211 protein-coding genes, 3 tRNA genes, 8 pseudogenes and 1 other annotated feature (1 of these 223 only partly in view) are annotated in these 225,955 nt (G+C 60.9%); of the genes and pseudogenes, 108 read left to right on the forward strand and 114 right to left on the reverse strand.

Going from position 1 to position 225,955, the window contains the following annotated elements; translation table 11 throughout:
* Positions 1-340, reverse strand: partial view of a xanthine dehydrogenase small subunit gene (gene xdhA, locus ACW9UO_RS05180; RefSeq protein ID WP_457087918.1) — the 5' portion only. 1,133 nt of this gene lie to the left of the window's left edge; only the first 340 of its 1,473 coding nucleotides appear in the window; it begins with the start codon at positions 338-340; its stop codon lies beyond the left edge, outside the window.
* 163 nt (positions 341-503) lie between these two features.
* On the opposite strand from xdhA, the gene ACW9UO_RS05185 reads away from it, so the two are divergent.
* The gene (locus ACW9UO_RS05185) at positions 504-1,421 is read left to right on the forward strand and encodes a LysR family transcriptional regulator (RefSeq protein WP_457087919.1); all 918 of its coding nucleotides are present in this window, start codon (positions 504-506) and stop codon (positions 1,419-1,421) included.
* 125 nt (positions 1,422-1,546) lie between these two features.
* Here ACW9UO_RS05185 and ade read toward each other — a convergent pair whose 3' ends face one another.
* From ade to hppD, 3 genes are all read right to left on the reverse strand, one after another.
* Entirely contained in the window at positions 1,547-3,244 is a 1,698-nt protein-coding gene (gene ade / locus ACW9UO_RS05190) for an adenine deaminase (RefSeq protein WP_457087920.1), read from the reverse strand.
* 72 nt (positions 3,245-3,316) lie between these two features.
* Positions 3,317-3,973 carry a hypothetical protein gene (locus ACW9UO_RS05195; RefSeq protein WP_457087921.1) on the reverse strand — a complete coding sequence of 219 codons (657 nt, stop codon included), beginning with the start codon at positions 3,971-3,973 and terminating at the stop codon, positions 3,317-3,319.
* A 156-nt stretch (positions 3,974-4,129) separates the two neighbouring features.
* Entirely contained in the window at positions 4,130-5,224 is a 1,095-nt protein-coding gene (hppD, locus tag ACW9UO_RS05200; protein ID WP_457087922.1) for a 4-hydroxyphenylpyruvate dioxygenase, read from the reverse strand.
* 141 nt (positions 5,225-5,365) lie between these two features.
* Between hppD and ACW9UO_RS05205 the strand changes: the two genes are divergently transcribed.
* Together ACW9UO_RS05205 and ACW9UO_RS05210 are read left to right on the forward strand one after the other, a co-directional pair.
* Complete coding sequence (locus ACW9UO_RS05205; protein WP_457087923.1) at positions 5,366-5,821, forward strand: Lrp/AsnC family transcriptional regulator; 456 nt, start codon at positions 5,366-5,368, stop codon at positions 5,819-5,821.
* Positions 5,822-5,944: 123 nt separating this feature from the next.
* Positions 5,945-7,822, forward strand: coding sequence for a monovalent cation:proton antiporter-2 (CPA2) family protein (locus ACW9UO_RS05210; RefSeq protein WP_457087924.1), 1,878 nt, complete (start codon positions 5,945-5,947; stop codon positions 7,820-7,822).
* 124 nt (positions 7,823-7,946) lie between these two features.
* Here the strand turns inward: ACW9UO_RS05210 and ACW9UO_RS05215 are convergent, their stop codons facing one another.
* From ACW9UO_RS05215 to ACW9UO_RS05235, 5 genes are all read right to left on the reverse strand, one after another.
* Positions 7,947-8,456 (reverse strand): CarD family transcriptional regulator, encoded by a 510-nt coding sequence (locus ACW9UO_RS05215; RefSeq protein WP_457087925.1) that lies wholly within the window; start codon positions 8,454-8,456, stop codon positions 7,947-7,949.
* A 294-nt stretch (positions 8,457-8,750) separates the two neighbouring features.
* Positions 8,751-9,089 carry a ferredoxin FdxA gene (gene fdxA / locus ACW9UO_RS05220; protein WP_457087926.1) on the reverse strand — a complete coding sequence of 113 codons (339 nt, stop codon included), beginning with the start codon at positions 9,087-9,089 and terminating at the stop codon, positions 8,751-8,753.
* 52 nt (positions 9,090-9,141) lie between these two features.
* Complete coding sequence (locus tag ACW9UO_RS05225) at positions 9,142-9,525, reverse strand: RNA-binding S4 domain-containing protein (protein WP_457087927.1); 384 nt, start codon at positions 9,523-9,525, stop codon at positions 9,142-9,144.
* 3 nt (positions 9,526-9,528) lie between these two features.
* Positions 9,529-12,516 carry a helicase-related protein gene (locus ACW9UO_RS05230; protein ID WP_457087928.1) on the reverse strand — a complete coding sequence of 996 codons (2,988 nt, stop codon included), beginning with the start codon at positions 12,514-12,516 and terminating at the stop codon, positions 9,529-9,531.
* Positions 12,517-12,542: 26 nt separating this feature from the next.
* A complete protein-coding gene (locus tag ACW9UO_RS05235; RefSeq protein WP_457087929.1) occupies positions 12,543-13,103 on the reverse strand; it encodes a tetratricopeptide repeat protein in 561 nt (186 codons plus the stop codon).
* A 64-nt stretch (positions 13,104-13,167) separates the two neighbouring features.
* On the opposite strand from ACW9UO_RS05235, the gene ACW9UO_RS05240 reads away from it, so the two are divergent.
* The 4 genes from ACW9UO_RS05240 to ACW9UO_RS05255 all read left to right on the forward strand — a co-directional run bounded on the left by ACW9UO_RS05240 (position 13,168) and on the right by ACW9UO_RS05255 (position 16,829).
* Positions 13,168-13,455 (forward strand): SCP2 sterol-binding domain-containing protein, encoded by a 288-nt coding sequence (locus tag ACW9UO_RS05240; RefSeq protein ID WP_457087930.1) that lies wholly within the window; start codon positions 13,168-13,170, stop codon positions 13,453-13,455.
* Positions 13,455-14,435, forward strand: coding sequence for an alpha/beta fold hydrolase (locus ACW9UO_RS05245; RefSeq protein WP_457087931.1), 981 nt, complete (start codon positions 13,455-13,457; stop codon positions 14,433-14,435). Before ACW9UO_RS05240 ends, ACW9UO_RS05245 begins: the two co-directional genes overlap by 1 nt.
* 108 nt (positions 14,436-14,543) lie before the next feature.
* The gene (locus ACW9UO_RS05250) at positions 14,544-16,364 is read left to right on the forward strand and encodes a M3 family oligoendopeptidase (RefSeq protein ID WP_457087932.1); all 1,821 of its coding nucleotides are present in this window, start codon (positions 14,544-14,546) and stop codon (positions 16,362-16,364) included.
* Positions 16,365-16,379: 15 nt separating this feature from the next.
* The gene (locus ACW9UO_RS05255) at positions 16,380-16,829 is read left to right on the forward strand and encodes an MgtC/SapB family protein (RefSeq protein WP_457087933.1); all 450 of its coding nucleotides are present in this window, start codon (positions 16,380-16,382) and stop codon (positions 16,827-16,829) included.
* Positions 16,830-16,832: 3 nt separating this feature from the next.
* On the opposite strand, the gene ACW9UO_RS05260 is transcribed toward ACW9UO_RS05255, so the two are convergent.
* From ACW9UO_RS05260 to xseA, 6 genes are all read right to left on the reverse strand, one after another.
* Entirely contained in the window at positions 16,833-17,546 is a 714-nt protein-coding gene (locus ACW9UO_RS05260) for an alpha/beta fold hydrolase (protein ID WP_457087934.1), read from the reverse strand.
* A gap of 149 nt (positions 17,547-17,695) precedes the next feature.
* The gene (locus ACW9UO_RS05265) at positions 17,696-18,739 is read right to left on the reverse strand and encodes a transporter substrate-binding domain-containing protein (RefSeq protein ID WP_457087935.1); all 1,044 of its coding nucleotides are present in this window, start codon (positions 18,737-18,739) and stop codon (positions 17,696-17,698) included.
* 2 nt (positions 18,740-18,741) lie between these two features.
* Entirely contained in the window at positions 18,742-19,836 is a 1,095-nt protein-coding gene (locus ACW9UO_RS05270; RefSeq protein ID WP_457087936.1) for a LysM peptidoglycan-binding domain-containing protein, read from the reverse strand.
* 162 nt (positions 19,837-19,998) lie between these two features.
* Positions 19,999-20,616, reverse strand: coding sequence for a hypothetical protein (locus ACW9UO_RS05275; protein ID WP_457087937.1), 618 nt, complete (start codon positions 20,614-20,616; stop codon positions 19,999-20,001).
* 84 nt (positions 20,617-20,700) lie between these two features.
* Positions 20,701-21,129, reverse strand: coding sequence for a VOC family protein (locus tag ACW9UO_RS05280; RefSeq protein ID WP_457088604.1), 429 nt, complete (start codon positions 21,127-21,129; stop codon positions 20,701-20,703).
* A 58-nt stretch (positions 21,130-21,187) separates the two neighbouring features.
* On the reverse strand, positions 21,188-22,732 hold the full coding sequence (xseA, locus tag ACW9UO_RS05285; RefSeq protein ID WP_457087938.1) for an exodeoxyribonuclease VII large subunit: 1,545 nt from the start codon (positions 22,730-22,732) through the stop codon (positions 21,188-21,190).
* A gap of 72 nt (positions 22,733-22,804) precedes the next feature.
* On the opposite strand from xseA, the gene purD reads away from it, so the two are divergent.
* Complete coding sequence (gene purD, locus ACW9UO_RS05290) at positions 22,805-24,067, forward strand: phosphoribosylamine--glycine ligase (RefSeq protein WP_457087939.1); 1,263 nt, start codon at positions 22,805-22,807, stop codon at positions 24,065-24,067.
* 48 nt (positions 24,068-24,115) lie between these two features.
* Here purD and ACW9UO_RS05295 read toward each other — a convergent pair whose 3' ends face one another.
* Both ACW9UO_RS05295 and ACW9UO_RS05300 read right to left on the reverse strand, forming a co-directional pair.
* Complete coding sequence (locus ACW9UO_RS05295) at positions 24,116-24,526, reverse strand: CopD family protein (RefSeq protein WP_457087940.1); 411 nt, start codon at positions 24,524-24,526, stop codon at positions 24,116-24,118.
* Positions 24,527-24,531: 5 nt separating this feature from the next.
* The gene (locus ACW9UO_RS05300) at positions 24,532-24,798 is read right to left on the reverse strand and encodes a DUF2312 domain-containing protein (RefSeq protein ID WP_457087941.1); all 267 of its coding nucleotides are present in this window, start codon (positions 24,796-24,798) and stop codon (positions 24,532-24,534) included.
* A gap of 117 nt (positions 24,799-24,915) precedes the next feature.
* Between ACW9UO_RS05300 and ACW9UO_RS05305 the strand changes: the two genes are divergently transcribed.
* Entirely contained in the window at positions 24,916-25,131 is a 216-nt protein-coding gene (locus ACW9UO_RS05305) for a hypothetical protein (RefSeq protein WP_457087942.1), read from the forward strand.
* 28 nt (positions 25,132-25,159) lie between these two features.
* Here ACW9UO_RS05305 and ACW9UO_RS05310 read toward each other — a convergent pair whose 3' ends face one another.
* Positions 25,160-25,375: a hypothetical protein gene (locus ACW9UO_RS05310; RefSeq protein WP_457087943.1), complete on the reverse strand. Its 216-nt coding sequence runs from the start codon at positions 25,373-25,375 to the stop codon at positions 25,160-25,162.
* Between the two features lie 457 nt (positions 25,376-25,832).
* On the opposite strand from ACW9UO_RS05310, the gene ACW9UO_RS05315 reads away from it, so the two are divergent.
* Positions 25,833-26,264 carry a protein tyrosine phosphatase family protein gene (locus tag ACW9UO_RS05315; protein WP_457087944.1) on the forward strand — a complete coding sequence of 144 codons (432 nt, stop codon included), beginning with the start codon at positions 25,833-25,835 and terminating at the stop codon, positions 26,262-26,264.
* Positions 26,265-26,313: 49 nt separating this feature from the next.
* Here the strand turns inward: ACW9UO_RS05315 and ACW9UO_RS05320 are convergent, their stop codons facing one another.
* The 4 genes from ACW9UO_RS05320 to ACW9UO_RS05335 all read right to left on the reverse strand — a co-directional run bounded on the left by ACW9UO_RS05320 (position 26,314) and on the right by ACW9UO_RS05335 (position 31,058).
* Positions 26,314-29,016 carry an ATP-binding protein gene (locus tag ACW9UO_RS05320; protein WP_457087945.1) on the reverse strand — a complete coding sequence of 901 codons (2,703 nt, stop codon included), beginning with the start codon at positions 29,014-29,016 and terminating at the stop codon, positions 26,314-26,316.
* A complete protein-coding gene (locus ACW9UO_RS05325) occupies positions 29,013-29,288 on the reverse strand; it encodes a hypothetical protein (protein ID WP_457087946.1) in 276 nt (91 codons plus the stop codon). Before ACW9UO_RS05325 ends, ACW9UO_RS05320 begins: the two co-directional genes overlap by 4 nt.
* Complete coding sequence (locus ACW9UO_RS05330) at positions 29,285-29,653, reverse strand: response regulator transcription factor (RefSeq protein ID WP_457087947.1); 369 nt, start codon at positions 29,651-29,653, stop codon at positions 29,285-29,287. Before ACW9UO_RS05330 ends, ACW9UO_RS05325 begins: the two co-directional genes overlap by 4 nt.
* 91 nt (positions 29,654-29,744) lie before the next feature.
* On the reverse strand, positions 29,745-31,058 hold the full coding sequence (locus tag ACW9UO_RS05335; RefSeq protein ID WP_457087948.1) for a helix-turn-helix domain-containing protein: 1,314 nt from the start codon (positions 31,056-31,058) through the stop codon (positions 29,745-29,747).
* A gap of 221 nt (positions 31,059-31,279) precedes the next feature.
* Between ACW9UO_RS05335 and ACW9UO_RS05340 the strand changes: the two genes are divergently transcribed.
* From ACW9UO_RS05340 to aat, 8 genes are all read left to right on the forward strand, one after another.
* On the forward strand, positions 31,280-32,626 hold the full coding sequence (locus ACW9UO_RS05340) for a substrate-binding protein (protein WP_457087949.1): 1,347 nt from the start codon (positions 31,280-31,282) through the stop codon (positions 32,624-32,626).
* 102 nt (positions 32,627-32,728) lie between these two features.
* Complete coding sequence (locus tag ACW9UO_RS05345; RefSeq protein ID WP_457087950.1) at positions 32,729-33,760, forward strand: branched-chain amino acid ABC transporter permease; 1,032 nt, start codon at positions 32,729-32,731, stop codon at positions 33,758-33,760.
* A 4-nt stretch (positions 33,761-33,764) separates the two neighbouring features.
* On the forward strand, positions 33,765-34,982 hold the full coding sequence (locus ACW9UO_RS05350) for a branched-chain amino acid ABC transporter permease (RefSeq protein WP_457087951.1): 1,218 nt from the start codon (positions 33,765-33,767) through the stop codon (positions 34,980-34,982).
* A gap of 12 nt (positions 34,983-34,994) precedes the next feature.
* The gene (locus tag ACW9UO_RS05355; protein WP_457087952.1) at positions 34,995-35,753 is read left to right on the forward strand and encodes an ABC transporter ATP-binding protein; all 759 of its coding nucleotides are present in this window, start codon (positions 34,995-34,997) and stop codon (positions 35,751-35,753) included.
* A gap of 87 nt (positions 35,754-35,840) precedes the next feature.
* Positions 35,841-36,596 (forward strand): ABC transporter ATP-binding protein, encoded by a 756-nt coding sequence (locus ACW9UO_RS05360; protein WP_457087953.1) that lies wholly within the window; start codon positions 35,841-35,843, stop codon positions 36,594-36,596.
* Between the two features lie 330 nt (positions 36,597-36,926).
* The gene (gene accB / locus ACW9UO_RS05365; RefSeq protein ID WP_457087954.1) at positions 36,927-37,415 is read left to right on the forward strand and encodes an acetyl-CoA carboxylase biotin carboxyl carrier protein; all 489 of its coding nucleotides are present in this window, start codon (positions 36,927-36,929) and stop codon (positions 37,413-37,415) included.
* A gap of 12 nt (positions 37,416-37,427) precedes the next feature.
* On the forward strand, positions 37,428-38,774 hold the full coding sequence (gene accC, locus ACW9UO_RS05370) for an acetyl-CoA carboxylase biotin carboxylase subunit (RefSeq protein ID WP_457087955.1): 1,347 nt from the start codon (positions 37,428-37,430) through the stop codon (positions 38,772-38,774).
* Between the two features lie 4 nt (positions 38,775-38,778).
* The gene (gene aat, locus ACW9UO_RS05375) at positions 38,779-39,426 is read left to right on the forward strand and encodes a leucyl/phenylalanyl-tRNA--protein transferase (RefSeq protein ID WP_457088605.1); all 648 of its coding nucleotides are present in this window, start codon (positions 38,779-38,781) and stop codon (positions 39,424-39,426) included.
* On the opposite strand, the gene ACW9UO_RS05380 is transcribed toward aat, so the two are convergent.
* The 6 genes from ACW9UO_RS05380 to ACW9UO_RS05405 all read right to left on the reverse strand — a co-directional run bounded on the left by ACW9UO_RS05380 (position 39,390) and on the right by ACW9UO_RS05405 (position 43,718).
* The gene (locus tag ACW9UO_RS05380) at positions 39,390-39,749 is read right to left on the reverse strand and encodes a DUF2155 domain-containing protein (RefSeq protein ID WP_457087956.1); all 360 of its coding nucleotides are present in this window, start codon (positions 39,747-39,749) and stop codon (positions 39,390-39,392) included. The two genes, aat and ACW9UO_RS05380, sit on opposite strands and share 37 nt — an antisense overlap.
* A complete protein-coding gene (mlaD, locus tag ACW9UO_RS05385; RefSeq protein ID WP_457087957.1) occupies positions 39,746-40,198 on the reverse strand; it encodes an outer membrane lipid asymmetry maintenance protein MlaD in 453 nt (150 codons plus the stop codon). Before mlaD ends, ACW9UO_RS05380 begins: the two co-directional genes overlap by 4 nt.
* Before the next feature lie 12 nt (positions 40,199-40,210).
* Positions 40,211-40,594, reverse strand: coding sequence for an NADH:ubiquinone oxidoreductase subunit NDUFA12 (locus ACW9UO_RS05390; RefSeq protein WP_457087958.1), 384 nt, complete (start codon positions 40,592-40,594; stop codon positions 40,211-40,213).
* Positions 40,595-40,703: 109 nt separating this feature from the next.
* A complete protein-coding gene (gene clpX / locus ACW9UO_RS05395) occupies positions 40,704-41,969 on the reverse strand; it encodes an ATP-dependent Clp protease ATP-binding subunit ClpX (protein ID WP_457087959.1) in 1,266 nt (421 codons plus the stop codon).
* Between the two features lie 129 nt (positions 41,970-42,098).
* Entirely contained in the window at positions 42,099-42,731 is a 633-nt protein-coding gene (locus tag ACW9UO_RS05400) for an ATP-dependent Clp protease proteolytic subunit (RefSeq protein WP_457087960.1), read from the reverse strand.
* Between the two features lie 399 nt (positions 42,732-43,130).
* Positions 43,131-43,718 (reverse strand): riboflavin synthase, encoded by a 588-nt coding sequence (locus ACW9UO_RS05405; RefSeq protein WP_457087961.1) that lies wholly within the window; start codon positions 43,716-43,718, stop codon positions 43,131-43,133.
* A gap of 94 nt (positions 43,719-43,812) precedes the next feature.
* Between ACW9UO_RS05405 and ACW9UO_RS05410 the strand changes: the two genes are divergently transcribed.
* The 3 genes from ACW9UO_RS05410 (at position 43,813) to ACW9UO_RS05420 (ending at position 48,616) form a co-directional block, all read left to right on the forward strand.
* On the forward strand, positions 43,813-45,105 hold the full coding sequence (locus tag ACW9UO_RS05410) for a capsule biosynthesis protein (RefSeq protein WP_457088606.1): 1,293 nt from the start codon (positions 43,813-43,815) through the stop codon (positions 45,103-45,105).
* A gap of 340 nt (positions 45,106-45,445) precedes the next feature.
* On the forward strand, positions 45,446-46,576 hold the full coding sequence (locus ACW9UO_RS05415) for a polysaccharide biosynthesis/export family protein (RefSeq protein WP_457087962.1): 1,131 nt from the start codon (positions 45,446-45,448) through the stop codon (positions 46,574-46,576).
* Between the two features lie 3 nt (positions 46,577-46,579).
* The gene (locus ACW9UO_RS05420; RefSeq protein ID WP_457087963.1) at positions 46,580-48,616 is read left to right on the forward strand and encodes a capsular polysaccharide biosynthesis protein; all 2,037 of its coding nucleotides are present in this window, start codon (positions 46,580-46,582) and stop codon (positions 48,614-48,616) included.
* A gap of 41 nt (positions 48,617-48,657) precedes the next feature.
* On the opposite strand, the gene ACW9UO_RS05425 is transcribed toward ACW9UO_RS05420, so the two are convergent.
* Complete coding sequence (locus ACW9UO_RS05425) at positions 48,658-48,867, reverse strand: hypothetical protein (RefSeq protein ID WP_457087964.1); 210 nt, start codon at positions 48,865-48,867, stop codon at positions 48,658-48,660.
* A gap of 208 nt (positions 48,868-49,075) precedes the next feature.
* On the opposite strand from ACW9UO_RS05425, the gene ACW9UO_RS05430 reads away from it, so the two are divergent.
* Positions 49,076-50,023 (forward strand): LysR family transcriptional regulator, encoded by a 948-nt coding sequence (locus ACW9UO_RS05430; protein ID WP_457087965.1) that lies wholly within the window; start codon positions 49,076-49,078, stop codon positions 50,021-50,023.
* 4 nt (positions 50,024-50,027) lie between these two features.
* Here ACW9UO_RS05430 and ribD read toward each other — a convergent pair whose 3' ends face one another.
* From ribD to ACW9UO_RS05450, 4 genes are all read right to left on the reverse strand, one after another.
* The gene (gene ribD / locus ACW9UO_RS05435) at positions 50,028-51,128 is read right to left on the reverse strand and encodes a bifunctional diaminohydroxyphosphoribosylaminopyrimidine deaminase/5-amino-6-(5-phosphoribosylamino)uracil reductase RibD (RefSeq protein ID WP_457087966.1); all 1,101 of its coding nucleotides are present in this window, start codon (positions 51,126-51,128) and stop codon (positions 50,028-50,030) included.
* A gap of 36 nt (positions 51,129-51,164) precedes the next feature.
* A complete protein-coding gene (nrdR, locus tag ACW9UO_RS05440; RefSeq protein WP_457087967.1) occupies positions 51,165-51,632 on the reverse strand; it encodes a transcriptional regulator NrdR in 468 nt (155 codons plus the stop codon).
* A 439-nt stretch (positions 51,633-52,071) separates the two neighbouring features.
* A complete protein-coding gene (locus ACW9UO_RS05445) occupies positions 52,072-53,052 on the reverse strand; it encodes an SGNH/GDSL hydrolase family protein (protein ID WP_457087968.1) in 981 nt (326 codons plus the stop codon).
* A complete protein-coding gene (locus ACW9UO_RS05450; protein ID WP_457087969.1) occupies positions 53,039-53,836 on the reverse strand; it encodes a hypothetical protein in 798 nt (265 codons plus the stop codon). Before ACW9UO_RS05450 ends, ACW9UO_RS05445 begins: the two co-directional genes overlap by 14 nt.
* Before the next feature lie 60 nt (positions 53,837-53,896).
* On the opposite strand from ACW9UO_RS05450, the gene ACW9UO_RS05455 reads away from it, so the two are divergent.
* Positions 53,897-54,666, forward strand: a protein-coding gene (locus tag ACW9UO_RS05455) for an IS5 family transposase (RefSeq protein WP_457088577.1) whose coding sequence is annotated in 2 segments (ribosomal slippage) — positions 53,897-54,233 and positions 54,233-54,666 — 771 coding nt in all. Because the reading frame shifts where the segments join, the coding sequence is not laid out codon by codon here.
* A 110-nt stretch (positions 54,667-54,776) separates the two neighbouring features.
* Here the strand turns inward: ACW9UO_RS05455 and ACW9UO_RS05460 are convergent.
* Complete coding sequence (locus ACW9UO_RS05460) at positions 54,777-55,088, reverse strand: hypothetical protein (protein WP_457087970.1); 312 nt, start codon at positions 55,086-55,088, stop codon at positions 54,777-54,779.
* A gap of 556 nt (positions 55,089-55,644) precedes the next feature.
* On the opposite strand from ACW9UO_RS05460, the gene ACW9UO_RS05465 reads away from it, so the two are divergent.
* Positions 55,645-55,734: transfer RNA gene (locus ACW9UO_RS05465), tRNA-Ser, on the forward strand.
* 137 nt (positions 55,735-55,871) lie between these two features.
* On the opposite strand, the gene ACW9UO_RS05470 is transcribed toward ACW9UO_RS05465, so the two are convergent.
* From ACW9UO_RS05470 to ACW9UO_RS05505, 8 genes are all read right to left on the reverse strand, one after another.
* A complete protein-coding gene (locus ACW9UO_RS05470) occupies positions 55,872-56,549 on the reverse strand; it encodes a tyrosine-type recombinase/integrase (RefSeq protein WP_457087971.1) in 678 nt (225 codons plus the stop codon).
* Positions 56,550-57,305: 756 nt separating this feature from the next.
* Positions 57,306-58,175 carry an NAD(P)-dependent oxidoreductase gene (locus tag ACW9UO_RS05475; RefSeq protein ID WP_457087972.1) on the reverse strand — a complete coding sequence of 290 codons (870 nt, stop codon included), beginning with the start codon at positions 58,173-58,175 and terminating at the stop codon, positions 57,306-57,308.
* A gap of 17 nt (positions 58,176-58,192) precedes the next feature.
* Positions 58,193-59,152 carry a 2-hydroxyacid dehydrogenase gene (locus ACW9UO_RS05480; protein WP_457087973.1) on the reverse strand — a complete coding sequence of 320 codons (960 nt, stop codon included), beginning with the start codon at positions 59,150-59,152 and terminating at the stop codon, positions 58,193-58,195.
* Positions 59,149-59,343 carry a hypothetical protein gene (locus ACW9UO_RS05485; RefSeq protein WP_457087974.1) on the reverse strand — a complete coding sequence of 65 codons (195 nt, stop codon included), beginning with the start codon at positions 59,341-59,343 and terminating at the stop codon, positions 59,149-59,151. The genes ACW9UO_RS05480 and ACW9UO_RS05485 overlap by 4 nt, the downstream gene beginning before the upstream one ends.
* A gap of 14 nt (positions 59,344-59,357) precedes the next feature.
* Positions 59,358-60,698, reverse strand: coding sequence for an amidase (locus ACW9UO_RS05490; protein ID WP_457087975.1), 1,341 nt, complete (start codon positions 60,696-60,698; stop codon positions 59,358-59,360).
* The gene (locus ACW9UO_RS05495; RefSeq protein WP_457087976.1) at positions 60,695-62,062 is read right to left on the reverse strand and encodes a TRAP transporter large permease; all 1,368 of its coding nucleotides are present in this window, start codon (positions 62,060-62,062) and stop codon (positions 60,695-60,697) included. The genes ACW9UO_RS05490 and ACW9UO_RS05495 overlap by 4 nt, the downstream gene beginning before the upstream one ends.
* Before the next feature lie 28 nt (positions 62,063-62,090).
* Positions 62,091-62,684, reverse strand: a complete 594-nt coding sequence (locus ACW9UO_RS05500; RefSeq protein WP_457087977.1) for a TRAP transporter small permease subunit — start codon at positions 62,682-62,684, stop codon at positions 62,091-62,093.
* A 134-nt stretch (positions 62,685-62,818) separates the two neighbouring features.
* Positions 62,819-63,913 carry a TRAP transporter substrate-binding protein gene (locus tag ACW9UO_RS05505; RefSeq protein ID WP_457088607.1) on the reverse strand — a complete coding sequence of 365 codons (1,095 nt, stop codon included), beginning with the start codon at positions 63,911-63,913 and terminating at the stop codon, positions 62,819-62,821.
* Between the two features lie 636 nt (positions 63,914-64,549).
* Here ACW9UO_RS05505 and ACW9UO_RS05510 point away from each other — a divergent pair.
* The 10 genes from ACW9UO_RS05510 (at position 64,550) to ACW9UO_RS05555 (ending at position 73,910) form a co-directional block, all read left to right on the forward strand.
* Positions 64,550-65,221 carry a GntR family transcriptional regulator gene (locus ACW9UO_RS05510; protein WP_457087978.1) on the forward strand — a complete coding sequence of 224 codons (672 nt, stop codon included), beginning with the start codon at positions 64,550-64,552 and terminating at the stop codon, positions 65,219-65,221.
* A 21-nt stretch (positions 65,222-65,242) separates the two neighbouring features.
* A complete protein-coding gene (gene ligM / locus ACW9UO_RS05515; RefSeq protein ID WP_457087979.1) occupies positions 65,243-66,643 on the forward strand; it encodes a vanillate/3-O-methylgallate O-demethylase in 1,401 nt (466 codons plus the stop codon).
* A gap of 78 nt (positions 66,644-66,721) precedes the next feature.
* Positions 66,722-67,702 (forward strand): TRAP transporter substrate-binding protein, encoded by a 981-nt coding sequence (locus ACW9UO_RS05520; RefSeq protein WP_457087980.1) that lies wholly within the window; start codon positions 66,722-66,724, stop codon positions 67,700-67,702.
* Between the two features lie 3 nt (positions 67,703-67,705).
* The gene (locus ACW9UO_RS05525; protein ID WP_457087981.1) at positions 67,706-68,218 is read left to right on the forward strand and encodes a TRAP transporter small permease; all 513 of its coding nucleotides are present in this window, start codon (positions 67,706-67,708) and stop codon (positions 68,216-68,218) included.
* Complete coding sequence (locus ACW9UO_RS05530; RefSeq protein ID WP_457087982.1) at positions 68,215-69,519, forward strand: TRAP transporter large permease; 1,305 nt, start codon at positions 68,215-68,217, stop codon at positions 69,517-69,519. The genes ACW9UO_RS05525 and ACW9UO_RS05530 overlap by 4 nt, the downstream gene beginning before the upstream one ends.
* Positions 69,520-69,530: 11 nt before the next feature.
* Positions 69,531-70,265: a PIG-L deacetylase family protein gene (locus ACW9UO_RS05535; protein ID WP_457087983.1), complete on the forward strand. Its 735-nt coding sequence runs from the start codon at positions 69,531-69,533 to the stop codon at positions 70,263-70,265.
* Positions 70,262-71,212, forward strand: coding sequence for a VOC family protein (locus tag ACW9UO_RS05540; RefSeq protein ID WP_457087984.1), 951 nt, complete (start codon positions 70,262-70,264; stop codon positions 71,210-71,212). The genes ACW9UO_RS05535 and ACW9UO_RS05540 overlap by 4 nt, the downstream gene beginning before the upstream one ends.
* 1 nt (position 71,213) lies before the next feature.
* A complete protein-coding gene (locus ACW9UO_RS05545; RefSeq protein ID WP_457087985.1) occupies positions 71,214-71,885 on the forward strand; it encodes a 4-carboxy-4-hydroxy-2-oxoadipate aldolase/oxaloacetate decarboxylase in 672 nt (223 codons plus the stop codon).
* Positions 71,878-72,942, forward strand: a complete 1,065-nt coding sequence (locus ACW9UO_RS05550; RefSeq protein WP_457087986.1) for a 4-oxalomesaconate tautomerase — start codon at positions 71,878-71,880, stop codon at positions 72,940-72,942. The genes ACW9UO_RS05545 and ACW9UO_RS05550 overlap by 8 nt, the downstream gene beginning before the upstream one ends.
* A 23-nt stretch (positions 72,943-72,965) precedes the next feature.
* The gene (locus ACW9UO_RS05555) at positions 72,966-73,910 is read left to right on the forward strand and encodes a glutathione S-transferase family protein (RefSeq protein WP_457087987.1); all 945 of its coding nucleotides are present in this window, start codon (positions 72,966-72,968) and stop codon (positions 73,908-73,910) included.
* A 547-nt stretch (positions 73,911-74,457) separates the two neighbouring features.
* On the opposite strand, the gene ACW9UO_RS05560 is transcribed toward ACW9UO_RS05555, so the two are convergent.
* Genes ACW9UO_RS05560 through ACW9UO_RS05575 form a run of 4 tightly spaced genes read right to left on the reverse strand, consistent with a single transcriptional unit; the run spans position 74,458 to position 78,293 of the window.
* On the reverse strand, positions 74,458-75,960 hold the full coding sequence (locus ACW9UO_RS05560; RefSeq protein ID WP_457087988.1) for a tripartite tricarboxylate transporter permease: 1,503 nt from the start codon (positions 75,958-75,960) through the stop codon (positions 74,458-74,460).
* Position 75,961: 1 nt separating this feature from the next.
* Positions 75,962-76,408 carry a tripartite tricarboxylate transporter TctB family protein gene (locus ACW9UO_RS05565; RefSeq protein ID WP_457087989.1) on the reverse strand — a complete coding sequence of 149 codons (447 nt, stop codon included), beginning with the start codon at positions 76,406-76,408 and terminating at the stop codon, positions 75,962-75,964.
* A gap of 8 nt (positions 76,409-76,416) precedes the next feature.
* Positions 76,417-77,334, reverse strand: a complete 918-nt coding sequence (locus ACW9UO_RS05570; protein WP_457087990.1) for a BMP family protein — start codon at positions 77,332-77,334, stop codon at positions 76,417-76,419.
* Positions 77,331-78,293: a Bug family tripartite tricarboxylate transporter substrate binding protein gene (locus ACW9UO_RS05575; RefSeq protein ID WP_457087991.1), complete on the reverse strand. Its 963-nt coding sequence runs from the start codon at positions 78,291-78,293 to the stop codon at positions 77,331-77,333. Before ACW9UO_RS05575 ends, ACW9UO_RS05570 begins: the two co-directional genes overlap by 4 nt.
* Positions 78,294-78,557: 264 nt before the next feature.
* Here ACW9UO_RS05575 and ACW9UO_RS05580 point away from each other — a divergent pair, with 264 nt between their 5' ends.
* Entirely contained in the window at positions 78,558-79,409 is an 852-nt protein-coding gene (locus ACW9UO_RS05580; protein ID WP_457087992.1) for a MurR/RpiR family transcriptional regulator, read from the forward strand.
* 771 nt (positions 79,410-80,180) lie between these two features.
* On the opposite strand, the gene hydA is transcribed toward ACW9UO_RS05580, so the two are convergent.
* The 6 genes from hydA to ACW9UO_RS05610 are packed head-to-tail and all read right to left on the reverse strand — an operon-like array spanning position 80,181 to position 85,904.
* Positions 80,181-81,596, reverse strand: coding sequence for a dihydropyrimidinase (hydA, locus tag ACW9UO_RS05585; protein ID WP_457087993.1), 1,416 nt, complete (start codon positions 81,594-81,596; stop codon positions 80,181-80,183).
* Positions 81,593-82,318 carry a GntR family transcriptional regulator gene (locus ACW9UO_RS05590; RefSeq protein WP_457087994.1) on the reverse strand — a complete coding sequence of 242 codons (726 nt, stop codon included), beginning with the start codon at positions 82,316-82,318 and terminating at the stop codon, positions 81,593-81,595. The genes hydA and ACW9UO_RS05590 overlap by 4 nt, the downstream gene beginning before the upstream one ends.
* A gap of 13 nt (positions 82,319-82,331) precedes the next feature.
* A complete protein-coding gene (locus tag ACW9UO_RS05595; RefSeq protein WP_457087995.1) occupies positions 82,332-83,084 on the reverse strand; it encodes an aspartate/glutamate racemase family protein in 753 nt (250 codons plus the stop codon).
* A 20-nt stretch (positions 83,085-83,104) separates the two neighbouring features.
* Positions 83,105-84,385, reverse strand: coding sequence for a TRAP transporter large permease (locus tag ACW9UO_RS05600; RefSeq protein WP_457087996.1), 1,281 nt, complete (start codon positions 84,383-84,385; stop codon positions 83,105-83,107).
* A complete protein-coding gene (locus ACW9UO_RS05605) occupies positions 84,382-84,903 on the reverse strand; it encodes a TRAP transporter small permease (protein ID WP_457087997.1) in 522 nt (173 codons plus the stop codon). Before ACW9UO_RS05605 ends, ACW9UO_RS05600 begins: the two co-directional genes overlap by 4 nt.
* Positions 84,904-84,917: 14 nt before the next feature.
* A complete protein-coding gene (locus ACW9UO_RS05610; RefSeq protein WP_457087998.1) occupies positions 84,918-85,904 on the reverse strand; it encodes a TRAP transporter substrate-binding protein in 987 nt (328 codons plus the stop codon).
* Positions 85,905-86,382: 478 nt separating this feature from the next.
* Between ACW9UO_RS05610 and ACW9UO_RS05615 the strand changes: the two genes are divergently transcribed.
* The 5 genes from ACW9UO_RS05615 to ACW9UO_RS05635 are packed head-to-tail and all read left to right on the forward strand — an operon-like array spanning position 86,383 to position 91,654.
* Positions 86,383-87,162 (forward strand): maleate cis-trans isomerase family protein, encoded by a 780-nt coding sequence (locus ACW9UO_RS05615; RefSeq protein WP_457087999.1) that lies wholly within the window; start codon positions 86,383-86,385, stop codon positions 87,160-87,162.
* A 44-nt stretch (positions 87,163-87,206) separates the two neighbouring features.
* Positions 87,207-88,241 (forward strand): TRAP transporter substrate-binding protein, encoded by a 1,035-nt coding sequence (locus ACW9UO_RS05620; protein ID WP_457088000.1) that lies wholly within the window; start codon positions 87,207-87,209, stop codon positions 88,239-88,241.
* The gene (locus tag ACW9UO_RS05625) at positions 88,238-88,873 is read left to right on the forward strand and encodes a TRAP transporter small permease subunit (RefSeq protein ID WP_457088001.1); all 636 of its coding nucleotides are present in this window, start codon (positions 88,238-88,240) and stop codon (positions 88,871-88,873) included. The genes ACW9UO_RS05620 and ACW9UO_RS05625 overlap by 4 nt, the downstream gene beginning before the upstream one ends.
* A 57-nt stretch (positions 88,874-88,930) precedes the next feature.
* Positions 88,931-90,238 carry a TRAP transporter large permease gene (locus ACW9UO_RS05630; RefSeq protein WP_457088002.1) on the forward strand — a complete coding sequence of 436 codons (1,308 nt, stop codon included), beginning with the start codon at positions 88,931-88,933 and terminating at the stop codon, positions 90,236-90,238.
* 3 nt (positions 90,239-90,241) lie between these two features.
* Positions 90,242-91,654, forward strand: a complete 1,413-nt coding sequence (locus ACW9UO_RS05635) for an amidase (protein WP_457088003.1) — start codon at positions 90,242-90,244, stop codon at positions 91,652-91,654.
* Here the strand turns inward: ACW9UO_RS05635 and ACW9UO_RS05640 are convergent.
* Positions 91,631-92,395 (reverse strand): 2-keto-4-pentenoate hydratase, encoded by a 765-nt coding sequence (locus ACW9UO_RS05640; protein WP_457088004.1) that lies wholly within the window; start codon positions 92,393-92,395, stop codon positions 91,631-91,633. The genes ACW9UO_RS05635 and ACW9UO_RS05640 overlap by 24 nt on opposite strands.
* A 132-nt stretch (positions 92,396-92,527) precedes the next feature.
* Here ACW9UO_RS05640 and ACW9UO_RS05645 point away from each other — a divergent pair, with 132 nt between their 5' ends.
* The gene (locus ACW9UO_RS05645) at positions 92,528-93,262 is read left to right on the forward strand and encodes a GntR family transcriptional regulator (RefSeq protein ID WP_457088005.1); all 735 of its coding nucleotides are present in this window, start codon (positions 92,528-92,530) and stop codon (positions 93,260-93,262) included.
* A 95-nt stretch (positions 93,263-93,357) separates the two neighbouring features.
* On the opposite strand, the gene ACW9UO_RS05650 is transcribed toward ACW9UO_RS05645, so the two are convergent.
* From ACW9UO_RS05650 to ACW9UO_RS05660, 3 genes are all read right to left on the reverse strand, one after another.
* Positions 93,358-94,566 carry a pyridoxal-phosphate-dependent aminotransferase family protein gene (locus ACW9UO_RS05650; RefSeq protein WP_457088006.1) on the reverse strand — a complete coding sequence of 403 codons (1,209 nt, stop codon included), beginning with the start codon at positions 94,564-94,566 and terminating at the stop codon, positions 93,358-93,360.
* Positions 94,567-94,798: 232 nt separating this feature from the next.
* Entirely contained in the window at positions 94,799-95,533 is a 735-nt protein-coding gene (locus tag ACW9UO_RS05655) for a DUF1353 domain-containing protein (protein ID WP_457088007.1), read from the reverse strand.
* 156 nt (positions 95,534-95,689) lie between these two features.
* Positions 95,690-96,106, reverse strand: a complete 417-nt coding sequence (locus ACW9UO_RS05660) for a secondary thiamine-phosphate synthase enzyme YjbQ (RefSeq protein ID WP_457088608.1) — start codon at positions 96,104-96,106, stop codon at positions 95,690-95,692.
* 271 nt (positions 96,107-96,377) lie between these two features.
* On the opposite strand from ACW9UO_RS05660, the gene yghX reads away from it, so the two are divergent.
* Positions 96,378-97,283 (forward strand): YghX family hydrolase, encoded by a 906-nt coding sequence (yghX, locus tag ACW9UO_RS05665; RefSeq protein ID WP_457088008.1) that lies wholly within the window; start codon positions 96,378-96,380, stop codon positions 97,281-97,283.
* A 66-nt stretch (positions 97,284-97,349) separates the two neighbouring features.
* Here yghX and ACW9UO_RS05670 read toward each other — a convergent pair whose 3' ends face one another.
* From ACW9UO_RS05670 to ACW9UO_RS05685, 4 genes are all read right to left on the reverse strand, one after another.
* Positions 97,350-97,907 carry a TadE/TadG family type IV pilus assembly protein gene (locus tag ACW9UO_RS05670; RefSeq protein WP_457088009.1) on the reverse strand — a complete coding sequence of 186 codons (558 nt, stop codon included), beginning with the start codon at positions 97,905-97,907 and terminating at the stop codon, positions 97,350-97,352.
* Between the two features lie 5 nt (positions 97,908-97,912).
* Positions 97,913-98,449 carry a TadE/TadG family type IV pilus assembly protein gene (locus tag ACW9UO_RS05675; RefSeq protein WP_457088010.1) on the reverse strand — a complete coding sequence of 179 codons (537 nt, stop codon included), beginning with the start codon at positions 98,447-98,449 and terminating at the stop codon, positions 97,913-97,915.
* Positions 98,446-100,368 (reverse strand): pilus assembly protein TadG-related protein, encoded by a 1,923-nt coding sequence (locus ACW9UO_RS05680; RefSeq protein ID WP_457088011.1) that lies wholly within the window; start codon positions 100,366-100,368, stop codon positions 98,446-98,448. Before ACW9UO_RS05680 ends, ACW9UO_RS05675 begins: the two co-directional genes overlap by 4 nt.
* Positions 100,369-100,635: 267 nt before the next feature.
* A complete protein-coding gene (locus ACW9UO_RS05685; protein WP_457088012.1) occupies positions 100,636-102,066 on the reverse strand; it encodes a Glu/Leu/Phe/Val family dehydrogenase in 1,431 nt (476 codons plus the stop codon).
* Between the two features lie 426 nt (positions 102,067-102,492).
* Between ACW9UO_RS05685 and ACW9UO_RS05690 the strand changes: the two genes are divergently transcribed.
* From ACW9UO_RS05690 to ACW9UO_RS05700, 3 genes are read left to right on the forward strand one after another with little or no spacing between them, the layout of a single operon-like run.
* The gene (locus tag ACW9UO_RS05690; RefSeq protein ID WP_457088013.1) at positions 102,493-104,133 is read left to right on the forward strand and encodes a pilus assembly protein TadG-related protein; all 1,641 of its coding nucleotides are present in this window, start codon (positions 102,493-102,495) and stop codon (positions 104,131-104,133) included.
* Complete coding sequence (locus tag ACW9UO_RS05695) at positions 104,130-104,684, forward strand: TadE/TadG family type IV pilus assembly protein (protein ID WP_457088014.1); 555 nt, start codon at positions 104,130-104,132, stop codon at positions 104,682-104,684. Before ACW9UO_RS05690 ends, ACW9UO_RS05695 begins: the two co-directional genes overlap by 4 nt.
* A 5-nt stretch (positions 104,685-104,689) precedes the next feature.
* Entirely contained in the window at positions 104,690-105,259 is a 570-nt protein-coding gene (locus tag ACW9UO_RS05700; protein WP_457088015.1) for a TadE/TadG family type IV pilus assembly protein, read from the forward strand.
* A gap of 80 nt (positions 105,260-105,339) precedes the next feature.
* Here ACW9UO_RS05700 and ACW9UO_RS05705 read toward each other — a convergent pair whose 3' ends face one another.
* From ACW9UO_RS05705 to ACW9UO_RS05715, 3 genes are all read right to left on the reverse strand, one after another.
* A complete protein-coding gene (locus tag ACW9UO_RS05705) occupies positions 105,340-105,723 on the reverse strand; it encodes a rhodanese-like domain-containing protein (RefSeq protein ID WP_457088016.1) in 384 nt (127 codons plus the stop codon).
* Between the two features lie 11 nt (positions 105,724-105,734).
* A complete protein-coding gene (locus tag ACW9UO_RS05710; protein WP_457088017.1) occupies positions 105,735-106,187 on the reverse strand; it encodes a hypothetical protein in 453 nt (150 codons plus the stop codon).
* A gap of 88 nt (positions 106,188-106,275) precedes the next feature.
* The gene (locus tag ACW9UO_RS05715) at positions 106,276-106,755 is read right to left on the reverse strand and encodes a hypothetical protein (protein ID WP_457088018.1); all 480 of its coding nucleotides are present in this window, start codon (positions 106,753-106,755) and stop codon (positions 106,276-106,278) included.
* A gap of 165 nt (positions 106,756-106,920) precedes the next feature.
* Here ACW9UO_RS05715 and ACW9UO_RS05720 point away from each other — a divergent pair, with 165 nt between their 5' ends.
* Positions 106,921-107,832, forward strand: coding sequence for a pirin family protein (locus ACW9UO_RS05720; protein WP_457088019.1), 912 nt, complete (start codon positions 106,921-106,923; stop codon positions 107,830-107,832).
* A gap of 88 nt (positions 107,833-107,920) precedes the next feature.
* Here ACW9UO_RS05720 and gndA read toward each other — a convergent pair whose 3' ends face one another.
* The gene (gndA, locus tag ACW9UO_RS05725) at positions 107,921-109,318 is read right to left on the reverse strand and encodes an NADP-dependent phosphogluconate dehydrogenase (protein ID WP_457088020.1); all 1,398 of its coding nucleotides are present in this window, start codon (positions 109,316-109,318) and stop codon (positions 107,921-107,923) included.
* A gap of 177 nt (positions 109,319-109,495) precedes the next feature.
* Between gndA and ACW9UO_RS05730 the strand changes: the two genes are divergently transcribed.
* Together ACW9UO_RS05730 and ACW9UO_RS05735 are read left to right on the forward strand one after the other, a co-directional pair.
* Positions 109,496-109,954, forward strand: a complete 459-nt coding sequence (locus ACW9UO_RS05730) for an NUDIX hydrolase (protein ID WP_457088021.1) — start codon at positions 109,496-109,498, stop codon at positions 109,952-109,954.
* A 168-nt stretch (positions 109,955-110,122) separates the two neighbouring features.
* The gene (locus ACW9UO_RS05735; RefSeq protein ID WP_457088022.1) at positions 110,123-111,607 is read left to right on the forward strand and encodes an inorganic phosphate transporter; all 1,485 of its coding nucleotides are present in this window, start codon (positions 110,123-110,125) and stop codon (positions 111,605-111,607) included.
* Positions 111,608-111,709: 102 nt separating this feature from the next.
* Here the strand turns inward: ACW9UO_RS05735 and argF are convergent, their stop codons facing one another.
* The 3 genes from argF to ACW9UO_RS05750 form a co-directional block, all read right to left on the reverse strand.
* Positions 111,710-112,636 carry an ornithine carbamoyltransferase gene (gene argF / locus ACW9UO_RS05740; RefSeq protein ID WP_457088023.1) on the reverse strand — a complete coding sequence of 309 codons (927 nt, stop codon included), beginning with the start codon at positions 112,634-112,636 and terminating at the stop codon, positions 111,710-111,712.
* Positions 112,637-112,714: 78 nt separating this feature from the next.
* On the reverse strand, positions 112,715-113,890 hold the full coding sequence (locus tag ACW9UO_RS05745) for an aspartate aminotransferase family protein (RefSeq protein WP_457088024.1): 1,176 nt from the start codon (positions 113,888-113,890) through the stop codon (positions 112,715-112,717).
* Between the two features lie 196 nt (positions 113,891-114,086).
* Positions 114,087-114,452: a cupin domain-containing protein gene (locus tag ACW9UO_RS05750; RefSeq protein ID WP_457088025.1), complete on the reverse strand. Its 366-nt coding sequence runs from the start codon at positions 114,450-114,452 to the stop codon at positions 114,087-114,089.
* Between the two features lie 143 nt (positions 114,453-114,595).
* Here ACW9UO_RS05750 and ACW9UO_RS05755 point away from each other — a divergent pair, with 143 nt between their 5' ends.
* From ACW9UO_RS05755 to adh, 3 genes are all read left to right on the forward strand, one after another.
* Positions 114,596-115,549 (forward strand): helix-turn-helix domain-containing protein, encoded by a 954-nt coding sequence (locus ACW9UO_RS05755; protein ID WP_457088609.1) that lies wholly within the window; start codon positions 114,596-114,598, stop codon positions 115,547-115,549.
* 104 nt (positions 115,550-115,653) lie between these two features.
* Positions 115,654-116,595: a DMT family transporter gene (locus tag ACW9UO_RS05760; RefSeq protein WP_457088026.1), complete on the forward strand. Its 942-nt coding sequence runs from the start codon at positions 115,654-115,656 to the stop codon at positions 116,593-116,595.
* 133 nt (positions 116,596-116,728) lie between these two features.
* A complete protein-coding gene (gene adh / locus ACW9UO_RS05765; RefSeq protein ID WP_457088027.1) occupies positions 116,729-118,249 on the forward strand; it encodes an aldehyde dehydrogenase in 1,521 nt (506 codons plus the stop codon).
* A gap of 389 nt (positions 118,250-118,638) precedes the next feature.
* Here the strand turns inward: adh and ACW9UO_RS05770 are convergent, their stop codons facing one another.
* The 4 genes from ACW9UO_RS05770 to ACW9UO_RS05785 all read right to left on the reverse strand — a co-directional run bounded on the left by ACW9UO_RS05770 (position 118,639) and on the right by ACW9UO_RS05785 (position 122,906).
* Entirely contained in the window at positions 118,639-119,778 is a 1,140-nt protein-coding gene (locus ACW9UO_RS05770) for a glycosyltransferase (RefSeq protein WP_457088028.1), read from the reverse strand.
* Between the two features lie 115 nt (positions 119,779-119,893).
* Complete coding sequence (locus ACW9UO_RS05775) at positions 119,894-120,886, reverse strand: YcjF family protein (RefSeq protein ID WP_457088029.1); 993 nt, start codon at positions 120,884-120,886, stop codon at positions 119,894-119,896.
* Positions 120,883-121,494, reverse strand: coding sequence for a GNAT family N-acetyltransferase (locus ACW9UO_RS05780; protein WP_457088030.1), 612 nt, complete (start codon positions 121,492-121,494; stop codon positions 120,883-120,885). The genes ACW9UO_RS05775 and ACW9UO_RS05780 overlap by 4 nt, the downstream gene beginning before the upstream one ends.
* Positions 121,491-122,906 (reverse strand): YcjX family GTP-binding protein, encoded by a 1,416-nt coding sequence (locus ACW9UO_RS05785; protein ID WP_457088031.1) that lies wholly within the window; start codon positions 122,904-122,906, stop codon positions 121,491-121,493. Before ACW9UO_RS05785 ends, ACW9UO_RS05780 begins: the two co-directional genes overlap by 4 nt.
* Positions 122,907-123,015: 109 nt before the next feature.
* Here ACW9UO_RS05785 and truA point away from each other — a divergent pair, with 109 nt between their 5' ends.
* Positions 123,016-123,813 carry a tRNA pseudouridine(38-40) synthase TruA gene (gene truA / locus ACW9UO_RS05790; RefSeq protein ID WP_457088032.1) on the forward strand — a complete coding sequence of 266 codons (798 nt, stop codon included), beginning with the start codon at positions 123,016-123,018 and terminating at the stop codon, positions 123,811-123,813.
* On the opposite strand, the gene ACW9UO_RS05795 is transcribed toward truA, so the two are convergent.
* From ACW9UO_RS05795 to ACW9UO_RS05805, 3 genes are all read right to left on the reverse strand, one after another.
* A complete protein-coding gene (locus tag ACW9UO_RS05795) occupies positions 123,759-125,039 on the reverse strand; it encodes an MATE family efflux transporter (RefSeq protein ID WP_457088610.1) in 1,281 nt (426 codons plus the stop codon). The two genes, truA and ACW9UO_RS05795, sit on opposite strands and share 55 nt — an antisense overlap.
* Before the next feature lie 67 nt (positions 125,040-125,106).
* A complete protein-coding gene (locus tag ACW9UO_RS05800) occupies positions 125,107-125,613 on the reverse strand; it encodes a PaaI family thioesterase (RefSeq protein ID WP_457088033.1) in 507 nt (168 codons plus the stop codon).
* 39 nt (positions 125,614-125,652) lie between these two features.
* Entirely contained in the window at positions 125,653-126,090 is a 438-nt protein-coding gene (locus tag ACW9UO_RS05805; protein ID WP_457088034.1) for a PaaI family thioesterase, read from the reverse strand.
* Between the two features lie 171 nt (positions 126,091-126,261).
* On the opposite strand from ACW9UO_RS05805, the gene ACW9UO_RS05810 reads away from it, so the two are divergent.
* From ACW9UO_RS05810 to ACW9UO_RS05850, 9 genes are all read left to right on the forward strand, one after another.
* On the forward strand, positions 126,262-126,633 hold the full coding sequence (locus ACW9UO_RS05810) for a MerR family transcriptional regulator (RefSeq protein ID WP_457088035.1): 372 nt from the start codon (positions 126,262-126,264) through the stop codon (positions 126,631-126,633).
* Between the two features lie 184 nt (positions 126,634-126,817).
* On the forward strand, positions 126,818-127,219 hold the full coding sequence (locus ACW9UO_RS05815; RefSeq protein ID WP_457088036.1) for a MerR family transcriptional regulator: 402 nt from the start codon (positions 126,818-126,820) through the stop codon (positions 127,217-127,219).
* A gap of 30 nt (positions 127,220-127,249) precedes the next feature.
* A complete protein-coding gene (locus ACW9UO_RS05820) occupies positions 127,250-129,025 on the forward strand; it encodes an acyl-CoA dehydrogenase C-terminal domain-containing protein (protein ID WP_457088037.1) in 1,776 nt (591 codons plus the stop codon).
* Between the two features lie 45 nt (positions 129,026-129,070).
* The gene (locus tag ACW9UO_RS05825) at positions 129,071-129,283 is read left to right on the forward strand and encodes a hypothetical protein (protein WP_457088038.1); all 213 of its coding nucleotides are present in this window, start codon (positions 129,071-129,073) and stop codon (positions 129,281-129,283) included.
* A gap of 292 nt (positions 129,284-129,575) precedes the next feature.
* A complete protein-coding gene (locus ACW9UO_RS05830) occupies positions 129,576-130,217 on the forward strand; it encodes a glutathione S-transferase family protein (RefSeq protein ID WP_457088039.1) in 642 nt (213 codons plus the stop codon).
* A 10-nt stretch (positions 130,218-130,227) separates the two neighbouring features.
* The gene (locus ACW9UO_RS05835) at positions 130,228-131,439 is read left to right on the forward strand and encodes an acetyl-CoA C-acetyltransferase (protein WP_457088040.1); all 1,212 of its coding nucleotides are present in this window, start codon (positions 130,228-130,230) and stop codon (positions 131,437-131,439) included.
* 66 nt (positions 131,440-131,505) lie between these two features.
* Positions 131,506-131,916 (forward strand): hypothetical protein, encoded by a 411-nt coding sequence (locus ACW9UO_RS05840; RefSeq protein WP_457088041.1) that lies wholly within the window; start codon positions 131,506-131,508, stop codon positions 131,914-131,916.
* Position 131,917: 1 nt separating this feature from the next.
* On the forward strand, positions 131,918-132,361 hold the full coding sequence (locus ACW9UO_RS05845) for a hypothetical protein (protein WP_457088042.1): 444 nt from the start codon (positions 131,918-131,920) through the stop codon (positions 132,359-132,361).
* A 30-nt stretch (positions 132,362-132,391) separates the two neighbouring features.
* Positions 132,392-134,581, forward strand: a complete 2,190-nt coding sequence (locus tag ACW9UO_RS05850; RefSeq protein WP_457088043.1) for a 3-hydroxyacyl-CoA dehydrogenase NAD-binding domain-containing protein — start codon at positions 132,392-132,394, stop codon at positions 134,579-134,581.
* A 341-nt stretch (positions 134,582-134,922) separates the two neighbouring features.
* Here ACW9UO_RS05850 and ACW9UO_RS05855 read toward each other — a convergent pair whose 3' ends face one another.
* From ACW9UO_RS05855 to ACW9UO_RS05895, 9 genes are all read right to left on the reverse strand, one after another.
* Positions 134,923-136,974 (reverse strand): 3'-5' exonuclease, encoded by a 2,052-nt coding sequence (locus ACW9UO_RS05855; protein WP_457088044.1) that lies wholly within the window; start codon positions 136,972-136,974, stop codon positions 134,923-134,925.
* 3 nt (positions 136,975-136,977) lie between these two features.
* Positions 136,978-137,373: a response regulator transcription factor gene (locus ACW9UO_RS05860; RefSeq protein WP_457088045.1), complete on the reverse strand. Its 396-nt coding sequence runs from the start codon at positions 137,371-137,373 to the stop codon at positions 136,978-136,980.
* Between the two features lie 31 nt (positions 137,374-137,404).
* The gene (locus tag ACW9UO_RS05865) at positions 137,405-137,917 is read right to left on the reverse strand and encodes a hypothetical protein (RefSeq protein WP_457088046.1); all 513 of its coding nucleotides are present in this window, start codon (positions 137,915-137,917) and stop codon (positions 137,405-137,407) included.
* A 6-nt stretch (positions 137,918-137,923) separates the two neighbouring features.
* Positions 137,924-139,747 (reverse strand): DUF294 nucleotidyltransferase-like domain-containing protein, encoded by a 1,824-nt coding sequence (locus tag ACW9UO_RS05870; protein WP_457088047.1) that lies wholly within the window; start codon positions 139,745-139,747, stop codon positions 137,924-137,926.
* Between the two features lie 166 nt (positions 139,748-139,913).
* Complete coding sequence (locus ACW9UO_RS05875) at positions 139,914-141,701, reverse strand: sodium:solute symporter family protein (RefSeq protein ID WP_457088048.1); 1,788 nt, start codon at positions 141,699-141,701, stop codon at positions 139,914-139,916.
* Between the two features lie 15 nt (positions 141,702-141,716).
* Positions 141,717-141,974, reverse strand: coding sequence for a DUF4212 domain-containing protein (locus ACW9UO_RS05880; protein ID WP_457088049.1), 258 nt, complete (start codon positions 141,972-141,974; stop codon positions 141,717-141,719).
* 138 nt (positions 141,975-142,112) lie between these two features.
* Positions 142,113-142,778, reverse strand: a complete 666-nt coding sequence (locus ACW9UO_RS05885; protein WP_457088050.1) for an adenylate kinase — start codon at positions 142,776-142,778, stop codon at positions 142,113-142,115.
* Between the two features lie 23 nt (positions 142,779-142,801).
* Positions 142,802-144,733: an acetate--CoA ligase gene (gene acs, locus ACW9UO_RS05890; RefSeq protein WP_457088051.1), complete on the reverse strand. Its 1,932-nt coding sequence runs from the start codon at positions 144,731-144,733 to the stop codon at positions 142,802-142,804.
* A gap of 509 nt (positions 144,734-145,242) precedes the next feature.
* Positions 145,243-146,010 carry a LytTR family DNA-binding domain-containing protein gene (locus tag ACW9UO_RS05895; RefSeq protein ID WP_457088052.1) on the reverse strand — a complete coding sequence of 256 codons (768 nt, stop codon included), beginning with the start codon at positions 146,008-146,010 and terminating at the stop codon, positions 145,243-145,245.
* A gap of 478 nt (positions 146,011-146,488) precedes the next feature.
* Here ACW9UO_RS05895 and ileS point away from each other — a divergent pair, with 478 nt between their 5' ends.
* The 3 genes from ileS (at position 146,489) to ACW9UO_RS05910 (ending at position 151,141) form a co-directional block, all read left to right on the forward strand.
* Complete coding sequence (gene ileS, locus ACW9UO_RS05900; protein WP_457088053.1) at positions 146,489-149,458, forward strand: isoleucine--tRNA ligase; 2,970 nt, start codon at positions 146,489-146,491, stop codon at positions 149,456-149,458.
* Between the two features lie 287 nt (positions 149,459-149,745).
* Positions 149,746-150,609: a glutathione-dependent disulfide-bond oxidoreductase gene (gene yghU, locus ACW9UO_RS05905; RefSeq protein ID WP_457088054.1), complete on the forward strand. Its 864-nt coding sequence runs from the start codon at positions 149,746-149,748 to the stop codon at positions 150,607-150,609.
* Positions 150,610-150,688: 79 nt separating this feature from the next.
* Positions 150,689-151,141: a methylated-DNA--[protein]-cysteine S-methyltransferase gene (locus tag ACW9UO_RS05910; RefSeq protein ID WP_457088055.1), complete on the forward strand. Its 453-nt coding sequence runs from the start codon at positions 150,689-150,691 to the stop codon at positions 151,139-151,141.
* Positions 151,142-151,218: 77 nt separating this feature from the next.
* Here the strand turns inward: ACW9UO_RS05910 and ACW9UO_RS05915 are convergent, their stop codons facing one another.
* Positions 151,219-152,052, reverse strand: coding sequence for a prephenate dehydratase (locus ACW9UO_RS05915; protein ID WP_457088056.1), 834 nt, complete (start codon positions 152,050-152,052; stop codon positions 151,219-151,221).
* A 118-nt stretch (positions 152,053-152,170) separates the two neighbouring features.
* Here ACW9UO_RS05915 and ACW9UO_RS05920 point away from each other — a divergent pair, with 118 nt between their 5' ends.
* The 14 genes from ACW9UO_RS05920 (at position 152,171) to ACW9UO_RS05985 (ending at position 166,686) form a co-directional block, all read left to right on the forward strand.
* The gene (locus ACW9UO_RS05920; RefSeq protein ID WP_457088057.1) at positions 152,171-152,680 is read left to right on the forward strand and encodes a c-type cytochrome; all 510 of its coding nucleotides are present in this window, start codon (positions 152,171-152,173) and stop codon (positions 152,678-152,680) included.
* Between the two features lie 212 nt (positions 152,681-152,892).
* Positions 152,893-154,836: an extracellular solute-binding protein gene (locus ACW9UO_RS05925; RefSeq protein ID WP_457088058.1), complete on the forward strand. Its 1,944-nt coding sequence runs from the start codon at positions 152,893-152,895 to the stop codon at positions 154,834-154,836.
* 3 nt (positions 154,837-154,839) lie between these two features.
* Positions 154,840-155,994, forward strand: a complete 1,155-nt coding sequence (locus tag ACW9UO_RS05930; protein WP_457088059.1) for a microcin C ABC transporter permease YejB — start codon at positions 154,840-154,842, stop codon at positions 155,992-155,994.
* Positions 155,995-155,997: 3 nt separating this feature from the next.
* On the forward strand, positions 155,998-157,104 hold the full coding sequence (locus ACW9UO_RS05935; RefSeq protein WP_457088060.1) for an ABC transporter permease: 1,107 nt from the start codon (positions 155,998-156,000) through the stop codon (positions 157,102-157,104).
* Positions 157,101-158,684: an ABC transporter ATP-binding protein gene (locus ACW9UO_RS05940; protein WP_457088061.1), complete on the forward strand. Its 1,584-nt coding sequence runs from the start codon at positions 157,101-157,103 to the stop codon at positions 158,682-158,684. Before ACW9UO_RS05935 ends, ACW9UO_RS05940 begins: the two co-directional genes overlap by 4 nt.
* A 284-nt stretch (positions 158,685-158,968) precedes the next feature.
* Positions 158,969-159,715, forward strand: coding sequence for a transcriptional regulator FnrL (gene fnrL / locus ACW9UO_RS05945; RefSeq protein ID WP_457088062.1), 747 nt, complete (start codon positions 158,969-158,971; stop codon positions 159,713-159,715).
* Positions 159,716-159,877: 162 nt separating this feature from the next.
* Complete coding sequence (locus tag ACW9UO_RS05950; RefSeq protein ID WP_457088063.1) at positions 159,878-160,009, forward strand: hypothetical protein; 132 nt, start codon at positions 159,878-159,880, stop codon at positions 160,007-160,009.
* Between the two features lie 116 nt (positions 160,010-160,125).
* A complete protein-coding gene (hemP, locus tag ACW9UO_RS05955) occupies positions 160,126-160,257 on the forward strand; it encodes a hemin uptake protein HemP (RefSeq protein WP_457088611.1) in 132 nt (43 codons plus the stop codon).
* Positions 160,258-160,364: 107 nt separating this feature from the next.
* Positions 160,365-161,360, forward strand: coding sequence for an aldose epimerase family protein (locus ACW9UO_RS05960; protein ID WP_457088064.1), 996 nt, complete (start codon positions 160,365-160,367; stop codon positions 161,358-161,360).
* Positions 161,361-161,611: 251 nt separating this feature from the next.
* Positions 161,612-162,769 carry an acyl-CoA dehydrogenase family protein gene (locus ACW9UO_RS05965; RefSeq protein ID WP_457088065.1) on the forward strand — a complete coding sequence of 386 codons (1,158 nt, stop codon included), beginning with the start codon at positions 161,612-161,614 and terminating at the stop codon, positions 162,767-162,769.
* Positions 162,770-163,870, forward strand: coding sequence for a CaiB/BaiF CoA transferase family protein (locus ACW9UO_RS05970; RefSeq protein ID WP_457088066.1), 1,101 nt, complete (start codon positions 162,770-162,772; stop codon positions 163,868-163,870).
* The gene (locus ACW9UO_RS05975; RefSeq protein ID WP_457088067.1) at positions 163,867-164,739 is read left to right on the forward strand and encodes an HTD2 family dehydratase; all 873 of its coding nucleotides are present in this window, start codon (positions 163,867-163,869) and stop codon (positions 164,737-164,739) included. The genes ACW9UO_RS05970 and ACW9UO_RS05975 overlap by 4 nt, the downstream gene beginning before the upstream one ends.
* 393 nt (positions 164,740-165,132) lie before the next feature.
* Positions 165,133-165,549, forward strand: a complete 417-nt coding sequence (locus ACW9UO_RS05980) for a CopG family transcriptional regulator (protein WP_457088068.1) — start codon at positions 165,133-165,135, stop codon at positions 165,547-165,549.
* 33 nt (positions 165,550-165,582) lie between these two features.
* On the forward strand, positions 165,583-166,686 hold the full coding sequence (locus ACW9UO_RS05985) for an extracellular catalytic domain type 1 short-chain-length polyhydroxyalkanoate depolymerase (RefSeq protein ID WP_457088069.1): 1,104 nt from the start codon (positions 165,583-165,585) through the stop codon (positions 166,684-166,686).
* A 230-nt stretch (positions 166,687-166,916) separates the two neighbouring features.
* On the opposite strand, the gene ACW9UO_RS05990 is transcribed toward ACW9UO_RS05985, so the two are convergent.
* Positions 166,917-166,993 (reverse strand) — tRNA-Met (locus tag ACW9UO_RS05990).
* A gap of 172 nt (positions 166,994-167,165) precedes the next feature.
* Here ACW9UO_RS05990 and ACW9UO_RS05995 point away from each other — a divergent pair.
* The 5 genes and pseudogenes from ACW9UO_RS05995 to ACW9UO_RS06015 all read left to right on the forward strand — a co-directional run.
* A tRNA-Gln gene (locus ACW9UO_RS05995) sits at positions 167,166-167,240 on the forward strand.
* A gap of 287 nt (positions 167,241-167,527) precedes the next feature.
* Positions 167,528-169,465, forward strand: coding sequence for a site-specific integrase (locus tag ACW9UO_RS06000; protein WP_457088070.1), 1,938 nt, complete (start codon positions 167,528-167,530; stop codon positions 169,463-169,465).
* 296 nt (positions 169,466-169,761) lie between these two features.
* A pseudogene (locus ACW9UO_RS06005) lies at positions 169,762-170,926 on the forward strand (IS3 family transposase); the annotation flags it as partial.
* Positions 170,097-170,206: a sequence feature (AL1L pseudoknot), on the forward strand. Its footprint overlaps the pseudogene before it by 110 nt.
* 83 nt (positions 170,927-171,009) lie before the next feature.
* Positions 171,010-172,072 (forward strand): annotated as a pseudogene (locus ACW9UO_RS06010) (IS110 family RNA-guided transposase).
* Positions 172,073-172,332: 260 nt separating this feature from the next.
* Positions 172,333-172,527 (forward strand): annotated as a pseudogene (locus ACW9UO_RS06015) (IS3 family transposase); the annotation flags it as partial.
* Between the two features lie 36 nt (positions 172,528-172,563).
* Here ACW9UO_RS06015 and ACW9UO_RS06020 read toward each other — a convergent pair.
* The gene (locus ACW9UO_RS06020) at positions 172,564-172,935 is read right to left on the reverse strand and encodes a hypothetical protein (RefSeq protein ID WP_457088071.1); all 372 of its coding nucleotides are present in this window, start codon (positions 172,933-172,935) and stop codon (positions 172,564-172,566) included.
* Positions 172,928-173,269, reverse strand: coding sequence for a hypothetical protein (locus tag ACW9UO_RS06025; protein ID WP_457087414.1), 342 nt, complete (start codon positions 173,267-173,269; stop codon positions 172,928-172,930). Before ACW9UO_RS06025 ends, ACW9UO_RS06020 begins: the two co-directional genes overlap by 8 nt.
* On the opposite strand from ACW9UO_RS06025, the gene ACW9UO_RS06030 reads away from it, so the two are divergent.
* The gene (locus ACW9UO_RS06030; protein WP_457088072.1) at positions 173,255-173,449 is read left to right on the forward strand and encodes a hypothetical protein; all 195 of its coding nucleotides are present in this window, start codon (positions 173,255-173,257) and stop codon (positions 173,447-173,449) included. The genes ACW9UO_RS06025 and ACW9UO_RS06030 overlap by 15 nt on opposite strands.
* Positions 173,450-173,485: 36 nt before the next feature.
* Here the strand turns inward: ACW9UO_RS06030 and ACW9UO_RS06035 are convergent, their stop codons facing one another.
* The 3 genes and pseudogenes from ACW9UO_RS06035 to ACW9UO_RS06045 all read right to left on the reverse strand — a co-directional run bounded on the left by ACW9UO_RS06035 (position 173,486) and on the right by ACW9UO_RS06045 (position 176,627).
* Positions 173,486-173,968, reverse strand: a complete 483-nt coding sequence (locus ACW9UO_RS06035) for a hypothetical protein (protein ID WP_457088073.1) — start codon at positions 173,966-173,968, stop codon at positions 173,486-173,488.
* A gap of 163 nt (positions 173,969-174,131) precedes the next feature.
* A pseudogene (gene istA, locus ACW9UO_RS06040) lies at positions 174,132-175,398 on the reverse strand (IS21 family transposase); the annotation flags it as partial.
* Positions 175,399-175,721: 323 nt separating this feature from the next.
* A complete protein-coding gene (locus ACW9UO_RS06045) occupies positions 175,722-176,627 on the reverse strand; it encodes a LysR family transcriptional regulator (protein WP_457088074.1) in 906 nt (301 codons plus the stop codon).
* Positions 176,628-176,713: 86 nt separating this feature from the next.
* On the opposite strand from ACW9UO_RS06045, the gene ACW9UO_RS06050 reads away from it, so the two are divergent.
* From ACW9UO_RS06050 to ACW9UO_RS06060, 3 genes are all read left to right on the forward strand, one after another.
* A complete protein-coding gene (locus ACW9UO_RS06050; protein ID WP_457088075.1) occupies positions 176,714-177,562 on the forward strand; it encodes a CmcJ/NvfI family oxidoreductase in 849 nt (282 codons plus the stop codon).
* Positions 177,563-177,604: 42 nt separating this feature from the next.
* The gene (locus tag ACW9UO_RS06055) at positions 177,605-178,387 is read left to right on the forward strand and encodes an SDR family NAD(P)-dependent oxidoreductase (RefSeq protein ID WP_457088076.1); all 783 of its coding nucleotides are present in this window, start codon (positions 177,605-177,607) and stop codon (positions 178,385-178,387) included.
* A 66-nt stretch (positions 178,388-178,453) separates the two neighbouring features.
* Positions 178,454-180,322, forward strand: coding sequence for a sigma-54-dependent Fis family transcriptional regulator (locus ACW9UO_RS06060; RefSeq protein ID WP_457088077.1), 1,869 nt, complete (start codon positions 178,454-178,456; stop codon positions 180,320-180,322).
* A 214-nt stretch (positions 180,323-180,536) separates the two neighbouring features.
* On the opposite strand, the gene ACW9UO_RS06065 is transcribed toward ACW9UO_RS06060, so the two are convergent.
* The 6 genes from ACW9UO_RS06065 to ACW9UO_RS06090 form a co-directional block, all read right to left on the reverse strand.
* Positions 180,537-180,839 (reverse strand): DUF1330 domain-containing protein, encoded by a 303-nt coding sequence (locus ACW9UO_RS06065; protein ID WP_457088078.1) that lies wholly within the window; start codon positions 180,837-180,839, stop codon positions 180,537-180,539.
* Between the two features lie 56 nt (positions 180,840-180,895).
* Entirely contained in the window at positions 180,896-181,594 is a 699-nt protein-coding gene (locus ACW9UO_RS06070; protein WP_457088079.1) for a lipoyl protein ligase domain-containing protein, read from the reverse strand.
* A complete protein-coding gene (locus ACW9UO_RS06075; protein WP_457088080.1) occupies positions 181,591-182,262 on the reverse strand; it encodes a 2-oxo acid dehydrogenase subunit E2 in 672 nt (223 codons plus the stop codon). The genes ACW9UO_RS06070 and ACW9UO_RS06075 overlap by 4 nt, the downstream gene beginning before the upstream one ends.
* Positions 182,259-182,492, reverse strand: coding sequence for a biotin/lipoyl-containing protein (locus tag ACW9UO_RS06080; protein WP_005851830.1), 234 nt, complete (start codon positions 182,490-182,492; stop codon positions 182,259-182,261). Before ACW9UO_RS06080 ends, ACW9UO_RS06075 begins: the two co-directional genes overlap by 4 nt.
* Positions 182,493-182,568: 76 nt before the next feature.
* Positions 182,569-183,588: an alpha-ketoacid dehydrogenase subunit beta gene (locus ACW9UO_RS06085; RefSeq protein WP_457088081.1), complete on the reverse strand. Its 1,020-nt coding sequence runs from the start codon at positions 183,586-183,588 to the stop codon at positions 182,569-182,571.
* Positions 183,589-183,603: 15 nt separating this feature from the next.
* Entirely contained in the window at positions 183,604-184,593 is a 990-nt protein-coding gene (locus ACW9UO_RS06090) for a thiamine pyrophosphate-dependent dehydrogenase E1 component subunit alpha (RefSeq protein ID WP_457088082.1), read from the reverse strand.
* 393 nt (positions 184,594-184,986) lie between these two features.
* Between ACW9UO_RS06090 and ACW9UO_RS06095 the strand changes: the two genes are divergently transcribed.
* The gene (locus ACW9UO_RS06095) at positions 184,987-185,256 is read left to right on the forward strand and encodes a hypothetical protein (RefSeq protein ID WP_457088083.1); all 270 of its coding nucleotides are present in this window, start codon (positions 184,987-184,989) and stop codon (positions 185,254-185,256) included.
* Positions 185,257-185,260: 4 nt separating this feature from the next.
* Here ACW9UO_RS06095 and ACW9UO_RS06100 read toward each other — a convergent pair.
* Positions 185,261-186,649, reverse strand: a pseudogene (locus tag ACW9UO_RS06100) (IS3 family transposase).
* Positions 186,650-187,259: 610 nt separating this feature from the next.
* Positions 187,260-192,218, reverse strand: a complete 4,959-nt coding sequence (locus ACW9UO_RS06105; protein ID WP_457088084.1) for a RecQ family ATP-dependent DNA helicase — start codon at positions 192,216-192,218, stop codon at positions 187,260-187,262.
* 367 nt (positions 192,219-192,585) lie between these two features.
* On the opposite strand from ACW9UO_RS06105, the gene ACW9UO_RS06110 reads away from it, so the two are divergent.
* The 7 genes and pseudogenes from ACW9UO_RS06110 (at position 192,586) to ACW9UO_RS06140 (ending at position 200,134) form a co-directional block, all read left to right on the forward strand.
* Complete coding sequence (locus ACW9UO_RS06110; RefSeq protein ID WP_457088085.1) at positions 192,586-193,173, forward strand: class I SAM-dependent methyltransferase; 588 nt, start codon at positions 192,586-192,588, stop codon at positions 193,171-193,173.
* Between the two features lie 54 nt (positions 193,174-193,227).
* Positions 193,228-195,330: a DEAD/DEAH box helicase family protein gene (locus ACW9UO_RS06115; RefSeq protein ID WP_457088086.1), complete on the forward strand. Its 2,103-nt coding sequence runs from the start codon at positions 193,228-193,230 to the stop codon at positions 195,328-195,330.
* Positions 195,331-195,390: 60 nt separating this feature from the next.
* The gene (locus ACW9UO_RS06120) at positions 195,391-196,335 is read left to right on the forward strand and encodes a DUF3427 domain-containing protein (RefSeq protein ID WP_457088087.1); all 945 of its coding nucleotides are present in this window, start codon (positions 195,391-195,393) and stop codon (positions 196,333-196,335) included.
* Positions 196,336-196,706: 371 nt separating this feature from the next.
* Positions 196,707-197,369: a glutathione S-transferase gene (locus tag ACW9UO_RS06125; RefSeq protein ID WP_457088088.1), complete on the forward strand. Its 663-nt coding sequence runs from the start codon at positions 196,707-196,709 to the stop codon at positions 197,367-197,369.
* Between the two features lie 206 nt (positions 197,370-197,575).
* Positions 197,576-198,894: pseudogene (locus ACW9UO_RS06130) on the forward strand (IS1182 family transposase); the annotation flags it as partial.
* 68 nt (positions 198,895-198,962) lie between these two features.
* Positions 198,963-199,115 (forward strand): annotated as a pseudogene (locus ACW9UO_RS06135) (IS3 family transposase); the annotation flags it as partial.
* Between the two features lie 59 nt (positions 199,116-199,174).
* Positions 199,175-200,134 (forward strand): annotated as a pseudogene (locus ACW9UO_RS06140) (IS481 family transposase).
* Between the two features lie 9 nt (positions 200,135-200,143).
* Here the strand turns inward: ACW9UO_RS06140 and ACW9UO_RS06145 are convergent.
* The 8 genes from ACW9UO_RS06145 to ACW9UO_RS06180 all read right to left on the reverse strand — a co-directional run bounded on the left by ACW9UO_RS06145 (position 200,144) and on the right by ACW9UO_RS06180 (position 211,425).
* Positions 200,144-200,374 (reverse strand): hypothetical protein, encoded by a 231-nt coding sequence (locus tag ACW9UO_RS06145; protein WP_457088089.1) that lies wholly within the window; start codon positions 200,372-200,374, stop codon positions 200,144-200,146.
* Positions 200,371-202,197, reverse strand: a complete 1,827-nt coding sequence (locus ACW9UO_RS06150) for a hypothetical protein (protein WP_457088090.1) — start codon at positions 202,195-202,197, stop codon at positions 200,371-200,373. The genes ACW9UO_RS06145 and ACW9UO_RS06150 overlap by 4 nt, the downstream gene beginning before the upstream one ends.
* Positions 202,194-203,411 (reverse strand): hypothetical protein, encoded by a 1,218-nt coding sequence (locus tag ACW9UO_RS06155; protein WP_457088091.1) that lies wholly within the window; start codon positions 203,409-203,411, stop codon positions 202,194-202,196. The genes ACW9UO_RS06150 and ACW9UO_RS06155 overlap by 4 nt, the downstream gene beginning before the upstream one ends.
* 29 nt (positions 203,412-203,440) lie before the next feature.
* Positions 203,441-203,980 carry a manganese efflux pump gene (locus ACW9UO_RS06160; RefSeq protein ID WP_457088092.1) on the reverse strand — a complete coding sequence of 180 codons (540 nt, stop codon included), beginning with the start codon at positions 203,978-203,980 and terminating at the stop codon, positions 203,441-203,443.
* Between the two features lie 12 nt (positions 203,981-203,992).
* The gene (locus ACW9UO_RS06165) at positions 203,993-205,732 is read right to left on the reverse strand and encodes an outer membrane protein assembly factor BamB family protein (RefSeq protein WP_457088093.1); all 1,740 of its coding nucleotides are present in this window, start codon (positions 205,730-205,732) and stop codon (positions 203,993-203,995) included.
* A 27-nt stretch (positions 205,733-205,759) separates the two neighbouring features.
* Complete coding sequence (locus ACW9UO_RS06170; protein WP_457088094.1) at positions 205,760-207,100, reverse strand: hypothetical protein; 1,341 nt, start codon at positions 207,098-207,100, stop codon at positions 205,760-205,762.
* A gap of 284 nt (positions 207,101-207,384) precedes the next feature.
* Entirely contained in the window at positions 207,385-210,840 is a 3,456-nt protein-coding gene (locus ACW9UO_RS06175; protein ID WP_457088095.1) for a chromosome segregation SMC family protein, read from the reverse strand.
* 189 nt (positions 210,841-211,029) lie between these two features.
* Positions 211,030-211,425 carry a hypothetical protein gene (locus ACW9UO_RS06180; RefSeq protein WP_457088096.1) on the reverse strand — a complete coding sequence of 132 codons (396 nt, stop codon included), beginning with the start codon at positions 211,423-211,425 and terminating at the stop codon, positions 211,030-211,032.
* 153 nt (positions 211,426-211,578) lie between these two features.
* Here ACW9UO_RS06180 and ACW9UO_RS06185 point away from each other — a divergent pair, with 153 nt between their 5' ends.
* Positions 211,579-212,352 (forward strand): FadR/GntR family transcriptional regulator, encoded by a 774-nt coding sequence (locus ACW9UO_RS06185; protein WP_457088612.1) that lies wholly within the window; start codon positions 211,579-211,581, stop codon positions 212,350-212,352.
* 104 nt (positions 212,353-212,456) lie between these two features.
* Here the strand turns inward: ACW9UO_RS06185 and ACW9UO_RS06190 are convergent, their stop codons facing one another.
* The 5 genes from ACW9UO_RS06190 to ACW9UO_RS06210 all read right to left on the reverse strand — a co-directional run bounded on the left by ACW9UO_RS06190 (position 212,457) and on the right by ACW9UO_RS06210 (position 215,066).
* Entirely contained in the window at positions 212,457-213,026 is a 570-nt protein-coding gene (locus ACW9UO_RS06190; RefSeq protein WP_457088097.1) for a F0F1 ATP synthase subunit B, read from the reverse strand.
* 3 nt (positions 213,027-213,029) lie between these two features.
* Positions 213,030-213,578 carry a F0F1 ATP synthase subunit B' gene (locus ACW9UO_RS06195; RefSeq protein WP_457088098.1) on the reverse strand — a complete coding sequence of 183 codons (549 nt, stop codon included), beginning with the start codon at positions 213,576-213,578 and terminating at the stop codon, positions 213,030-213,032.
* A gap of 86 nt (positions 213,579-213,664) precedes the next feature.
* On the reverse strand, positions 213,665-213,889 hold the full coding sequence (locus tag ACW9UO_RS06200) for a F0F1 ATP synthase subunit C (protein WP_090027589.1): 225 nt from the start codon (positions 213,887-213,889) through the stop codon (positions 213,665-213,667).
* Between the two features lie 90 nt (positions 213,890-213,979).
* Positions 213,980-214,738 carry a F0F1 ATP synthase subunit A gene (locus tag ACW9UO_RS06205; RefSeq protein ID WP_457088099.1) on the reverse strand — a complete coding sequence of 253 codons (759 nt, stop codon included), beginning with the start codon at positions 214,736-214,738 and terminating at the stop codon, positions 213,980-213,982.
* Positions 214,728-215,066 (reverse strand): AtpZ/AtpI family protein, encoded by a 339-nt coding sequence (locus ACW9UO_RS06210; RefSeq protein WP_457088100.1) that lies wholly within the window; start codon positions 215,064-215,066, stop codon positions 214,728-214,730. The genes ACW9UO_RS06205 and ACW9UO_RS06210 overlap by 11 nt, the downstream gene beginning before the upstream one ends.
* 334 nt (positions 215,067-215,400) lie before the next feature.
* Between ACW9UO_RS06210 and ACW9UO_RS06215 the strand changes: the two genes are divergently transcribed.
* Entirely contained in the window at positions 215,401-215,736 is a 336-nt protein-coding gene (locus ACW9UO_RS06215; protein WP_457088101.1) for an ArsR/SmtB family transcription factor, read from the forward strand.
* Between the two features lie 129 nt (positions 215,737-215,865).
* Here the strand turns inward: ACW9UO_RS06215 and ACW9UO_RS06220 are convergent, their stop codons facing one another.
* Positions 215,866-216,768, reverse strand: a complete 903-nt coding sequence (locus ACW9UO_RS06220; protein WP_457088102.1) for a DMT family transporter — start codon at positions 216,766-216,768, stop codon at positions 215,866-215,868.
* Positions 216,761-217,657 (reverse strand): LysR family transcriptional regulator, encoded by an 897-nt coding sequence (locus ACW9UO_RS06225; RefSeq protein ID WP_457088103.1) that lies wholly within the window; start codon positions 217,655-217,657, stop codon positions 216,761-216,763. The genes ACW9UO_RS06220 and ACW9UO_RS06225 overlap by 8 nt, the downstream gene beginning before the upstream one ends.
* 123 nt (positions 217,658-217,780) lie before the next feature.
* Between ACW9UO_RS06225 and ACW9UO_RS06230 the strand changes: the two genes are divergently transcribed.
* The 7 genes from ACW9UO_RS06230 (at position 217,781) to rimM (ending at position 222,852) form a co-directional block, all read left to right on the forward strand.
* Entirely contained in the window at positions 217,781-218,326 is a 546-nt protein-coding gene (locus ACW9UO_RS06230) for an FMN-dependent NADH-azoreductase (RefSeq protein ID WP_457088104.1), read from the forward strand.
* 312 nt (positions 218,327-218,638) lie between these two features.
* On the forward strand, positions 218,639-220,153 hold the full coding sequence (ffh, locus tag ACW9UO_RS06235; protein ID WP_457088105.1) for a signal recognition particle protein: 1,515 nt from the start codon (positions 218,639-218,641) through the stop codon (positions 220,151-220,153).
* 57 nt (positions 220,154-220,210) lie between these two features.
* A complete protein-coding gene (locus ACW9UO_RS06240) occupies positions 220,211-220,816 on the forward strand; it encodes a GNAT family N-acetyltransferase (protein WP_457088106.1) in 606 nt (201 codons plus the stop codon).
* Entirely contained in the window at positions 220,809-221,105 is a 297-nt protein-coding gene (locus ACW9UO_RS06245) for a chorismate mutase (RefSeq protein ID WP_457088107.1), read from the forward strand. Before ACW9UO_RS06240 ends, ACW9UO_RS06245 begins: the two co-directional genes overlap by 8 nt.
* Positions 221,106-221,155: 50 nt before the next feature.
* On the forward strand, positions 221,156-221,521 hold the full coding sequence (gene rpsP, locus ACW9UO_RS06250; RefSeq protein WP_457088108.1) for a 30S ribosomal protein S16: 366 nt from the start codon (positions 221,156-221,158) through the stop codon (positions 221,519-221,521).
* A 17-nt stretch (positions 221,522-221,538) separates the two neighbouring features.
* Positions 221,539-222,168 carry a 5,6-dimethylbenzimidazole synthase gene (gene bluB, locus ACW9UO_RS06255; RefSeq protein ID WP_457088109.1) on the forward strand — a complete coding sequence of 210 codons (630 nt, stop codon included), beginning with the start codon at positions 221,539-221,541 and terminating at the stop codon, positions 222,166-222,168.
* Positions 222,169-222,324: 156 nt separating this feature from the next.
* Positions 222,325-222,852: a ribosome maturation factor RimM gene (rimM, locus tag ACW9UO_RS06260; RefSeq protein ID WP_457088110.1), complete on the forward strand. Its 528-nt coding sequence runs from the start codon at positions 222,325-222,327 to the stop codon at positions 222,850-222,852.
* Between the two features lie 14 nt (positions 222,853-222,866).
* On the opposite strand, the gene ACW9UO_RS06265 is transcribed toward rimM, so the two are convergent.
* Positions 222,867-223,745, reverse strand: coding sequence for a phosphotransferase (locus tag ACW9UO_RS06265; protein ID WP_457088111.1), 879 nt, complete (start codon positions 223,743-223,745; stop codon positions 222,867-222,869).
* 81 nt (positions 223,746-223,826) lie between these two features.
* Here ACW9UO_RS06265 and trmD point away from each other — a divergent pair, with 81 nt between their 5' ends.
* The 4 genes from trmD to rpmE all read left to right on the forward strand — a co-directional run bounded on the left by trmD (position 223,827) and on the right by rpmE (position 225,895).
* Positions 223,827-224,618, forward strand: a complete 792-nt coding sequence (gene trmD / locus ACW9UO_RS06270) for a tRNA (guanosine(37)-N1)-methyltransferase TrmD (RefSeq protein ID WP_457088112.1) — start codon at positions 223,827-223,829, stop codon at positions 224,616-224,618.
* An 80-nt stretch (positions 224,619-224,698) separates the two neighbouring features.
* The gene (locus tag ACW9UO_RS06275; RefSeq protein ID WP_457088113.1) at positions 224,699-225,010 is read left to right on the forward strand and encodes an EthD family reductase; all 312 of its coding nucleotides are present in this window, start codon (positions 224,699-224,701) and stop codon (positions 225,008-225,010) included.
* A gap of 268 nt (positions 225,011-225,278) precedes the next feature.
* Positions 225,279-225,662: a 50S ribosomal protein L19 gene (rplS, locus tag ACW9UO_RS06280; RefSeq protein WP_457088114.1), complete on the forward strand. Its 384-nt coding sequence runs from the start codon at positions 225,279-225,281 to the stop codon at positions 225,660-225,662.
* An 11-nt stretch (positions 225,663-225,673) separates the two neighbouring features.
* On the forward strand, positions 225,674-225,895 hold the full coding sequence (gene rpmE, locus ACW9UO_RS06285) for a 50S ribosomal protein L31 (protein ID WP_457088115.1): 222 nt from the start codon (positions 225,674-225,676) through the stop codon (positions 225,893-225,895).
* Positions 225,896-225,955: the final 60 nt, after the last annotated feature.

Raw genomic sequence — 225,955 nt, forward strand, 5'->3', positions numbered from 1 at the left:
AGCCGCATTGCGAACCGTGGAAGTCCACCATCGCCTGTTGCACCGGGTGCAGCCCGCCCTCGGGGCCGCGCAGATGTTCGACGGTGACAACATGACAGCCGTCGAGCGAGGCCAGAAAGCGGATGCAGGCGTTGACCGCCTCATAGCGCAACCCGCCCTCGGCCAGACGCCCGACAAGCACGGTGCAAGCGCCGCAATCGCCCTCGGCGCAGCCTTCCTTGGTGCCGGTCAGGCGACGGTTGAGGCGCAGATAGTCGAGAACGGTCTGCGTGGCGCCGACATCGGCCAAGGCCACCGGCGCGCCATTCAACAGGAAGCGGATTTCGTTGCGTGCGCTCATTGGGGAAACTCCTGCGGGTTTGGGCATTGTCACAAGGAGAATTGCAGAAAAGTCGATCAACGAATACGGCTGGTTTCGGCACATACTTTCAACGGATCGTTGAATATAGCGCGTGGCTGCGGCTATGCTGTTTGCGGGCGATTGCGAAAGCTGGGGGGATAGAATGCCTTACGTCGAAAGCCTTCGGGTGTTTGTGCGGGTGGTGGAGCTGGGGTCGATCACCTCGGGCGGGCGCGATCTTCGCCTGACGCCGGCGGTGGCGAGCAAGCGGATCAAAGAGCTGGAGAAACGGCTGGGCGTGCGGCTGTTCAACCGCACCACACGGTCACTGACGCCGACCGAAGTAGGGCGGGTGTTTTATGACCGTGCCAAAAAGGTGATCGGCTCGCTTGATGAAGCCGAGGCGGTGGTGGCCAACTTTTCCGACACGCCGCGCGGGGTGATCCGGGTGACCGCGCCCTTGGGCATCGGGCGCAGCATCGTCGCGCCTTTGGTGCCGGAATTCACCGAGCTTTACCCGGAAACCAGCGTGCAGATGCGGCTGTCAGATCGCAATGTCGACATGCTGGCCGAGCGGCTGGATGTGGCGTTTTTCCTTGGCCGACCGAAGGATTCCGACCTCACCCTGCGCAAGATTGCCGAATGTGACCGGGTGCTTTGTGCGGCGCCGGGGTATCTTGAGCGCTGTGGTGTGCCGCGTGAGCCGGATGATCTTTTGGCCGGGCGGCACAATTGTTTGCTGCTGCGCTATCCCCGCTCACCCGAATATTTCTGGCTGCTCGAGGGGCCGGACGGGCCGCGCAAGATGGAGGTTTCGGGCAAGTATGATGCCGACAACGCCGATGTGTTGATCGATTGGGCGCTGGCGGGGCGTGGCATCGTCAATGTGCCGCGCTTTGTGGTGGCGCCGCATTTGGCATCGGGGGATTTGGTCGCGGTGCTGACCGAGACGCCGCCACAGGCGTCGGTGTTTGGCTGTTTGTATCCGCATCGGCGGTTGCAGGATCCGAAGATCCGGCGGTTTGTGGAGTTTATGACGGAGCGGTGTCGGCTTGGGGTTGGGGTTGCGGTTGGGCGGTAGGGTTTTCGCCACGCCTGCGCGTGTCGACAGGCTGGGGGCGCTGCCCCGCCGTCCATTGGGCTTGAACCAATGGCGCCACAATGAACGGCCCCGCGATATTTCTAAACAGAAGAAGTTTAAGAAGATTAGCCTGGGATGATTTCGAATTTTGTGACGTCGACCATGCCGCGATCGGTGATTTTGAGGGCGGGGATTACCGGGAGGGCAAGGAAGGCCAGTTGCAGGAAGGGTTCTTCGAGGACGACGCCGAGCGTGCGGGCGGCGTCGCGCAGGTGAATGAGATCTTGGTGCACCGCCTCAAATGGCTCGAGGCTCATTAGTCCCGCGACCGGGAGGGCGAGTTCGGCGAGGATTGCGCCGTTGCGGACGACGACGAAGCCGCCTTCGATCTCGGACAGGCGGTTGGCGGCGACGGCCATGTCGGTGTAATCCATACCGACGCAGGCGATGTTGTGATGGTCGTGGCAGACGGTGGAGGCGATTGCGCCTGAGGTCATGCCAAAGCCGCGCACAAAACCGGTGGCGATGTTGCCGTTTTTGCCGTGACGTTCGACCACGGCGATACGGGCGAGGTCTCGGGTCGCATCGGGGCGTTTGTCGCCGTCTTCGATGGCAATGTCTTCGCTGAGGTGCGCGGTGATGATCTTGCCTTCGATGATGCCGATCACATCCGTTGTGGTCCGGTTGCCGCTGCTGCGGAAGTCGCTGGCGGCGACCTTGGGGGCCTTGACCGAGTTGCGGCCCACCACATCGACATGGCCACGGGCGGCAAAGGCGGCGTCGGTCACCTGCTGTCCGGCGCAGAACACCAGTTGCGCGTTGCAGCCCGCGAGGCTGTCGAGCGCCACGATATCGGCGCGTTGGCCCGGCGCGATCATGCCGCGATCTTTGAGGCCAAAGGCTTCGGCAGCCGAGAGCGAGGCGGCGCGATAGGCGGCCAGCGGCGGCACGCCCTTTTCGATCAGGCGACGGATCATGTAATCAAGGTGGCCGTGTTCGGCGATATCAAGCGGATTGCGGTCGTCGGTGCACAGGCACATGTAGGCGCTGGTGCGTTCGGTCAGCAGTTCGGCCAGCGCTTCGAGATCTTTTGAGACCGAGCCTTCGCGGATCAGCACCCGCATGCCCTTTTGCAGCTTTTCGCGCGCCTCTTGCACCGTGGTTGCCTCATGCTCGGTCCGGATGCCGGCCGAAACATAGGCGTTAAGGTCTTTGCCGCCGAGCATCGGGCAGTGGCCGTCGATATGGCGGCCTGCGAACAGCTCAAGCTTGGCCATGGCGCGGGGGTCGCGGAAGATCACGCCGGGGTAGTTCATGAATTCGGCGAGGCCGATGCCCGAGGGGTGGCCCATGACCTGCGCCAGATCCTCGGCTTCAATCTCGGCCCCGGCGGTCTCCATATCGGTGGAGGGCACGCAGGAGGAAAGCTGCACCCGAATGTCCATCAGCGTGTGCTCGCTGGCGGCCTGAAAATAGCGGATGCCGGCGAGGCCCACGACATTGGCGATCTCATGCGGATCGCAAATTGCGGTGGTCACGCCGCGCGGGGCAACGCAGCGGTCAAACTCAAACGGGGTGATCAGCGAGCTTTCGATATGCAGATGCGTGTCGATGAAACCGGGCACCAGCGTCAAGCCGGTGACATCCACCACCTCGCGGCCCTCATACTCCGCCCCGATGCCAACAATCCTGTCGCCGCAGATCGCCACATCGCCAGAGATCATCTCGCCGGTGACAAGGCAAAACACCTGCCCGCCGCGCAGCACTTTGTCTGCCGGTTCATCGCCGCGCCCCTGCGCAATGCGTTGTTCGAGATCGCTCATTCCTGCCCTCATGCGTTGGATTGCCGAGGGCAGGATATCATGGGGCGCGGCGGTGTCACCCGTGATCCGGGGTCATTTGCCTTCGCGTTTGCATTCGCGGATCAGCATGCCCTCAAGCGTGCCGGCAAACTTGATCTCGAGCCAGCTGGAGGTGAGGTTATAGTGCACATCAAACGCCAGCGAGCCGATCAACAGCGCCTTTTCGCCCTGCTCGGGCAGCGACACCATGCCCATCACGCGGCCATACCAGCGCCCGACACGGTGACATTTCTCCACATCGTCGAGCGGTTTGTGCAGCAGTCCGATGTTGACCATGCCATCAATGCCGCCATCCATGATCCGCCCGTGTTTGTTGTGGATTATGTCGAAATTGCCGAAGAAAAAGCCGCGGGATTCGGTGAATTCGCGGATGCCGTCAGCGAAATCGGTATCTCCGGCATGGCCAAAGGTGGCCTCGAACCCGGCTTTCAATCCGCCGGTGAGGAACTTTTGGCTGAACTCGCTGTCGCATTTGTAAGGCTGCAAACTGGGGCAGGCAAAATCGCCGGGAAAATGGGTGACGCCGCATTTTTCCGGCGACTCGCAGACCTTGTGAATAAGGTCGTTGCGGTGCCCGCCCTCGAATGTTTTCGACACCGTATGCGTGACCAAAGGCGCGCCGGAAAAGCGGTTTTTGCGGTAAAAATCGTCCTGACGGCTTGCGAAATCAAGCCAGTTATCAAAAGCCATGACACCTACTCCTAATTGAAATTGTTAAACAACACTCCCGTTTTGGCACATCCGCTGCCCTTGGGGAAAGACGGGAATACCGCACCTTGCCAAGCCCACAAACGCCAAAGGCCGGAGCAGTGCCCCGGCCTTTTATCTTATGCAGTCAGTCAGTTATCAGACGGCGTTCAGCTCTCCATTGTCGATCTGCTCTTGTTCGATCGACTCGAACAGCGCCTTGAAGTTGCCCTCGCCAAAGCCATCGTCGCCCTTGCGCTGGATAAACTCGAAAAAGATCGGGCCGATCACGGTTTTCGAGAAGATCTGCAACAGGATCTTGGTCTCGCCGCCGTCGACCACGCCTTCGCCATCAATCAGGATGCCGTGCTTTTTCATCCGGTCGAGCGGCTCATCATGGCCCTGCACCCGGTCATACGACAGGGTGTAATAGGTCTCGGGCGGGCCGGGCATGAACTTGACGCCCTTCTCGGCAATCTGGTCGGTCGCCTCATAGATATCATGCGAGCCGACGGCGATGTGCTGGATGCCCTCGCCCTTGTATTTCTTGAGGTAGGCAACGATCTGGCCGGTCTCGCCCCGGTCTTCGTTGATCGGGATGCGGATGCGGCCACAGGGCGAGGTCAGCGCGCGGCTGAGCAGCCCGGTGAACTTGCCTTCAATGTCGAAAAACCGAATTTCGCGGAAGTTGAACAGGTTGCCGTAGAAGTGGAACCACTTGTCCATATTGCCCTTGAACACGTTGTGGGTCAGGTGATCGAGGTAATAAAACCCAACGCCGCGCGGCTTGGATTGGGCAGTCCAGTTGAACTCCTCGTTGTAAGGCGAGGTCTCGTAATACTGGTCGATGAAATAGATCAGGCTGCCGCCGATGCCTTTGATCGCGGGCACATCCATCGTTTTGTCATCGCCGTTATAGGGCTCAGCCCCTTTCGCCACTGCATGGTCAAACGCGTGCTGCGCATCGACCACGCGCCAGCCCATCGAGGGCGCGCAGGGGCCGTGTTCTTCGACGAACTTCGCGGCAAAGCTGTTCGGTTCGGCGTTCAGCACATAGGTGATGTCGCCCTGCTGCCAAAGCTCGATCTGCTTGGCTTTGTGGGTGGCGACATGCGCATAGCCCATGCGGGCGAACAGATCGCGCAATTCCTGCGGCTCGGGGTGGGCGAATTCGACGAACTCAAAGCCATCGGTGCCGGCGGGGTTTTCGGGGGTGATGGTCGATTTCGGGGCTTCGTGCGGGAATGGACCCATGGCGCGTCTCCTCGGATGCTGTGTCTGTTGCGCTCAGAATAGGCGCAAGCGCACCGGAGATGCGCGCATTTACCGGCATCTGCGGCGTTGAATTTGCGGGAATTGCGCGTGATAGTGAGGATTAACGCGGAGATCACGCATATGCTCGATTCCATCGACCGCAAGCTTCTGGGCTTGTTACAACAGAATGCCCATCTGACGGCGAATGAACTGGGCGAGGCGCTCAACCTCTCGCCAAGCCAGACCGGGCGGCGGCGTCAACGGCTTGAAAGCGAAGGGTTTATTCGCGCCTACGGGGCCAAGCTTGATGCGCAGCGGCTGGGGTTGGGGGTGCAGGCGTTTGTGCAGGTGCAGATGGCCAGCCAGCGGCCCGAGGATGCGCACAGCTTTTCGCGGCTGATGCTGACGCAACCCGAGATTGTCAGCACCTGGACGCTGACCGGCGACGCCGATTACCTGCTGCGGGTGTATTGCACCGATCTCGCGGCGCTGAACCGGCTGATCCATGAGGTGCTTTTGCCGCATCGCGCGGTGGCGCGGGTGCAGAGCCAGATTGTGATGGACCAGCTTAAACAGGACGCACCTTTGCCGCTGTAACCCGCCCGACAGGACAGGCCTAGCGGGAAATTCCCCAAGGTCAGGCGAACCCGCCTTGTCCTGTACTCGCTGCGCCTGCAAAGTGGGGCAGACCAATTAAGGGCAGGCAACAGGACGGACTTTATGGAAAGCTTTCTCTTTCAGGCCACGATTTTTCTCGCTGCTGCGGTCATTGCCGTGCCGATCGCATCGAGGCTGGGGCTTGGATCTGTCCTTGGCTACCTTGCGGCGGGCATCTTGATTGGGCCGGTGTTTGGCTTTGTTGGCGGGCATGAAACCGCTGAATTGCAGCATTTCGCCGAGTTTGGCGTGGTGATGATGCTGTTCCTGATCGGGCTGGAGCTTGAGCCGCGCGCGCTTTGGGAAATGCGGCACAAGCTGATCGGGCTGGGCGGGCTTCAGATTGCGATGTCGACCGTGCTGATCATGACCGGCGGCCTTCTGTTGGGGTTGGCCTGGCAGATTGCGCTGGCCATCGGGTTGATCTTTGCGCTGTCGTCAACGGCCATCGTGTTGCAAACATTGAACGAAAAGGGGCTGATGCAAACCGGCGGCGGGCGTTCCGCGTTTTCGGTGCTGTTGACACAGGATATCGCGGTGATCCCGATGCTGGCCTTGCTGCCGCTGCTCGCGGTTGTGCCTGCTGTCGCAATTTCGCCCGACGGAGCGCTCACCCTGCCCGCGAATGAGCTTAAATCCGCAGCCGATCACTCGATGTCGCTGGTCGAGGGGCTGCCGGGATGGGGCGTGACGCTTGTCACCCTTGGGGCGGTCGCCACCATCATTCTGGCGGGCGTTTACCTGATCCGGCCGGTCTTTACCTTTATCCACGCCACCCGCCTGCGCGAAATGAACACCGCGCTGGCGCTGTTGATCGTGGTGGGCATTGGCACGCTGATGATCCTCGTCGGCCTGTCGCCGGCGCTCGGCACCTTTCTGGCCGGGGTGGTGCTGGCAAACTCGGAATTCCGCCACGAGTTGGAAAGCGATATCGAGCCGTTCAAGGGCCTGCTTTTGGGGCTGTTTTTCATCACCGTTGGGGCCGGGATCGACTTTCCAACGCTGTTTGATGCGCCGTTCAAAATCCTTGGGCTGACGCTGGCGGTGATCGCGGCCAAGGGCCTTGTGCTGCTGGTGCTGGCGCTGGTGTTCGGGTTGCGGGGCCGCGACCGCTGGCTGTTCACCCTGTCGCTGGCGCAGGCGGGGGAGTTCGGCTTTGTGCTGATCTCCTTCTCGGTGTCGCAGCAAATTCTGCCGGTACCGCTGTCGCAAACGCTGCTGTTGGTGGTGGCGCTGTCGATGCTGATCACGCCGCTGCTGTTCATCCTGTACGAATACCTGTCGCGCCGGATGGCCGAGCGCGGCGACACGCAAGAGGCCGACCAGATTGACGAACAGGGCCCGGTGATCATCGCTGGCATCGGGCGGTTCGGGCAGATCGTGAACCGGCTGGTGCAAAGCTCGGGGTTCAAAACCGTGGTGCTCGACAACAACATGCAGACGATCCAGCTGATGCGGCGCTTTGGGTTCAAGGGGTATTACGGCGACCCCACCCGCCCCGAGCTGCTGCATGCCGCCGGGCTTAAAGAGGCGCGGGTGCTGGTGGTGGCGCTGGACGATGCGGCGGCGACGCTGCGGCTGGTGGCGTATGCCCGGCGCGAACGGGCAGATCTGCACATCGTGGCGCGCGCCCGCGACCGCACCCATGCGTTCAAGCTGTACCAAGCCGGGGCCAATGACATCGTGCGCGAGATGTTCGATTCCTCGCTGCGGGCCGGGCGCTATGTCTTGGAAAACATTGGGTTGTCCGAGTACGAAGCCGCCGAGGCCGAACGGGTGTTTTACCACCATGACCGCCATTCGGTGGCCGAACTGGCGAAACTGTGGCGCGATGACATCCCCTCGGGTGAGAATGAGCCCTATATCGCCCGCGCCAAAGAGCTCGAGCGCGATCTCGAAGCGCTGTTACTGGCGCAATTGCAGAAAGACGATGCCGCTTGAGGGGCCAAATTTCTTCGAAGAAATTTTAAAAAATCATCGATGATTTTTCCCTTTCCGCGCCGTTTGGACATGAAAAAACCCGCGCAAACCAATGCGCGGGTTTTATTATTTTCGCAGGGTCAGCTTACGCTGCGCGCGACAAAAGCACCTCGTCCACCTGTTTGGCGGCGGCCACTTCATCGCCACCACCCACGGCAGCCACTTCACGTGTCAGACGCTCAAGTGCCGCTTCATAAAGCTGACGCTCGGAATAGCTCTGCTCGCGCTGTTCGTCGTTGCGGTGCAGGTCGCGCACGACCTCCGCAATCGAGATCAGATCGCCGGAGTTGATCTTTTGCTCATACTCCTGCGCACGACGCGACCACATCGCCCGCTTGACGCGCGCCTTGCCTTTCAGCGTGGTCAGCGCCTGTTCGATCACATCAGGCGAGCTGAGCGAACGCATGCCGATTTCGGTCGCCTTGTTCGTCGGCACCCGCAGCATCATCTTGTCCTTCTCGAACGAGATCACGAACAGCTCAAGCGAGATGCCCGCAATTTCCTCTTTCTCGATCGACACGATCTGGCCCACGCCGTGGGCGGGATAAACGACATAGTCGTTGGGGCGAAAGTCGGATTTTTTCGATTTAGTCATGCAGTCCTTCCTCGCATGGTCTCACGGCATCAGGCGACAAAAAGACCGGACGGGGATGTTGATCTCCGTTTGCCGGTCTTACGTTATGTCGCTGTCAGGCCAACAGGGTCACAGGACCATGTTCTGAGTGAGAAAAGTAAATCATTAGCAAAGATCATAGCACAAAAAAGATGCCGTTTCCAGCATGTAAAAGCGGACACAGCAAAAGCACCCGCGTTCTCAACCCTCTGGAGCGCGATCTTAATCCATTATGCAACCGCTTTGGGCCAAAAGACCCGAATCGCTTACCCTAGGTTAGCCGCCTTCGCCCGGCGCTTCCGAGAAATATTTCTCGACTTTGCCTTCTTCGCCGTCCCGCTCTTCGGCTTTGGGCAGCGGGTCTTTCTTGGTGATGATCACCGGCCACATTTCCGAGTATTTGCGGTTGAACTCAACCCATTTCTCCATGTCTGGCTCGGTGTCGGGGCGGATCGCATCCGCCGGGCATTCCGGTTCGCAGACGCCGCAGTCAATGCATTCGTCCGGGTGGATCACCAGCATGTTTTCGCCTTCGTAGAAGCAGTCCACAGGGCAGACTTCGACGCAATCGGTGTATTTGCAAGCGATGCAATTGTCGTTGACGATATAGGTCATCTCGGCGCCTCTTCTCTGGCATTCGAGGCGATAGCTAAATCACAGCGGCAGATCATTCAAGCGTGCGGTTCCGGTTAAGATCAAGGTTGCGACGATCGCGCTTGGTCGGGCGACCTTTTCCCTCGTATCCGGGGTTCGGGGACTGCCTGTCCTCCTTTGGCGGCTCTGGCGGGGACAAATCCTCGTACAGGGCCTGCGCCTCGGGGGCCGGACCGCGCCGCTCACCCAGCGCCACGATGCGGATCACCCGCACCCGGCGCGCCTGCACAAAGGTCAGCACGTTGCCGGGGCCAATGGTGCGGCCGGGTTTGGACACGCGGGTGCCATCCACCCGCACGCCCTCTGTTGATATGGCCTTGGCTGCAAGCGTGCGCGTCTTGAAAAAACGCGCATGCCACAGCCATTTGTCGAGCCGGAGCTTATCGCCCTCTGCCAAGCCCTAGCCCTTGTCCTTGAGCCCCATGAGCGCGGCGGCAAAAGGATTGTCCGGATCGATCCGGTCCTTTTTCTGCGGCCGGGATTCAAAGGTTTTGGGGCCACTGTCACGACGCGGGCCTTTGCCCTTGCCGCCTTTGGGGCCCCTGCCCTTGCCTTTGCCAGCGCCGTCACCGGCACCACCCGAGCGCGCCCCTGCGCCACCACCGGCATTGCCACCGCCGCTGCGCGCAGTGCGCTCGCCGCGCGGCTTGCCGCCGCCCTGACGCTGCTGACGGCCCCAGGTGAAGGTATAGAACACTTCGGTTTCCGGTCCGGCCTTCTCGGCGTCGGCAACTTCGCCGGGCACAAGCTCGCCTGCGGCCTCGTCCACCACTGGCACCGGATCAGCCTCAACATCCGCTGCGGCGGCAACTGCGGCCACGTCGGTGCTGTCAGACGCCTCAATGCCCGCAACCGCATCGGTGGCTTCGGGGATGTCCGGGGTTTCAGTCGGGGCCAAAGGCGCTTCGGATTGGCCGAGGTCGGGCGCGGGTTGCGCCGCGTCCATCACTGGCGTGTCCTCGGCAGGGGCGTCGGTGCCTGCGGCTTCGGCCACAACCGTATCGGCGGCCTTGACCTTGGCGCGCTCGCCCTTTTCAGCACGATAGCCAAGCCCTTGCATCAGATCGGAGAATTGCTCCAACGTCATGCCGGTGATCGACAGCATATCGGCCTTGGCCTCAAAGCCACCACGGGTGTCTTCGGCGCGCAGCATATCCGCCAGACGCTCCAGCATATCGATGCGGATCGAGCGTGCACCGGCCTTGCGATAGCCCGACATCGTGTCGGCCCCGTCGGGCGCATGCGGATCGGAGGGCACAGTCACCAGGCCCGGAGGCGGTGCCTCGGGGAAGATGTCGAGACCCTGAAACAGCGACCACAACACCAGACGCAGACGCGTCGGCGCGGGTTTCAGCAGCAGCGGCATAAAGATGGTGAACTGGCCAAACCGCACGCCATGCTTGCGCAGCGCGCCGCGGGCGTCCTGATCAAGCGCCTTGACGTCATCGGCGACCTTGGCACGCGGCAGCACACCGAAGCCTTCGACCATCTGAAAGGCAAAGCCTTTGGCGAGGCCATTCAGCATCTCGTCCCGGCCCAACGCGACCAACGGCTCGAACTGCGTCGCCACCTTGCGGTCGATGAAGTGCTGCAAACGGCGTTGCACCTTCTGCGCCACATCCGCCCCGGCTTCGTCATCGACGAAGGCCTTGATCTCGGGTTTGAGCGGATCCGAACCTTTGACCAGCTTGCCCACCGCCTGATCGCCCCACATGAGGCCACCCTGCTCGGTAAAGTCGATCTCGGTGTCCGGCGCATTGTAGAACCGGTCGGCGCGCAGATGGAAATGCGGGCTGAGTGCCTGCAAGGACGCTGTTTTCAGCGTCTTGGCCTCCTGCCCGGTTGCATCCTTGTCCTGCCGAAAGCGGAACCCCTCAAGACGGCCGACGAACTCGCCCTCAACCGTCACTTCACCATTTTCATTTACTTCGGCCAAGAGGGCCTCCTTCTGCTTCAACCGCCGCAACAGCACACTGGTGCGCCGGTCAACAAATCTCTGGGTCAGCCGCTGATGCAATGCATCCGACAGCCTGTCTTCTACAGCGCGCGTTACCTCGCGCCAATGGCTTTCGTCTGCTACCCAACCCTTACGCTGTGCCACATACGTCCATGTGCGGATATATGCCAATCGTTTCGACAATGTATCGATATCGCCGTCGGTCCGATCAATTCTGCGCACCTGCCGGGCCAACCAGTCGTCAGGAACACGGCCTGATTGGTGCAGGTAACCAAAGATAACGCCCAACAGGCCCGCATGTTCCGAATGACTTATGCCGCGAAAATCCGGGATGCGGCAGACGTCCCACAAAAGCTTGACGGATTGCGGGCTGGACGCGCGCGCAAAGGCGGTATCGTCTTGCGACAGGATTTTGAGCGTGCGCAGATCATCCGCCTCGCGCGCCCTGAGCAGAATCTCGTCTTCCGGGGGCCGCTCAAGCGATGCGATCAGCCGCTCGATGCTGCCAAATTCCAGCGCCGCATTGCGCCATTGCAGTTTCTTCAGCGGCAAGAACTGATGGTCGCAGATCGCGTCGACCACATCTTCGTGCAGCGGCGGGGCCTCGCCCGTGACGCCAAAGGTGCCATCGCGCATCCCCCGGCCCGCGCGCCCGGCAATCTGGGCCAGTTCGCTGGGGTCAAGATGGCGCATCCGCTGGCCGTCAAACTTGGTCAGGCTGGAAAAGGCGACGTGGTTCACATCAAGGTTAAGCCCCATCCCAATGGCATCCGTGGCCACCAGAAAATCGACATCGCCGTTCTGATACAGCTCGACCTGCGCATTGCGCGTTCGCGGCGACAACGCGCCCATAACCACCGCCGCACCGCCCTTTTGGCGACGCAACAGCTCGGCAATCGCATAGACATTCTCAACCGAAAAGCCAACAATTGCACTACGTGCTTGCAGGCGACTTATCTTTTTCGAACCTAAATAGCTTAATTGGCTCATTCGCTCGCGGCGCATGAATTCGACGCCCGGCACCAGTGCAGCAATCGGCCCGCGCATGGTTTCGGCGCCCATGAACAGGGTCTCATGGGTGCCGCGCATCCGCAAAAGCCGGTCGGTGAACACGTGGCCCCGCGCCAGATCGGCGCACAGCTGGATCTCGTCAATGGCGACGAAATCGGTGCCCATCCCCTCGGGCATCGCCTCGACCGTACAGACCCAATATTGCGCGCGCGGCGGCACGATCCGCTCTTCGCCAGTGACAAGAGCGACCACGCCGGGGCCGCGAATGGCAACGATCTTGTCATAGACCTCACGCGCCAACAGCCGCAGCGGCAGGCCAATAATGCCCGTCCGATAGCCGAGCATCCGCTCGATAGCGTAATGGGTTTTGCCCGTGTTCGTCGGGCCAAGGACCGCTACGGTCCGCCGTTCCATCGCCATCCCGCGTCTCCCGGGCTTACAAGTTTTTAAAGTGTGCGCCCGCGCGCTTGGATCACCAGACGGTCGACGCCTTTTTGCGCCTCTTCGTCATTGGGATGCAGGGCAAGCACCATTTCATACCCCGCCAACGCGCGGTCCGTCTCGTCCAGGGTTTCAAAAATCACCGCCAACCCGCGCAGCGCGGCGAAATGATCGGGGTTCAGCCGCAGCGCGGTTTCAAGATCGCCCAAGGCCGGCCCGATTCGGCCAGAATTAAAGTAGGCCATCGCGCGCATATGATAGCCCTCGGCAAACTCCGGCGCATGGTCGATCAACGCGGTGAAATGCTCGATTGCGGCCTCGGTGTCCTGAACATCCAGCGCATCGCGGCCGCGTTTGAGCAACAAGTCCATCGCACCCGACCCGCTTTTCGACCATTCACGGCTGATATCCGCGACAATACGCTCCGCCTCAGCAGGCTTTGCGCTGCGCAAAAGTTCCAGAAGCGCGTCGATTTCCGCCGCCTGTAAACCCTGAGGTAGGGAATACATGACTAGGACGGAAAGTGCCGCAACGCTACGTTTGATGTGCTGTCTGATCGTGATCATAGTACGTCCAATGTAGCGTAGCGGGATCGGAATACCACCCGCGATCAGACAATGGAGAACGCAAATGAGTGATGTTGTGGCCGAGGCCGTGAAGGCCCTGAACGAAAAGATCGACGGTGGCTTTGACGGGCGCGCCAAGTTCGTGATCGAAGGCGAAGGATCGATCCTCGTCGACGAAAGCGGTGCGAAGGCCTCGGACGAAGAGGCGGATGTGACCATGACGGCCGACGCCGACACGTTTGAATCGATCCTTTCGGGCGATTTGAACCCGACAACCGCCTTCATGAGCGGCAAACTGGCCGTTGACGGCGATATGGGCACCGCGATGAAGCTTGGACAGGCCCTGTCCTGATGACCCTGACGCCAGCACCCTATTTCGAAGACGTTGCGCGCGCGCCCCTTGGGGGGCGGTGCTTCTGGCTCACGGCGGATGACGGAAAGCGCATCCGCATTGGCCATTGGCCCGCACCAAACGCCGGTCCGCGTTTGGGCACCTATTTGGTGTTTCCCGGTCGCACCGAATATGTCGAGAAATACGGGCCGCTGGCGGCGGATCTTACGGCCAAAGGCTATGACGTGATTGCCATCGATTGGCGCGGTCAGGGCCTGGCCGACCGGATGCTGGTGGACGAGCGTGTCGGCCATGTTGATGTGTTTGACGATTATCAGCGCGATGTGCGCGCGGTGACAGAGGCCCTGCCCGCGCTGGACCTGCCGCAACCGATGTTCCTGCTGGCCCATTCGATGGGCGGCTGCATCGGATTACGCTCGCTTTACAATGACTTGCCGGTTGTCGGCGCGGTGTTTTCCGGGCCGATGTGGGGCATCCGCATCGCCGGGCCAATGCGCCCCGCCGCCTGGGCCGTGGGCTGGACAAGCCGCGTGTTTGGCCTCGGCCACCACTACGCGCCCTCGACCGGGGCCGCCAGTTACGTGGCCACCGCCGCGTTTGAGGACAACGTGCTGACCCGCGACGCGGATATGTTCGAATTCATGCGCGCGCAGGTCTTGCGCTATCCCGAGTTGCAGCTTGGCGGGCCGTCGATGAACTGGCTGCACGAAGCTTTGGGCGAATGCCGGATGCTGGCCGCTATGCCTGCGCCGAATCTGCCCTGTGTGACCTTCGTGGGCAGCAATGAACGGATCGTGAATGTGCCGCAGATCCACAACCGCATGGCGAACTGGCCGCGCGGCCATCTTGAGGTGATCGAGGACGGCGAACATGAGGTGCTGATGGACAGTGCCGAGATGCGCGCCCGCATCTTTGAGATCACATGCCAGCATTTCTCGGACACGCTGCTCAAGCCGAAAAAGAAGGCGGCGCAGGGCTGATCCGATCCGGTTTTGCCTCTGACGCCGGGGCATTCGCGTCCCGGCCTCCCTTGAACCTCGCACCATGGCGGGCTTATCTGTTGGCAACCAGAACAGAAGGCCGATTTCATGCTGCACCTCCCCTTTCCCGTTCGTGACGCCAATGCCGCCTCCGGCACCCGCGATCTTGGCAATCTGCCCGAATGGGACCTGACCGATCTTTACGCCGCCGAAGACGCGCCCGAATTGGCCCGCGATCTTGAGTGGCTGGAAACCGAATGCGCGCAATTCGCCGCCGATTACGAAGGCAAGCTGGCCGATCTTGACGCCACCGGGTTCCTGCACTGCGTTGAACGCAATGAGAAAATCAGCGCCATCGCCGGGCGCATCATGTCCTATGCGGGCCTGCGCTATTACCAGCTGACCACCGATGGCGGCCGGGCGAAATTTATGTCCGATTGTCAGGAAAAGATCACCAATTACACCACGCCGCTGGTGTTCTTCACGCTGGAATTGAACCGGCTTGACGATGATCACCTTGCCGGGATTCTTTCCGAAAACAAGGACTTGGCCCGTTACGCCCCGGTGTTCCGCCGCATCCGTGCGATGAAGGATCACCAGCTGTCGGATGAGCTTGAGAAGTTCATGCACGATCTTGGCGTTGTCGGGGATGCCTGGGAGCGGCTGTTTGACGAAACCATCGCCGGTCTGCAATTCGAGGTCGACGGCGAAGAACTGGGCATCGAAGGCACGCTCAACCTGCTGACCGAGCAAGACCGCGACACCCGCGAGGCCGCCAGCCGCGAATTGGCGCGGGTGTTTGAGGACAACATCAAGATTTTCGCCCGCGTTCACAACACGCAGGCCAAGGAAAAGGAAATCATCGACCGCTGGCGCAAGATGCCCTCGGCGCAGGCCGGGCGTCACCTGTCCAACGATGTCGAGCCCGAGGTTGTCGAGGCGCTGCGCAATGCCGTGGTCGCCGCCTATCCGCGTCTGTCGCACCGCTATTATGCGCTCAAGGCAAAGTGGCTCGGGCTTGAGCGGATGCAGGTCTGGGACCGCAATGCGCCGCTGCCGATGGAAGAAACCAAGGTGGTCGGATGGGACGAAGCCCGCGACATCGTGCAAGAGGCCTATGCCGGGTTTGACCCGAAAATGGCCGAGCTGTCAGAGCCGTTTTTTAACGATGGCTGGATTGATGCGGGCGTGAAACCGGGCAAAGCCCCCGGTGCCTTTGCCCACCCCACCGTGACCGACGTGCACCCCTATGTCATGCTCAACTATCTCGGAAAACCCCGCGATGTCATGACCTTGGCGCATGAACTTGGCCACGGCGTACACCAGCGTCTTGCGGCAGATCAGGGCGAGATGCTGTCGTCGACCCCGCTGACCTTGGCCGAAACCGCATCTGTGTTTGGCGAAATGCTGACCTTCCGCAAGATGCTGGAAAAGGCCGAGACCAAAGAGGCGCGCAAGATCCTGCTCGCCGGTAAAGTCGAGGACATGATCAACACGGTCGTCCGTCAGATCGCGTTTTACGATTTCGAGTGCAAACTGCACGACGCGCGTCGCGGTGGCGAGCTGACGCCTGACGACATCAACGCGCTGTGGATGTCGGTGCAGGCCGAAAGCCTTGGCCCGGTGTTCGACTTTATGGAGGGCTATGAAACCTTCTGGGCCTATATCCCGCATTTCGTGCATTCGCCGTTTTACGTCTATGCCTATGCCTTTGGCGACGGTCTGGTGAACGCGCTTTATGCCGCGTATGAGGCCGCGCCCGAAGGCTTTCAGGACAAGTATTTCGACATGCTCAAGGCGGGCGGATCGAAGCACCACAAGGAGCTTTTGGAGCCCTTCGGCCTTGATGCCTCGGACCCCGCGTTCTGGGACAAGGGCCTGTCGATGATCGAAAGTTTCATCGACGAACTTGAAGCGATGGAGGACTGAGCCAGTTAAGGAAGGATGATCGACACTCAAACCTTCCTGCTGCGCGCGCTGATTGCCGTCGTTCTTGGCGGCATCATCGGCATTGATCGTGAGATCAAGAAAAAGCCACTGGGGCTGCGGGCCTATATGCTCGTGGCCCTCGGCTCGGCTGCCGTCTGCATGATGTCGATCAACATGGCGGCCAAGGCGGGCGACGACGGGCTGGCCTTTGATCTGTCGCGTGCGGTTCAGGGCATTGTCGGCGGCATCGGATTTCTGGGCGCGGGTGCCATCATCAGCCGCAACGAAACCGGTCGGTTGCGCGGCGTCGCCAGCGGCTCTGCGATCTGGCTGGTGGGGGTCGTGGGCATTGGCGTCGGCTTCGGCCTGCTGCTCGAATCCACCGTTATCGCGCTGGCCGCGACGCTGATCCTGACGCTGGTGGCCGAGGCCCGCGATGGCGACGACTACGACAAAGGCAAGTGAGCGTTATTGCAGCACAAACGGCTGCGTTTGCCAGGCGCGCAGCACGTTGATCACCGCTTCGGGCTGTTCCAGCGCGGTCATATGCCCCGCGCCTTCCACCACCACCAGCTTGGCATAGGGGATCAGCGCGGCGAGGAATTCGTGCCGTTTGACCGGCAAGGCTGCGTTGGCCGCGCCACAGATCACCAGCGCCGGCACCTTGCATTTGCGCATCACCGATTGCTGGTCTTTGCGCCGCATCATCGCGCGGCTTTGCCGGGTATAAATTTCGGACCCAAGGTGCAGCCCCATATCCATCGCCAGCGCCGTGACATCGCCGCGATACGGCGACACCGCCAGCCCGGCCAAGGCCAATTCTTCCTCAAGAACCTCGGCCAATCGCCCCGTGCGCGCGCGAATAATCCGCCCTTCGCGCACCGAGGCCGCCTGCGGCGTATCCGCCAAAGGCGAGGCATCCATCAAGGCGATGCGGGTGATCCTGTCGGGCGCGCGACGCAAGAGTTCCATCGCAACAACGCCTCCTAACCCCATGCCAACCAAGCCAAATTTGGCGGGTCCAGCGGTCAGGATATCCGATGCGATTTCTTCAATGCGCTCGCCTTGGGTGACGGGGATGACCATGACAGGCGTGTCGGCGCTCAGGGCCGCGACCTGCGGGCCAAACACCCGCGCATCACACATCGCGCCTGGCAGAAATACGAGCGGTTCGCGCATCATCCTTCCAATTGCTCCCTCAAATCGCCGCGCGTTGGCCGCCCGGTCTGGTCGCAGACTATCTGACAGCGCAGCGAAGGAAAGCGCCGAGTGTGCCCATCAACCCTCTTGCGGCACTCTTTTGACGCTTTGCACGCCTGCCCTGCCGCGGATCAGATTCCGCGCTGCATGTTATCCCAAAACACCGACAGATGCCGCGCAACGATTTCGTCATAGCGATCGCTGGATTTCAGCGCCGCCAACCCGGCGTTCAGCCGATACAAAAAAGTCGTTCCGCGCCAGTGGGTCTTGGAAATCACCACATGCAGCCCCTCGGACGACAGCGGCCGTTCCAGCGGCACAACCTTGCCCCGCAGCCCCATATCATCAAGCGTATTGGCGCCGAGGAACACGTTCACCGTGACCGCATCAACATCGCCGTCCACCAACATCTGAAAGCAGGCCTGCGGCGTTTCGCCCACGACCAGCGTGATCAGATCGCGGCTGAGCCATTCGCGGCCTTTGCGATCCAGATCATGGGTGAAATAGCCCTTGGGCCGGCACAGCGTTTTGCCCAGAACATCCTCGTCCGCATCATAATCAAACTCGCCCTCGGCACGCACGAACAGCATGATCAGCACTTGGACCAGCGGATCGGAGAAGTGGAAATTGGCGCAGCGTTCATCGTCGGGCGTGGCGGTGCAATCGGGCCGATACCAGGGAAACCCCATATCCACCTGCTTCTCGCTCAGCATCGGAAACAGGTGTTTCGACCAATCATCCTCCCAGACAATCTCATACGGCACGGGCTGCGGTGCGCTTTCGAGCGCCGCGTTCACCAATTCGGTCACCATCCCCTGCTCTGGCCAATCCCGGTCGGTGAACGGCGGATAGTTCGACGCCGTCACCAGCACCATTTCCGCGTCCGGCCGCTCCAGCGGCGCTGCCGCGACAACGGGCGCGGGCTGACCCGGCGCACAGGGCACGAAAATCTCGGTACCCGGCACCAGCTTGAAGGTGCTCGCCTCCAGCGCGGATCGGTTCGCCTCATAAATCAGCGTCCATTTTTCATGGTCGCCATAGCTCTCTTGCGCGAGGGAAAACACCGTGTCGCCCGCCGCCACTTCGCGGCTTTCATTGCACGCCGCAAGGGCCCCGCTGGCCCCCAGCATCAGGCCAAGGCCCGCCAAAGCGATGCCGTTCCACAAACCAGTCATACTCAGAACCCCGCCCAAATGGTGGAAAGATGCGCGTCAATGATACGTTGGAAATCACCCGAGGCTTTGATCGACGCAAGCCCCTGATCGAATTGCGAAATAACCTGTTGTGCCCGCGGGTTTGTGCGATGGGCGACGGCATGCAGACTGGCGATGGCCAGCGGGCGCGCCGACGCGGCCTCCACCTGATCGCGCAGCCCCATGTCGGCCAAAACCAAGCCGGCGGTGAATTCGTTGAGCACAACAAAATCCGTCTCGCCCTGCACCAAAAGCGCAAAGCAATCTTCCGCCGTGGCCGGCTGTCGCACTGTCGCGCGTTTGCCGCTTAACCAATCGGCCCCAGCGCTCTCAAGCGCTTCAATTTGCAACCCTTTTGGACGGCACACCCGGCGATCCGCCAGATCCGCCTCACTCTCATAGGGCAAATCCGCGCCGACGCGGGTGTAGAGCATGACCAGCATTTCGAACATCGGCTCGGAATAAATCAGATCGTCACAGGCCTCGGCACCTGCGCAGGTGGGTTTGATCCAGGGGAAGGCCAGCTCGGACATGCCTTCAGACAGCATCGGATCAAGATGCGCGGACCGGTCGTTGATCCAGACAAACTTGTGCGTTTCCCCCGTGCCCGAGGCCGACAATGCACGGTCGACCACCTCGCTTAACATGCCAGAATTGCGCAGCGCCCGGTCGGAAAATGGTTGATACCCATCGCCAGCCAGAACCCGGATCGTCATGTTGGCCTGGCGGGGTGGCTCATTCGCCGCCGCACGCGTGCGAATTGGCTCTTTCGTAGACTGCGCTGCAGACCTCGTTGGCACGACACCGGCCACGCCGGTCGGCATACCGTTGATGCAGCGCAGCGAAAGTCTTTGGCCCGCGCGGATGTTGCTGGCTTCGACCCCGATGCTGGCGATGTTGTTTGCGTGAATCGACGACCACATCGCAGCATCCTTATAGATGCGGTCCGCGATCCCGGACAGGCTGTCACCGGGCTGCACCGTATACTGCCCACCGCAACCGTCCTGGGCCTGCGCCATCGAGGCGATCAATGTCACCGCTGTGGCTGCGATCGCGCGGACCAGTGAAATCTTGCCCATGATCGTCCCCCTAGATTTGGGGATAATCTCCTGCATATTGGGGCTTGGGTCAACGCTCTTACCACTTCTAGTAGCAAATCTCTCTATAGATTGCATAATTTGAGCGAGACGTCCCATTTGGCAATCTGACCGGCGATGGAATCACCCCGATATTGGCCCGTTTCAGGGTTTGGATTGCAGGTGAAGACCGCGAAACTTCGGGAAATCTGCATATCGGGCGCTCCGTGTCGTGACGTTTTCATTTGGCTCGCCGCACCGGCTTAGAAGTGTGCCGCGAGGCGCAATATAGCTTGAGATCGTTTTCCAAGGGTCGGGGCGCCACGAGATATTGAAGGCGCAGAGTTTGGGAAAGAACCAGAGTTCGGAATAGTCGAGGTGATCGTGCAGCCACCACGCCAGATCGCGCCAATCACGTCCGGCTTCATACTGATCGGCAAACCAGGGGATCACGATACTAGCCCCCGCCACCGGTACCTCGGCATTATCCCAGATGTGGCACTCCTGAGGATAATCGTTGCGCGCACAGTTCAGTTTGTTTTCATTGCCAAATCGATTTAGGTCGGGTGACCGATAGCCAGATCGAACAGCGACCCGTCCAAACGTTTCCTCCAAAGGATCCAGCAGCGTCTGGCAAAATTGCCGCCCCCGTTCCACGGCCAAATCCGGATATTGCGGAATGTTTTGAATGGCGTGGAAATTGCCAATTTCAGAGTACAGAAACTCACGCATATAGAAATATTGGCTAAGGCGTACGCGCCCCAACGTTTCCAAGCTCCACATACTTGCAGGTCTGCGCATCAGTCCAAGTTTTCCCCTGCGTGCGCAAGTTTCAAACCCGCCCGCTGAGGCACGGAAACCGCGCCGTCATTCATATCCGTTCCATCTAAACGCGCCATTGGCGGCAAGTGGCGAAAATGGATTGTGCGCCACCTCCCAAATATGTCCGTCAAGATCGGCGAAATAGCCATGATATCCGCCCCAAAACGTTTCTTGCGGGACTTTCAGAACTTTCGCGCCAGCGGCCTCGGCCAGTCGCAAACAGTCATCCACCTCCGCCGTGCTGCGCAGGTTATGCGCCAGGGTCATCCCTCCTGTTCCTAGGCTCGACTCGGCCACGCCAATATCCCTGGCCAACTCGGCCAACGGAAACAGCCCCAACGTCTGGCCAATCAAGTCGAAGGCTATGACCCCGTCCGGCGATTCGGCCCGGCTCCAACCGAGCTTTTCGTAGAAAGCCGCCGCAATCGCTATATCGCGGACGCCAAGTGTGATCAGTGAGACGCGTTGTTCCATCATGTTCTCCATTGGTTAAAGATACGTGAACATATCACGAACAAAATCGCAATCCTGCTCAAAACAGCGACCCTTGTTCTGGCGGTTTGGCCGAGGGTTTTGCGGCGCGCGATGGCTTGCCCGCCCCAAGCTTGATCCGACCATCGGAGAATTCGATTTCCAAACCGGTTGCGTTTTCCGCTGCCGTTTTCGTGGTGACCAGCCCCGCCTCACCGTGAACAACCGCGTAGCCCCGCGCGAGCGTCGCGCGATATCCAAGCGTTTCCCGCACCCGGTCTGTCGCATCAAGCTTGGTCCTGAGATCAGATATGCGCCGGCTTCCAGCTTCTGTAAAACGTGAAGAAAGACCCATAAGCCTTTCCTTTTTAACGGTGATATCGCGTTCGATATGCCCTGTGGATAAGCGTGTGGATATTAACTTATCAGCCTTGCGCGCCACGCCACGGCCCAATGCAGGTGCCAGCCGCGCAGCAAGCTGATCAAGCCGGCGCGCCTCGGTGGTCACCATCCGCCGCAAGGACGAAATTTGCAACGCGCCCGCAGCTTCCGACAAGGCCACGCGCCGCCGTTCCACTCCCCGTTCCAATGCGACCGGCAGCCTGTCGCCCCATGTGTCGAGCCGCTGCCTTGGCCCTTCGACCAATGCCTCGGGGCGCGGCAACGCGCGTGATACATCCCTAAGCCTTTGACCACGTTGTGACATACCGCCGGTCAACGCCTGAGCCAAACGGCCGCCCTGACCTTCGAGCCAGGCCAAAAGCTCCAGCCGCACTGGCACGGCCATCTCTGCGGCGGCGGTGGGTGTCGGGGCGCGCCGGTCTGACGCGAAATCGATCAGCGTTGTGTCGGTCTCGTGGCCGACCGCCGAAATCAAAGGAATATCCGAGGCCGCCGCCGCACGCGCGACGATTTCTTCGTTAAATCCCCAAAGGTCTTCGATCGAGCCGCCGCCCCGCGCCACAATCAACAGATCCGGTCGCGGCAGCGCGCCGCCGACTGTCATCGCGTTGAACCCGGCAATGGCGCGCGCCACCTCAGGCGCGCAGGCCGCGCCTTGAACCGCCACGGGCCAAATCAACACCTTGCGGGGAAACCTGTCGCGCAGACGGTGCAGAATATCGCGGATAACGGCCCCAGTCGGAGATGTCACAACCCCAATGATTTCAGGAAGATACGGCAGTGTCTTCTTGCGATCTTGGGCAAAGAGCCCTTCGGCCTCAAGCGCCGCCTTGCGCTTTTCCAGCATCGCCATCAAGGCGCCAACACCGGCCGGTTTGATATCCTCGATCACAACCTGATATTTCGACTGGCCGCCAAATGTCGTCACCCGCCCCGTGGCGACAACCTCCATGCCCTCCTCTGGCTGCGTGGCCAGCCGAGACGCGACCCCTTTCCAAATCACACCGGAGATGACCGAGCGATCATCCTTTAGATCCAGATAGATATGGCCCGATCTTGGTGTGGATACCCGGCCCACTTCGCCGCGAATGCGAATATGGCCGAACTCACCCTCGATCACCTTTTTGATCGCGCCCGAGATTTCGGTCACAGTGAATTCTGGCGCGTTCATCCCGTCCGGGACGTCATCGATCAGGTCTGACATCGAGGCCTCGCTTGTATCTGATTGGATCGGACCCTAAAACGCGCCGAGACAAAGGCCAAGCGGAGAGCGCACATGAATATCCTCATCCTCGGCAGCGGCGGGCGGGAACACAGTCTTGCCTGGGCGGCACTGCAAAATCCCAAGTGTGACAAGCTGATCGTGGCACCGGGCAACGCCGGGATCGCCCAGATCGCCCCCTGCGCCAAGGTTAACATCGAGGATGCGGGCGCTGTGCTGGCGCTTGCAGAGGCGGAAACCATCGACTTTGTGATCATCGGGCCAGAGGCACCTTTGGCCGCCGGTGTCGCCGATCGTCTGCGCGACGCCGGGCTGTTGGTGTTCGGCCCCTCGAAAGAGGCGGCGCGGTTAGAAGCCTCGAAAGCCTTTACCAAGGAAATCTGCGACGCCGCCAAGGCCCCCACCGCCGCCTACGGCCATTTCACCGATGCCGAGGCCGCAAAGGCCCATATCCGGGCCGAGGGCGCGCCGATTGTGGTTAAGGCCGACGGGTTGGCCGCGGGCAAAGGCGTGATCGTCGCGATGGACGAACAAACCGCGCTCGACGCGATTGACGACATGTTCGGCGGCACCTTTGGTGCGGCGGGCGCCGAGGTCGTGATCGAGGAATTCATGGACGGCGAAGAGGCGAGCTTTTTCGTGCTGTGTGATGGCAAAACCGCCCTGCCGATTGGCACGGCGCAAGATCACAAGCGCGTTGGCGAGGGCGATACCGGGCCGAATACTGGCGGAATGGGGGCCTATTCCCCCGCCCCGGTGCTCAGCGATGCCATTGCCCAGCAAGCGCTCGACGAGATTGTTAAGCCGACCCTGGCCGAGATGGCCAATCGCGGAACGCCGTATCAGGGCGTGCTCTATGTTGGTTTGATGATCAAGGATGGGCGCGCGCGTCTGGTGGAATACAATGCCCGCTTTGGCGATCCGGAGTGTCAGGTTCTGATGCTGCGGCTTGGCGCGCAGGCGCTCGATCTGCTGCACGCTGCGGCCGAGGAACGGCTGGACACGGCGCAGGTGACTTGGGCCGACGATCATGCGATCACCGTGGTCATGGCGGCCAACGGCTATCCGGGCAGCTACGAAAAAGGCAGCGTGATCAAGGGGCTGGATGCGCTTCCTGAGGACAGCAGCAACATGGTGTTCCACGCGGGCACAACCGCCAAGGATGGGGCGATCACCTCAAGTGGCGGTCGGGTTTTGAATGTCACCGCGCGTGGGGCCACCCTGCAAGAGGCGCGCGAGCGGGCCTATAAAATGGTCGAAGCCATCGACTGGCCCGAGGGGTTTTACCGCAAAGACATCGGCTGGCGCGCGCTTTAAGCGCGCCGGTTTGGGTGGCATCAGTCCGCGTGGCATCAAGTCGGTCGTTCAGAACGGCTTGACCACCACAACCCAAAGCACCGCGATCACACCCAACACGCTGATCTCATTGAAAATCCGTAGGAACATATCGCTCTCGCGGAACTCGCCGCCGCGCGCGCGGGCAACCATGAAACCGGTCATCACGTAATGACCGGCAAGGGCCGCCACCAGCGCCAGTTTGAGCCAGACCCAAGGCGCGAAGTCCCAGTGCCAGCCCAACCAAAGCCCGGTGATCAGGGCAATCACCCCTAGACCGGCGGAAAATCGATACAGCCGATGGGTCAGATCCCCCAACGGGCCGAATTCTCCCAGTCGCGCCCATTCGCGCTTCCAGTAGATCAGCGCGCGGGGGACCGCAAAGATCGACGTCATCCAGCCCATAACGCAGAGCAGATGGATGATCTTGACCCAATCCACGGCGATCAGGACATGCCCAGCGCTTCCATGTACATCTCCAACACGGCCTCTTCTTCGGCGATGTCGTCCTTGTCACGCTTGCGCAACGCAATGATTTTGCGAAGGACTTTGACGTCGTAGCCACGCCCCTTGGCCTCGGCCATCACCTCTTTTTGCTGTTCGGCGATGTCTTTCTTTTCCTGATCGAGCCGTTCGAACCGCTCGATAAACTGGCGCAACTCGCCTGCGGTTACCTTGTAGCTGTCGGGAATTTCGTTGTCGGTCACGTCCATTGTGCTCTCCTGCCGTTTTGTGAACGTTGCTAGCTTTGCTGCGCGCGGGCTGCAAGACCCTTGCGATGCTGCGCCGCTTCAATTACCGAACGCGCGGACCTATGCAGGAGAATGAACATGGACTGGCTGATCTGGAGCGGCGCGGCGCTGTCGTGTGTGGGGTTGCTTGGGCTGGTCTGGTGCATCGTCACCGTCGCACGCGCCAAAAAATCCGCGCTTGGCGATGAGGCCATGCGCGGGGTGATGCAGCGTGTCTTGCCGAGAAACCTCGCAGCGTTGTTCTTGTCGGTCCTCGGATTGATGATGGTGATTGTGGGGATCTCGCTGGGCTGATCCCCACCGTTGTGTGGCTAAGCAGTTGTCAGATCGGCAAATTGTCGAACTGAGCCTCGACGTCATCGTCGATCCGGTCCTGTTCGGGCCGAGAGCCCGGATGGTATCCGCGATACCCTTGAGAAGCGGCCTTTTGCTGCAGCGTCCGCAGATGTTGGCGCAGCACATCCCGGTCCCGCCGGCCACTGGCCGCAATCTGCGATTCGATGTCATCGAACAAGATTTTGAATTGAGTGTTGGTCATTAGTTTCCTCCCGCTATGCTACCTTAGTAGCACTCTTGCAGATTCGTGTGACGCATTTTTTACAGGCTATGGTTGCATATTACCTTTCTGCAATAATTTTGGCCATTTCCTGCCGATAGACTATGCACTCAGCGGGCTACTGCCTTGACCGACATCAAAATGTGAACGGTTCCGCGCAAATTCTCGTGATCTGCGGGGCTACACATTCCGAAGATCAGAACCGACCGCGCAATATGTGGCTGTCCACGCGCCTGGCTGGCCCTCCGGCAACCGAGGGATTTGCGCGTGTGGACCCGGATTCGATTTGGGGGCTGTCGGTGCTGCGCCACAGTCCGACCACCGCCTCGGCCATTTGCGCCTCTGCCTGTTGCTGGCCGCGAAGCTGGCCCGCATGTTTGCGGGCCTGACCGTAAGAGCGCGACTAGACAGCCTTAACGCGGCGACATAAAACAGGCGCATGGATATCAGGCACATCAACGAGAGCTATCACGTCTCTCCCCAGATCACCCCCGAAGACATCGCGGCCATCGCGGCTGCGGGTTTTACGGCGATCATCTGTAACCGTCCCGACGCAGAGGTGCCGCCCGGCATTCAGGCCGCCGCCGTCGGTGCGGTGGCTGAGGCGCAGGGCCTTGCCTTTCACACCCTGCCGCTGACCCATCTAACCATGACGCCCGAAAATGTGGCGCGTCAAAATGCCATCGTCGCCGAGGCTGGCGGGCCGGTTCTGGCCTATTGCGCCTCGGGCACGCGCTGCACGGTGATCTGGTCGTTGGCGCAGGCCACCGAGGGCACCATGAGCACGGATGACATTCTCGGCCACGCCGCCGCCGCGGGCTATGCGCTGGACGGTTTGCGCCCGCAATTGGACATCATCCGCCAAGGCTAGGCCAATTTGGCTGCGGATACGTTCGCGGCCATCCCTTCCCAGCGACGCTTTACTCTAGGCTGCGCGACGCTGGAAATTTCGCACGGAAATGCGCTTGGGTGTCGCTCGGGATATAATTGATCTCGCCGCCCAACCGCTCCATAATCTGCCGACAGATCGACAGGCCAAGCCCGGCGCCCCCGGCCCTTTGCGGACTGACACGGGCGAATTTCTCAAAAATCAGATCGCGCGCCTCAATCGGGATGCCGCTGCCGTTGTCGATAAAATCGACCTGCACACGCCCCCCGGACAGCGGCCTTGCGGTGATCGTCAGCTCCGGCGCGTCGGCGTCGCAATACTTGCGGGCATTGGCGATCAGGTTGATGAACACCTGCCCGAGCCGGTCCAAATCAGTTGTAAGCGCGATGTTTTCCGCCGCCGGATCGCGCAGAACCCGCAAGCCGGTGCCATCCTCGCCCACCGCCGCCGACGAAATCGCCCGGTCCAAAGCCTCGGCCAGCGTGCCTTGGCGAATGTTAAGATTGACCTGCCCATTTTCCAAGACGCTCAGATCCAGCAGATCATCAAGCAGCCGGGTCAGGCGCACAGATTCGTCGTGAATAATCGAGGAATACTTCTGTTTCTCCTCCGCCGAGACATCGGCGGTGTCGCGCAAGATCTCGGAAAACGCCCGGATCGAGGTCATTGGCGTGCGCAATTCGTGGCTGATCTGGCTGAGAAAGGCATCCTTTTGCACCGACAGCCGGGTGAGCTTGTCGTTCGCTTCGCGCAATTTCTCGGCTGTTGCGGCCAATTCGCGCGATTGCGCCTCAAGACGGTCGGAATATTCGATCATCTGCGCGGTTTCATCGGCCACGGCCAGCAGCTCATGCACCGAAACGCTGGCCCCGCCGACAATCTGCGCCACCATCGCATGCGCGGTCGCGGCCCCGACCGACCCGCTTAATTCACGCTCCAGACGTTGCAGGAAATCCGGCGTTGGATCGGGCAGATCCCCGGCCCGCTCGGCCCGCCCCGCCTGCACCACCGCCTGTTGGCGAAAGAAGGCCTGCGCCTCGCGCGCGCCCAAAATACGCTGCGCCATAACCATGAGGTCTTCGGCCTGTGCCGCCCCCGCCGACCAGCTGCGCGCGCTGCCTGCCTGATTGAGAACATTGACAAATTGCGCGCCCTGCAACCGCTCCATCGGGGTTGGGAAGGTGGCCAGCGACACCGCCATAAACACCAGCGCATTCAGCAACAGGCTCCAGAACACCGCATGGACCAGCGGATCGATTCCCTCGATCCCAAACAGCGCCTGCGGGCGCAGCCAAGCCAGCCCAAGAAACCCGGTGTCGAGCAGGTTCTGCGAGATGATCACCCCGGCCCCAAGGCTGGGCAGGAACAGCGAATAGCCCCACAGGCCAAAGCCCACAGTCAATCCGGCCAGTGCCCCGATCCGGGTTGCACCGCGCCAGTACAGCCCACCGATCATCACCGGCAAGACCTGCGCCACCCCGGCAAAGCTGACCAATCCAATCGAGGCCAGCGCTGTGCCACCGCCAGAGATGCGGTAATAAACATAACCAAGCAGCACGACCCCCGCGATCGAGATCCGCCGCGACAACAGCACCACATGACGCACATCGCCCGACACGCTGGCGCGCCGCCCGCCAGTCCAGCGCAGCCAAAGCGGCATCACCATATGGTTCGACACCATCGTCGCCAGCGCCAACGCCGCCACAATCACCATCGAGGTCGCCGACGAAAAGCCGCCCAGAAACGAGAAGATCGCCAGCGCTGTCTGCCCTTCGGCCAAAGGCAGGGTCAGCATGAACAGATCGGGGTTACCATTTGGTAAACGTTCGAGCCCCATCACCGCGATCGGCACGACAAACATGCTGATCAGCAGCAAATAAAGCGGAAACGCCCAAGACGCGGTGCGCAGATGCAACTCGTCGGCGTTTTCCACCACCATCACCTGAAACATCCGCGGCAGGCACAGGAAGGCCGCCGCCGACAGAAAGGTCAGCCCGGCCCAGCGGCCGCCGTCCATCTGCCAATGGCCGATCTGCGAGGCGTCGATGCGGGCAAAAGTCTCGCTCACCCCGCCCGACAGCCCCCAGACGACGAAAATGCCAACCGCCAGCGCCGCCATCAGCTTGACCACCGCCTCGACCGCGATGGCCATGACAACACCGTGGTGGCGTTCGTTGGCGTCAAGATTGCGCGTGCCGAACAACACGGTGAACAGCGCCAACCCCACTGCGACCCAAAGCGCCGTGCTGGTGCGCGCGCCATCGCCCGCACCGGGCTGGCCGACCGCATCGGCAAAGCTTGCAAACGACAGCGTAACCGACTGCAATTGCAGCGCAATATACGGCGTGGTGCCGACCACGGCGAGGATTGTGACCCCAACGGCCAGCAGGTTCGATTTGCCAAACCGCGATGAGATCAGATCGGCAATCGACGTGACCCGCTGCGCCCGCCCGACCCGCACCAGCTTGCGCAACACCCACCACCAGCCGACCATGACAATCGTCGGGCCAAGGTAGATGGTGATGTATTCCAGTCCCGAGCGCGCGGCATAGCCAACTGCGCCGTAAAACGTCCAGGCGGTGCAATAAATCGACAGCGACAGGGTATAGACCATCGGCGAGCGCAGCCACCTGCCCCGCCCCCGCATCGCACTGCGTTCGGCGACAAAGGCCACCAGAAACAGGAAGGCGACATAGGCCATACAGACCAGAATCAGCAGGTTTACGGTGGTCATGCCCCGCCTTCCGGTGGCTCATCGTCGGGGCCGGGATGGTCTTCGCGCAGGTACAGCGAGAGCACCAAAGCCGCCGCCACCAGCGCCGCCCAAAGGATGAACAGATAGCGGATCGCGCCTGACATCGACACGCCGTCGGGGCCCTCTGCCCACAAAAGCGGCACCAATATCAACACGATACCCAGCACCGGCAAGAACCGCGCCGCATCCTGAAGCCGACGGCGCCGATAGGTTTGACGCTCGACAAACAGATGCCGCCGCCGCTCGGTCATGCCTCGGCCAGTTCGCGCACCGCATCAAGGATTTCGGCGTTGGAGAACGGCTTGGCCATGAACCGGCTCGCCCCCGCCGCCGCCGCCATCTCGCGGTCTTTGCTTTGGCCGCGCGCCGTCAGAATCAGCACCGGCAGGTTGGCCCATTCGGTGCAGGCCCGCAGTTCGCGCAGAATTTCATAGCCGGATTTCCCCGGCAGCATCACATCAAGGATCAACAGATCCGGCGCGCGCCGCACCACCGCGTCAAGCGCGTCGTGACCGTTGCAATGGGTGAAAACCTCCCAGCCGTCGCGCGACAGGAAAAAACTGATGGCTTCAATGATGTTTTGCTCATCTTCGATCACAAGGACCCGTTTGCCCATCACGCGCCCCTCCCAAGTCCACGTTAAGCAATAATATTAGCTTAACGGTTATCCGCGCTTTTGCCGGGCGAGTCAAAAGGCTTCGGCATTTTTACAGCCCTTCTGTCAGAACCGAGGGTTCCCGGCGCGCGCTGCACTCGGTTCGCGTGCAAATCCGGCACGAAACGCCCACCGGCACCGGCGCATGGCCGGTCATCTCTTCGGCCTTGCCATCAAACGACGGGCGGAACAGCATCACCGCCTCGATCCGGGCCACATCGCCAAAGCGCATGCCGCCGGTCAACTCGGCAATCGAGAAGGTCTCGAAGCGGCGCGCCTCGCGGGCGGACTGCTCGACCATGCGGTATACGGGCTGGGCCGGGCGGGTCAGCGCGGTGAACAACGGCCACAGCGCGCAGGCCCCACCAAAGCGCGGCAGCGGGAATTCATCCAGCGGTTTGCGAAACAGCAAGGTGCCCGAAGCATCGCAGATCACCAGCCCCAGCGGCCCCGCCCCGGCCTCGGCGGGCAAGGTGGCCATGCGGTGCAACGCCGAGCCCAGCGGCGCATCAAACGCCCGCGCCAGACCGGCAGGGTCAAACCCGCGCGCGGCCACATATTCGCGCAGCTGGTTCTGCGGAATACGCCCAACATCGCGCGCATAGCGCCGGAGGTAGCGGCGGATGGTATCGCGCGAGGCGGCCATCGTCAGCGCGTCTGATCCATCGACAATCTCGTCAACGGTCTGCGCCGACTCCTCTAACTGTGGAAAGCGATAGCCGTTCTCCTCCAGAAACGCCTCTACCTCTTCTTGGGGCGAGGTCAGGTTGGCCTCGGAATCCGCCGAATCCAAATAGCGCACCAGCGAGGTGCTGCTTTCGGCCAGCCGGCGGGCATCTTCGTTGATGTTGCGGTGGAACCGGTCGCGCCATTCCGGCTCGATGTCATCGGACTCTGCCAGAATGCCAGCGGTCGAGCGGATCGATGTCACAGTCGACAGCATATCATGCAGAGAGGCGGCAAGATGCGGGTCGTGGGTCAGCCGGTCGGTCAGGGTTTCGACCGTGCGTTCCAGCGCATCAATCCGTTTGCGATTGTTGGCCAAGAGCGCGGCCCAACCGGGAAACCGCCCGGCAAACTCATCGATGCGGTCCAGCTCGGTCTTGACGTCGGGCCGCGCCGCCGCCGCCTCACGCAGGGCCGAGAGCAAAGCCACCTCGGCCCCCTCGACCAGCGCCGAGGGTTCGACGTCCAGAATGCGGGCAATCGACAACAGCAGTTTTCCGCCGATTCTGCGCCGATTGTGCTCGATCAGGTTAAGGTAAGACGCGGAAATATCCGCCGCCTGCGCAAGCTCTGATTGTTTGAGCCGCAACGCCATGCGTCTTTCGCGGATACGGGTGCCTGTCAGAGTGTCGCGGGGCATGGCTTTTCTCGGTTAGTTTCAGGGTCGTTCTGCGTTGCAGAATAACTTCTTTACAGTTTCCGCTACTGCATAGTCCATTTCTTTACAAAAAAATGCATTGTTCGAAAGCCCTTGTTGCGAAATTTTCCCAACTGTCACGATAATGTATTTGCACGAAAAGTGCGCGTGTCACCGGCGGGAGGAAATCCGGGGGCACGACAACATGAAACGGGAGGATTACCATGTCCAAATCGAATTTCACGCGTCGCGGCGTGCTGCGCACCGGCGCAGTGACCGCGGGTGGTCTGGCTTTGCCCACCATCCTGACCGCCGCCAGCCACGCAGGTTATACCAACGCGCCGTCCGGCTCGACCGTAACATTGGGCTTTAACGTGCCGCAAACCGGCCCCTACGCCGACGAAGGCGCAGACGAGCTGCGCGCCTATGAACTGGCGGTCGAGCACCTGAACGGTGGCGGCGATGGCGGCATGCTGAACACCTTCTCGTCCAAGGCGCTCGAAGGCACCGGCATCAACGGCAAGAAGGTCGAATACGTCACCGGCGACACACAGACCAAGTCTGACGCCGCCCGCGCATCGGCCAAATCGATGATCGAAAAAGACGGCGCTGTCATGATCACCGGCGGGTCGTCCTCGGGTGTGGCTGTTGCGGTTCAGGGTCTGTGCCAAGAGGCAGGCGTGATCTTCATGGCCGGTCTGACACACTCGAACGACACCACCGGCAAAGACAAAAAAGCCAACGGTTTCCGCCACTTCTTTAACGCTTATATGTCGGCGGCGGCCCTCGCGCCGGTGCTGCAAAAGCTCTATGGCTCGGACCGCAAAGCCTATCACCTGACAGCCGACTACACCTGGGGCTGGACGCAGGAAGAGTCGATCGCAGCTGCCACCGAAGCGATGGGTTGGGAGACTGTCGAGAAGGTGAAAACCCCGCTCGCGGCGACCGACTTCTCGTCGTATATCGCGCCGGTCTTGAACTCGGGCGCCGATGTTCTGGTGCTGAACCACTACGGCGGCAACATGGTGAACTCGCTGACCAACGCGGTTCAGTTTGGTCTGCGTGAAAAGCAGGTCAACGGTAAGAACTTTGAAATCGTTGTGCCGCTCTACTCGCGTCTGATGGCGAAAGGTGCGGGCGAGAACGTGAAAGGCATTCACGGCTCGACCAACTGGCACTGGTCGCTGCAAGACGAAGGCTCCAAGGCATTCGTGAAATCCTTCGGCACCAAATACGGCTTCCCGCCGTCGCAGGCCGCGCACACCTGCTATGTGCAGACTCTGCTTTATGCTGACGCCGTTCAGCGCGCAGGCACGTTCAACCCCTGCGGTGTGGCCGAAGCGCTCGAAGGCTATGAGTTTGACGGTCTCGGCAACGGCCCAACGCTGTACCGCGCCGAAGATCACCAGTGCTTCAAAGACGTTCTGGTTGTGCGCGGGAAAGAGAACCCGACCTCCGAGTTCGACCTTCTCGAAGTGGTCGAAGTCACGCCGCGCGCGCAGGTCGAATATGCGCCGGATCACCCGATGTTTGCAGGCGGCCAGCTCGGCTCCTGTAACCCGGGCGCGTAAACCGCAACATGTTGTAAGGTGGGCAGGTTTGCCCGCCTTATCCTTTCGCCCGGTCCCTGAGAGGCCGGGCGAAACACCAATGTATCCGCAAAGGGTGGGACAATGGACGCAATCATTCTGCAAATTTTGAATGGCCTCGACAAAGGCTCGGCTTATGCGCTGATCGCGCTGGGCCTGACGCTAATTTTCGGCACGCTGGGGGTGGTCAACTTTGCCCACGGCGCGCTGTTTATGATTGGGGCTTTCTGTGCTGTCACTGTCCAGCGCATCCTGTCGGTAAGCTATGAGGTCGTCGACGAGACCCAGACCGATTTTCTTGGCAATCCGCTTAAGGTCAAGGTGCCCTATGTCGAGAGTTGGTTCGGCCCCGAAACCGGTGCCGCCATCATTGACTGGTCCGTGCCGCTGGCCATCCTGTTTGCCATCCCGATCATGATCGCCATTGGTTTCATTATGGAACGCGGGCTGATCAAGCACTTCTACAAGCGCCCGCACGCCGACCAGATCCTTGTGACCTTCGGCCTTGCTATCGTGCTTCAGGAAGTCATCAAGTATTTCTACGGCGCCAACCCGATCCCGACCGGCGCACCGGATGTGTTCCGCGGCTCGTTCGATTTCGGCGTTCTACTGGGGTATGAGGCGAACGCGATCATCTATCCCTACTGGCGCTTGGTCTACTTCGCCTTCTCGGCGATCATCATCGGCGGCGTCTTTGCCTTCTTGCAGTTCACCACCTTCGGGATGGTTGTCCGCGCTGGCATGGCGGACCGCGAAACCGTGGGCCTTTTGGGCATCAACATCGACAAGCGCTTCACCATCATGTTCGGCGTCGCCGCCGCGGTGGCAGGGCTTGCGGGGGTGATGTACGCGCCAATCAACTCACCCAACTATCACATGGGCATGGATTTTCTGGTGCTGAGCTTCGTCGTGGTTGTCGTGGGCGGCATGGGCTCGCTGCCCGGTGCGGTGCTCGCAGGCTTCCTCTTAGGCATCCTCGAAAGCTTTGCCTCGATGAACGAAGTCAAATCGATCCTGCCCGGCATCGACCAGATCATCATTTATGTGGTGGCGATTATCATTCTGCTCACCCGCCCCCGAGGCCTTATGGGCCGCAAAGGCGTGATGGAGGACTAAGCCCATGTTCGGACTTGACAAAAAAGACACCAAACTATTGTTCATCGTGGCTGTCATGACCCTTCTGGCACCCTTCATCCTCAACCCCTTCCCGGCTGATTCAGCGATGGCCCAGTTCAACGCGGGCTATCCCGACCTGATGCAGCGGTTTGTGATCTTTGGCATCTTTGCCATCGGTTTTAACATTCTGTTCGGATTGACCGGCTATCTTTCGTTTGGTCACGCCGCCTTTCTGGGTGTGGGGTCGTACTCGGCGGTCTGGATGTTCAAGCTTTTGGGCATGAATGTGCTGCCTGCCATCGCGCTGTCGGTGGTGGTTGCGGGGCTGTTCGCGCTGCTCATCGGCTTTGTGTCGTTGCGCCGCTCTGGCATCTACTTTTCGATCCTGACGCTGGCCTTTGCGCAGATGTCGTTCAACCTTGCCTATTCGGTGCTGACGCCGATCACCAATGGCGAAACCGGGCTGCAACTGACGCTGAATGACCCGCGTATCTTGGGCAATTCCGCCACGGCGGATGGCTCGATCCCGGTGACAAACCTGCTGCCGGGGATCGAGATGCGCGCGGCCTATGACCTCGTGGTCGGTCCGTGGAGCTTTACCTTTAACGTCGGCTACTACCTCTGTGCTTTCTTCATGCTGATCGCGTTTTATCTGGCTGTGCGCATCTTCCGGTCGCCCTTTGGCATGATGCTGCGGGCGGTAAAATCCAACCAGCAGCGGATGAACTACACCGGCCTCAACACCCGGCCCTACACGCTCGCGGCCTTTGTGATCTCAGGCATGTATGCCGGTCTGGCGGGCGGCCTGATGGCCTCGATGGATCCGCTTGCAGGTGCCGAACGGATGCAGTGGACCGCCTCGGGCGAAGTGGTTCTGATGACCATCCTTGGCGGTGCGGGCACTCTGATCGGGCCAGTTCTGGGCGCAGGTTTCATCAAGTATTTCGAGAATATCTTCTCGAAAATCAACGACAACGTGCTGCACACTTGGTTTTCGTTCATGCCCGACGGGCTTGAGGATTTCATCGTCGCCGTGGTCCACCCCTTCATCGGCAAAGGCTGGCATCTGACGCTGGGCATCCTGTTCATGCTGGTGGTGATTTTCCTGCCCGGTGGTCTGGTCGAAGGCGGTCAGCGTATTGGCCGGATGTTCCGCCGCAAGGACGCCAAGGCAACCGGCCCCGAGGCCAAAGCCGCCCAGCAACGCAAAGCCGCGGAATAAGGAGCGAGACTTATGGGAATTCTTGAAGTCAAAGACGTCGGCAAGCGCTTCGGTGGTCTGCAAGCCTTGGGCAATGTAAACCTGAGCGTGGTGGAAAACTCCTGCCACGCGATCATCGGACCCAATGGCGCGGGCAAGTCCACCCTGCTCAACTGTCTGATCGGCAAGCTGATCCCCGACACCGGATCGGTGATGTTCGACGGGCAGTCCGTGCTTGGCCGCACCCCCTATCAAATCTGTCAGATGGGCATTTCGCGCGTGTTCCAAACGCCCGAAATCTTCAGCGATCTGTCGGTTCTGGAGAATATGATGATCCCGGTGTTCGCAAAACGCGATGGATCGTTCCAGCTTAACGCTTTCTCAAACGTTTTTGCCCAAAAGGACGTACTAGAACAGGCCGAACATATGCTCGAAGAAATGAACATGGCCGACAAACGCCACATGCACGCCGCATCCATGTCGCGCGGTGACAAGCGGCGTCTCGAGATCGGCATGTGCCTGTCGCAGCAACCCCGCCTTTTGCTCTTGGATGAGCCGACGGCAGGCATGGCACGTGCCGATACCAACAACACCATCGATCTGCTCAAACAGATCAAGGATGAGCGCGACATCACCATCGCCATCATCGAGCATGACATGCATGTGGTGTTTTCCCTTGCGGACCGGATCACCGTGCTGGCCCAAGGCACGCCGCTGGTCGAGGACACGCCCGACAAGATCAAGGGCCACCCGAAGGTGCGCGAAGCCTATCTGGGCGAAAGTGCTGACTGACCGAAAAGATCATCGCGCCCCGGACCTGGTCCGGGGCCTCCACCGCCATGAAGTCCCGGAGCAAAACCGGGACGGGGAGCGCCAGACATGAATATCAAACCGGACTTCACCAAGAACGCCAATATGGCCGAAACCGCCCCGGCCTTTCTCTCGATCTGGGATATGCACGCCTATTATGGCGAGAGTTACATCGTCCAGGGCGTGTCCTTTAACGTCCACGAAGGCGAAATCCTCGCGCTTTTGGGCCGCAACGGCGCTGGCAAAACCTCGACCCTGCGTTCGATTGCGCGGATCGGCTCGCCTTTGGTGACACGCGGCGAAATCTGGCTCGATCACCAGCCGCTGCACAAAATGGCCAGCCATGAGGCCGCCGCGGCGGGCCTGGGCCTTGTGCCCGAAGATCGGCGCATCATCCCCGGCCTCACGGTCGAGGAAAACCTGCAACTCGCCCAAATCGCACCGCCGGTCGGCTGGTCGATCGAGCGTCTGTACGAGCTTTTCCCCCGCCTTGGGGAACGCCGCAAACAGGAGGGCGTGACCCTCTCTGGTGGCGAACAACAGATGCTGGCAATTGCCCGCGCGCTTGCCCGCGACATCAAGGTGCTGCTGCTGGATGAGCCTTACGAAGGGCTGGCCCCGGTCATCGTCGACGAGATCGAGAAAACGCTGATGCACATCAAATCCCAAGGCATGACCACCATCCTTGTGGAACAAAACGCTGTGCGCGCGCTCAACCTCGCGGACCGCGCGGTGATCCTTGATACCGGCGGCATCGTGTTTGATGGCGCGGCGTCTGAGGTGCTGGAAAATGCCGAACTGCGGGCGGAATACCTCGCGATCTAAAGCGCGCACCGCCCAGTGCCGACTAAAATCACCCGCAGCGCCACCGGCCCTGCGGGTTTTTCCATCGGCGGTGCAGCGGCAGATCGTCCTGCAATTGCCCTCTGGCAGGCGCGCAATTGGGCCCTTTGCCCCGGTCAAATCGCCGAATCGCCCGCCCCTACGCTAAATTTCCCTGTTTTTTCCGGCCAAACCGCGCTATCGCCACCCGGTGCGCGTGTTAGCGACGGCCAAGATCGCTTTTCACCGGCGTTCCGGTGAATTATAAGTCCACAAGGGACGAGATCGCAAAAAACCGGCCCGCGGGGCACGTAACAACGGGTGGAATCGAGAATGACAAAAAATACGCATGATGCCGACGTGGCTTTTATTGAAGCTCTGGCAAAACTTTTACGCGACAATGATCTGACAGAATTGCAGGTCAAACGCGACTATGCCGAAGACGACAGCCTGAATGTCCGCGTGAGCCGCGCAGCACCTGTCGCGGCCCCTGTCCAGATGATGGCCCCTGCCGCGCACGCAGCCCCGGCACCCGCCGCCGCCGCCGCCGCGCCCGCCGAGACCGTCAGCGACGATCCGGCCAGCCATCCCGGTGCCGTGGCCTCGCCCATGGTCGGCACGGTTTATATGCAGGCCGAGCCCGGCACACCGGCGTTCATCAGCGTCGGTGACACCGTGGCCGAAGGCGACACGCTTCTGATTGTTGAAGCGATGAAAACCATGAACCACATCCCCGCCCCGCGCGCCGGCAAGATCACCCGCATCCTTGTCGCTGACAGCGACCCGGTGGAATTCGGCACGCCGCTCGTGATCCTCGAATAAAGGGCGCAGCAGATGTTTGACAAAATCCTGATTGCCAACCGGGGCGAAATTGCCCTGCGCGTGATCCGTGCCTGCCGCGAAATGGGCATTGCCAGCGTCGCGGTGCACTCCACCGCCGACGCCGACGCGATGCATGTGCGTATGGCCGATGAATCGATCTGCATTGGCCCCGCGCCGTCGGCGCAATCCTATCTGTCGATTCCGTCGATCATTGCCGCCTGCGAAGTGACCGGCGCACAGGCCATTCACCCCGGCTATGGCTTCCTGTCGGAAAACGCCAATTTCGTGCAGGTGATCGAAGACCACGGGCTTACCTTTATTGGCCCCACTGCCGCGCATATTCGCATCATGGGCGACAAGATCACCGCCAAGGAAACCATGATCAAGCTCGGCGTGCCCTGCGTGCCCGGCTCGGTTGGTGGCGTGCCTGATCTGGCCACGGCCAAGAAACTGGGAGCCGAAATGGGCTATCCGGTGATCATCAAGGCCACCGCCGGTGGCGGCGGCAAGGGGATGAAGGTTGCCACGTCTGACAAGGACATGGAAAAGGCCTTCACCACCGCGCGCGCCGAGGGCAAATCGAACTTCGGCAATGACGAAGTTTATATCGAAAAATACCTGCAAAAACCGCGCCATATCGAGGTTCAGGTGTTTGGCGATGGCAAAGGCGGTGCGGTGCATCTGGCCGAGCGCGACTGCTCGCTTCAGCGCCGTCACCAGAAGGTGTTCGAAGAGGCCCCCGGCCCCACCATCACCCCCGAGGAACGTGCGCGCATCGGCAAAATCTGCTCTGACGCGATGGCCGACATCAATTATATCGGCGCCGGCACCATCGAATTCCTCTACGAGGATGGCGAGTTCTATTTCATCGAAATGAACACCCGCCTGCAGGTCGAACACCCGGTCACCGAAGGCATTTTCGGCATCGATCTTGTGCGCGAACAGATCCGGGTGGCCGAAGGGCTGCCGATGTCTTTTGGCCAAGAGGATCTGGTGATCAACGGCCATGCCATCGAGGTGCGGATCAACGCCGAGAAGCTGCCGAATTTCTCGCCCTGCCCCGGCCGCATCACCCAATATCACGCCCCCGGCGGGCTTGGCGTGCGGATGGATTCGGCGCTGTATGACGGCTATTCGATCCCGCCCTACTACGACAGCCTGATCGGCAAGCTTATCGTGCATGGCCGCGACCGTCCCGAGGCGCTGGCGCGTCTCAATCGCGCGTTGGGCGAGCTGATCGTTGACGGCGTCGACACCACCATCCCGCTGTTCCACGAGCTGTTGCAGGAACCCGACATCCAGTCCGGCGACTACAACATTCACTGGCTGGAAAAGTGGCTGGCCCGTAATCTCGGCTGACATGATGATCGATCCGGCGCATGAGCTGGACCCCGATCTGGTGCTACAGGCCTATGCCTCCGGCATCTTCCCCATGGCGGAACACCGCGACGACCCAGAGGTTTTCTGGGTCGATCCGCGCCGCCGGGGGGTGGTGCCGCTGGACGGCTTTCACCTCTCGCGGTCCTTGGCGCGAAGCCTGCGCCGCAAGCCCCACCAGATGCGGATCAACACCGACTTTGCCGCGGTGATGGAGGCCTGCGCTGACCGCGCCGAGACCTGGATCAACCCCCCGATTTTCGACGCATTTCAAAGACTTCACACCCAAGGCCACGCGCATTCGCTGGAAATCTGGGACGGCGACGCGCTAATTGGTGGGGTCTATGGGCTCGCGGTTGGCAAGCTGTTCTGTGGCGAGTCGATGTTTTCACGCCGTACCGATGCGTCGAAAATAGCGCTGGCTTATCTTGTCGACCGGCTCAATCAAGGCGGGTTTACCCTGTTTGACACCCAGTTCCTGACCGACCATCTGGGGTCACTTGGCGCGATCGAAATCTCACGCAGCCGCTATCATGACCAGTTGCGCCGTGCGATCAACGGCGAGGCGTCGTTCACCGCGCCGCCGCTGGCCGAGGCTCACTCGGTCTTGCAGCGCATGACCCAAACGTCATAACGCGCGTGATCCAGCGCGCTGAGCGCCGGCGAAGACCCGATCATCCAGCCCGAAAATATTGGCGTCGCAGCGTCCCGCTCCCAAACCTTGGTAAAGGCAAAGGCATCGCCCGCCAAATTGCCCTCGGGATAGCGGCATTCCGTCATTTCGATCCGCAGGCTGCCATATTCGGTGCTGGCCCCGTTCGACAGATCCATATCGGTGGTTTCGCCTGACACTTTGTCGAGGCCGCGCAGCACCGCGCCACTGCCCAGTGACACCGACTCTTGTGCTGCGACCGGGAACGCCAGGCAGATGGCTGCCGCGACTAGAAAGCCTCTCATTGCGCGTTATCCCCACCAGATACAAATTTAAGCAAAAGTGAAATCAGGCTGACCGCGCCCTGGGTGTCTTCGATTTCCTGCCCCGGCTCGAAGTAAAACGGCGATCCGCCCGGCACGATCTCAACGAAATTTCCGCCCAAAAGGCCCTCTTGCGCGACAGCCACAGCGCTGTCATCGGGGATCTGGATGTCATTTTTTACGGTAAACACGGTGTCGGCGCGGTAGGTTTCGGCGTTAAGCGTCACCTCGGTCACGGTGCCAATCTTGACCCCGGCAAGCCGCACATCGGTGCCCACCAATATGCCCTCAAGCGACCGGAAACTGGCCGTCAACGGATAGCCGCTGCTGCCCTGCGACAGGCCCGTGGCCTGCCCGGCGTAGATCAGAAAGCCCAGAGCGATGGCCAGAACGGCCCCGCCCACCAGAACTTCGGTCTTGTTTTCCGACATGGGTGTGCGGCCTTATTCCGGCGTCCAAGCCTCATAATCCTGGCGTTCAACCGGATCAGGGCGACGCAAAGACCCCGCGGGCGCATAGGCCAACGGCGTACCGGTCAGGTTTTCCTGATGCGGCTTTTCCCAGGTCTTGCGATGCAGCGGGCGTGCGGTGGGCGGCTCTTTCATCGTGTGATGCAGCCAGCCGTGCCACTCGGGGTTCACCCGGGTCGCTTCGACTTCGCCATTGAAGATCACCCAGCGGCGCTTGGCATCTTTGGTCTCGTAAAAGATGTTGCCCTGATCGTCTTCGCCGACCTTGACCCCGTTGCGGCGGGTGTAGAGCGAGGTGCCCAGCGTCGAGCCGTTCCACCATGTCACGGCGCGCAAAAGCGTGTTCAGGATACCCATCGATGCCTCCGAATTGGTCTTGCCTCGGTATGGCGCAAGCGGCTTGAAAGGTCCAGCCGCAAAGCCTTGCCTCGGCAGATGTAGGCCGGGCGTGAGCCCGGCACAGGTGTTACCCCGCCGTCGCCGGCGTTTTTTCCGCATCGGAATAGATCATCAGCGGGGCGGCGTCGGAATTGACCGCCTCTTCGTTGACCAAAACCTCGTCGACATTCTCCATGCCGGGCAGTTCGAACATCGTATCGAGCAGGATATCCTCGAGGATCGAACGCAGGCCCCGCGCACCGGTTTTACGCTCGATCGCCCGCTTGGAAATCGCGGTAAGCGCTTCTTCGGTGAACGACAGCGTGGTGTCTTCAAGCTCGAACAGACGCTGGTATTGCTTGACCAGCGCGTTTTTCGGCTTGGTCAGGATGGTGACAAGCGCATCTTCGTCGAGGTCTTCGAGCGTTGCCAGAACCGGCAGACGGCCAACGAATTCCGGGATCAAACCGAATTTCAGCAGATCTTCCGGCTCGAGATCCTTGAACACTTCGCCCACGCCGCGCGAATCTTCGTCACGCACATCAGCACCAAAGCCCATTGCCGAGCCCTTGCCGCGCGCCGCGATGATCTTGTCGAGGCCAGCAAACGCGCCGCCGCAGATGAACAGAATGTTGGTCGTGTCGACCTGCAGGAACTCTTGCTGCGGATGCTTGCGCCCGCCCTGCGGCGGTACGGAGGCCACGGTGCCCTCCATCAGCTTGAGCAGCGCCTGCTGCACGCCCTCGCCCGAAACGTCACGGGTGATCGAGGGATTTTCGGATTTGCGCGTAATCTTATCGACTTCGTCAATATATACGATGCCGCGTTGGGCCCGCTCGACGTTATACTCCGACGATTGCAGCAGTTTGAGGATGATGTTCTCGACATCCTCGCCCACATAGCCCGCCTCGGTCAGCGTCGTTGCATCGGCCATCGTGAACGGCACATCAAGGATGCGCGCCAGTGTCTGGGCCAGCAGCGTCTTGCCGCAGCCGGTCGGGCCAATCAGCAGAATGTTGGATTTCTGCAGCTCGATGTCGCCGGATTTTGCCGCGTGGTTCAACCGCTTGTAGTGGTTGTGCACCGCCACCGAAAGCACGCGCTTGGCCACGGTCTGGCCAATCACGTAATCGTCGAGAACCTGACAAATCTCCTTGGGTGTCGGAACACCGTCAGACGATTTCAGTCCCGCGCTTTTGGTTTCTTCGCGGATGATGTCCATGCAAAGCTCGACGCATTCGTCACAGATGAACACGGTCGGGCCGGCAATCAGCTTGCGAACCTCGTGCTGGCTCTTGCCGCAAAAGCTGCAATAGAGGGTGTTTTTGCTGTCACCACCGGTAGTCGTCGCCATGTGTCACCTTTCGGAGCCTTTGAACTGCTCTTGTGGTCCTGCAATTTGCAGGGACCTGGGTCTTTTGCCCAGCTTAGGACAGGCAGCAGGGAGCGACAATTGCAAAATGCGCCCCCTGCTGCATGAGATTTAGTCGGCCTCGGCTTCGGCCTTGGCGCGATTTTCGACGATTTCGTCGATCAGGCCCCATTCCTTGGCATCTTCGGGCGACATGAAGTTGTCGCGCTCCAGCGCCTGTTCCACCTTCTTGAGCGTCTGACCGGTGTGATGAACGTAGATTTCATTCAACCGGCGCTTCAGCTTCAGGGTTTCCTCGGCGTGGATCATGATATCGGTCGCCTGCCCTTGATAGCCGCCAGACGGCTGGTGCACCATGATGCGGCTGTTGGGCAGCGAGAAGCGCATGCCCTTTTCGCCCGCCGTCAACAGCAGCGACCCCATCGACGCCGCTTGGCCGATCACCAGGGTCGAGACCTTGGGCTTGATGTATTGCATCGTGTCGTAAATCGACAGGCCGCTTGTCACCACGCCACCGGGCGAGTTGATGTACATCGAGATATCCTTGGACGGGTTTTCCGCCTCAAGGTGCAACAGCTGCGCCACGATCAGCGACGACATGCCGTCGTGCACCGGGCCGCTGACGAAAATGATCCGCTCTTTCAGCAGGCGGGAAAAGATATCGTAGGCGCGCTCGCCCCGGCTCGTCTGTTCGACGACCATCGGGACAAGTGTATTCATGTAGGTATCGATCGGGTCTCGCATCTCGGCCTGCCTCTTGGTGCTCTGGGGTGTCTTACCCCGCCAGAATTACCAGAGTCTTAGTCATGGGTTTGGGGGGCTGCAAGGGGCGGAAACAAATCGGGCTGCGCCTGCCGTGTCGTCTGCGCAGACGAACGCTTGTTCCACGGTGCCTGCACGCCATACCGCGGCCCCCTCATCGAACCTGCTCATAAGCCATTTGAATCCGCACAAACCCATCCTTGATTTTGCTTCTCCTACTAGTGCAATTGCCCAGTTAAGGCCGCAGACCCAAGCGCCAATTACCGAACCATTCCGTCTGTATGACCCAGCTATACCGCAGGATCCTTACCCAACAGTTAACCCATAAGATTGTACACAAAGGCAGCGTGACGACGGCGACTTAGGTCGGCTAGGCTCTACTCAGCCCCAGTCCTGAAGCCGCGCGACGTAACGTGCCAATGTATCAATTTCGAGGTTAATCTTGTCACCCATCACAACCGCACCCCAGGTCGTTGCCTCTTTGGTATGCGGGATGAAATTGATCCCGAAATCGCGTCCTGACACCTCGTTGACCGTCAGCGACGTGCCGTTAAGCGCAACCGAGCCTTTGGGCGCAATGAATTTCGCCAGCGCCTCGGGCGCACGAAACGTCACCCGCGTACTGCCGCCTTCGTCTTTCATATCAACCACTTCCGCCACGCCATCAACGTGGCCCGATACGATATGACCGCCGAGCTCATCCCCAACCTTCAGCGCCCGCTCAAGGTTCACCATCCGACCCTCGGCCCAACTGCTGAGGTTGGTTTTCGACACGGTTTCAGCGCTGATATCGACGTCAAACCAATCCGTGCCAAGCGCCACCACCGTCAGGCAAACCCCCTCGCAGGCGATCGAGGCACCAATGTCGATGGTCGCGGTGTCATAGCCAGTGCCAATCCGCGCCCGCAGATCGCCGCGCATTTCCAAGGCCTTGATCCGGCCAATATCGGTGATGATCCCGGTGAACATGCTTTTCCTCGCCGCTGCTGGCCTTTCAGCCATAATTTCGTCCATATGGCGTGTTAATGAAGCCTATCCGAACCATATGAGGGAAATCGGCACGATGGGCAACGCCGCCGGAGAGAAAAGGGTTTTCCTGTTTTTACAGGGACCGCACGGCCCGTTCTTCAACCGCCTTGGCCGAATGCTGAGGATGACCGGTGCCCAGGTATGGCGCGTCGGGTTCAACGCCGGCGACCGGGCGTTCTGGTTCCATCCCAAAAGCTTTGTGCCCTACACCGGCACAACTGAGGACTGGCCGGATACCTTTGACCGGCTGATCGACGAAAAACAGGCCACCGACATTGTACTATATGGCGACACCCGCGCCATTCACGCCGATGCGGTCCGCATTGCGCGGGACCGCGGGCTGACGGTGCATGTGTTTGAAGAAGGCTATATGCGGCCCTATTGGGTGACGTATGAGCGCGGCGGCAGCAACGGCAATTCGCGCCTGATGGAGATGAGCGTCGAGACCATGCAAAAGGCGCTCAGCCTGTCGGATATGGAAGCGCCCCTGCCCCCCGGCCATTGGGGCGACACCCGACAACATGTATTTTATGGCGCGCTGTATCACTGGTTCATTATGTTTCGAAACGGCAGTTTTCGCAATTTCCGGGCGCATCGGGAATTGCCAGTAACGATGGAATTTGCACTTTATTTCAAACGCTTGCTCTTGATGCCGCTCCATGCGTTGGATCGCAAGGCGGCAACGCTGGGCATTCGCCATGGCGGCTATCCCTATCACCTTTGCCTGCTTCAGCTCGAACATGATTCCTCGTTCATTGAACATTCACCTTTTGCCCGTATGACTGAGTTTCTGGAACTCGTGGTCGCGGGCTTTGCCCAAGGGGCCCCTGGCCACCATCACCTCGTTTTCAAGGCCCATCCGCTGGAAAACGGCCGCACCAACATCCGCCGCGAACTCAAGCGGTTGGCGGTGAAATACGGCGTCAAAGGTCGGGTGCATTACGTGCGCGGGGGCAAGCTTGCGCCGCTGCTGAATGATGCGCGCACTGCGGTCACGGTCAACTCGACCGCCGGGCAACAGGTGCTCTGGCGCGGCATCCCCCTGCGGGTGTTTGGCCGTGCCGTTTATGCCAAGCCTGAGTTCGTCTCGATGCAGCCGCTCAAGGACTTCTTTGCCGCGCCGGAACGGCCTGACAACCGCGCCTACAAGGATTATCGCCGCTATCTGCTGGAAACCAGCCAAATTCCCGGCGGATATTACTCGGCTAAGGGCCGCCGCCAATTGCTGCGCATGGTGGTGGATATGATGCTGTCGACCGAAGATCCCTATGATGGCTTCGCCTCGGGCACCGCCGCACCGCGCCAACAATTGCGTTTGGTGACCTGACCGCGCCTGTGGTCGCTCGCACATCATCACGCCCGGACCTGGTCCGGGATCTCCTGCCCCATGCCCTCCGGCGGCCTCGGATCACATCCGGGGCAGGCATTCCCCCACGGGATCCGTGCGCAACCAGATCCCCCTCAAGCCTTTACACCGCAGCCGGCGAAAATACCGCCGATCTGTGCCCTCGACGCCACGCCCGCCCGCCCATTGCCCGGCGGGCCCATCCACTCTGGATTTTGCATACGGATTCCCGTAGATTACCGGGAAAAGCTGAGGCAGCATAAAAATACAAGGTCGAGGAGACCGAGCAGTGAGAAACCATCAAACCAGATGGGCCCGATCCGTGGCCCTGCTTCTTGCCGTATCGCTTGTGGCGTCCTGTGGATTGCCCCGGTCTGGCCCGAACAAACGTGAAATCTATGCCGGATCGGTTCAGCGCGAAGGCGATGCCTTTATCGTCTCGGTCAATGATCGGGTGACGCGGGCCACCGGCGTCGTACCCGCGCTGGGCTTTGCTGACAGCTTCAAGAATGCCGGTGTCGTCGGATCCGACGTGATCCGCCCCGGCGATACGCTTGGCCTGACGATCTGGGAAAACGTTGATGACGGTTTGCTGGCGGGCGAAACCTCAAGCTCGACGGTCCTCGAAGAGGTGCAGGTCGATGGGGCCGGCTTTATCTTTGTGCCCTACGCGGGCCGGATCAAGGCCGCCGGCAACACCACCGAAGCGATCCGCCGCGTCATCACCCGCAAGCTCGAAGAACAGACCCCCGATCCGCAGGTCGAACTGCGCCGCGTCGCGGGCGACGGCTCGACTGTGTCGGTCATCGGGGCCGTGGGCGGCCAGGGCATCTATGCAATCGAGCGTCCGACCCGCACGCTGTCGTCGATGCTAGCGCGTGCCGGTGGCGTGACGATCCAGCCCGAGGTGGCGCAGGTCACCGTGACCCGCGGCAGCCATACTGGCAAGGTCTGGTTCCAGGACCTCTATGAATATCCCCAGATGGACATCGCCCTGCGCGGCGGTGACAAAATCCTGATCGAACAGGACACCCGCGCCTTTGTCGCGCTGGGTGCCACCGGCGCACAATCGCGCGTTCCGTTTGAGAGCCAGACGCTGTCAGCCGTCGAGGCGATTGCACAGGTTGGCGGGCTGTTGGCCACTTCGGCCGATCCCACCGGCGTCTTTGTGTTCCGCAACGAGGCTGAAGCGATTTCCGAAAACGTGCTGGGCCGCGACGATCTGCAGGGCGCGCAACGCATGGTCTATGTGCTTGATTTGACCGAGCCCAACGGGTTGTTCCTCGCCCGCGATTTCGTGATCCGCGACGACGATCTGCTCTATGTGACCGAAGCGCCGTTTGCGCAGTGGAGCAAAACCATCGCCGCGGTGACCGGCACGCTCGGCGCGGTCGGCACCATCACATCGACGGTCGACACCGTCTCGACCCTGACCGGCGGCACCGGCGGTTAAGCGATGGCTCCGGCCAGCAACGAAACAGTCGCCGGGGCCGCAACGCCCCGGCGTCTTTACGTCTATAACGGTGGTTTCCTGACGCAACGCCGGGTGCGGCGCATTTTGACGCTGGCGGGCTATCGCATTCGGCTCGGCCTGCCCGGCGCGCATGATCTTGTCGGTGTCTGGGGCCAAAGCCCGACCGCCCGTCGCGGCGAAGCGGTGGCCGCGCGGCAAGGGGCGAAACTCGTGCGGATCGAGGATGCTTTCTTGCGCTCGCTCCACCCCGGCCGCAGCATGGGCGAGCCGCCGCTTGGCCTGATGATCGACCACTCCGGCCTGCATTTCGATCCCAAACGCCCCTCCGACCTTGAGCAGATCCTGACGCAAGACCCGCTGGATGACGGCGCGCTGATGACCCGCGCGGGCGATGCCATTGCTCGGGTCAAAGCCGCGCATCTGACCAAATATTCCGGCTTCGACGCCGAAATCCCTGCCCCCGCCCCCGGCTATGTGCTGGTGATCGACCAGACCCGTGGCGATGCCTCTGTCACCGCCAGCGGCGCCGGGCGGGCCGATTTTCTTGAGATGCTGGTGTTTGCCCAAGAGGAGCATCCCGGCGCGCGCGTGGTGATCAAGACCCATCCCGAGACCGCCAAAGGCCTGCGTGCGGGGCATTTCGGCCCAGAGGATGGCAATGACCGGATCACGCTTTTGACCGATCAGATCAGCCCGTGGCGGCTGTTTGACGGCGCGGTCGGGGTTTATACCCTGTCGTCACAAATGGGGTTCGAGGCGATTTTCGCGGGCCATAAACCGCGCGTCTTTGGCCAGCCGTTTTACGCCGGGTGGGGCCTGACGCAGGATGAAAATCCGGTGCCGCGCCGGGAACGGCAGCTGACCCGGCATCAGCTTTTTGCCGCCGCGATGATCCTTTATCCGAAGTGGTACGACCCTTTCACCGACCAGCTTTGCGAGATCGAACAGGCGCTGAACGCCTTTGAAGCCCAGACCCGGGCCTGGCGCGAGGATCACACCGGTTGGGTGGCCTCGGGGATGCGGCTGTGGAAACGTCGGCCGCTGCAAAAGGTGTTTGGCACCCAGAAGCCGATGCTGTTCCAAGACGACACCGGCAAGGCGCGCGAACTGGCCGAGGCGCAGGGCCGCAAACGGATGGTCTGGGCGAGCAAATCCGGCGAGCTTGATGAGGTTGTGCGGGTCGAAGACGGGTTCCTGCGCTCGCGCGGGCTTGGCGCGGAACTGGTGCCGCCGCTGTCGCTGGTCGCGGATGATTTGGGCATCTATTACGATCCGCGCCGCGAAAGCCGGCTGGAACGGTTGATCAACGCCAGCGCCGATCTGCGGCCCGACGAAGTGCAACGGGCGTTTCGACTGCGGCGCAGCATCCTTGCGGCGGGTCTGAGCAAATACAACCTGCGCGGCGCCCTGCCCGCCCTGCCCGAGGGCCATCGGATTCTGGTGCCCGGTCAGGTCGAAGACGACGCCTCGATCCTCACGGGATGCACCGAGGTTCGCAGCAATCGTGCGTTGCTTCAAGCCGCGCGCGACGCCAATCCGGACGCGGTGATCCTCTACAAACCCCACCCCGATGTCGAGGCCGGGCTGCGCCAAGGCGCCGTGCCCGATGCCGCCGAGCTTGCCGATCTGGTGCTGGAGCGTGCCGATCCGGTGGCGCTTCTGGACGCGGTGCAAGAGGTCTGGACCCTGACCTCGCTGCTGGGGTTCGAGGCTCTGTTGCGCGAGGTTCAAGTCACCACTTTGGGCGCACCGTTTTATGCGGGTTGGGGGCTGACGCGCGATCTTGGCGATGTGCCGCCGCGCCGGAGCGCGCGGCCAACGCTCGATGGGTTGGTGCATGCCACCCTGATTGCCTATCCGCGCTATTTCGATCCGGTGACCGGCCTGCCCTGCCCCCCCGAGGTGGTGGTGCATCGGCTGGCCAGTGGCAAATTGCCCGGCCCCGGTGCGGCCAACCGCGCGCTTGCCAAACTGCAAGGCGCTTTCGCCAGCAAGGCGCACCTTTGGCGGCGCGGCTGATCCCGAAACGCGACGCCCGGCCATAAGCCGGGCGCAGCGGGTCACTCGTCTTCGGTCTCGCCAAAGGCGGCCCGACCGCCGCGCACGGCCAAGCGGCCCGCGCCGACCACGCCTTTGGCCGCCAGTTTGGTCGCACCGCCGACGCCATCGACAGTGTTGCCGACAACCTGTTCGGTCGAACAGGCCGACAGGGCCAGCGCCCCCGCAATCAGCAGGCTGGCGGTCAGTTTGTTCGCTTTGAACAGGGTCATATCGGTCTCCCTCCACATCGGTGGCGTTACATCAGGTGTGGAAGCCAGCCGGCAGGGACGTGCCAAAAGATGCCCAAGCGTGCCGAGGGTACGACAATGCTTATGCGCCTTGGCCAGTTTCCACGATCCAATATTTAGCGGCTATCATCCAATAAGAAAAACGAATAAGAAACATCCATAAAACGACTAACGCTAATGGATTGCTTTGATGGACATCACCCTGCTGCGCACCTTTCTCGAAATTGCCGCCACCGGCTCTTTCGTCAACGCCGCCGACCGGCTGTTTGTCACCCAGTCCGCTGTCAGCCTCCGGGTGCAGCGCCTCGAGGACTCACTTGGCAGGCCGCTGTTCACCCGGTCCAAGGCCGGGGCCGAGCTGACCGCCGCAGGGCGCGAATTTGAACGTTATGCGCTGTCGATCATCAAGGTATGGGAGGAAGCGCGCCAACAGGTTGCCATTCCCGAGGGATTTAACGAGAGCCTGTCGATCGGGGCGCAATATTCGCTCTGGCCGCGCCTTGGCTTTCGCTGGATCGACCGATTGCGCGCCACGCGCCCCGAGCTGAACATCCGCGCCGAGCTGGGCATGCCCGACCGTCTGACGCGGTTTTTGGTCGAAGGTGTTTTGCAGGCGGCGCTGATGTACACGCCGCAACTGCGCCCCGGTCTGGCGGTGGAAAAGGTGCTGGACGAAGAGCTGATCCTTGTGGCCGCATGGGAAAATCCGACGATGGACCTTGCCGGACGCTATGCGTTTATCGACTGGGGGCCGGAGTTTGTGCAGGCCCATGCGCTGCATCTGCCGCATCTGACCAACCCCGGTCTGACCCTGTCGCTTGGCGCACTGGGGGCGGAATTCATCCGCCGCCGGTCGCTCGCTGCGTATCTGCCGGCGCGCTATATCAAGACCTATGTTGACGCTGGCGAATTGCATCTTGTGCCCGACGCGCCGACCTTTCCCTATCCGGTTTGGGCGATCTGGCGTCAGGATCTCGCCCCCGATCTGCGCTTGGCGGCGTCGCATGCGCTGCGCCATGTGGCGGATGCGGCGCAGGGCGAACAAGGCGCGGTGATGGAGAGCCTCGAGGCGATGAGCGACGAAGATCTGGAACGGTTGGGGATGATGACCTCGCCGGTTGCGCAGCCGCCAGACTAATGGATTAACCCGCGACGCGCCGCCAGATGTGCATCACATCGCCGCCCACTGGGCGCACGTCGGCCAGGTGCATCCGGGGCGCTTCGGACAGCCGCTCAACCCCAAGCGCGCCGATGGCGGGCTGGCCCTCGGCCCCAAGCGCCACGCCTGCGGTAAAGCAGATCAGCTCATCAACAACATTGGCCGCGAGCAGCGAGGCCGCCCATTGTCCGCCCCCTTCGCAGAACACCCGCGTCAGCCCGGCCTCGCCCAAAGCGGCCATGACCGACCCCGTGTCAATCTGGCGCGAGGACAGCGCGCAGGGCACCAGCCGCGCGCCCAACCCTTGCCAAGCGGAGGTCAGATCCGGGTCGGCATCGGGCCCGTGGCACAGCCATAGCGGCACCTCAGCGGCGCTGCGCGCCAACTGGCCGGTTAACGGCAGGTCCAAGCGGCGCGAAACCACCACCCGCACCGGCTGGCGGGTGACGCCAAGATCGCGCACGGTCAACGAAGGATCATCCGCCCGCGCCGTGCCCGCCCCCACCATCACCGCATCATGGCGCGCACGCAGGGCGTGTACCTCGCGCCGCGCGGCGGGTCCGGTGATCCACTGGCTTTCGCCGGTGGCGGTGGCGATGCGCCCATCCAAAGTGGTGGCAAGTTTGAGGGTCAGGAACGGGCGGCTCTGGGTCTGGCGCAGGAAAAACCCGGCGTGATCCGCCTCGGCCTGCGCGGACAGCACGCCAGTCGTGACGTCAATTCCGGCGGCGCGCAACAGCGCAAAGCCGCGCCCCGACACCCGCGCATCGCGGTCCTCGACAGCGGCGACAACGCGGCCAACACCGGCCCCGATCAGCGCCTCGGCACAGGGCGGCGTCTGGCCATGATGGGAACAGGGTTCGAGCGTGACATAGGCCGTGGCCCCGCGCGCCAAATCGCCAGCCTGCGCCAGCGCCTCAGTCTCGGCATGGGGCCGCCCGCCCGGCTGAGTCCAGCCGCGCCCGACGATGCGGTTTTCGCGCACAATCACACAGCCGACCGCGGGGTTGGGCCAGCATTGGCCCTGCCCGCGACGGCCCAGCAAAAGGGCGTGCGCCATGTGGCGGATATCGTCATCCTGCATGGCGCAGCCCTTTTGTCTTAGCTTTCCTTCGGATTGTCAGGTTTCTTTCGGGTGGTCTGGCCGCAGTTCGCTGACAAATTTATCAAAGTCATCTGCCGCTTGGAAGTTCTTGTAAACGCTGGCAAATCTCACGTAGGCCACGGTGTCGATCCGGGCCAGGCTTTCCATCACGATCTCACCGATCTGTTTGGACGCAATATCCGTCTCGCCCATGCTTTCAAGCCGCCGCACGATGCCAGAGATCATTTGATCCATGCGCTCGGGCTCGACCGGGCGTTTTTGCAGTGCGATGCGGATCGACCGTTCCAGCTTGTCGCGATCGAAATCCTCGCGCCGTCCGTTTGTTTTGATCACCACGAGGTCGCGCAGTTGCACCCGTTCATAGGTGGTGAACCGGCCGCCGCAGGCCGGGCAAAAGCGCCGCCGCCTGATAGAGACATGGTCCTCGGCTGGCCGTAAATCCTTGACCTGAGTGTCGATATTTCCGCAAAACGGGCAGCGCATTGGCCGTTCCCCTTGTTCTCTGTTCCGCCTCTCATGGGTCTCTTTGCCCACTTATCCACAAAGTATAGAAGCGCCGCCCGCATTTGGGTAGGGGTTTCTTCGAGCACCAAGATTGTGTGGCGGTTCGGTCAATGGCTTCGGCCATTGGATCCCAGATGGGTTCGGTGTTCGCTGCGCGCGGTTGTAGCGTGAAAGCGAAATCTGCAGAGTTTGAAAGCAATAGTTGCAGCAGACGGTTTTTGCATCTGCTTATCCGGAAGTTTTGATGGCGCATTCAGCGACCGTTAAAACGTGGTTGTATGTGCTGGCCGGCTACGGCTGGCCTTAACCGCCATGTGGGACGCCGCGCAGAGATTGCAAAGCGGGCCTGCCGATCAGGTGAACTGGCTCGAATACGTGACCACACCCGAGCGCCACCAGCGCCTCGGGTGTGGTGTCATCACAAAATCTGACTGGCGATATAGTCAGCGATTTTTCGACCGCCCGCCGCATTCGGGTGAATATACTGGCCATCTGCGGTGAACCACTGCGCCGCGTTGTAGGTGCCAAAGATGCGGCTGGTGTCGATCACCTGACAACCGAACTCGTCGCCCACCCCCGCGATGACGCGGTTCACCTCGTCAGAGGCATACTCAGCCACCTTGTTCTGGTAGGTGTCGGAATAGAGGAAGGTCCGAGGTGGCTGAACCAAAAAGATGATCGCCGCCGGGTTGCCATCGATCACCTTTTTCAACATGCCACGATAGGCCGCGCGGAATGTCCCGCTATATTTAATCCGGCCTGTCGTGTCGCCTTCCGCCGTGTAATCGCCCACATTGGCGTAATTGGCGTCAGCAGTGTAGATTTCATAATCGTTAATCAGATCAGGATCGTCGCTCTCCAGATTGGTGATACCCGTTATATCACTCAACCGGCCATTCGGCTTGACGGTCGGGAGTGTCACGCAATACCCACGGTCGTTGGCACCGCCATGAATGATGATCACGTCCGGCTCATAGTGCTGAATATCACCACAGCGCGAGTAGAGCGACCGAGTGCTGCCGGAACGCGGCATGACGGTATCGCCACCCTCGGCTGAGCTATACGCCTTGCGATAACGTTGAGCGCCCTTTTCGTAAATCGTGAGTGTCGCGCCGTAGTCATTCACGTAGGTCGCGCCACTATCAACAATGGCCGCATCTGCACGCACGTAAGCGCCAAGGTCAGCGTTGGTGCTGGCGTCAATTTCGACATATCCAACACCGCCGCGCGCCTCATCCTCATCCCAGATCATGCCGGTCAGCTCGACCAGGCGTGGTTGCCAAGATTTCTGATAGGTGATGCTGTCACCCAGCGTCACCAGTTTCAGCCCTTTGCATTTGTAGGTGTAGCGATCTTGCAGGAAGGGGTAGAAATCAACCGTCGGATCATCCCAATACAAGGTACTGCTCGCCGTTATTAGAGCCCAGAAAGGTGCCTCTGATGTAGTAGGCGGTACCGGGGATATCGAAGAAACCAGTTTCAGTATTTCTAGCGATGGAAGAGATAAAGCCATAATCCTCATCATAGGCATAGATGCCACCGTAGAAAAACATATTGGTCGAGGCGAAGGACCTGCCTTTGCAGTACAGGAATTCGGAGACGCTATTGGTGGCGGATGCGATAACCACACCAGAGCCGTTGATCGTGAACCCGGGCGCGAAACTGTCAGGGTCTAATACGTTCAGGCCGTCCACGATATTTAACGTCTTAACGTAATCCAGCCGCGCCTTGGTGGCGACCGCAGCATTTGTCTCGGTTAACTTTATGCTGTCCTCGGTCACGCCATATTCGTAACGCGTTCCAAAGCGCGAGAAATCGTCGAGATACATATACACAGTGCCCGCGTTCAGACCTGACGCGCGCACATAGACGGTATCGGCAGGCAGCACGTATTTACCGGTCTGCCCTTCGTCAGTATTCGGGACCACCCCCAAGTAAGCCTGATCCTCGTCATAGGCCAGCATCGGGCCGGTCCCATAGACGTTGGACGCGATAAATGTCACGCCCTTCACATACATGAAATCTGTCATATATCGCGCCGGGTTCACGTCAGTGACGGGCAAGCCGGTTGCCGTGCTTAAATAAGCATCCGGGAATATCCTGGCCGGGTCGAGCTTGTTGTAGCTCGGGTCGGTCGTCGGATACCTGACGCCAAGATCGACGGCATTAGGCTCAGGACCCATTGATCTGCTTGAGGCTACGTCGGCAGCGTGATTCAAGCTCCCAAACTGACGGGGGTGATGATGAGCAACCTTTTCTGGCTAACGGACGCGCAGATGGACCGGCTTCGGCCGTTTTTTCCCAAGAGCCATGGCAAGCCGCGGGTGGATGACCGGCGTGTTCTGAGTGGGATAATATTCATCAATCGCAATGGCTTGCGCTGGTGCGACGCGCCCGCGGAATACGGCCCGGCCAAAACGCTCTATAACCGCTGGAAACGATGGAGCGACAAGGGCATTTTCGCGAGGATGATGCACGGCCTTGCGTCGGAGGCAGCGGTTCCAAAGACGGTGATGATCGACGCGACCTATCTGAAGGCGCACCGCACGGCGAGCAGTCTGCGGTCGAAAAAGGGGGGCCCGACGACCAGCGGGGGCGCGCGATCGGCCGAACCAAAGGCGGCATGAACACCAAGCTGCATGCCGTCACCGATGCCGAGGGACGACCGATCCGGTTTTTCATGACCGCGGGCCAGGTCAGCGACTACACCGGCGCTGCGGCCCTTCTTGGCAGCCTGCCATCGGCACAATGGCTTCTGGCCGACCGGGGCTATGACGCCGACTGGTTCAGGGAAGCGTTGAAAGACAAGGAGATAAAGCCCTGCATCCCTGGCCGGAAGTCCCGCGCCAAGCCCGTCAAATACGACAAGCGCCGCTACAAACGCCGCAACAGGATCGAGATCATGTTCGGGCGCCTGAAGGACTGGCGCAGGATTGCCACACGCTACGACCGATGCCCGAAAGTCTTCCTCTCCGCCATCGCCCTCGCCGCAACCGTCATGTTCTGGCTATGAAACGAGAACGAGTCCTGACCCTAAGCAGCGACCGCGCGCTTCCGTTGCCCACTCCTGCCTTCGATAACCCCCGAACGTTGCCACGCGACCTATGCTCGGTCTGATGCATCTCAAGCGCGCTCAGCTCTTGCTCTCAGCCGGCGAATATCTTGGTCGATTTCTTGCAGCGACTGGACCGGCATCTCAGGATCAGGCGTTTCGCTTGCTGGCATGGCTTCTTCAACGATCGTCCCGCCGACCAGATGGTCTCTGATCTCTCGCAAGTATGTCAGAGCGCGGTCGGCTGCTAGCAAAAGAAGCCCGATCAGCCCCGCCGAGACACTACCGCCAAGTAGCAACACGGCTTCGCTCACGGCGGCACCCATGGCGACCAAAACTGCCAGCGCAAAAGCTCCGTAAGCTGAATATCTCAATGCGGTCATAATTATCTCCAAACGATCTCGAACAATACCCAACCATCCTAACTTCGCGTGGTCGCTTGGGGCAGACCAAAAAACACGTCCGAGAATATGGACAGCCTTGCGCGCCTAAATCCGCATTAAACAGCCCTTCAACGCCGATTTTCACGTGTATTGAACAGGTGTTAGACAGTCTGCGCCGACTGCCGCTTCAAAGCAGCCAACAGCGGCGTTTCCGCCTCAAACGGCTCAATTTCTGCGGCTCTGAATGAAACGCCAGCCCACGCCCCCACAGCCGCGACATTTCCCCGAACGCCTAGTTTATAAGGCCATCCACCATAGTCCGGCATCATCTCGAGTCTTCCGGTATCCACTGAAGGAATGTGTTTCAACTAACACCTATAGACTGCATGTTGGCGTGGAATTTACCGGTGAGGCGTTGACCAAATCTTGACCACAACCCTCGTAATTCTTGGCCTTTTCGGGCTATTTCAAGGGGTTGGGGCTCCTGCGGGAATTCTGCGAAGAAATGCGAATTTCGCCTTGTAACTCCGTGGTTTGCGCGGCTATACCCGTCCGCGGAGACGTGGCCGAGTGGTCGAAGGCGCTCCCCTGCTAAGGGAGTAGGCGGGAAACCGTCTCGAGGGTTCGAATCCCTTCGTCTCCGCCATAATTCCCGGTTATTGCTCTGATTATAATAAGCTTTTTCCGGGTCTTTATGGCTGTGTTCCCACACCTATTCCCACACATCGCTCGCCCTTGACCGCACTGTGCTGTGCTGTGTCTCAGTCTTCCAACACATCTTCCTCAGAGAAAACCGGTGATTAATGCCCGTAGACGCTCGCGGCTGAATTGCCCGTAACGACCCAGCGTCGTCAGCACATCGGTATGACCGAGGTTCAGTGAGGTGGCGACAAGCTCTGCGACAGACGTGTACTTTTTTGCGGCGTGACGGGCCAGCATGTGGCGAAAGGCGTGCGGGCCAGACCTGTGCAAATTCGCAGCCGAGAAGGCATCGTTGACGATTTTGCGAACCGGCTCGGTGCTTTTCCAAGAGCGGCGCACAAATCCTTCGGCTGCGAAACCGGTGTTAGAATGCGGCACGATGGCGGTTGCCGGGAACAACGGGTCATCCGGGCCGTCAAGCGCGTCTTCGTCGAGATAGGTCGCCCAAGCGGCCAAAGCCGCTTCGGCCTCAGGGAAGCCCTGCGCAAAGAAGGTGTCGATCCTTTTACCAAATTTGGTTGCTACCTTGCGAGGGTTCTGTGTCACAGATTTCTCATCGAGATTGACATGCTTGATCCGCAAGGAGACCAACGCCCCCGCGCGGATCCCCATCAGACACGACAGCGCGAATATCGCCTTGTCACCCATCCCGCGCGGCGTCGTCGCGGGCATCAACTCCAACGCGCGCTTGGCCTGTTTCACACTGGGCGCAGGGCGGCTCGGCGCGGCCCGAGCTTCGGCCTCATCCCGGCGGGACAAGTTACAGTCGTCCGCGTCTGCGGACCTGATCCGGCTGCGCAAGCCAAAGCGAAAACTCTCGCAATTCGCCAGAATGGCTCGGGGTGTGGACTTTCCCAAGGGTTTGCCACTCGCGCTTTTGGTGATCTCTAGGTGCGTGCGGAAGCCCATGGCACATTCGATGTGAAACTTGCCAAATTCCTTGCGTCTATTCCAGACGTCGAAACGTTCCAGCGCTGAGAATTCGCGGTCGAGGGACTTGTCAGAGAGCTGACGTGCGTATTTGCGATGTTCTACAAATCGGCGCTTGAGCCACTAATTTTCCCATTCGGTCCTTCAAGTCATTCTGACATCCCTTTAATCGCTCAGCGGTAGGGCAAATCGAAGCCGTTCGGACAGGTCGGATTGCGGTAAGTCACGGGGGACCGTGTCCATCACTGTAATGGGATAGGTACATCGGAATTGCATCGAACCAGCATCATGTTGGCAGACCCGCACTGACACGGACCAAAACATGCGCCCGGAATGATCTGTGACAATGGCGGCGGCGACAACGAGACGGTCAATATTGCAACCGTGATCACAACCGCAGCCATGCGGATGCTTTCGCCTGCCGCAAGCCGCTTGACAGGGACGGCCCCGGTATCGAAGTCTGGAGCCGGTGATGCCGATGCCCGCATTCGCAGGCAATTGCGACAGGAGCAAACCCGCGGGGCCCGACCCGATGATGCTAAAAGATGCGGCAGCGCTGATCGTCATCGGCACCTGCGTTGTGGGTTAGGTTTGCTGAAGCCGTTTGAACAGCGCTGACGTATCCCAACGCCCTCCACCCATTTTCTGCACGTCCTTATAGAACTGATCGACCAGTGCAGTGACAGGCAAGGATGCGCCGTTTTCGTTCGCCGTAGACAGACAAATCCCGAGGTCTTTGCGCATCCAGTCCACGGCGAAACCATGTTCAAAATGATCGTCTAGCATCGTCTCATAGCGGTTGGACATCTGCCATGACCCTGCGGCCCCTTGGCTTATCACTTCGACCACGGCGGCGCCATCAAGGCCCGCTTTGGACGCGAAATGCAGGGCTTCGGACAGCCCCTGCACCAAGCCCGCAATGGCGATCTGGTTACACATCTTGGTCATCTGGCCTGCGCCACTCTCGCCAATGCGACGGCACAGTTTTGAATAGACAGTCATGACAGGCTCGGCCCAGTCATAATCCGCCTGATCCCCTCCGCACATAATCGACAATGCGCCGTTTTCGGCCCCCGCCTGCCCGCCGGACACGGGTGCGTCGACAAATGCGATCCGGCGGTATTTGGCGGCGGCATAAAGCTCGGCCGTGACGGCGGCGGACACGGTTGTGTGGTCAACAAATGTGCTGCCCTCGGACATGGTCGCAAACGCACCGTCAGGGCCAAGGCATACGGCGCGCAGATCATCATCATTCCCCACGCAGGCCATCACCATCTCAGCGCCCTGTGCGGCTTCGGCAGGTGTTTTGCCAAAGGCGCCGCCGTGCTCTGCCACCCATTTTTCCGCCTTAGCCGTCGTGCGATTGTAAACGGTCACTGCGTGGCCCGCCTTGGCCAGATGTCCCGCCATAGGATAGCCCATGACGCCAAGGCCCAGAAAGGTCAGTTTTGTCATCGTTTTATCTATCATTGTTAAAGCTGATCCTGCGGTGTTTGACCTGCAAAGAAGGCGTCCAGATTGTCCAAAGCGCGAAAGCCCATCGCATCGCGCGTGGTGCGGGTCGCGCTGCCGATATGGGGGAGCATGAAGACGCTGTCGTATGCCGCAAACGCAGGGTTTCCGCCCGGTTCAACCTTGAAACAATCAAGGCCAGCCGCGGCGACCTGTCCGCTATCGAGCGCCGCCATCAGCGCAACTTCGTCGATCAATGCACCGCGCGCGGTATTCACAACAACCGCCCCGGCGGGCAGCATCGCGAACTGTTCAGACCGCATCAGATCGGTTGTTTCAGGCGTGGCGGGGCAATGCAGAGACAAGAAATCCGCGACCCCCAGCAGGCTTTCAATCGTTGAATGATACGTCGCCCCTTGCGCAAGATCCGCCGGCAATGCGCGGCGATTGTAGTAATGCACATCCATATCGAACCCGCGCGCCTTGGCGGCAAATGCACGCCCGACCCGGCCCATACCAATGATGCCAACCCGCGCACCTGTCACCTGCTTGCCCACCATAAATGCAGGCGACCAACTGTCCCAGCCGCCCGTGCGCACCAGTCGATCCCCGGCAACAGCGTGACGGGCGGCCCCCAGCATCAACAGCATCGCAAGCTCGGCGGTGGCGTCCGACAGCACATCGGGCGTATTCGTAACCGTGATCCCACGCGCCTTTAAGGCCGGCAGATCGCAGTGATCCACGCCAACAGAATGGTTCGCGACGATCTTCAGCTTCGCGTCAAGCTGCGCCACCACATCCGCCGAAAAATGCTCTGAATGGCACGGGAGGATCGCATCAAATTCCGCGCTTGCGGCGATGATGTCTGCGGCCGTTCCGGGCGTGTCATCGTGGTTAACCACGACATCATAATCGCGCGCGGCACGCTCTAGCGTTGCGTCAGAGAGGCGGCGGGTGATCCAGAGGCGCTTTTTCGTCATCTCTTGCGGATACATTCATCGTAAAAATCATAGACCGCCATGCCGCAGACCACGATGGCGATGATCATAAACGGTGATCCTCCGACAAAGCCCGCAAATCCGGTCGAGATACTTTGGGAAAGCCCGCCGATGAAAATACACAGCGCCGCTGTGCCAAACAGGCCCACAATCAATTTGGTGATGTATGACATGGTTTTTCCTTTTGTTAGTCCGCGCACGAAGCAAGATGGGTTTGAAGCCAGCGTGCCGTGCGCAACAGCCGGTCGTCTTTTTCAGCCGGGCCAATCAGCTGCACACCAATCGGCAGCCCCGTGTCCCCGACCAGCATTGGCAGGCTGACACAGGGCAGCCCTGCCAGCGTCCAAAGCGTGCAAAAGATCGGATCGCCCGTCCCGTTGCCGAATTTCGGAGCCTCACCCGTGGCGGAAGGCGCGATGATGGCATCGTAGTCCAGAAAAAACGCTTTGAAGAACGCTTCGGCCGAGGTTTTGACTGCAATCGCATCGTCGTATTGCGTCTTGGTTATGGCGCGCGCGCGGGTGATGATGGGTTTCAGCGTATCGCTGATCTGGTCCCAATGCGCCGCAAACACCTCGGCCTGATGCTGGGCGATTTCGTATTCGTGGATGGTGGCCTGAACGGCCACAAGATCCGAGAGTGTGCCCGCCGCCGCCATGCGCTCAACCGATGGCCCGAGGATTTCAAGAACCGCATCAATCCCGTCCAAGGCATCGCCAGACAGGCGGTCATTGAACGGCAATTCAAACCACGCCAGCGCGGGCGTCACGGGGGCCTCTGCCGCCGCCCCTGCCGACATGTTCGGGCGTGGCCGCGCAAAACTGACAGGGTCGCGTTGATCGTATCCGCCAATCGCATCCGTCAGCAAAGCCACATCGGCAAGCGAGCGCCCAAAGCACCCGACCTGATCGAGCGACACCGACGTTTGCAAAAGCCCGTCACGCGAAATGACACCGCGCGTGGGTTTGAACCCGAAGACACCGCAAAACGACGCAGGCCGAATGACCGACCCGTTGGTCTGGGTTCCGATTGCCAATGGCACATGCATCGCAGACACAGCGGCGGCGGACCCACTCGAGGATCCGCCGGGTGTGTGATCGGGGTTGTGTGGGTTGCGCGTTTCATTGGCATGCACAAACGCGAGTTCGGTGGTCACGGTTTTACCCATGATCACCGCGCCCGCCCCGCGCAGCAATTCAACCAAACGGGCAACGTGATCCGTCTGGCGGCCCGCAAAAATAGCGCTCCCACGCTGGGTTGGCATCTTGGCCGTGTCGATAATATCCTTCAGCCCAACCGGAATGCCGTGCAATGGCCCCGTCGCCATCCCGGCGATGCGGATACGATCACATTCTACGGCCTGCGCAAGTGCCGCGCCTTCGTCGAGGAACGCCCAGGCTTTGATCGCGCCGTCCGTTTCGGCAATCCGGGCCAAGCAGGATTTCACCAACTCAACCGATGAAAGACGACCCGAGGCAATGGCGGCCAGTGCCTCGGATGCGGTGAGGGTATAGCTGTCCTTTATCACGGGATGTATGGCCCAAAGAGGTAATCAGGGAACCACAGCGCGATGCCGGGGAAGACATACATCAAGCCCATCGTCAGGATCACAATCCCGAGGTAAGGCATGATGCCGCGGAAGATCTCCATCAGCTCGATCTGGTTCTTGAGCACCCCTTTTAGATAATAGGCCGACATGGCCATGGGCGGGGTCAGGAACGAGGTTTGCAGGTTCAGCGCAATCAGCATTGCAAAGAAATACGGGTTCACCCCGAACACTTCGAGAAGTGGCAGGAAGATCGGCACAAAGATGATCAGGATCTCGGACCATTCCAGCGGCCAACCCAGCACAAAGATGATCAGCTGTGCGAGGATCAGGAACTGCCAGGGTTCCATGTCGAGACCACCGACAAAGTCGGCGATGATGTCGTGCCCGCCAAGGTAGGAAAACACCGACGCAAACGTCCAGGACCCGACGAACAACCAGCAGACCATTGCTGTGGCTTTGGCGGTCAGGAACACGCTTTCCTTGAGCTTGGTCCATGTCATTGACCGGTACAGAACCGCCAAAACCATGCCACCCAGCGCGCCCATTGCAGCCGCTTCCGCAGGCGTGGCCAGACCACCAAGGATCGAGCCCAGAACCAGTGCGATCAACACGGTCAATGGGACAAAGGACTTCAACAGATCAAGATAGATCTCACGCGGCGGCGGCGGGTTTTCCATCGTCGGCTTTGGTGCCAAAGCTGGATTAAAGTACACCCGCACAATCACATAGACGATATACAGGCCCGCCAACAACAGCCCCGGAAAGACAGCCGCCGCATAAAGACGCAGCGGGGACAGGTCCGCAATCGCGGCGTAAACGATCAACATGATCGACGGCGGGATCAGAATGCCAAGCGTACCACCCGCACAGATCACACCCGCCGCAAAGCTTTTGTTATACTTGGCATTGGCCATCGCCGGGAATGCGAGCAGCCCCATCAGCGTCACAACCGCGCCCACGATCCCCGACGCGGTCGAGAACACCGCGCAGGTCAGCAAAGCCGCAATCGCCAGTGAACCCGGCAGGTTTCGCGCCGCCATATACAGCGAGAAGAACAGCTTATCGACGATGTTGGCCCGTTCGACCACATAGCCCATGAACAAGAACAACGGGATCGCCACAAGGATCGGATTTTCCATCACGGAATAGGTGTTCTGGTTCAGCAGATAGAAGATATTGTTGTCGAAAATATCGCTGAAAACCTCGACCGATCCTTCACGGTGGTAGGCGTAATAGCCAAACGCAACGCCCATCGCGAGCAGCGTAAAGGCAATCGGAAAACCAAGCAGAACCAGCACAATAAAGAGCGCTAGCATCATCAGCGCGACTTCGGGATTTGTCATCTTTTTATCTTTCTAGAAGCGCTTGAGGCTATTTGTTGTTTTCGCGGGCGAACGAGCTGATCGTTTCAAGATCGGCGTCCGTCAGCATGTCTTCCGTCTCACGCACATCGACCAGCCGCTCGGGCCACGCGCCCGTGCGAAATGCCATCACGCAGCGCACCAGTTCGGCCACACCTTGCAAGGCGAGCAGGAAACCGGCGATCGGGATCAGTGATTTGAAGAAGTAAATCTGGATGCTGGCGGGGCTGTTAAAGCTCACTTCCTTGTAGCGCCAGCTGTCAGATGCAATTTCCCAGCCGTACCATGCAAGCGCGAGAACACCGGGGAAGAAGAACAGGAAATAGAGGACAAAATCCAAGGACGCCTGAACTCTCACTGGAAACAGACGGTACAAGACGTCGGCCCGCACATGGGTGTCTTGCGCCAAGGCATAGGCCCCGCACATCAAGAACAAAGCGCCATACATCTGGATCATCATGTCAAACGCCCAGACCGTGGGCGAATTAAGCACATACCGCACGAACACTTCGTACGACACAGACAGCGTCAGGATCAGGATGCACCAGCCAAAGGCGCGACCGACCCAAAGGCTAAGCCCTTCAATTGCATGGACGAATTTCATGTGTCTGCTGCTCCCCTCACAGATCAGGCGGGCATTCTTTGCGGCCCGCCTCAAGCCTTTTCAAGCCAGTGGTATCAAGTGCGCAATGCCCGGGCACCACGACGGCACCCGGACATTGCTAACCCCGTTCGCGCCTAGGCGAAGTAGTGATCGTAGGCCAGTTTGTAGTCAGGCTGGTTCAGGTTCAGGTAGCCCATGACCTCTTTGGCGTAGGTCTTCTGGGATTCCATCACGCGGGCAAAGAACGGATCTTCAGACGCGATACGGTCTGCGACCACGTCCCATGCCGCCAGCTGTGCCTCAAGAACGGCCTGTGGTGTGCGGTGAACTTTCACGCCGTCCTGTTCCTGAAGCTTGATCAGGTCATCGGAATAGCGCTTGGTGTTGCCCCAATAGAAGCCGGAGTTTTCCGCCATGGAGGCGTTGCGAATGATGGCCTGATGCTCGGGCGACAGATCGTTCCAGACGTCTTTGTTGATCGTAATCTCAAAGCACTCTTGGCTCTGGTGATAAGAGGCGAGCATGTAGTCTTTGGACACATCCTGCATACCAAAATCACGGTCAGACGTCGGGTTGTTGAATTCGGCCGCATCAATCAGGCCGGATTTCATGGCAGGCTGAATTTCGCCACCTGGAAGCTGAACAACAGACATGCCCATTTCAAGCATGACATCCGCCGCCAGACCAACTGTGCGGTACTTCAGGCCGTTCATCTGCGACGCATCGGTGATCGCTTCGGAGAACCAGCCAAGTGGCTGCGCCGGCATTGGCGAGTTGAAGAAGGACACAACATTCAGCTGCAGCTCGTCCATCAGCTCGTCAAACAGCTCCTGCCCGCCACCCGCGTGGATCCAGCCGAGCATTTCCTGCGACGACCAGCCAAAACAAGGGCCCGTGCCGAACAGCGATGCGGATTTGGATTTGCCGTACCAGTAGGCGGAAACATAGTGCGCCGCGTCCAGAACGCCGCGGTGCACAGCGTCTTGCATCTGGGATGTTTTCACAACGGAATCGACCGACAGAACTTCGATGGTCAACGACCCGCCCGACATTTCGTTGACGCGGGCCGCAAAGGACTGTGCGTTTTCAAGGAAGATACCGCCGCCCCAGGCTGCCTGCATCTTAATGGTTGTGCCGTGGCTTGCTGCAATTGCAGGTGTGGCCAAGGCTGCTGCGCCCGCAACGGCCGAACCGCGCAGGAATTTTCTGCGATTGATAAAGTCTTTCATAGTTCCTCCCAAGGAATGACGATCAATCACCCCATCAAGCAGGAGCAATGTATCGGCTCGTTTTCGGATGTGCGGGACTGCCCTGTTTGCAGAGAAACGCACCCTCCCGGTGCGGCCCTCAGCGGCGCATTATCCCCCGATCCAAGAGAACCTTATGAACCAGTTTTTTCCCAAACAAGCATTACATTTGAACGGGCGTAAGTGGTGCGTCGGCCATAGGCTGACCTGTTGCCGCTAACATGTTCGGGCCAAAAAACCGGCGGACTCAGCGGATGAATGCCCTTAAATCGGGCGCAATGCCCTGAAATTACTCACTTTGCCAAGCCGCCCTACCCTTCGAATTGGTCAAAAAATATGTCCAATTCGACGGCAAGGGATGGCGTTTGGCAGCGTGTGATCCGGGCCGAAAATTAATTTCAGAACAGTGGTTTCAGCAGGGATTGTATACAGGATGACATATGGATTTGCCTGAACGCGGCCTATGCGTGGCCGAATCACTTGCTTGATTCGGATTCTGTATACAATCTAGGCGCACACCGCTCGGCACCTGCCGAACTCAACCACTAGGATTGCTCTGTGACTAATGGAAACCTCAGCCAGCTTGACCGCGCCCTCTTTGGACTGCGCTCCCTTGTGATGAGCGGAGAGTTCGAGGGCGGGCAGCGTTTGTCCGAAGTGGCTGTCGCCAAACAGCTTGGGACCTCGCGCACCCCGTTGCGTCAGGCAATGGACCGACTGGTCGCCGAAGGGTTGTTGGAACGGATCGAGACCGGCGGCTGCCGTGTCGCAACCTTCACCCGCGAGGACATTGCCGACGCGATCGAAATACGCGGCGTCATCGAAGGCACCGCCGCGCGCATGGCCGCCGAGCGCGGGGTAAGCGCTGATTTGTTGGGCCATGCAAAAGATACATTGGACGGGATAGATCGCGCCATCAAAGCCGCGGATGGTTTGAATTTTGAATGCTATGTGCGCCGCAACGCGGAATTCCACGCGTTTTTGGCGAAGTCTTCGGGCAGCACGCTGATCCAACGCGAGATTGAACGGATGAGTTTGCTGCCTCTTGCGTCACCCTCCGCATTCCTGAGTGAACAGGCCGCAATCCCCGATTTTCTAGAGTCCTTGCGCTATGCCCAACGCCAACACCGCGCGATCCTGGAGGCGATCACAAACCGGGAAGGCGCGCGCGCCGAAGCCTTGGTGCGCGAACACGCCCGCCTCGCGCTGATCAATTTCAATTATCTGACCGATGTGCAGCCCAACCTCGTCAAGGACGTGCCGGGGTTGGCTTTGGTCGCATCGTCATAACCCCACGAGAGGAACCTGCCTGTGTCGAGTCTTTCAGCCCTTATGGCCCAGCACGCCAATCCGGTAGACATGCTGCGCAACTCAAAGATCGGGATGTATGTCTATCCCGTCGTGGCCCCCGAATTCACCAACTGGCGCGATGAACAAGGCGCGTGGCGCGATCATGCCGTGCTGTTCGACCAATCCCATCACATGGATGAATTGATCGTGGAAGGCCCCGACGCAGAGGCGTTCTTGTCTTATGTCGGCATCAACGGGTTTGCGAATTTCGATCTCAACCGCGCCAAACACTTTGTCCCTGTGACGCCTGCGGGCCATGTCATTGGTGACATGATCATATTCCGCGAACGCACCGATAAGTTCATTCTTGTGGGGCGTGCCCCCACCGCAAATTGGGTCCGGTTTCAGGCCGCGCGTGGCGAATGGAAGGTCCGTTTGTTCCACGACCCGCGCTCTAACAGCCGCCCCGATGGTGAACGTGTCCTGCGCACCCATTACCGGTTCCAGATCCAAGGCCCCGACGCCCCCGCGATCTTTGAAAAGATCAACGGCGGCCCGGTGCCAGACATCAATTTCTTCCATGTGAATGAAATCAATATCGGGTCCAAAAAGGTTCAGGCCCTGCGTCACGGAATGGCCGGTGCGCCCGGTCTGGAAGTCTGGGGGCCCTATGCGGACAAGCATTACATCCAGTCCACCATTCTACAGGCTGCGCGCGACATCGGTGTGAACCTTGTGCAGGTCGGCAGCCGCGCCTATTCCACCAACACATTGGAATCCGGCTGGATTCCCTCCCCTCTGCCCGGCATTTACACCGGCGACGGCATGATGGCCGACTACCGCGACTGGCTTGGGGCCGACAGCTATGAGGCCGCAGGCTCTATCGGTGGGTCCTACGTTTCGGACGATATTTCCGACTACTATGTGAACCCGTTTGAGCTTGGCTATGGCTTCTACATCGGCTGGAAAAAGGATGATTTCATCGGCAAGGATTCCTTGGCGAAAATGAAGGATGGTCCGAACCGCAAGAAGGTCACGTTTGAGTGGAACAAGGAAGACGTTCTGAAAATCATCGCCAGCGGGCTTGAGCAAGGCACGCCGTTCAAATGGATCGATTTCCCGCAGCCCAACTATGCGTCATCAAGCGCAGACATGGTCATGCAGGGCGATCAAATGATGGGGATGTCGATGTTCAACGGCTACAGCTGGAATGAACGCTGTTTCCTCAGCCTTGGGGTTGTCGACGCCTCTGTTGAGGTGGGCGACGTTCTGACGATGAAGTGGGGTGAGCCTGAACAGACGGGCAAAACCTCAGCCGAAAGCCACAAACAGACCGAAATCCGCGTGCGCGTGTCTGATACGCCCTACGCAAAAGATGCCCGCGAAAACTATGCGGACAGCTGGAGAACCAAGGGCGACTAGGCCCTCGAAAAGGGGCGGCCGTTCAGGGAGGGTGCCCGCCCGCGCACAACAGCAATGTCGACACTGGGAGGTACAGACATGAAATTTACCAAACTTATCGCGGCATCTGCCGTTGCCATGGCCGCCGCACTGCCAGCCGCCGCCCAAGAGCTTAGCTTTGCCAACTTCACCCCGCCGTTTCACACGGTGAACGCATCGGTGATGGAAAAACTGAACACCATCCTGTCCGAGGCCACAAACGGCGAAGTCACCGTGCGCGGCTATCACGGTGGCGAGCTTGGCGCGGGTCCGGTAGAGCAATATATCCGTGTCGTGCAAGGCGTTGCCGATATGGCGTGGGGTCTTCCGGGCTATACATCTTCGCAGTTTGAAAAGACGATGATTGTCGAGCTGCCCGGCACGTTGACCAACGAAGACGACGGGTATGCCGCCATGTGGGCCGCCTATGACGACCATCTTGCGGGCGAATTCCCCGGCACGGTGCCAGTCGCCCTTTGGACGTCCGAGCCAAACGTGTTCATCATGCGTGACGCGGTGATCCGCACTCCGGCTGACCTTGCCGGTTTGAAAATTCGCGTGGCGGGGGCAACTGCCGCGGATGTCGCAACCGCCCTTGGGGCGACCCCTGTGCAGATGCCAATCAACCAAGTCTATAACGCGCTTCAGACCGGTCTGATCGACGGCGTGATCACGGGCTCTTCAACGCTCAACGATTTCAAACTCGACGAGGTCGCCAACAGCTACACCTTCGGCGCAAACCTTGGGCGTTTGTCGTTTTACGCGGTGATGACCGAAGGCACCTACAACGGGCTGAGCGATGAGGCGAAAGCGGCGCTGGACAACTCGGGAAACCAGACGGTTTCGCAAAGCGCAGAAGACGCCTGGAACGCAACAGCCGATGCTGGCGTCGCAACAGCGCGCACTTTGCCCGAAAACACATTTGTTGATCTGACGCCAGAAGAGGCCGCCGTGTTTGCCGACGCAATCGCCGCCGTGACCGGTGCCTATGTTGATGGTGTTGGCGGCGCGGATGCGCTTGCTGCGATGCAGGCCAACTAAACTATGATTGCGCATCTGCGCACATGGGCGGACAGGCTGATCGGCCTGTCCGCCACGATCGGTGGCTTAGGTCTTTTGGTCGAGGTCGCTGTTATTTTGACGGACGTGATCGGACGCGCCTTCGGCGCCCCGCTGTATGGCAGTCAGGACATGATCACGATGGCTATGGTCATTCTGGTGTTTGGCGGCATGGCGATGTGTGATCGCGATGGCGGGCATATCGCTGTCGATCTATTCGAGCCCCGCTATCCGGCATGGCTCAACCGCTTCATCGATATCTTCGCCGCAACGCTTGGGGCCGTGATCTTTGTGTTCATCGCTTGGGCCATTCTGGAAAGCGCGAAACTCAGCGTCATGCTGAACCTGTCGACCAATCTACTGCGCCTGCCGAAGGCGTGGTTCCAATGGGGGCTTGCGGGTCTGTCCATTGTCACGGCCTTGGGCATGATGTTGCGGGCGATTGAACTGGCGCTGTCGGGCCGGGACATCCGCACCGAAAAGGCCCCGTCGGTATGAGCGTGGAATCCATTGGCCTGATCGGCATCCTCGCCCTGCTGGCACTGCTGGCTCTGCGCATTCCGGTGGCCTTCGCGATGTTCCTTGTCGGGTTCATTGGCATCTGGACCGTGCGGGGCTGGGATGCCGCGATGGGGCTGCTTGGGTCTGAAACCTTCACCATCGCATCCTCACCCGAACTGGTCGTCGTGCCGCTGTTCATCCTTATGGGCAACGTGGCGACAGCCACAGGCATGAGCCGCCAGCTGTTTGACGCAGCTTATGCCATGATCGGCCACATCCGTGGCGGGCTGGCCTCGGCCACTGTCGTGGGCTGCGGCGGATTTGCCGCCTTGTCGGGGTCGTCGGTCGCGTCCGCGCTGACCATGGGCAAAGTCTCCCTCGCAGAGATGGAACGCTTTAAATACGACCCGCGCCTGTCCACAGGCGTGGTGGCGGCGGGGGGCACCTTGGGCATTCTCATCCCGCCCTCAACCGGCTTTGTGATCTTTGCCATCCTGACCGAACAATCCATCGGCCGTCTGTTCCTTGCGGGCGTCATACCGGGCATCCTGTTGCTCGGGATGTTCATGCTCACGGTGTCGATCATCTGCTACATCCGACCCGCGGCTGGCCCACGCGGACCCGTCACCACATGGGACGAAAAACGCCGCGCACTCAGTGGGGCTTTCCCCATCCTGAGCGTTGTCGTGATCACCATCGGCGGCATCTATGGCGGGTTCTTTTCCCCGGTTGAGGCCGCAGGCGTCGGCGCAGGCCTCGTCATCATCTACGGCGTGCTCAAACGCCGCCTCAGCTTCGCAGATTTCTGGACTGCCTCACGCGGGTCCGTTGTCACCACGGCCACGGTCATGCTGATCCTGATCGGCGCACATATGATCAACCCCTTCCTCGCCCTGAGCCACCTGCCAACCTATGTCGGCGAAGCCCTTGTCGCGCTCGATGTGCCCGTCCTTGGCATCCTCGCTTTGATGCTGCTTGTTTACCTCGTGCTGGGCTGCTTCCTCGAAGGGTTTGCGATGCTGGTGCTGACCTTGCCGATCTTCTTTCCTGTGGTTCTCGAACTCGGGATTGATCCGATCTGGTTTGGTGTCTTGGTCGTGCTCACGCTTGAAATGGGGCTGATTTCGCCTCCCGTCGGCATCAATGTGTTTATCGTCAAATCCGTTGCGCCCAACGTCTCGCTTGCTGATATTTTCCGCGGCGTTGCCCCGTTCTGGCTGGCGATGCTTGTGACGCTCCTCATCCTGATCGCCGTCCCGCAGCTGTCGCTTTTCTTGCCCGATACGATGTTCAACTAAGGGGTCTTCCCATGTCTGATCAAAAATCCGCCCTCGTGATTTCCGCCCATTCCGCCGATTTTGTCTGGCGCTGTGGCGGGGCCATCGCGCTGCACCAACAGCAGGGTTATGACGTGACCGTGGTTTGCCTGTCCTACGGCGAACGCGGCGAAAGCGCGAAACTGTGGAAACAGGACGGCATGACATTGGACAAGGTCAAAACCGGCCGTCGGATCGAGGCGGAGAATGCTGCCAAAGCCCTCAACGTGCACGACATCCAGTTCTTTGATCTGGGCGATTATCCTTTGGAGCTTACCCGCGGCGACAAATACAAGCTCGTCGATGTGATCCGCGCCGTGCAGCCGGATTTCATGCTCAGCCACTCCAAGATTGACCCCTACAACACCGATCACGCCTATGCCACGCAGGTTGCCCTTGAGTGCCGCATGATTGCCCAAGCCTGGGGGCATAACCCCGGCGAACAGGTGCTTGGCGCCCCGCAGCTATACCTGTTTGAACCCCATCAAACCGAACAGATGGCGTGGAAGCCTGACACGTTCCTCGACATCACGCCCGTCTGGGACCAAAAGCGCGCGGCAATCGAATGTATGCAGGGCCAAGAGCACCTTTGGGAGTTTTACACCCGCACAGCCCAGCAACGCGCCAACCATTTCAAACGCAATTCCGGCGGGCAGTCTGGCGGGCGCGATTGCAAATACGCCGAAGGGTTCCAATCGATCTTTCCGCGCACGGTCGACACGCTATGAGCACCATCGCACACCTCGGCCATGTCGAGCTTTACACAGATCAATTCGATGCTTCGTTGGACTTTTTCACCCGCGTTTACGGGCTGACGGTGACGGAGCAAAACGATCAAAGCGCCTATCTGCGGGCCTTTGATGATTACGAACACCACAGCCTGAAGTTGACTAGCCACCACACAACGGGCGTCGGGCACATAGCCTATCGCGCGACGTCACAGGCCGCACTTGAGGCCCAAGTCGCGATTATTGAGGCCAGTGGGTATCACTGCTTGGGCTGGGTGGAGGGCGACGCCGGCCATGGCCGCGCCTTCCGGTTCAAAGACCCGTTCAACCACACGTTCGAGATTTACTGGGACACCAACCGCTACGTGGCGCCAGACACCGAAAAACCTGCGCTCAAAAACATCGCGCAACGTTATCACGGACGCGGCGTCTGTCCGCGCCGCATTGATCATTTGAACCTGCTGGCAACAGATGTGTCGCAGTTCCGCAGGTTTATGGAGGTCTGCCTTGGCAGCCGCGTGACCGAGATGATCCAGCTTGATAACGGGCGCATCGGCGGCGCGTGGTTTACGGTCAATAACAAGACCTACGATCTGGCCTGTACCGAAGAACACGGGAACGCCGATGGCCGGTTCCATCATCTCACCTATGCCACCGACCAGCGCGAAGACATCCTGCGCGCCGCTGATATTTTCCTTGAAAACGGTGTGCATATCGAGACGGGGCCGCACAAACACGGCATTCAAGGCACGTTTTTTCTGTACGTCTGGGAACCTGCGGGCAACAGGATCGAACTGGCCAATTCCGGCGCGCGGCTGATCCTTGCGCCCGATTGGGAACCTGTGGTCTGGACCGAAACAGAGCGCAAAAAGGGGCAAGCCTGGGGGCTGAAAACGATCGAGACGTTCCACACCCACGGCACACCGCCCCTGCCCAAGGAGACCTGAGGTGAACGTGGTTATCCAAAATATCAGCCGCGCGGATCCTGCCATTGTCGATGGCCTCGCGCGCGCAGGCGTTGCGACGGTGCACGAGGCGCAGGGCCGCACCGGATTGCTCGCCAGCTACATCCGCCCGATCTATCGCGGCGCATCCATCGCCGGGTCCGCCATAACCATCCTCGCGCCACCCGCCGACAACTGGATGCTGCATGTGGCGATTGAACAAATCCAAGCGGGCGACATTCTGGTTTTGGCCACGACAGAACCCTCTGACGCGGGCTATTTTGGTGATCTGTTGGCCACGTCCGCACTGGCGCGCGGGTGTCGCGGTTTGGTCATCGACGCCGGTGTGCGCGATGTGCGTGATCTTGAAGCGATGGGCTTTCCCGTCTGGTCCAAGGCGATCTGCGCCCAAGGCACCGTTAAGGAAATCCTCGGCTCGGTGAACGTGCCCATCATCTGTGCGGGTGCGGCGATTGATGCAGGCGACGTGATCGTCGCGGATGACGACGGCGTCTGTGTTGTCAAACGCAGCGATGCCGCTGATGTGTTGGCGGCCGCCCAAAAACGCACCGCAAATGAGGGTGACAAACGTGCGCGGTTCGCCAAAGGCGAGCTTGGCCTTGATATGTATGACATGCGCGGGCGGTTGAAAGCCGAAGGGCTTAAATATGTCTGACAGTATCCGCTGCATGTGGATGCGCGGCGGCACCTCCAAGGGCGGGTATTTTCTGGCGTCCGATCTGCCGACGGACCCCGCGGTGCGCGATGCGGTCTTGTTGTCGATCATGGGCTCGCCCGATCCGCGCCAGATTGACGGCATGGGTGGGGGTGATCCGCTGTCGTCAAAGGTCGCGATTGTTGCCCCATCAGCGCAGCCCGGCATCGACGTTGAGTACCTGTTCTTGCAGGTTTTTGTCGATGAAGCCCGCGTCAGTGATGCGCAAAACTGCGGCAATATCCTTGCGGGTGTTGGGCCTTTCGCGATTGAACGGGGGTTGGTCGCCGCGCGGCCCGGCGAAACGCCTGTCCGCATCTTTATGCAAAACACCGGCCAAATTGCGATTGCCCGTGTCAGCACCCCGAACGGCCACGTCACCTATACAGGTGGTGCCCGCATTGATGGTGTTCCGGGCAGGTCCGCCGCCATTCCAATCACGTTTCAAGACACCGCAGGGTCCAGCTGCGGCGCGCTTTTCCCATCCGGTCAGCCCAAGGACACGATTGACGGAATTGATGTCACCATGATCGACAACGGCATGCCCTGCGTGCTGATGCGCGCAACCGACCTTGGGTTGCTTGGCACCGAAACGCCCCGCGATCTTGAGGAAAACGCAGCGTTGCGTGCGCGCCTTGAGTCCATTCGCCTGATCGCCGGCACCCGCATGAACCTGCGCGATGTCACGGCCAAAACGGTCCCCAAAATGACGATTATCTCACCGCCAAAAAACGGCGGGGCGATCAACACGCGCACGTTCATTCCGCTGCGATGTCACAAGGCCATTGGTGTGCTTGGCGCTGTCAGCGTAGCGACGGCCTGCCTGACCAAAGGCACCGTCGCGGATGGCATCGCAATTTGCGACACCGGCGAAACAAGCCCTCTGTCCATCGAACATCCAAGCGGTGAAATGACGATCATCGGCCACATCAAGAATGGTCAGGTTGTCGGCACCGATGTCTTGCGCACCGCGCGCAAACTAATGGACGGCTTGGTCTTTGCGTCCAGCGCCTCCTGACTTCAAACCTAAGGAAATCCCCCGTGTCCCACCCAAGCTTAGAGATCATCCTCCACGCCTACCCCCAGTCGCCCGTTGCCGAAAAGGTGCGGGTGGCGTTTGGCATCAAAGGGCTGGCGTGGCGCAGCGTTGAAATTCCGCGCCTGCCACCCAAGCCGAACCTGACCGCGCTCACAGGGGGATATCGGCGCACTCCTGTGGTGCAGATTGGCGCGGACATTTATTGCGACAGCCAATGCATTATCCGCGAGCTTGAACGCCGCTACCCGTCGCCCAGCTTGATGCCCACCGCCGATCAGGGGCTGATGTGGTGCCTCAGCCGCTGGACCGATGGGGCGCTGTTTGATCAGACCGTGCGCCATGTTCTGGGGTCCGCAGGTGACAGTCTGGACAAAGATTTCGCCGCAGATCGCGGGCGCCTGTACCTTGGCGAAGACTGGGCCGCGGGGCTTAAGAAAGCCAACGCCGACCTGCCCCACCTTGTGGCCCAATTGCGCGCACCGCTGTCATGGCTGGATGCACAACTGGCGGATGGGCGTGATTTCTTGCTCGGGCCGGACGCCGCCGCGATTGACGCGCAGTTTTACCATGTCGTCTGGTTCCTGCGCGGGCGCTGGGCTGATGGGCCGTCGTTTCTGTCAGAGTTCAAGAACCTCGTGCGGTGGGAGGATAATGTCCGCGCCATCGGCCACGGCACATCCCAACCAATGGACCCGCAAGACGCGCTTAAGCAGGCGCGCGCGCAAGACCCGATTGCAACGACAGGCGTTGCTGCGAACGAACCACAGGGCCTGATCGTCGGGCAATCCGTCACGGTGATCCCCGATGTCAACGGCGGCGAACAGCCTGTTGCGGGCACACTGCGCTACGCAGATGCGCAAACGGTCACGATTGAGCGCAGGGCGGATGATATTGGCACAGTCTGCGTCCACTTCCCGCGATCCGGCTACCGCATCGATATCGTTTGATCCCGACCCAAGGACCACACCGTGACTGACCACTATACCTTGACGACACCCAATGACCGCATGGTATCGATCCTGCTCGGGGATCTGGGCGTACCGTATACCGCCCACGCGATCGACATCACCAAGGACGCACACTTTGCGCCCAATGTCCTAGGGCCAGGACCCATCCACTGATTGAGCTTGTCGCGCTGTCATGATGCGCGATCCCCAGTTCCGGGGATGTGGGGAGCAACTCATACTCGCATACAGAGGCGCAGATGACACGTCTGTGGCTTGAAAAGGGGGGCGTGTCTCAACCCGCTATGACCGCTGCCCAAAGGTTTCCAATCAGCAATCGCTCTCACGGCAACAGTCATATTCTGGTGATGAGATGCTGCAACGGGGCCTGCGACGCGCACTGCCCGTCACCGCTTGCAAGATCAGTAGTACGGTGTCGACCGTCCCCTCTTGCATTGAAATGGAGGGCGGCGGTTCGGGGCTGTCGCTGCCTTCCGGCAACCAAGGCGTCCACCTTGCCAACAGGGGACTGCTGAATTTTCGCCTTGCCTCAGGTACGTGGCAACATGCGCCGCAAAATGCTTTTTAGCGGCAATGCAGTCGCACAAAGCAGCAGGGCCCCTAATCCAAGCAACGCAGCGCTGCCGGGGCGCTCCAGAAAGATCATCGGATCTCCCCGCGACAGCAACATGGCGCGACGAAAGAACTCTTCCATCATCGGCCCAAGCACAAAGCCAATCAGCATCGGCGCGGGTTCGAAGCGAAACAGGCGCAGGACGTAGCCGATAAGTCCAAAGGCAAGCGTTGCCCAAACATCCGTCAGCGAATTGGAAATCCCGTAGACCCCAACGCAAATCATCATGATGACGGTCGGGTACAGGTAATAGTGTGGCACCCGCAGCAGACGCACCCACAGGCCAATCAACGGAATATTCAGGACCAACAGGAAAAAGTTCCCAAACAGAAAGCTGACGACAAGGCCCCAGAACAGATCTGGGTGATCGGATATCAGCCGCGGGCCAGGCGTGATCCCGTGAATCATCAGCGCGCCAAGCATCAGCGCCATTGTTGTTGAGCCGGGTATCCCCAGCGTCAGGGTCGGGATAAAGGCAGTCTGCGCCGCCGCGTTGTTGGCGGATTCCGGCACGACAACCCCCTCAATCGCGCCCTTGCCAAAGTGCGCCTTGTTGCGGCTGACTTTCTTCTCAAACGCATAGCCGACAAAGCTGGCGACGGTCTGGCCAGTGCCCGGCAAGGTGCCAAAGAAAGACCCGATGGCAGAGCCTCGCAATGCAGGTAGAAAGCTGCGCCGCCACTCGGCCCATGTTGGAAAAATATCGCGCCCGCGCACATTTTGGCCGGCATAGCTTTGGGTGGCACCGCGCAGGGACACCATGACTTCGGAGATGCCAAACAAGCCCATGGCGACAACGACCAGCGACACCCCGTCGCGCAACTCGGGAATGCCCGCGGTGAACCGTGCATCGCCGCTGTTGACGTCGACCCCGATCGTACCAAGCAAGATGCCCAGGCACACCATCATCAAGCCGCGCAAAACGCCTGAAGAGCTGACAATCGACGCAGCAATCAACCCGAGCACCATGACCGAAAAGTACTCGGCTGGCTGGAACAACAGGGCGAACTCAGCCAGCGATGGCGCGAGCAGGACCATGACAATCACGCCAAAAACGCCCCCAAAGAACGACGCGACAGAGGTGGCAAAAAGCGCGATCCCCGCCCTGCCCTGCTGCGCCATGGGATAGCCGTCGATACAGGTGACCGACGAAGACGGAGTGCCGGGGATATTCAGCAGAATTGAGGCGATGGAGCCGCCATATTCCGCGCCGTAATAGACCCCGGCCAACATCACCAACGCTGTGGTCGGCTCAAGGTAGAACGAAACCGGAAGCAGCATGGCAACCGCCGCCAGCGGTCCGACACCGGGCAGCACGCCGATGAAGGTGCCCAAAAAGACGCCGATAAAGCAATAAAACAGATTGGAGGCCGTCGTCGCCGTACTGAACCCCAATGCAAGATTTGACAGCAAGTCCATATCAAAGCCCCCTGATAGCAACAAAGGGCATACCCAGCCCGCGCACGAAGATCAGCCAAACGCCGACCGCGACCCCGACGGCCAAAGCCATCCGAAACGGCCAGTGGAACCCCGGTATCGCCGAACCGGTGGCAAACACGGCGATGGCCGTGGCCGGAAGCACCCCAAGCAAGGGGGTGAAAAAGGCGAAAGAGGCGACGCCGCCGACCACCCCCAATACGGCAATTGGATCGGCCTTGGCGGTCTCCATCGGAGCCCGCAAGTTCTGCACCAGCCCGATTGCGGCCAGCACCGACAACAGGCCCCCAACCAATAGCGGAAATGCGCCCGATCCCATCCGGCGAAACGAGCCGAGATCAAGGCTCGCAATTGCACCAAAGGCAAACGCAAGGCCCGCCGCCAGCATGATGAGCGGGCCGATCTGGGATATCATGGCGGTGCGGCGCATGGGGCCTCCTACAGCTCGAACTCGGGGCCGTCGTAGTCATTCGGAACGGCGAGCGTTCCCGTGCGAATGTCCTCGGCCAAACCTGCGATGTAATCTCGGGTGGCCTCCGGAACGTCCGCCCCCATCGACAGTGATACAAAATCCCCGTCTGCCAGACCAAGCTCGACAATCTCGCCCGGCGTCACACCAGCAACCATATCTGTGATCGCTGCCTTCACCCCCAGATCAATCCTTGCCATCGCGGATGCGATGAAGACCTCGGGATCGACGTCGACCCAATCCAATGCGTTGCCAATCTGACGGACCCCGCCGTTGCGACAGGCCTCGATTGCGCCGGATCGGGCATCATTGAGCATGGTAAAGATGATATCAGCCCCAGCCGCGATTTCCGCATCAGCCCAGGCTTTGGTGACGGCGCTGTCATCCTGCGTTCCGCAAAATCCGGTCAGGATCTGCACGTCTGGATTGGCATGTTTGACACCCGCAACAAAGGCCGCACGCCCTTTAAGACCGGGTGGCACCCGATGACCGGACAAATGCCCGACCGTCCCGGTTTTGGTCGTCCGCGCGGCAAGTGCGCCCGCCAGGAAGGCCGAGTCCTCTTGGCGTATGTCATAGCTGGCAAGGTTCGGTCCGGTCCTCTTGCCCTGCACGATGGCAAATGTCTTATCGGGATATTGGTCTGCGATTTCCGGCGTCGCAATATTGCCCTGACCGCCAATAAACACCAAGCCATCGACCTCGGGCACCACCTCTGCCAGACGCGCGCGGATTTCATCGTGATCGTAGCGCACGCCAGACACGATCGAGATTTCGGCCAGCGCTTCGGCCGCCGCAGCCTCTGCCCCCGCAAGGGCGCTGGCATTAAAGCCAGCGTCCCGCACTTCGCCCACAAAAAAGACGGCAATCTTCATCTTTGTGCTCATTTCATCGCCGCCGTGACCAAGGGCGTCCACTGCGCCAGCAAATCGCTTACAAAGGTCTCAAATTCCGCGCTGGTCTTGGGTTCGCGCACCAGCCCCCATGTGTCGAATTGCGCCTGCACATCCGGCAAGTTCATCGCCTCGGTCAATGCCGTGTCCAGCTTTGTCTTGATCTCATCATCAACGCCCGCTGGCGCGCTGAAACCCAGCCAGTTCTCGGCCACGATGTCATAGCCCAATTCGGTGAAGGTCGGCACGTCGGGCAATGAGGAAAGACGGCGCGTGGCCGTGACAGCCAGTGGAATTGCGGTGCCGTCCTGCACAGCCGGCAGGTTCTGCGGGACCGCATCAAAGATCGACGGGACCACGCCACCCCGGAAATCCAAACGCATCGGACCGGACCCTTTGTAGGGTATGTGGAACAGCTCGGACTCGGTCACGTTCTGGAACTGCTCGGCAATGATATGGCCCCACGAGCCAACGCCAGAGCTGCCGTATTCGTATTTGCCCGGATCGGCCTGTGCCGCCGCGATCAACGCCTCAAGGTCACTGACCCCCATGGACGGCGCGGCAAATAGGCCAAGGTGGACCGTGCCGATATAGGTGATGTGGTCGAAATCCGCGATTGGATCATAGGGCGTGTCGGGAAAACGGACGGGTGCCACGTTGAACGGGGTCAGATTGGACAGCATGAAGGTATAGCCATCCGGGTCTGCAGCTTTCAAAGCCGACGCGGCCACGGTGCCGGCGGCACCGGGTTTGTTTTCGACCACGAACTGCTGGCCAAGCGTTGCCGACAGTTTTTCGCCCAGCATCCGTGCCACAAGGTCGCTGGACCCGCCCGGAGGAAAGGACACCAAAATCTTTACCGGGCGTTCGGGCCATGTGGTTTCGGCAAGGACGGGCATGGACAGCATGGCGAGTGTGGCAAAAGTTGCGCCGAGCAGGTGTCTGCGTTTCATAATCTGGTTCCCTCTGAGTGACTCCGTGAAACCATGGTTCCATCAGGACAGCCCTTCGCGCCTACAAGAAACTGTAGTTTTACGAATTGTCGCACAGGAAATCTTGATTTTGCCTAGAAATTGAGCGTGATTTTTCGGAAATCGTCCATTTCCACTCTCGACGCGAACACCGGATTGCCACGCTTTACCGCCTAAGTTGCAGGTTTTCCCGAATCAACAGGCTTTCAACTTGCGCCAGACAAGCCCCCCTATCAGATTGCCCATATGGAACCCGAATTTCACGAAGACATGACATTTCTGGCCCGCATCCGGTCCAGCCTGCCCAACCTGCACCGGGCAGAGCGCAAGTTGGGGGCATTCCTGTTGGATTTTCCGGGCGATCTTGCCTCCTATGATGCGCAGGAACTGGCGCGGCTAAGTGGTGTGTCCAAAGCGACGGTCTCGCGGTTTGTCCGGCGCATTGGCTTTGCCAGCTACGAAACCGCGCGCCGCGCCGCCCGCGAAGAGCGACAAAGCGGATCGCGCCACTTTCTTGCACATGCCGAAAACGTGCCGCACGAAAGCCAGCTTGCCACCAGCATGCAGGAGGAAATGCAAAACATCGCCTGGACGTTTGAGCATATCGACGCCGCTGATCTGGATGCGCTGGCCGAGGCGATTGTATCGGCGCGCAAGGTCTGGCTGGCGGGATATCGGATCAGCCACAGCTTTGCCGAATACGTCTATTGGCAGCTGGTAAAAGTGGTTCCCGATGCGGCAATAATCCCGCAGGCCGGAGAAAGCCTTGGCGAGCATTTTGCGGCAATCCAGCCGGGCGATCTGGTGATCTGGATCGCGCTGCGCCGCCGGATGGCAAATACAGATCGCGCCCTGGATGAGTTGCAAACCCTCGGGGCGCAAATCGGGCTTATCACCGATGATGGAAGCCAGCGGGATGATCGGGTGAAATGGCATTTCCGCTGCCGCATCGAAACCTCGAGCCCGCAGTTCAACCATGCATCCGTGATGTCGCTCTGCCACCAAATCGTCACGCGCGCCACTCTACGCGCAGGATTGGCGGCCCGCACCCGCCTGCGGCGCATCGACGAGATCAATGAACGCTTGAAAGAGGTCTAGCGGCTAAGCTCTTGTTTGATTACAGTTATACTTCTAGAAACTGCATCTTTCAGGAAGGTTCCGGGGCCCACGTCCGGATACGACCCAAGTCCCAGATCGCAACGCCTCCCCTGCACTTTGTCGTGCAGCACCCAAGAGCGCGCGCCTGAGATTTTGACATAGACGAACAATCCCCGCCGCCCCGGCTTTGCAGTTTCCGACAAACTCGGGGCGATTCAGCTCGGCATCCGGCCTGGCATGACGGACCGTGATGGTATGGCGCTTGGCGAAGCTGTCGGATCGCTCGGACAATGGATTTCGGGCACGCCGATAATCGTCTGTCAAAAGCGGTCCAGAATGTGTGGGACGCGCAGGATTAATCGCTGTCGCTGATGGAAACCGGCTGGGATTTTTGCGAGTTACAACGCGTGGATGCACTAGAGAGGCTTGCCCGAAAAACGCCGGTTTCATCCCCACGGGCAAGGCTGCGAGATGGTCGAACGTGTGTTTATCCGCCAGAACGCCCCGCCGTTGGACGATAATATGCCTCTGGCGGTCCATCCGGGATACGATGAGGGGCGGGGTTTCGCAGGTATCTGTGACAACGATATCAGTGAGGCGGGCGCTCCGGGTGAGGGCCTGCACAAAACTGAAATGAAGGTTTTCCAGCTTTGTGCAGGCCAGCAGTGCTGAGGGGCTCGCTTGACCGAACCAAATCACCGCGCCGCTGCCACGACCAATGCCGCTGTTAGAATTCCGCAAGCGCCGGGTCGGGCCGCTCAGGTGGCGCGTCTACGCACCCGGTCCGGTGTCGGGGGCCGCGCATTCCAGAAACTGACCCCGGCCCTTTGGCGCCGTCAAAACCCCGTCGCGCACCACCGTTTCGCCGCGCGACAACACGATCTCTGGCCAGCCCGTGACCCGGCGGCCCTCGTACGGCGTGTAATCGACGTTGTGGTGCAGATCCGCGTTGGTGATCGTGACCTCGCGCGCGGGGTCCCAGATCGTGATGTCGGCGTCGGCCCCGACCGCGATGGTGCCCTTGCGCGGATAGAGCCCATAAAGCCGCGCCGGGTTGGTCGCGGTGAGCGCGACGAACTGATTGAGCGATATCCGCCCCTGCCCCACGCCTTCGGAAAACAGCAGCGGCAGGCGGGTTTCGACGCCGGGTATCCCGTTGGGCACATGGGCAAAACTGGCTCCGTCACCGCACAGTTTCTTGCCGGTGGCGCTGTCATACTTGAACGGCGCGTGATCCGAGGAGAACACCTGAAACGTGCCATTGGCCAGCCCGCGCCAAACGCTGTCTTGACTGGCCGCGTCGCGGGGCGGCGGAGAGCAGATGTGCTTGGCCCCCTCGAACCCCTCCAGATCAAGATCGTCGGCGGTGAGCAGAATATACTGCGGACAGGTCTCGGCAAAGATCCGCAGCCCCTTGGCGCGCGCCGCCGCGATCTGGTCCATCGCCTCGCCACCCGACACATGCACCACCAGCAGCGGCACATCGACAATCTCGGCCAGCGAAATCGCGCGGTGGGTGGCCTCGCGCTCGGCAATCGCGGGGCGGGCATCGGCGTGAAACCGGGGGGCGGTCTGGCCCGCCTGCTCTAGCGCCTCGGTCAGCCAGGCGATGGCGTCGGAATTCTCGGCATGGATCATCGTCAACGCGCCTTCGCGCTTGGCCAGGGCCAGCACGTCGATGATCTGGCGGTCGTTCAGCTTGAGGTCGTCATAGGTGGTGTAAATCTTGAACGAGGTATAGCCCTCGCGGATCAACGCCGGCAGTTCCTGCCCCAGCACCTGCGGTGTGGGATCGGTGACAATCAGGTGAAAGGCGTAGTCGATCACCGACTTGCCCTGCGCGCGCCGGTGGTAATCATCAACCGCCTCGCGCAGCGTTCCGCCCTTTTGCTGACAGGCAAAGGGGATGACCGTGGTGGTGCCGCCAAAGGCCGCCGAACGCGGGCCGCTGTCGAAATCATCGGCCATCACCGAGCCATCGGAACTGGGCTGGTCAAAGTGGCAATGGGCATCGACACCGCCGGGCAGAACCAGCTTGCCACGGGCGTCGATCTCCTCCCTGCCCTGCGGCAAATCCTGCCCGAGGGTCGCGATGCGGCCATCGCGGATGCCGATGTCGGCGTCAAAGATATCGGCGGCGGTGGCGATGCGGCCGCCGCGAATAACGAGGTCGTAATCGGGGGTCATGTCTGGTTTGTCCTTGCGTCTGGCGCCGCGCGGCGCACGAGATAGTCTATGGTTTGTTGCCCCGAGGCCATCAAGTGCCCGCGCCAGATCCGCCTTGCGCGGTCGGCGTCGCGGGCATTGAATGCCGCCATCAGGTCAAGATGTTCCTGCAAGGCCGCCTCGCGCCGGGCCTCTTTGTTGAGCGCGATAAAGCGCACCCTTTCCGCCTGTTGCGCCAATCGGTCACGCTGGTCGCTGAGGATAGGATTGCGGGCGAAATCAACGATCCGGTCATGAATGCGGCGGTTGAGATCAAAGTATTGCCCGACATCCGCCGCCCCGGCCACAGCACACATCTGAGTGTGCAACGCGTGCAACTCGGCCAAGTCGGGCTCGGTCATCCGCTTGCAGGCCAGCTCCGCCGCCAGCGCCTCGGTCCCGGCGATCACCTCGAACAGCGCGCGGGTTTGGTCAACCGTGACGCGGCTGGCCGAGGCCCCGCGATTGGGGGTAAGATCGACCAACCCCTCGGTCGCCAGCAGTTTCAGCGCCTCGCGCAGCGGCGTCAGCGACACGCCGATTTCCGCCGCCAGCGCCGTGACGGCCAGCTTTTCACCGGGTGCCACAGCGCCGGTGATGATCCGGTCGCGCAGTTCGGCGGCCACCCGTTCATGCAGATGGGCGCGGGTGAGCCGGGTCGTTTCGCTCTCGCCCAAAGGCGCATGTCGGGTGGCCGTGGTCATGGCAACGCTCCTGTCAGGCACAGTCTTTGTGGGCGATCCGGGCGGCAAGCGCCGTGGTCAACCCAACCGAGGATTTCGCAGCAGGCCGGGCAAAGCTGCCCCGGCGCGCCCCAATCGGACGCAACGCCGCGAGCGTCGCGGCCTGACGCAGCGCCGCTTGCGCACAATCGACCACCGGCACCGGGATCCTGTCGCGCACCAATGGGGCCAGCCCCGACAGTGGCGCGCCGGCCAGAACGATCACGTCGGCCCCGTCCTGATCAATCGCACGCAGCGCCAGATCCACTAGCAGATCGGCCTTTTCGCCCTGCACATCCGAGATCGATTTAAAGCTGCCGTCGAGCATCCGAATGCTGGCGCAACGCCCGCCGAGCCCATGCCAATCGACACATTCACGGTACCACGGCCCCAACGCCTGCGCGAAGGTCACAATCGAGAACCGACCGCCCAGCATACAGGCGGTGAGCATCCCGGCCTCGGCCAGCCCGACCACCGGAATGTCATACAATTCGCGGGCGGCGCCGATGCCCGGATCGCCAAAGGCGGCAACGATGGCGGCGTCGTAATTGCCATGATGCTCGGCCAGGATTTCCAGCACCGACATGCCGCCCACCATCGCCTCGGTCCGGGTCGAAATATAGGGCACCCCGACCGGCGCCGTAACGCTATCTAGCGTGGCGTCGGGCGGCAGAACCGAGCGCGCCGCGTCGGTCAGAAGCTTGGTCAACGCCTCGGTGGTGTTGGGATTGATGAGAAGTATTTTCATAAGTTTCACTCGTCTTTCGATCAATACCCCAGCGCGCGCGGCAGCCAGGTCACGATTCCGGGGAAGATCAGGCAGAGGATCAGCACGGCGTATTGCACCGCCACATAAGGCCAGACGTTGCGGATCAGTTCCGCCATCTTGACCCGTGTGATCCCGCTCATGACAAAGAGCACCACGCCCACCGGCGGGGTCATCATTCCGATCACAAGGTTGAACACGAACAGAAAGCCAAACAGCAACGGATCGATGCCAAAGGTGCCCGCGACCGGTGCAAACAGCGGCACCAGCATGATGTAGGCGGCGTTGGATTCGATGAACATTCCGACAACAATCAGGAACGACATCACCAGCAACAGGAACACGGTCGGATTGTCGCTCACACCGCGCAGGAAGTCGGCCATCGCGGCGGGCACCATGTCGATGGTGAACAAGAACGTCACCCCTGCCGCAAAGGCGATCAGCGCGCCGACCATCGCCGCACCGATGGCGGCCTGAAACAGCGCCGGGGCGAGGTCTGAGAGTTTGAGTTCTCGCGTCACCCAGAAGCCGACGATCACAGCGTAAGCCACGGCAATCCCGGCGCCTTCGGTGGGGGTGAACACCCCGCCAACGATCCCGCCAACAACCACGACCGGCATCGCCAGCACCGGCAGTGCGCGCCAAGCCTCAATCGCGGCGGTGCGGGCGGAAAACTGCGCGCCCGAAAGCTTGAACCCGCGCCGCACCGAGATCAGCGAGGCCACCGCCATAAAGCCCAGCGTCAGCAGGATGCCGGGGATAACGCCGGCCATGAACAGCCCGCCCACCGAGACCGCAGAGCCCGCCATCAGCGCATAGACAATCATCGCGTTCGACGGCGGAATGATCGCGCCAAGGTTGGCCGCCGAGGCGACAACAGCGCTGGAATAGCCGTCGTCATAGGTCTTGCGCATCGCCGGAACGAGGGTCGACCCCAGCGCCGAGGCCGAGGCCACCGCCGCACCGGACACCGCCGCCAGCATCATGCCAGACACGATGGCAACATGCGCCAGCCCGCCATGCACCCGGCCCACCAAAGCATTGGCGAAGTGGATCATCCGCGCCATGATCCCGGCACGCACCATCAGCTCGCCCGCCAGCATGAACAGCGGAATCGCCATCAGGGGAAAGCTGTCGACCGCGTGCATCATGCGCTGCGGTATCACGCTCAGCTCGATACCCCCCGCCAGCAATCCGCCCAGCGAGGCCAGCCCGAGCGCAAAGGCCAAAGGCATGCCAAGCAGCGCCAGCGTAAAGAAAACAAGGACAGTGATCAGGGTCATGGTGCCGCCTCCTCGGGCCAGGTGTTTCGTCCGCCCCAGGCCAGCAGCATCAGGTGCAAAACTGAGTGCACAGCGGCCAAAAGGACGGCGATGTAATAGACCGCCGCCGTCACCGGCAGGGTCGGCATCATCTCGGGCCAGGTGTAGGCCGCGACCTCGAAAGCAAAGCGAAAGATCACCAGCATCAGCACCGCCGCCAGCGCCGCCGACAGCCGGAACAGAGCCTCTTGCACCCGCTCGGAAAACTTGACCACCAGCGCATCGATCCCGACATGCACGCCACGGCGAATGCCATGCGGAATGGCCAGAAACATCGCCCAGACAAAGGCCAGCCGCGCCACCTCTTCCGCCCAGTCGATGGCGCTGGAAAAGGCGTAGCGCGCCACCACTTGGCTCACCACCAGACCGGTCATCACCGCCATTGCGCCGATCACCGCAAAGCCCGTTGCGTGGTCTAACCGGGCCAGCCAGTCGCGTGCCCGCGCGAGGGCCGGACCTCCTTTCAGAGGTCCGTCCATCTGTGCCGCAGCCATCATTTCGCGGCGGCTTCGCTTAGAACGAGGTCGATCAGCTCGGCACCGATCCGATCCTTAAGCTCGCCGATCACCGGCTGGCTGCGCGCGCGCAGTGTAGCGCGGGTTTCGGCACTGAGCGGCGTAAAGGTCATGCCCGCCTTGACCAGCGCATCGCGCGAGGCGGTGTCCTCGGTCGCCGCTGTCTCACGCTGCCAGGCAATCGCCTCGGCGGCGGCGGCGCGCACGGCCTGCTGTTGGTCTTCGCTCAGACCGTCAAATTTGCGTTTGTTGGCCACCAGCACGATGTAATCAAAGAAGTGGCCGCTGTCGGACAGATGTCCCTGCACCTCGTTGAAATTGCGCGACGCGATGATCGAAAATGGGTTTTCCTGCCCGTCGAGCACGCCTTGTTGCAGCGCCGAATACACCTCGGAAATGCCCATCGACACCGGGTTGGCCCCGATCGCGCGGAAGGTGGCAAGGTGGGTCTCGTTGGGTTGCAGACGGACCTTGAGCCCTTCGAAATCCTCAACCGTTTCAATGGCGCGCACGCTGTTGGTCACGTTGCGCGACCCCAGTTCCATCCAGCCAAGCGCCACAAATCCGCGCTCTGCCAGCTTGTCTTCCAGCATCTTTCCGGCCTTGCCGTCGATCACGCGAAAGGCGGTTTCGCGGTCGGGATAGGCAAAGGGCAGCGACACCGCCTCAAGCTCGGGCACCGTGCGCGACAGATAGGCCGAGCCGATCCACGTGCCGAAAACCACGCCCGAGCGGACCTGATCGACGTTCTCCTTGGCCCCGCCCAGCTGCATCGCCGGAAAGGTCTGCACGGTAAGGTCGCCGCCGGTTTGCTCTGCCACCGCAGCCGCAAACCGCTCCATCGCAAGCGAGCTGGAATGCTCGACCGGGAAGTTGCCGGCCAGTCTCAGAGATTCGGCCAGCGCCGGGGCGGCAACGGTCAGGGTCAGCGCGGCTGCGCCGAACAGAGCGAAAATCGGTTTCATCGGGGGTCTCCTGTCTGGGGGAGCAGCGGTGGTTGGGTGCATTCGGCACCGCCCGGTGCTGCCTTGATTTCAACACGGCCTAGGGTGTTGGCGCGCGGCCTCAAAATCAAGATTATTTTTTATAAAAAATTATAAACTATGTAACATACGGTTTAATATCAGTTTTATTATATTACACCTAAACCACTCCAGAGAAGAAACGGCGGATCTCTTGGCACCGGTCGGGTGCGGCACCCCCACTCGTCCCCGTGAAAATCCTGCGCGCCGGTGCGTGATTCCCAATGTCGAATCGTACTGCCGACGTGGGTTTGAGTGCGGCCCCCAAAATAAGTTCGCCGGCCGCCCAAGAATTGAACAAACCGCCTATTACCTTACAATTACAATTTATAAACATAGTGTTATAACAAATTAAATTTTTTATTTGATATTTTCTTCCGCCTCACACAGGCTTTGGTCAATCGAGTTCAGGAGTTTGACCATGACGTTCCCCCTTCGCATCGGCCTGCTCACGCCGTCATCGAACACCATCATGGAGCCGCGCACCGCCGAGCTTTTGAACGCGGTGCCAGAGGTCAGCGCCCATTTCGCCCGCTTCCGGGTGACGCAGATTGCGATGAGCGATGAGGCGCTTGGCCAGTTCAGCTTTGCGCCGCAGCTTGCCGCCGCCGATCTGCTCGCGGATGCCAAATGCGATGTGATCGCCTGGGGCGGCACCTCTGGCGGCTGGCTTGGTGCCGACAATGACGAACGGCTTTGCCGCGCCATCACCGAACAGACCGGCGTGCCCGCCACCACCTCGACGCTGGCAACGTTGGCCGCGTTTCGCGCCCTTGGGGCCACGACCTATGGCCTTGCCACGCCCTATCTTGACGAGGTGCAGACCGCGATCATCCACAACTTCGCCGCGCTGGGTTTTACCTGTCAGGCCGAGCGTCACCTGCAGGACCCCGGCAACTTTTCCTTCGCGCAATACAGCGAGGCCGAGGTTGGCGATCTGATCCGCGCGGTGGCCACCGCCGGGCCGCAAGCGATTGCGGTTTATTGCACCAATTTCGACGGCCCCCGCGTGGCGCCCGACATCGAGCGGGACACCGGCATTCCGGTGCTCGACAGCATTTCCGTCACCCTTTGGCACGCCCTGCGCCTGGCCGGTTTTGACACCGCGCCGCTGGCCGACTGGGGCCAAATCTTTCGCTGCGCCCTGCCCCGTACAGCAAACGGCACAGCCCACAGTTCACCCCCGCCACTCACGGCATAACGCGGGCCAACGCGCCCTTTTCCATCCCAACAAGGAGACCACCAATGAAATCCCTCATGACGCTTGCCGTCTCGGCGCTGATCGCCGCCACAGCGACAGCACAGGCCGAAACCATGCAACTTAAGGCGCTGGGCCAACCGGTTGCGACGGGCCTGATCCAGAAAAACGTCGAACAGCCGTTCTTTGAAAACTTCGCCGAAAAGACCGGCATCGACGCCACGGTTGACTATAAACCGCTCGACGTGACCGGCATCAAAGACACCGAACAGCTGCGTATCCTCAAGGCCGGTCTGTTTGACATCGTGTCCCTGCGGATGAGCCAGGTGTCGCGCGATGAGCCAACCATTCTGGGCCTCGATCTCGTCGGGTTGAACCCCGATTATGACACCGGTCGCAAGACGGTAGCCGCGTTCGAAGGCAAGGTCGACGAACAGTTGCAGGCCAAGTTCAACACCAAGCTGCTGGGCGTCTGGCCGTTTGGCCCGCAGGTGCTGTTCTGCGAACCCGAGATTGCGCAACTGTCTGACCTGAAGGGCAAAAAGGTCCGGGTCTATGACCAGAACCTTGCCAATTTCGTTTCGTCGGTGGGCGGCACACCGGTGCCGATTGGCTTCCCTGATGTGCACCAGTCGCTCGCCCGCGGCGTGGTTGATTGCGCCATCACTGGGCCGTCTTCGGCCAACTCGGCTGGCTGGCCGGAAGTCACCAACTACATGCTCCCCGTCGCGTTCCAACTGGCGCTGAATGGCTATGGCATCAACCTCGACACCTGGAACAAGATGTCGGCCGACGATCAGGCCAAGCTGGAAGCCGGGTTCGACACGCTGGTCGAAGACATCTGGACCTATTCCGAAGAGCTGTTTGACGACGCGGTGCGCTGTAACATCGGCGAAGACCCCTGTGAGACGGTCAAGAAATATGACCTCAAGCTGGTCGAAATCACCGACGCCGACAAAGACATCATCGGCAACGCGGTGAGTGAGATTTCCTTCCCGACCTGGGCCGAGGTTTGTGACAAGCAGAACGCCACCTGTTCGGCGGATTGGAAGTCGGCCATCGACGGCGCGATGACCCAATGACCGACCAGACAACGAACGGGGCCGCTCAGGCCCCGTCCACCCTGCATGCAAGCCACACGCTCGCCGGAGGGCTCTCCATGGAATATCTTGCCACCTTTGCCGCCCGCCTGTTTGGCGCCGCCCTTCTGGGTCTGTCGATCTTTGTCTCGATCGAAACGGTCGCGCGCAAGATGTTCAACTTTTCCTTTGAAGGCGCGGATGAGATGGGCGGCTATGTGCTTGCCGTCGGCTCCAGCCTTGCATTTGTGGTGGCGTTGATCGACCGCGCCCACATCCGCATTGATGTGCTGCACGCGCGGTTTCCGGCGCGGTTGCAGGCGATCATGGACTGGCTGTCCATCGTCTCGATTGCCGGGCTGGGCCTGTTCATCCTCTATGTCGGGCGCATCGTGATCGTCGATACCCTCGCCTATGGCTCGACCGCGCCAACGCCTTGGGCCACGCCGCTGATCTGGCCGCAGGCCGCCTGGTACGGCGCGCTGAGCCTGTTCTCGCTGACCGCGATTTACCTCGCCATCCGCGCCACGGTGTTTGTGATCAACGGCCAGCTCGACCGGGTCAGCGCCGAGTTCCAGCCCAAGGGCGCGATCGAGGAACTGAAAGAAGAAATGAGCGATCTGGAGCGCCGATAACCGGCTCTTTTACAGTCAATTCTTGCGGGGGGATGCCCCGCATAACGGGAGGTTCTCATGGGTGTGGGTTCGGTTTTCATAGGCTTTTTCGGGATGATGGGGCTGTTGCTCATGTCGTTCCCGATTGCCGTTATCATGGTGGTTCTGGGGGTCTTGGGCGGCGTGCTGCTCTATGGCTGGCCGCTGCTCAATTCGATGGGTCCGGTGATCTGGGGGGTGCAGAACGAGAATATCCTCACTGCCGTGCCGCTGTTTATCCTGCTTGGCGAACTGCTGTTGCGCAGTGGCATTGCCGACCGGATGTATGGCGCGTTAGCGATCTGGCTCAACCGGTTGCCGGGGGGGCTGTTACACACCAACATCGGCTGTTGTTCGCTGTTTGCCGCCACCTCTGGCTCGTCGGTTGCGACGGCGGCGACAGTCGGCACAGTAGCGCTGCCCAACCTCAAGGCACGCGGTTATGGCGCGCGGCAGGCGCTCGGTTCGCTGGCCGCAGGCGGCACGCTGGGCATTCTCATTCCGCCCTCGGTCAACCTGCTGATTTACGGCTCGCTGGCCAATGAATCCATCGGCCAATTGTTCATCGCCGGGATCATTCCGGGGATCACGCTGACGCTGCTGTTCATGGTCTATATCGCGGCAGAGTCCTATTTCATCCCGGCCACCACACAGGGCGAAGAACCCCGCGTGCCGCTGGCCGAGAAGATCGCCGCGCTCAAGCATCTTATCCCGCCCGCGATCATCTTTGCCGTCGTCATGGGGTCGATCTATTTCGGCATCGCGACGCCCACGGAATCCGCCGCTTTGGGCGTTGTCGTGGCGCTGGCCTTTGCCGCGCGCGAGGGCAAGCTGAGCGTTGAGTTCTTTGACAATTGCTTCCGTCAGACCGCCAAGACCACGGGCATGATCCTGCTGATCATCACCGCCGCTTTCATGTTGAACGTGACGCTGGCTCTGGGCGGCATTGCCCAGACGATGACCCAGTGGGTCGCCTCCTTCGGACTGTCGCCTTGGGCGCTGTTGATGGCGTTGATCGTGTTCTACCTGTTCCTTGGCATGTTCATGGACGTGCTGTCGATGCAGGTGCTGACCATCCCGGTGGCGCTGCCGATTGTCACCGCGGTCGGCATTGATCCGATCTGGTTTGGGATCTTTATCGTGCTGATGTGCGAGCTGGGGATGATCACGCCGCCGGTGGGGATGAACCTGTATGTCGTGCAGGGCGTGCGCACCGATGGCGGGCCGTTCCGCGATGTGGTGCTCGGGGCGATCCCCTATGCGCTGATCATGGTGGCCTTTACCATCCTGCTGATCTTTGTGCCCGACATCGTGACATGGTTGCCCGAAACCATGAGCGGGCGCTAGGCAATGAGCGACTATTGGAAACTGACGGCGGCCGAACTTGCGGCCGCCTACCGCACTGGCCGCGCCGATCCGGTGGCGGTGATTGCAGAACTTGAGGCGCGGATTAAAGCGCTCAATCCTGAAATCAACGCCTATGTCGCGCTGGCCGAGGATCTGCCTGCGCAGGCCGAGGCGTCACGCAAGCGCTGGCAGGCCGGGGCACCGCTGTCGCCGCTGGATGGCGTGCCGGTGGCGGTCAAGGACAACCTTCATGTCGCCGGGCTGCGCACCACTTGGGGCGGGCATACGTTCGACGATGTGGCCGAGGCGGATGAGCTGCCGGTGGCGCGGTTGCGCGCCGCCGGGGCGCTGATTGTTGGCAAGACCAACACGCCGGAGTTCGCCGTCGAAGGCTATACCGCCAACGCCCGCTTTGGCGTAACCCGCAACCCGTGGGATATTGCGCTGACGCCGGGCGGTTCGTCGGGCGGCTCGGTCGCGGCGGTGGCGGCGGGGCTGGCGACGCTGGCGATTGGCACCGATGGCGGCGGCTCTACCCGGCGCCCGGCGGGCCACACCGGGCTGTATGGGTTGAAGCCCTCGATCGGCTGCATCGCGCGCGGCGGCGGGTTGCCGCAAATCCTGATGGATTTTGAGGTGCTTGGCAGCTTTGCCCGCGACATTGGCGACCTGGAGATACTGCACAGCGTGCTCGCCGGGCCGGACCGCGCCGACCCGGTGTCGCGCTGCCGCCCCTTGGCTGGCCCGGCGCCTGACCGCTTGCGCATCCTCTCGGTGCCGCTGTTGGATGACAATCCCTGCGACCCCGCGATCACCGCCGCCCACCGCGCCCTTGCCCGGCGATTGTCGGACCTCGGGCATGAGGTCTGTGAAGGGCCACTGCCCCTCAACCTCGACGAGGTCAGCGCCTTCTGGGGCAGTTTCGCGCAGGTCGGTCTGGCGCAGATCCGCGCCTCGGTGCCTGCGATGCAATCCAAGGCCGCGCCGCAATACCTCGCGATGGCCGACGCGGGTGATGCTGTTCCGGCCCGTGATCTGTTCGCCGCGATTACAGCGGTGCAACGACTGCGGGTCGAAACCTCGCGGCTGTTTGGCGACTGGGACGTGATCTTGATGCCCACCGCCGCCGCGCAGCCCTGGCCCGCCGAGGTCAGCCACCCCGACCAGATTGATGGCCAGCCGGTCGGGCCGCGTGGCCATGCGATCTATACCGGGTGGGTCAATGCCGCCGGTCATCCCGGTTTGGCAGTGCCTGCGGGAACTGACCCGGCGGGCCTGCCGATCGGCTGCCAATTGATTGGCGATCTCGGCGGTGAATCCCGTCTGATCGCGCTTGCCGCTCAAGTGGCGGAGCGTGGCGAAGGCTGGCGCTGGCCTGCCCTCGCCGAAACGTCAGCTGATCCTGAGGTCAAGTGACACCGCGCCGAGACCGTCGATCCGCCCGCGGATGTCGGTCTCGGCCTGCACATACGGCAGCCCGTTCAACGATCCGGTGATCACCACCTGCCCCACCTGTAACCCACCGCAATGGCTGCCAATCATCTCTTCAAGCGCGAGGAAATTCTCAAACGCATCGCCGCCCGGCACCTGCGCCGCGCCGCTCAGCAACACGGTATCGCCCTCGGCCAGATGCGCCGACACCTGTGTCACCGGCAGCGCCTGCCAGTCTTTCACCGGCGCGCCAACCACCAGCCCGCCGTTGATCTGATTGTCCGCCAGTTTCAGCATCGGCGAGACCTCTGCCGGCAGCCGCGTGCGCACGATTTCGATCACCGGCACCAGCGACAGACAATCGGCAATCGCCTGACGTCGGTTCGCAACCTCCGGCCCCGGCAAAAGCGCGTCGATGCGGAACGCAAGCTCAAGCTCGATCCCGATCTCCTCACCTGCCGGCACTGTCAGCGTGGCGGGCGAGGTCAGAATGTCGGCGGCAAAAATCGGGGCCATGATCTTATCCGCGCCGGGTTTATTGGCCACTTTGAACCCGCCCACCGGACCGATGGCCGCGACAACCTCGGCCTGAACAGCGAAGGCCTCTGCAATCTTAGGATCGCACGCAGGCAGCGCCTCGGCGGCCAAAGCCACACCAGCGCGGCGCGCGCCGATCAAGGAAGACGCCAAAGCCGATATCGTCGCGCCGGATGTGGTATTTTGCATTTATTTATTTCTTTCTTGTTGATATGAATAAATTAAATTTAAATCTTGGGGCACCCTCCCGCAAGCGGGATCTGACGAGGGCAAACCGGTTTTTAACAAGTGACCGGCGTGCCGGACCCCGGGAGGAACAAGATGAAGACTCGCAGATCGGACCATCCGCGCAGACGGGTGAACAATCGCGGCAAGGTTGTGATCAGCCGCGCGCCGCTGCACGAACAAGTGGCCGAAGAGATCCGCCATATGATCGTCACTGGCAAGCTTGCGCCGGGCGAAAAGATCAAGGTGGCCGAGCTGGCCGAAGACCTTGATGTGTCGCTGACACCGATGCGCGAGGCGCTCAAGGTGTTGGGCAAGGAGAACCTTGTCGAGCTGATGGCCAATCGCGGCGCGCGGGTCACGGCCTTTACGGTCGAGGGCACGCGCAGCCTGTTCGAGGTGATTTCGCGGCTCGAAGCCTTGGCCGCCGAACTGGCCGCGACACGGATCACCGCCGAGGAATTGCAGGCGATGGAAGAGGCCCATCGCCTGATGCACGAAAGCTATGAAGCCAAGGATCTGCAAACCTATTTCGACCTCAATCTGGAAATTCACAATATGGTGGTTGAGGCCGCCAAGAACCCCGATCTGACCCGTGTGCGCACCAGTCTGGCCTTTCATGTCGAGCGGGCGCGGTTTTTGTCGATGGGCACCGCCGGGCATCGCGACCTGTCGATGGGCGATCATGAACAGTTGATGCAGGCGCTGCGCGACGGCGATGGTGCCAAGGCGCGCGACATCTGGCAGGTGCATCTTGAGCGCGCCGGAAACGAAGCCTGTCGGCTGGTGGCGCTGTGGGAAAAGGACAGCGATCAGACGGCGGCGCAGTGAGTTCGGCCGTCTGAGAAAATGCCCGATCTGAAAAAAGGTCCAATCTGAAAAGAGGCCGGACGCGAGGCCCGGCCAAGTCTCAGGGAGGTAGTGTTTCAGGCAGCCTGCCCGGAATTATGCGCGCTAGTTTGGGCCGTTTCGGGACGCTCGGCGAGATACTCCAGCGCCGCCTGCACCCCGCCTTTGCGGTGCGGCACACCGGCGCGGACCAGTCCCATTTCGATGCCCGACAAGGTGCCCGCCAGCATCAGATCGTTGAAATCGCCAAGGTGCCCGATGCGGAACACCCGGTCCTGCAACTGCCCAAGGCCATTGCCGAGCGACATGTTGAACTCGGTGTGGATGATCCGGCGCAGCGCGTCGGCAGAGTGCCCCTCGGGCATCATCACCGCCGTCAGCACCGGCGAGGCATGATCCGGCACCCGGCACAACACCTCAAGCCCCCAAGCCGCAACGGCGCGGCGGGTGGCCTCGCCGTGGCGCTGGTGGCGGGCGAACACCGCATCCAGCCCCTCTTCGTGCAGCATATCCACCGCCGCAACCAGCCCGTAAAGCATGTTGGTGGCGGGGGTATACGGGAAATAGCCGGTTTTGTTGGCAGCTATCATTTCGCCCCAATCCCAGAACGAGCGCGGCAGATTTGCGGTCTCTGACGCGGCTTTTGCCTTCTCGTTCACCGCGTTGAACGACAGCCCCGGCGGCAGCATCAAGCCCTTTTGCGAGCCGCCGACAGCCACGTCCACCCCCCAGGCATCATGCTGAAATGGCACCGACCCCAGCGAGGAAATCGTATCGACCATCAGCAGCGCCGGGTGCCCAGCGGCATCCATCGCCGCGCGCACCGCTGCGATGTCGGATGTGCAGCCCGTCGAGGTTTCGTTATGAACCACGCAGACCGCCTTGATTTCATGCGCGGTGTCGGCGCGCAGGCGGGCTTCGATCGCGCCGACATCCGCCCCCTGCCGCCAGTCGGTTTCGATCAGATCCGCCACCAGACCCAGCCGGTGGGCCAACCGCTGCCAGAGCCACGCGAAGTGCCCGGTTTCGCACATCAGTACCCTGCCGCCCGCCGACAGGGTGTTGACCAGCGCGGCCTCCCACGCCCCGGTGCCCGACGCCGGATAGATGATCACGTCGCCCGCAGTGCCAAAGATCGACTTGATCCCGCCCAGCGCCCGCAGGCCGAGTTCGCCAAATTCCGGGCTGCGATGGTCCATCACCGGGAAATCAATCGCGCGCTGAATACGGTCCGGCACGGTGCTGGGTCCGGGGATTTGAAGGAAGTGGCGTCCAGGTTTGCGCATCTTGATCAGTCTCCAAGTTTGGTGTGGCTTTTCAAGGAGGTTACAGGTTTTTGATTTTAAATCAATCTTTTTGTAATGCGATGATTTATAGGACAATTTTAACTTTTACATATCCATAGTACGGCGCAAATTCACGCATACCCCAGCCGCCCCGACAGATTCGGAAACGCACCGCGCTGGCGCAGGTCACACGAGATAGATAAAGATGTTGAACGGGCGCTTGGCCCCGTGGTCAGGCGCGGTCTGCGAGCAGAGCGTCCCAGTCCGGTTCGCTCTGGGTGCCGGCGCGCAGGGCGGCCTCGCGCTTTTGCATCCAGGCTTCGATCTGCTCAAGGCTGGGGTCCACCGCGTCAATCCACGTCAGGCACCAGATCATTTCCTGCGCCAGAACCACCTCGCTGACAGCTTCCAACGTCCGCGCAGGATCGTCCCAGCGGGGACCGCCGAGATAGACCGCCGCATACATCACCCGCGCCTTCTTGGGCGAGGTGCCATTGACCAAAAGCGCCTCGTAAAACATGCGGTGCACATCGGGCCAAGGGCGGGTGTGATAGGTCGCGATTTCCTCGTTGCCGATGCCGCAATAGGCGTCGTGCAGGGCGGCCGCCAACAGGTATTCGCGGCTTTGCCTATCGCCCATCAGCGCCGAAAAGATCGCCGGGATCGAGGCGCCGTCGGTCAGGGTTTTGGCCGGGGCGATCCAGGTCTCGCCGCGCGCATCGATAAACGAAAGCTCGGCGCGGGTGGGAAACAGCGCTTGCGGCCGGTCGGAAACAAACACCGGCGCGCCCTGCACCTCGAGCGGCCCACCGACAAAGCGGCAGATCTCGGAGGTCTCGTCGCGGGCAAGGCAGCTGACATCCTCGGCATCGCCGCGCGTGGAATAAACCGCAAAGGCACCGCCCACGGCCACCACTCCGGCCAAGGCGATGGCCCAATACGGTCTGTGGCTAGAGCTGGGAGACATGTCTGTCATGGTGCGACTCGCGATCATTCGGAAGGCTGCCGCACAAGGGTAGCAAATTCAGACTTTTCAACAAGTACGGTAAACCTGCCCCCGGTTTTCGCCTGTTCCGGTCTGAAGATTGCGCCAAAACCTTGGACAGAAATTAGCAACGGCGGATCAGGACAGATGCGCCGCCACCTGCCGTTCATGTGGCGCATGGCGATGCTCGAACACGTAGAGCCCCTGCCAAGTGCCAAGCCGCAAGCGGCCATTGATCACCGGGATCGACAGCGACACCGGCAGCAGCGCCGCCTTGATGTGGGCCGGCATGTCATCGACCCCTTCATAGGTGTGCGTGACAAACCCCATCGCGGGATCGTCGGCGGGCGGCACCAACCGGTGGAAATATTCGCGCAGGTCGGCTTGCACCTCGGGGTCGGCGTTTTCCTGGATCAGCAGGCTGGCCGAGGTGTGGCGGATCAGCAGCGTCAACAGCGCGGTGCGCGGCTCAATCTCTTGCACCCAAGCCTCGACCTCTCGGGTGAATTCGTAAAGACCGGGGCCCTGCGTGGCGATGGAAAATGTTGTCTGCACGGTGATGCTTTGGCTTTCGGACATGAGTTTGGCCATCAAAGTGCCGCTGGCCCGTTCTTTTATGTAGCCCGCCCAGCGCCATCCGTCCAATGACGGTTCGCGGCCTTGCCCACGGTGCCTGGCCCCCGCCCCCCCCTGCTGCTCGCGGCAATGTGACGGGCCCACAGCCGCAGACCGCATCATTCACCCTGTGCAACCCAGCGTTGCCGCGTATCCTCTGCCCGTTGGCAGGCGCATTTTCCGGCCTGTCGTTTTTCACGAGGACCAGCCAATGAACGAGATTGCCCCGCAACCCCGCATGACGGCCAAAGATTTTGATCAGGAATTGCTCGACCTTTACGACTTCTATGCCCACGGCAAAATCACCAAGCGCGAGTTTCTGGACCGCGCCGGTAAGTTTGCCATTGGCGGGTTAACCGCTGGGGTGCTGCTCAACATGCTCAGCCCGGATTATGCCATTGCCGAGCAGGTGAAGTTTACCGATCCCGACATCCTGCCGGAATACATCACCTATCCTTCGCCCAATGGGCATGGAGAGGTGCGCGGCTACCTTGTCAAACCCACTGGCGTCGAAGGCCCCGTGCCCGCCGTTGTGGTCATCCACGAAAACCGCGGGCTGAACCCCTATATCGAAGACGTGGCGCGGCGGGTGGCCAAGGCCGGCTTTATTGCGCTGGCACCAGACGGGCTATCCTCGGTCGGGGGGTATCCCGGCAACGATGCCGAGGGGCGCGCGTTGCAGCAAACGGTCGATGGCGTGAAGCTGATGAACGATTTCTTTGCCGCCTACGAATTCATGGCGGCGAGCGATATGACCACGGGCAAGGTCGGCTGCGTCGGCTTTTGTTATGGCGGCGGCGTATGCAATGCGCTGGCGGTGGCCTATCCCGAGCTCGGCGCATCGGTGCCGTTCTACGGACGCCAAGCCAGCGCCGAGGATGTGCCCAAGATCCAAGCGCCGCTGCTTTTGCAATACGGCGAGCTCGACACACGGATCAACGAGGGCTGGCCCGCCTATGAGGCCGCGCTCAAAGAGCATGGCAAGACCTTTGAGGCGCATATCTATGAGGGCGTGAACCACGGCTTTCACAACGACTCGACCCCGCGATACGATGAAGCGGCGGCCGAGCTGGCGTGGGAGCGGACCATCGCCCATTTCGACACATATCTGCGCTGATCACAGCGCCACAGCGGCGAAGGGCGGCCCCGAGAGGCCGCCCTTTTAGATCAACACATCCACTCGTTACAGATTGCTCCACACCAGCTTTGGCGCAAAGCGCGGGCGGGTGAAGGCAAAGTTGTACAGCTCTTGCGAGGCGATGCCGGGAATGTTGTAGGGCGGCTCATAGATCGACGATGTCTCGACCACGATCACCCGCTCATTGTTCAGCAGTGTCGGCAGGTTGTCGACCAGCGCGGTGTTCAGATCGCGTTCGGTCAGCGGATAAAGCGGGCCACGCGATTCCGACCAGTCGGGGTGATACTGCCCGTCGGTCGCATCCCAGCGCACCACAGTCACACGCAGGCCGGTTTCGGTATCGGCGTGGGTCAGAAACTCGAGCAGATCGTGCATCCCGGTCATATAGACATCATCGATGGCGTCGGTCTGGCGCGAGAAGGCATCCGAGATGGTATAGGCGGCGTTGGTGTTGATCGCCTTTTGGCGATAGGCGTCATAATACACGTAAGACGCGGCCAGAAGGAACATCAGGAGCGGCGCAAAGATCGCTATCTCGATCGAGGCATTGCCGCGGGTGTCACGCGCGAACTGGCGCAGGTGGGTGAAGGCTCTAAGGATCATAGCGGTTACCTCGGTTCCTGGACAAAGGCGGACGTCGACGCGATGGAGACGTAACCCTTGTCATCTTTTTTCATGGCGCCGCCGACGCCGGTGGTCGGAAAGACCGGCTTGAAGGTCAGGCAGGCCCGCAGCAGCATCAGGTCGTTGTCGATGCCGCTTTGGAATTGACGCACCGGTTGGGGCGTCTCTTCGGCGTTCTGGCAATCCGCCTCGGGCGGGATCGCCACAAAGGCGCGCGGATCGACCACTTTCATCTCAAGCCGCAGGTTCTCTTCGCAGTTGGCGATGATACCGGCGCTGTTGCAGATCTCGGTGCGCAACTCGGCATAGCTGGGCACACTGCCCGTAGAGAGCCGGATCTGGCGGACCGTGGTATCGACACCGCGTTCCAGCATGGCATGGCGGATGTTGGTATATCCAAGTTCGACGCTGGCCCCGAGAAAGATAGCAAAGAGCGAGACGACGATGACAAAGTCGATGGTGGCTGTGCCGGTCTCGTCCTTGCGGAAACGGGCGACCGAATTCTTCAGGGTACGGATCATTGGATCAGCCTCAGATTGTTAATTTGACGGGCGATGGTGTCGAAGACTTCCGAGATTTCCATCCCCTGGGTGCGGAAGAAGTGACTGTCGGAGGAGGCGCAGGTGCGCATCTCTTCGGCGGCACTGTCGCCGGTTTCAAAGGCCACGGTAAAGATCACGACACCGTTTTGCTTGGCGAGATTGCACTGGGCATAGAGGTCTTGCAGGTTGTCGGCTTTGCCCGATTGGGTGTAATAGCCAGCGCCGGTTTCCTGGTTGAGCATCTCGACTTCGCCGTTCTTGGTCGCGTCGGGATCGTTGGGGCGGTACTGGTCGGTGACATTGCCATCGGTCATCAGAACGATGAACTTTTCGGTCTCGGGATCCTCCCAGGCAATCGGGCGGCCACGGAACTGCGGGTCAACCAAACCTTCGTCGATCATATGGCCCACGGCGTCACTGGTGGCAGGGTCAAGCAGCGCCAGAGCATATTTCATGCCGTTCTGGGTGCCGGTGCCATCGTGCATCCGGATGTTGTCGATAAAAGTTTTCAGCTTGGTCGCGTTCTTGGAGTAATACTGGATCGAGGTGTCATCCTCCGGGCACCAGCCCCAGTCCATCACCTCGCGGTCAATGCTCCAGTGGTGGAAGTGCGGCACCATATCCTGGGTTTGCGGCAGGCCGATGGACGAGAACTCGTTCGAGTAAATCTCAAGACAGGAGCCGGGGGTATTGGCGTTCGGCGGTGCCTGCTCGACCCCTTCTGGGTTGGGGCTGACGTAAGAGCTTTCCCAAACCACGTAGTTGATGGTGCTGTATTTATAGGTGTTTCCGGGGATTTTTCCGTTGTTCTTGGTTGGGCCCATGTCGGATTCATGCCCATTGAGGTTGCCCTTGACCTGGAAGTACCGGCTTGGGCCACTATTGCCGCGGATCGATGCGCCAAGGAACTGCGACGGGTCGGTCAAATCGCCGTCTTCGTTCATCAGGTAGGCCACGGCCCCCTTGAACATGTCATCCACATCGCGTGACGCGCTGCTTGGGAAATCCTTGATCTTGTGGGCAATGTCGGACCGGTCGTCGTATTCACCGTCTTTGTCGTAATCGAAGTAGAACACCACATTGTCGATCGCACTGTCCCAAGGGGCAAAGTGGCCCTGAGCGGAATTGTCGGAGTCGCTCGCGCTGGTCGAGGTGCCACCGCCACACGACGGATCTGCGGCACCTTCTTCGGCGTTCTCAGCATTGTTGTTGCACAGCGAGTTGCCGGGCGCGTCCTGATCGCCGTTGCCCCAACCGTTGTTGCCCTTGTTCTTTTGACGGATGCCAAGGAAGTATTCATACATCTCGGGTCCGGGGTTCACCGTGCCCGCATAGGGCACCACGTTCAAGGTGGTGATCCCGTTGGATTCATCGGTCAGAACCTTGTCGACGAACGCCTTGGCCGCCGGTTTGAGGTTTTCCATCCGGCTGTTCCAGCGCATCGAGCCGGAAATATCGAGCACCAGAGAAATCTCGACGTTGGCGATCTTTTCCTCGGCGGTGCTGGCCGCCGGTGCATTCAAGGTGTTGATGCCACCCAGACGCATAAAGAAGGTGTCTACGTTGGTCTCGCCGGTCGCGGCAACCTCGCGGTAGTTCGAGCCTTGCTGCACGGTTACATTGGTTAGCGCCCCGGCCACACCGGCCTTGGCGACATATTCATTGGCCACCGCGGTCGGATCGCCCATCTGATCAAGGTCGGCGGCGGCGAGAACGGCGCGGTCAAGCACATGCTGCATCTTGGTGCGCACGGCCTCATAGCGCATCACGTCAATCGCGGCACCGGTGGTCAACAGGATGGCAAGGCTCATGTAGACCGACACGATGGTCGCGTTGCCTGTTTCGTCCTGCCAGAAATCACGCAGCTTGGTACGTGTCTCCTTGGTAAATCCTGTCATATCAATCTTCCCTCTGCGTACACAGAACGGGTTTCTGCGTAATGTTTATTAATGCGAGGGAATTGCTGCGCTGTCGGGGCGCAATTTAGGCGAAAAAAGGGTGTTTACCGAGGAATTAAGGAAAATTAACGGCAGGTGACTCTATTACGCATAGGTATTTCCCCTTTATAGTCAGAGGCTTATACGAAAGAATAGCCGTTCTGGCCGGGCGCGCGGGGTCAATCCCCCCTGCCCGGCCTTGCCTTTTCTATTAACGCGACTATGCGCTCAGAGCCCCTTGGCGCGGTAGCTTGAGGCCACTTTGTTTATCGCCACAAGGTAGGCGGCGGTGCGCAGATCGGTCACATCCTCGCGTTCATGCCAGACATCGCGCATCGACTGATAAGCAATGCGCATGGTGTCATCGAGGCCCGAGCGCACCAGTTCAAGCTCATCCGCGCCGCGCAGATACTTGGCCTTGAAATCCGGCGTCATCGACCACGCCCCGCCAAGATGCTGGTCGAGCCGTTCCAGCTCGCGCACGATCAATTCATGGCGCGCCTCTTCCTGACGGCGCTGCATCCGGCCAAAGCGAATGTGGCTGAGGTTCTTGACCCACTCGAAGTAAGACACCGTCACACCGCCAGCGTTGGCATACATGTCGGGAATGATCACCACGCCCTTCTTGCGCAGCACATCGTCGGCCCCGGCAGTCACCGGGCCATTGGCGGCCTCGATGATCAGCGGCGCCTTGATCCGCGCGGCGTTGGACATGTTGATCACCCCTTCCAGCGCGGCGGGGATCAGGATATCGCATTCCTCCTCCAGCACCCCTGCGCCCTCGGCATGATGCGCGGCGTCGGGAAATCCGGTGACGCCGCCGTGTTTGGCGATCCACTGGTGCACCGCCTCCACATCAAGCCCGTCGGCACTAAACAGCGCCCCATCGCGTTCGATGATGCCGGTGACGACACAGCCGTCTTCCTCCGACAGGAACTTGGCCGCGTGATAGCCCACGTTGCCGAGGCCCTGCACAATCACCCGCTTGCCATCAAGCTGGCCCGACAGATTGGCCTTTTCCACGCCTTTCGGATCGCGAAAGAACTCGCGCAGGGCGTATTGCACCCCCCGGCCCGTCGCCTCGACCCGCCCCGAGATGCCACCGGCATTCAGCGGTTTGCCGGTCACACACGCGCGCGCGTTGATATCAGTGGTGTTCATCCGCGCGTATTGATCGGCAATCCAGGCCATCTCACGCTCGCCGGTGCCCATGTCGGGCGCAGGCACGTTTTGCGAAGGATTGATCAGGTCGCGCTTGGCCAGTTCATAGGCAAAGCGGCGGGTGATCAGCTCCAGCTCATGTTCATCATATTGGCGCGGGTCAATACAGAGCCCGCCTTTCGATCCGCCAAACGGCGCCTCGACCAGCGCACACTTATAGGTCATCAGCGCGGCAAGCGCCTCGACCTCATCCTGATTGACGGCGCTGGAGTAGCGGATGCCGCCCTTGACCGGCTCCATATGTTCGGAGTGGTTCGATCGATAGCCGACAAAGGTCTGGATGCGCCCGCGCAGCCGCACGCCGAAACGCACCGTATAGGTGGCGTTGCAGACGCGGATCTTTTCCTCGAGCCCCGGCGGCAGGTCCATCAGCGCCACGGCGCGGTTGAACATAAGATCAACGCTCTCGCGGAATGTCGGCTCATTGACTGGCTGCATGTGCGGTTCCTCCATGGGTTCTGGCGTACGACTCGCCAACTTTGTCTGTTTTTTAGGCCAAGCCTATGCCGGTAAGGTACGGGTTTGCGAGGTCTTTCTCCCTTTTGTTTGCGCCGCACGTCAGGCTGGGTACTGCGGCGCGCGGGCAAATGTGTCGCGCGCCGACACCGGTGAAAGGTTAACGCCGCAATCTTTGCCAATATCTTCTCAAATTGTTTCGACTGGCCTGACAATCGCCCGCGCCGCTGGCCACTGGCGCCCGTAGAGATACAAAAATACGTTATTTTACAGGAGCTTGCCTTAATTTGGCCGAGGTTTAAGAGCATAAGTATAGCTGCGCGAGGGCCGCCCGGTTGTTGCGATAGCCTCCGGTATAGGAGGGGATCGAAAGGTTAAGTCCGGGCTTTTGAGAGTGAGGATTAACGAATGACCAAGGACACGTTTCGTCCGTTGCCGTCCGTCAAGGACAGGGTGGCGACAGATCTAGGGCGGTTCCGATCCGAAGAGACCGGAACCATTACCATTCTGGCGATGATCATCTTCGTCGGGATTATTGCAATCTGCGGATTTGGCGTCGATCTCATGATGAATGAGATGAAGCGAGCCAAATTGCAGGCCACGCTTGACCGCGCTGTTCTGGCCGCGGCCGATCTTGAGCAGGAACTTGATCCTGCCGCTGTGGTTCAGGATTACTTTGTCAAATCCGGCATGGGTGACACGCTGAGCACCACCAGCGTCGAGGATGCGTTGAACTATCGCATCGTTTCGGCCACCGCGTCGCAAACCTCGGATCCGCTGTTCCTTGGCATTCTCGGCATCAATGAGATGGTGGCCCCCGCAAGCGGCGAAGCCACCGAGATGATGTCGAACGTCGAGATTTCGATGGTGCTTGACCGCTCCGGGTCGATGGGATCGAACAACAAGATCCAGAACCTGCGCGCCGCCGCCCGCGAATTTGTTGATACCGTGATCCAGCCCGCGGGCGCGCCCAGCCTGACCACCGTCAGTCTTGTGAGCTATAATGCCACCGTGAACCTTGGTCCTGTCGTGTCGCAGTATTTCAACCTGTCGGCCGAGCACAACTACTCCGCCTGCGCGGTCTTTCCCGACAGTGCCTTTGACACGCTGGGCATTTCCCGTTCAAACGAGCTTGACCGGCTGAGCCACTTCGACCTCTCCAGCACCAGCGAAAGCTCTACCGCGATTTCGCAGCCCTGGTGCCCGGATGATGCCTATGGCGCGATTGTGGTCCACAGTGACGACGCCGAAGCGCTGAAATCCAGCATTGATGCGCTGGGGGCCGGTGGCAACACCGCGATTGACCTCGGGATGAAATGGGGCGCTGCCCTGCTTGATCCGAGCGCGCAGAGCCTAGTGAGTGATATGATCAGCGATGGCCATGTCGCCCCTGCGGTTGCGGGTCGGCCTGTGTCGCTTACCGATCCTGAAACGCTCAAGATCATCGTGTTGATGACGGACGGCGCCAATACCACTGAATATGACCTCAAGCCGCAGTACCAGACCGGCCTGTCCGATATCTGGATCGATGACCGCGGCGACACCAACCCGTCGAATGACCGCTTCTCGTCCAAGATCCTCGATCTGCCGGGCACCGTGGCCGACATCTGGTACTGGGATCGCTACGAGAACTATTCCTTCAACTACAAGTACCGCAACACGCCCGATGGCGGCGGCAATGCCGAACAGATGTCAAACGCCGATGTCTTTGCCCGCTGGGGCACCCGGGCCCGCGCATATAAGTTCTTCCGCACGCCCTACCAGGATGGCCAGCTGCCGTATTCCAACTACGCCGACGAGTATTACGCCTATGAAGGCATCGTTGTGGCCGGTCACGCAGATACCCGTCTGGCGGCGATCTGTGGCCAGGCCAAGGACGCCGGGATCGTGGTGTTTGCCGTCGGCTTTGAGGCACCGCAACAAGGACTGGACGCGATGGAGAACTGCGCCTCGTCGCCCGCCCACTACTTTGACGTGAACGGCGTGGAAATCTCGGATGCCTTCAAATCCATCGCCCGCACCATCACCCAACTGAGGTTGACCCAATGACCTATCGCATAATGACCAACCGCATGACCCAGTCCCTGCGCCGGTTTGCCCGCGAAGAGGCGGGATCGGTCGAGACCATATCCTTTGCCATCTGGATGCCGCTGCTGATCTTTACCCTGCTGACCTCGCTTGAGGTGGGGGCCTATACCGCCCGCGCCACCATGCTCGAACGCAGCCTGGATCAGACTGTCCGTTCCATCCGGCTTGGCACCGGCAGCGCGCCGCAACACGATGAGATCAAAGAGATGATCTGCGAGCGTGCAGTGATCTTGTCGGATTGCGCCACCAACCTGCGGCTTGAAATGGTCCAGCGCGATCCGCGCAACTGGGATGCCCTGCCCGGCTCGGCCGATTGTGTCGATGCCTCGCTTGAGGTGGCCCCGGTGCGCGCCTTCGAGGCCGGCCAGAGCAACGAACTTATGGTGCTGCGCGCCTGCGCCAAGATTTCACCGATCTTCCCGATCACATGGTTCGCGGCAGCGGTGCAAAAGGACGGCGCCGGAGATTATTCGCTGATCGCCGCCACGTCCTTCGTCCAGGAACCGAGGTAATCGCTATGATTGTTAAAAATTTCAACAAACTCACCACGCATATGCGTAAATTCCTTGGCGATGCCCGTGGCAGCGTAAACGTGGAGGGGGCGATCTTTCTGCCCTTCCTGCTGGCCACAATCGTTGCGACGATGGTGTTCTATGATGCCTTCCGCAAAGACAGCCTTGGTGACAAGGCGACCTTTACCATCGGCGATATGCTGTCGCGTGAGACCGATTATATCACGCCGGAATACGTCGACAGCGCCAAGCAGCTTCTGTCGTTCCTCACCGGCACGCCGGATGCGGAGAACACGCTGCGGGTGTCGGTGGTGGCGTATAATGCGTCAACCGGCGGCTATACCGTGCGGTGGAGCCAGGTGCGCGGTGCCCATGCGCAGCCGCTGACCGATGCCGATCTTGCCAATGCGCAGGATCAACTGCCGGTCATGGTGCATGCCGAGCAACTTATTCTGGTCGATTCATATCTGAATTACGATTGGCCAGTCGATTTGGGCTTTCAAGACGAGGTGATGATCGCCCGCGTCTTTACCCGCCCCCGTTTTGCGCCACAGCTCGTTTGGTTGGAAAGCTAACCCCCAATCTGTTTTCACCCAGACGAGATGCGGCCAGCGGCAGGCCGGGCAGATATGCCCGGCCTGTTTTTATGTCGAGATCAGGAAGATTTCCGCATACCCTTGGGGGCGCCGGTGCTCATATCGGTGCCGCTGTAATCCAGCCCCGCCTCTTTCCAGGCCCCAAAACCGCCCTCCATATGCGCGATCTTGTCAAACCCCGCCTTCAGGCACATCTCGGCCACCTTGCGCGACCGCGCGCCGGAACCGCAATGAAACACGATCTGTTTTTCGCCCTGACCGGGCATATTGGACGGCGAAAACGCGTGCATCGGCGCCAAAAGCGCGCCGGGGATATGTTCAAACGTGAACTCCGCCGGGGTGCGCATATCGATCAAGACGATGGTTTTGGCGTCCTGCGCCTTTTGGACTTCCTCGGGTGTCCAGGTTTCCAGCGTGCCGTGGTCTGAGGTTTCAGATTTCATACAGTCTCTCCTTAAAAGCGGTTGATCGGGATTTTCAGATGGGGGGTGCCATCACGTTCGGCCTTGGGGCTCCGCCGCGCGCGCAGGTTCAATTGCGGGGCATGGAGCATGCGATCTGGCGGCGAAATGGTGACGTTGCGCGCCTCTCTTTGGCGGGCATAAGCGTCACAAACGACGCCGCGCTTCGACGCCGTCAGGTGTTTGGCATGGGCGTCCGGGATGTAGGGGACGGTGGGATTTTCGCGGTCGGCCCAGCGAAGACTGTTCTCAGCCGGGCTGGTATCAGTATCGGTGCTGGCACTGGCACTGGCCGGGTCGACCGGCATCACCGCATCGACACGCGCGGCCTGCCGCGTGTCAGAGTCGGCCGCTATATAGGGGATCGAGCCGGAATGCGCGTCAAAGATCCCAGTCTTTTCGGCGCTCCCATCTCCAAAGGACGGGCTGAAGCGTGATAGCGGCAACACCGTACCTCCCTGTTGTCTACAGGGGGAACGTATTCAGAAAACAAAATGTTCCTGCGATCAGGCGTCTTTTTGTAAATAAATCAGACTAAAGGTCGTCAAGCTGACCCGACATCTTCATATTCATCATATCTGCCATAAACTTAGCGTGCGACGCTGCAGTAACACCGCCCACCCCGATCCGCTTGCCTTTGATCCAGTACAGGCCCGGACGCCAGCGCCCGGGGCGCTTTTTCTTGAGGATGATCATAAAGCCGTTCGACGGTTTCATCGCCAGCATGCCGCGCTCCACAGTCTCAACGTCGTCATACGCCGCGAGCAGATGGCCCTCGCTGTCATAAAGCCCATCGTCGCGCAGTTGCAGCCGCAGCGCCGTGGCCTGGTACATCCGCGTTGCCGCATAAAGCGCCACCGCCGCAATCGCGATCAACAACACCTGCCAAAGCGGGTTGTCATAGCTTTCCGACAGCGCAAGATAGAGCACCAAGGCCCCCAGCGCGAACATCGTGCCCACACCGATCACCCGCCGCGCGGGCGACGCGCTCAGCTCTGCCACAACCTCAGTCATCTTACGCTCTCCCTCAGCTTTGATGCCTCATAGCCCGGATCGCCGCCAAGCGCGAGAGGCCACGCGCATTGTGTATATATGCACAGAAGCCCGGCGTTTGCGCGAGTTGTGGTGCGGGGGTGCGCGGCCTATCTGTGGTACAACTGAGCAAAAGGAGACTGCGAGATGTCTTTGCGACCCACATTGGAAACCCGCCGCGCCCAACCGACACTGGAAGGCGCCGGCGTTCATCTTCACCGCGCGTTTGGCTTTCAGGATCCAAGCGAGCTTGACCCCTTTCTGCTGTTTGATGATTTCCGCGGCGAGCATCCGTCGGAGTATCAGGCCGGCTTTCCGTGGCACCCCCACCGCGGCATCGAAACCATCACCTATGTGTTGAACGGCGAGGTTGCGCACAGCGACAGCCTTGGCAACTCCGGCACTTTGGATGCCGGGTCGGTGCAGTGGATGACCGCCGGGTCGGGCATCCTTCACCAGGAGATGCCCAAGGGCAATGCCAAGGGACAGATGCACGGCTTTCAGCTTTGGGCCAACCTGCCCTCCTCGCTAAAGATGACCGCCCCGCGTTATCAGGACATCAGCGGCGGTGACATTCCCGAAGTGACCGATGATGACGGCACGCGGGTCAAGGTGATCACCGGCGAATTCTGGGGCAAACGCGGGCCGGTCGACGGCATCGCCGCCGATCCGCAATACCTTGATGTGTATGTGCCAGCGGGGGTGAAGAAGACCTTTAAGGTCGACACCTATCGCCGCGCCTTTGCCTATATCTTTGACGGTGCCGGTGCCTTTGCCGATGCGTCGGGGCCAGAGGGGGTGCTGCTTGAAAAAGAAGTGGCCGGGCAAGAGGTCAACATCCGCGACCTGTCGGGCAACCGCACTTTGGTTCGGTTCGGCACGGGCGACGAGGTGACGGTGCAGGCCGGGCCAAAGGGCATTCGGTTTCTGCTGATCTCGGGCGCGCCGATCCAAGAGCCGGTGGCCTGGCACGGGCCGATTGTGATGAACACGCAAGACGAGCTGCGGCAGGCCTTTGCTGAGCTGCGCAACGATACTTTCATCAAACCGGCGCATTGACCGGATCGGCGGGGCGCCTGTGATAAGCGTCCCGCCGAAACTTTTAGGCCTCCGGCGGGGATATTTAGAAAGCCAGAGAAGCAGAGGGTTAGCGCGACCAGCTGCCGTGGTGCTTGCCGTCGGTGTCAAAGCGGGCAAAGCCGTGGTGGCCAAAGAAATCACGCTGGGCTTGGATGACGGAGGCCGAGCCTTTGGCCTGTCGCATGGCGTCAAACCACGCCAAGGCCGCCGAGAGCACCGGCACCGGGTGGCCCGCTGCCACCGCCGCACCCACGACGCGGCGCAAGGCGGGCACCGTTTCGGTCAGCCGGTCGCGCATCAACGGGGCGAGCATCAGCGAGGTGTGTGGCACCTCCCCGGCATAGGCCTCTGAGATCACGTCAAGCAGCGCCGAGCGGATGATACAGCCCGCGCGCCAGATCCGGGCGATTTCGCCCATGTCGAGCGCCCAGTTGTAGTCGTCAGATCCGGCCTGCATCACATCAAAGCCCTGCGAATGGCCAAGGATGCGCGCGGCCAGCAGCGCCTGTTCCAGATCATCGTCGCCGGGCATCTCCAGCGGCCCCGGCGCGTCAAACAGCGCCTCACCTGCCGCGCGCCTGTCGCGTTGCGACGACCAGATGCGCGCGCCCACCGCCGCCTCGATGGTATTGGCCGATTGCCCAAGCTTCAGCGCCTCGATCACCGTCCAGCGGCCGGTGCCCTTTTGCCCGGCGCTGTCGACGATCACATCGACCATCGGCGCGCCGGTGTCGGCATCCGTCGAGGCCAGCGCCTTGGCGGTGATCTCGATCAGAAAGCTTTTCAGCGGGCCGTCGTTCCATTTGGCAAATCGCGCGCCTATCGCCTCTGGCCCCTCTCCCGCGCCAAAGCGCAGCAACCCGTAGACCTCGGCAATCGCCTGCATATCGGCGTATTCGATGCCGTTGTGCACCATCTTGACGAAATGCCCCGCACCATCGGGGCCCAGATGCGCCACACAGGGCACGCCGTCGAACTTGGCCGCAATCGCCTCGGCCACCGGTTTGAGCTGGGTCCAGCTGTGTTCGGTGCCGCCGACCATCATCGATGGCCCCTTGCGCGCGCCCTCTTCGCCGCCCGACACGCCCATGCCGACGAAATGCAGATCGTGCTTGGCCAGCCGTTCCGAGCGCGCGCGGGTGGTGTGGAAATCGGCGTTGCCCGCATCGATCACCGTGTCGCCGGCGGCCAACAGCGGGATCACGTGATCCATCATTTGGTCCATCGGCGCGGTCGAGGGGATCATGAACAGGATCGTGCGCGGCGAGGGCAGCGCCTCGATCATCGCCTCCAGCGTCTTGTACCCGTCGATCTGCGTGGCCAGCGGCCCGGCCTCGGCGAGGAACGCGGGCACCTCGGCTTCGGTGCGGTTCGACACGGCGATGCGCACGCCCTTGTCCGCCATGTTCAGCGCCAGCGCGCTGCCCATTGTGCCCAAGCCGTAAATTCCGATTTCGGCGGTCATTGCTGTCTCTCCTTATATCCTTTGGCCAGACGTAGGCTATTTGCCCCGACAATTGCCCAAAAGACCGGCACAAACCACCCAGTTGTCAAAGAGGTGATCAACGGGGGCTGGTGTTATCCACAGGAAACGTATATACCTTGGCGATACCAAAATAAGAAAAGCCGAGCAGACCCCGATATGAAGCAACCGATCCAGCGTGCCTGGCGCGAAATTCTGCGCCCCCTTTATAAGCGACCGAACGAGTTTCAGGTGGCTGCGCTGTGCTATCAGGGCAAGGGCGCGCTCCGCCGCATTCTGTTGATCACCAGCCGTGACACCGGCCGTTGGGTTCTGCCCAAGGGCTGGCCGATTCATGGCGAAGACGGTCCTGGCTCTGCCGCGATCGAGGCGTGGGAAGAGGCTGGCGTGACACCGGCCAAGGTTGGCAAACAGGCGTTTGGCACTTTTCAGTACAAGAAACGGCTTGATGACGGCTGGGAAATCCCGGTGGACACCAAGGTCTATAAGATCAAGGTTGCCGATCTGGCCGAGACTTTCCCCGAAGCGGGCGAGCGCAAGCGGGTCTGGGTGACGCCGAATGAGGCCGCCAATATGGTGGACGAAACCGGCCTTAGGGCGCTTTTGGAAGCCGTCTAAGCCGAAATAGGCCACGCCGTACCGGAAAAAGCAGACAATTTGAGACAAATGAGTTGAACCGGGTAAGCCGCGTTCTCTGTCAAATTTTGACGACATTTTAATAACAGGATTGCAACGCTGCCGCTTGGCCGCTACCCGAAAGCTGAAATTTGGGGAGAGGCCGCAACCATGGCAACGAAAAGCCGCAAAGAAGGTTGGTCCACGCTGGACCGGGATCTGGGCCGGATCAGCCGGTTGGAATACGCGACGGCCTATGTGTCGCGGCCATTGATCGGCACCGGGGTCGCCTTGGCGTTCATCGTGACCGCCGGGTTGTTCGCAGCGCTGTATCTGGGCTTTGAGCCGGGCAATTACATCGTGATCGCCGCTGCCGTGTTTGGCGCCTATATGGCGATCAACATCGGCGCGAACGATGTGGCCAACAATATGGGCCCCGCCGTGGGCGCAAATGCCATCACCATGGGCTGGGCCATCGTCATCGCGGCGGTGTTTGAAAGCGCGGGCGCGCTTTTGGCCGGGGGCGACGTGGTTTCGACCATCTCCAAGGGGATCATCGCGCCCGAGGGCATGGAGACCAGCGCGATTTTCATCCGGGCGATGATGGCGGCGCTGATTTCCTCGGCGCTTTGGGTCAACCTTGCCACATGGGTCGGCGCGCCGGTGTCGACCACGCATTCGGTCGTTGGCGGCGTGATGGGCGCGGGCATTGCCGCGGCGGGTTTTGCTGCGGTGAACTGGCCGACGATGGGGCTGATTGCGGCAAGCTGGGTGATTTCGCCAGTCTTGGGTGGGGCCGTGGCCGCCGGCTGTCTGGCGTTCATCAAGGCGCGGATCATCTATCAGCCCGATAAGATTGCCGCCGCGCGCCGCTGGGTGCCGGTGCTGATTGCCGTTATGGCGGGGGCTTTCGCGGCCTATCTGGCGCTCAAAGGGCTCAAGCGGGTCTTTAAGATTGATCTGCCGATGGCGCTGCTGATCGGTCTGGGGGCGGCTGTGCTGTCGTATCTGGTCAGCGCGCCGCTGATCAAACGCAAGTCGGAAGGGATGGAAAACCGCAACAAATCGCTCAAGGTGCTGTTTGGCGCGCCGCTGGTGATTTCCGCCGCCCTGCTCAGCTTTGCGCATGGGGCCAATGACGTGGCCAACGCGGTGGGGCCACTGGCGGCGATTGTGCATGCCTCGGAGTTTGGCGAGTTTTCCGCCAAGGTTTCCATCCCGCATTGGGTCATGGTGATCGGAGCGTTTGGCATTTCGTTTGGGCTGTTCCTATTCGGGCCCAAGCTGATCCGTATGGTTGGCAGCCAGATTACCAAGCTGAACCCGATGCGCGCCTATTGTGTGGCGCTTTCGGCGGCGGTCACGGTGATCGTCGCGTCCTGGCTCGGGCTGCCGGTCAGCTCGACCCATATCGCGGTGGGCGGGGTGTTTGGCGTCGGCTTCTTCCGCGAATGGCATATGGAGAAGCGGCGGCGGCAATCCTCGCAAAGCCAACCCCAAGAGGTGGCCCGCATCGCACCCGAGGAACGGCGGCGGCGCAAGCTGGTGCGCCGGTCGCATTTCCTGACAATCATTGCGGCTTGGGTGATCACGGTGCCCGCTGCCGCGCTGATGTCGGCGGCGATCTTCCTGATCCTCAACAGCGTGGCGGGATGATCCGCCGCGCGCTTGCGTAAAACGAGGGCGGGCAGCGCAGGGTGTAAAGCCCCGCCTGCCCGCCGTTTACCCGTCGTCCAGCTTACGTGCCAAGGCACCGGTTTACTTGCCGAGGCACCAGCGCATAACAGCCTTTTGCGCGTGCAGCCGGTTTTCTGCTTCGTCAAACACCACTGAATTTGGGCCGTCCATGATTTCGGACGTGGCTTCCTCTTCGCGGTGCGCGGGCAGGCAATGCATGAACAGCGCGTCGGGTTTGGCGTGGCGCATCAGGTCGGCGTTGACCTGATAAGGCCGCAGCATGTTGTGGCGGCGTTCCTTGGAGGATTGGCTGTCGTGCATCGACACCCACGTGTCCGTCACCACCAGATCGGCCCCCGCCACCGCGCGGTACGGGTCACGCTCGACCGAGACATTGACGCCTTTGTCGCGGGCAAACTCCATGAAGCCCTGTTCGGGATCAAGCTGCGCCGGGCCGGTAAAGACCAGATCGAAACCGAACTGCCCGGCGGCATGCAGGAGCGAGGCGCAGACGTTGTTACCGTCGCCCGCCCAGACCACCTTTTTGCCTTTGATCGGGCCGCGGTGTTCCTCAAACGTCATCACGTCGGCCATGATCTGGCAGGGGTGGGTGCGGTCGGTCAACCCGTTGATGACGGGCACCTCGGCGTAATCCGCCATCTCGATCAGCACCGATTCATCGAAGGTTCGGATCATGATCAGGTCGACATAGCGGCTTAGGACGCGGGCGGTGTCGGCGATGGTTTCGCCGTGGCCCAGCTGCATGTCCTGCCCAGAGAGCACCATCGTCTGTCCGCCCATCTGGCGCACGCCGACATCGAAAGAAACCCGCGTGCGTGTCGAGGGTTTCTCGAAAATGAGCGCGACCATCTGGCCCGCCAGCGGCTGGTCATCATCCATGGCACCGCGCGGGCGGCCCTTGCGGGCGGTTTTCATGGCATGGGCGTTGTCAATAATCGCCCGCAGGTCAGTGGCGTCGGTTTTGTGGATGTCGAGAAAATGGCTCATGTTTTGTCACTTTGCATTGTCGGCGGTTTGGGGGGCGCTGCCCCCCGGCCCCCCGAGGTATTTTTAAACAGAAGAAGATCAGGGCGTTTCGAGCGAGGTCGCGGCCTTGTCTAGACGGGCGACGGCCTCGGCGATGTCGTCCTCGGTGATGGTCAGTGGCGGCAGCAGGCGCAGCACGTTGTCCGCCGCCGGTACGGTGATGACCTCAGCGGCGTAGCCAGCGGCCACAACATCGCCGGGCGCGACGTTGCATTTCAGGCCCAGCATAAGCCCCTGCCCCTGCACACCGGCAAAGACTTTGGGGTGGTCGGCCACGAGGCCTTCGAGCTTTTGGCGCAGCAGGCCCGCCTTGCGATTGACCCCCTCGAGGAAAGCCGGATCACTGACGTGGTCCATCACCGCGCATCCGACAGCGCAGGCCAGCGGGTTGCCGCCGTACGTGGACCCGTGGGTGCCCGCGACCATACCCTGCGCGGCCTGTTCTGTGGCCAGCACCGCGCCAAGCGGGAAACCACCGCCGATGCCCTTGGCCACCATCATGATGTCGGGTGTGACCCTGGCCCACTCATGCGCAAACAGCCGACCGGTGCGGCCAACGCCACATTGCACCTCGTCAAAGATCAGCAGCAGGCCGTGGCTGTCACACAGCGCGCGCAGCCCTTGCAGGAACGCGTCCGAGGCCTGACGGATGCCGCCTTCGCCTTGGATCGGTTCGATCAGGATCGCGCCGGTTTCATCGGTGATCGCGGCCTCGACCGCATCGAGATCATCCCACGGCAGATGGGTGAACCCCGGCATCAGCGGGCCAAACCCTGTGACCATCTTCTCGGCCCCCGAGGCGGCAATCGCGGCGGTGGAGCGGCCGTGGAAACAGCCTGCGAAGGTCAGGAACCCGGTCTTTTCCGGCTGGCCCTTGGCGTAGTGATACTTGCGCGCCATCTTGATTGCGAGTTCACAGGTTTCGGTGCCCGAGTTGGTGAAAAACACCGTATCGGCAAAGGTCGTATCGACCAGCTTTTGCGCCAGCGCCTCTTGCTGGGGGATCTCATAGAGGTTGGATACATGCCAGAGCGCATTCGCCTGTTCGGTCAGTGCCGCGACCAGTGCGGGATGGGCGTGGCCCATGACATTCACCGCGATACCGCTGCCCAGATCGAGAAATCGGCGGCCATCCTGTTCGGTCAGCCAGCTGCCCTCGCCTTTGACGAAATGCAGTTTTGCGCGATTGTAGGTGGGCAGGACCGAAGGGATCATGGGCGTCATCCTTTGAATGAAGGCCGATTGGTGCCAAGGGCACCGGTGCAAGTCAAGTTGTGATGGGTGTAAAAGACAGGCGCAAGGGGCCGCGCGGTCAGCGCGGGGCAGAAGAGATCAGATGTCTCGTCGGATATCATGGCCTTGCGTCATGCCGGCGTCTTAGCGGATCTGGCCAAAAACGCAAGCCTTCGGTTCATTCGACCTGAACAATGGCGGCTTCGAAATCCGCCGCGCCAAGCACGCGCGTGTGATGCCCTTTGCCGCTTTTGTCCTCCATCCGCCAGACGTCGCCACGCCGGATGTCACGCGCTTGGCCGTCACTCGCGGTGACACGCACCGCCCCGGCCAGACAGATCAGCGTCTGGCGCACCGGGGTCGGATGGATCGGCTCGTTCCACCCGGCGCGCAGACGCAGAAACATCATCTGATGCGCAGGCTCGGCGTCTGACACTTCGATCGCCTGCGCTGGCGGCGCAAAGCTGCGGACCGTAAGCGGCACCTCGACATCACGCCAATGGCTGTCGCCGGCGTCATCGGCAAAAAGATGGTGGTATTTCATTGGCTGGCTCCCTGCAGGATGCGATGTTTCCAGCGTAAAGCGCTGCACAGGCCACGTCTATTGTGCGGTCATCAGGCATGGCCCTTGGTCGAATGGCGGGCTTTGCCCCGCGCGGCTATCGTGGCGCTTGGGGGGACCGGGGCATGTTGAGAGAACAGCACATCGAGAATGTCTTTCGCGCGGTTGAGTCGCGCTCAGCGGCGGCGCATTCGGGGCTGGCGGCCTCGTGGTGGCGCTCGGTGTCGCGCCACGGGCTTGATCCGGCGGCGCGCTGTGCCCCGCGTCAGGTCGAAGCGCGCGACCTGAGCGACCGACGCCAGGCGCGGCGGATGTTTCGCGAGATTGCTGCGCCCAAGCTTGATCACCTGTTTGGCTTGGTGGGCTATTCCGGCTGCGGCGTGCTTTTGACCGACGAAACCGGGGTGGTGCTGGACCGGCGCTGTTCGGACGCCGACAGCGGCATCTTCGAGGATTGGGGCCTGCGCGTCGGTGCCGACTGGAGCGAGGCGGCCGAAGGCACCAACGGCATCGGCACCTGCCTGACCGAAGCCAGCCAGATCACCATCCACCGCAATCAGCATTTCATGGCGCGCAATATCGCGATGAGCTGCATGGACGCGCCGATCTTTGGCCCCGAGGGTCATGTGCTGGCCGCGCTTGATGTGTCATCTGCCCGCGCGGACCAGACCGAAGGCTTCAACGGGCTGATCAGCGCCGCCGTGGCCCAGACCGCCCGCGCCATCGAGGCGGATTACTTTCGCGCCTCCTTTCCCGCTGCGCGCATCGTCATGGCGGCGGCCAGTGAGCAAGAGACAGACGGGCTGCTGGCGATTGACGCAGATGATCTGGTGGTTGGCGCGACGCGGGGCGCGCGGCGGGCGTTTGGCCTGCCGTCCAAGGGGGCGCTAAAGCCCCGGCCCGCGACCGATTTGTTTGGCCGCGACGATGGGCCGAGCGGGTTTGAGCGCGCTGAACGTGCCGCCCTGATCCGGGCTCTGGCGCGGGTTGATGGCAATGTGTCGGGGGCCGCGCGGGGGCTTGGGATTGGCCGGGCAACAATGTACCGGCGGATGAAGCGGCTGGGCCTGAGCGACTGACTTTGCGACAGTCATCGGCGGGACTTACCGCAAGAAACGGGTCGCACCCTGCGCGGCATTCGGGCACACCGGGGGCTTGATGCCCTGTTCCGGACCTGCCCGATATGACCAAGCCCAGCGCGCCTACCATTGATCTTGTCTCCATTGCCTTGCTCCTGCTTCTGGCGGCGGTCTGGGGCGGGTCGTTCATCTTTGCCGAGATCGCCCTGACCGAAGTGCCCCCGTTCACCATCACCCTGCACCGGGTGTTATGGTCGGTGCCCTGCCTTGCTGTGATCCTTAGTTTGCGCGGTATCGCCCTGCCCCGGTCGCCCCGCGTTTGGGGCGCCTATTTGGTGATGGGCGCGCTTAACAATGCGATCCCGTTTTCGCTGATCTTCTGGGGGCAGATCCAGATTGACGCCGGGCTGGCCTCGATCCTCAATGCAACAACGGCAATGTTTGCCGCCGTAGTCGCCGGGCTGTTGCTGGCCGATGAGCCATTGCTGCCACGCAAGATTGCCGGGGCGGTGTTGGGCCTTATCGGCGTGGCAATCATCATGGGGCCCGCAGCGCTCACCTCGTTCGATCCTGCCAATCTGGCGCAATTGGCCATTCTGGCGGCGGCCTTGTCTTATGCCTTTGCTGGTGTCTGGGCCAAATCAACGCTGTCAGGCCAGCCACCGCTGATGAACGCCTTCGGCATGGTCGCCGCCAGCAGCCTGCTGATGCTCCCGGTGGTGTTCATGGTCGATGGTGCGCCAAGCCTAAGCTTATCCGCCGGGGTCTGGGCCGCGTTGTTGGGGTTGGCCCTTTTGTCAACCGTGGTGGCCTATGGCCTGTATTTCACCATCCTTGCCCGCGCCGGGGCTGCAAACCTCCTTCTCGTCACATTGCTGATCCCACCGTTTGCGATGGGCCTTGGTGCCTTGGTTCTGGGCGAGCGGATCGGGACCACCGCACTGGTAGGATTCGCCATTATCGCAGTTGGTTTCGCCGTGACCGACGGGCGGATTCTGGCCCGCATCACGCGGCACCGAAACAAAACCGCCGCAAACCCGCAATAGCCCCCGCCAATTGTCTCACGGATGAGACACCTTGCCTGCCTCGCCTGTTTTCCCCCGGCTGACTTGCCCCCTCTTGCCGCGCATTCTCTGCCCATTCCCGGGCGGAGGACCCGGATTAACAGGAGGACATTCCATGAATCAGATGACCGAGGCCGAAAGCCACTTCGCATCGCCATTCAAGCAACGTTATGACAATTTCATTAACGGAACGTATACCGCCCCGGTTAACGGCCGCTATTTCGACAACGTTACCCCGATCAACGGCGCCAAGGTCTGTGAAGTGGCCCGTTCGGACGCCGATGATGTCGAATTGGCGCTCGACGCCGCGCATGCCGCCAAAACGGCCTGGGGCAAGACCTCGGCCGCCGACCGCGCCAATGTCCTGTTGAAAATCGCCGACCGGATCGAGGAAAACCTCGAGATCATCGCCACCGCCGAAACATGGGACAACGGCAAGCCGATCCGCGAGACGCTGAATGCGGATATCCCGCTGTCTGCCGACCATTTCCGCTATTTCGCGGGGGTTTTGCGTGGTCAGGAAGGCTCGATGAGCCAGATCGACGAAGACACCGTGGCCTATCACTATCATGAGCCGCTGGGCGTTGTCGGCCAGATCATCCCGTGGAACTTCTCGATCCTGATGGCGGCCTGGAAGCTGGCACCGGCGCTGGCCGCCGGCAACTGCGTGATCCTGAAACCGGCGGAACAAACCCCGGCGGCGATCCTTGTGATGGTTGAGCTGATTGCCGATCTTCTGCCTGACGGCGTGCTGAACGTGGTAAACGGCTATGGGGCCGAGGTCGGTGCACCGCTCGCCCGCTCGTCGCGCATTGCCAAAATCGCCTTCACCGGATCGACCGCGACCGGCAAAATGATCATGCAATACGCCACCGAAAACCTGATCCCGGTGACGCTGGAGCTGGGGGGGAAATCGCCCAACATCTTCTTCTCCGACGTGATGGCGCAGGACGATGCGTTTCTTGATAAAGCGGTCGAAGGCTTTGTTTTGTTTGCCTTTAACCAAGGCGAAGTCTGCACCTGCCCCTCGCGCGCGCTAATCCAGGAAGACATCTATGAAGAATTCATCGCACGCGCCATCGCGCGGGTGAAAGCGATCAAACAAGGCGATCCGCGCCTGCCCGACACGATGGTTGGCGCACAGGCGAGCGCGGCGCAGCAGGAGAAAATCTTGTCCTATCTGCAAATCGGTGTCGAAGAAGGCGCGCAGGTGCTGGCCGGTGGTGCGGCGGCGCAGATGGGCGGCGATCTCGACAACGGCTACTACATTCAGCCGACGATCCTGAAGGGTCACAACAAGATGCGGGTCTTCCAAGAGGAAATCTTTGGCCCGGTCGTGTCTGTCACCACCTTCAAGGACGCCGAAGAAGCGCTCGCGATTGCCAATGACACGATGTACGGCCTCGGCGCTGGCGTTTGGTCGCGTGACATGAACACCTGCTACCGCTTTGGTCGCGCGATCGAGGCCGGACGGGTCTGGGTCAACAACTACCACGCCTATCCGGCGCATGCGGCCTTTGGCGGCTACAAGCAGTCCGGTATCGGGCGCGAGAACCACAAGATGATGCTCGATCACTACCAGCAGACCAAGAACCTGCTGGTCAGCTACAACCCGAACAAGCTGGGCTTCTTCTAGGTCCGGTTTGTTCCTCCTGCCGGGGCGTGTCTCTCCGCGCCCCGGCCCCTTGCGCTTGGGTCCGGCAGTGGCACGAAGTTAACGCGCGTGGATCGGAGCATCGCTGAGAAGTGGTGCGCCGATAAAACTGTCATTCAGCCCAGTTTTTAGCTGCCAAATCTGAATAATGTCTTAATGAAACACCTACCGCATCGAAGCCGGGCCAGCGGCGGCCCGTGGGATGCCGCAGCATCGGCAATGTAAGGCACTTTATCCCGGCAAAATCCGTGAAAGATTAGATCGAAACTCTTACATCGGCCAAAGCAGCAGCCCGGGGGGGGGGGGCAGCCGCTGGCCCGGCGGCTTCGCCTCGATTCCGGGCTGGGACAATTCTACAGACCTGGCGCGCCTCAGCCCGCCACTGTTTCCCGGATCAAACGCTCCAACTTCTCCAACAGCCGCTGATTGTCGAACCGTTCTTCCGCAACCTGCCGCGCCGCTGCGGCCATCCCGGCCCGGTTCGGCGCGGTCATGGCAGTGCGGATCGCGGCTGCAAACCCCGCCTCGTCATGCTCATCAACCAGCCATCCGGTCTGGCCCTCGTCCACCGCCTCGGGAATCCCGGCGTGCCGGGTCGAAACCGTGAGACAACCACAGGCCATCGCCTCTTGAATCGCGGTCGGCAGCCCCTCGGTATTGCCGTTCTCGGCCGTGATCGAATGCTGCAAGAAGAACTCGGTCGTCGCCAGCTTTTCCCGAACCACATCATGGGGTTGCGCGCCGTGGAACGTCACCTTACTTTCGGCCCCGGCCTCCGCGACAAGCGCCTGCGCGGGCGCGAGCAGAGGCCCATCACCGATGACATCCAGATGCGCCCCCTCCAGCCCCTCGGTCGCCGTCAGAAACGCCCGCAAGGTCACCAAAGGCGCCTTCTTCTCGACCATCCGCCCGACCGCGAGACAAGACAGCGCCACCTTGGGGCCGGGCTTAAACAAACGCACATTCACCCCCGACGGGATCACATGCGCATTGGGATGCGTCACGCCGCGCGCCGCCAGATTATCGAGCAGAAACTGCGACACCGAAAACACACCGGTCAGCCGTGGCATCATCTTGGCATAGGCCGCGGGGATGTTACCCTGATTGAGCGCTTTGGAGGCATCTGTGCCACGGAAATAGGAAAAACACGGGATGCCAAGCTCGCCCGCCAAAGGTGCAACGGCCAGCGCCTGCGTGCCGAATTCCGCCAGAATGACCTCGATCTTTTGCGCGCGCAGAAAGTCTTTCAACTCGCGTTTGGCCCGCCCAAAGGGCAGCCGCCCGGTGCCATGCCGCAGCCGGTTTGCCCCGACAACAAACGGCATCGCCAACGTATCGACCAGCGGCACCTCGCGGCCCCGACGGTTGAAATAGGCCACGTCATACGGGTTTTCGCCGTGGTAGCGCCCGCAAACCACCGCCGCCGCGCCGCCGAAAATATGCTGAATGTGCCGGTTGATAAAGGTCTCGCCGGGCAGGTGATATTCGCCGGTCACAATACAGGTCCGCATGGCGCGTGGTCTTTCCTTGTTTGCGGGCCTGCCTAGCAGCGCCCCCTGTTTGCCGCAAGCTTGGCGTCATCGGCACCGCGCCCTCGCGAGGCGATAGCAATGCCGCTTCAGATACTTACGAGGCGGACTTAAACAATCCACTCAGCGCGCTCTGGATGATCCGCCGCACCGAAGGCCGTGTCGTCCGTCGAAACGCCACCGGGCGGCAGACGTCCATTGCCGCCACGCCGACCCGTGCGGTCAAAGCGCCGTTAACCATGCCCTCGCCAAAGCGCCGCGACAGTTTGCTCAACAGCGATCCGCCAAGGATCGGCTCAAGCATGTCATCGCCGACCGCCACCGCCCCCGTGGCCACCAAATGCGCCATCACGGCTTTGGTTAACCGCCAACTGCCAAGGGTGCCCGACCGCCCGCCATAGATTTCGGCGATGCGCCGGATCATCCGCAGGTTGGCGGTCAGCGCCGCCACCACATCGGCCAGCGCCAAGGGCACGATGGCCGTCACCGTCGCCACTTGCCGCGCCGCCGCTTCGACCTCGCGCTGCGCTGCGGCGTCCAAAGGCGCGAGCAGGTCAAGCTCAACCTCGGCCAGCATCGCCTCGGCGTCAAAGGCATCCTCCATCCCCTCGCGCAGCTTGTCGCGGCCCCAGCGAGTATCCTCGCGGCCAGAATAAAACCCGATCAGATCCTGCGCCACCGCGCGCGCGGCTTTAAGGTCTTCGTTGGCGGCGGCCTCATCGGCGCGCAGCCGCAGCTTGTCGATCCGGCGCAGACGCCCGAATGCCGCGATTTCCTTAAGCGAAATTAGCGCCATGACCCCCAAAAGCAGCACGATCAACCCGGTCACGAAGTAGCCGATGATCGGCTGTCTCTCGATCATGCCCCAAGCGAAATCCCAAGCCGCCACCGAGATGGCCGCGCCGATGACAGCCACCAGCAACCCCCAGAACCAGCGCGCCAGACGCGACGGGCGGCGGGCGGCCAGAACTGCGGCGGTTTGCATCGCCTGCCCCTTGGGCGTCGGCGCGCCCAGCTCGGGCACCGGCGGCGCGTCAGAGGGCGACGGAGCGGCCTCATCCAGCTCGATCAACACCGGCTTTCGGCTCATGTTTTGGCCTCACCTGCGCCACCCTGGGCGGGTGCCTTTCCGCCCGGTGCCGCCCCATCCTTTACAGGTTGCGAGGGCACGGAATTGGTGGGCTCAAGCTTGAGCGGCTCGGGTTTGCGCGGCTCTGGCTGGGCCGCCGCAGGCTTGGCGGGTGCGGCCTTGGGCGGCTCTTTGTCCCAGGCATAGCGAACATCGGGCAGTTGCTCTTGGTTGGTGCTGCCATCGGTGCGCTTGATCTCGGTAAACCCTTCGCGCTCATAAAACTTCTGCGCCCCGGTGTTGAGCTGAAATGTCCACAGTTCCAGATGCTTGCAGGCCGACTTTGCATCGTTCAACAGCACCGTTCCGATGCCATGCCCCCGGTCCGGACCCGCCACATAAAGCGCGTCGATCTCTTCACCGTCACGGGCGATAAAGCCGACAATCCGCCCCTCCTCATTCTCGGCAATCCGCACCCAGCCCCGATCAATCAGCTTGCCGCAAAAAGCCACGTCCTGCGCGCCGGTGTGCAGATGCGGCTTCCACGGCGGGGCGGCGTTGCCTTCGGTCAGGATCGCGGCAATCTTGCCCGCGTCGGTTGACCTTGCGGCCCTAATATACAAATTCAAAGCTTGTCTCCGATCAGAAATTGCGCCGCCTTGTCCAACCGGATGTGCGGTGGCCCGTCCCCCGGTTTGAGCGTCAGCGGCGCGGGCGCAAAACGCATCGATTGGTAATCACCGTCAAGCCAGCCCGCCGCTCCTTCGCGCGCGGGACCGAGCAGCATGTTCGGATCCACTGGCAGGTCGCCGGGATAAAACGCCGCCTGCCGCCCTGTATCCAAAAGCGTCCCGCGTACACAGTCAAGCTCTTGGCACTGATGGGTCATGGTTTGCTCGGTGGTGGCGCGCAGGGATGCGATCGACATCGCCTGCGTTTGGGCACCGGCAAAGCGCGCGCGGTCGCGGGCATCACGAGTCAGCGCCTCCATGATCGCGGTCAGGCGGGGGTGCTGGGAATGGTGCAGATGGTCGGCCTTGGTGGCGGCAAACAGGATGCGCTCGACCCGTTTGCCCATGAGCAGCCGGGTCAGGAAATCATTGCGGCCGGGGCGAAAGGCCGAGAGGATATCGGCCATCGCGTGGCGCATATCCTCGACCGCCTGCGGCCCCTTGTTGATCGCGCCCAAGGCATCGACCAGCACCACCTGCCGGTCAATCCGCGAGAAATGATCGCGGAAAAACGGTTTTACGACCTCGCGTTTGTACGCCTCGTAACGCCGCTCCATCTCGCGCCAGAGCGAGCGGCGCGGTGGAGTGTCGGGTTTGGGCAGCGGCGCAAAGGTAAGCACCGGCGCGCCAGCAAGATCGCCGGGCAACAGGAAACGCCCCGGTGTACAGTCGTAATACCCGGCATCGCGCGCCGCGTTCAGATAGGTGGTGAACGCCGCCGCCAGCTCTTTGGCAATCGGCTCCTCGGTCGGTTCGGTGCTTTGGACGCTTTCTGATTTCACCAAGAAATCAGCGGCTTCCGCCCTACCCCTGATCCTTTGGATCACCTCGCCCGACCACTCTTCGTAAGACTTGTCGAGCAGCGCCAGATCGAGAAGCCACTCGCCGGGATAGTCGACGATATCAAGGTGGATCACCCGCGGCCCCTGAAACCCCGACAGCATGCCGCCGGGCTGGACCTTGAGCGACAGACGCAATTCGCTGACCGCGCGGGTGCTGTCGGGCCAATGCGGGGTGCGCGAGGTGAGCGCGCCCAGATGCGCCTCATAGTCAAACCGCGGCACCGTGTTGTCGGGCTGCGGCTGCAGATAGGCGGCGTGCATGCGCCCCTCGGACGCGGCCACAAGCCCCGGCATCCGACCACGATCCAGCAGGTTGGCGACCAGCGAGGTGATAAACACCGTCTTGCCCGAGCGCGCAAGCCCGGTCACGCCCAGCCGGATCACCGGCTCGAAGAAGGTGCTGTTGACCGTGTCTGTCACCGCCTCGACGCTGCGCAACATGCCATCGGCCAGAGTATTGATGACCAAACCGGCCCCCTTTTTTCCGTGTTCCCAAAGGATAGGCACGCAATCGCCCCGATACCAGAGGGCGTTTGCGGGGATTGTTTGTGGCATCGCGTCAGGTTAGAGCGCTGCCATGCCAAGATATGCGATCAAAGTTGAATATGACGGGGCCGGTTTTGCCGGATGGCAGCGCCAGCGCAATCAGCCTTCGGTGCAAGGCGCGATCGAGGCGGCGCTGGCCAAGCTTGAGCCGCGCGCCCATTCGATTGCCGCCGCCGGGCGCACCGATGCTGGCGTGCATGCGCGCGGTCAGGTCGCCCATTGTGACATGGAGCGGGACTGGTCGCCGTTTCGGCTTTCGGAAGCGTTGAACTATCATCTCAAGCCTGCGCGCGTGGTGATCCGTGATTGCGCCTTGGTGGCTGACGATTGGCACGCGCGGTTTTCGGCCCGCGAGCGGCGCTATCTGTTCCGGCTGCTGTCGCGCCGTGCGCCCAGCACAATGGAGGCCGGGCACGTTTGGCGGGTCAACCATCCGCTTGATCTTGAGGCGATGCGCGCCGGGGCGGCGCACCTTGTGGGGCACCACGATTTCACCACCTTCCGCTCGACGATTTGCCAAGCCGCCTCGCCGGTCAAAACGCTCGACCGGCTCGACATAACCAAGGTCGAAACCGATGCGGGCACCGAGTTTCAGTTTCGCCTCGCCGCGCGGTCCTTCCTGCACAATCAGGTGCGCTCTTTTGTTGGCACGCTGGAACGGGTCGGTGGCGGTTCTTGGCACCCCGATCAGGTGAAAGCGGCGCTTGAGGCGCGCGACCGGGCGGCCTGTGGCCCGGTGTGCCCGCCGCATGGGCTGTACCTGATGGGCGCGGGTTATCCCGACGATCCCTTTGCCGCCGCCACGGCTGAGCGCTCCAACGCCGGGTAACACGCCATCAACGACAGCCCGCGCGCTGCGAAAGAAACGTGCAGCGCCAGCCATAGGCCGTGGTTGGCCCAGATCGGCGTCAGCAGCCAGACCGCCGTGAGATAGGCAAGCGTTGCCAGCACCATCATGTTGCGCATATCCGCCGAGCGGGTGGCGCCGATAAAGATACCGTCCAGCATGGTCAGCCCGATCTGCATCGGCGGCGCGGCAATCATCCACGGCAGGAATTCGCGCGCCAGCCCCCGCACCTCGGGGGATTTGGTCAGCGTGTTGATCAGGGCCGGCCCAAACAGCCAGAACACCAGCGAAAGGGTCAGCGCAGTGATCGCAGCCCAGAACGTTGTCAGCATCGCACTGCGGCGCAGACGGTCGACCGCGCCGGCACCATAAGCCCGGCCCACCAGCGCCTCGGCGGCAAAGGCAAAGCCGTCAAGCGCGTGGCCGGTGACATAGAGGAATTGCAGCAGCACCTGATTGGCCGCCAGCGCATCATCGCCAAAGCGCCCGCCGAACAGCAGGAAGCTGACAAAGATCACCTGCAACAGCGCCGAGCGGATCATAATGTCGGCGTTGACCGCCGCCATGCGGCGCAGGCGAAGGCGGTCAAACACCCGGTCCCAATCGCGCCACGACGGATGGGCAAAGGCCGCGCGACAGAGCCAAAGGCCCATCGCCAGCCCGCTCCATTCCGCGATAAAGCTGGCGATGGCCACGCCGTTCACGCCCCAGCCCAGCCCCAGCACAAAGATCACGTCCAGCACCGCATTGGCACCGTTCATCCACAGTTGCAGCGCCAACAGGCCGCGCGTGCGTTCCTGCGCGATCAGCCAGCCCGAGATGCCGAAAATGCCAATCGCCGCCGGAGCCGACCAGATGCGGATCGCCATATAGCTGCGCGCCATGCCCTCAACCTCGGGCGAGGCGGGCGATATGGTGAAAGCGGCGGGATAAAGCAGCGGCTGCGCCACGATGACCAGCACGCCGCAAGCCAGCCCGATCATCAGCGAACGGGTCAAAAGCGCGGCAACCTCGGCGCTGTTGCCCTGCCCCGCTGCCTGTGCCGTCAGGCCGGTGGTGCCCATGCGCAGAAAGCTGAAGATCCAATAGATCGCCGACAAGATGATCGCGCCCACGCCCACCGCCGCAATCGGCTCGGCCTGCGGGATCTGGCCCACCACCCCGGTATCGACCACGCCGATCAGCGGCGTCGTCACCGCCGCCAACATGATCGGCAGCGAGATTTTCAGCACGCGGCCATGCGTGAGCGGACGCGTCTCGGCCAGGAGGCGTGTCTCAGCCACGGGTGGGCATCAGGAAATGCCCGGACGCCTGCGCATGGGGGCGGTCGCGATTGTCCTGCCAGGCCTCGGCATGCACGCTGGCATAGCGCCGCCCCGACCGCGTGACCTTTGCGCGGGCATAGCTGTCGCGCGGCAGACCCGAGCGCAGGTAATCGACGGTAAAGCCGATGGTCTTGGGCAGGCGCGGCATGTCACCGGCCTCCATCTGATCAAGCGAGATCACGCCGGTTTCCATATCCTCCCAGATATAGGACCACGACAGGCCGATCACCGCCGTCACCTCAAGAAACGCCGCCGTCACGCCGCCGTGGAGCGCCGGCAGCATCGGGTTGCCAATCAGCTTGTCGTCATATTGCAGCACCGCCGTCAGCTCATCGCCGCGCCGGTCAAAGGTGATCCCGAGATACTGCGCATAGGGGATGCCCCCGGCGAGCGCACGCAGCGCGGCATCGCGGCGCTGTTTGACCTGTTGCAAGGGTTCTCTACGGTTCTGGTGCATATCGCGCCCCGGTATAAAAATAAATTTCAGCTAACAGTGTCAGCTAACTGTGAAAGAGCCAGATGCGGTTGCCACGGGCCGCTCAAAATCCTCATCAAAGGTGGTGGCGCGCACAAAGGCCACCGAGCGGGTGACGTGATAACATTCGGCCCGCGCCGTGATGGTCTGGCCCGGCGTGGCGGCTCGCATGTAGTCGATGCGCAGGTCAATCGTGGCCGTCGCCGCCTTGACGTCGGGGTGGCTTATCACCGCGGTGCCGCAACAGGTGTCCATCAGCGCCGAAACCGCGCCGCCGTGGATAACGCGGGTCTTGGGGTCGCCGACAAAGCGGCTGTCATAGCCCATCGTGATCTCGGCGGTGCCATCGCCCACCTCGGTCACTTTCATTCCCAACTCGCGCGAATGCGGGATTTGTTCAATGAATTCGCGTGCAAAGGCCTGTTTGTCGGTCGCCATGTGCTGTCCTTTGTGGTTCATCGTTTTATGCACAGCCCATCGGCCCGGTTGCAAGTCAGACCAATCATTGCACCTGCGTCAAGCTTTGCCTAATCTGTTTGCAAACACGACGGAGCCCGGCTGCGGGATCCACCAATGGTTGAGCGCACCACCGCGCAGGACCGTCGCAACAAAACCTCCGGGGAGAGCGGTATGACCGAGACACGGCTCAGCTTCAAAGAAATGTGCGCAAAGTTCGAAGTCACGCCCCGGACCCTGCGGTACTATGAATATATCGAGTTGCTCACGCCCGAGCGCCAAGGCCGTTCGCGGTTTTACGGCGCGCGGGAACTGGCCCGAATGGAGCTGGTGATGCGTGGACGACGCTTTGGTTTCTCGCTCGAAGATTGCCGGCAGTGGCTTATGATCTATGATCATGAAGGCACTGAGGCGCAGATGCGCGTCTTTCTTGAAATGGCCGACCGGCAACTCAGGGAATTGGCCGAGCAAAAGGAACAACTCGACACCGCCATGCAAGAGCTTGGTGAGCTTCGGGCACGCACTGCCGACGCGATCGGCAAGTAACAAACCCGTCAATTAACCCCGGCCAAAGCGATTAGAATGTTGCGCCAACCATGGTTGACGCGCAGTGATCTTACGTCAACTAAAGTTTGACGTAGCGTTTGAGTTACGTAAACCGAAATTCCCATTGTAAGCATGGGTGGCGATTTGCAACTCAACCGGGATCAACAGCGATCTTAGGTGAAAAATGAACGACCGAACCATGACTATTCGTGAGATGTGTGACGAATTCGAAGTGACCCCTCGGACCTTGCGGTTCTACGAGGCGAAAGAGCTTCTGTTCCCACAGCGGGACGGCCAGAAACGGCTGTTTTCGCGGCGCGACCGGGCCCGTCTTAAACTCATCCTGCGTGGCAAACGCTTTGGCTTTTCGCTGGAGGAAATCCGGCAATTGCTCGACCTGTACGACCTTGGCGACCAGCAACAGACCCAGCTGCGCCAAACCTATGACCTGGGCCATGAGCGGCTGGCAGAGATGGAGCGTCAACGCGCCGAACTTGATGCCAATATTGCCGATCTCAAGGACCAGCTGAAATGGGGTGAGAAAATGCTCGCCTCGATGACTGCGCATAAAAAAGCGGCTGAATAACACGCCGCACTTACCCAACGGAGCCCTCTGATGCCCAGCTACACGCCGCCGACCAAGGATCTTCAATTCGTTCTGCATGAGGTGCTTGGCGCATCGCAGCAGGATGTGCCCGGCTATGAAGAGCTGGATGCCGATTTCACCAGCGCCGTGCTGGAAGAGGCCGGCAAGATCGCGCGTGATGTGCTGGCCCCGTTGAACCCGGTGGGCGATACCGAGGGCTGTGTGCTCGAAAATGGCGTGGTGCGCACGCCGAAGGGCTTTAAGGCCGCGTTCGATCAGCTGCGTGAAGGCGGCTGGACGGCATTGGATTGCGATCCGGAGTATGGTGGGCAGGGCCTGCCGTATCTGGTGCAAACGGCGGTTGGCGAAATGCTGACGGCGGCGAACATGGCGTTTCAGATGTATCCGGGTCTGACCCACGGCGCCTATTCCGCGATCCACGCGCATGGGACGGATGAGCAGAAAGCCACCTACCTGCCGAACATGGTCACCTGTGACTGGACCGGCACCATGAACCTGACCGAGCCGCATTGTGGCACCGATCTGGGCCTGATGCGGACCAAGGCAGAGCCGCAGGACGATGGCAGCTATGCCGTCACCGGACAAAAGATTTTCATCTCGGCGGGCGATCATGACCTGTCGGACAACGTGATCCACCTTGTGCTGGCGAAAATTCCCGGCGGGCCCGATGGCATCAAAGGCGTGTCGCTGTTCATCGTGCCGAAGTTTTTGGTGAACGCCGATGGTTCGGTCGGCGAGCGCAATGCTGTGTCGGTCGGCAAGATCGAAGAAAAGATGGGCATTCACGGCAATTCGACTTGTGTGATGAACTATGACGGGGCCAAGGGCTGGCTTTTGGGCACCGAGCACAAAGGCATGCGGGCGATGTTCACCATGATGAACGAAGCGCGGATTGCCGTTGGTTTGCAAGGACTTGGGCAGGCGGCTGTGGCGTATGAAAATTCGCTGGCCTATGCCAAGGACCGGCTACAGGGCCGCGCCGTGACCGGCACCGAGAACCCCGATGGCCCCGCCGATCCGCTGATCGTGCATCCCGACATTCGCCGCACCCTGCTGGATCAAAAGAGCTTTGTTGAAGGTGGCCGGGCGTTTGGACTGTGGAGCGCGAACCTGATTGACCGGGCGCATCGCAACGAGGATGCCGCCGCCGAAGGGCTGATTTCGCTGCTGACGCCGGTGGTGAAGGGTTTCCTTACCGACAAGGGCTTTGACTGCACCGTGCAGGCGCAGCAAGTGTATGGCGGGCATGGTTATATCGAAGAATGGGGCATGTCGCAGTTTGCCCGCGATGCCCGGATCGCGATGATCTATGAGGGGGCCAACGGCGTGCAGGCGCTTGACCTTGTAGGCCGCAAACTTGCCGTCGATGGTGGCAAACATGTGATGGCCTTCTTCGAGATGGTTAAAACTTTCTGCAAAGAAAACGCCGACGTTGAGGGCATGGCCGAATTCGTAGAGCCGTTGAAAGCTGCGTCCAAGGATCTGCAATCGGCGGGCATGTTCTTTATGCAAAACGGCATGAAAGACCCCAACGCCGCGCTGTCGGGCTCGAATGACTTCCTGCACCTGTTTGGCCATGTTTGCCTGGGCCTGATGTGGGGCCGGATGGCGAAAGCCTCGCTTGATGCACTGGCCGGGGGCACGTCGGACAAGGACTTCTACGAAACCAAATTGGCGACCGGGCGCTATTACATGGCGCGGCAATTGCCGATGACCAAAGCCCACCTTGCGCGGATCGAAAGCGGGTCGGCCCCGGTAATGGGGCTGGCAGCCGACCAATTCTGAGGCAAAGATGAGCGACACCTATACGTTGCTCAAAAGGATTGCCCCATGGCCAAACGCTTTCGCCTGACACGGCGTTTTAACGCGGCGATGACCGAAGATGGATATCGCCGCCTGCGCCGCTTTGCCGATGCGGCGGGGCTGGATGAAGGTGAGGCGCTGTCGTTTGTGTTCGAACACTTCGACAGCATCACCGATAACGAAGCGCTGACCCACAGGCTCAGGCTGTTCAACTCTGATCTGGATGCGAGGAAACGATGATAACGATACGTCCGATCCAAACCACCCAACGGCAGCGCCGCCAAATTGGCCAGCCAGATCACAAGACTGCAAAGCGGAGAGGTCCGCCCCATCGCATGGCTCGCGCATCGGCAGACGTGCGGGCGGTGCGACAGGGCTTCTCCTCGTGCGGCCATCGGCTCGCCAACCTGTACCGCAGGGCATGGTCTAGACCGATACTCTTAACGATTTGTTACCAAACGCCGGTGTCTTGTCAGCATTTATATCAAACAGCCGCCGCACCCGCAGGGTTCGCAAACACGGAAGTTGCCAGATGACCATGAAACTTTACTGCTTCGGTGAATCCGGGCACTCTTATAAAGCCGCCTTGGCGCTGGAGCTTGGCGGCAATGACTGGGAACCGGTCAAAGTCGATTTCTTCGGTGGGGCGCACCGCTCCGAAGACTACCTGCGCAACGTCAACGATATGGGCGAAGTGCCGGTGCTGGTGGACGGCGATGTCAAGCTCACGCAATCGGGCGTGATCCAGAGCTACCTGTCTGAAAAGACCGGTAAATTCGGCGGCACCGGCCCCGAGGAATCCCGCGAGATCCTGCGGTGGATGCTGTGGGACAATCACAAGTTTTCCAGCCAGATCGGCACCGCCCGCTTTCTGATGAACTTCCTGCCCGAAGACCGCCGCCCTGCCCCGGTGATCGCCTTTGTGCAGGGCCGGATGCGCGCCACCCTGCCTGTGCTTGAGGGCCATCTCAAGGGCCGCGACTGGATGGTGGGCGATGCCCTCACCAACGCCGATCTGACCTGTTGCAGCTATCTTTACTACCCCGAGCCCTTTGGCTTCGAGCGGGCCGATTGGCCCAACATCACCGCCTGGCTCGACCGAATTTCGCAAACACCGGGATGGAAACATCCCTATGATCTGATGCCCGGCTCGCCAGCCGACCGGGAACCCTGAGGAGGACGCCATGACCGACGCCTATATCTACGATGCCCTGCGAAGCCCGCGTGGCAAGGGCCGCAAAGATGGCAGCCTGCACGAGGTCACCTCGTTGCGCCTGTCGTCGCAAATCCTGAACGCTGTCAAAGACCGCAACGGCCTTGAGGGGCATGCCGTCGAGGATGTGATCTGGGGCAACGTCACGCAGGTCGGCGAACAGGGCGGCTGTCTTGCGCGCTCTGCTGTGCTGGCCTCCGAGCTTGATGAACGCATTCCCGGCCTGTCGATCAACCGCTTTTGCGCCTCGGGTATGGAAGCCGTGAACCTTGCCGCCAATCAAGTGCAGGGTGGCGCGGGCCAAGCTTATATCGCCGGTGGAGTCGAGATGATGGGCCGCGTCGCGATGGGCTCTGACGGTGCGGCGATTGCCGTCGATCCGTCGCTCGCGATGGAGAGCTATTTCGTGCCGCAGGGCATTTCGGCGGATATCATCGCCACCGAATACGGCTTTTCGCGCGACGATGCCGATCTTTTGGCCGTCGAAAGCCAAAGGCGCGCTGTGGCGGCATGGGAAGCCAAACGGTTTGATAAATCCATCGTTGCGGTGCGCGATATCAACGGCCTGACGATCCTTGACCACGATGAATACATCCGCCCCGGCACCGATATGCAAAGTCTTGGTGGCCTCAAGCCCGCGTTCAAGGACATGGGCGAGACCATGCCCGGTTTTGACGCGGTGGCGCTGCTGAAGTACCCGCATCTGGAGCGGATCAACCACATTCACCACGCTGGCAACTCCTCTGGAATCGTCGATGGCGCGGCGGCGGTTTTGATCGGCAACAAGGCGTTTGGCGAGGCGCACGGCCTCAAGCCGCGCGCCCGCATTCGGGCCACCGCCAAGATCGGCACCGACCCGACGATCATGCTGACCGGCCCGGTGCCAGTGACCGAAAAGATCCTTAAAGACAGCGGCATGAGCATCTCTGACATCAATCTGTTCGAGGTCAACGAAGCCTTTGCCAGCGTCGTTCTGCGCTTTATGCAGGCGTTTGACGTGGATCATGACAAGGTCAACGTGAACGGCGGGTCCATCGCCATGGGCCACCCGCTCGGTGCCACCGGCGCGATCATCATCGGCACCCTGCTTGATGAGCTGGAACGCACCGGCAAAAGCACTGGTCTGGCCACGCTGTGCATCGCGTCTGGCATGGGCGCCGCCACGATCATCGAGCGGGTCTAACCCATGTGCACGGCTTTAGAGATTTATCAGAAACATCTTGATAAGGTTTCTGATGCACTATGGACATTGGATTATGATGTTTTACTGGACTCTCTTGCCGTGCCAAACCGCATGTACACTACGGACGCCTCGCTTCTGATTGAAACAGAAGCCGACCTTCGCGATGTGGTGAAAGACTTCCGCGCCTTTCTAAGCCAGTCTGGCGCGCAGGACTATCACCGCATCGCGCGTCGGGCCGACTTTGATCCGCACACTGATGACCGCATTCAAGGCGAACATGACACTTATGTCCTGCGCGGCGGCCTGTTCGCGCTGGAGCCTTTTGCCAGCAGTCAAATCATTGAACGGATGAACGAAACCTGGCGCGGCGTCGAATGTCGATCGCACGTTCGCAATACCGATTGCACGGTTTTCAGCCTCGCGCAATTGCAGAAGTCTCAATCTCGTAATCCCTCCCGTGAATTGGAAGGAACCTGATTTGGAAACCGAATTTGCAAAACTTTGCGAAAAACTGACGGATGCTTTGATCAACGGCAATTTCGATAATTACCGCGCGGTGTTTCGGTTGCCCGCGCGGATCGAGCCGCGGGACGGCCGACCCTATACCATGACCACCGAAGACGATTTGCGCCGCGATCATGAGCTGTATGTCACCTCGATGCAGATCCACCGGGTCACCTATATGACCCGCGATGTCCTGTCCGTCGTGGAAATCACGCCCGATTGGGCCGAGATCACGGTGGAAACCTCGCTGTTTAGCGGCGGCCACCGGGTGGTCGATCCGTTTTGCACGCAATTCGTGCTGCGCCAGGCCGAGGACGGTTGGAAGATTGGCGCAATCCGTTCCTCGCTCGGCCACATCAACTGGACGCTGGGCAAGGCCACAATCCATGAACAACGGTTCCGGCCAACCGGACCGTAACCCATAAAAGACTGACACAGGAGAGCCGCGATGACCGATTTCAACATGCGCACCGAAGCAAACGGTGTGGCCATCATCGAGTGGGACGTGCCCGAGAAAAGCATGAACGTGCTTTCGCTGGAAGGCCTCGCCGAACTTGACGGCCACATCGATACGGCCTTGGCCGACGACGCTGTCAAAGGCATCGTGATCACCTCGGCGAAACCGGATTTCGCCGGCGGCATGGACCTGAACGTGATTGCCAAGATGAAAGAGTCGGCGGGCGATGAACCCGCGCGCGGTCTGTTCGAAGGCATCATGCAAATGCACACCATCCTGCGCAAGATCGAGCGTGCGGGCATGGACCCCAAGACCAACAAAGGCGGCAAACCGGTCGCCGCCGCCCTGCCCGGCACGGCGCTTGGCATCGGTCTGGAAATCCCGCTGGCCTGCCACCGTATCTTTGCCGCTGACAACCCCAAGGCCAAGATCGGCCTGCCCGAAATCATGGTCGGCATCTTCCCCGGCGCCGGCGGCACCACCCGTCTGGTGCGCAAGATGGGCGCGATGGCGGCCTCGCCTTTCCTGCTCGAAGGCAAGCTGTCGGATCCGAAGAAAGCCAAGATGGCCGGTCTGGTCGATGAGGTGGTCGCCGACCCGGTTGCCGCCGCGGTGGACTGGGTCCTGTCCGAGCCGAAGTTCATCAAACCCTGGGACGAAAAAGGTTATAAAATGCCCGGCGGCGCGCCCTATCACCCCGCTGGTTTCATGACATTCGTGGGTGCCTCGGCGATGGTGCACGGCAAAACCAAAGGCGTCTATCCGGCGGCCAAGGCCCTGCTCTCGGCGGTCTATGAGGGCGCGATGGTGCCATTTGACACCGCGCTCAAGATCGAGGCGCGCTGGTTCACCAACGTGCTGATGAACCCCTCGTCAGCGGCGATGATCCGCTCGCTTTTCATCAACAAGGAAGCGCTGGAAAAAGGCGCCAACCGCCCCGAAGCCCCTGACCAGCGGGTGAAAAAACTCGGCGTCCTTGGCGCAGGCATGATGGGTGCGGGCATCACGCTGGTGTCGGCGCAGGCCGGGATCGAGGTGGTGCTGATCGACCAGAAACAAGAGGCCGCCGACCGCGGCAAAGCCTATACCGCCGATTACATGGACAAGGGCATCAAGCGCAGAAAAGCCACCGAAGAGAAGAAGGCCGAAATCCTGTCGCGCATCACCGCGACCACGGATTACGCCGCGCTTGCGGGGTGTGACCTGATCATCGAGGCGGTGTTTGAAGACCCAGCAATCAAGGCCGACGTCACCGCCAAGGTCGAAGCGGTGATCGGCGAGGATTGTATCTTTGCCTCCAACACCTCGACCCTGCCGATCTCGCAATTGGCCAAGGCCAGCACACGGCCCGAACAGTTCATCGGCATCCACTTCTTTTCGCCGGTCGAAAAGATGCTGCTGGTCGAGATCATCAAGGGCCGCGAAACCGGCGACCGCGCTGTGGCCAAGGCGCTCGACTACGTGCGCCAAATCCGCAAAACCCCGATTGTGGTCAACGATGCGCGCTTCTTCTACGCCAACCGTTGCATCATTCCCTACATCAACGAAGGCCTGCGTATGGTGGCCGAGGGCGTCAGCCCGACGCTGATCGAAAACGCGGCCAAGATGGTCGGCATGCCGCTCGGTCCGCTGCAACTGGTCGATGAAACCTCTGTCGATCTCGGGGCCAAGATTGCGCGCGCCACAAAGGCCGCGATGGGCGACGACTACCCCGACGCTGCGGTGGACGAGGTGATCTTCTGGATGGAAGAACAGGGCCGTCTGGGGCGCAAAACCAAGGCGGGTTTCTATGACTACGACGAGGCCGGCAAACGTCAGGGCCTCTCGGACGTGGTCAAGGCACAGTATCCGCAATCCGAGGACCAACCCGACGTGATCGAAGTCCAACATCGCCTGCTGTTTGCACAAGTGCTCGAAGCGGTGCGCGCATTGGAAGAAGGCGTGCTGGAGGACATCCGCGAAGGCGATGTCGGTGCCATCCTCGGCTGGGGCTTTGCGCCTTGGTCCGGCGGCCCGTTCAGCTGGCTCGACATGATCGGCGCGCCTTATGCGGCGGAACGTTGCGACCAACTGACCCAAGCGCATGGCCCGCGGTTCGCCTGCCCCAATCTCCTGCGCGAGATGGCCGACAAAACCCAAAGCTTCTACAAACGCTTCGGCCCCGCGGCAAAAGCGGCCTGAGTCAACGTCGCGGTGCCGCACCAAGCAAGGCACCGCACCTTAAAACCTGTCCCGCCGGACTTTTTGGCCTCCGGCGGGGATATTTATCAAGCCAGAGAAGCCACGACCAAAAGCAAGAGCCCAGGTCCACCCCCTGTCCCGACAAGGAAACAGGGGGCTTCTCCGGCTTCGGCCATCGGCGTCCCCGCCTGTGCCGCAGGTGTCAGCCTGCCCCTTCAAGGTTAAAAGCCCGTTACTTCTCTGGCTTGAAAATATCCCGGGGGGTTTGGGGGGCTGGCCCCCCATTGATACGGCGGTTTGGGGGGCTGGCCCCCCATTGCCAACAGCAGCCACAGGACGGATCACCGCTTATAAAGTCGCATCTGCTTCTTCATCTCGGCATGAACCTCTCCAAACGTGGCAAGCCCACGCTCTTGCAGCATCGCCAGCATCTTCACGAACACCCGCCCCGTGGCCAAGGTATCGCCCATCGCGGTGTGCCGGTCGGCCTCTGGGATCACAACGCCCAGCCGGTCACACAGCGCATCCAGCGTATGCGTTTCGGTGATCCCGAACAGCACCGCAGACAACAGCACCGTGTCCAACACCGGATTGCCGAACTCGCGGCCAATGGCGTCGGCATTCTTGTGAAAAAACGCCATGTCGAATGGGGCGTTATGCGCCACTAGCACCGATCCGTGGGCGAAATCATGCAGTTGCCGACCAGCCTCTTTGATCGTTGGGGCCCCGTCCACCATATCTTCGGTGATGCCGTGGATCTTGGTCGAGGACGCCGGAATGCGCCGACCGGGATCGACGAGCGTATCCAACTGCTCCTCGCGCAACAGCCGCCCCCCCACAACGCGAAGCGCTGCAATCTGCACGATCTCGTCACCGTGGCTGGGCAAAAGTCCGGTGGTTTCGGTGTCGAACACCACATAGCTCAGATCGTCGAGCGGCGTGTCCGCCAGCGCCGCCACCCGCGACTTTTCGAACAGCGAGAAGTCGTAGACCGCCCCGCGCAGATCGTGTTTGCGCGTCTCCGCAACCCGTGGCAGCGGCAGGCACAGCCGCGTCTGGCCCCCGCCTGCGTCTTCTGGCCAGATGTCGCTGCCGTGGCGCGCCAGAACAAAGCGGCCGGTCACTTCGGCCAACCCCATTTCAAGCGGCGCAGACAGCCAGCGCTCAAGCACATTCAGCGGCAGCGGCGCGCCCTCCCAGGTCAGCGTCAACAGCGCCTCGGACAGGGTGGCACCGCGCACCAGCGTCACCGCGATGTCACGGCAATGCCCCTCGGCCACCAGCCGTTCGGCCAGCCCGGCCACCATCGACACGATCATAAAGCCGTCGCAGCGCACCGCCAGCCGCTCATGCTCGCCCACATAGCCGATCCCGGCCCCGTTGAGTCGGGCACGCAAGCTGTCCATCAGGTCGCGCGCGACAATCTCGGTCATCGGCCACCAACTGTCGGCGGTGTCGTTGTAACGGCTGCCAAAGCGGTCGACCGCTTGCGCCAGATCGCGGGTTTCCTGTAGAAAGGCGCGTTCCAACGGATCGTCGCCCGCATCGCGCAGACGGCCCAGCGTGTCGAGATTGGCGGCCTTGCGGCGCATGTCTTCGATCAGGTCGGCCAGCAGCGCCTCGCGTTCCGCATGCAGCCCGATATCGGCGGTCACATCACGCAGGGTCAGGGCATAGCCGCCCTCGCCCGTCGCCTGCGGCACCAGCCGCATCGTTGCGGTAAACATCGCCCGGCCATCTGGCGTGGCGCAGATAAAATGCGTCTCGGGGTCAGAGGCTCCCTCCAACGTCAGCCGCTCATAGGCATGCAGCAACGGCCCCTCGCGCAGGCATCCGGTCACCGATTGGCCCAGCCGGGGCGCATTGCTGTCCTGAAGCAACTGCCGGGCGACGGAATTGTAAAACACGATGCCGTGGTCGCCCGAACACAGCAGAATGCCAGCGTTTACATCCGCCAGCAGCGTTTCAAGCCGCTCGTTTTCCTCGGCCAGCCGGGTGGTTTCGCGTTCGATCGCCAGCGCCAGATCGCCTTGTGTGGCCGAAAGCTTTACCGCAATCGCCTGCGCCGCCGGGGCGAGATCGCCAAGGTATTGCGCCGCAACCGGGTCTTGCGATTTTGCCGTGTCGGCCAGCGCTTGGACCCGTAACTGCGCCGCAACCGCCTGCATCGGGCGCGCGAGGTTTTCGTCAAACAGCCGCCAGACCCATGTCACCAGCCCCAACACCGCAAACCCCGCAACTGCCCCGCCCAGTACAAAAGCCCCAGCCGCAGGCGGCGGCGTGGCGCGGGCATAGCCCAGCCACAGGCTTGCCGTGATCAGCGCAACGCTGGCCAAACCGAGAAAAGCAAAGAACAAGAACACCCGCAGGCGCAAACTCAGATGCGCGAACATCGCCTAACCCTCGCGCGGGGTGCTGAGCAATTCTGTCACCCGCGCCTGAAGGTCGGCCATTTCAAACGGTTTCGACATAAAGCCATCCGCCCCCAGCGCCAACGCCTTGCGCCGTTCGATATCGGCCCCGCGCGCGGTGAGCACCAAGACGCGGGTGCGGTCGAGACTGCGACAGGCGCGGATATGCTGACAGATTTCATAGCCCGATGCGCCCGGCAGGGTCACGTCCAACAGCACAAGCTCCGGGGCCAGCGCTTCGACCTCGGCCAGGGCCTTCGCCCCATCATCGATGTGGGTCACTTTGTGGCCCATCCGTTCGATCAGGAATTTCAAGGCCAGCGCAATATTCAGCTCATCCTCCACCAAAAGAATCTGCGCGCCGCCGGTTTTACTGTTCATTGCTGCCCCTCCCCCAAGGTTCGCATCGTGTTTATTTACAGGCCGCCATGACAAGCGGATCGTCGGCTTGCAGCGCCTCCCACCGGTCGCTTTGCATCGCACCATCTTCGGCATAGGTCACATCCGCCAGCCGCGCCTGCGCCGGCTTGGCGCAATCGACAGCGATCTTGACGCCCAGCGCCGATTGCCAGCGCTCCATCAGATAGAGATCGGCAATCCGCTGGTGCGCCACCGCTTCGTTGCGCTGAACCGAGCCTGCGTCGAGCGCGGCAAAGCGGTTCACAAACGGCCAGACATAGGTCCAGGGGCGGAACCAGCTTTTGTCTTCGCTCATCGCCACCACCTCGACCGCCTCGGGCAATTGCGCTTGCGAGCGATGGAACCAATTGTATTCGTTCCAGATCGAAAACACGATCATGGTGATCGCCGCGACGGTCACGGCTGACGCCTTTGGAATGCGTCCCTTGGTCAGACGGCTGAGCAAATAAATCACACCGCCGCCGGCGAAGCCTGCGAAAACGGTGGCGAGAAGTTCATAGAACATAAGCAGTTATCCCAAGGTGCCGCGGCCATGGCCAATGGCGGATTGCATGGTGCGCACGACGACAAAGGCATCGCGCAGGTGGCCGCGTTCAAAATCCGAAAGGCTGGTCGGGGCCATGAAGTTATCGGGGGTGCCGCCATGTTTGATCCGGTGCGCCTGATGCTCAAGCCGGGTTTGCGCAATCAGGTCATAGGCGTCAATCAGGTCACGCGCGCCGGTGGCCGAAATCACCTGACGGTCACGCGCCCCCAAAAGCCGCGCGCGGGTGTTGGCGGCGGGCAGTTGCGCCTGCATCGCATAGACCCGCCCCAGATCGACCACGGGCACGACGCCGTTGTGCTTGAGGTCGATCATGTCCTTGTGCTCGCCCGAGCGGATGGTGGCAAAGCCGCGCAACAGGCTGAGCGGCGGGACGTGTTTCAGCGAATTGGCGATCATGTGGCCGACAAAGATCGAGTTGCCCGAGGCCAGCGCCAAAGTCTCGGCCTGGAGCCCGGCGAACAGGCTGTGATCGCCTGCAATCGGGCGCAGATCGAACATCACCGAGGCCAGCATCTGGGCCAGCGGATCGGGCGTGGCGACCCAGCCGCGGAAATAGTCGCGCCATTTCGACACCGGTTGGCGCCAGCGCGGGTTCGTCGCCATCATATCGCCGGGGCAATAGACATAGCCGCAGGCATGAAGCCCGTCCGAGGTGAACTTGGCCAGTTGGGTGAAATATGGGGTGTGTTCGGGTTGCACCGCGTCGTGCAGGAACAAGCAGTTGTCCTGATCGCTGACGCCGGTCTGTTCGCGCCGCCCTTGACTGCCGCAGGCGAGCCAGAGATAGGGCACCGGCGGCGGGCCAAATTCGGTCTCGGCCAGTTTCAAAAGCCTACGCGTGACCGCATCGCCAATGTCGGTGATCAGCCGCGTCACCACATCATGCGGTTTGCCGGTGGCCACCAGTTGCGCCAGCACCTGCGGGATCAACGCGGTGAACCCGGCCAAATCTTCGACCGTTTCGGCAAAGGCAATATCGCTGACCAAGACGGCCGATCCCATCGCCTGATGCCGGGTCAGATCGGTCTGGGTGATCATCCCGACAAAGCGGCCATTTTCCGTCACCGGCACATGGCCGATCTGCTGTTCCAGCATCAAGTGCAAGACGTCAGACCCCAGATCGTTCACCCCCAGCGAGGCGGGATTGCGGGTCATCATATGTGCCACCGGCGTTTGCGCCGACAGCCCGTCGGCCAGAACGCGGGTGGTGAAATCTCGGGTGGTCAGGATACCGGCGAGGCGATCATCAGAGACGATGCCAATCGATGAGACCCGCGCCTGGCGCAGCATCGCCGCCGCCGCCTGCACCGTGGTGTCAGGGCCGCAAGCCAGCGGATCCACCGCCATCAGATCGCCCACCCGCATCTCGGCAAGATCAAGCGCTGCGGCGCGTCGTGGCCGGGCGCGATCAAAATAGCGGGCAAAGGCCCGTTCGTCGCGCAGCAATTCGTCAAACAGCGCCACTGGCAGCATCAGCAGCCGCGTCTCGTTTTCGGCGCGCGCCGCAGTCACCGACCGGCCATCGCGCAGCAACCCGCGTTCGCCAAACGAATTGCGCGGGCCCAGCGCCGAGACCTGAACCCCATTGCCATCCCAAACCGTAACCGCGCCCGAGACGATCAGAAACAGACCGGGCAACGCCTCGTCGAGACCGTAAATTGTATCGCCCGAGGACAGGTGCAACACCTCGACCGTCTGGGCCACGCGCGCAAGCTGTTTGGGCGCGAGAGCATCATAAGGATGCACCGATTGCAGAAATTCCAGCGTGTCGATGGGTGCCGAAGCCATAAGCGCCTCTGTCTTTGGGATCAGGTCAGGAATGCAGGGAAACAAGACCCCGCGCCTTGCGCCATGTCAAAGGCTGACGGGGAAAAAATGACGGCGCGCATGGGTTTTTCCCTGCGCGCCGCTTTGGTGCGGCCCGATGTTATGCAACACCGGGCCGGTTGCTCATTCAGTGACCTTCGACAGCCGAACCTGCGCCACGGGGCACACGCACGCTCTCGACGAGGTCCTGAATTTCCCTCGGCGGTGCTGCCGTCATCTTTGACACGATGATCGCCGTGGCAAAGTTCAGGACAGCACCAATGGCGCCGAACGAGGTGGACTGGATCGTTCCCAGAAGCGGATCAGCATCGGTGAAGCTGTTGGTATCAGGGATGAAGAACCAGCCTTTGTGCAGGAAGATGTAGATAATCGTCACACCCAGACCAACCAGCATGCCCGCAACCGCGCCATGATTGTTGATCCGCTTGGAGAAGATACCCATCATCAGCGCCGGGAAGATCGAGGCCGCCGCAAGGCCGAAGGCAAGGGCCACGGTTTGCGCCGCAAAGCCCGGAGGGTTGAGGCCAAGATAGGTGGCGACAGCGATGGCAACCGCCATGGCAATCCGCGCCGACATCAGCTCGTTCTTTTCCGACATGTTCGGCGTCAGCTGGCCTTTGAGAAGGTCATGCGACACCGCCGAAGAAATCGCCAGCAACAGACCAGCCGCCGTTGACAGAGCCGCCGCAAGGCCGCCCGCCGCAACCAGACCGATGACCCAGGATGGCAGGTTCGCAATCTCGGGGTTGGCCAGAACCAGGATGTCGCGGTTGAAGTTGGTCAGCTCATTGCCCTCCCAACCGTTCGCCGTGGCTTTTTCCTGCATCGCGGCATTGGCATCGTTGTAGTACTGGATCTTGCCGTCGCCGTTTTTGTCTTCCCAACCCAGAAGGCCGGTTTTCTGCCAAGTCTTCATCCAGACATAACGTTCGTCGGTTTCGATGGTCTCGACCGAAACCGCTTCACCCGACGTGCCATTGGGCCAGAATTGTTCGGTGATGTTCAGGCGCGCCATCGCACCAACCGCAGGCGCGGTGAGGTACAGAAGGGCGATAAAGATCAGCGTCCAACCGGCGGACCAACGGGCATCCGACACTTTGGGAACGGTGAAGAAGCGCATGATAACGTGGGGCAAACCCGCAGTACCGATCATCAGCGACAGGGTGAACAGAACCATGTTCAACGTGTCGGCGTGGTGCGCGGTGTATTCGTTAAAGCCAAGCTCCTGCACGATCTGGTCAAGCTTTTGCAGCAGCGGTTCACCCGATGCGACGTGATCGCCAAACAGACCAAGACCCGGGATCGGGTTGCCTGTGAGTTGCAGCGAGATGAACACAGCCGGGATGGTATAGGCCATGATCAACACGCAGTACTGCGCAACTTGGGTGTATGTCACGCCCTTCATGCCGCCAAGAACGGCATAGGCAAACACCACACAAGCGCCGATCAGCAGACCGGTTGTGTTGGAGACTTCGAGGAAGCGGCCAAAGGCCACGCCAACGCCGGTCATCTGGCCGATCACATAGGTCGTCGAAGCGACGATCAGGCAGATCACGGCAACCATGCGCGCGGTGGGGCTATAGAAGCGGTCGCCGATGAATTCCGACACGGTGAACTTGCCGAATTTGCGCAGGTAGGGTGCGAGAAGCAGCGCCAGAAGCACGTAGCCCCCGGTCCAGCCCATCAGGTAGGTCGAGTTGTCATAGCCGACAAAGGCGATAAGGCCCGCCATCGAGATGAACGACGCCGCCGACATCCAGTCCGCCGCAGTGGCCATACCGTTGGTGACGGGGTGCACGCCGCGCCCGGCGGCGTAGAATTCTGATGTGGAGCCCGCACGGGCCCAGATCGCGATGCCGATATAGAGCGCGAAAGACGCGCCCACAAACAGCAGGTTGATTGTAAACTGATCCATGATTTCAGCTCCCCTTTACTCGTCGACGCCGTGTTCGGCATCAAGCTTGTTCATCCGCCAAGCGTAGAAAAAGATCAGCGCCAGAAAGACCAGAATCGAGCCTTGCTGGGCAAACCAGAAGCCAAGATCAGTGCCGCCGACGGAAATGCCCGACAGCAGCGGGCGCAGCAGAATGCCGAACCCAAAGGACACCAAGGCCCAGATTACCAAGCAGATCTGGATCGTACGAATGTTCGCCGCCCAATAGCTGTTGTTTTCAGAGTTTTCCGACATGTCGGTTCTCCCTCTCTCTCTCCTAAAGACATCCTGGCCCTCATGACCCGGACGCACTTTCCCTGTTCGCGGGGGGCCACATGGCCCGCCCGCGTCAATCCCTCGCAAAATTGCGTGGTCGTTTTTGTCGCGAAGTCCCTAACGGGCCTCGGCAACAATCTCTCCAAGCGCCTCGGCAATCGCGCCGATCTCGCCCATGGCATCAACGCGCGCGAGCACGTCCTTGCCATCGTAGTAGTTGATCAGCGGCGCGGTCTGGGCGTGGTATGCCTCAAGCCGCGAGGCCACGGTTTCGGCGTTGTCATCGGCGCGGCGCTTGAATTCGGTGCTGCCGCAGTTGTCGCAGACGCCCGACTTCTCCGGCTGCTTAAAGCTGTCGTGATAGCCTTCGCCACAGTCGGCACAGGTGTAGCGGCCCGAAATCCGCGTCACCATTGCCGCGTCTTCGACCTCAAGCGCGATGGCGGCGTCGATCTTCTGCCCGGTTTCCCCAAGCAGCGTATCAAGCGCCTCGGCCTGCACCGTGGTGCGCGGAAAACCGTCGAGGATCACACCTTTGGCAGTGTCATCCTCGGTCAGCCGGTCGCGCAGGATGTTGATCACGATTTCATCCGACACCAGTTCGCCAGCTTCCATCACGGCCTTGGCCGCCTTGCCCGCTTCGGTGCCCTGGGCCACCGCCGCGCGCAACAGATCGCCGGTCGAAAGTTGCACCAACCCGAATTTGTCTTCGAGCATCCGCGCCTGTGTGCCCTTCCCGGCGCCCGGAGGCCCGAGAAGGATCAATACTGCGGGTGTTGTCATGGGGGTTACTCCGTCCATGTGTCTCAGTCCCGGTTCTGGCGGTTTTCGATCAGGTCTTCGACAACCGACGGATCGGCCAATGTCGAGGTATCGCCCAGCGCGCCAAAATCGTTCTCGGCAATCTTGCGCAGGATGCGGCGCATGATCTTGCCCGAGCGGGTTTTCGGCAGGCCCGGTGCCCATTGGATCAGGTCCGGCGAGGCAATCGGGCCAATCTCGGTCCGCACCCAGGTGCGCAGCTCTTTGTAAAGCTCCTCGGACGGCTCGATCCCGTTCATCAGCGTGACATAGCAATAGATGCCCTGCCCTTTGATGTTGTGGGGGTAGCCCACCACGGCGGCCTCGGCCACTTTGGGATGCGCCACCAGCGCGCTTTCGACTTCGGCGGTGCCCATGCGGTGGCCGGACACGTTGATCACGTCATCGACGCGGCCTGTGATCCAGTAATCGCCATCCTCATCGCGGCGGCAACCGTCGCCCGAGAAGTAGAAGCCTTTGTAATCGCTGAAATAGGTCTTTTCAAACCGCTCATGATCACCCCAGACGGTGCGCATCTGGCCGGGCCAGCTGTCGGCGATGACAAGCACGCCCTCAACGCCGTTGCCCTTAACCTCTTGGCCGGTCGTCGGGTCAAGCACCAGCGGCTTGACGCCAAAGAACGGCTGTTGCGCCGAACCGGGTTTCAGCTCATGCGCGCCGGGCAGCGGCGTCATCATGTGGCCGCCGGTTTCGGTCTGCCACCAGGTATCAACGATCGGGCATTTGCCCTTGCCGACCACGTCATTGTACCAGTTCCAGGCCTCGGGGTTGATCGGTTCGCCCACGGTGCCGAGCAGGCGCAGCGAGGACAGATCGCATTTCTCAACGAACTCCGGCCCCTGCCCCATCAGCGCGCGAATGGCGGTGGGCGCGGTGTAGAACTGGTTGACCTTGTGCTTTTCGCAGACCTGCCAAAAGCGGCTGGCGTCCGGGTAGGTCGGCACGCCTTCAAACATCAGCGTGGTGCCGCCATTGGCCAGTGGGCCATAGACGATATAGCTGTGGCCCGTGACCCAGCCAACATCCGCGGTGCACCAATACACATCACCATCGTGGTAATCGAAGGTGATCTCATGCGTCATCGCCGCGTAGACCAGATAGCCGCCCGAGCAATGCACAACGCCCTTGGGCTGGCCGGTCGAACCGGAGGTGTAGAGCACGAACAGCGGGTCTTCGGCGTTGACTTCGACCGGATCAAACTGGTCCGAGGCCTCTTTCGCCAGCGCGTTGTAATCGCAATCGCGCCCGTCAACCCATGTGGTCTGGCCGCCGGTGCGCTTGACGACAAGGCACTTCACCGTGTCCTTGCAGTGCAGCAGCGCCGCATCGCAGTTCGATTTCAGCGCCGTCTTGCGGCCACCGCGGGGGGCCTCGTCCGAGGTGATCACCACTTTGGCGTCACAGCCATTGACCCGCGCACTCAGCGCATCGGGCGAGAAGCCAGCGAACACAATCGAGTGGATCGCGCCGATGCGGGCACAGGCGAGCATCGCATAGGCGGCTTCGGGGATCATCGGCAGATAGATCACCACCCGGTCGCCCTTGGTCACACCCAGATCGGAGAGCACGTTGGACATTTTGCAGACGTTGGCGTGCAGCTGTTTATAGGTGATGTGCTGCGCGTCCTCATTGGGATCATCGGGCTCAAAAATGATCGCCGTCTGGTCGCCACGGGTCGGCAGGTGCCGGTCGATACAGTTGGCCGAGACGTTCAGCGTGCCGTCATGAAACCAATTGATGCGAATGTCGCCGGGGGCAAAGCTGACGTCCTTAACCTGGGTATAAGGCTTGATCCAGTCGATGCGTTTGCCGTGTTCGCCCCAGAATGCCTCTGGATCTGCGATGGATGCGGCATACATTTCTTCGTACTTCGCAGCATCGACATGGAACTGGCGTGCGGAATGGTCGTTGGGCATGTGCTCCCCCTTTTCTCGTTTAGACGAAACGCAAAATGGCTCCTCCATGCGTTCCGTGATTTAACGTTGAGACAAGTTTACAGGGGAATGCGGGAAAGTGATCAGGTACGTTCAGGATAAACGCTTTTTCTGTAAAGAAATCGACAGGCGCGTTTGAAAACTTGTAAAATTCCCGAAAATAACACCGAAAAGTGACGTAAAGTCATACGCTTATAAAATGGGCTGTTGAGAAACACTCTGTCAACTTTTGGCGATTTTTTTCAATTTGGGACGCTAACAATGTTGCGTAAGCACTGCGACAAATTCGCATACCTTAGGACTGACCCGGAAAATACAACCCAAACGGGTTAAGTCGAATCGCGGATTCTCGGATTTTCGCATTTGTGATCACAAACCGAATCCGCCCGGTAAGCTACTGAAATCAATCGACAGATCAAAACTTCGGGGAAATATCGACAAAATAGATTCGCGTCGGGGTGCCTTGCGACCTTGGTCTAGGGCAATTGTGATCACATCTTGGCGTCGCCTTGCGCGAGAGCATTGCGAACTGCCTCGCTATAGCGAGCACTGACAGGAATCTCGCGGCCATCCGACAAAACCACCATCAATCGATTGCCGTCCCGGTGCAACCGCCTGAGATGTGCGACCATGGCATAATGCGAGCGGTGGACCCGCAGCCCCTCTGCCCCCTCCATCTCGGACATCGCATCGGTCAGCCGGATCAACACCAGATGGCTGCCGAGTGCCGTCGTGACCTCGGCATAATGGTCCTGCATCGAGATCGAGATGATGTCGTCGCCCAGCTCTAGCGGCAGCCGTTTGTGGAAGTTGGTGCGCGGCGGGGACGTTGGCCTCTTTTCCACCGCGCCGAACTCATGAAATTCAACGATCCCGATGACCCAGCCGATAACAGCCACCTGCATCCAGATCACTGGCAGGTTTTCGGCCGATTGTAATGGCGGGCGAAACACGGCGTAGACAAAGATCACCAAGGCCGCGCCCGGCAACCCCGCCAGCACCGCACCGATCCCGAGACGCGCGATGCGCGGCACTCGGCCAAGATAGCGGCTGTGCAGCGCGGTTCGCATGCAGACATGCATGAAAAACCCGACGCCCGTGAAGACCACGAGCCAAAACACCAAGCGCTCGAACAGCCCCATCGCCTCATATGTGCCGAACGGCCCAGTGAGCGCGAGCACCAGCACCCCGCCGAAAAACGCGAAAATCTTGCGTTCCCAGCCAATATTGGCCCAAATATCCGATAGCGTTTCACGCATCGTGAAAGTTTGACCCTAGGTAAACCACGAAATCCAGTAAAAATTCACGAATTTTGGTTTGCGAGACTCAAAGTGTTAAGCTCACATCCCCCCACCTGCCGCGATATTTGGGGGGGCGTGTTAGTTCAATACCTTTTACGGGCCACGAGCCCATTGCTCTGTGCCTTATGACCTGTGCGCCCTGCACCTATGGGCGTTTATTACGAGTGGGCCGGCCTGGATGCTGCTTTTGCACCACCGAGGCCGGCCTTTTCACATTCCACCCCACACCTGCACCCGGACATTCGCGCCCGTCCTGCCACTTGCACTGGACGCTCGTTTCTGGCGGGCCTATAAGCACGGCAAGATGGCATATTTTGCATTCATCACGCGAATTACGTGCCCGGCGCTCTGATCACACGAGCCGCCGGGACAAGGCGCATGGACACCCGCGCCGCCAGACCCCTTATCATCGAATAAACCGACGAGGACGCCATTCATGTGCGCCGATACGCCTGAGTACAAAGACACTCTGAACCTGCCGAAAACCGATTTCCCGATGCGCGCGGGCCTGCCCAAGCGCGAGCCTGTGTGGCTTGAGCGTTGGGACAAGATCGGCATCTATGACCGCCTGCGCGACAAGGGCGAAGGCCGCAAGCCCTTTACCCTGCATGACGGCCCCCCCTATGCCAACGGCCACCTGCACATCGGTCACGCGCTCAACAAGATCCTCAAGGATATGGTTGTCCGCAGCCAACAGATGATGGGCCGCGACGCGCGCTATATCCCCGGCTGGGATTGTCACGGTCTGCCGATCGAGTGGAAGATCGAAGAGCAATACCGCGCCAAGGGCAAGAACAAGGACGAGGTCGACGTGGTCGATTTCCGTCAGGAATGCCGCAAGTTCGCCGAGGGCTGGATCGACATCCAGCGCGACGAGTTTCAGCGTCTGGGCATCACCGGCAACTGGCCTGATCCTTATCTGACGATGAACTTCCACGCCGAACGGGTGATCGCTGCCGAGTTCCAGAAGTTCCTGATGAACGGCACGCTGTATCAGGGTTCCAAGCCTGTGATGTGGTCGCCGGTTGAGAAGACCGCGCTGGCCGAGGCCGAAGTCGAATATCACGACCACAAGAGCCACACGATCTGGGTGCCCTTCCGCATCGATCACGGTGGCCATGTGGTGATGCCCGACGGCGAGGATGACGATTACGCCGGGGCCGATATGGAGCTGATGGCCAAGGATCTGCACGGCGCGCGGGTGGTGATCTGGACGACGACCCCTTGGACGATCCCGTCGAACAAGGCCGTCGCCTATAACCCCGCCATCGCTTACGGCCTGTATGAGATCTCTGGCACGCCCGACGAAAGCTGGGTCACTGTCGGTGACAAATACGTGCTGGCCGACAAGCTGGCCGATGAGGTGTTGGGCAAGGCGCGGCTCGAACCGTCGATGTATGCCCGCGTGCGCGATGTGCAGGCCGAAGATCTGGCGACGCTCACCCTGCACCACCCGCTGCGCGGCGCCGAGGGGGCCGAGGGCTTCTGGGATTACGACGTGCCGATGATCGATGGCGAGCATGTCACCGATGATGCCGGCACTGGTTTCGTGCACACCGCACCAAGCCACGGCCAAGAAGACTATGAGTGTTTTGTCGCGCGCAACTGGATGGACCGGATGACGCATAATGTGGGCGAGGAAAGCGAATTCCTGCCGCATGTGCCGTTCTTTGCCGGGCTGAAAGTGTTCAATCACAAGGGCAAAGAGGACAAAGCGAATGCTGCCGTCATCGACAAACTGGTCGAATATGGCGGGCTGATCGCGCGCGGCCGCATGACCCACAGCTATCCGCATTCCTGGCGCTCCAAGGCTCCGGTGATCTATCGCAACACGCCGCAGTGGTTTGCCGCCATCGACCGCGCCGTTGGCGACGGGCAAGACGAACATGGCGCCACCATCCGCGAACGCGCGCTGACCTCGATCGACAAACTAGTGAAATGGACGCCCAAAACCGGGCGCAACCGGCTTTATTCGATGATCGAAGCCCGCCCCGACTGGGTGCTGTCACGCCAACGCGCCTGGGGTGTGCCGCTGACCTGCTTTACCCGCAAGGGCGCGCTGCCCACCGACGAAGGCTTCCTGCTGCGTGATGAGGCGGTCAACGCCCGCGTGCTTGAGGCATTTGAGGCCGAAGGCGCCGATGCCTGGTATAAAGACGGGGCCAAGGCACGCTTCCTCGGCAGCGACTACAATGCTGATGAGTGGGTTCAGGTGTTCGACATCCTCGACGTCTGGTTTGATAGTGGCTCGACCCACGCCTTTGTGCTGCGCGACCGCGAAGACGGCAGCGACGACGGCATCGCCGATCTCTACCTTGAGGGCACAGACCAGCACCGCGGCTGGTTCCACTCCTCAATGCTACAGGCCTGCGGCACCAAAGGCCGCGCCCCTTACCGCGGCGTGCTGACCCACGGGTTCACGCTCGATGCCAAGGGCAACAAGATGTCCAAATCGCTGGGCAACACCATCGTCCCTGATGCGGTGGTCAAGCAATACGGTGCGGATATCCTGCGGCTCTGGGTGGCCCAGACCGATTACACCGCCGACCAGCGGATCGGGCCGGAAATCCTCAAAGGCGTGGCCGACAGCTATCGCCGCCTGCGCAACACCATGCGCTTCCTTCTGGGCGCGCTCAGCCATTTCGACGAAAGCGACCGCGTCGAACCGGCGGATATGCCCGAGCTGGAACGCTATGTGCTGCACCGGCTGGCCGAACTCGATCATGTAGTCCGCAAGGGCTACAACGAGTACGATTTCCAAGGCGTGTTCCAACAGCTGTTCAACTTTGCCACGGTCGAGCTTTCGGCGTTCTACTTCGACATCCGCAAAGACGCGCTCTATTGCGATGGCGATACCGAACGGCGCCGCGCCGCCCGCACCGTGCTCGACATCCTGTTCCACCGGCTGACCAAATGGCTGGCCCCGGTGCTGGTGTTCACGATGGAGGAAGTCTGGCTCGAACGCTTCCCCGGCGACGACAGCTCGATCCACCTGACCGATCTGCCCGAAACGCCTGCCGATTGGCTTGATGAGCCGCTGGCGGCGAAATGGGCGCAGGTCCGTCGGGCGCGTCGCGCAGTGACGGCGGCGCTGGAAGTCCAGCGGACCGACAAGGTCATCGGTGCCTCGCTCGAGGCCGCCCCGGTGGTCCACGTCCGCGACCCCGAGATGCTCAAAGCACTGAAATCGGTGGATTTCGATGACATCTGCATCACCTCGGGCCTGTCGCTGACCGGCGATCCCCAGCCAAACGAGGCCTTCCGCTTGCCGGAAATTGACGGCGTCGGCGTGGTGTTCGAAAAGGCTGATGGCGACAAATGCCAGCGCTGCTGGAAGATCCTGCCCGACGTGGGCACCCACGCCCATGCAGGCACCTGCAAACGCTGCGACGCAGCGCTTAGCTAACCAAAACCTCCCCCCACATACTTCTTCTGTTTTTAAATACCTTGGGGGGAGGCCGAAGGCCGGGGGGCAAAGCCTCCCCCTTCCTAAATAGACCTGCGGGCAAAGCCCCCCTCTTTTACCAAACCTGCGAGCAAAGCCCCCCCCTCTTCCTAAATAAACCTGTGGGCAAAGCCCTCCTTTTGAAAATCCCCCGCACCCCGCCGCATAAACGCACATCATCTGTGCAGGTCTTGGCCCCGCCCGCTTCGCGCCCTAGGTCTGTAAGCGAAACAGCCAAGGACCTTGCAATGACCGATACCTACACGCCCCCCGAAGTCTGGACCTGGGACGCAGAGAATGGCGGCGAATTCGCCTCGACCAACCGCCCCATCGCCGGTGCCACCCACGACAAGGACCTGCCCGTCGGCGACCACAAATTCCAACTGTATTCGCTTGCCACGCCCAATGGCGTGAAGGTCAACGTGATGTTCGAAGAGCTGCTCGAAGCCGGACATGACGCCGAATACGACGCCTGGCTGATCCGCATCGGCGATGGCGATCAGTTCGGGTCGGGTTTTGTCGCGGCGAACCCCAACTCCAAGATCCCGGCGCTGATGGACCACTCTGGCGAAACGCCCGTGCGGGTGTTTGAATCCGGTTCGATCTTGATGCATCTGGCCGAAAAATTTGGTGCTTTTCAGGTGACAAACCCGGCAGACCGCCCCGAGATGCTGTCATGGCTGTTCTGGCAAATGGGCAGCGCGCCGTATCTGGGCGGTGGCTTTGGCCATTTCTACAGCTACGCGCCGGAAAAATGGCAATATCCGATTGACCGCTTCGCGATGGAAACCAAGCGCCAGCTTGACGTGCTTGATCGGCATCTGGCTGGGAAAGACTGGATGGCGGGCGGCGAATATACCATCGCCGATATCGCGATCTGGCCGTGGTATGGCCAACTGGTGCTGGGCCGTCTTTACGGGGCCGCCAAATTCCTTGACGTCGAGAGCTATGAAAACGTGATGCGCTGGGCCAAACAGATCGACGCCCGCCCGGCGGTGCAACGCGGCCGCATGGTCAATCGCACGTTTGGCGAACCCGAGACGCAATTGCACGAACGCCATTCGCCTGCGGATTTCGACACCAAGACAGAAGACAAAAAGAAAGTCGACTGACCGACCCCGCTGAAAATTCCACGGGAAATCGCACGGGAAACAGATTGCGCCTTTGCGCTGCGAAGGCCAATCTCTGTCTATGCCTGACCGTAGCCTCGACACACCTTTTGGCCCGCTGACCCTCACTGAAAGTCGGGGGGCCATCACCGCAACCACCTGGCGCAGGGGCGCCTGCGATGACACGGCTTTGCTCAGAGAGGCCGAGGCACAGTTGACCGCCTATTTCGCCGGTGCGCGGGAAAGCTTTGATCTGCCGCTTGCGCCGGAGGGATCGGATCTGGTCCGACGCACCTGCGCCGCCCTGCTGCGCATTCCGTTCGGCGAAACCCGGACGTATGGCGACCTGGCCAAAGAGCTCAACGCCCCGGCGCAGGCCATCGGGCAAGCTTGCGGGGCCAATCCGATCCCGATCCTCATCCCGTGCCACCGCATCCTTGCGGCCAAGGGGCTTGGGGGATTTTCGGCCAAGGGCGGTGTGGAAACCAAAGTCTGGCTGCTACGTCACGAGAAAGCGGCAGGGCTTTTAATCTGAAAGCAACCGGCTCCACCAAACGCGCGCCAAATCCATTGATGGATTTGTTCAAAATCCATAATGGATTTTGGCACCGCTCAATCGCGGCGGGGATCGCGCGGATAAGTGCCGAGGATTTCCAGCATGTCGGTGAAGTAGTCCAGTTCTTCCAAGGCGCGCTTGACCGCCGGGTCGTCAGGGTGGCCTTCGATATCTGCGTAGAACTGCGTCGCGGTGAACGATCCGCCGACCATATAGCTTTCGAGCTTGGTCATGTTGACGCCATTGGTGGCAAATCCGCCCATCGCCTTGTACAGCGCCGCCGGAATGTTGCGCACCTGAAACACAAAGGTCGTCAGCATCCCGTGATCGCCGCGCCGCGACATATCCGGCTCGCGGCCCATCAGCAGGAACCGCGTGGTGTTGTGCGCGTGATCCTCGATATGGCGCGCCAGAATGTGCAGCCCGTGGATATCCGCCGCCAGATCCGAGGCGAGCACACCCGAGGTCATATCGCCGGTCTCGGCCAGTTCCGCCGCCGCCCCCGCGCTGTCAGCCGCTGCTTCGCCGCGAATGCCATAATTCTTCAGGAACGCCGCGCATTGCGGCAACAGCACCAGATGTGCGCGCACTTTCTTGATGTCTTCGATCTGGACACCGTGATGCGCCATCAGGCTGACGTGCACCCGCACAAAGGCCTCACCGACAATCCGCAACCCCGACTGCGGCAACAGCCGGTGAATATCGGCCACCCGGCCATAGGTGGTGTTCTCCACCGGCAGCATCGCCAGTTCGGCCTCACCCGAGGTGACAGCCGAAATCACATCTTCAAAGTTGCGGCACGGCAGCGCGTCCATTTCAGGGCGGGCATCGCGGCACGCCTCGTGGCTATAGGCTCCGGGCTCTCCCTGAAAGGCAATCCGTCCTGTCATCGCACTTTTTTCCGTCTTTGGCCCAATCCGGGCGTTTCGTCGCGGTTTCTACACCTTGCCCTTGTGAAGGGGAAGCCGTAAGACCCGATCAAAGACCAGACGTAAGGACTCGCGTGTTATGGACACAATGACCTCGACCAAAATCCTGGGCGGCTTTTGCGGAGCATTCCTGATCTTTCTTCTCGGCAAGTGGGCCTCGGAAATCATTTATGAATCCGGCGGCCACGGCGATGCCGAACAAGCCTATGTCATCGACACCGGCGAAGCCGAAGGTGGCGGCGACGTGGCGGATGGCCCCTCGCTCGAAGAGCTGCTGGCCAGCGCCGATATCGCCAAGGGCGAAAAGGTGTATGGCAAGTGCCGCGCCTGCCACAAGGTCGAAGACGGCGCCAATGGCACCGGCCCGCACCTCTACGGTGTGGTTGACCGCGCGGTCGGCAGCGTTGACGGTTTCAGCTATTCCGGTGCGCTGGTCGAAGTGGCCCAGACCTGGGATGCGGAATTGCTTGATGGCTTCCTCGCCAACCCCAAAGGCTATGCGCCGGGCACCAAGATGTCCTTCGCCGGTCTGAAAAAGCCAGAAGATCGCGCCAATATCATTGCTTGGCTCGACAGCCTCGACAACTGATCGACGCCAACCGATCAAGGCTGACGGACACGACATTAAAACCGCTGCACCCCCGAGTGTGGCGGTTTTTTCTTGCGTGGTGGGTGGCATGCCGGAAACTTCACCTACATTCACGGAATATCGACTTGATTGATCCCTCGGCCCCGCTCTAGCCTACGGGGCCAAGCAGGCAGCAAGAAACCTCGCGTTTCGTGGCCGATAGGAGCGACTGAATGACCGACGATCCGATACTCCCCAAAACTGGGTTCGATTTCACCCGACGCGCCGCGCTTGGCATGTTCGGGGCCACAGCGCTTGGCGCGGCCCTGCCGCCCTCGCGGCTGATCGGGCAGACCAGTGACGGCTCAGAAACGGTCATCAGCCACGGCTATTCGTTCTACGGCGACCTGAAATACCCCGCCGACTACAAACACTGGGATTACGTCAATCCCAACGCCCCCAAGGGCGGCGAGATCGTTCTGTCGTCGCGCGGGACGTTTGATGGCTTCAACCGCTGGGCGTGGCGCGGCAATGCCGAATCCGAATCCGGTGTCGTGGCAGAATCGATGTTCGGCGAGATGCCTTGGGGCGGTGGCCTCCCGGCGGATTCGATCACCGATGCCTATTGCCTGATCGCGCGCGAAGTCGAATACCCCAAGGACAAGACTTGGTGCGTGTTCCACATGCGCGATGACGTCACCTTCCGCGATGGCTCGCCGCTGCGCGCGCAGGACGCCGCTTTCACCCACAACCTGTTCCTCGAACAGGCGATCCGGTCTTATGCCCGCTCGGTTTCGGAGCGGATCACCGGGGTCGAGGTGATCGATGAACTCACGGTCAAATTCACCTTCGCCGATGAAATCTCGCGCCGGTCGCTGATTTCCCAAGTCGGTGGCACACCGATCTTTTCCGAAGCGTGGTACAAGGAAACCGGCGAGCGGCTGGACGAACCTTCGGTCCAGTCGCCGATGGCCTCTGGCCCCTACCAAGTCGGCGATTACGAGTTCAATCGCTACGTGGTTTACGAACGCAATCCCGATTACTGGGGCTGGGATCACCCGGCCAACAAAGGCCGGTTCAACTTTGACAAGGTGCGGATCGAGTACTTCGCCGATGACGCCGCCGAGTTCGAGGCGTTCAAGGCCGGAATCTATAACTTCCGCTCTGAAGGCTCGACCAAACGTTGGGCCACCGGCTATGACTTCCCGGCGCTGCAAAAAGGCCATGTGGTGCGCGAGGAAATCCCCGATGGCAATGCGCCCAACAACTCGGGCATGATCTTCAACACCCTGCGCCCGCCGCTCGACAACCGCAATGTGCGCCACGCGCTGTCGTTGGCGTTCAACTTTGAATGGGTACGCGAGTCGCTGCAATTCGGTCTGACAACGCAACGCGCCTCTTTCGCGGAAAATCAGGACTGGGCCGCCAGTGGGGTGCCCGAAGGGGCCGAGCTCGCGCTGCTGAAATCGCTCGGCGATGTGGTGCCGCCCGAGGTGCTGACCGAAGAGGCGGTGATGCCGCATACCTCGAACCCGCGCAGCCCGAGCGACCGCAAAAACCAGCGCGCCGCGCTGAAGCTGTTGCAAGGCGAAGGCTGGAGCGTGGATGACGCGGGCAAACTGGTCGATGCGGATGGCAAGCAAATGAGCCTCGATTTCCTTGTGTTGTCGAGCTGGGATGACACCCGCAAGGCGATGATCGAGACCTATGTGCAGACCTTGGAAAGCTGGGGCATTGCCGTCGCCGCCGAAGCGGTGGACAGCGCGCAGGGCCAGCAGCGCTTCCTCGACAAAGACTATGACATGATCAACACCCGCTATCTGAGCTTCTCCTCGGCGGGCACCGGGCTTAAGCAATTGTTCGGCTCGGAAACCGCCGAAGTGTCATCGTATAACGGCGCGGCGCTGCGTAGCCCGATGGTGGATGCAATCATCCAAGCCGCGCTTGACACCACAACCCGCGAAGACGAGGTCATTGCGCTCAAGGCGCTTGACCGGGCGCTGCGGTACGAACGCATCGTTGCCCATGCGGGCTATGTGCCGGAATACTGGGTCGCCTATTACGACATGTTCGAGCGCCCCGATCCGCTGCCGCCTTATGCGCTGGGTCTGTTGGATTTCTGGTGGTTCAACGAAGAGAAACACGCGGCCCTCAAGGCCAAAGGCGCGCTGAAGTAACCCATGGGCGCCTATATTCTCCGCAGACTACTGCTCATCATCCCGACCCTTCTTGGGATCATGATCATCAATTTCGCGCTGGTACAGTTTGTGCCCGGCGGCCCGGTGGAACAGATGCTCGCCCGTGTTCAGGGCGAGGGCGATGTCTTTGGCGGCATCTCTGGCGGCGGCGAGGACGTGGGCGAACAGACCTTCGGCTCGGACAGCGAATACGCCGGGGCGCGCGGTCTCGACAAAGAGTTCATCGAGCAGCTTGAGGTCGATTTCGGCTTTTCCCGCATCGTCTGCGACGACAGCCATGTGGGGGAGCCTGACCTCGACGATCCGGCCTGTGTGAAAGAGGATATCGGCGTTGGCGAACGCTTTCTGCTGATGATGGGCAACTACATGCGGCTCGACTTTGGCGAGAGCTATTTCCGTTCAATCGGGGTGCTCGAGCTGGTGCTGGAAAAGATGCCGGTGTCGATCTCGCTTGGTCTGTGGTCGACGCTGATCGCCTATATGGTGTCGATCCCGCTGGGCATCCGCAAGGCGGTGTCTGACGGCTCGACCTTTGACACCTGGACCAGTGGCATCATCATTGTCGCCTACGCCATCCCCGGATTTCTGTTTGCCATCCTGCTCTTGGTGCTGTTTGCCGGCGGCAGCTATTGGCAGATTTTCCCGCTCCGGGGCCTCACGTCCGAGAATTTCGACAATCTGAGCCTGCCCGGCAAGATCGCGGATTACTTTTGGCACATCGCTCTGCCGGTGATCGCCTCGACCATCTCGGCCTTTGCCACGCTGACGCTGCTGACCAAGAACAGCTTTATGGACGAGATCAAAAAGCAATATGTCATCACCGCCCGCGCCAAGGGTCTGTCGGAAAGCAAGGTTCTGTATGGCCACATCTTTCGCAACGCCATGCTGATCGTGATCGCAGGGTTTCCGGCGGTGTTCATCGGCGTGTTCTTCGGCGGGTCGATCATTATCGAAACGATCTTCTCGCTCGATGGTCTCGGCCGGTTGGGGTTTGAGGCGGCGGTGGCGCGGGACTATCCGGTGATCTTTGGCACGCTTTTTGTCTTCGGCCTGCTCGGCCTCGTTGTCGGCATTCTGTCGGACCTGATGTACGTTTTTGTCGATCCCCGCATCGACTTTGACAAGCGGGAGGGCTGACCCATGACCCTCTCCCCCATCAACCAACGCCGCTGGCGCAACTTCAAGGCCAACCGCCGCGCGCTGTGGTCGCTCATTATCTTTGTCATCGTCTTCGGCCTGACGCTCTGCGCCGAATTCATCGCCAATGACAAACCGATCCTGGTGAAATTCCGCGGCGAATACTTTACGCCAGTGTTCAACTTCTATCCCGAAACCGCCTTTGGCGGCGACTTCCGCACCGAAGCGATTTACCGCGATGTCGAGGTCAAATGCCTTGTGCGCACCGGTGGGCTGGAAGAGTGCTGGGACGACCCCGAAGGCCTGATCGAAATGGTCGACAGTGGCGGCACCCCGGAGGGCGATTTCGTCAAGGGTTTCATGCTCTGGCCGCTGATCCCCTACAGCTATGACACGCCGGTGGACCGCCCCGGCGCCGCCCCCCTGCCCCCGAACGATCACAACTGGCTGGGTACCGATGACACCAAACGCGATGTGCTGGCGCGGATCATCTATGGTTTCCGCCTGTCGATCCTGTTCACCCTGATCGTCACCACGCTGGCCTCGATCATCGGCATCATCGCTGGCGCGTTCCAAGGCTATTTCGGCGGCTGGCTCGACCTGATTTTCCAACGCGTGATCGAGATTTGGGGCGCCACGCCAAGCCTCTATATCATCATCATCCTGTTCGCGGTGCTCGGGCGCAGTTTCTGGCTGCTCGTGTTCCTCATGGTGCTGTTCGGCTGGACGGCGCTGGTGGGCGTGGTGCGCGCCGAATTCCTGCGCGCCCGCAACCTTGAATACGTCCGCGCGGCCAAAGCCCTGGGCGTGTCCAACACCACCATCATGTTCCGCCACATGCTGCCCAATGCGATGGTCGCCACCGTCACCTTCCTGCCGTTCATCGTCACTGGCACGATCTCGCAATTGGCCGGGCTCGATTTCCTCGGCTTCGGCTTGCCCTCCTCGGCCCCCTCGCTGGGCGAGTTGACCTTGCAAGCCAAACAAAACCTTCAGGCGCCGTGGCTTGGCTTCACCGCCTTCTTCGTATTCGCCTTCATGCTGTCGCTTCTCGTCTTCATCTTTGAAGGCGTGCGGGATGCCTTCGACCCAAGGAAAACCTTTCAATGACGGCGCTTCTCAAGGTCCGCAATCTCAACGTCTCGTTCCGTCAGGATGGCAAGCGTACAGCGGCTGTCAAAGGCGTCAGCTTCGATGTCGAACGCGGGGAAACCGTGGCGCTGGTCGGCGAAAGCGGCTCGGGCAAATCGGTCACAGCGCTCTCGACCGTGTCGCTGCTCGCCGGCTCTGCCGAGGTCGAAGGCTCGGTGACGTACGAGGGCCGCGAAATGGTCGGCGCGAGCGAAAAGACTCTGCGCCAGATCCGCGGCAACGACATTTCGTTTATCTTTCAGGAACCGATGACCTCGCTCAACCCACTGCACACGCTGGAAAAACAGCTGCGCGAGTCGATGGAGCTGCACCAGAACGTCACCGGCAGTGAGGCGCGCACCCGGATCATTGACCTGCTCAACAAGGTCGGCATTCGCGACCCCGAAGACCGGCTGAACGCCTATCCCCACCAACTCTCCGGCGGCCAAAGGCAACGGGTGATGATCGCGATGGCGCTGGCCAACGGCCCGGACCTTTTGATCGCGGACGAGCCGACGACGGCGCTTGATGTCACCATCCAAGCGCAGATCCTCGAACTCTTGGCCGAGCTGAAACGCGCCGAAAACCTCAGCCTGCTGTTCATCACCCACGACCTCGGCATCGTCCGCCGCATCGCCGACAGGGTCTGCGTGATGAAGGACGGCGAGATTGTTGAGACCGGCCGCACCGAAGAAATCTTCGCCAACCCGCGCCACCCCTACACCCAAAAACTGCTCGCCGCCGAAAGCACCGGCCAGCCCGATCCGGTCGAGCCGAATGCACCGGTGGTGGCCGAGGCGAAGAACCTCAAGATCTGGTTCCCGATCCAACGCGGCTTTCTAAAGCGCACGGTGGGCCACGTCAAAGCGGTCAACGACGCCAATTTCAGCGTCCGCGCCGGGGAAACCATCGGCATCGTCGGCGAATCCGGCTCTGGCAAAACCACCCTGGCGCTGGCGATGATGCGCCTGATCCCTTCCGAGGGCGGCATCACCTTCGACGGCACCGACCTGCGCGACCTGTCGACCCGCAACCTGCGCCGCCTGCGCTCTGACATGCAGATCGTGTTTCAGGATCCCTACGGCTCGCTCTCGCCCCGCATGTCCTGCGCCGAAATCATCGCCGAAGGCCTCGGCGTGCACGGCACCCGCGGCGATGCCCGCCCCACCCGCGACAAGGTCGCCGAGGTGATGGAGGAAGTCGGCCTCAACCCGACGATGATGGACCGCTACCCGCATGAATTCTCCGGCGGCCAGCGCCAACGCATCGCCATTGCCCGCGCGATGATCCTGCGCCCGAAACTGGTGGTGCTGGACGAACCGACATCGGCGCTCGACATGACCGTCCAGGTGCAGATCGTCGAACTGCTGCGCGCGCTCCAGCGCAAATACGGCCTCGCCTACCTGTTCATCAGCCACGATCTCAAGGTCGTGCGCGCCATGTCCCACTACGTGATGGTGATGAAACAAGGCGACGTGATCGAGGCCGGCCCCGCCGATCAGGTCTTCACCAACCCCAGCACAGACTACGCCCGCACCCTGCTCGCCGCAGTTGCGTGATCCGGCCGCCTAAAGCGCCCCTCTTCTTCTGTTCAAAAATACCGCGGGGGAGGCCGCAGGCCGGGGGCAGAGCCCCGACCCGCGTGCGCAGCACGCTCAAACCTGCGCGCGCCAGCGCTCCTTAAAATCACACCGCTTAACCGCGCCAGAACACAAGCGCAGGTCCGCCCTCGCGTCAAAAAGCCCCAGACGCGCCCGTTGTGTTCTCGCAACCATGCGCCTAGCTCTACCTTGTGAGCGCAAAGCGCTCTTTGACCCAGATCAATCGGGAGCGGCCGACGCCCATGCTTGGAACCAAGACCCCCGATCTCTCCGCCCAGTGCGGCGATTGCCCGATCCGCCACCGCGCCGTCTGTGCGCGCTGTGACACGGGCGAGCTGCAAACGCTCGAACAGATCAAATATTACCGCAGTTTCGAGGCCGGCCAGACTATCGTCTGGAGCGGCGACGCGATGGAATTTGTCGGCTCGGTCGTCACCGGCATCGCCACCCTGACCCAAACGATGGAGGACGGGCGCACCCAAATGGTCGGCCTGTTGCTGCCCAGCGATTTTGTTGGCCGTCCGGGGCGGATGCGCGCGGCGTATGATGTGGTCGCCACCACCGATCTGGTGATGTGCTGTTTTCGCAAAAAACCGTTTGAGGACATGATGGTCAAGACCCCGCATGTGGCCCAACGGCTGCTGGAAATGACCCTTGATGAGCTGGACGCCGCCCGCGAATGGATGCTGGTCCTTGGCCGCAAAACCGCGCGCGAACGCATCGCCTCGTTGCTGGTCATCCTCGGGCGGCGCGATGCCTCGCTCAAGCTGCGTGCGATCACCGGCCAGACCGCGTTTGAGCTGCCGCTGACCCGCGAAGCGATGGCCGATTACCTTGGGCTGACGTTGGAAACCGTGAGCCGCCAGATTTCATCGCTCAAGCGCGACGAGGTGATCGTTCTGGCGGGCAAGCGCCATGTCACCGTCCCCGATTTTGACCGACTGCTCGAAGAAGCAGGCGACGACGCTGAGAGCGGCCCCCTCGCCTAAGCCGCGACTGGCAGCCGTGAGGAAAGACAAAGGCCGGTCCCGGTCTTTTTCGCGCGCCCTACTGCGCCCGCTTGACTTACCTTAGCGTTTCAGTCAACTTAAAGCCAAGACCCAGCCATCCGCCTTGGAAAGCCCGGTTTTTCACCCAAACAGGAGAAGAACATGGCACAACGACACCGCGTTTTCCGACCAACGCCGCCTTGGCGGGTGGTCTCGACACCGCTGCCCTTTGGCAACCCCACACCGGGGCGCGCCCTGAAAGGTCTGCGCGACGCTCAGGAGGACCGGAGATGAACGCCATTGCCCGCACGCAAACTATCCGCCCCGCGACGTCGGCGAGGGGTACTCGATCTCAGATTTCTGGGCCCCAAGATTCCCGGTCACAGGAGGCCGGCCTCCCGAACTCCGGTATACTAAATGCTGGCCCGATCTACGATGCCCGAAGGCTGGTCGGCGATGAAGCGACGGCGCGCATTCTGCTCGATGGCATGGTCTACGTCCTGCGCATCACCCGCGCTGGCAAGTTGATCCTAACCAAGTAGCCCGCGCCCTGCCCGGCCCCCCGACAGTCCCCCGACAGTCCCCCGCCCCTACCGGATTGACGCGCCCGCCGCGATACCGTTTCCTGCGGCCCAACAGGAGAGCGCAGATGACATCCCCCCAGATCACCGAGCACGGCCAGGCTCCGGACGGCACGCCCCTGCAACAGATCGCCATCGGGCGTGCCGGGCTGAGCGCCCGTATCCTCACGCTTGGGGCCACGGTCCAGGATCTGCGGCTGGCCGGTCACGGCGCGCCGCTGATCCTCGGGTTTTCCGACGCGCAGGATTACATCGGCAGCACCGGGTGTTTGGGGGCCATCGTCGGCCGCTGCGCCAATCGGATTGCCGGTGGGCAGTTCACCCTCGACGGCACGCAGCACCAGCTCGACCGCAATGAAAACGACGTGCAATGCCTGCATGGCGGGCGCGACGGGCTGCATGTGCAGACTTGGGCGATCCTCGATCTCGGGCCGGACCATGTGACGCTGGGGGTGACGCTGGCCGAGGGGCATATGGGCTTTCCGGGGCAGCTTGACCTGCAGTGTTGCTACCGCATTGTGGACAACACGCTGACGATCACCCTGAGCGGCGAAACCACCGCCCCGACCTATTGTAACCCGGCAAGCCACATCTACTACAACCTGACCGGACAGCCCACGGCGCTGGATCACAGGTTGCGGGTCGACGCCGCGCAATATTTGCCTGTGGATGCCCGGTCGATCCCTTTGGGCACGCCTGCGGATGTTGCCGGGACCGCCTTTGATCTGCGTCAGCCGGCCACGTTCAACGGCCCGGTCGATCACAATTTCTGCCTTGCCGAGGCGCGCCGCCCCCTTACCCCGGTGGCCGAGCTGAGCGCCGGGAACCTGCGCATGGAAATGGCCACAACCGAGCCGGGCTTGCAGGTTTATGACGGCGGGTGGCTCGATATTGCGGGCCGCCCCGGGCTTGACGGTGTGGCGTATGGGCGCAACGCGGGCATCGCGCTGGAGCCGCAGGCTTGGCCGGATGCGCCCAACCAAGCCTGGGCCGCGCAGGCGCTGCTGCGCCCCGGTGAGACCTATCACAGCGAGACCCGGCTGGCGTTTGTCCGATCCACCTGAGCCGCCCAGTCTGGGGCCGGTCTGTCTAGGCCGTACTGTCTGGACCGTACTGTCTAGGCCAGCCTGACCCTCCGGCATCCGGCATCCGGCATCCGGCATCCGGCATCCGGCATCCGGCATCCGGCATCCGGCATCCGGCATCCGGCATCCGGCATCCGGCAAAAATCGCCACACACTCAAGCGTCACGCAAGCGATTGTATCCCTGCGCCCGGCGCGCTTTACTCACCCGCGAACACCAGACGAGGACGACATGACCAACGGCGAAGACCACCCCGACATCCGCGACGGCGTGCGGGCGCTTTGTGCGCAGTTTCCGCCCGAATATCACCGCGAGGTTGACGCCGCGCGCGGCTATCCCGAGGCCTTTGTCGATGCGCTGACCCGCGAAGGCTGGATGGCGGCGCTGATCCCCGAAGCCTATGGCGGATCGGGGCTGGGCCTGTCCGAAGCCTGTGTCATCATGGAAGAAATCAACCGCGCCGGCGGCAATTCCGGCGCCTGCCACGGCCAGATGTACAATATGAACACGCTGGTCCGGCACGGCTCCGAGGCGCAGCGCGCGCAGTATCTGCCGCGCATCGCCAGCGGTGAATTGCGGCTGCAATCGATGGGCGTGACCGAGCCGACCACCGGCACCGACACCACCAAGATCAAGACGACCGCCGTGCGCCGCGGCGACAAATACGTGATCAACGGCCAGAAAGTCTGGATCAGCCGGGTGCAGCATTCTGACCTGATGATCCTGCTCGCGCGCACCACCCCGCTGGCCGAGGTGACGAAGAAATCCGAAGGGCTGTCGATCTTTCTGGTGGATATCAAGGCGGCGATGGAATCGGGGATGGAGGTCAAACCGATCCCAAATATGGTCAACCACGAGACCAACGAACTGTTCTTCGACAACCTTGAAATCCCGGTTGAAAACCTGATTGGCGAAGAGGGCAAAGGCTTTAAGTACATCCTCACCGGGCTGAATGCCGAACGCACTTTGATCGCGGCGGAATGTATTGGCGATGGCTATTGGTTCACCGACAAGGTCACAGATTACGCCAAAACGCGTGAGGTGTTTGGCCGACCGATTGGCCAGAACCAAGGCGTGCAATTCCCCATCGCCGAGGCCTATATCGAGATTGAAGCGGCCAATCTGATGCGGCTGAAAGCCTCGGCACTGTATGACGCGGGCCAGCCCTGCGGAGCCGAGGCGAATATGGCGAAATACCTCGCCGCCAAGGCCAGTTGGGAGGCGGCGAATGCCTGCATCCAGTTCCACGGCGGCTTTGGCTTTGCCAATGAATACGATGTCGAACGTAAGTTCCGCGAGACCCGGCTGTACCAAGTGGCGCCGATTTCGACCAACCTGATCCTGTCGTATATCGCCGAGCATGTGCTTGGCCTGCCGAGGTCGTTTTAGATGCTGCCGCTGGAGGGTCTAAAGGTCGTCGCGGTGGAACAGGCCGTGGCCGCGCCCTTTGCCTCATCCCGGCTGGCCGATGCCGGGGCGCATGTGGTCAAGATCGAGCGGCCCGAGGGCGATTTCGCCCGTGGTTATGATGCCGTCGCAGCGGGGCAATCGAGCTATTTTGTCTGGCTCAATCGCGGCAAAGAGAGCGTGACGCTGGACCTGCGCAGCCCCGAGGGCAAGGCAGCGCTAGAGGCGCTTTTGGCCGGGGCCGATGTGCTGATCCAGAACCTCAAACCGGGAGCACTGGCGGCGATGGGCTTTGCGCACGAAAGGCTACACGACGCGTTTCCCCGGCTGATCTCCTGCTCGATTTCCGGCTATGGCGAAGGCGGCCCGCTGGCGGATCGCAAGGCTTATGACTTGCTGATCCAGGCCGAAAGCGGGCTGTGTTCGATCACCGGCGGCCCGTCCGAACCGGCGCGCGTTGGCGTTTCGATTGTGGACATCGCCACCGGGGCCACCGCCCATGCCGCCATTCTCGAAGCGCTGATCCGGCGCGGGATCACCGGCCAAGGCGCGCGCATTTCGGTGTCGATGTTCGATGTGATGGCCGATTGGCTGACGGTGCCGCTGCTGAACCACGAAGGCGGTCAGACGCCGGCGCGCGTCGGCCTCGCCCACCCCTCGATTGCGCCCTACGGGGTGTTTCAGCCCAAAACAGGCGCGCCGGTGCTGATCTCGATCCAAAGCGACCGCGAATGGCGGGTTTTGGCGCGCGATTTCATCGGCGACGCCACGTTGGCCGACGATCCGCGCTTTGCCACCAATCTGGCTCGCGTGGCCAACCGTGACCAGACCGATGCCCTTGTCGCGGCCGCCTTTGCCCGCCGTTCGGACCGTGAGGCCATCGAGGTGCTGACCGCTTCGGGGATTGCGCTGGCCTCGGTCAACGACATGGCCGGGCTGGCCGCGCATCCCCATTTGCGCCGGATCACCGTCGACAGCCCCGGCGGCCCGGTGTCGTTTCCCGCCCCCGGCGCACAGACCGCAGGCGAGAGCCGCAGCTACGGGCCAGTGCCTGCACAGGGTTCGTTGAAGGAGAGATCATGACGCTGGATATCGACCACCTGCGCCGCTGGATTGGCCGCGAAGACCGCGACGCCGAAATCCTCACGCCGACATTGGCGCGCCAGTTCAACGCCACCTTTGACCGGACCTCTGGCACGGCACCGGGCGACGACGCCTCCTTGATGCTGCACTATTGTCTTGCGCAGCCGATCCTGCCCACGCGCGAACTTGGCCCCGACGGACATGAGGCACGCGGCGAATTTCTGCCGCCCGTGCCCCTGCCCCGGCGGATGTGGGCCGGGGGTGCGATTGCGTTTCACGGCGCGGCGGTGATTGGCGAAACAGTGAGCCGCGCCTCGACGATCCGCAACGTCGAGATGAAACAGGGGCGCAGCGGGGCGCTGTGTTTTGTGACCGTGGATCACACCGTGGAGAGCGATGGCCGCCCGGTTTTGAGCGAGCGGCAAGACATCGTCTATCGCGGTGCGCCGCAAGTTGGTTCAGGTGCCGGTGTCAGTTCCAGTGCCAGTTCCGGTGCCGAAAAAGCCGCGCCGCCGCCCGCCCCGATTGGCACGTACAGGCGCCAGATCACCCCCAGCGCGCCGCTGTTGTTTCGCTACTCCGCGATGACGTTCAACGGCCATCGCATCCACTACGATGCGCCTTATGTGCGCGATGTCGAGGGTTATCCCGGGCTGATCGTGCATGGCCCGATGCAGTCCACCCTGTTGTGCCAATTTGCCGCCGATCTGCGCGGCGCTTGCCCGGCCCGCTTTGCCTTTCGCAGCCTTACGCCGATTTTCGACACCTGCGATTTCACGCTAAACGCAGAAGAAACCGCAACCGGGCTAAAGCTTTGGACGGCCGCACAGGATGGCCCGGTGGCGATGGAAGCGACGGCAGACTGGTAGCGCCGCACTGGGGCCGCACGCAGGTTGACGACTGAGGTTCTGATATTCGTTGGAAAGCTCACGGGTCTCGTCGGGGGGCGCAGGCGCGGCTCAACTGCGCACCAACCAGATCCCCCCGTGGCCTAAGATTTCCAACGCCCGCGGTGTGGAGATCGAAGCACCCGCACCGCCCCCCAATGAACCCGCCCATAAGCGGCACTCCCCAAGGCCGGCCCCCGCGGCATACGCTGTCGCACACTGCCCCGCGCCGACGGCTGCGAGAGCGGCACCACGGCAACCGTTGCCCAATCTCAACTCCGACCCATTCCCATTTTTATGCATAATCGACCGGTCGCGGCCTTGCTATCGGTCAATCTACATCCATATACCATCCATGCAGATGGAGAAACGCGCATGAGCAACGTTCGGCAGCTTCGAGACAAGACCCCCGACAGTGAAAAGATCACCATCAATCTGGGGTATGTCGATCTGGGTCGCGTCGACCTGCTGGTGCGGGAAGGGTTTTATTCCAACCGCAGCGACTTCATCCGCACGGCCATCCGCAAACAGCTCGACAGCCATGTCGACGCCGTGAGCCGGTCTATCGAACGCCACACCATGGAGCTGGGCCTGCGGGACTATTCGCGGGCCGAACTCGAAACGCTGAAAGCTGCGGGCGAGGTCTTGCACGTCAAGGTGGTCGGGCTGGCCCGCATCGCGTCTGACGTCACCCCCGACCTTGCGCTTGCCACCATCGGCTCGATCACCGTGCTTGGCGCGCTTCAGGCCAGTCCCGAGATCAAAAAGGCCCTCGCCGACCGCATCCGCTAAACCCGCCGACCACTTATCACAAGGACGACACTCATGACGAAATTCAACGCCGGCCCGCAGCGCCCGGCGGCCGAGGACGCACGCGCAAAACGTCTCGCCGCTGCCAACGATCTGGTTCAACGCACTCTGGCGCAAAACGGATTGCTGCCAGGATCAGGCCCGCTCCCGTCCGGGGCGATGCAACCGGGCCTACCCTCGCTCGACGCGCTGCTTGCGGGCCTCGGGGTGCCCGGCAGCGGCCTGTCTGGACCGGCGGCACCAACCGCGCCGCTCCCCGACGGAGCCGCGTTTCGCAGTGACCGGTTCACCTGCGCTGCGGGCAGCCGCAACTACCGGACCTATGTGCCCGCCTCAGCCACGGAGGGCGTCACGGGCATCGTGGTGATGTTGCACGGCTGCACCCAGACGCCCGAGGATTTTGCCGTTGGCACGGGCATGAACGCCTTGGCCGAACAGCACCGGTTTGTCGTGCTCTACCCCGAGCAATCGCGCGGCGACAATGCGCAATCCTGCTGGAACTGGTTCAGCCGAGGCGATCAGCAGCGCGACCGGGGCGAACCTGCTATCCTTGCCGAAATGGCCCGAGAGGCGATGCGCGCATTCGACGTGCCGGCGGATCGGACCTTTGTGGCAGGCCTGTCGGCAGGTGCTGCGATGGCGGTGATCCTGGGCGAAACCTATCCCGATGTGTTCGCCGCGATTGGCGCGCATTCGGGTCTGCCGTTCGGCGCGGCGCGCGATATGCCCTCGGCCTTTGCCGCCATGTCGGGCACCGCGCAGGACACGGCGCGCCGGAGCGCAGAGGGCAACGCCACCCGCTCCATCGTCTTTCATGGCAGCGCGGATGCCACGGTGCACCCTTCAAACGGCGGCCGGATCGCCCGGGATGTTCTGGACCGCAGCCCCGGCCAGACAATCCAGACCGAACGGCAAGAGGTCAGCTCTGGCCGCCAGGTCACGGTAACGACGACGACTGGCCCGGATGGCGCACCCGAGCTGGAACACTGGGTGATCGACGGGTTGGGCCATGCGTGGTCTGGTGGACAGGCCGGCGGATCCTACACCGATCCCAAGGGGCCGAATGCCAGCGCCGAAATGATCCGCTTTTTCTTTGACGCCCCGATTGTGGGAGCGTGAGACGGCCCCTGTGACCTGTCGCTGTGACGCCGTAGCCGAGGCGGCCCCCTAGCCGAAACAGCACGCCTGCTGGCCGCAAACATGGCCAGCGGGCACGGCGTGATCCCTGTCGTGTGAGAGGCTTGCGTACTTGCGGTGCATTATAGGGAGTGGCGTCAAGCCGCCCCGCCCGAGGACGCGCACCTGAGCCCCCTCATCTCGCAGATTGACTGAATTGTGAGGGGGTGCGCTGGTAGCGGAGGAGGGACTTGAACCCCCGACACGCGGATTATGATTCCGCTGCTCTAACCAACTGAGCTACTCCGCCGTAAGCCCGGCGGAATTAGGACAACTGCCCTTCGGCGTCAACCCAAAAAGCTCGTACCGGCTTCGGTTTTTCTGCATATCTTCGGGTCCGGGCCTTTTGCCAAAAAAAGCACGATTTTCGCGCGAGAGGGCTTGAACCCTTTCAGCGATTTGCGTAGAGACTGCCGCACAGTTGGGATGTAGCCAAGTGGTAAGGCAACTGTTTTTGGTACAGTGTACCGTAGGTTCGAATCCTACCATCCCAGCCATATTTTCAAAAAAAGATAACGAAATCAGGCCCCTCGAGCCTAATTTCCTATGCAATGTGTCACAGCCTCCCACAACTGTAACACAGGGTGTGACACATGGTGTTTCACCACGACGCCCCTCCCCTGCGTCCAGACCGCATCAAAGATCACGTCGTCACGCCGGCCCTTACCTTCTGCGCCGCGGACGGATTTTCTATTTCCGCAAGCGTCTGCCACAAGCCGGGTCAAACTCCGGTTCAAACTTTTTTCTCTGCCTGTCGTTGCGAACCAACGTCCCTCTTGATGCCGTGAAGCGCACTGCCGCGTTGCTCACGGTCTACGAGAAAGAGGGAAAGAAAATCGTGGACGCCTTGAAGAACAACCTCGTGACCCCGGCTGACGCCAAAAGCCTCCTCACCGAGATGCTGCGTGCAGAACTCGCCCGCCTCCTTGTCGAAGGGAATACCTTGGACGAGGCCTCAGATTACGCGGTCGATGATCGCATTGCGGCACTGGAGGCAGAAAACAAATCGCTGCGCCGTGCCGCGCGCAAGAGGGAATGGACGGCAGTTCAGGCACTTCTGCAAAAGGCCAGCGAGCTGGTTGCCATCCCCCTGCCCGACCCTCTGTCTCCCGACCTTGGCAGCCAGGCCATGACGTTGAAACGCCACCTTAACGATGTGGAGGTGCAGGTGCTTGAGGGCGATGATCTGCGTCACGCTTCTGGTGACCCTCGAACCTTCCACGGGGCGGGCGATCTGGATACTTTCGTACAGGCACCCGTCCTGATTTCGCAGGCTTGGGCACAGACCCTCAAGACTTATCCGACGCTGTCCATGAAAGGCAACATCGACGCCCTCGCCAGGGTTGCGTTGGAATTTTTTGGAGATGTTCCGGTCTCGTCGATCACAAAGGAGCGGCAAAAGGCGTTTTTTGCATGGATGGCACGCCTGCCCAAGATGCAGGGCAAAGGCCACGGCAAAAACCGTTTCAAGTCCGAAGCCACCGTCGTCCTGAAGCACGACGAAATTGAAGCGGCCGACGCTGCGGATTTCGTTGTCACTGAGGAAATCCGCAAGCGCACCGATATCTCGAACGCAGAAAAGCGAGCCATCTTGGCCGAGAAGCTCACGCCGCGGCTTACGATCTCAACCCTGAAAAACAAGCGCAACGCCTTGAACCGCATGCTGGTCAGCGCTCAGGATCTTGGGGCTCCCAAGATCGCGATGCTTACTTATAAAGACGTGGAACGTATCGTCGTGGCTCAAGCACCTGAGGATCAGCTCTATGTTCGGGTGACGAAGCCCAAGCTTCGTATGCCATGGTCAGAAGAGCGGCTCTCCGCCTTCCTGACGTCACCCATCTATACGGGATGCAGTTCCCCGCATCGTCGCTGGAAACGTGGAAAACAAATCCTTCGCGACGCCACATACTGGGTGCCGCTGATTGTGCTGACATTGGGCACCCGTATCGAAGAAATTCTTCTTCTCAAACGCACCGATGTGCGTATGCGAAACGGATGTTACTGCTTCGCGATCGCGTCGGGCTCAGAAAACACGGGCAAGACCGAAGACGCCAGGCGCGTTATCCCGCTCCCCCAGCTCCTTCTCGACTTGGGGTTCATCGAATGGTTCCACGCCTTGCCAGACGCGCATGGTGTCATGCTCTTTCTGGAGGCGGTCAATCGTTCAGAGAAGGGCGACGTTGCCGGAGCATTCGGAAAGCATTTTCGCCGGATCCTCGAGCGTCTGGACCTTCGCGATTTTGATGAGGACTTCTACGCTATGCGGAAGACGTTTTCGAGCATGCTTCGCAGTGCAGACGTGGCCGACGGACAACGCCAAGCCATTGCCGGCCACAAGCACGGCAGTGTGCTTAATATTCATTACACCGCACACCACACTAGGGATCTCAAAGATGCTGTCGACAAGGCAGATTTCGGGATCAATATTGGGCGAACGCGTCTATTCGGGTTTCCGGTCATACTCAGTTCAAGGCAAGCACAGACCGAAATTCTGGAAGTCGAGGTAACCTTGTCTGACAGAGACGAAGCCGCGACTGTCACAGTAAAGGACTTGAAAAGTGACAAGCCCGTTTTTGATTATTCACGCGAGGATTGCCAAACGACGGAACAACGACATCGAAAAGCAAAAACCTTGCGAGAGCTTCTTGCGTCACACTCGCTTCGTCTACCGACAAACTCAGCCAAACGCGCGGCATTCGAACACTTTCAGGCTCTGGCTTAATGGCGATCCCAAAAGATCTCGACACTTTAATTGTCACAGCCCAGTGCAACAAATGACCATGCGAAGATAGGTTCTGATTGGCGACTGATCGGATGCCGTGGATGCCACTCGTCCATCCCCGGCATCGATTGAGCTGGAAACATGACGCGCCAAGCCGCTTGCCCCGCTGTCCATCAGGACGCGGGGCAAGCTGTTTTCATATGCTCAACTGACGGAACACCTGACCGGCATCCAGCTGGCATCGTGAATCGCCCCGGGTCTGTCGGAGACCATCAACTTAAGTAAGGATGATGGTTATGACAAAAAGCAAAATGGCAAATCGCTACTCGCCGGAGGTCCGCGCACGGGCGGTCCGGATGGTGTTCGAGCATCAAGGCTCCTACAAAACGCAGGCGGGCGCGATTGCGGCCATTGCACCAAAAATTGGCTGTATTCCCCAGACCTTGAGCGGATGGGTCAAGCAGGCCGAGAAGGACAGTGGCATGCGCGACGGCGTGACGACCGAGGAACGGGATCGGATCAAGACGCTCGAACGCGAGAATCGCGAGCTGCGCCAGGCGAATGAGATACTGCGCAAGGCTTCGGCGTATTTTGCCCCCACTCTCATCGTTTGCGATGCAAACGACTGCCGTGCGGCGGGACGGAACTCGACCGCCCACTGAAGCGATGATCGCCTTCATTGAAGATCAGCGCGTTGTCTACGGCGTCGAGTCGATCTGCAGAGTTCTGCCGATCGCGCCGTCCATTGCCCGGCAGGCGATTGCAAAGCAATCTGCCGAGAGGGGACATTTTATCACCAACTTGCATGCCGGTCGGACCCTTCCAAAGCCTCGGCCCGGCATCAGCGTGACACAGAGCTGCGTCCGGAAATCAAACGGGTCTGGGACGAGAATTACCAAGTCTACGGGGTCCGTAAGGCATGGCATCAACTAAAGCGCGAGGGCTATACGCTGGCGCGCTGCACAGTGGAGCGTCTCCCTCTCGTGCATTGCTACGCAATACCCTGCCGGGCAGTGGATGAAACAGATCGGCATCCGTGGTGCGGTGCGTGGAAAGGTGGTCAAGACGACGGTCCCTGACACGTCAGCGCCCTGTCCGCGTGACAAGGTGAACCGCGTGTTCCGGGCACCTGCGCCAAACATGCTCTGGGTTAGCGATTTTACCTATGTGTCCACGTGGCAGGGCTTTGTCTATGTGGCCTTCGTCATCGACACGTTTGCTGATCGCATCGTCGGATGGCGGGTCTCGCGGTCGGCCAAAACTGACTTTGTTCTCGATGCTCTGGAACAGGCCCTGCATGATCGACGGCCTGTTCAGAAAGGTGGCTTGATTCACCACTCGGATCGCGGCGGGCAATATTTGTCCATTCGATACACCGAGCGTTTGGCCGAAGCTGGGATCGAGCCATCGGTCGGCAGCGTGGGAGACTCGTATGACAACGCCCTCGCCGAGACGATCAATGATGGGGTGGATGCCCCACCCGGCGGCATCACAATGTGCCAGAATGATAGCAGCTTAAACTGTCATACAAAGGAAGAGCATCCATGGAGAATGTTAGCATAGTAGGAATTGATTTAGCAAAACGGAGCTTCCGGCTGCACGGGGCTGCCGCTGATGGTTCTGTCGTGTTCCGCAAGAAATTGTCGCGCCCTCAGCTTACCGCGTTCCTGAGTGAGCTTCCAAAGTGCGTTGTTGTGATGGAGGCTTGCGCTACGTCCCATTATTGGGGGCGCGAGATTGGCAAGCTTGGCCACGAAGCGCGCCTTATCCCACCTGTTTACGTTAAGCCGTTTGTGAAGCGTCAAAAGAACGACGCAAATGACGCAGAAGCAATCGCAGAGGCGGCATCGCGCCCGACGATGCGCTACGTCTCGGTCAAAAGCGCAGAACAGCAGTCGCAGGGCATGGTCTTTCGAACACGCGATTTATTTGTCCGCCAACGCTCCCAGTTGGTAAACGCTTTGCGGGGTCATTTAGCGGAGTACGGTGTCGTCGTCGCTCAAGGGATGGTTCAGTTTAGACGTATGATAACCAGCTTTGATGAAGTCGCGGTTGACCTGCCCGCGCAAATTCTAAGCCTTTGCCAAGCATACATTGATCAGATCGCTCTTTTTGACGAAAGGATTGTGGTGCTGGATCACGAGATCAAAGGCCGAGCAAAAACAGATGAAGCAACATCACGGCTTATGACAATCCCCGGAGTTGGGCCTATGTATGCTACGACTATTCAGGCCTTCGCGCCACCAATGGAAGAATTTTCTAATGGGCGTGAGTTTGCAGCTTGGTGCGGGCTTGTACCAAGGCAGAAGTCGACCGGTGGGCGACAAATCCTGGGTAGAACCTCAAAAATGGGACAGCGCGATATCCGGCGATTGCTGATCACAGGCACCCCTCTCATGCATGTGAACATGCACTGCCGGGCAGCGAATGGCAGTCATCCGTTGGGCCATCCGGAAAGGTCCACCACCTGGATCATGGCTTGCCAAGATGCTGGCGCGCAAGCCTCGTATGCTGGTGGCGACTGCACTGGCAAACAAGCTGGCCCGCACTGTTTGGGCGTTAACAACCACAAAAGAGAACTATCGAATTCCACCGCTGGCTGCATAAGCTTTGCACTATGCGTTGGAGTAAACCGGCAATGTGAGAAGGGCGAAGGAGAGTAAGGAACAACGGTCATTAGACGGGGTTGGGAAAACCAGATAGAAGCCAGGAGCCTTGTGCTCGCATCAACGATTTGGACCCGATCCACGGACACCATACAGGCCAGCGGCGTGTGAAAGCCGCATTCAAAGGCCGGACACACGACTGCACTGATCACTTGTTCCAAGCAATCTGAAAAACTTCTTGCATTGAAAGGGGCATCCACACACGGCCTCTACAAAACCGAGCTGGTCCATCGCCAGGGACCGTGGCGGAACATGCAGGATCTGGAAATGGCCACCCTCGGATGGGTCGATTGGTTCAACAACAGACGCTTGCTTGGCCCCATCGGAAACATCCCGCCAGCAGAGGCTGAAGAGAACTTCTATGCACAGCGCGACGTGCTCGATATGGTCGCGTGAAATGAAGCTATAGGTCTCCGGTGAAACCGGGGCGATTTATCGCACCTCAACCAGGCACGTGTCCAGCAGCGTCATGGCGTCGCAAAACCCGTCCAGAACTTGGCCCAGGGGCGTTATGCGAGGCCTGTCATAGCCACCGCTCTGGCAGTGGATGTCCGGCATGAACTCGGTCCAACTTTCCTCCGCGACCCTGCGTTTAAGGTATGCGATGGTTCTGCGGACCTTGCGCATTGAGGCGCTGCCGAAGAGATCCTTGGAAAGCGAAGCCGAGGCCAGCCAGGTCAGCTGTTCCTCGTCCTCGGCCGTCACCGCGCCGTCAGCCATGACGTTAACGAAGGCGTCCTGAGCGGCATGCAAGGCGCGCATTGCGCCCAGCACAGCCCCGTAAAGCACTTGCGCTTCAGACATGGATCAGCTCCCCCATGAGGGCCTCGGCCAGCCCTTCGGAGAGGAGGCAAATCTCTCCGACCGCAGGATCGTCGAGGTCGATTGCGGAGAAGTACGCAGCCTCCGGGCGCTCCAGATCATGGACATGTTGCAGCGTCAGCAGGCCATGCAGGGCTTCTGCCTCACGGCGCATGCGCCGCGTGACCGGGCCAGGCTGACCGAGATCTTGCAACAGCCGCTGGCAGCGGCGCAGCCACGGGCGACCGCCCAACAAAAGAGAAGCGTTCTGCAACCCTTCTGCATGCGCTGCTGCAAAAACGTGCAGTGGGGTGAAAGTGACATGTATATCGAACATTTTATATTCCTCGTGGGTGCCCCTCGCGTGATGCAAGAGGTGACAAAAGCGGCTCTGTCCTTTCCTGTGCCGCTGGCCCTTTCAGGCTTGGTTTCGCTTGCGCCGTTTGCCGTTTTCGACGCTCTCACCCCGGGGAGCGGAGAAAACGGCAATGGGCGCAGAGAAATTATCTACCGTTGAAATCTCTGACTTTTTCCCGCGCGAGCACGCGCGTGGTCAGCGCGACACGCGGTCTTTCAGAGAGCTTTCGGTAACGAGATCGACCGCATTGCGTTCGGCAACTCTCCGGTCCCGCGTCAACTTGTCAGCGTAAGCCAAAACCCGGGTGATCCGCTTGGTGTTGCGATACAGTTCCCGCTTGTCGCGCGGCGCAACGCCGTCTTTGTCCCGATTTCGACGGCTCTCGACCTCGCCTTCCTCATGGTCTCTAAGCGTCTCGGCCCGGCTGAAAGCTTCCGAAAAACCATCAGGCTGCTTGGCGAGCCGATCAAAGGCCATGAGAACGGTCGAGACGAAACTCGAAGAAATTTCTTCCCGCTGTTGCTTGCTGAGATTGCGACAAACATCGCGCGCGTTGGCTGTGTTGCCATCCCGGGCAAGAAGCTTCCGGTACCCCGATGCGACCCTCTTGATCTTGGCGCGCAGGTCCGTGTCACTCTCCCGCAAATGCGTCAGCGTGCTTTCCAGGTGAAATTCCACATATTTGGTCGCGAGCTCGGCGGTCTCGACATCGATCTTCCGCCCGGACCGGCCCAGTAGAAAGTGCAGGATCACCAGGTAGCTCTGGATTGTATCGCCGGCGCTTCGAACGAAGGCGGCCGGCAGGGCCCCATCGCCCCTTTGCGCCCTCAGACCGCGCCACCATCCGAGCTTCCAACAATCGATGCAAGGTGGCGAACTCATCCGGCAGGTCCCAGCCTTTGAGCGGGGCAGCCTGATCCAGAGCCCCGACCTTTTGCTCCAACAAGGGCAGATAATGCATCGGGTCGAACACCATATCGGCCTTCTCGTATGACCGATGATGGCGGGCGATCACCTCTGCGCCACACCCTATGACGACCTCATGAACATAGCCACGAACCTGGACCTCGTGGTGCGCATAGGCCACCGGAACGGAATAATCGTTATTGCGATAGCGGACCATCGAGATCGACGTGGCCCGGGTGCTGACCTTCTCGCAGGCATCATACGGCGTGGGCGGCAGCGTCATCAGCGCGTCCAGGTCCCGCATCAGGCGCTCGCCGATCGGCTCGGTGTGACCACGTACGGTATCGTTCTGGCGCTTCAGGCATCGCGCTTCCAGCCAGATGTTCAACTCATCGAAGCTGTTGAACCGTGGCGCGGGAACCATAAAGTTACGCCGTCCATAGCCGATCACGCCTTCGACGTTGCCTTTGTCGTTGCCCCTGCCGGGCCGACCGAACTTGTCGTCAAACAGGTAATATGACTGCAGCTCGGCAAAGGTCCTGGTCCGTTCTCGGCTGCCGTCACCGCAAATCTTTGCCACCGCTATCATGGTATTGTCGTAGAGGATCGACACAGGCACGCCGCCGAAGAACGCAACAGCAGAGACATGCCCGTCGCAGAAGGCTTCGGTGGTCTCGGCCGGATAGGCTTTGATGAAGAACGCATCCGAGTGTGGCGTCGACATTGTCGCTCGGACCAATGGCGCTCCCAATGTCGACCATCGCAAAATAGTGCAGCTTGCATTCAACGCCGCCAATCACGCCAAGCGTCTCCCCAAAATCCACCTGAGCGTGCCCAGGCGCATGTGATAGGGGCACAAAAACCTCGCGGGTCCGGCGTCTCTTCTCCCGCACATAATCCGTGACAATGGTGATCCCACCGGTGAAGCCATGTTCATCGCGCAGACGCTCATGGATGCGCTTGGCAGTATGGCGCTGCTTCTTGATAACCCGCTTATCGTCTTCGAGGATCTGGTCGATCATCGGGATGAACGGATCCAGCTTCGGGCGGACAGGCAAAGCAGATCGCCGATACCCTGGAGGAACGGAATGCAGCAGGATCTTTGCCACCGTCTTACGGTCGATCCCGAAAAGACGCGCAGCGGCACTCTTGCTCATACCTTCAACATGGCATGCCAGACGGACCCGGCTGTATAAATCCACAGAATACATCTCCCCACCCTCAGCTCATTTGCCTCGGGTGTCAGACTGCGGAATTTTGCTCCGCGACGGTCAGATCATCAGACCGATTCCGTGGGTATTTTGTCTCCGGGATTCACATACAACCAAGTTTGCGCTTTCAGATCGCACCGCATCGCCACATGATACTTGTCCCATGCCGGGTAAGTACGCATTGTATTTCACGGTGACGTATAGGAAGTTTTGCCTCTGAACCGCGCTGATAATACCCCACACTCAGGAAGCGCGAGTGCACCGAAATACCTTCTGATTAGTGAATTGTGACCATGCCTCAAAGGGCCTTGGTATCATGTCGACCAAGCAGATCTATTTCCCAACCGTTTGATCAGGAAATCAATGAATATCCTTGTTTTGGGAGTCAAAACATTGGAGCGGGGATAAACAAGCCATAGGAGTGTGCGCTCGTTCAAGAACCAATCCGGAAGCACATGGACCAGACGTCCTGCCGCGATTTCGTGTTCGATATTCCACAGCGAGCTGATTGAAACTCCGATGCCTGATACCGTCGCCTCGCGTTGCGCGTCGCCGTCATCGACGATTGTCCGGCATGTCATGGTTTGGGGATCAAGCTTTGCAATTTCACCCTCGGTGCTAAGCAATTCACGTGGTTCAAGGTTGGACCACGCAATAAAATGGTGGTTCGATAGGTCGGACGGATGCGTGGGCGTACCGTGGGTTTCCAGATAGGTTGGCGATGCACATAGCACGCGGGTGTCATCCGACAACTTCCGTCCTTTCAAACTGCTGTCCGCCAGTGGGGCACTTCTGAGGGCCAAATCAAAACTGCCTTCGATGGCATCAAAGCTGGTGTCCGACAGGCGCAGGTCCAGCGTCAAATCGGGGAAAAGGGTTTGAAATTCGGGCAAGAGCGGCATGATGTGCAACTGTGCGAAACTGCTGGGAGCGGCAAAGCGCAAGGTGCCATGGGCACCGACACCCTTGCCGCCCAACGCCGCCTGTGCGGCCTCTGACTGCGCAAGAATTTCGCGGGCATAGGGTAAAAAATCCGCCCCTTCCAGTGACAATGAAACCTTGCGGGTGGTGCGCCGTAGCAACTCCACCCCAAGCTCGGTTTCCAATTTGGCAAGGCGCGCGCTTGCCACGGCAGGGGCAAGGCCAAGTTCACGACCCGCAGCACTGATGTTTAGCCGCTCTGCCGCCATTACAAACAGACGAAGGTGATCAGTATCCATCAATTATATGCAAAATCGAAAAAGTGAACTCCACTATCGGCAGTTTACCTCGAAAAACGCAAGATATAAACTAACTTCAACAGACAATGACATCAGCTCAGGCCCCTGCCGATTTCCCCAAAGCAGCGCGGCCAGGTCATGATGAAGAGGAGTTTCTGATGACACAGACTGGAACCGTAAACTATCACGTCCACAAGCCGTTTCGACAGGCATTTGAAAGTGATGTGGATGGCATTGCCGGCAACCTGATCGAGCCGGAGTTTTCCGCAGCCAAGATCGCAGTGAAGGACCAACGGAACGGAGAAGCCGCCACGGATTTTGCAGAGGATGGCTTTGCTTTTGCCAACACCCCAACGGGTATATTGGATTTCAAAGGCGACAAATGGCAGAGCCGATATAATGCCGAACTGATCGATCTATTGAAGCAGCAAGTCGGCGCAAGAGATGTGATCACCTTTGATCATACAGTACGCATCGATGATCCGCAGGCCAAGCGCCGCCCGGCCCGCCACGTCCACAGCGACTACAGCCGCGACGGTGCGGAAAAACGTCTTGTGGATATTCTTGGCCCTGAGAAGGCCGATGAATGGGTGCAGGGTCATTATGCCTTTATCAACGTCTGGCGCCCGATCGCGAACCCGATCAATTCTGCACCTCTTGGCTTTATTCGGCCATCGACTGTCGTGGATGCGGATTGGATCGTGATCGACCTGATCTACCCTGATCGCAAGGGGCAGGTTATGGGGCTGGCAAAAGACGCTGGGCATGAATGGATTTACCGCTCACGGATGACGCCTGACGAGGTCGCGTTTTTCAACATCTACGACAATTCCGGCCGCCCCTGCGTTGGTCACAGTGCGATCGATCTGGTCGAAGACCCAACAGTCACGACGCCCCGCCAATGCATCGAGAGCCGTACGTTGGTTCGCTATTAAAGAGCGCCCACCCGCGCCTTGCACAATTGAGGAGACATTCACATGACCAAGACAATTCTTATCACCGGCGCGACGGACGGGATCGGCCTTTTGACAGCCAAGACGCTGACTGCTGAGGGCCACAACGTCCTGTTGCACGGGCGCAGCGCGGACAAGTTGGAAGCCGCGGCGCGCGAGGTCGGGGGCAATCCGGAAACCTACCGCGCTGACCTTTCGCGGCTGGAGGATGTTAACGCCTTGGTGGCAGATGTCCGTGCCAAACATGACACCCTGGATGTGTTGATCAACAATGCCGGGGTTCTGAAGGTTCCCAACACACAGACGGACAGCGGGCTGGATGTGCGTTTCATGGTCAACACAATCGCACCTTGGGCTTTGACCGTTGGCCTGCTGCCGATCATCCCCAAAGACGGTCGCGTGGTGAGCCTTTCCTCAGCCGCACAAGCCCCTGTCAACATCAACGCCATGCGCGGCAAACAACAGCTTGGCCACAACGAGGCCTATGCGCAAAGCAAGCTGGCGTTGACAATCTGGTCGCAGGAATTGGCGCGCGAACACCCCGACGGGCCAATGTTTGTCTCGGTCAACCCGGGGTCTCTTCTTGCCACAAAAATGGTCAAGGAATCCTATGGAATGGCGGGCAATGAACTGCGGATCGGGGCTGACATCCTGCGCCGTGCGGCAGTGTCCGATGAATTCGCCAACGCCTCGGGGCAGTATTACGACAACGATGCAGGACGCATCGCACGGCCCCATCCCGCAGCCGCCGACCGCGCACATGTCGCGCAACTGATGGCGGCTATTCGTGAGCTGGCTGGCGCTTAACAGCATCCCAAAACATTTGCCGATCAAGGGGATTGCGCATTAAGATAAGAGTCGGGAGGAGACGTGATGGGAGGTTTCATTACCTCAAATCAAACGGATGCGATTGCCGCATCCTGGGATCGGTGTGCGCGGCAGTATAACCTGCGGCACGATACCGGGCGGCCTATCATGCGCCTCCAATCCTCCGAAGTGGCCCCTCGACTTGAACAGATCGTCGAGAGCACCGGCGGCAGGCAAGGTTTCTTTCAACATCTCGCTTCGGTCGCGGGCGAAATCGGACATTGTCTGGTTGTTACCGACGCCGATGGCGTCTCTGTTCGAATTGAGCATAGCGGGGCGACGAGTGGCTCTGACGGATGGAATGGCATCGCCCTTGGGTCATGTTGGGACGAACGCCTGGCCGGTACAAACGGTGTATCCATGGCCTTACGAACGGGGCACGCAGTCACCGTGCGCGGTGCGGATCATTATTTTTCGACGCTGAGGCGGTTTGCATGTACCGGCGTTCCGGTGCTGGATGCCAACGGAGGGATGATTGGTGCAATCAATCTTGTCTCTGTCGATCGGGGCAATCGCGCGGATTATCTGTTCGGTCAGCAGTTGTTGGCAAAGACCGCGCATCGCATTCAGCGCAACCTGTTTGAAAAGGAATTCAACTACGCGATGCTTGTCACCGTCTCGCGCGGGGGGCGCGATCACGTCCTGTCAGATGATGCTCTGGTCGCGGTGAATGAGGCAGGGATGATTATCGGCGCCACTTCAACGGTTTCCATCTGTCTTGACGGCGCAAACGCGGCATCGCTGAAAGGTCAGGCGTTCGAGGCAATCTTTAGCGTCGATAGCAATCGGCTGGTGAATGTGCCTGAAAGGGTTCTTTCCATACCAGGCAATCATGGGGCCGACGTAAACCTGACGGTTGCTTTGCCAAAGACCGCCGCGCCCCAACGGGTATCCAAGCCGCTGCCGTCCGGCCCTGCGCGCAAACGGCGCTTGCCACCATCGCTACAGCAATTGGCGACCGGAAGTCACAGCATGGCTGCCGCCTGTCGCCGCGCGCAAGCGATGTTGGAAAACACAGCCATGTTGCACCTCGAAGGCGAAACCGGAACCGGGAAATCCGCGCTTGTGGCCGCATTGCTGCAAACCGATGCCCCTGACGCACCGGTTTTCGATCTGGATTGCGCGACGCTTGGTGACTGTGACGCCGACACAGAACATTTGCGCAGGGTCATTGAGCAAGCCCGCGTCGTTTCAAGAATGTCTTATGGCAGCGGCGTTCGCACGACCTTGGTGTTTGACAATGTGGACGAGTTGCCGCGCGCTTCGCAGGCAGAGCTGCGACGTTTCCTGAATGAACAGGAAGTACACCGCCACCAAACGGATGACCTTGGCCAGGACAGCCGCCTGCGTGTGGTTTCCACCAGCCGCAAACCTTTGACAGACGCCGTCAACGCGGGGCATTTCAGAGACGACCTATTTTATCTTCTAACAGGCTCAAAGGTTTTCCTACCTCCCCTCCGCAGGCGTGAACATCCCGAGGTTCTGGCACAGGCCCTGTGCGCGCAGCTGACTGGTCGTAACGTCACCTTCAGTGCCGAGGCCAAGGATGCGCTTTGTCGCCTGCCGTTCCATGGCAATGTCCGCGAAATGCGCGGCGCGCTTCAAAACGCATTGGCAACGGCACAGGACAACCAGATCAACCTGCTTGATTTGCAACAATCCGCGATAGCCGCCCCTCTGCCCACTGCCATACTCGCGCCGACCTGCGCTACCGCACCTGCCAATCTGGCACCCGTCTATGACGAGCGCAGCATGATTCTTGATGCGCTCAGCAACAGCCGGTGGAACGTCAGCGAAGCCGCTCGGATGCTTGGCATGGGGCGAGCGACGATCAACCGGAAACTAAAGTTATACGAAATCCGGCGACCGACCTGAACTTTGGCCGGCCTGCCTTGTCCTAAATGTGGATCGCCTTTTCATAGGCGGCCAAAAAAAACGTTTGTGCTTCATTTCGCTAAGCCTCGGATGCCGAGTATGCGGAATGTGGATCACGATCACATTATAGGTCTTTCTGGTCATTCGTGGGCACCTTAAAGGCAGTCGTCGGCAGCGGCGTCAGCAAGGACACCGCCGCCCCTACTAATGGCGGTCAGGCAAGATCATCCTTGCCGTCGATAATGAAATGAAAGCTCGTCGATCCCTTGTGGCGGGCCGCAAGATACGGTGCATAATCGGGGTCGTTCACGAAATCATGGGCAGCTTGCGTGTTTGGCCATTCAAGGATCACGCGCAGAGCTGCGGGCTGGTCTTCCCCCTCGACCTGTTCGTGGCTGGTTGTGCGCGCAATATACTTGCCGCCATGTTTGGCGATGATCTTGCCGACCGGCTCGATATAGCCGGGGATCCAGCTGTCGTCGGTGGGTGTTACGGCCAGAACTGAATAGGCTGTCATGGGTTGGTTCCTCCTCTTTGGTATCGATTGCCCTTGTCGTTCACACGGGCCTGGGTTCAGGCCGCTCGGCGACCCAAATGCTGTGTTGCGCGCAGGATGTCGCGCTGTGCTATTTCATTGAGTGAAGCGGCCAATGTGTTCATCGGATCACGCAGCGACGGGATGGCCCTGTCCAACGTCGTGTGAACATTCTCATCGATTGGGCCAAGGGAAAGGTCACGGTGAAACGCATCGACGGCTGCTGCCCCTGCGGCCAGATCGCCCTCCACCAAAATCAGCGCATGGGCCAGAATGCGGCGCTGCCCGTTGCCAACAGGGCGTATACGCTGTGCCGTGCCAACAACTTTGCGGCCATTCAAGGACAGATTCCATGCGCCGTCGCAAAAGCTGTTCGGGGTCGCTCCTGTCGTCCAACCAGCAGGGATTGCGTCCTGAATGATCTGTGTAATCAGGCGGTATCCATCCTCGATGGTGAATGTCCGATCAGCGGTAAACGCCAGCGCGAGGTTCATGACCCCCGGCCCTTGGGGGACCGCGCCGCCGCCCGTGGGGCGCAGATGCAACGGCCAGCCGCGCGTGGCTGAATTGCGTTTCGCCGCGTCAAAGCCCGGCCTGCGCCGCAGGCTCGCCGGACAGACAAGCGCGCGGCGGCGCGGGCTCCAGAGACAGGTGACAGCGCCTTGCGCCGTGAAGGCCGCGGCCTCAAGGGCAAGCCCCTCGGCCACGCTCTCTACGTATGTGGGGGGTGCGTTCACACCGCCATCCCCTCGATCTCTTCGCAGATCGAGGTCAGCAGATCGCCCGCGGGTGCGCCATCAAGCGCGCGGTGATCAAAGGTCAGCGACAGGCCCACATGGGGGCGCAATTCGATCCCGTCATCCTCGCCCCGTACCGCGCGATCCGTCATACGCCCGATACCAAGGATGCAGATTTGGCCCGCATTGATGATCGGGGTGAAATGCTCCACCCGCGTCAGGCCAAGGTTCGACACGGTGAATGTGCCGCCGGTCATTTCTGTCACGGTCAGCTTGTTAACCTTAGCCCGCGCGGCCAGATCCTGCCGCGCCGCACGCAGTTCAGTCACATCCTTCGCATCAGCACCGAACATGGCAGGTGCGACCAAAAGATTGCCAGGCAAGGCGATGGCCACCGACAGGTCAACCGCATCAGACAAATGCACCTCGCGCCCCTCGACCCGGCCGTTTGCGTCGGGGTTACTTTTCAGGGCGCGCACCACAGCCAGCATCAAGAGATCCTCAACAGATACCTTGGTTCCTGCCGCGCCCAGACGGGTTTTCTCGGCCATCAGTGCCGTCGCATCGGCGCTTCCATGGTGGGTCAGTTGCGCGCCTGTTGCCAGACTTTTGACCATGGCATCCGCGATCATGCCGCGCACGCCTTTGAGGGGGACAACCTTGCTCATTCGACCGAACCAATGACTGCGCCCTTGGGCACAACGGCATCCGCCTCTTCCTTGATCCGCAGGGTGCCAGAGGCTGGTGCGTTGATCTCGTATTGCACTTTGGCGGTCATAATCTCGACCACCAACGCGCCTTCTTCGACGGTTGCGCCATCATCAGCAAGCCAGCCGGTGATCACTGTTTCTTCGTCCTCTTCCCAGAGGTCGGATGGGATGACGATATCTGTTGCCATTTGAAGTCTCCTTTCCTGTTCGGGGTCGCGTTGCATGCGACCCCGTTGATCAGTGATGTGTTGGTTTTGGTTTGGCTCAGGCCGCTTGCATCTCGTCCCAGGCAGCGACGATCTTGTCAGGGTTGGGCAGGCAGAACTGCTCCATCACCCGCGCGAATGGTATCGGCACATCAGGGAAGGCAACGCGTTTTGGCGCGGCCTTGAGGACCGAGATATCATGCTCGGTCACGGATGCGATGATTTCGCCGGACAGGCCGTAGCTCATGTAGTCCTCGTCCACGACAATCAGCCTGCCGGTCTTGGCGACGCTGGCGCGGATCGTCTCACGGTCCAACGGCACAAGGCTGACAAGATCGACAACCTCGGCACTGACGCCTTGCTCTTCAAGCTTTTTGGCGGCCTTCAGTGCGTGATGCACACCCATGCCGCAGCTGACGATGGACACGTCCTTGCCTTCGCGCACGACCTTGGCTTTGCCAATTTCCAGCGCGTAGGGCTCTTCCGGCACATGCACAGTCGCGCCCGCCTCGGTACCAAGCCAACCCATCCCCTGCAAACCCTTGTGGTACATGTAAACCACCGGACTGTCGTCGCGCATGGCAGCTGTCATCAATCCCTTGGCGTCATAGGCATTGGACGGGGCCACAACCTTCATCCCCGGCAGGTGGGCAAAGGTGCCGTACAAACATTGCGAATGCTGGCCGCCATCGGAATAGCCACCACCGGTTGAAGTCATAAGGACCATCGGCACCTTAACATTGCCGCCGGAGAAATAGATATTCTTGGCCATCAGATTGTAGATCGCATCAAAGCAAACGCCAAAGAAGTCGACGAACATCAGTTCGACCACTGGACGCATGCCATCCTGCGCCGCTCCTACGGCGGCACCAATAAAGGCGGTTTCCGAGATCGGGGTGTCGCGGACGCGTTCCGCCCCGAATTCCTCGATCAATCCACGAGTATTACCATAGACACCGCCCAGAGGGCCGATGTCCTCGCCCATCACAAAGACGGATGGGTCGATGCGCATTTCCTGTGCGGTGGCTTCGGCCATAGCGCGGGCGATGGTCAATTTTCTTTCGTTCGATTTGGTCATGTCTTTTCCTCCCGTTTATGCTGCGAACACACGCGTAAGCGCATCTTCAGGTGCTGCATCATCGCTTTCGCGGGCGAATTTGATCGCTGCGTCAACGCGTGCGGCAGATTCTTCCTCGATCGTGTCCAGTTCCGCCTCGCTGGCGGCACCATCGGCAAGCAATCTTTCACGCATTTTGGGGATCGGATCCTTTTCAAATAGCGCGTCTTTTTCGCCTTTAGGGCGGTAGGCCTCGGCGTCCCCCATAAAGTGACCCGCTAAACGGTAGGTTTCACATTCCAGCAGCGACGGACCTTCACCTGCGCGCGCCCTTTCAATCGCCTCGCCCGCGGCATCAAAGATGGCGTAGGGGTCGTTGCCCTCAATCCGTTTGCCGGGAATGCCATAGGCCGCCGCGCGATCTGCATGGCTTGCGATACTACTGGCGGTTTTCTTGGCGACCGAAATGCCCCAGCCGTTATCCTCGACCACGCAGACAAAGGGCAGATTCCAAACGGCTGCGAGGTTCATCGCCTCGTGCCAGCCGCCCTGGTTCACCGCACCTTCACCGACGAATGCAACGGCAACACCTGGCTTACCCTGCATCTTACGCGATAACGCGGCCCCCACGGCAGGCCCCATGCCCTGAGCGATAATGCCGGAACAGGCAAAATTCACATCATCATCAAACAGATGCATATGCCCGCCGCGACCACCGGACAGGCCGGTTTTCTTACCGAAAATCTCAGCGGCCATTTTGTCCAGATTAACGCCCTTGGCGATGGCCTGATGGTGTGGACGGTGGGTGGCTGTGACCACATCCTCGGGAGTTAGGTGCGCACAAACCCCCACCGCCACTGGCTCCTGCCCGTCGGACAGGTGCATTTCACCCGGGATCGGCCCATTGGCCATGTTGAACGCCGGTGATTTCCCCTCGAAATAAATCTTCGCAATGGCCTCTTCGAACCGACGGCTCGTGACCATATTGCGATACATCCAGTGTTGTTTTTCACGTGTTGGTGACATGAATTCCTCCTCCCATGTGCACGGCATCTCCCTGCCGCATTAACGCTGGGGTTAGGATTGAACGGGGTGGACATCAGAACAATGACGCTGACGCCCGCGTGGGGCTTGATCGCACAAACTGTCTCACCGTGAGACAGTTTGAGACACATTGCGCCAGAGCCTGAGGCAGATTCAGCGAAAGAAGGCCGGTTTGCGCCCTTGGGCAATGCCCGTTGTCAGAGGGCAACCAACAACGCCGCCCTCAATTATATGCATAAACCGAATACTGAACCAGTTTTATTCCTGTTTTTTAACTTCTGAAATTAACTCAAGGTTTTGAGCAAGAGGAAGCCGACCTCCTCGGTTCAACACTTAAGCCTTGTGCAAAACAGGGCATAACAGCGGAGAGAAACTATGAAGTACGAAAATTTCCAGACCTTCACGGCCGACCAGAACGGCGCGATCCTGACCGTCACCTTCGATTTCGGATCGGTTAACGTCCAAGGGCAAGAAATGCTCGCTGATCTGAACAGCCTCGCCATGCGGCTTGAACGGGATCGCGACACAAAGGTTGTCGTATTCCAATCAGCACACCCTGAAATATGGGTCGCGCACTGTCCGTCGTCATATAAAATGGAACATCAGAGCGGCTTGAGCTTTGGAGGTTCTGGTTCGTTTGTGTGATTGATTATGCAGCCCGTTTTTGATGTTGCAAGCGGCGTTGCTGGATTGTCAGTTTCTTGATTTTCTCCCTTTCCCTGATGATGGCTTTGTCGCGCCCGAAGTAGACGTCTGCCGGTGTGACGTTGTTCAAACTCTCGTGGTATCGCTCGTTGTTGTAGTCGTCGACGAAGGCCCCAATCTGACGTTCAAGATCGCCAGGCAGGTAGTCGTTTTCCAGCAGAACCCGGTTCTTCATGGTTTGATGCCAGCGCTCGATCTTACCCTGGGTTTGCGAGTGGAACGGTGCACCGCGAACGTGATCCATTTTATGATCCTCCAGCCATTCGGCCAAGTCACCGGAGATGTAACAGGACCCATTGTCGCTCAGCAGGCGTGGCATGTGGCGAACGACGGCATGGTCGCACCCTGACTCCGCCAGTGCCAACTCAATTGTCGCCGTCACGTCCTCGGCCCGCATGTTCGTGCAGAGCTTCCAGCCAATGATGTAGCGGCTGTAATCATCCAGGATCGTGCTGAGATAAAACCAGCCCCAGCCAATGATCTTGAAGTAGGTGAAGTCGGTTTGCCCGTTGCCCGGCAGGGCATGTTTACATGCCCGAGAGGGGCATCTCGTTGATGGCGGTGGTTTTGTCCGTGAACGCGTCAGCTGCTTTGATCACGACATAGTCCGGAGCGGTGATCAGGTCAGCTTCCTTCAAGAACCGGTAAGCCGATGATTTAGAGATAAAGTATCGCTTCTCGTCGGTATATTTGACCGCCAGTTCCCGCGTTGTCAGCGCCGCATGGTCCAGCGCGAACTCGATCAGATCATCCCGCCGGGCTTGTGGAATGCGATTCCAGACAGACTTTGGGCAAGGTGAGCGATCCGCCAGGGCATCAAAACCGCCTTCGACATAACGGTCATACCATCGATAGAATGTGGTGCGCGGAATACCAAGCATATCGAGGGTCTGCTTCGCGGGAAGATGGGACCCCTCAACGGTGCGGATGATTTCCAGTTTCTCAGACGCCGGGTATCTCATTCCTCGAACTCCCCAGCCCCTGTCATGCTTTTTTTGAGCAGACGGTTTTCCAGGGTCAGATCGGCGACGCATTCCTTCAGTGCAGTCGCCTCGGATCGCAACTCCTTCACCTCGGGTGAGGTTGCCTGGCGGGCTGTATCGCCGGACAAACGGCGCTTCCCAGCTTCGAGGAACTCCTTTGACCAGCTGTAATACAGGCTTTCAGAGATCCCCTCGCGTCGGCATAGCACCGAGATAGCTTCTTCGCCGCGAAGGCCCGCCAAAACAATACGGATCTTCTCTTCAGACGAATAGGTTTGCCGCGTCTTGCGGCGGATGGTTTTGACCAGCTTGTCAGCCGCAGCTTTACTGGTTCCGGATTTCTTGTTCATCTTCACTCCTTGACGGTTACGATGAACCAGAAATCCTCCGTTAGCTAAACTTCAATTCTGTCCCACGAGTGCTGACGTCAGACATTTCGGATCGTCGGCGTGCTGGAAAACATGTCCAGCCGTCTGGCCGGACTCGAACAGCAGATGCAGGACCTGTTCCAGCCGCCTGGTCACGAGCAAGATGGCTGAGGGAAGTTGGGCGGCTAGCGAGGCAGGTTGTTGGACCGTGCCGCGTGGTCTGGAAAACGACCGGCGCTCGCGGCGAGGGTGTCGAGGTTCAATGCGGGCGGGATCTGGCATTGATCAAGGTCGCCGGAGTTTGTCCAGACGCGGCGTGGTAAACGACCGCCAAGAATCAATTGTTCTCTTTGGCCAATGGAATTCCAAACCTCAGGCAAGAGACCTCCTCACATCCTGAACCGACTTGAATGCTTAGGAGCACGTTTCAAAGAGAGACGCATCGCCCGTGTCCTCCAAGACCACCTGACCGAGCGACCTGTGCATACTATTCCGGATGGATGCAAAACCAAGGCTGGCCACAGCAAGTGGTTGAACGACCGTCAAAGTCGCATTTGCGGCCAGTCCGCCTCCTTGCGCCGATGGTCCCGGCTCATTCCAGAACAATTTCGGGCAGCACAACGTCCCATGTTTCTCTGCGCAGCTTAGAGCGGTGCTCGTCGCCGCTTTCGTGAGCGTGACGCGAAACGATCGCGCCGACCTCGGCAGAGATCACGCGGGTTCCGTCTGGCACGGTCCAGCCGCCCTTCATGACGATCAGGATACGCCCCCGCGCGTCCCGGATCGACCAACGGGAGCCATCCTTGACCATTTTGACGGGGTCACCGACCTGCGCCTGAGCGATGGCCTCGAGACAGGGATCGCTGGCACTCAAACGGCCGGGCCAATCGATGAACACCTGGCGCATGTCAGGCATGAGATACGTCCGATCCGGCGGCCAATCCTGCACATCAGGCAGCGCAGCGGGTCGGGGTAGAATGTTCTTGCCCTCGGACGGGACAAAGGCATGGGCACCTTGGGTCATGACGGCAAGGCTGCGCCGGGCACGTGTCATGGCGACGTAGAAAAGGCGGCGGGGCGCGTCGGGATCCTCATTCCGGGACGGCCTGTCCCAGCCACCGTTCAGGATCACCACGTCGTCGAATTCCAGCCCCTTGGCTCGGTGCGCCGTCAGCAACAGCAACCCGCGCTGTTCGCCGCGGGCATCGCGCGCCCATTCGCCAAACCATTCCACGAGGTCGGGAACGGCAACCTGACCCATGCCGACCTCCTGCGCCAATCCGGCAATGCCCTCGGCGATCAGTTCGGACCAGCGGTTGCGCGGAAGAGTATTGGTGATGTTCAGCAGATCAGGCACCGACAGCAGACGTGTCCGGTCGCGGTTGAGTTCAGCGATGAAGAACCGCATCTCGCGCAGGCGCCAGAGGCTCGGGAGGCTCTCGTTGGCCATCTCGACCGGAACACCCTGCGCCTCGGCGTAGGCGCGCACCGGAACGAGCTGCTTCCAGTTGCGCGCGATGATCGCGGTGTGCGACCAGTTCCAGCCGGGTTCCAGCGCCGCAAGTCGTTGAAGTTCCGTCACCGCTGCGATGGCCTGCGCGCGGTCCCCGGAAGGGCACTGAAGCAGCTGGACACGCCCCTGCCCCACGGGATCGCTCTCGGCCATCAATCCACCCGGTGGGTCCTTTCGCCGCTTACGGTCGATAGTGATGTCGTGACCCAGTTTCATCCTGTCTCTAGCGCCGGCAATCACGGTATTCGACGCCTCGATGATGCTGCGGGTGGAGCGGTAGTTCTCGACAAGGAACTGCGGTTTTGCGCGGTAGTCCTGTTCGAACTGGCGAATGAATTTGATTGAGGCACCGGCGAAGGCGTAGATGTTCTGATCGTCGTCGCCCACCGCGAAAAGGCTCAGCTTCATATCCTCGTCTTCAAGTGTCCGTCCAGCGACGGCGGCGATCAAGGCGTATTCCTCTGGCCCGATGTCCTGATATTCGTCGACGAGGATCCAGCGATAGCCTTGGATCAGGGTCTCACGCTGGGCCTCGGCCTCGGTCTTGCTCAGCCCTTCGCCGTTCAGCTGGCTCACGGCCTCCATGACGATGCCGTCGAAATCGCGTGTCTCCGCCTGCGATCCGGCAAAGCTGGCACCGACCAGACGCATGGCCATGGCGTGACAGGTCGAGACCGTGACGCCAAAGGCCTCGTCCCCGATCAGGTGACGCAGACGCGCCCGGATCTCGACCGCCGCGTGGCGGTTGTAGCTGAGGACAAGGATGCTGCGTGGGTCTTCGCGCCGGACGCGGATCAGGTACGCAATGCGATGGACCAGAACCCGCGTCTTGCCCGACCCCGGCCCCGCCAGAACCAGCACATTGGTGGCATCGCGGTCGTCGGCAACGATTTTCTGCTGGACCGGATTGCCGAGGACCTCGACGACATTCTGCCATGACTTGCCGGTGGTCTGCCGCTTTACCTCGGTCGTCTTGCCCTTCATCCAACGGCCCATGAAAGCCGTCTGGTCGAGGGTGAAGTAATCCCCCGACAAATGCATCGCGTCCCGCATCGACGACAGGCCGGTTTCCGCATAGGCCGCCATCACATGCGTCTGGACCGTCTGTTCGTCATAGTGCTCCTGCAGGGGCGCAAAGTCCTTGACCAGGAACTGCGTTTTGCCCGGTGCCAGCTGCACTGTCATGGCGGGCCGGAACACGGTCAGCCCTTTGCCCAGCGTCACCACATCCTGCTCGTGCAGCCACAGCAGCGCGCGGTCCATAAGGCGTGTCATTTCCTTGACCTGCCCGCGCAGGAAGGCATCGCCAGTCAAGCTCGCCAGCATGTCGCCCAGCGTTGTCTCGACCTGCTGGTCCTTGCCGCGTTGGCCTTTCTCGAGCCGCCCAAGCAGGTGCTCCACCAGCGCCTCGCCCGCCTGCCTGCGGAGCGCGGCCGATTGCTCGAGCACCGACCACGACCGCTGCAAAGCCATGAACAGCGTGTCGCGGGAGGCTTTGCGCAGACGGACGTTGCCCCGGCCGCCATCAAGATCGCGCCCGTCGCGCGCCATCCCGCGCAGCAACTTCTCGATCACGTCGGGGCGGACATGACTGTGTCCGCCGTCGCGCAGCTTCTGGCAGGCCAGTTGCAGATTGAAAGGCGTGCTAACCTTATTCTCGGCGTCCGGCGCTTCTTCCCGCATGAGCGCGATCAGGTCGGCTTCGAGCCGTGTTGCCTCGCCCAGCCGCTTACGAGTGTCGTCTGTCACCCCATAATGCACGAAGACGGTCACCGCCGTGTCGTTCTGCGCGATGCCGAGGCTTTCGAGATCGGCCATCGCCTTGGTGAGCTGCCCGCCGGTTAACCCGCTGGCACCGGTCAGCTCATCGGTGGAAATACCCTCATCCGGCTGCGCGTTCATCAGGTGCCTGACGATGTCCATCAGCTGCGTGCGTCGCGTGCCGGTGATCTCGGCCTTTTCCATCCTCGCGCCCGCCTCGTCGATGCTGCGCACCCGAAGGGACGACGGAAAGACCTGCACGCGGTTCTCCTCGCGCGACACCAGCTTCGCTTCCTCCAGCCAGGAAAGTGCCGTCTTGACCCGTGTGTCATCGGTCGCGCTCTCACGCTGAAACTCGCGGTCATGCTCCTGCCGCACAATCTCGCCCGAGGTGGCCACGACCGTCCCGGTGCTGCGGGTGCGGACATCCATGCGGCGCACCGCCTTCAGGATCGCGCCGATCTCGCGCCGGTCGAGCCGCGAGCGGGCGGAAAGCTGAAATTGCCGTTCCACGTCGTCCGGCGCATAGAGCAGCACGCAGTTGGCATGGTCGCGGTCCCGCCCGGCGCGACCGGCTTCCTGCAGGTAGTTCTCAAGCGAGCCGGGAATATCGCCATGCACCACCAGGCGGATATCGGGCTTGTCGATGCCCATGCCAAAGGCGTTGGTGGCCGCGATCACCCGCAACTCGCCGACGCGGAACCGCTCTTGGATCGTCTTCTTCTCGTCTGGCGGCAGACCCGCGTGATAGCGTTCTGCCGACAGGCCTTGCTGTTGCAGGAATTCCGCGACGCCTTCGGTCGCCTTGCGCGTGGCGCAATAGACCACGGCCCCCGAGGCACCTTCCGGCGGCAGCCGTTGCTCGATGACCTCGAATATGTCGGCATGCTTGGTGCGCTTGCCGGTTGCGCGGACTTCGAAACTCAGGTTGGTGCGCGAGGCACCGCCATCGAGCAGCAACAGGTCTGTTCCGATCCTTTGGTAAAAGTGGTCGCGGATGTCGCGCACCACCTCGGGCTTGGCGGTGGCAGTCAGGCAGATCACGTGGGCCGGACTTTCGCCGCCTGCGGTTTCCCGAATGAACCGAGAGACGTAGCGATAGTCGGGCCGGAAATCATGGCCCCATTTCGAAACGCAATGCGCCTCGTCCAGCACCCAGAGACCGATCTCGCGTTGCTTTAGGGCAGACCTGACCGAGACACTTCGCAACTGCTCCGGCGAGATCAGAAGCATCGCGGCGTCGCCCATGCGTACCTTGTCCAAGGCGTCCTGACGCTCGGGCAGCGACAGCATGCCGTTAACCGTCACCGCCGAGGATATGCCGGTGCGCTCCATTCCCGCCACCTGATCAGCCATGAGTGCAACCAGCGGAGAGATCACCACCGTCAGCGCGCCGGTCCGGTCGAACTTGGCCAGCGCCGGGATCTGGTAGCAGACGGACTTACCCGTTCCGGTCGGAAGGATTCCCAGCAGGCTGTTGCCGCGCATGCCTTCGTCGACGATGCGCTCCTGCAAGGGACGGCCATTGGCGTCCGCAGGCTCGGGGCGGAAAGCGTCAAAGCCGAACCAGCGAGAGAGCGCCTTCACCGGATCGCCCTTCTCGCGGCACCATCCACAATCCGGGGCGTCACAGCCCGTGTCGCGCAACCGTTTCACCATCCGCGCCGCGTCGGGAAACTGCATCCGCACCCACGGCGGCATCACTGAGTCACCACCCGCAACCGAGATCCACGCTAGTGCATAGGCGAGCGGCCACCCCGTCTGCGCTGCACCGACCTGTTCCAGCATGTGCCGCACCTCTGTGCCGCAGGCCTCGTCCTCGAGCAAGCGCCCAAGTACCTGCCGCGCTTGTTCAGCAGATGGCACGCCAGCACCTCGAGCGTGGCGGAACACGGCATCGAAGCCCTGATCCTGTTCGCCTCGCGTTGTCAGGTAGTGATATGCAGCCGCGAGATCCGGCGTTTGGGCGGCCAGCGCGCGGAAGGCCTCCAACTGGTTTTCCAACACGCCAAAGACCAGCCGCGCGTCCGCTTCCGGGTCGTTGACATGACCCGACAGGAGCCGCCCGTCGTGGTAGTGCTTGACGAGGTGGTGATACGGATTGCGGGGGAAGGCCAGCGGATTGAGCCAAAGCGTGTCGATCGGAGCCTCGGCAAGCCGCGCCAGCCGGGGCCGCAGGGTCACAAGGTGCGGCAGGTCATGGCGCAGGATATTGTGGCCGATCAGGTGGCGCGTTTCACCGAGGTCAGCCTCCAGCTGATCCAGCGCAGCCGCCATATCGCGCCCTTTGCATCTCAACGCAGGGGTAGCGTCATTGCGAACCGCCGCCAGGTCGAATACCCGCGCCATTTTCGGGTCGACTTCAATGTCGACGGAAAGGCATTTTGCCAGAAACGGATCGGGGGGTTGTACGGCCTTTAACAGGGGACACCGCTTAAGCTATGAAATTCAACAACATCTGTGACGTACTGAACCTGTCAGGGTCAAGCCCAGTTCGATTTCTTGTCATATGCAGAAAACGTCTGTGCTCGGCAGGCATCTAATATAGCGCAATGGTTCGCTTGGCGCTTGAGCCGGAGTAAAGTTGACATTGAAGGTCTCCAATAGGAAAGCTACCGCAGAATATATCCTCAGGCTTTTTTGAATGGCTGATTATTACGATAAAAATGCATGGCAATTCTTAAAGGCCACCCGAGACGTCGATATGACTGCTCTTCGCACTCGTTTTCTCGAGGCGATTCCAAAATCTGATACCCGATGCCGTATCCTTGACGCCGGTGCGGGTTCCGGCCGGGACGCGCACGCGTTCCGGGGCCAAGGATATCAGGTCGAGGCCTTCGATGCCTCCCGGGCGATGGTGCAGGCTGCGAGCGCTCTTACAGGGATCTCCGTCCGACACATGCGTTTCGAGGACTTCCAGTGGGACCACTCCTTCGAAGGTATCTGGGCCTGTGCATCGCTCTTGCATGTGGCGCGTTGCGACCTGCCGGGCGTCATCCTGCGGCTGGGATATCATCTGGTGCCACAAGGCGTGCTCTACGCGTCATTCAAGCTGGGCATCGGCGAACGTATCAGCACCGACCGGCACTTTACCGACATGAACGAAGAAACCTTTGGGACGCTCCTGGACGATTGCCCCACTCTGCGGCAGGTTGCAACCTGGCGGTCCGAAGACCGCCGTTCAGATCGAAAAGAAGAACTTTGGTTCAATGCCTTGCTAAGAAAATCCTGACACGTGCCGAACGACATTACCCGAAATCTTCCCTGTCAAATTTGCGGGCCGACCATGGACTGCCTGGTAGAGTGCGATGCGCAGGTAATTCTGCTCCGCATGGGCGCTGGACTAATCCTCGCCCCGCGGCGGCATGTGACGCGCTGGCGCGACCTGTCAGAGGCTGAGCAATCCGCCCTGATGATGCGCATCGCCCCGGCGCAGGCGCTTATGGAAACGGATGGCTCTCTGGCGCAGACGACCTTCGTTGAAACTGAACCGCACTTCCATTTCCGGCTGGAGCGCCCCCCCATCTCAACCGGCCCCATCCCCGGCGCGCCGCATGACCGCCCGTTGATATCCGGTGGCGAAGACGCCCTGCATGCCCACCTGCGCCCGCTAATCGACCAGGCGCAATCCGTTGACCTGGCCGTGTCCTTCCTGATGACCTCGGGTGCGCAACTTGTCCTGCCACATCTTCGCGACCTGCTGGAGCGTGGCGGGCGGTTGCGTTTGCTAACCGGTGACTACCTCGATGTGACGGAACCGACCGCCCTGCGCCTGATGCAGGACCTGGATCATGGTCCCGAGCTCTACGTCTTTCAGGCGGCCCGTATTCCGTTCCATCCGAAGGCGTGGATGTTTTCATTCGCTGACAGCACTGGCGCGCTGATCGTCGGCTCTTCGAACCTGTCCCGGTCAGCATTGACCCACGGGGTCGAGTGGAACCTGCGCCATTTTGACAGGTCTGACGCTCCGCCATTGAGCGCCGCGCGCACCGTGTTCGAAGACCTGCTGGCGCAGCACGAAGTGACTGAGCTCACCTCCGAATGGATCGACAGTTACGAGGCCCGCCGCATCGCCTTGTTGCCGATGCAGTCCGGTATCCCGGCAGAAGCTCCGGAGAACGCCCCCGAGCCTCACCCCGTTCAGAAAGAAGCCTTGCATGCCCTTACGGCCACGCGGGCCAAAGGTTATCGCGCCGGGCTGGTCGTGCTGGCAACCGGTCTCGGAAAGACCTTTCTTGCGGCCTTTGACAGCCAGCCTGCTGCGCGCGTTCTCTTCGTCGCGCACCGCGAGGAAATTCTGACCCAAGCCATGCAGGCGTTCCGCGCCATCAGGCCAAAGGCGCGGCTCGGCCGGTTTGGCGGCGGCCAAAAGGATTTTGAAGCAGACGTCCTTTTTGCCTCGATCCAAACCCTTGCTCGGGCCGAGCACCTCAGGCGTTTCGCATCCAACGCCTTTGATTACATCGTCGTCGACGAGTTTCACCACGCCGCTGCCGCGACCTATCGCCGGATCATCGACCATTTCACGCCGCAGTTCCTCTTGGGTCTGACAGCAACGCCAGACCGTAGTGACGGCGGCGACCTGCTGGGTCTCTGTGAAGAAAACCTCGTCTACGAGTGCGACCTCTGGACCGGCATTGACCGGGAGCTATTGTCACCATTCAAGTATTTTGGCGTGCCTGACCCAGTGGAATACGCACAGATTCCTTGGCGCAGCGGCAGGTTCGACGAGGCCGCTTTAACGCAAGCCGTCGCCACGCAGGCCCGCGCGGAAAACGCGCTTGAGCAGTTGTCTATGCGCGGCGGAAAGAGAGCGATCGGCTTTTGCGTGTCTCGCCGCCATGCCGACTTCATGGCAGAGTTCTCTCAGGCACGCGGCTTGCGCGCCGTGGCGGTCCATTCCGGCGAGACCTCAGCCCCACGGACCAGCGCGCTGAATGCCCTTGAGGCGGGCGACCTCGATATTGTCTACGCCGTCGACATGTTCAACGAAGGCGTGGATGTGCCTTCAATCGACACCGTCCTGATGCTGCGCCCGACCGAAAGCCCGGTGATTTGGCTTCAGCAACTCGGCCGCGGCCTGCGCCGGTCAGCCGAAAAGTCGCATTTGGCGGTAATCGACTACATCGGCAACCACCGGATCTTTCTGACCAAGGCGCGTACTCTGCTGCGCATCGGACCTGGCGAAGGCGCGTTGCGCATCGCGCTAGAGAAGTTCGAGAGCCACGAGATCAGCTTTCCGGCAGGCTGCGAGGTGACCTATGACCTGGCGGCCATGGACATCTTGAAGTCTTTGATCCGTCAGCCCCGCGATGGGGAGGAACTGACAGCCTTCTACCGCGATTTTAGGGACAGGCATGGCGTTCGCCCGACCGCTTCCGAGATTTAGCATGCCGGGTTCAATCCCGGTCGCACAGGACACGCCGGCTGGCTGGGTTTCGTAAATGATATGGGCGATCTGACCAGTAAGGCCCGGGCCACGTGGACCGCACACAAAAATCTGCTGGACGAGATCGAGACAACCAAAATGACGCGCAGCTACAAGATGCTCGCCTTGCGCTGCATGATCGAGGCGGAAGCGTTTCCGGGACGCATTTCAGTTGAAGACTTGGCGGGACGCGTTGCTCGGCTCGCCCGCCGCAATCCTGAGATCAAGGCAGATCTCAGCGTCGATCCCGACGACGGCGCAGCACTGCGGACCATGCTCGCAAAGCATCCATTGAAGCGCTTGGGGGAGACCGAATGGTTCCGCCTTGGCCCGGGCACCTTCGAAACCACCTTCGGTGACGGCGAGGATTCTCACCTCATTACCCTTGTTTCGGAACTTGTTGATTGGCGCCTGCTGCGTCACCTCCAGATGCGTCGCGTAACCTACGAGCAGCCAGAAACGAACTCTTATTCCAACGCCGCGGAACCTCAGGGAAAGCGCCCAACCCCGCCGGAGCTCAACCCCGAGATATGGGAAGAATACTCACGCGACCGCATCCCCCCACTCTTCGGTGCGACTTTTAACCCTGGGTCATGGAATTCTGGCATCGTTGTCATCCCGGACGTCAAGGCTATGGTCCTGCTGGTGACGATGGACAAGAGCAGCATGTCAATCGGCGAGCACTACGCCGACGCGTTCGCCAGCCCGACACGCTTTATCTGGCAAACCCAGACCAGCACGCGCCGCACCGGTTCACGGGGGCGGATCATCTCGGAAGAAGAGCCAGGCTGGACCAAGCATCTGTTCATCCGAAAATCGAAACTTCGCGACGGCCGCGGGGCACCCTTCCGATACGCCGGCCCTGTCGCCTTTACTGATTGGGATGGTGAAGCACCGATTACCGTGCAGCTCGATCTGACGCGTCCGGTTCCGGAGGCGCTGAAGGAACTATTTGGGTTGGATTAGAGTGTTGAGGAAGTGGGTGCATCCACTAGAGCAGAGGCCATTCATTCGAGCTGGAACCACGGCCTACCGCGCCGAATAGAGAACCGGACGGTCGCTCCGCTCGTACGACCGTCCATGCTGCGCAGGAAGCAAACATGGCTGACGGCGCACTCGCCATCGCGCAGTCAGGTACTCTCGGCCCATTGCAGCCTTTGACGCCAGGGGATGGCCGCTGCGGTGCGGCGTGCGAGAGCCGTCATTCGCCGTGGTTGCAAAAATTGAAAAAAAGGTTGAGGTCGGCACCGCGGCGGAAGCGGCCATTCTCTTTACGGTTTGAGCCTAACTTCGATCGTCTTTTTACGGGCGAACGTTATTCACCATAAAGAGTACTAATGACCCAAGATATTTTGACCATACCGCGACCGATCCTGTGGACCTTTCGACGCTGCCCTTATGCAATGCGGGCGCGGATGGCGGTGTTGAGCGCGGGGCTGGAGGTAGAGCTGCGCGAGATCAAATTGAAAGATAAGCCGCAGGCGTTTCTTCGGGCCTCGCCCTCGGCCACGGTGCCTAATTTGCAAGCGGGTGATCTAAACTTGGATGAGAGTCTCGACATCATGCTATGGGCGCTTGGGAAGAGTGATCCGCTTGGGCTGTTGAACATGCCGAGTATCGGCGAAACCCTGATTGCCCAGAACGATGGGCCCTTCAAAGCCGCGCTTGACCACACGAAATACTCAAACCGCTATCCTGATCTGGATGCCCAATCCGAACGGGCGCAAGCATCCAACTTCATTCAGTCTATTGAGACACAGCTGGCGCAGTATCCTTTCTTGACGGGCGACAGGCCCACACTCGCCGACATCGCAATCTTTCCGTTTGTGAGGCAGTTCGCCCATATCGACCGTGTCTGGTTTGACGCGCAGCATTGGCCCAATGTGATCCTTTGGTTGGACAGTTTTCTTCAGAGCTCCGATTTTCAGAAGGCCATGGTGAAATTCACTGTTTGGAAAGACGGTGCGCGCCCCAATCTTTTCGGCCAGGCCTCCGGATAGCTCTGGCAATGCCGATGCGGCCCGGCATCGGCGGGTGCGGACGGCATGGCCCTCGGGGCAGAGCGAGAAAGTGACCGCGGCCGACCTCAACTGGAAATGCAGCGAAAGCCAGTCCTCCGCCCGTTCTGATCATGGCAGGACTCGGCCGAGGCAGTGCGGAAACTCTTCGACATGTTATCCTTTTTTTGAGGCAGACGGAGGCATGCATGTCAGGTTTCATCGAAGGGATCGACCGGGAGCAGATAAAGCTCTTTCCCGAGAGGCTGGAGGACTGGATCGGCGAGGATCACCTGGTTCACGTCGTGGACCTTTTCGTCGATGAACTCGATCTGGCCACGCTTAGCTTCACCCGACATGCGCCCGCGCGGGCGGGCCGACCGGGGTATCATCCCGCGGTTCTTCGCAAGCTCTTCATCTACGGCTACCTGAACCGCATACCCTCCAGCCGGCGGCTCGAACGCGAGGCCGCGCGAAACGTCGAAGTGATGTGGCTGACCGAGCGGCTGGTGCCGGATCACAAGACCATCGCAGACTTCCGGCGTGGCAACAGTGGCGCAATCGCCCGGACCTGCGCTCAGTTCGTCGAACTCTGCCGCCGGATCGGCACGCTGAAGGGTGCCTGCGTCGCCATCGACGGCAGCAAATTCAAGGCGGTCGACAGCCGCGACCGCAACTTTACTAAGGGCAAGATCGCCAGCCGTCTGACGCACCTGGAAGCCGACGTGGCCCGTTACATCGACGAGATGGTGCCGATCGACCGCCAGGAAGCCGGTGAGGCCCGCGCCACGAAGGTGGCCAATCTCGCCAAGCGTTACGGGCGCATCCGACAGGAGATTGCGCGGCTCAAGGCGATGGATGCAGCCTTGGCAGATGCCCCGAATGGCCATATTTCCCTGACCGATCCGGATGCCCGCGCCATGGCGACCAGCGCCCCCCGGAGCGGGCTCGTCGGCTACAATGTTCAGAGCGCCGTCGACACGGAAACCCACCTGATCGTCGCGCACGAGGTCACCATAAAGGGCTTCCACCGCGACCAGCTGGCGCCGATGGCCAAGGCGGCAAAGGAGGCGCTTGGCCGGGAAGATCTGCATGCGATTGCCCCCTCTCGCACATGCTGCGCATGCACTGCCGGGCAATGGACAAAGGCTACTTCAGCAGCGCCAAAATCCTTGCCGCCCACCAGGCCGATATCATCGCGACCGTGCCGCGGCCGGAGACCTCGGGCAATCGTTCGAAGGGCCGGTTCGTGAAAGCGGACTTCGCCTATGATCCGGAGCGTGACGTCTACGTCTGCCCTGCGGGTGAAGACCTGACCTTCCGCTACACCCGAGGTGAGGGCGGCTTGCAGATGCGCCGCTACTGGACCGGGAACTGGGGCGAATGCCCGGTCCGAAGCCGCTGCACCACCGGCAAGGAGCGCCGCATCCAGCGCTGGGAGCATGAGCACCTGGTCGAAGTGATGCGCGATCGCTTGGGCAGTCCAGATGATCTGATGACGCTGAGGCGCTGCACCGTCGAGCATCCTTCTGAATCGCCCCGGGTCTGTCGGAGACCATCAACTTAAGCAAGGATGATGGCTATGAAAAAAGAAAAATGGCAAATCGCTGCTCACCTGAGGTTCGCGCGCGTGCGGTCCGGATGGTCTTTGAGCATTAAGGTTCATACGAAACGCAGGCGGGCGCGATTGCGGCCATTGCACCCAAGATCGCCTGTATTCCCCCAGACCTTGAGCGGATGGCCAAGCAGGTCTGTTTGATCCCACGGTTTGATGGTGCGGTTCTTTCTCAGGAATGGAAGGAAGCTATGTGGGACAAGTTCGTCACGGGAGCGCCACGACCACGCACGCCGTCAGAGCTGCGATACAGCGATCGCAAGCTTCGCTCTCGCAGTTGAGCGAGGAGATAAGCATCAATCCCAAGACCGTCGCAAAGTGGCGCAAGCGCGCGACGGTCGAAGACTTGATGACAGGGCCGGAGGAACCGCGTTCAACCGTTCTTACGCAAGCAGAGGAGGCAATGATCGTTGCCTTCCGGCGGCACATGTTACTGCCGCTGGATGATTGTCTCTATGCTCTTCAGCCGCCTGTCCCGCATCAGACGCGATCCGCGCTACATCGGTGTCTTCAGCGGCACGGCATCTCTCGCTTGCCGGATATCGAAGGTGACGGGCCAAAGCGGCAGAAGTTCAAGCGTTACCCTATCGGCTTCTTTCATATCGATATCGCCGAAGTTCAGACCGTGGAGGGCAAGCTCTATCTCTTTGTAGGCATTGCCCGGACCAGCAAATTTGCGATCACCCAACTCGTGGACAAGGCGGATCGCAAGACCGCCTGGGATTTCCTCGAACATCTGCTCAAGGCAGTTCCCTATCGTATCCACACGATTCTGACCGACAACGGCATTCAGTTTGCCGAGCAACGCCGCAACAGGAACACAGCATATTCGCGCCAGATGCGCTTCGACATGATCTGTGAGGCGCATGGGATTGAGCATCGCCTGACCAAGCCAAACCATCCCCGGACCAATGGCCAGGTCGAGAGAATGAAGCGAACCATCAAGGAGGCAACCGTCAAACGCTTCCATTATGAAAACCACGAACGGCTGCGCACGCACCTCGCCGACTTCATGGCAGCCTGAAACTTCGCCCGAAGACTCAAGACGCTCAACGGTCTGACGCACCACGAATACATCTGTAAAACCTGGACTTCAGAGCCAGATCGATTCATCGTAAATCCGATCCACCACATGCCGGGACTGAACACCTAGTGACACCCGCTATTTTGGGAAACCATTCTCCATCCACGTCTTGAACCCCGCGATGAAGGCATCTGAGAATGGCTGAAACGGCGGCGGTGGCATCGATTTACTATGAATCCGGTCATAAATCATCTCGGCATTGGCCTTGACCTGATCATAATCGGTAAGGTCAAAGCGCCAGCGCATCTGGCCAACGTATTGATCAAAAAACGGTTTTATATCTGTATCGAACGAGGGAACGTGTGTCATGACGAGGCTCCTGTCACATCGGGAAGGTGGTAGATGTTCAGAACGCCGCCGTTCTGGTTCATGATCAATGCGCCCGCGACGACGTATTTCCCCCAGATCGCCGGCCCCATCGAAAACCCGTAACCGCCGCTGTAGCCCGAGGTCGGCGGGCCGATATCGTCGCTCCACAGATGCTGGCCGTCGAGGGTGGAGAAGGCGTGGATCGCGACCTTGTTGGTGGTGCAAAACACCACGTCATTGGCCACCGCAGGCGAGGACAATCCGCATTCTCCGGCCGTGGTGTGCATCGGCGGCATCGCGTTTTTATAGCGCTGCGGGTCACTGTCATCGAAGGGCCAGACGTCGGTCATGGTGTTGATATCAAAGGCGCGCATAAAGGGGGTGGTGGGCGTGTCGATGCCACTGCCGACGAAATTGTAGTTCGACCCGCCAAGGCCCGCGAACATGCGAAACCGCACCGGATCAATCGCAGCGCAGCTATAGCTGCCGTGGAAATTCTCGCCCTGGGTGGCGTTAGACTGCGCGTTTGTCACCTGCGGGTTCAGCGGCGGATGCACGACGGCGGTTGGATTTGGGCGGTCCGGGTCCGGCGTTGGCTCGGCCTCAAGCGAGGTGCCCTGATGCGGATCGACCGTCGCAATCTGAAGCCCGTTGTTGTGATAGGGCAAAAGCTGGCGCCACGAGACCAGCTGCATCTTTTCCGCATCAACAAGGAAGTAGCTGCCGTTCTTACAGGCAAACCCCACGATCTCGCGGTCGATGGTTGGGTTGGTGCCGGGCCAGGCGTTGTTGACGCCAGACCGGGTGAACACCGTGGGCGAGGCGCCGACATCGATGTCATTGTCAGAGGGGCGATAGTTGGTTTCAGGCATGACCTGAAAGAACCCGGCGAAGGCCCCGGTGGTGGCGTCAAGCGACATCAACCCGTTCGACCACCCCGCACTTGGCAGCGCCCCGTCCGGCACCGCATTGCCGGTGCCGAAATACAGCCGGTCGTGGGATGCGGAATAGGCAATCGAGGACCAGACCGAACAGCCAAGAACGATCGGCTCGCTGTCGAACACGGTAAAGCCCGGCAAATTAGCCCCTACCGCAAAGGCGGGCAACATGTTGACGTCGTTTGGTTTTTCGGCCTCAAACTGACAGGTGCAATAGACCCACTCCACATGCCCCGTCTCGGCATTCAGGCAAAATACAAAGGCCGCGAGGTAGGGGTTTTCCCCCTCGCCAATGCCGATATAGACCCGGTCGCCGACCACCAGCGGCGAAGACCAGCCAGCGGCGGGCGAATAGGAATGCGGCCCGATCTGATCCTCGGAGGTGCCGCGAATATTGGTCACCGGCTGGTTCATCGGCGGATCGGCGTGGCGCAGGTCAATCTCCCAGATCAGGGTCATGTCCTTGGCCGCCAGGCAATACACCCGCCCGTTGAAGCCACTGAAATACACCTTGGCCAGGTCGAGCGTTTGCCCCTCGGGCACCACAACCGCAGGCGAACAGCCCATGCCGGCAAAGCCGTGACCGTCCATCAGATCGGTCCCGAGATCCCAGGTGAATGTCGCGGCAATGTCGCCGGTGGTGACGTCGATTTTATAAACCGCGCCGCCATTGCCGCCGGTGGCCAGCTGGTAATTTGCGACGCCGACAAAGACAAAGCCGTCGACGATGGAGGGGATCGACACCACCGGCCCATCGAGGCTTATGCTTTTCAACAGCGTCAACCCGGCGGCGGTGTCAGAGGTGATCGGACAGCCGGATTTGGCATAGCCGCTGTGCTGGGCGTCGCCGTGGTACATCCACCAATTGCTGGGTGCTTGGGTCATTGTGCCACCTCCCGTTGCGGCTTGGACAGGGCGTCGATTTCGCTGCGTGACAGCGCCAAAAGCCGGCCCGTCGCGCCTTTGGCTTTCAGGGTGCCGCCGGGTTCAAGCTCGTAGGCGCCAAAGTCCAGCAGCAGCAGGTCATCGCCCTGCCAACACAGATCAATCGGCCGATGCAGCCCCGCCACGGCGCAGGTCACGAGGGTGCCGGTCTGTATGTCCACCCGGATCAGGCTCCGCCCCGCCTTGGCCCCCGGCATGCCGGTGATCGGGCGTTTGTCGCCGAACAGGGCGACGAAAAGACCGCCACTTGCGGGGTCAAACAGCATCTGCGTCGGGCCGGAATTGGGCGCGAACCGCGCGATCGGCTGGGGCACCGGCCCCAGTTCGGCGTGATTGGCCAGCAGGGGTTTGGGCTGCGCTCCGCCGGGGCGCTGCGACTTGAACTGCGGGTCGCTGACCGGCACGCCCGCCGCGAAATCGGGAAAGCCGTACCACGCGCCCGGTGTCAGCTCCCAGATCACGCTTTGCGTCTGACCTACGGGCCGCGTGCCCCTGTCGTTCATCCCCAAGTCCACCGCCAGAATGCGCCCATCCGGCAGGGCGGTCAGCCCGAAAGGATTACGCATCCCCCAGGCCACAAGCTCTAGCCCCGTGCCATCCAGACGGCACCGCATCACCCCGCTGGTGCAGGGCAAATGCGCCGCAATGCGGGTGCCCGCAGGCGCGGTGACGCCAAAGGCCTGAAACGCCGCCGAACGCCCCGCCCCATCGGCGGCCAGCTCAATCTCGACCCCCGGCAGGTCATGCGGCAGGTCGGTGCCATTGATCCACGGCATCGTCACCGGATCCCAAGACACTACGCCACTGTTGCTCGCGGCCCCTTGGCCAAAGTAGAGCCAGCCGTTATGCACCATCGGCGTATTGGTGTGATAATCGCCGCCGCCGGGCAGACCATCGAGCAGCGTTATGCGCCCGCCAGTCGCCACATCAATCCGGCTGATCCGCCCCGGTCGCCCGCCTTCGGAAACGTAAAGCGCGCCGTGATGCAGGGTCAGCCCCGTCACCGGCGCACGCAACCCGCCGCAAAGCTCCGTGGTCTGCCCCTCGCGCACCCTTAGCACGCGGCCCACGCCGGGACGGCCCCGCGCGTCGAGCCCGCTTTCGGCCAGAAACAGGGTGCTGCCCTGCGCGACAACGCCGGTGGGAAATTGCAAGTTATCGCAAATGACGCGCGCCACGGCGCTCAGGCCCCGCCTGCCAGCTCAACCACGCCGACCGCGATCAGACAGACGGCAACGATGGCCTGCGCCACTCCCGGCGCTCCGATCCGAACAATCCGCCCGGACAACAGCCCGCCAAACAAAAGGCCCGCCGTGCTGATCATCGCCGCGACCGCCCCGGCCACCAGCGCCGCGCCCAAGGTATAGCCGCCCAAGGCCCCCAGTCCGGCCCCGACCGCAAGGTTATCAAGGCTCATCAGCACCGGCAGCGTGAACAAAACCCAAGGCGACAGACGCGGCACCCCGCGCAACGCCCCTGCCCCGGCCACACATCCCGCCAGGATCAACAGCACCGGCCCAAGGCCCGCAAACATCTCGGGCGCAACAAACCGCGCCAGGGCAAAGCCCACCAGCGGCATCACCGCCTCGGCCAGCGCAAACGCCGCCACCAGCACCGCGATCTGACGCCGCGCCAGCCGTGTGGTGCCCAGCCCGGCGCTGACGATGAAATTGTCGAGCCCGGTTATGAAGCCCGTCATGAGACCCAAAAGAAGCATGTTCATCCGATAATCCCCTTAGCCCGCGACCTTGAAGACGCGCAAAATGCCACCATCGCGGCCCAGAACCAAACCGCCCGCCACGATGTAATCGCCGCTCACTGCCGCCCCGAGGCAATAGCCATAGCCGCCGTTGAACCCCGAGGTCTGCATCCCGAAATGATCGGAAAACAGCGGCGTGCCGTCGCGCGCATCAAACACATGCAGCGCGATTTTCGAGGTGGTGCAGATCACGATGTCATTGACGACGGTGGGCGAAGACAGCCCCGCCTCGCCCGCGCTCGCGTACATCGGCGGCGACGGTTTGACGTATTTCTTTGGGTCACTGTCATCGAGCGCCCAAGCGTCGGTCAGCGTCTCCCAGTTCACCGCCCGCATGAACGGCGTTGTGGCGCTGTCGATGCCGGGGGCGACGAAGTGATAGTTGTTGCCGCCACTGCCCACAAACAGCATCTCGCCCCCCGGAAACACCGCCGGGGTGGAATAGCCGCCGTAGAAATTCTCGGCCTTGGTGGCGTCGGATTCCTTGTTCGTGACCGGCGGATTTGGGTTTGCCCCGGTGTCCGGCCCGTGAGTGTCGACCGTCGCGATCCGGCAGCCATCGTTGTACGTCGGCAGCATCTGGCGCGATTCCACACACTCCATCGTCTCGGCATCGAGCAGGAACAGCGTGCCGTTCTTGCATTGCGCCGCACAGATCTTCTGTCCGCCCCGCTCGAAAATCATCGGGGCCGCGCCGAAATCGACATCAATGTCAGAGGGGCGATAATTGCTCTTTTCCGGGGCTTGGAAGAACCCGATCTCATCGCCGCTCAGCGCATCAAGGCAAAGCACGCCGTAAGCGTAATGCGGCGGATCGACGAGGCCGTTGTCAGGCTGCGGATTGCCGGTGGTGCAATACAGCCGGTTCAGATCGGCATCAAAGGCAATCGCCGTCCAGACGCTGTTGCCCTTGGAGACGACCTTGGCATCCGACAGCGTGATCCCCGCCGGCAAGCTCGTCGGATCAACAACATCCGCCGGGAGGACATTGGGGCTGTTGCAGACACCAAGCTCAAACTGATTGAGGCAGAAGATCCACGCCACCTTGCCACTCTGGGCCGAGACCGCGAAAACAAAGGAATAAAGGTCGGGGTTCTCCCCCTCGCCCATGCCGACATACACCAGATTGTTGACCACCAGCGGCGACGACCACCCCTCAGCCGGAGGACCGCCTGCGTCGACCCCAGCGTTGTTGGTGATCGGCTGGTTCTGCGCCAGGTCGGCCATGCGCAAATCGGTGATCCAGATCAGCTCTAACGTCTCGGCATCGAGGCACCGCAGCCTGCCATCGAAGGCCGAGAAATACACCCGCCCGTCGACCACCGCCGGGGTGCAGCCCATGCCGGTAAAACCGTGGGTGTCGCCTTGGGCCCGGTCGATCTGCCAGAAATAGCTGGCTTTGGTCTCGCCACTGGCAAGGTCGATGCGATGGAAGCTGCCGCCGTCGGCCTGCGGCGTGCCGCCCGTTGGGGTGCCCGCAACCGTCGTGCCTGTGGGCGAGGATTGGCCGTTGATCATCGTGGTGCCATTGGCCGTGCCGACATAGATCGATCCGTTGGCGATGGCCGGGACCGACAGAATTGCACCGCCAATCTCGCGGGTATAGGCCTCGGTCAGGCCTGCGGCATTGGCGGCGGTGATCGACGACCCGGTGACCAGCCCATCATGGGCGGCGTTGCCGTGAAACATGGTCCAATCGGACGCGCTGTCGGACATGAAATTCCTCCGGTAAATGGGCGCAGATCAATGGGATTGGTTGAACAGGATCCAGCTGAAATCAGACGTAGAGGCGGCGTAGTGGCAGGACATACAGCTGTTGCCCCCGGCCCCGGCGGCATCCTCTTGCGATTGGAAATAGGTCTCCATCGCGGTGTTGGTCGCCCCGTTCGCCGGAAAGGCCCCGCCCGCATCCTTGGGATACACACCGCCGTCGCGCGGCAGTTTGAAGGTGCCCGGATCGGTCGGCCATTGGGTGATGACAAGCTGATAATGCGCCCACGGCGTGCCCTTGAGCAGCTCGGCATAAGTTGCGTTCTGGTCGACCGTCGACATGCCGGCGGGGGTTGTCGGGATCGGGTTCAGCCGGGTAACCTGCGTCGCCTCGCGCTTGCCTTCCGCCAACAGCGGGGGCGCGATGGGCGGCCGGTTGGCCCAGCCGCGCGGGGTGGCGGGGGTGTCGGTGCCATTGTTGAACGACACCGGCGTGGTCTCGCTCGCGCCCGGCCCCGGCGTCACATTGTCGACCTGTTCAAACGACGACCAGATCCACTCGGGAAAGCCCTCGGCCTTTTGCGCGATATGCAGCCCGACCAACCCCATCGGCACCTGCGAACAGCCACCGCCATCGGGATCAACCACCGAAGCCGTGATCACATGATAGCGCGAAGTGTCGTCTTTGGCGGTCATCTGCCGCCACGCCGCCTTGATCATCATTGCGCCGATTGTGCCGCTCGATGTCACGCTTTCGGGCATCTGCAAGGGCTGCTGCGCCGCCGACAGATTGCGCTTGAGGTAATAGCCGTTGCTGCGGACAAAATCGTAATAGGCGTCGTTGAACCGGACCTCGGCGTAAACGTAATTCAGGTTCTGATCGATCAACGGATGCGAGAACGCCTCGTTCACGTCACCAATGGTGTTGCCGGTGATATCCGCGCCCTTGGCGACCATCCGCAGGGTCTTGGTGTTTGCTGAACAGGGGTCGCCCTCGGCCGGGCCAGTGCCAAAGGCCGGCGGTTCCGCCTGCCCCGAGCCAAACAGCCGATACGAAGTCGCATAGCTTTCCCAGACCGTCGGCGTGCCGGCCGCAGCCGATGTAAAGGTCGACGGATCATTCGGGTCCAAAGGCGCGCCGGGGGCGTTCGGGTCCGCGGGCCAGTTCAGCGCGATAAAGGACTGCCACGAGAATTGATCGAAAAAGGGCCGCGCCTCGATCGCGCTCGACACCGTACTGGGTACAGTCACGCCCAAGGGCAAAGCGCTGGAAATCATCGGCGGGGCAGGAGTTGTATCGGCAACCGAGGCGCAGGCGGCCCCGAGAGTGACGACAAAAGCGCAATAGCCGATGCGGCGACGGGCCTGTGACATGCTTCGCATAAGGGACCTCGCAAAAAGACGATTGAGATAAAATATTTCGCGCTATGGTAGAGAGAATTGCAAATTTGTCATCAGATTTTTTCTACCACAAGGCGAACGCGGCCCCGTGGAACGCTCTCACCGGCCCGCGCAAACCGGGTCCGAGGCTCTGGGCCTCAACGCGGCGGTGATCCTTGCGGATGCGTAATTCATCCGCAGAAAGCGGCGCGGACATGCGGCTGAAGGTTGAGCCTAAACGCTTGCGAACAATAGCTTTCTGGAGTATCGGCGCAGGCTTACGCCACCAGTTTCTCGGCCTTCTTGAGGTCGACAGAAACCAGTTGCGACACGCCCTGCTCTTGCATCGTGACCCCAAACAGCCGGTCCATCCGCGCCATCGTCACCGCGTGGTGGGTGATGATCAGGAAGCGGGTGTCGGTGCGGCGGCACATCTCGTCAAGCAGATCGCAAAACCGGGTGACGTTGGCATCGTCAAGCGGCGCGTCGACCTCATCGAGCACACAAATCGGCGCCGGATTGGCAAGGAACACCGCAAAAATCAGCGCCAGCGCGGTCAGCGTCTGTTCGCCCCCCGACAGAAGCGACAGCGTCGACAGCTTCTTGCCCGGCGGCTGGCACATGATCTCAAGCCCGGCTTCCAGCGGGTCATCGGATTCAACCAGAACGAGATTCGCCTCACCACCGCCAAACAGATGGGTAAAGAGCAGCGAGAAGTTGCTGTTCACCTGTTCGAAGGCGGTCAAAAGCCGCTCGCGGCCCTCGCGGTTGAGGCTGGCAATCCCGTTGCGCAGCGTGCGGATCGCCTCTTCGAGATCGGTCTTTTCGCTGACAAGCGTGTCGTGCTCTTCCTGCACCTCGCGGGCGTCTTCTTCGGCCCGCAGGTTCACCGCGCCAAGCGCATCGCGCTGGCGTTTGAGCCGGTTCACATCGTCTTCGATCCGCTCCGAGGCGGGCATATTTTCAGGATCTATCTTAAGCTTTTCAAGCAGTTGCCCCGGTGACACCTCTTGATCATCTTCGATCCGGTCTGCGGCGGCTTTGGTGGTCTCCCGAGCGGCCTCCGCACGGGCTTGCGCGGCGGCACGGGCCTCACGCGCCTCGGATGCGGCACGCTCGGCATCCCGCTCGGCCTGCTCCGCAGCACGCAGCGCGGTTTCGGCCACCGAAAGCGCTTCGGTGGCGGTCTGGCGGCGGTCTTCGGCGGTTTCGATGTTCTCGGCCAGCTCCTCGCGCTGGGCCGCAATCTCGTCGGGCAGCTTGCAGGCCTGACGCAACTCGTCTTCACTGGCAGACTTGCGGCCACTCAACTCAGAGCTGCGCTTCTCGGCGGTTTCCAGACGGTGCCGCCAGCCCGAAAGCTCTTTGGTCACCTGTTGGATGCGCCGGGTCCGCGCCTCGCCTTCGCGGCGCAATTCGTCCAAGGCCGAGCGCCGCGTCATCATCGTCATCCGCGCCGCTTCGACCGTCATTTTGACGTCCTCCACCAGCGCCCGCGCGGCATCCAGGTCGGGCAAATCCGCCGCCCCACGCTCGGCCTCACGCAGCTGCAATGCGGCGGCCTGCGCCTCTTCTTCGTGGCGTTGCACCGCCATCCCGAGGCTCTCGAGCCGACCCTCAGCCAGATTCTTTTCCGCCTCGGCGCGGTTCATCGCGCGGCTGGCGTCATTGAAGGCCCGGTCGGCCTCGCGGCGCGCCTCGCGGGCATCTTTGTCGGCGCGGGTGAGATCGGCCAAACGCGCGGTCAGCGCCTCATGCGCGGCGCGCGCGGCCTCCATCCGAACAGTGGTGCGCTCAAGCGATTGTTTGAGGTCTTCCAAACGGTTAAGCTGTTCGAGCCGCAGCGCCGCGGCTGAGGGCGCATCCTCGGCCCAAGCGCGAAATCCATCCCAGCGCCACAGATCGCCATCGAGGCTGACAAGGCGCTGACCGGGCTGCAACAGCGGTTGCATCCGGCTGCCGTCATCGGCCTCGACCAGCCCGATTTGGGCCATGCGGCGGGCCAGAACCTCGGGGACCGACACATGCAATGACAGAGGTGTGACGCCGTGCGGCAGCGCGGGCGGCAGGTCATAATCGGGCAGCACAGACCAACCGGACGGGCCATCAGCATGGACCTCGGGCGCGCGCAAATCATCGGCCAAGGCCGCCCCCAGCGCCTTTTCAAAGCCCTGCTGCACTTGCAGCCGGTCCATGATCTGGCCACCCTCGGCGGTGTCGCGCTCCAGCAAGCGCGCCAACGCGGTGGTCTCGGCGCGCAGGGCGTTGGCTTCGCCCTCGGCCTCGGAGCGCTCGGCGCGGGCCTCGGCCTCGCGGGCCTGCGCCTCTTCGCGGGCCTCATCGGCGGCGATCAATGCATCGTCGGCGCGCTCGGTCATGCGCTTGGCGGCCGCTTCCGCCGCGCGCGCGCTGGCCTCATCCTCGGCGGCTTTGACCAGACGCGCCTGCGAGTCGTCCACTGCGGCGCGCGCCTTGTCGGCCTCGGCTTCGCTGCGGTCCTGGCGTTTGCGGCCTTCGTCGAGCACCCGCTGCGCCGATTGGTGGCGCGCGGCAAGCCGGGCGACATCCTCGGTCTGAAGCGCCAGATCCGACTCGCGTTCAGACAGCACAGACGCGGCCTCTTGCGCGGCCTCGGTGGCCTCCTCCATCATTCCGTCCTGGCCCTCGCCAGCCTCGGCAAGCTCACGCTCTTCGGATTCCAACCGCTCGATCGTTTCACCCGCGTCCCGGTTGAGGCCGGATTCGCGGTCGATGTCGTGGCCCAGTTGCGCGATCCGGCTTTCCAGCGTGGCAATCTTGTCGCGCGCGGTGGCCTCTTGATCGGCGAGCGTGTCGCGCTGGACTTGCAGGCGTTGCAGCACCGCCGAGGCGATGGCCTCTTCTTCGCGCAGCGATGGCAGGGTGGTGTCGGCCTCTTGCCGCGCCTCGGCACAGTGGCGCGCGCTGGCCTCGGATTTCGCCGCGACGTTCACCATGTCACGCAGCACCTCTTCGGCGCGTTGGCGGGCCTCGTCAGCATCTTGCCAGCGCCGATACAGCAGCAACCCTTCGGCCTGGCGCAGGTCTTCGCCAATCGCGCGATACCGCGCAGCCTGCCGCGCCTGCCGCGCCAGTTGCGCCAGCTGCGTCGCCAGTTGTTCGATCACATCGTCGACGCGCAGCAGGTTGGCTTCGGTGCCTTTCAGCTTCAGCTCGGCCTCGTGGCGACGCTGGTAAAGCCCTGAAATCCCAGCGGCTTCTTCCAGAATGCGGCGGCGGTTCTTGGGCTTGGCGTTGATCAATTCGCTGATCTGGCCTTGCCGCACCAGCGCGGGCGAATGCGCCCCGGTCGAGGCATCGGCAAACAGCATCTGCACGTCGCGGGCGCGCACATCCTTGGCGTTGATCTTGTAGGCCGAGCCGACATCGCGGGTGATCCGGCGGGTGATTTCCAGCGTGTCACTGTCGTTGAACCCCGCCGGGGCGAGGCGTTCGGAATTGTCGAGATGCAGCGAAACTTCGGCAAAGTTGCGGGCCGGCCGCGTCGCAGCCCCGGCAAAGATCACGTCTTCCATGCCGCCGCCGCGCATCGCCTTGGCCCGGGTTTCGCCCATCACCCAGCGCAGCGCTTCAAGCAGGTTGGATTTGCCACAGCCATTGGGCCCCACAACGCCGGTCAGCCCGTCCTTGATCAGAAGATCGGTCGGGTCGACGAAGCTTTTGAAGCCTGTCAGACGCAGCTTGTTGAAACGCAATGCTCGGCCCTCGTGGTTTTTTCCGGTGATTCCGGATTGGGGCCAGTGTGACGGCGGCTCTTGTGGTCTGTCAACGGGGGGCCACATCATATGGCGGGACCGGCAGAGTTATCCACAATATATCGGCGGATTTCGGCGGGTATGGCAGGGGGTCAGGGGGGCGTGGCGTGGGGGAACCAGTGCCGTACGTCATCCACAGGAGAAGGCCACGTCACTTTCGCCGTTGCGATAGGGCGCGGACACCGTGCCGGTGCAATGCGTCTTGCCGCGCGGTTTGCGCGGGACGCCCTGCCCGTCCTCGCAATCGAGGCCGGCCAAAAGAACCGAGGGATCGCCTTGCAACCAAGCCACCTTGCAGCCGGTCACAGACACAATCGCCTGACCGCCATTGTTGGCCACATCGCGCATGCGCACACCAAACATGGCGTTGGTCCGGATCGCTTCGGCGATGCCGTCACGAACGCGGATATCAAAGCTCATCCCGCCCACCTCCATGCGTACCGGAGCCACCCCCATATGGCGCAGCCCCGGCGTGTCGCAAGTGGTGAGAAGCATCAGCAAGGGAAACACTGCATACCAACCCATGCCACGATCCTAGCCGCGTCAGGGTTAACAACATCTTACCAAATGAGACCAAACAGCCCTCGTTTGCGTTGCGTTTTGAGACCTCGCCTGCCTGCAAGTGCTTGCTCCTTGGGCATTAGCGGTCATATAATCTTACCAATTGCCGGAGCTATGATGCCATTTCAACCGATCCACCCCGAAAAGCTCTCGACCGCTGTGACCCGCCAGATCGAGCAGTTGATCCTGCGCGGCATTCTGCGTCCGGGGGAGCGCTTGCCGTCCGAGCGTGAGCTGGCCGACCGGCTTGGCGTGTCGCGCCCGTCCCTGCGCGAGGCGGTTGCCGAATTGCAGGCCAAGGGGTTGCTCGCCAGCAAGGCCGGCGCGGGCATATTCGTGGCCGATGTGCTGGGGTCGGCCTTTGCCCCGGCCTTGGTCCAACTGTTTGCCGCGCATGACGAAGCGGTGTTTGACTACCTCTCGTTCCGCCGCGACATGGAGGGGCTGGCCGCAGAGCGCGCCGCGCGCCTTGGATCAGACACCGACCTGCGGGTGATCCAGGCGGTGTTCGACAAGATGGAAGCGGCCCACGCCAAACGCGATCCGTCCGACGAGGCGGCGCTGGACGCGGAATTCCACCTCTCGATCATCGAGGCCAGCCATAACGTGATCATGCTGCATATGATGCGCTCGATGTACCAACTGCTGCGCGAGGGCGTGTTCTATAATCGCAAGGTCATGTTCAAGCAGCGGCTGACGCGGGAAAGCCTGCTGGAACAGCACCGCGCGATCAACACCGCCCTGCAAGAGCGTGACGGCGCGCGTGCCCGCGCGGCGGTTGAAACGCATCTCGATTACGTCGAAGCGGCGCTGCATGACAACGCCAAGGCAGAACGCAACGAGGCGATTGCGCGGCAGCGGTTTGACCACGAACAGGATCGCAAGATTTAGACCGCATCCCCTGCGCCACACACCCTATCCCACACAGCAAAACGCCCGGACCTTTGGGGACCGGGCGTTTTCTAATGATATCAGTCGGGCGAACCCGCCGCAGATCAGTGCAGCTTGTTGCCAACCGTGGTGATCGACTCTTCGATCAGGCGGTTGGAGTCATCCGCTGTCATCTGTTTCGCAATCACTTCGCGGGCTGCGGCAACAGCCACAGTCGCGGCGCGGTCGCGCACTTCTTTGACAGCCGAGGATTTGGCCGATTCAATCTGGTCTTCGGCCGCGGCCAAACGGCGCGTGATCGAGGACTGGATGTCTTTCTTGGCGCCTTCGCCAGCAAGACGGGCCTCTTCCTTAGCGTGATCAATGATCCGCTGCGATTGGTCCTGGACCTCTTGTTGCTTGCGCTCAAACGAGGCGAGCAAGGTCTGGGCTTCTTCGCGGATGGCACGGGCTTCATCAAGCTCGTCCCGGATGCCTTCGGCGCGCTTGTCGAGCAAGCCCCCCAGCATCGCAGGCACCTTGAAGTAGATGATGACCGCAATGAACAGCAAGAAGGCCAGCAACACGATGAAATCGGTGTTGCCCAGCGAGAAGAACGGGCCCGTCGCAGCCAGCGCAGGGCTGGCCGAAATTGTACCCGAGGCAATCAGCGCCAATGTCAGAAACTTGCGCATGTCTTACCCTTTCGTCCGTTGGGCCACCGCCGCATCGATGGCTGCGGAATCCGCTTTACCACCCAGCGCGTTGACAATCTCTGCCGCTGTTTCGCGTGCCACAATCACCACGTTTTCCATGGCGCTGGCGCGAATTTCCGAAATCGCCACATCCGCTTCCGCAGACTTGGCTGCGATCTCGGCATCGGCCTTGTCGGTTGCAACCTTAAGATCGGCTGCAATGTCCGCTTTGGCCGCGGCGATGATATTCTGTGCTTCGGAGCGGGCGTTCGCCAGCGCCGTGTCGTATGCCTGTTCGGCTTCACCGGCCTGACGCTTCAGCTCTTCGGCTTTGGCGAGGTCGTTGGTGATGGTCCCCTGACGTTCCGCCAAAACCGCCGCGATGCGCGGAAGCGCGATGCGGGACAGGACGAAATAGATCACGGCCAGCGTGATCAGGAGCCAGAAGATCTGGTTGCCCCAGTTCGAGAAATCGAGCTGCGGCATGCCGGGTGCGGATGCGGCGGCGTCAGCCCCGTGTCCGGCAACGGCGTCTGTGGTTTCTGTTGCCATGTCGTCCTCCTTGGGAAGTCCGGTTACCGTCGGTCGGGCGAGCGATGCCGCCCGACCGAGGTGTAAGGATCAGTCTTCCGTGAGGCTTAAACGGCGAACATCAGCAGCAGAGCGACCAGGAACGAGAAGATGCCCAGGGCTTCTGCGAAAGCGATGCCGATGAAGAGTGTCGCGGTCTGCGAAGCAGCAGCGGAGGGGTTGCGCAGAGCGCCGGCGAGGAAGTTGCCGGCAACGTTGCCAACACCGATTGCGGCTGCGCCGGAACCGATTGCTGCGAGACCTGCGCCGATATGTGCGAGTTGACCTTCCATGGGGGTATCTCCTTACGATTGGAAGTTAAAATTCAGGGTTGTTCGTGGGGGCGCGCAAAGGCTGCGCACCGGAATTTCAGGCACCAAAGCTTAGTGCGATGGGTGCAGCGCGTCCTTGAGGTACACACATGTCAGGATGGTAAAGACATAGGCCTGGATAAAGGACACGAGGATCTCGAGACCGTACATCGCGGTGATTGCGACAACCGACAGCGGGCTGACGATGGCGATGGCGGCGAAGCCTGCGAACACCTTGATCACGGCGTGACCGGCCATCAGGTTGCCTGCAAGACGAATGGAGTGGCTGACCGGACGCACGAAGTAGGAAATCACTTCGATGATCGCCAGGATCGGACGCAGCGCCAGAGGGGCAGAGGCGACCCAGAACAACCCAAGGAACTTGGAGCCGTTCTTGACAAAGCCAACCACGGTGACGGTCACGAACACCAGCAGCGCCAGCACAACAGTCACAGCGAAATGCGAGGTGGTGGTGAAGGCCATCGGCAGCAGGCCGAGGAAGTTCGCCATCACGATGAACATGAACAGGGTCATGATGTAGGGGAAGAACGCCAGCGCGTCTTTGCCCGCAACGTCTTCGACCATCTTGTACACAAAGCCGTAAGCCAGTTCACCGATCGATTGCGACCGTGTCGGGATGATCGCGCGGCGCGACGTGCCCAGCACCATCAGCGCCACAACGGCGGCCACGGCAAGGAACATCCACAGCGTGACGTTGGTGATGGTGAACATGCCAACTTCGCTGCCGCCAAACAGCGGCTGCACGATGAATTGGTCCATCGGGTGGAAAACCAGCCCGCCCTCGTCGGCACCTTGCGCTTCAGTCGCCATTTTTGTCCCTCTCGTGATCTTCGGCCTCTCGGGCCGTTTCCGTAGTCTGGAATTCCTTGGCCGTGCGCAGCATCGTCTGCACCCCGGCGGCAAAACCCAGCAATGTGAACAGCACCAGGAAGATCGGCAATGTGCCGAACAGGCTGTCTAGCCCGTACCCGATGCCAAAACCGATCCCGAGACCGGCAACAAGTTCGATCACCATCCGCCACGCCATATTGGCCTGAGAATAATGCTCTTCCTGGTGGGGTCTTGCGTCGCTCCCCCTGAGCTTGGCGATGCGCTCATCGAGTGCCTCTAGCCGTTTGCGATGCTCAGGTGTGGGCAAGCTGTCCCCCGTGGTAAATCCTGAGGCCTGTGCTAAGGCTGACGCGCCTCCGAGTCAATAAGCCGTGAGCGCATTCATACGGCCTGCTATCCAACTGTTATGTATATCTAAAATTTTCGGGCAGGTCGCATCGGCCAATCCGTCGCAGCCACGCCGCGCGCCAAACCCCGGCAATTCGCATATTCAACTGATTGGTTGATCTTGCCCCAGCGCTGCCAAGTGGCTGCCCCGCCCCCCGACCTCCCCTGCGCTCTGCCCTCTACCCTCTACCCTCTACCCTCTACCCTCTACCCAGATGCTTGACCGAGCCGCGCGGGAAAGCTAGGCGAAGCGGATGGACACCCCTGCCCGCCTTGATGCGGCCTTTGCCGCCCTTGCCGATCCGACGCGCCGCGCCATCCTTGCCATGCTTTTAGAGGATGACATGGCGGTGACGGATGTGGCCGAGCCGTTTGACATGTCCTTGGCGGCGATCTCAAAGCACCTGACGATCCTGACCCGCGCCGGGCTGATCAGCCAGGAAAAGCGTGGCCGGGTGAAATGGTGCAAACTAGAGCCCGACGCGCTGCGCGGGGCCAGCGTCTGGATGCAGGGGTTCGGTCAATTCGAACCGGTGAACCTGGACGCCTTCGAACGGTTCCTCGCGGCGGAACTGCCGGAAACCCCCTAACCTCACCCTGCGCGCACCCAAACCGATCTGTCGACAGATCGGTGCCGATCCATCAATGGATCGGTCTTGGCCACCGCGCAGGGGATCGCGCCGTCGCAGGTGTCGAAACTGCGATTTGTTGACAAATCGCTACCGATCCGTCGACGGATCGGCCTGCTCGGGTCGCAACAGGATCAACAGCGCCACAATCGTCAGACCCACACCACCCAGCACCAGCAGCGCCGGCGCACCGTGGCCAAGCCCGACCTCCCACAGCAACACCCAACTGGGCGTCAGATAGGTGTAGGCCATGACCTTCGACGCAGGCAGCCGCATCGAGGCATATTGCAACAACATAAAAGAGCCGATCGTGGCGAAGGTCACGATATAGGCCAGCGTGATCCAGACAATTCCCGGCAGCGCCGCCCAGTCGGTCGCGCGCAAATCATTCCAACCATACGCCCCGATCAGGATCGCTCCGGCAATCAGGACGCCCGTGGTGAACACCACAGGGGGCTCGCCCCGGTTCAACTTTGGAAGCAGCGGCGCATAGATCGCATGGCAGATGCACCCGAGGAAATAGATCGCCTCGCCCCGTCCGATCTCGAACTGCACCAGCGCGCCAAAGCTGCCTTGAAAGATCACCCAAAGCGCGCCCGCCGCCCCAACCGAGAGCCCAAGCGCAATGCGCGGCGTCATGATCTGGCGCATCAGCAGATAGCCAAACCCCGCCGCCATCACCGGCGTGAGTGTAAACACCGCCGCCGCGCTGACCGGGGCTGCGGTTTTCAGCCCCTCGAACATCAACACGAAATAGGTGCCGAAAAACGCCGCCAGCACGAAATACCGCCAAGGCGCGTTAAAATGCGCCCGGCGCAGCCGGCCTGTCGCAACGGCCAGCATGCCAGTCACGAGGGCCGCCATCAGAAACCGCGCGGCCTGCAGCGCCGCCGGGGCGATTTCATTTGCTGCCAGCACCCCAAGCGAAAACGACCCCGCCACCATCGCCGAAAACAACAGCATGGCCAGATGGCCGCGTGTGGCCTCAGTCATGCCCGGCGCATTCCCGTTCCCAGCGTGCGGCGTGGGATTTGAGGTACTTCAGGAAGGTCTGCACCTTGGCCGCCCGGTGCAAATCAACATGTGTCACCAGCCAGAGCTGCGAGGCCCATTCATCGCGCGGCGGCATGACCTGGATCAGGTCCTTGTGCCGTTTGGCCTCGTACACCGGCACAAAGCCGATCCCGGCCCCGGCCACCACCGCCTCGGTCATCGCGCGCATGTCAGAGCTGCGAAAGACATAAGCGCTTTCGGGCACTTGTTCGCGCAGCCAGCGGAACATCGGCGCGCGGGTGTCGAGGCTGTCATGACTGACCAGCCGGTGCTGCGCCAGCTCGCTGTCGGACTTCGGCATGCCGTTGGCCTCGACATAAGCCCGCGTCGCATAGAGCGCGAAGGGGTGGCGAAAGAACGGCTGCACCACGTTGTCGGGCTGTTCGGGGGCGGCCCCGGCGCGGATCGCCACATGCGCCTCGCCATATTCCAGCCGGAACAGCCGGTCGCCGGTCAGATACCGGATGATCACATTGGGATAATCGCGCTGGAACTGCGCCATAACGGGCGCAAATTGCCCCGCCATGCCCACCAATGAGGTCACCACCAATTCGCCCGCGACGCCCTCGCCCCGGCCTTTGATCCGGCCTTGCAACTGGTTGAACTGATCTTCGGTCGCCTGCGCCACCCGCAGCAGATCGTCGCCCGCCTCTGTTGGCGTATAGCCGCGCGCATGGCGCTGAAACAGCTTGGCCCCGAGTTTGTCCTCGAGCGCATCAATGTGGCGGATCACAGTGGCATGGTGCACGCCCAAAACATCCGCCGCACCGCTGACCGTGCCCTGAAGCGCCACTTGATACGCGGTGCGCACCTCTCCCCAGTTTTCCATTCTGCCCCTCACTCAATAAACCTATGTGCAAATACTCACAGCTCCTGTTGATTTGAGGATATTGAGTTCGAATTTGCAATGATCAAATAAACGGGCAGACACACTCACCCGGAGAACCTTCAAATGACAACCAAGACAGTCCTGCGCGTTGACGCATCCGCCCGCAAAACCGGTTCGGCCACCCGTGCCCTGACCGACAGCCTTGTGCAAACCCTTGCGCCCGCCAATCTGATCACCCGTGATCTCGCCGATACCCCGCTGCCGCAGGTTGACGAAACCTGGGTCGGCGCGAACTTCACCCCCGCCGAAGACCGGACCGAGGCCCAAAAGGCCCGTTTGGCGCAATCCGACGCGCTGGTGGCCGAATTGCAGCAAGCTGACACCGTTGTGATCGGCCTGCCGGTCTATAACTTCAGCGTGCCTGCGGCGCTCAAAGCCTGGGTGGATCTGATTGCCCGTGCCGGCGTGACGTTTCGCTATACTGCCGAGGGCCCCGAGGGTCTGTTGACCGGTAAGAAAGTGATCGTGGCCTTTGCGTCCGGTGGCGTGCCAATCGGTTCGGATTACGATTTCGCCTCGAAATACCTGCGGCATGTGCTGGGGTTTGTCGGGCTGACCGATGTGACGTTTATCACCGAGACCGCCGAGATTGCCGACGCGGCGGCCTGAGTCGTACTGAATTTCGCCGCTCCTGCGCGCGTCGACAGGCTGGGGGGCGCTGCCCCCCAGACCCCCTGGGATATTTATAAAGCCAGAGAAGTATAAAGACGCCGAGTTGCCCGGTTTGTCGTGACTTGACTCTGGCCCGTGTCCCGCCTATTGCCCGCAGCAACATCCGGAAGTTTTGCACCTTCCGGTCCCTTGGGCTTTGCCCGGGATCGCCTTCCACCAGCGCGTTGCGCCCGTGGGAGCGTTTGTGCTTTGTGCGGTTGGCTCTTATGTGAGTTGACGAGGAAACAGATCGGGAGGCTTTAGAGCCGCATGTTCGAGAACCTGTCAGAACGCCTGTCCGGCGTCTTCGACCGCCTGACCAAACAGGGCGCGCTGAGCGCCGATGATGTCAAGACCGCCCTGCGCGAAGTGCGCGTGGCCCTGCTTGAGGCCGATGTATCGCTGCCAGTGGCACGCGATTTTGTCAAAGCGGTCGAGGCCAAGGCCACCGGCGCCGCTGTCACCAAATCGGTCACGCCCGGCCAGCAGGTCGTCAAGATCGTGCATGACGAGCTGATCGAAGTGCTTAAAGGCGAAGGTGAGCCCGGCGCGCTTAAGATCGACAATGCGCCGGCACCGATCCTGATGGTTGGCCTGCAAGGCTCGGGCAAGACCACCACCACCGGTAAGCTCGCCAAGCGGTTGAAAGACCGTGAGGGCAAGAAGGTGCTGATGGCGTCGCTCGACATCTATCGCCCGGCGGCGATGGAGCAGCTCGCGGTTTTGGGCACGCAGGTGGGTGTGGATACCTTGCCGATCGTCAAGGGCGAGAGCGCGGTGCAGATTGCCAAGCGCGCCAAACAGCAGGCGATGCTGGGCGGTTACGACGTCTATATGCTCGACACTGCTGGCCGTTTGCAGATCGACGAAGTGTTGATGAAAGAGGTCGAGGATGTCCGCGACGCCGTCAGCCCGCGCGAGACGCTGCTGGTGGTTGACGGTCTGACCGGTCAGGTCGCTGTTGAGGTCGCCGAGGAATTCGACGGCAAGATCGGCATTTCCGGCGTGGTCCTGACCCGGATGGACGGCGATGGCCGCGGCGGTGCGGCGCTCTCGATGCGCGCAGTCACCGGCAAGCCGATCAAATTCGTCGGTCTCGGCGAAAAGATGGACGCGCTTGAGACCTTTGAGCCGGAGCGGATTGCGGGCCGTATTCTGGGCATGGGCGATATCGTTGCCCTTGTCGAGAAGGCGCAGGAAACGCTGGAGATTGAACAAGCCGAGCGCATGATGAAGCGCTTTCAGAAAGGCATGTTCAACTTCAACGATCTTAAGATGCAGATGGATCAGATGCTCAAAATGGGCGGCATGCAGGGCATGATGTCGATGATGCCAGGCATGGGCAAGATGGCGAAACAGGTTGAGGAGTCGGGGTTCGACGACCGCGCCATTCGCCAGCAGATCGCGCTGATCAACTCGATGACCAAGAAAGAGCGCGCCAACCCGCAGCTGCTGCAAGCCAGCCGCAAAAAGCGGATTGCCAAGGGCGCGGGCATGGATGTCTCCGACCTCAACAAGCTTCTGAAGATGCAGCGCCAGATGGGCGACATGATGAAGAAGATGGGCAAGATGGGCAAAGGCGGCATGATGAAACAGGCCATGAAGGGCATGTTTGGCGGCAAAGGCGGGCTTCCGCCCGAGATGGCGCAAGGCATGGACCCCAAGGCGCTGGAAGCGGCGGCCAAGCAGATGGGGGCCAAAGGCGGTTTGCCCGGCGGTCTCGGCGGGCTTGGTGGTGGCGCAGCGCTGCCCCCCGGCCTCAGCGGGTTCGGCAAGAAGAAATAAGCAGATGAGTGTGCGCGCCCCCCTTTCCTGTTGCCCGCTTTGCGCGAGGACCGCCTGATGTCGATGCCCGACATTCCAGAGCTTGAGACCCGTCGCCTTGTGCTGCGCGGTCCGCAGGCCGAGGATTATCCGGACTTCAAGGCGACCTTTTCGTCGTACCGGTCGCGGTTTATGGGCGGGCCGCTCAATGCCTATGAGGCGTGGATGCTCTATGCCGCCGAAATCGGCCATTGGCAGATCCGCGGCTATGGCATGTGGATGATTCACCACAAGGACAGCGGCGAAACGCTGGGCATGGCGGGCGGCTGGAAACCGGCGAAATGGCCCGAAGCCGAGATCGCCTGGATCATCTGGCCCGACAAGGCCGGGCGCGGCTTTGCGCTTGAGGCCACCCATGCGGTGCGCGCCTATTTCTATGGCACGCTCGGATGGGACGGCGCAGTGAGCTATCTCGACCCCAAAAACCTTGACAGCATCCGACTGGCCGAACGCCTTGGGGCCAAGAAAGACCACGGTGCCGCCAGCGTTGATGGCAGTGACGTCGTTTATCGCCACCCCGCGCCTGCCGCCTTGGATGGCACCCAATTGGCCCATGGCATCGACATGGAAATCAGCCACTACGCAGACCCGCTGTTTCAGCCGAAAGGATACGCTCTTGACTGATCCCGTTTCCCACGCCGCCAAGGTGCTCAAAGGGCACCGCGAAAGCATCGACAGGCTCGATGCGATCCTCGTCTATACGCTGGGCGAGCGCTTCAAACACACGCAGGCCGTTGGCGTTCTTAAGGCCGAACACGACCTGCCCCCGTCCGACCCCGACCGCGAGGCGAACCAGATCGCGCGGCTGGAGCAATTGGCAATCGAGGCCGATCTCGACCCCGAATTCGCCAAGAAGTTTCTCAACTTCATCATCGCTGAAGTCATTCAGCACCACAAACAGCACCTACTGTAGGCCGGGCCTCAGCCCCGTCCCACACACGCCATTCAAAGGAGAACTTACCAATGGCCATCAAACTTCGTCTTGCCCGTGGCGGCTCGAAAAAACGTCCCTTCTACCGCATCGTTGTGGCCGACAGCCGTATGCCGCGCGACGGCCGTTACATCGAAAAGCTGGGCACCTATAACCCGCTGCTGCCCAAAGACAGCGAAGACCGTGTCAAAATGGACATGGAGCGCGTGCAGTACTGGTTGAGCGAAGGCGCACAGACCACCGACCGCGTGTCGCGCTTCCTCGAAGCTGCTGGCGTTGTTGAGAAAAAAGAACGCGCCAACATGAAGAAAGCCGTTCCCGGCAAAAAAGCGCAGGACCGTGCAGAAGAGAAAGCGGCCAAGGCTGCTGCAGCTGCTGAAGCACCTGCCGAGGAATAAGTCTGGGGGGCATCGCCATGGCGAGCTTTTCGGACACGTTCCGAACCCAGCTGACCGATCTGATGCGGTGGCGGCGGGATGTCCGTCGCTTCCGCTGTGATCCTGTGGACGAGGCATTGCTGCGGCAATGCCTCGACGCATTTCTGCTCGCCCCTTCGGTGGGTTTGAGCGAACCCTGGCGGATTGTCCGGGTCACAAGTCGCGCGGCGCGCACCGCCGCACGCGAGAATTTCCAAGACTGCAACCAACAGGCGCTTGCCGGCTATGACGGCGACAAAGCCAAACAATACAGTCAATTAAAGCTTTCCGGCATGCGCGACGCGCCCGAGCAGATTGCCGTCTTTTGTGCCGAGGCCACCGACAAGGGGTCTGGCCTTGGCGCGCGGACCATGCCCGAGACCCTGCGCTATTCCACCGTCGGGGCCATCACCCTGTTTTGGCTCGACGCGCGGGCCCGGGGCTTGGGTGTGGGCTGGGTGTCTATACTCGATCCACAGCGCCTTGCGCGCGATCTTGCCGTTCCCGAAGACTGGACCCTGGTGGCCTATCTCTGTATCGGCTGGCCCGAAACTGAAAGCCTGACCCCCGAGTTGGAGGCCCAAGGCTGGGAACAGCGCCGGGGCAGCCTCCCCGTCATTGACGTTTGAGGAAAGCAGCACGATGTTCCGACTTGTGCGATTGGTGATATTTTGCGGCGTGGCATTCGTTGCCGGTATGCTTCACGAACGCAATCAGGTGAACGAGCGTTGCGCCGCTGCCGGTGGCAGGGTTACAGACGGCGGATTATGCAGGGAAAGATAGATATGTCTGATCAGGTTTGCGTCGGCGCGATTGCCGGTTCCTTTGGTGTCCACGGCGAGGTGCGGATCAAGAGCTTTACCGCCGATCCGCGCGCGATTGCCGAGTATTCACCGCTCACCACTGAAGATGCGTCGCGCAGCTTCGATATGGTGTTGGACCGTCCGGTCAAGGGTGGTTTCGCGGCGCGGCTTTCCGGGGTTTTGACCAAGGAACAGGCCGACGCATTGCGTGGAGTGCAGCTGTACGCCCCGCGTGACAGGCTGCCCTCGCTGCCCGACGACGAATATTACCACGCCGATCTGATCGGGCTTGAGGTGCATGACACCGGCGGTGTGTTTATTGGCCGGGTCAAGGCTGTGCACAATCACGGCGCTGACGATCTGCTAGAGCTTCAGGGACCGGGGCTCAAGGACACGGTGCTTTTGCCGTTCACATTGGCCGCCGTGCCGACCGTCGATCTGGCCTCGGGCCGGATCGTGGCGGACCCGCCCGAAGGCGTCTTGCCCGAGGTCACGCCAGACGCCAGCTAGGCTCCTGCCGCGCCCTAGATCGCAAATCCATCCCGCGCGATCAACGCCCGAAGTGCGCCAAGCTGCCGATCGCGGCTTGGCCCTCTGTCATGCGGGTGCGCCGAGATCCCCGCCCAGACCCTAAGCAGCCGATGCCGGGTGTAAAAGCGTGTGATATCAACGTCCGACCCCGGATAAGCGCTTGCAAACGCAGCCTCCCACGCAGGCGGCATCAAACCAACCTCGGCCGAGGTTGGCGCCAACGTCAGAAGCGCATCCGCCCAGAGTTCGCCAATGTCCCGCGCCGCCGGATGCTGTTTCAGGTTCTCAAAGTCGATGCCACTCACCGTGCCGTCGTGAAACACCAGATTGGCCAGCGTCATGTCGCCGTGCAACACCGCGCGCAGACACCCCCTGCCCTGCAATTGCTCGGCCACGCGCCGCAAAGACGCCAGCGCCGCAAGATACCGCTCCGGCTCGGCACACACCGGAACCTGCGGCAACCGCTCCAACGGCCCCCAAGGATCGAACCGACCGCGCGCCGTGCCCCGCGCCGCGTGCAGACAGGCGAGCCATTGCGCCGACTGGCCCAAGATGCGCTCGGGGGCCTCACCCGCCAACAGGGCCGCGCGCCCCGACTGCCCCGGCACATAGTCCAACAGAACGGCACGCGACGGTTCATCAAACCCCAACAGCCGCTGGGCGGCCAACCCGGGCCGATCCTGAAAAATCCGGCCCGCTTGGCGATGCGCCCGCACCACACGGCGAAACCGGGCGAGATCAGCGCCGGGAAACAGCTTGAGCACTTCTGCCCCCACGCGCCAGACATCGCGGCCCAACGCCTCGGCATCGACAGGCGGCACGCCGGGGCGCAGCACGGCCCAGGCCGCATGGGGCAGATCATCCAGCTTCATTCGCGCATTGACGCGCCATTTCCCGAGGCTTGCAACATCTCCCCCCTTTGCAGCCGCATTTTCAGCGGCTAAGGAGCGCACATGACACAGCCACCCAACAAATCCCATGGCCGCAAAGCCATCCGCCCCACGCTCAAACCGCAACCGCTGGTGAGCGACACGCCCGATCTGCATGGTGTCTGGCGGGCCAGCGTCATCACGCTGTTCCCCGAGATGTTTCCCGGCGTATTGGGCGGCTCGCTCACCGGGCGCGCGCTTAAAGACCGGCTGTGGCAGCTTGATACGATCAATTTGCGCGATTTTGGCGAGGGCAAGCACCGCAACGTCGATGACACCCCGGCGGGCGGCGGCGCGGGCATGGTGCTGCGTCCTGATATCATGGGCCGCGCGATTGAACACACGCTGCGCAAGGGCCCCGGCCCGCTGATCTATCTGTCGCCTCGGGGCCGGCGGTTTGATCAGAAGATGGCGAAAAGCCTGTCGACCACCCCCGGCGCGATTTTCATCTGTGGCCGGTTCGAGGGTTTGGACCAGCGGGTGATCGACCACTACGGCATCAACGAGGTCAGCCTTGGCGATTTCGTCATGACCGGCGGCGAGCTTGCGGCGCAGGCGATGATCGACGCAACGGTGCGGTTGTTGCCCGGCGTGCTGGGCAATGAGGCCAGCGCCGAAGAAGAGAGCTTTTCCAACGGCTTGCTAGAGCATCCTCAGTTCACCAAACCCGCGGAATGGTTGGGGCGGCAGATCCCGGAGGTGCTGCTGTCGGGGCATCATGGCAAGATTGCCGAATGGCGTCAGGCGCAATCCGAAGCGATCACCCGCGCCCGGCGGCCCGATCTTTGGGAAGCCTGGAAAGACCGCGAGGACTGATCCGCGCGCTCTGCCTCTACTGTGATTTCGCGGAAAATATGGTAAAGTCGACGCATTAAAGCATGCAGGAGGGGGATCTCATGGCACTTTCTTTACAGGTTATTTACCCAATCCGGGATAACACTCATTTCGACATGGAGTACTACCTTGGCACCCACATGCCGATGGTCAGCGAACATATGGGCAAGCACATTGATCAGGTGCTTGTGACAAAGGGGCTTGGTGGTGGCGCGCCGGGGGCTCCGCCGCAGAATTATGCTGTTGCGACAATGACTTTTGCCGATAAAGATGCGCTGGACGCGGCGCTGGCGGTGTCAAAGCCGGTGGTGGCGGATATTGCCAATTTCACCAATACCGAACCCCAGATGATGGTAGGCGAAGTCATTTCCTGACCATAACCTGCCGATCGGCCCTTTTTGCTTGAAACAAAGGGCATACTCTGGTTTATCCCGCGCATTCCGCGCCGCGCTGGCCTTTTGCTGATTCCCGTCTGCTTCTGACGGGGTTTGCATGGACCACTCGAGCCAAGGTTCGGAAAACAAGACAGCAAAGCCGACCTGAACTCTGGCGGGCGCACACTGCGGACCCGAGAGAAGACCGAGAGCTCTGAGGCCGACCAACTTCGCGGAAAAAACCGCGAGCATAATAGGAGTGGATCAGATGAACCTGATCGCGCAACTCGAGGCGGAACAAATCGCTTCGCTCGGGAAAGATCTTCCCGATTTCAAAGCCGGCGACACCATTCGCGTTGGCTATAAAGTGACCGAAGGCACCCGCACGCGGGTCCAGAACTATGAAGGCGTCTGCATCAGCCGCAAGCATGGCGAAGGCATTGCCGGTTCGTTCACCGTTCGCAAGATTTCGTTTGGCGAAGGTGTGGAGCGTGTGTTCCCGCTGCATTCGACCAACATCGACACCATCACCGTTGTGCGCCGTGGCCGTGTCCGCCGCGCCAAGCTGTATTACCTGCGTTCGCGTCGCGGCAAATCTGCCCGTATCGCTGAAGTCGCAAACTATAAGCCCAAATCGGGCGCAGAAGCGTAAGGATCGGACCGATGAAAAAAGAAACACATCCCGATTACCACAACATCGACGTCAAAATGACCGATGGCACTGTTGTCCAGATGCGCTCCACCTGGGGCAAAGAAGGCGACACGATGACGCTGGATATCGATCCCTCGGCACACCCGGCATGGAACGGCGGCTCGACCCGTCTTCTTGACCAAGGCGGCCGCGTTTCGAAGTTCAAGAAAAAATACGAGGGGCTTGGGTTCTAAGAACCCAAAGCACACCACGCGATTATGTGGCTGCCCCCGGTTTCATCCGCGGGGCGGCCA

Source organism: Marinovum sedimenti, assembly GCF_054052205.1.

What these genes read in the sequence shown, in the direction of transcription:
- ACW9UO_RS05185 (WP_457087919.1), top strand. Translation starts at nt 504, where the DNA reads ATGCCTTACGTCGAAAGCCTTCGGGTGTTTGTGCGGGTGGTGGAGCTG.
- ade (WP_457087920.1), bottom strand. Translation starts at nt 3,244, where the DNA reads ATGAGCGATCTCGAACAACGCATTGCGCAGGGGCGCGGCGATGAACCG.
- ACW9UO_RS05195 (WP_457087921.1), bottom strand. Translation starts at nt 3,973, where the DNA reads ATGGCTTTTGATAACTGGCTTGATTTCGCAAGCCGTCAGGACGATTTT.
- hppD (WP_457087922.1), bottom strand. Translation starts at nt 5,224, where the DNA reads ATGGGTCCATTCCCGCACGAAGCCCCGAAATCGACCATCACCCCCGAA.
- ACW9UO_RS05205 (WP_457087923.1), top strand. Translation starts at nt 5,366, where the DNA reads ATGCTCGATTCCATCGACCGCAAGCTTCTGGGCTTGTTACAACAGAAT.
- ACW9UO_RS05210 (WP_457087924.1), top strand. Translation starts at nt 5,945, where the DNA reads ATGGAAAGCTTTCTCTTTCAGGCCACGATTTTTCTCGCTGCTGCGGTC.
- ACW9UO_RS05215 (WP_457087925.1), bottom strand. Translation starts at nt 8,456, where the DNA reads ATGACTAAATCGAAAAAATCCGACTTTCGCCCCAACGACTATGTCGTT.
- fdxA (WP_457087926.1), bottom strand. Translation starts at nt 9,089, where the DNA reads ATGACCTATATCGTCAACGACAATTGCATCGCTTGCAAATACACCGAT.
- ACW9UO_RS05230 (WP_457087928.1), bottom strand. Translation starts at nt 12,516, where the DNA reads ATGGCGATGGAACGGCGGACCGTAGCGGTCCTTGGCCCGACGAACACG.
- ACW9UO_RS05235 (WP_457087929.1), bottom strand. Translation starts at nt 13,103, where the DNA reads ATGATCACGATCAGACAGCACATCAAACGTAGCGTTGCGGCACTTTCC.
- ACW9UO_RS05240 (WP_457087930.1), top strand. Translation starts at nt 13,168, where the DNA reads ATGAGTGATGTTGTGGCCGAGGCCGTGAAGGCCCTGAACGAAAAGATC.
- ACW9UO_RS05245 (WP_457087931.1), top strand. Translation starts at nt 13,455, where the DNA reads ATGACCCTGACGCCAGCACCCTATTTCGAAGACGTTGCGCGCGCGCCC.
- ACW9UO_RS05250 (WP_457087932.1), top strand. Translation starts at nt 14,544, where the DNA reads ATGCTGCACCTCCCCTTTCCCGTTCGTGACGCCAATGCCGCCTCCGGC.
- ACW9UO_RS05255 (WP_457087933.1), top strand. Translation starts at nt 16,380, where the DNA reads ATGATCGACACTCAAACCTTCCTGCTGCGCGCGCTGATTGCCGTCGTT.
- ACW9UO_RS05260 (WP_457087934.1), bottom strand. Translation starts at nt 17,546, where the DNA reads ATGATGCGCGAACCGCTCGTATTTCTGCCAGGCGCGATGTGTGATGCG.
- ACW9UO_RS05265 (WP_457087935.1), bottom strand. Translation starts at nt 18,739, where the DNA reads ATGACTGGTTTGTGGAACGGCATCGCTTTGGCGGGCCTTGGCCTGATG.
- ACW9UO_RS05270 (WP_457087936.1), bottom strand. Translation starts at nt 19,836, where the DNA reads ATGGGCAAGATTTCACTGGTCCGCGCGATCGCAGCCACAGCGGTGACA.
- ACW9UO_RS05275 (WP_457087937.1), bottom strand. Translation starts at nt 20,616, where the DNA reads ATGTGGAGCTTGGAAACGTTGGGGCGCGTACGCCTTAGCCAATATTTC.
- ACW9UO_RS05280 (WP_457088604.1), bottom strand. Translation starts at nt 21,129, where the DNA reads ATGGAACAACGCGTCTCACTGATCACACTTGGCGTCCGCGATATAGCG.
- xseA (WP_457087938.1), bottom strand. Translation starts at nt 22,732, where the DNA reads ATGTCAGACCTGATCGATGACGTCCCGGACGGGATGAACGCGCCAGAA.
- purD (WP_457087939.1), top strand. Translation starts at nt 22,805, where the DNA reads ATGAATATCCTCATCCTCGGCAGCGGCGGGCGGGAACACAGTCTTGCC.
- ACW9UO_RS05300 (WP_457087941.1), bottom strand. Translation starts at nt 24,798, where the DNA reads ATGGACGTGACCGACAACGAAATTCCCGACAGCTACAAGGTAACCGCA.
- ACW9UO_RS05305 (WP_457087942.1), top strand. Translation starts at nt 24,916, where the DNA reads ATGGACTGGCTGATCTGGAGCGGCGCGGCGCTGTCGTGTGTGGGGTTG.
- ACW9UO_RS05310 (WP_457087943.1), bottom strand. Translation starts at nt 25,375, where the DNA reads ATGACCAACACTCAATTCAAAATCTTGTTCGATGACATCGAATCGCAG.
- ACW9UO_RS05315 (WP_457087944.1), top strand. Translation starts at nt 25,833, where the DNA reads ATGGATATCAGGCACATCAACGAGAGCTATCACGTCTCTCCCCAGATC.
- ACW9UO_RS05320 (WP_457087945.1), bottom strand. Translation starts at nt 29,016, where the DNA reads ATGACCACCGTAAACCTGCTGATTCTGGTCTGTATGGCCTATGTCGCC.
- ACW9UO_RS05325 (WP_457087946.1), bottom strand. Translation starts at nt 29,288, where the DNA reads ATGACCGAGCGGCGGCGGCATCTGTTTGTCGAGCGTCAAACCTATCGG.
- ACW9UO_RS05330 (WP_457087947.1), bottom strand. Translation starts at nt 29,653, where the DNA reads ATGGGCAAACGGGTCCTTGTGATCGAAGATGAGCAAAACATCATTGAA.
- ACW9UO_RS05335 (WP_457087948.1), bottom strand. Translation starts at nt 31,058, where the DNA reads ATGCCCCGCGACACTCTGACAGGCACCCGTATCCGCGAAAGACGCATG.
- ACW9UO_RS05340 (WP_457087949.1), top strand. Translation starts at nt 31,280, where the DNA reads ATGTCCAAATCGAATTTCACGCGTCGCGGCGTGCTGCGCACCGGCGCA.
- ACW9UO_RS05345 (WP_457087950.1), top strand. Translation starts at nt 32,729, where the DNA reads ATGGACGCAATCATTCTGCAAATTTTGAATGGCCTCGACAAAGGCTCG.
- ACW9UO_RS05350 (WP_457087951.1), top strand. Translation starts at nt 33,765, where the DNA reads ATGTTCGGACTTGACAAAAAAGACACCAAACTATTGTTCATCGTGGCT.
- ACW9UO_RS05355 (WP_457087952.1), top strand. Translation starts at nt 34,995, where the DNA reads ATGGGAATTCTTGAAGTCAAAGACGTCGGCAAGCGCTTCGGTGGTCTG.
- ACW9UO_RS05360 (WP_457087953.1), top strand. Translation starts at nt 35,841, where the DNA reads ATGAATATCAAACCGGACTTCACCAAGAACGCCAATATGGCCGAAACC.
- accB (WP_457087954.1), top strand. Translation starts at nt 36,927, where the DNA reads ATGACAAAAAATACGCATGATGCCGACGTGGCTTTTATTGAAGCTCTG.
- accC (WP_457087955.1), top strand. Translation starts at nt 37,428, where the DNA reads ATGTTTGACAAAATCCTGATTGCCAACCGGGGCGAAATTGCCCTGCGC.
- aat (WP_457088605.1), top strand. Translation starts at nt 38,779, where the DNA reads ATGATCGATCCGGCGCATGAGCTGGACCCCGATCTGGTGCTACAGGCC.
- ACW9UO_RS05380 (WP_457087956.1), bottom strand. Translation starts at nt 39,749, where the DNA reads ATGAGAGGCTTTCTAGTCGCGGCAGCCATCTGCCTGGCGTTCCCGGTC.
- mlaD (WP_457087957.1), bottom strand. Translation starts at nt 40,198, where the DNA reads ATGTCGGAAAACAAGACCGAAGTTCTGGTGGGCGGGGCCGTTCTGGCC.
- ACW9UO_RS05390 (WP_457087958.1), bottom strand. Translation starts at nt 40,594, where the DNA reads ATGGGTATCCTGAACACGCTTTTGCGCGCCGTGACATGGTGGAACGGC.
- clpX (WP_457087959.1), bottom strand. Translation starts at nt 41,969, where the DNA reads ATGGCGACGACTACCGGTGGTGACAGCAAAAACACCCTCTATTGCAGC.
- ACW9UO_RS05400 (WP_457087960.1), bottom strand. Translation starts at nt 42,731, where the DNA reads ATGCGAGACCCGATCGATACCTACATGAATACACTTGTCCCGATGGTC.
- ACW9UO_RS05405 (WP_457087961.1), bottom strand. Translation starts at nt 43,718, where the DNA reads ATGTTCACCGGGATCATCACCGATATTGGCCGGATCAAGGCCTTGGAA.
- ACW9UO_RS05410 (WP_457088606.1), top strand. Translation starts at nt 43,813, where the DNA reads ATGGGCAACGCCGCCGGAGAGAAAAGGGTTTTCCTGTTTTTACAGGGA.
- ACW9UO_RS05420 (WP_457087963.1), top strand. Translation starts at nt 46,580, where the DNA reads ATGGCTCCGGCCAGCAACGAAACAGTCGCCGGGGCCGCAACGCCCCGG.
- ACW9UO_RS05425 (WP_457087964.1), bottom strand. Translation starts at nt 48,867, where the DNA reads ATGACCCTGTTCAAAGCGAACAAACTGACCGCCAGCCTGCTGATTGCG.
- ACW9UO_RS05430 (WP_457087965.1), top strand. Translation starts at nt 49,076, where the DNA reads ATGGACATCACCCTGCTGCGCACCTTTCTCGAAATTGCCGCCACCGGC.
- ribD (WP_457087966.1), bottom strand. Translation starts at nt 51,128, where the DNA reads ATGCAGGATGACGATATCCGCCACATGGCGCACGCCCTTTTGCTGGGC.
- nrdR (WP_457087967.1), bottom strand. Translation starts at nt 51,632, where the DNA reads ATGCGCTGCCCGTTTTGCGGAAATATCGACACTCAGGTCAAGGATTTA.
- ACW9UO_RS05450 (WP_457087969.1), bottom strand. Translation starts at nt 53,836, where the DNA reads ATGGGTCCTGAGCCTAATGCCGTCGATCTTGGCGTCAGGTATCCGACG.
- ACW9UO_RS05460 (WP_457087970.1), bottom strand. Translation starts at nt 55,088, where the DNA reads ATGACCGCATTGAGATATTCAGCTTACGGAGCTTTTGCGCTGGCAGTT.
- ACW9UO_RS05475 (WP_457087972.1), bottom strand. Translation starts at nt 58,175, where the DNA reads ATGACAAAACTGACCTTTCTGGGCCTTGGCGTCATGGGCTATCCTATG.
- ACW9UO_RS05480 (WP_457087973.1), bottom strand. Translation starts at nt 59,152, where the DNA reads ATGACGAAAAAGCGCCTCTGGATCACCCGCCGCCTCTCTGACGCAACG.
- ACW9UO_RS05485 (WP_457087974.1), bottom strand. Translation starts at nt 59,343, where the DNA reads ATGTCATACATCACCAAATTGATTGTGGGCCTGTTTGGCACAGCGGCG.
- ACW9UO_RS05495 (WP_457087976.1), bottom strand. Translation starts at nt 62,062, where the DNA reads ATGACAAATCCCGAAGTCGCGCTGATGATGCTAGCGCTCTTTATTGTG.
- ACW9UO_RS05500 (WP_457087977.1), bottom strand. Translation starts at nt 62,684, where the DNA reads ATGAAATTCGTCCATGCAATTGAAGGGCTTAGCCTTTGGGTCGGTCGC.
- ACW9UO_RS05505 (WP_457088607.1), bottom strand. Translation starts at nt 63,913, where the DNA reads ATGAAAGACTTTATCAATCGCAGAAAATTCCTGCGCGGTTCGGCCGTT.
- ACW9UO_RS05510 (WP_457087978.1), top strand. Translation starts at nt 64,550, where the DNA reads ATGAGCGGAGAGTTCGAGGGCGGGCAGCGTTTGTCCGAAGTGGCTGTC.
- ACW9UO_RS05520 (WP_457087980.1), top strand. Translation starts at nt 66,722, where the DNA reads ATGAAATTTACCAAACTTATCGCGGCATCTGCCGTTGCCATGGCCGCC.
- ACW9UO_RS05525 (WP_457087981.1), top strand. Translation starts at nt 67,706, where the DNA reads ATGATTGCGCATCTGCGCACATGGGCGGACAGGCTGATCGGCCTGTCC.
- ACW9UO_RS05530 (WP_457087982.1), top strand. Translation starts at nt 68,215, where the DNA reads ATGAGCGTGGAATCCATTGGCCTGATCGGCATCCTCGCCCTGCTGGCA.
- ACW9UO_RS05535 (WP_457087983.1), top strand. Translation starts at nt 69,531, where the DNA reads ATGTCTGATCAAAAATCCGCCCTCGTGATTTCCGCCCATTCCGCCGAT.
- ACW9UO_RS05540 (WP_457087984.1), top strand. Translation starts at nt 70,262, where the DNA reads ATGAGCACCATCGCACACCTCGGCCATGTCGAGCTTTACACAGATCAA.
- ACW9UO_RS05550 (WP_457087986.1), top strand. Translation starts at nt 71,878, where the DNA reads ATGTCTGACAGTATCCGCTGCATGTGGATGCGCGGCGGCACCTCCAAG.
- ACW9UO_RS05560 (WP_457087988.1), bottom strand. Translation starts at nt 75,960, where the DNA reads ATGGACTTGCTGTCAAATCTTGCATTGGGGTTCAGTACGGCGACGACG.
- ACW9UO_RS05565 (WP_457087989.1), bottom strand. Translation starts at nt 76,408, where the DNA reads ATGCGCCGCACCGCCATGATATCCCAGATCGGCCCGCTCATCATGCTG.
- ACW9UO_RS05570 (WP_457087990.1), bottom strand. Translation starts at nt 77,334, where the DNA reads ATGAGCACAAAGATGAAGATTGCCGTCTTTTTTGTGGGCGAAGTGCGG.
- ACW9UO_RS05575 (WP_457087991.1), bottom strand. Translation starts at nt 78,293, where the DNA reads ATGAAACGCAGACACCTGCTCGGCGCAACTTTTGCCACACTCGCCATG.
- ACW9UO_RS05580 (WP_457087992.1), top strand. Translation starts at nt 78,558, where the DNA reads ATGGAACCCGAATTTCACGAAGACATGACATTTCTGGCCCGCATCCGG.
- hydA (WP_457087993.1), bottom strand. Translation starts at nt 81,596, where the DNA reads ATGACCCCCGATTACGACCTCGTTATTCGCGGCGGCCGCATCGCCACC.
- ACW9UO_RS05590 (WP_457087994.1), bottom strand. Translation starts at nt 82,318, where the DNA reads ATGACCACGGCCACCCGACATGCGCCTTTGGGCGAGAGCGAAACGACC.
- ACW9UO_RS05595 (WP_457087995.1), bottom strand. Translation starts at nt 83,084, where the DNA reads ATGAAAATACTTCTCATCAATCCCAACACCACCGAGGCGTTGACCAAG.
- ACW9UO_RS05600 (WP_457087996.1), bottom strand. Translation starts at nt 84,385, where the DNA reads ATGACCCTGATCACTGTCCTTGTTTTCTTTACGCTGGCGCTGCTTGGC.
- ACW9UO_RS05605 (WP_457087997.1), bottom strand. Translation starts at nt 84,903, where the DNA reads ATGGACGGACCTCTGAAAGGAGGTCCGGCCCTCGCGCGGGCACGCGAC.
- ACW9UO_RS05610 (WP_457087998.1), bottom strand. Translation starts at nt 85,904, where the DNA reads ATGAAACCGATTTTCGCTCTGTTCGGCGCAGCCGCGCTGACCCTGACC.
- ACW9UO_RS05615 (WP_457087999.1), top strand. Translation starts at nt 86,383, where the DNA reads ATGACGTTCCCCCTTCGCATCGGCCTGCTCACGCCGTCATCGAACACC.
- ACW9UO_RS05620 (WP_457088000.1), top strand. Translation starts at nt 87,207, where the DNA reads ATGAAATCCCTCATGACGCTTGCCGTCTCGGCGCTGATCGCCGCCACA.
- ACW9UO_RS05625 (WP_457088001.1), top strand. Translation starts at nt 88,238, where the DNA reads ATGACCGACCAGACAACGAACGGGGCCGCTCAGGCCCCGTCCACCCTG.
- ACW9UO_RS05630 (WP_457088002.1), top strand. Translation starts at nt 88,931, where the DNA reads ATGGGTGTGGGTTCGGTTTTCATAGGCTTTTTCGGGATGATGGGGCTG.
- ACW9UO_RS05635 (WP_457088003.1), top strand. Translation starts at nt 90,242, where the DNA reads ATGAGCGACTATTGGAAACTGACGGCGGCCGAACTTGCGGCCGCCTAC.
- ACW9UO_RS05640 (WP_457088004.1), bottom strand. Translation starts at nt 92,395, where the DNA reads ATGCAAAATACCACATCCGGCGCGACGATATCGGCTTTGGCGTCTTCC.
- ACW9UO_RS05645 (WP_457088005.1), top strand. Translation starts at nt 92,528, where the DNA reads ATGAAGACTCGCAGATCGGACCATCCGCGCAGACGGGTGAACAATCGC.
- ACW9UO_RS05650 (WP_457088006.1), bottom strand. Translation starts at nt 94,566, where the DNA reads ATGCGCAAACCTGGACGCCACTTCCTTCAAATCCCCGGACCCAGCACC.
- ACW9UO_RS05655 (WP_457088007.1), bottom strand. Translation starts at nt 95,533, where the DNA reads ATGTCTCCCAGCTCTAGCCACAGACCGTATTGGGCCATCGCCTTGGCC.
- yghX (WP_457088008.1), top strand. Translation starts at nt 96,378, where the DNA reads ATGAACGAGATTGCCCCGCAACCCCGCATGACGGCCAAAGATTTTGAT.
- ACW9UO_RS05670 (WP_457088009.1), bottom strand. Translation starts at nt 97,907, where the DNA reads ATGATCCTTAGAGCCTTCACCCACCTGCGCCAGTTCGCGCGTGACACC.
- ACW9UO_RS05675 (WP_457088010.1), bottom strand. Translation starts at nt 98,449, where the DNA reads ATGATCCGTACCCTGAAGAATTCGGTCGCCCGTTTCCGCAAGGACGAG.
- ACW9UO_RS05680 (WP_457088011.1), bottom strand. Translation starts at nt 100,368, where the DNA reads ATGACAGGATTTACCAAGGAGACACGTACCAAGCTGCGTGATTTCTGG.
- ACW9UO_RS05685 (WP_457088012.1), bottom strand. Translation starts at nt 102,066, where the DNA reads ATGCAGCCAGTCAATGAGCCGACATTCCGCGAGAGCGTTGATCTTATG.
- ACW9UO_RS05690 (WP_457088013.1), top strand. Translation starts at nt 102,493, where the DNA reads ATGACCAAGGACACGTTTCGTCCGTTGCCGTCCGTCAAGGACAGGGTG.
- ACW9UO_RS05695 (WP_457088014.1), top strand. Translation starts at nt 104,130, where the DNA reads ATGACCTATCGCATAATGACCAACCGCATGACCCAGTCCCTGCGCCGG.
- ACW9UO_RS05700 (WP_457088015.1), top strand. Translation starts at nt 104,690, where the DNA reads ATGATTGTTAAAAATTTCAACAAACTCACCACGCATATGCGTAAATTC.
- ACW9UO_RS05705 (WP_457088016.1), bottom strand. Translation starts at nt 105,723, where the DNA reads ATGAAATCTGAAACCTCAGACCACGGCACGCTGGAAACCTGGACACCC.
- ACW9UO_RS05715 (WP_457088018.1), bottom strand. Translation starts at nt 106,755, where the DNA reads ATGACTGAGGTTGTGGCAGAGCTGAGCGCGTCGCCCGCGCGGCGGGTG.
- ACW9UO_RS05720 (WP_457088019.1), top strand. Translation starts at nt 106,921, where the DNA reads ATGTCTTTGCGACCCACATTGGAAACCCGCCGCGCCCAACCGACACTG.
- gndA (WP_457088020.1), bottom strand. Translation starts at nt 109,318, where the DNA reads ATGACCGCCGAAATCGGAATTTACGGCTTGGGCACAATGGGCAGCGCG.
- ACW9UO_RS05730 (WP_457088021.1), top strand. Translation starts at nt 109,496, where the DNA reads ATGAAGCAACCGATCCAGCGTGCCTGGCGCGAAATTCTGCGCCCCCTT.
- ACW9UO_RS05735 (WP_457088022.1), top strand. Translation starts at nt 110,123, where the DNA reads ATGGCAACGAAAAGCCGCAAAGAAGGTTGGTCCACGCTGGACCGGGAT.
- argF (WP_457088023.1), bottom strand. Translation starts at nt 112,636, where the DNA reads ATGAGCCATTTTCTCGACATCCACAAAACCGACGCCACTGACCTGCGG.
- ACW9UO_RS05745 (WP_457088024.1), bottom strand. Translation starts at nt 113,890, where the DNA reads ATGATCCCTTCGGTCCTGCCCACCTACAATCGCGCAAAACTGCATTTC.
- ACW9UO_RS05750 (WP_457088025.1), bottom strand. Translation starts at nt 114,452, where the DNA reads ATGAAATACCACCATCTTTTTGCCGATGACGCCGGCGACAGCCATTGG.
- ACW9UO_RS05755 (WP_457088609.1), top strand. Translation starts at nt 114,596, where the DNA reads ATGTTGAGAGAACAGCACATCGAGAATGTCTTTCGCGCGGTTGAGTCG.
- ACW9UO_RS05760 (WP_457088026.1), top strand. Translation starts at nt 115,654, where the DNA reads ATGACCAAGCCCAGCGCGCCTACCATTGATCTTGTCTCCATTGCCTTG.
- adh (WP_457088027.1), top strand. Translation starts at nt 116,729, where the DNA reads ATGAATCAGATGACCGAGGCCGAAAGCCACTTCGCATCGCCATTCAAG.
- ACW9UO_RS05770 (WP_457088028.1), bottom strand. Translation starts at nt 119,778, where the DNA reads ATGCGGACCTGTATTGTGACCGGCGAATATCACCTGCCCGGCGAGACC.
- ACW9UO_RS05775 (WP_457088029.1), bottom strand. Translation starts at nt 120,886, where the DNA reads ATGAGCCGAAAGCCGGTGTTGATCGAGCTGGATGAGGCCGCTCCGTCG.
- truA (WP_457088032.1), top strand. Translation starts at nt 123,016, where the DNA reads ATGCCAAGATATGCGATCAAAGTTGAATATGACGGGGCCGGTTTTGCC.
- ACW9UO_RS05795 (WP_457088610.1), bottom strand. Translation starts at nt 125,039, where the DNA reads ATGTTGGCGGCGGTGACGACGCCGCTGATCGGCGTGGTCGATACCGGG.
- ACW9UO_RS05800 (WP_457088033.1), bottom strand. Translation starts at nt 125,613, where the DNA reads ATGCACCAGAACCGTAGAGAACCCTTGCAACAGGTCAAACAGCGCCGC.
- ACW9UO_RS05805 (WP_457088034.1), bottom strand. Translation starts at nt 126,090, where the DNA reads ATGAACCACAAAGGACAGCACATGGCGACCGACAAACAGGCCTTTGCA.
- ACW9UO_RS05810 (WP_457088035.1), top strand. Translation starts at nt 126,262, where the DNA reads ATGACCGAGACACGGCTCAGCTTCAAAGAAATGTGCGCAAAGTTCGAA.
- ACW9UO_RS05815 (WP_457088036.1), top strand. Translation starts at nt 126,818, where the DNA reads ATGAACGACCGAACCATGACTATTCGTGAGATGTGTGACGAATTCGAA.
- ACW9UO_RS05820 (WP_457088037.1), top strand. Translation starts at nt 127,250, where the DNA reads ATGCCCAGCTACACGCCGCCGACCAAGGATCTTCAATTCGTTCTGCAT.
- ACW9UO_RS05825 (WP_457088038.1), top strand. Translation starts at nt 129,071, where the DNA reads ATGGCCAAACGCTTTCGCCTGACACGGCGTTTTAACGCGGCGATGACC.
- ACW9UO_RS05830 (WP_457088039.1), top strand. Translation starts at nt 129,576, where the DNA reads ATGACCATGAAACTTTACTGCTTCGGTGAATCCGGGCACTCTTATAAA.
- ACW9UO_RS05835 (WP_457088040.1), top strand. Translation starts at nt 130,228, where the DNA reads ATGACCGACGCCTATATCTACGATGCCCTGCGAAGCCCGCGTGGCAAG.
- ACW9UO_RS05850 (WP_457088043.1), top strand. Translation starts at nt 132,392, where the DNA reads ATGACCGATTTCAACATGCGCACCGAAGCAAACGGTGTGGCCATCATC.
- ACW9UO_RS05855 (WP_457088044.1), bottom strand. Translation starts at nt 136,974, where the DNA reads ATGTTCGCGCATCTGAGTTTGCGCCTGCGGGTGTTCTTGTTCTTTGCT.
- ACW9UO_RS05860 (WP_457088045.1), bottom strand. Translation starts at nt 137,373, where the DNA reads ATGAACAGTAAAACCGGCGGCGCGCAGATTCTTTTGGTGGAGGATGAG.
- ACW9UO_RS05865 (WP_457088046.1), bottom strand. Translation starts at nt 137,917, where the DNA reads ATGTTCTATGAACTTCTCGCCACCGTTTTCGCAGGCTTCGCCGGCGGC.
- ACW9UO_RS05870 (WP_457088047.1), bottom strand. Translation starts at nt 139,747, where the DNA reads ATGGCTTCGGCACCCATCGACACGCTGGAATTTCTGCAATCGGTGCAT.
- ACW9UO_RS05875 (WP_457088048.1), bottom strand. Translation starts at nt 141,701, where the DNA reads ATGGATCAGTTTACAATCAACCTGCTGTTTGTGGGCGCGTCTTTCGCG.
- ACW9UO_RS05880 (WP_457088049.1), bottom strand. Translation starts at nt 141,974, where the DNA reads ATGTCGGAAAACTCTGAAAACAACAGCTATTGGGCGGCGAACATTCGT.
- ACW9UO_RS05885 (WP_457088050.1), bottom strand. Translation starts at nt 142,778, where the DNA reads ATGACAACACCCGCAGTATTGATCCTTCTCGGGCCTCCGGGCGCCGGG.
- acs (WP_457088051.1), bottom strand. Translation starts at nt 144,733, where the DNA reads ATGCCCAACGACCATTCCGCACGCCAGTTCCATGTCGATGCTGCGAAG.
- ACW9UO_RS05895 (WP_457088052.1), bottom strand. Translation starts at nt 146,010, where the DNA reads ATGCGTGAAACGCTATCGGATATTTGGGCCAATATTGGCTGGGAACGC.
- ileS (WP_457088053.1), top strand. Translation starts at nt 146,489, where the DNA reads ATGTGCGCCGATACGCCTGAGTACAAAGACACTCTGAACCTGCCGAAA.
- yghU (WP_457088054.1), top strand. Translation starts at nt 149,746, where the DNA reads ATGACCGATACCTACACGCCCCCCGAAGTCTGGACCTGGGACGCAGAG.
- ACW9UO_RS05910 (WP_457088055.1), top strand. Translation starts at nt 150,689, where the DNA reads ATGCCTGACCGTAGCCTCGACACACCTTTTGGCCCGCTGACCCTCACT.
- ACW9UO_RS05915 (WP_457088056.1), bottom strand. Translation starts at nt 152,052, where the DNA reads ATGACAGGACGGATTGCCTTTCAGGGAGAGCCCGGAGCCTATAGCCAC.
- ACW9UO_RS05920 (WP_457088057.1), top strand. Translation starts at nt 152,171, where the DNA reads ATGGACACAATGACCTCGACCAAAATCCTGGGCGGCTTTTGCGGAGCA.
- ACW9UO_RS05925 (WP_457088058.1), top strand. Translation starts at nt 152,893, where the DNA reads ATGACCGACGATCCGATACTCCCCAAAACTGGGTTCGATTTCACCCGA.
- ACW9UO_RS05930 (WP_457088059.1), top strand. Translation starts at nt 154,840, where the DNA reads ATGGGCGCCTATATTCTCCGCAGACTACTGCTCATCATCCCGACCCTT.
- ACW9UO_RS05935 (WP_457088060.1), top strand. Translation starts at nt 155,998, where the DNA reads ATGACCCTCTCCCCCATCAACCAACGCCGCTGGCGCAACTTCAAGGCC.
- ACW9UO_RS05940 (WP_457088061.1), top strand. Translation starts at nt 157,101, where the DNA reads ATGACGGCGCTTCTCAAGGTCCGCAATCTCAACGTCTCGTTCCGTCAG.
- fnrL (WP_457088062.1), top strand. Translation starts at nt 158,969, where the DNA reads ATGCTTGGAACCAAGACCCCCGATCTCTCCGCCCAGTGCGGCGATTGC.
- ACW9UO_RS05950 (WP_457088063.1), top strand. Translation starts at nt 159,878, where the DNA reads ATGGCACAACGACACCGCGTTTTCCGACCAACGCCGCCTTGGCGGGTG.
- ACW9UO_RS05960 (WP_457088064.1), top strand. Translation starts at nt 160,365, where the DNA reads ATGACATCCCCCCAGATCACCGAGCACGGCCAGGCTCCGGACGGCACG.
- ACW9UO_RS05965 (WP_457088065.1), top strand. Translation starts at nt 161,612, where the DNA reads ATGACCAACGGCGAAGACCACCCCGACATCCGCGACGGCGTGCGGGCG.
- ACW9UO_RS05970 (WP_457088066.1), top strand. Translation starts at nt 162,770, where the DNA reads ATGCTGCCGCTGGAGGGTCTAAAGGTCGTCGCGGTGGAACAGGCCGTG.
- ACW9UO_RS05975 (WP_457088067.1), top strand. Translation starts at nt 163,867, where the DNA reads ATGACGCTGGATATCGACCACCTGCGCCGCTGGATTGGCCGCGAAGAC.
- ACW9UO_RS05980 (WP_457088068.1), top strand. Translation starts at nt 165,133, where the DNA reads ATGAGCAACGTTCGGCAGCTTCGAGACAAGACCCCCGACAGTGAAAAG.
- ACW9UO_RS05985 (WP_457088069.1), top strand. Translation starts at nt 165,583, where the DNA reads ATGACGAAATTCAACGCCGGCCCGCAGCGCCCGGCGGCCGAGGACGCA.
- ACW9UO_RS06020 (WP_457088071.1), bottom strand. Translation starts at nt 172,935, where the DNA reads ATGTCTGAAGCGCAAGTGCTTTACGGGGCTGTGCTGGGCGCAATGCGC.
- ACW9UO_RS06030 (WP_457088072.1), top strand. Translation starts at nt 173,255, where the DNA reads ATGTATATCGAACATTTTATATTCCTCGTGGGTGCCCCTCGCGTGATG.
- ACW9UO_RS06025 (WP_457087414.1), bottom strand. Translation starts at nt 173,269, where the DNA reads ATGTTCGATATACATGTCACTTTCACCCCACTGCACGTTTTTGCAGCA.
- ACW9UO_RS06045 (WP_457088074.1), bottom strand. Translation starts at nt 176,627, where the DNA reads ATGGATACTGATCACCTTCGTCTGTTTGTAATGGCGGCAGAGCGGCTA.
- ACW9UO_RS06050 (WP_457088075.1), top strand. Translation starts at nt 176,714, where the DNA reads ATGACATCAGCTCAGGCCCCTGCCGATTTCCCCAAAGCAGCGCGGCCA.
- ACW9UO_RS06055 (WP_457088076.1), top strand. Translation starts at nt 177,605, where the DNA reads ATGACCAAGACAATTCTTATCACCGGCGCGACGGACGGGATCGGCCTT.
- ACW9UO_RS06060 (WP_457088077.1), top strand. Translation starts at nt 178,454, where the DNA reads ATGGGAGGTTTCATTACCTCAAATCAAACGGATGCGATTGCCGCATCC.
- ACW9UO_RS06065 (WP_457088078.1), bottom strand. Translation starts at nt 180,839, where the DNA reads ATGACAGCCTATTCAGTTCTGGCCGTAACACCCACCGACGACAGCTGG.
- ACW9UO_RS06075 (WP_457088080.1), bottom strand. Translation starts at nt 182,262, where the DNA reads ATGAGCAAGGTTGTCCCCCTCAAAGGCGTGCGCGGCATGATCGCGGAT.
- ACW9UO_RS06080 (WP_005851830.1), bottom strand. Translation starts at nt 182,492, where the DNA reads ATGGCAACAGATATCGTCATCCCATCCGACCTCTGGGAAGAGGACGAA.
- ACW9UO_RS06085 (WP_457088081.1), bottom strand. Translation starts at nt 183,588, where the DNA reads ATGACCAAATCGAACGAAAGAAAATTGACCATCGCCCGCGCTATGGCC.
- ACW9UO_RS06090 (WP_457088082.1), bottom strand. Translation starts at nt 184,593, where the DNA reads ATGTCACCAACACGTGAAAAACAACACTGGATGTATCGCAATATGGTC.
- ACW9UO_RS06095 (WP_457088083.1), top strand. Translation starts at nt 184,987, where the DNA reads ATGAAGTACGAAAATTTCCAGACCTTCACGGCCGACCAGAACGGCGCG.
- ACW9UO_RS06105 (WP_457088084.1), bottom strand. Translation starts at nt 192,218, where the DNA reads ATGGCGGCTGCGCTGGATCAGCTGGAGGCTGACCTCGGTGAAACGCGC.
- ACW9UO_RS06110 (WP_457088085.1), top strand. Translation starts at nt 192,586, where the DNA reads ATGGCTGATTATTACGATAAAAATGCATGGCAATTCTTAAAGGCCACC.
- ACW9UO_RS06115 (WP_457088086.1), top strand. Translation starts at nt 193,228, where the DNA reads ATGGACTGCCTGGTAGAGTGCGATGCGCAGGTAATTCTGCTCCGCATG.
- ACW9UO_RS06120 (WP_457088087.1), top strand. Translation starts at nt 195,391, where the DNA reads ATGGGCGATCTGACCAGTAAGGCCCGGGCCACGTGGACCGCACACAAA.
- ACW9UO_RS06125 (WP_457088088.1), top strand. Translation starts at nt 196,707, where the DNA reads ATGACCCAAGATATTTTGACCATACCGCGACCGATCCTGTGGACCTTT.
- ACW9UO_RS06145 (WP_457088089.1), bottom strand. Translation starts at nt 200,374, where the DNA reads ATGACACACGTTCCCTCGTTCGATACAGATATAAAACCGTTTTTTGAT.
- ACW9UO_RS06150 (WP_457088090.1), bottom strand. Translation starts at nt 202,197, where the DNA reads ATGACCCAAGCACCCAGCAATTGGTGGATGTACCACGGCGACGCCCAG.
- ACW9UO_RS06160 (WP_457088092.1), bottom strand. Translation starts at nt 203,980, where the DNA reads ATGAACATGCTTCTTTTGGGTCTCATGACGGGCTTCATAACCGGGCTC.
- ACW9UO_RS06165 (WP_457088093.1), bottom strand. Translation starts at nt 205,732, where the DNA reads ATGTCCGACAGCGCGTCCGATTGGACCATGTTTCACGGCAACGCCGCC.
- ACW9UO_RS06170 (WP_457088094.1), bottom strand. Translation starts at nt 207,100, where the DNA reads ATGTCACAGGCCCGTCGCCGCATCGGCTATTGCGCTTTTGTCGTCACT.
- ACW9UO_RS06180 (WP_457088096.1), bottom strand. Translation starts at nt 211,425, where the DNA reads ATGGGTTGGTATGCAGTGTTTCCCTTGCTGATGCTTCTCACCACTTGC.
- ACW9UO_RS06185 (WP_457088612.1), top strand. Translation starts at nt 211,579, where the DNA reads ATGCCATTTCAACCGATCCACCCCGAAAAGCTCTCGACCGCTGTGACC.
- ACW9UO_RS06190 (WP_457088097.1), bottom strand. Translation starts at nt 213,026, where the DNA reads ATGCGCAAGTTTCTGACATTGGCGCTGATTGCCTCGGGTACAATTTCG.
- ACW9UO_RS06195 (WP_457088098.1), bottom strand. Translation starts at nt 213,578, where the DNA reads ATGGCAACAGAAACCACAGACGCCGTTGCCGGACACGGGGCTGACGCC.
- ACW9UO_RS06200 (WP_090027589.1), bottom strand. Translation starts at nt 213,889, where the DNA reads ATGGAAGGTCAACTCGCACATATCGGCGCAGGTCTCGCAGCAATCGGT.
- ACW9UO_RS06205 (WP_457088099.1), bottom strand. Translation starts at nt 214,738, where the DNA reads ATGGCGACTGAAGCGCAAGGTGCCGACGAGGGCGGGCTGGTTTTCCAC.
- ACW9UO_RS06215 (WP_457088101.1), top strand. Translation starts at nt 215,401, where the DNA reads ATGGACACCCCTGCCCGCCTTGATGCGGCCTTTGCCGCCCTTGCCGAT.
- ACW9UO_RS06220 (WP_457088102.1), bottom strand. Translation starts at nt 216,768, where the DNA reads ATGACTGAGGCCACACGCGGCCATCTGGCCATGCTGTTGTTTTCGGCG.
- ACW9UO_RS06225 (WP_457088103.1), bottom strand. Translation starts at nt 217,657, where the DNA reads ATGGAAAACTGGGGAGAGGTGCGCACCGCGTATCAAGTGGCGCTTCAG.
- ACW9UO_RS06230 (WP_457088104.1), top strand. Translation starts at nt 217,781, where the DNA reads ATGACAACCAAGACAGTCCTGCGCGTTGACGCATCCGCCCGCAAAACC.
- ffh (WP_457088105.1), top strand. Translation starts at nt 218,639, where the DNA reads ATGTTCGAGAACCTGTCAGAACGCCTGTCCGGCGTCTTCGACCGCCTG.
- ACW9UO_RS06240 (WP_457088106.1), top strand. Translation starts at nt 220,211, where the DNA reads ATGTCGATGCCCGACATTCCAGAGCTTGAGACCCGTCGCCTTGTGCTG.
- rpsP (WP_457088108.1), top strand. Translation starts at nt 221,156, where the DNA reads ATGGCCATCAAACTTCGTCTTGCCCGTGGCGGCTCGAAAAAACGTCCC.
- bluB (WP_457088109.1), top strand. Translation starts at nt 221,539, where the DNA reads ATGGCGAGCTTTTCGGACACGTTCCGAACCCAGCTGACCGATCTGATG.
- rimM (WP_457088110.1), top strand. Translation starts at nt 222,325, where the DNA reads ATGTCTGATCAGGTTTGCGTCGGCGCGATTGCCGGTTCCTTTGGTGTC.
- ACW9UO_RS06265 (WP_457088111.1), bottom strand. Translation starts at nt 223,745, where the DNA reads ATGAAGCTGGATGATCTGCCCCATGCGGCCTGGGCCGTGCTGCGCCCC.
- trmD (WP_457088112.1), top strand. Translation starts at nt 223,827, where the DNA reads ATGACACAGCCACCCAACAAATCCCATGGCCGCAAAGCCATCCGCCCC.
- ACW9UO_RS06275 (WP_457088113.1), top strand. Translation starts at nt 224,699, where the DNA reads ATGGCACTTTCTTTACAGGTTATTTACCCAATCCGGGATAACACTCAT.
- rplS (WP_457088114.1), top strand. Translation starts at nt 225,279, where the DNA reads ATGAACCTGATCGCGCAACTCGAGGCGGAACAAATCGCTTCGCTCGGG.
- rpmE (WP_457088115.1), top strand. Translation starts at nt 225,674, where the DNA reads ATGAAAAAAGAAACACATCCCGATTACCACAACATCGACGTCAAAATG.